General features: G+C 35.0%; 242 protein-coding genes, 1 tRNA gene, 2 other RNA genes, 4 pseudogenes and 2 riboswitches (2 of these 251 only partly in view). Of the genes and pseudogenes, 126 read left to right on the forward strand and 123 right to left on the reverse strand.

What is annotated here, in order from left to right; all coding sequences use genetic code 11:
- The 3 genes and pseudogenes from VIX88_RS02545 to VIX88_RS02555 all read left to right on the forward strand — a co-directional run.
- Positions 1–314, forward strand: partial view of a UDP-N-acetylmuramate--L-alanine ligase gene (locus VIX88_RS02545; protein ID WP_064969879.1) — the 3' end only. It extends 1,024 nt beyond the left edge of the window; only the last 314 of its 1,338 coding nucleotides appear in the window; its start codon lies off the left edge, out of view; it ends in the stop codon at positions 312–314.
- A 15-nt stretch (positions 315–329) separates the two neighbouring features.
- Positions 330–815: pseudogene (locus VIX88_RS02550) on the forward strand (TrmH family RNA methyltransferase).
- A 10-nt stretch (positions 816–825) separates the two neighbouring features.
- Positions 826–1,467, forward strand: coding sequence for a uracil-DNA glycosylase (locus tag VIX88_RS02555; RefSeq protein WP_004919430.1), 642 nt, complete (start codon positions 826–828; stop codon positions 1,465–1,467).
- A gap of 15 nt (positions 1,468–1,482) precedes the next feature.
- On the opposite strand, the gene ffs is transcribed toward VIX88_RS02555, so the two are convergent.
- Positions 1,483–1,580, reverse strand: an RNA gene (gene ffs, locus VIX88_RS02560) — signal recognition particle sRNA small type.
- A gap of 62 nt (positions 1,581–1,642) precedes the next feature.
- Positions 1,643–2,317, reverse strand: a complete 675-nt coding sequence (gene mnmD / locus VIX88_RS02565; RefSeq protein ID WP_004919433.1) for a tRNA (5-methylaminomethyl-2-thiouridine)(34)-methyltransferase MnmD — start codon at positions 2,315–2,317, stop codon at positions 1,643–1,645.
- An 84-nt stretch (positions 2,318–2,401) separates the two neighbouring features.
- Here mnmD and VIX88_RS02570 point away from each other — a divergent pair, with 84 nt between their 5' ends.
- Both VIX88_RS02570 and VIX88_RS02575 read left to right on the forward strand, forming a co-directional pair.
- A complete protein-coding gene (locus tag VIX88_RS02570; protein ID WP_214194003.1) occupies positions 2,402–3,475 on the forward strand; it encodes a branched-chain amino acid aminotransferase in 1,074 nt (357 codons plus the stop codon).
- Positions 3,476–3,749: 274 nt separating this feature from the next.
- The gene (locus VIX88_RS02575) at positions 3,750–4,169 is read left to right on the forward strand and encodes a nucleoside-diphosphate kinase (RefSeq protein ID WP_013447171.1); all 420 of its coding nucleotides are present in this window, start codon (positions 3,750–3,752) and stop codon (positions 4,167–4,169) included.
- Positions 4,170–4,257: 88 nt separating this feature from the next.
- On the opposite strand, the gene VIX88_RS02580 is transcribed toward VIX88_RS02575, so the two are convergent.
- The gene (locus VIX88_RS02580; RefSeq protein WP_004919446.1) at positions 4,258–4,539 is read right to left on the reverse strand and encodes a FoF1 ATP synthase subunit delta/epsilon; all 282 of its coding nucleotides are present in this window, start codon (positions 4,537–4,539) and stop codon (positions 4,258–4,260) included.
- Positions 4,540–4,612: 73 nt separating this feature from the next.
- Complete coding sequence (gene atpD, locus VIX88_RS02585) at positions 4,613–6,121, reverse strand: F0F1 ATP synthase subunit beta (protein ID WP_004919449.1); 1,509 nt, start codon at positions 6,119–6,121, stop codon at positions 4,613–4,615.
- Positions 6,122–6,261: 140 nt separating this feature from the next.
- On the opposite strand from atpD, the gene VIX88_RS02590 reads away from it, so the two are divergent.
- On the forward strand, positions 6,262–7,182 hold the full coding sequence (locus tag VIX88_RS02590) for a bifunctional riboflavin kinase/FAD synthetase (RefSeq protein ID WP_064969875.1): 921 nt from the start codon (positions 6,262–6,264) through the stop codon (positions 7,180–7,182).
- Between the two features lie 3 nt (positions 7,183–7,185).
- Here VIX88_RS02590 and VIX88_RS02595 read toward each other — a convergent pair whose 3' ends face one another.
- The 16 genes from VIX88_RS02595 to VIX88_RS02670 all read right to left on the reverse strand — a co-directional run bounded on the left by VIX88_RS02595 (position 7,186) and on the right by VIX88_RS02670 (position 20,674).
- A complete protein-coding gene (locus tag VIX88_RS02595) occupies positions 7,186–7,539 on the reverse strand; it encodes an MmcQ/YjbR family DNA-binding protein (protein WP_161398661.1) in 354 nt (117 codons plus the stop codon).
- A 5-nt stretch (positions 7,540–7,544) separates the two neighbouring features.
- Positions 7,545–7,913, reverse strand: coding sequence for a DUF1304 domain-containing protein (locus tag VIX88_RS02600; RefSeq protein ID WP_017686203.1), 369 nt, complete (start codon positions 7,911–7,913; stop codon positions 7,545–7,547).
- Between the two features lie 119 nt (positions 7,914–8,032).
- Positions 8,033–8,956, reverse strand: a complete 924-nt coding sequence (locus VIX88_RS02605; RefSeq protein WP_064970564.1) for a hypothetical protein — start codon at positions 8,954–8,956, stop codon at positions 8,033–8,035.
- A gap of 131 nt (positions 8,957–9,087) precedes the next feature.
- Entirely contained in the window at positions 9,088–9,945 is an 858-nt protein-coding gene (gene speB, locus VIX88_RS02610; protein WP_013447170.1) for an agmatinase, read from the reverse strand.
- 26 nt (positions 9,946–9,971) lie between these two features.
- Complete coding sequence (locus VIX88_RS02615; RefSeq protein ID WP_004919458.1) at positions 9,972–11,363, reverse strand: decarboxylase; 1,392 nt, start codon at positions 11,361–11,363, stop codon at positions 9,972–9,974.
- 113 nt (positions 11,364–11,476) lie between these two features.
- On the reverse strand, positions 11,477–12,106 hold the full coding sequence (locus tag VIX88_RS02620; protein WP_214194004.1) for a thiamine diphosphokinase: 630 nt from the start codon (positions 12,104–12,106) through the stop codon (positions 11,477–11,479).
- Positions 12,107–12,113: 7 nt separating this feature from the next.
- Positions 12,114–12,686: a cob(I)yrinic acid a,c-diamide adenosyltransferase gene (locus VIX88_RS02625; protein WP_214194005.1), complete on the reverse strand. Its 573-nt coding sequence runs from the start codon at positions 12,684–12,686 to the stop codon at positions 12,114–12,116.
- 16 nt (positions 12,687–12,702) lie between these two features.
- Positions 12,703–13,431, reverse strand: coding sequence for an LPS export ABC transporter ATP-binding protein (lptB, locus tag VIX88_RS02630; protein WP_004919463.1), 729 nt, complete (start codon positions 13,429–13,431; stop codon positions 12,703–12,705).
- A gap of 82 nt (positions 13,432–13,513) precedes the next feature.
- Positions 13,514–14,143: a Crp/Fnr family transcriptional regulator gene (locus VIX88_RS02635; protein WP_014937246.1), complete on the reverse strand. Its 630-nt coding sequence runs from the start codon at positions 14,141–14,143 to the stop codon at positions 13,514–13,516.
- A gap of 12 nt (positions 14,144–14,155) precedes the next feature.
- A complete protein-coding gene (locus tag VIX88_RS02640) occupies positions 14,156–15,148 on the reverse strand; it encodes a chorismate-binding protein (protein WP_014937247.1) in 993 nt (330 codons plus the stop codon).
- Positions 15,149–15,571 (reverse strand): PaaI family thioesterase, encoded by a 423-nt coding sequence (locus VIX88_RS02645; protein ID WP_064969859.1) that lies wholly within the window; start codon positions 15,569–15,571, stop codon positions 15,149–15,151.
- A 14-nt stretch (positions 15,572–15,585) separates the two neighbouring features.
- Complete coding sequence (locus VIX88_RS02650) at positions 15,586–16,158, reverse strand: 1-acyl-sn-glycerol-3-phosphate acyltransferase (RefSeq protein WP_014937249.1); 573 nt, start codon at positions 16,156–16,158, stop codon at positions 15,586–15,588.
- Positions 16,159–16,369: 211 nt separating this feature from the next.
- Complete coding sequence (locus VIX88_RS02655; protein WP_214194006.1) at positions 16,370–18,049, reverse strand: PspC domain-containing protein; 1,680 nt, start codon at positions 18,047–18,049, stop codon at positions 16,370–16,372.
- An 18-nt stretch (positions 18,050–18,067) separates the two neighbouring features.
- Positions 18,068–18,397 (reverse strand): PadR family transcriptional regulator, encoded by a 330-nt coding sequence (locus VIX88_RS02660; protein WP_014937251.1) that lies wholly within the window; start codon positions 18,395–18,397, stop codon positions 18,068–18,070.
- A 166-nt stretch (positions 18,398–18,563) separates the two neighbouring features.
- The gene (locus VIX88_RS02665; RefSeq protein ID WP_214194007.1) at positions 18,564–19,985 is read right to left on the reverse strand and encodes an L-serine ammonia-lyase; all 1,422 of its coding nucleotides are present in this window, start codon (positions 19,983–19,985) and stop codon (positions 18,564–18,566) included.
- A 47-nt stretch (positions 19,986–20,032) separates the two neighbouring features.
- The gene (locus VIX88_RS02670) at positions 20,033–20,674 is read right to left on the reverse strand and encodes an alpha/beta hydrolase (protein WP_109475544.1); all 642 of its coding nucleotides are present in this window, start codon (positions 20,672–20,674) and stop codon (positions 20,033–20,035) included.
- Positions 20,675–20,878: 204 nt separating this feature from the next.
- On the opposite strand from VIX88_RS02670, the gene VIX88_RS02675 reads away from it, so the two are divergent.
- On the forward strand, positions 20,879–21,814 hold the full coding sequence (locus VIX88_RS02675; protein WP_237190394.1) for a TonB-dependent receptor: 936 nt from the start codon (positions 20,879–20,881) through the stop codon (positions 21,812–21,814).
- Here the strand turns inward: VIX88_RS02675 and VIX88_RS02680 are convergent.
- Positions 21,794–22,672, reverse strand: coding sequence for an IS982-like element ISRa1 family transposase (locus tag VIX88_RS02680; RefSeq protein ID WP_010891297.1), 879 nt, complete (start codon positions 22,670–22,672; stop codon positions 21,794–21,796). The two genes, VIX88_RS02675 and VIX88_RS02680, sit on opposite strands and share 21 nt — an antisense overlap.
- A 55-nt stretch (positions 22,673–22,727) precedes the next feature.
- Here VIX88_RS02680 and VIX88_RS02685 point away from each other — a divergent pair, with 55 nt between their 5' ends.
- The 6 genes from VIX88_RS02685 to VIX88_RS02710 all read left to right on the forward strand — a co-directional run bounded on the left by VIX88_RS02685 (position 22,728) and on the right by VIX88_RS02710 (position 30,665).
- Positions 22,728–24,086 (forward strand): TonB-dependent receptor, encoded by a 1,359-nt coding sequence (locus VIX88_RS02685; RefSeq protein ID WP_237190395.1) that lies wholly within the window; start codon positions 22,728–22,730, stop codon positions 24,084–24,086.
- Positions 24,087–24,095: 9 nt separating this feature from the next.
- Positions 24,096–25,439, forward strand: coding sequence for a hypothetical protein (locus VIX88_RS02690; protein WP_237190396.1), 1,344 nt, complete (start codon positions 24,096–24,098; stop codon positions 25,437–25,439).
- A 91-nt stretch (positions 25,440–25,530) separates the two neighbouring features.
- A complete protein-coding gene (locus VIX88_RS02695) occupies positions 25,531–27,021 on the forward strand; it encodes an ankyrin repeat domain-containing protein (protein WP_064970938.1) in 1,491 nt (496 codons plus the stop codon).
- Between the two features lie 8 nt (positions 27,022–27,029).
- Positions 27,030–27,509, forward strand: coding sequence for a DUF2271 domain-containing protein (locus tag VIX88_RS02700; protein WP_064970937.1), 480 nt, complete (start codon positions 27,030–27,032; stop codon positions 27,507–27,509).
- A gap of 5 nt (positions 27,510–27,514) precedes the next feature.
- On the forward strand, positions 27,515–29,698 hold the full coding sequence (locus VIX88_RS02705) for a PepSY domain-containing protein (RefSeq protein WP_064970936.1): 2,184 nt from the start codon (positions 27,515–27,517) through the stop codon (positions 29,696–29,698).
- The gene (locus VIX88_RS02710; protein WP_064970935.1) at positions 29,688–30,665 is read left to right on the forward strand and encodes an FAD:protein FMN transferase; all 978 of its coding nucleotides are present in this window, start codon (positions 29,688–29,690) and stop codon (positions 30,663–30,665) included. The genes VIX88_RS02705 and VIX88_RS02710 overlap by 11 nt, the downstream gene beginning before the upstream one ends.
- Here the strand turns inward: VIX88_RS02710 and VIX88_RS02715 are convergent.
- Positions 30,628–31,335, reverse strand: a complete 708-nt coding sequence (locus tag VIX88_RS02715) for an IMPACT family protein (RefSeq protein WP_064970934.1) — start codon at positions 31,333–31,335, stop codon at positions 30,628–30,630. The genes VIX88_RS02710 and VIX88_RS02715 overlap by 38 nt on opposite strands.
- A gap of 167 nt (positions 31,336–31,502) precedes the next feature.
- Between VIX88_RS02715 and VIX88_RS02720 the strand changes: the two genes are divergently transcribed.
- From VIX88_RS02720 to VIX88_RS02735, 5 genes are all read left to right on the forward strand, one after another.
- Entirely contained in the window at positions 31,503–31,940 is a 438-nt protein-coding gene (locus tag VIX88_RS02720; protein ID WP_064970933.1) for an RrF2 family transcriptional regulator, read from the forward strand.
- 94 nt (positions 31,941–32,034) lie between these two features.
- Positions 32,035–32,754 (forward strand): iron-sulfur cluster repair di-iron protein, encoded by a 720-nt coding sequence (gene ric / locus VIX88_RS02725; RefSeq protein ID WP_064970931.1) that lies wholly within the window; start codon positions 32,035–32,037, stop codon positions 32,752–32,754.
- Between the two features lie 139 nt (positions 32,755–32,893).
- Positions 32,894–33,433, forward strand: a complete 540-nt coding sequence (locus VIX88_RS02730; protein WP_004919497.1) for a Crp/Fnr family transcriptional regulator — start codon at positions 32,894–32,896, stop codon at positions 33,431–33,433.
- Entirely contained in the window at positions 33,393–33,488 is a 96-nt protein-coding gene (locus VIX88_RS12820) for a helix-turn-helix domain-containing protein (protein ID WP_197695417.1), read from the forward strand. The genes VIX88_RS02730 and VIX88_RS12820 overlap by 41 nt, the downstream gene beginning before the upstream one ends.
- 11 nt (positions 33,489–33,499) lie before the next feature.
- Positions 33,500–34,720: a hypothetical protein gene (locus tag VIX88_RS02735; protein ID WP_064970929.1), complete on the forward strand. Its 1,221-nt coding sequence runs from the start codon at positions 33,500–33,502 to the stop codon at positions 34,718–34,720.
- Positions 34,721–35,089: 369 nt separating this feature from the next.
- Here the strand turns inward: VIX88_RS02735 and VIX88_RS02740 are convergent, their stop codons facing one another.
- Positions 35,090–35,488: a c-type cytochrome gene (locus tag VIX88_RS02740; protein WP_004919507.1), complete on the reverse strand. Its 399-nt coding sequence runs from the start codon at positions 35,486–35,488 to the stop codon at positions 35,090–35,092.
- 133 nt (positions 35,489–35,621) lie between these two features.
- Here VIX88_RS02740 and VIX88_RS02745 point away from each other — a divergent pair, with 133 nt between their 5' ends.
- The 10 genes from VIX88_RS02745 to VIX88_RS02790 all read left to right on the forward strand — a co-directional run bounded on the left by VIX88_RS02745 (position 35,622) and on the right by VIX88_RS02790 (position 44,066).
- Positions 35,622–36,116, forward strand: coding sequence for a c-type cytochrome (locus VIX88_RS02745; RefSeq protein ID WP_064970927.1), 495 nt, complete (start codon positions 35,622–35,624; stop codon positions 36,114–36,116).
- Positions 36,117–36,128: 12 nt separating this feature from the next.
- Positions 36,129–38,135 carry a Sec-dependent nitrous-oxide reductase gene (nosZ, locus tag VIX88_RS02750; protein ID WP_064970925.1) on the forward strand — a complete coding sequence of 669 codons (2,007 nt, stop codon included), beginning with the start codon at positions 36,129–36,131 and terminating at the stop codon, positions 38,133–38,135.
- Between the two features lie 67 nt (positions 38,136–38,202).
- On the forward strand, positions 38,203–38,790 hold the full coding sequence (locus VIX88_RS02755) for a hypothetical protein (RefSeq protein ID WP_064970923.1): 588 nt from the start codon (positions 38,203–38,205) through the stop codon (positions 38,788–38,790).
- A gap of 9 nt (positions 38,791–38,799) precedes the next feature.
- Positions 38,800–39,482, forward strand: a protein-coding gene (locus VIX88_RS02760) for an IS1 family transposase (RefSeq protein ID WP_222535059.1) whose coding sequence is annotated in 2 segments (ribosomal slippage) — positions 38,800–39,127 and positions 39,127–39,482 — 684 coding nt in all. Because the reading frame shifts where the segments join, the coding sequence is not laid out codon by codon here.
- 44 nt (positions 39,483–39,526) lie between these two features.
- Entirely contained in the window at positions 39,527–39,940 is a 414-nt protein-coding gene (locus VIX88_RS02765; RefSeq protein ID WP_004919514.1) for a nitrous oxide reductase accessory protein NosL, read from the forward strand.
- Positions 39,941–39,978: 38 nt separating this feature from the next.
- A complete protein-coding gene (gene nosD / locus VIX88_RS02770) occupies positions 39,979–41,223 on the forward strand; it encodes a nitrous oxide reductase family maturation protein NosD (RefSeq protein ID WP_013447165.1) in 1,245 nt (414 codons plus the stop codon).
- 15 nt (positions 41,224–41,238) lie between these two features.
- Positions 41,239–41,952, forward strand: a complete 714-nt coding sequence (locus VIX88_RS02775; RefSeq protein WP_222535140.1) for an ABC transporter ATP-binding protein — start codon at positions 41,239–41,241, stop codon at positions 41,950–41,952.
- Positions 41,945–42,712, forward strand: coding sequence for an ABC transporter permease subunit (locus tag VIX88_RS02780; protein WP_064969464.1), 768 nt, complete (start codon positions 41,945–41,947; stop codon positions 42,710–42,712). The genes VIX88_RS02775 and VIX88_RS02780 overlap by 8 nt, the downstream gene beginning before the upstream one ends.
- 233 nt (positions 42,713–42,945) lie before the next feature.
- Positions 42,946–43,317, forward strand: coding sequence for an ecotin family protein (locus tag VIX88_RS02785; protein WP_237190398.1), 372 nt, complete (start codon positions 42,946–42,948; stop codon positions 43,315–43,317).
- Positions 43,318–43,379: 62 nt separating this feature from the next.
- The gene (locus VIX88_RS02790) at positions 43,380–44,066 is read left to right on the forward strand and encodes a 5'-methylthioadenosine/adenosylhomocysteine nucleosidase (RefSeq protein ID WP_064969462.1); all 687 of its coding nucleotides are present in this window, start codon (positions 43,380–43,382) and stop codon (positions 44,064–44,066) included.
- Here VIX88_RS02790 and VIX88_RS02795 read toward each other — a convergent pair.
- A complete protein-coding gene (locus VIX88_RS02795) occupies positions 44,061–44,846 on the reverse strand; it encodes a hypothetical protein (RefSeq protein ID WP_064969461.1) in 786 nt (261 codons plus the stop codon). The genes VIX88_RS02790 and VIX88_RS02795 overlap by 6 nt on opposite strands.
- A gap of 13 nt (positions 44,847–44,859) precedes the next feature.
- Positions 44,860–45,360: an RNA polymerase sigma factor gene (locus tag VIX88_RS02800; protein ID WP_064969460.1), complete on the reverse strand. Its 501-nt coding sequence runs from the start codon at positions 45,358–45,360 to the stop codon at positions 44,860–44,862.
- A 149-nt stretch (positions 45,361–45,509) separates the two neighbouring features.
- Here VIX88_RS02800 and VIX88_RS02805 point away from each other — a divergent pair, with 149 nt between their 5' ends.
- Entirely contained in the window at positions 45,510–46,385 is an 876-nt protein-coding gene (locus VIX88_RS02805) for a pirin family protein (RefSeq protein ID WP_153926413.1), read from the forward strand.
- A 150-nt stretch (positions 46,386–46,535) separates the two neighbouring features.
- Positions 46,536–48,080 (forward strand): PglZ domain-containing protein, encoded by a 1,545-nt coding sequence (locus tag VIX88_RS02810; RefSeq protein WP_064969458.1) that lies wholly within the window; start codon positions 46,536–46,538, stop codon positions 48,078–48,080.
- 25 nt (positions 48,081–48,105) lie between these two features.
- Here VIX88_RS02810 and VIX88_RS02815 read toward each other — a convergent pair whose 3' ends face one another.
- The 8 genes from VIX88_RS02815 to ruvX all read right to left on the reverse strand — a co-directional run bounded on the left by VIX88_RS02815 (position 48,106) and on the right by ruvX (position 55,961).
- Positions 48,106–49,743 carry an LIC_10190 family membrane protein gene (locus VIX88_RS02815; protein ID WP_064969457.1) on the reverse strand — a complete coding sequence of 546 codons (1,638 nt, stop codon included), beginning with the start codon at positions 49,741–49,743 and terminating at the stop codon, positions 48,106–48,108.
- A 5-nt stretch (positions 49,744–49,748) separates the two neighbouring features.
- Entirely contained in the window at positions 49,749–50,768 is a 1,020-nt protein-coding gene (gene ribD, locus VIX88_RS02820; protein WP_064969456.1) for a bifunctional diaminohydroxyphosphoribosylaminopyrimidine deaminase/5-amino-6-(5-phosphoribosylamino)uracil reductase RibD, read from the reverse strand.
- A gap of 96 nt (positions 50,769–50,864) precedes the next feature.
- Entirely contained in the window at positions 50,865–52,679 is a 1,815-nt protein-coding gene (locus tag VIX88_RS02825; protein ID WP_064969455.1) for a DUF349 domain-containing protein, read from the reverse strand.
- 79 nt (positions 52,680–52,758) lie between these two features.
- Positions 52,759–53,505 (reverse strand): shikimate dehydrogenase family protein, encoded by a 747-nt coding sequence (locus tag VIX88_RS02830; RefSeq protein WP_081276896.1) that lies wholly within the window; start codon positions 53,503–53,505, stop codon positions 52,759–52,761.
- 30 nt (positions 53,506–53,535) lie between these two features.
- A complete protein-coding gene (gene mazG / locus VIX88_RS02835) occupies positions 53,536–54,309 on the reverse strand; it encodes a nucleoside triphosphate pyrophosphohydrolase (protein ID WP_064969453.1) in 774 nt (257 codons plus the stop codon).
- Positions 54,310–54,528: 219 nt separating this feature from the next.
- Positions 54,529–54,951 (reverse strand): DUF5606 domain-containing protein, encoded by a 423-nt coding sequence (locus VIX88_RS02840; protein WP_064969452.1) that lies wholly within the window; start codon positions 54,949–54,951, stop codon positions 54,529–54,531.
- Positions 54,952–54,978: 27 nt separating this feature from the next.
- Positions 54,979–55,551, reverse strand: a complete 573-nt coding sequence (gene def / locus VIX88_RS02845; protein ID WP_064969451.1) for a peptide deformylase — start codon at positions 55,549–55,551, stop codon at positions 54,979–54,981.
- Positions 55,548–55,961 carry a Holliday junction resolvase RuvX gene (gene ruvX / locus VIX88_RS02850; RefSeq protein WP_064969450.1) on the reverse strand — a complete coding sequence of 138 codons (414 nt, stop codon included), beginning with the start codon at positions 55,959–55,961 and terminating at the stop codon, positions 55,548–55,550. The genes def and ruvX overlap by 4 nt, the downstream gene beginning before the upstream one ends.
- Before the next feature lie 181 nt (positions 55,962–56,142).
- Between ruvX and mfd the strand changes: the two genes are divergently transcribed.
- A complete protein-coding gene (gene mfd / locus VIX88_RS02855) occupies positions 56,143–59,502 on the forward strand; it encodes a transcription-repair coupling factor (protein WP_064969449.1) in 3,360 nt (1,119 codons plus the stop codon).
- A 57-nt stretch (positions 59,503–59,559) separates the two neighbouring features.
- Here the strand turns inward: mfd and VIX88_RS02860 are convergent, their stop codons facing one another.
- The 3 genes from VIX88_RS02860 to VIX88_RS02870 form a co-directional block, all read right to left on the reverse strand.
- The gene (locus VIX88_RS02860) at positions 59,560–60,219 is read right to left on the reverse strand and encodes a YceI family protein (protein ID WP_064969448.1); all 660 of its coding nucleotides are present in this window, start codon (positions 60,217–60,219) and stop codon (positions 59,560–59,562) included.
- 82 nt (positions 60,220–60,301) lie between these two features.
- Entirely contained in the window at positions 60,302–61,324 is a 1,023-nt protein-coding gene (locus tag VIX88_RS02865) for a sensor histidine kinase (protein ID WP_052910270.1), read from the reverse strand.
- Positions 61,325–61,331: 7 nt separating this feature from the next.
- Positions 61,332–62,009: a response regulator transcription factor gene (locus VIX88_RS02870; protein ID WP_064969447.1), complete on the reverse strand. Its 678-nt coding sequence runs from the start codon at positions 62,007–62,009 to the stop codon at positions 61,332–61,334.
- 203 nt (positions 62,010–62,212) lie between these two features.
- On the opposite strand from VIX88_RS02870, the gene VIX88_RS02875 reads away from it, so the two are divergent.
- Entirely contained in the window at positions 62,213–64,822 is a 2,610-nt protein-coding gene (locus VIX88_RS02875) for a TonB-dependent receptor plug domain-containing protein (protein WP_064969446.1), read from the forward strand.
- A 37-nt stretch (positions 64,823–64,859) separates the two neighbouring features.
- The gene (locus tag VIX88_RS02880) at positions 64,860–66,077 is read left to right on the forward strand and encodes a hypothetical protein (protein ID WP_064969445.1); all 1,218 of its coding nucleotides are present in this window, start codon (positions 64,860–64,862) and stop codon (positions 66,075–66,077) included.
- A 79-nt stretch (positions 66,078–66,156) separates the two neighbouring features.
- Here VIX88_RS02880 and VIX88_RS02885 read toward each other — a convergent pair whose 3' ends face one another.
- The 8 genes from VIX88_RS02885 to VIX88_RS02920 all read right to left on the reverse strand — a co-directional run bounded on the left by VIX88_RS02885 (position 66,157) and on the right by VIX88_RS02920 (position 76,341).
- Positions 66,157–67,200 (reverse strand): FAD-dependent oxidoreductase, encoded by a 1,044-nt coding sequence (locus tag VIX88_RS02885; protein WP_310503700.1) that lies wholly within the window; start codon positions 67,198–67,200, stop codon positions 66,157–66,159.
- An 86-nt stretch (positions 67,201–67,286) separates the two neighbouring features.
- Positions 67,287–68,201: a gliding motility protein GldN gene (gene gldN, locus VIX88_RS02890; protein ID WP_014937299.1), complete on the reverse strand. Its 915-nt coding sequence runs from the start codon at positions 68,199–68,201 to the stop codon at positions 67,287–67,289.
- Positions 68,202–68,256: 55 nt separating this feature from the next.
- Positions 68,257–69,816 carry a gliding motility protein GldM gene (gldM, locus tag VIX88_RS02895; RefSeq protein WP_208810190.1) on the reverse strand — a complete coding sequence of 520 codons (1,560 nt, stop codon included), beginning with the start codon at positions 69,814–69,816 and terminating at the stop codon, positions 68,257–68,259.
- Between the two features lie 50 nt (positions 69,817–69,866).
- Entirely contained in the window at positions 69,867–70,553 is a 687-nt protein-coding gene (gene gldL, locus VIX88_RS02900) for a gliding motility protein GldL (RefSeq protein WP_004919571.1), read from the reverse strand.
- Positions 70,554–70,585: 32 nt separating this feature from the next.
- On the reverse strand, positions 70,586–71,998 hold the full coding sequence (gene gldK / locus VIX88_RS02905) for a gliding motility lipoprotein GldK (RefSeq protein ID WP_154469442.1): 1,413 nt from the start codon (positions 71,996–71,998) through the stop codon (positions 70,586–70,588).
- Between the two features lie 178 nt (positions 71,999–72,176).
- Positions 72,177–74,030: a glutamine--fructose-6-phosphate transaminase (isomerizing) gene (gene glmS / locus VIX88_RS02910; RefSeq protein WP_013447152.1), complete on the reverse strand. Its 1,854-nt coding sequence runs from the start codon at positions 74,028–74,030 to the stop codon at positions 72,177–72,179.
- A 5-nt stretch (positions 74,031–74,035) separates the two neighbouring features.
- Positions 74,036–75,541, reverse strand: a complete 1,506-nt coding sequence (locus VIX88_RS02915) for a DUF4270 domain-containing protein (protein ID WP_064969440.1) — start codon at positions 75,539–75,541, stop codon at positions 74,036–74,038.
- Positions 75,542–75,567: 26 nt separating this feature from the next.
- Positions 75,568–76,341, reverse strand: coding sequence for a glycogen/starch synthase (locus VIX88_RS02920; protein WP_310503701.1), 774 nt, complete (start codon positions 76,339–76,341; stop codon positions 75,568–75,570).
- 114 nt (positions 76,342–76,455) lie between these two features.
- Here VIX88_RS02920 and panC point away from each other — a divergent pair, with 114 nt between their 5' ends.
- The 4 genes from panC to VIX88_RS02940 are packed head-to-tail and all read left to right on the forward strand — an operon-like array spanning position 76,456 to position 79,957.
- The gene (gene panC, locus VIX88_RS02925; RefSeq protein ID WP_064968389.1) at positions 76,456–77,304 is read left to right on the forward strand and encodes a pantoate--beta-alanine ligase; all 849 of its coding nucleotides are present in this window, start codon (positions 76,456–76,458) and stop codon (positions 77,302–77,304) included.
- Between the two features lie 18 nt (positions 77,305–77,322).
- Positions 77,323–78,270 (forward strand): PorP/SprF family type IX secretion system membrane protein, encoded by a 948-nt coding sequence (locus VIX88_RS02930; RefSeq protein WP_064968388.1) that lies wholly within the window; start codon positions 77,323–77,325, stop codon positions 78,268–78,270.
- Positions 78,271–78,305: 35 nt separating this feature from the next.
- A complete protein-coding gene (hemW, locus tag VIX88_RS02935) occupies positions 78,306–79,412 on the forward strand; it encodes a radical SAM family heme chaperone HemW (RefSeq protein WP_237190444.1) in 1,107 nt (368 codons plus the stop codon).
- Between the two features lie 38 nt (positions 79,413–79,450).
- Positions 79,451–79,957 carry a DUF4251 domain-containing protein gene (locus VIX88_RS02940; RefSeq protein ID WP_064969438.1) on the forward strand — a complete coding sequence of 169 codons (507 nt, stop codon included), beginning with the start codon at positions 79,451–79,453 and terminating at the stop codon, positions 79,955–79,957.
- Positions 79,958–80,078: 121 nt separating this feature from the next.
- On the opposite strand, the gene VIX88_RS02945 is transcribed toward VIX88_RS02940, so the two are convergent.
- The 5 genes from VIX88_RS02945 to VIX88_RS02965 all read right to left on the reverse strand — a co-directional run bounded on the left by VIX88_RS02945 (position 80,079) and on the right by VIX88_RS02965 (position 83,283).
- Entirely contained in the window at positions 80,079–80,453 is a 375-nt protein-coding gene (locus tag VIX88_RS02945) for a hypothetical protein (protein ID WP_064969437.1), read from the reverse strand.
- A 374-nt stretch (positions 80,454–80,827) separates the two neighbouring features.
- Complete coding sequence (locus VIX88_RS02950; protein WP_153938414.1) at positions 80,828–81,091, reverse strand: hypothetical protein; 264 nt, start codon at positions 81,089–81,091, stop codon at positions 80,828–80,830.
- Positions 81,092–81,104: 13 nt separating this feature from the next.
- Positions 81,105–82,085 (reverse strand): DNA translocase FtsK, encoded by a 981-nt coding sequence (locus VIX88_RS02955; protein ID WP_214194010.1) that lies wholly within the window; start codon positions 82,083–82,085, stop codon positions 81,105–81,107.
- Between the two features lie 12 nt (positions 82,086–82,097).
- Entirely contained in the window at positions 82,098–82,841 is a 744-nt protein-coding gene (locus VIX88_RS02960; RefSeq protein WP_214194011.1) for a helix-turn-helix domain-containing protein, read from the reverse strand.
- Between the two features lie 193 nt (positions 82,842–83,034).
- A complete protein-coding gene (locus tag VIX88_RS02965; RefSeq protein ID WP_214194012.1) occupies positions 83,035–83,283 on the reverse strand; it encodes a hypothetical protein in 249 nt (82 codons plus the stop codon).
- Positions 83,284–83,421: 138 nt separating this feature from the next.
- On the opposite strand from VIX88_RS02965, the gene VIX88_RS02970 reads away from it, so the two are divergent.
- The 5 genes from VIX88_RS02970 (at position 83,422) to VIX88_RS02990 (ending at position 84,793) form a co-directional block, all read left to right on the forward strand.
- Positions 83,422–83,655, forward strand: a complete 234-nt coding sequence (locus VIX88_RS02970) for a hypothetical protein (RefSeq protein ID WP_214194013.1) — start codon at positions 83,422–83,424, stop codon at positions 83,653–83,655.
- The gene (locus VIX88_RS02975) at positions 83,652–83,870 is read left to right on the forward strand and encodes a hypothetical protein (protein ID WP_214194014.1); all 219 of its coding nucleotides are present in this window, start codon (positions 83,652–83,654) and stop codon (positions 83,868–83,870) included. The genes VIX88_RS02970 and VIX88_RS02975 overlap by 4 nt, the downstream gene beginning before the upstream one ends.
- A 56-nt stretch (positions 83,871–83,926) precedes the next feature.
- Positions 83,927–84,295 (forward strand): hypothetical protein, encoded by a 369-nt coding sequence (locus VIX88_RS02980; protein WP_214194015.1) that lies wholly within the window; start codon positions 83,927–83,929, stop codon positions 84,293–84,295.
- A gap of 2 nt (positions 84,296–84,297) precedes the next feature.
- Complete coding sequence (locus VIX88_RS02985) at positions 84,298–84,483, forward strand: hypothetical protein (protein WP_214194016.1); 186 nt, start codon at positions 84,298–84,300, stop codon at positions 84,481–84,483.
- Positions 84,484–84,580: 97 nt separating this feature from the next.
- Positions 84,581–84,793 carry a hypothetical protein gene (locus VIX88_RS02990; protein WP_214193833.1) on the forward strand — a complete coding sequence of 71 codons (213 nt, stop codon included), beginning with the start codon at positions 84,581–84,583 and terminating at the stop codon, positions 84,791–84,793.
- On the opposite strand, the gene VIX88_RS12825 is transcribed toward VIX88_RS02990, so the two are convergent.
- On the reverse strand, positions 84,762–84,953 hold the full coding sequence (locus VIX88_RS12825) for a KTSC domain-containing protein (protein ID WP_214193832.1): 192 nt from the start codon (positions 84,951–84,953) through the stop codon (positions 84,762–84,764). The genes VIX88_RS02990 and VIX88_RS12825 overlap by 32 nt on opposite strands.
- 258 nt (positions 84,954–85,211) lie before the next feature.
- Between VIX88_RS12825 and VIX88_RS02995 the strand changes: the two genes are divergently transcribed.
- From VIX88_RS02995 to VIX88_RS03145, 31 genes and pseudogenes are all read left to right on the forward strand, one after another.
- Positions 85,212–85,403: a hypothetical protein gene (locus VIX88_RS02995; RefSeq protein ID WP_214193831.1), complete on the forward strand. Its 192-nt coding sequence runs from the start codon at positions 85,212–85,214 to the stop codon at positions 85,401–85,403.
- 13 nt (positions 85,404–85,416) lie between these two features.
- Positions 85,417–86,304, forward strand: coding sequence for a recombinase RecT (locus VIX88_RS03000; RefSeq protein ID WP_214193830.1), 888 nt, complete (start codon positions 85,417–85,419; stop codon positions 86,302–86,304).
- The gene (locus VIX88_RS03005; RefSeq protein WP_214193829.1) at positions 86,304–87,227 is read left to right on the forward strand and encodes a hypothetical protein; all 924 of its coding nucleotides are present in this window, start codon (positions 86,304–86,306) and stop codon (positions 87,225–87,227) included. Before VIX88_RS03000 ends, VIX88_RS03005 begins: the two co-directional genes overlap by 1 nt.
- A 19-nt stretch (positions 87,228–87,246) precedes the next feature.
- Positions 87,247–87,603: a DUF3127 domain-containing protein gene (locus tag VIX88_RS03010; RefSeq protein WP_214193828.1), complete on the forward strand. Its 357-nt coding sequence runs from the start codon at positions 87,247–87,249 to the stop codon at positions 87,601–87,603.
- Positions 87,604–87,624: 21 nt separating this feature from the next.
- Entirely contained in the window at positions 87,625–87,927 is a 303-nt protein-coding gene (locus VIX88_RS03015; protein ID WP_214193827.1) for a hypothetical protein, read from the forward strand.
- A gap of 2 nt (positions 87,928–87,929) precedes the next feature.
- Complete coding sequence (locus tag VIX88_RS03020; protein ID WP_214193826.1) at positions 87,930–88,079, forward strand: hypothetical protein; 150 nt, start codon at positions 87,930–87,932, stop codon at positions 88,077–88,079.
- Entirely contained in the window at positions 88,064–88,738 is a 675-nt protein-coding gene (locus VIX88_RS03025; RefSeq protein ID WP_214193825.1) for a hypothetical protein, read from the forward strand. The genes VIX88_RS03020 and VIX88_RS03025 overlap by 16 nt, the downstream gene beginning before the upstream one ends.
- Entirely contained in the window at positions 88,728–90,113 is a 1,386-nt protein-coding gene (dnaB, locus tag VIX88_RS03030) for a replicative DNA helicase (protein ID WP_214193824.1), read from the forward strand. The genes VIX88_RS03025 and dnaB overlap by 11 nt, the downstream gene beginning before the upstream one ends.
- Complete coding sequence (locus tag VIX88_RS03035; RefSeq protein WP_214194219.1) at positions 90,113–90,325, forward strand: hypothetical protein; 213 nt, start codon at positions 90,113–90,115, stop codon at positions 90,323–90,325. Before dnaB ends, VIX88_RS03035 begins: the two co-directional genes overlap by 1 nt.
- A gap of 109 nt (positions 90,326–90,434) precedes the next feature.
- Positions 90,435–90,716: pseudogene (locus tag VIX88_RS03040) on the forward strand (class I SAM-dependent methyltransferase); the annotation flags it as partial.
- A gap of 420 nt (positions 90,717–91,136) precedes the next feature.
- Positions 91,137–91,829: a DUF4942 domain-containing protein gene (locus VIX88_RS03045; RefSeq protein WP_237190454.1), complete on the forward strand. Its 693-nt coding sequence runs from the start codon at positions 91,137–91,139 to the stop codon at positions 91,827–91,829.
- Positions 91,826–92,638 (forward strand): phosphoadenosine phosphosulfate reductase family protein, encoded by an 813-nt coding sequence (locus VIX88_RS03050; protein ID WP_214193822.1) that lies wholly within the window; start codon positions 91,826–91,828, stop codon positions 92,636–92,638. The genes VIX88_RS03045 and VIX88_RS03050 overlap by 4 nt, the downstream gene beginning before the upstream one ends.
- Before the next feature lie 12 nt (positions 92,639–92,650).
- Entirely contained in the window at positions 92,651–93,097 is a 447-nt protein-coding gene (locus VIX88_RS03055) for a hypothetical protein (RefSeq protein ID WP_214193821.1), read from the forward strand.
- Positions 93,098–93,101: 4 nt separating this feature from the next.
- Entirely contained in the window at positions 93,102–93,371 is a 270-nt protein-coding gene (locus tag VIX88_RS03060) for a hypothetical protein (RefSeq protein ID WP_214193820.1), read from the forward strand.
- A gap of 4 nt (positions 93,372–93,375) precedes the next feature.
- Complete coding sequence (locus VIX88_RS03065) at positions 93,376–93,690, forward strand: hypothetical protein (RefSeq protein WP_214193819.1); 315 nt, start codon at positions 93,376–93,378, stop codon at positions 93,688–93,690.
- A 106-nt stretch (positions 93,691–93,796) separates the two neighbouring features.
- Positions 93,797–94,093, forward strand: coding sequence for a MazG-like family protein (locus tag VIX88_RS03070; protein WP_214193818.1), 297 nt, complete (start codon positions 93,797–93,799; stop codon positions 94,091–94,093).
- Positions 94,090–94,335, forward strand: a complete 246-nt coding sequence (locus VIX88_RS03075) for a hypothetical protein (RefSeq protein WP_214193817.1) — start codon at positions 94,090–94,092, stop codon at positions 94,333–94,335. Before VIX88_RS03070 ends, VIX88_RS03075 begins: the two co-directional genes overlap by 4 nt.
- A gap of 19 nt (positions 94,336–94,354) precedes the next feature.
- Positions 94,355–95,284: a radical SAM protein gene (locus VIX88_RS03080; RefSeq protein ID WP_214194017.1), complete on the forward strand. Its 930-nt coding sequence runs from the start codon at positions 94,355–94,357 to the stop codon at positions 95,282–95,284.
- Positions 95,285–95,302: 18 nt separating this feature from the next.
- Positions 95,303–95,749 carry a hypothetical protein gene (locus VIX88_RS03085; protein WP_214194018.1) on the forward strand — a complete coding sequence of 149 codons (447 nt, stop codon included), beginning with the start codon at positions 95,303–95,305 and terminating at the stop codon, positions 95,747–95,749.
- Positions 95,733–95,888: a hypothetical protein gene (locus tag VIX88_RS03090; protein ID WP_214194019.1), complete on the forward strand. Its 156-nt coding sequence runs from the start codon at positions 95,733–95,735 to the stop codon at positions 95,886–95,888. The genes VIX88_RS03085 and VIX88_RS03090 overlap by 17 nt, the downstream gene beginning before the upstream one ends.
- Before the next feature lie 298 nt (positions 95,889–96,186).
- Positions 96,187–96,465 carry a hypothetical protein gene (locus VIX88_RS03095; protein WP_214194020.1) on the forward strand — a complete coding sequence of 93 codons (279 nt, stop codon included), beginning with the start codon at positions 96,187–96,189 and terminating at the stop codon, positions 96,463–96,465.
- Between the two features lie 53 nt (positions 96,466–96,518).
- Positions 96,519–97,310: a phage antirepressor KilAC domain-containing protein gene (locus VIX88_RS03100; protein ID WP_214194021.1), complete on the forward strand. Its 792-nt coding sequence runs from the start codon at positions 96,519–96,521 to the stop codon at positions 97,308–97,310.
- A gap of 62 nt (positions 97,311–97,372) precedes the next feature.
- Positions 97,373–97,687: an SH3 beta-barrel fold-containing protein gene (locus VIX88_RS03105; protein WP_064969657.1), complete on the forward strand. Its 315-nt coding sequence runs from the start codon at positions 97,373–97,375 to the stop codon at positions 97,685–97,687.
- Positions 97,688–97,789: 102 nt separating this feature from the next.
- Complete coding sequence (locus VIX88_RS03110; protein ID WP_214194022.1) at positions 97,790–98,209, forward strand: recombination protein NinG; 420 nt, start codon at positions 97,790–97,792, stop codon at positions 98,207–98,209.
- A 5-nt stretch (positions 98,210–98,214) separates the two neighbouring features.
- Positions 98,215–98,544, forward strand: coding sequence for a hypothetical protein (locus tag VIX88_RS03115; RefSeq protein WP_153938386.1), 330 nt, complete (start codon positions 98,215–98,217; stop codon positions 98,542–98,544).
- A gap of 152 nt (positions 98,545–98,696) precedes the next feature.
- The gene (locus VIX88_RS03120) at positions 98,697–99,401 is read left to right on the forward strand and encodes a phosphoadenosine phosphosulfate reductase family protein (protein WP_214194023.1); all 705 of its coding nucleotides are present in this window, start codon (positions 98,697–98,699) and stop codon (positions 99,399–99,401) included.
- Positions 99,376–100,101 (forward strand): DNA methylase, encoded by a 726-nt coding sequence (locus VIX88_RS03125; RefSeq protein WP_214194024.1) that lies wholly within the window; start codon positions 99,376–99,378, stop codon positions 100,099–100,101. Before VIX88_RS03120 ends, VIX88_RS03125 begins: the two co-directional genes overlap by 26 nt.
- Positions 100,091–100,573, forward strand: a complete 483-nt coding sequence (locus VIX88_RS03130) for a terminase (protein WP_064968274.1) — start codon at positions 100,091–100,093, stop codon at positions 100,571–100,573. Before VIX88_RS03125 ends, VIX88_RS03130 begins: the two co-directional genes overlap by 11 nt.
- Before the next feature lie 94 nt (positions 100,574–100,667).
- Entirely contained in the window at positions 100,668–101,966 is a 1,299-nt protein-coding gene (locus VIX88_RS03135; protein WP_214192818.1) for a PBSX family phage terminase large subunit, read from the forward strand.
- Positions 101,967–102,079: 113 nt separating this feature from the next.
- Positions 102,080–103,438: a phage portal protein gene (locus VIX88_RS03140; RefSeq protein WP_038693940.1), complete on the forward strand. Its 1,359-nt coding sequence runs from the start codon at positions 102,080–102,082 to the stop codon at positions 103,436–103,438.
- Positions 103,438–104,481, forward strand: a pseudogene (locus VIX88_RS03145) (hypothetical protein). The gene VIX88_RS03140 and the pseudogene VIX88_RS03145 overlap by 1 nt, the downstream one beginning before the upstream one ends.
- On the opposite strand, the gene VIX88_RS03150 reads toward VIX88_RS03145, so the two are convergent.
- From VIX88_RS03150 to VIX88_RS03165, 4 genes are all read right to left on the reverse strand, one after another.
- Positions 104,476–104,679 (reverse strand): hypothetical protein, encoded by a 204-nt coding sequence (locus VIX88_RS03150; protein WP_013447244.1) that lies wholly within the window; start codon positions 104,677–104,679, stop codon positions 104,476–104,478. The pseudogene VIX88_RS03145 and the gene VIX88_RS03150 overlap by 6 nt on opposite strands.
- Positions 104,661–104,810 (reverse strand): hypothetical protein, encoded by a 150-nt coding sequence (locus VIX88_RS03155; protein ID WP_214194025.1) that lies wholly within the window; start codon positions 104,808–104,810, stop codon positions 104,661–104,663. The genes VIX88_RS03150 and VIX88_RS03155 overlap by 19 nt, the downstream gene beginning before the upstream one ends.
- Positions 104,811–105,094: 284 nt before the next feature.
- Positions 105,095–105,325, reverse strand: coding sequence for a hypothetical protein (locus tag VIX88_RS03160; protein ID WP_250206832.1), 231 nt, complete (start codon positions 105,323–105,325; stop codon positions 105,095–105,097).
- A gap of 13 nt (positions 105,326–105,338) precedes the next feature.
- Positions 105,339–105,605, reverse strand: a complete 267-nt coding sequence (locus tag VIX88_RS03165) for a hypothetical protein (protein WP_004917868.1) — start codon at positions 105,603–105,605, stop codon at positions 105,339–105,341.
- A 133-nt stretch (positions 105,606–105,738) separates the two neighbouring features.
- Here VIX88_RS03165 and VIX88_RS03170 point away from each other — a divergent pair, with 133 nt between their 5' ends.
- Together VIX88_RS03170 and VIX88_RS03175 are read left to right on the forward strand one after the other, a co-directional pair.
- Positions 105,739–106,383: a hypothetical protein gene (locus tag VIX88_RS03170; RefSeq protein ID WP_214194026.1), complete on the forward strand. Its 645-nt coding sequence runs from the start codon at positions 105,739–105,741 to the stop codon at positions 106,381–106,383.
- Positions 106,384–106,398: 15 nt separating this feature from the next.
- Positions 106,399–106,638: a hypothetical protein gene (locus VIX88_RS03175; protein ID WP_250206833.1), complete on the forward strand. Its 240-nt coding sequence runs from the start codon at positions 106,399–106,401 to the stop codon at positions 106,636–106,638.
- Here the strand turns inward: VIX88_RS03175 and VIX88_RS03180 are convergent.
- Positions 106,618–107,496 carry an IS982-like element ISRa1 family transposase gene (locus VIX88_RS03180; RefSeq protein ID WP_127919812.1) on the reverse strand — a complete coding sequence of 293 codons (879 nt, stop codon included), beginning with the start codon at positions 107,494–107,496 and terminating at the stop codon, positions 106,618–106,620. The two genes, VIX88_RS03175 and VIX88_RS03180, sit on opposite strands and share 21 nt — an antisense overlap.
- Before the next feature lie 55 nt (positions 107,497–107,551).
- Between VIX88_RS03180 and VIX88_RS03185 the strand changes: the two genes are divergently transcribed.
- From VIX88_RS03185 to VIX88_RS03225, 9 genes are all read left to right on the forward strand, one after another.
- Positions 107,552–107,758: a hypothetical protein gene (locus tag VIX88_RS03185; RefSeq protein WP_214194225.1), complete on the forward strand. Its 207-nt coding sequence runs from the start codon at positions 107,552–107,554 to the stop codon at positions 107,756–107,758.
- 21 nt (positions 107,759–107,779) lie between these two features.
- A complete protein-coding gene (locus VIX88_RS03190; protein ID WP_016058386.1) occupies positions 107,780–108,862 on the forward strand; it encodes a major capsid protein in 1,083 nt (360 codons plus the stop codon).
- The gene (locus tag VIX88_RS03195) at positions 108,862–109,185 is read left to right on the forward strand and encodes a DUF6706 family protein (protein WP_214194027.1); all 324 of its coding nucleotides are present in this window, start codon (positions 108,862–108,864) and stop codon (positions 109,183–109,185) included. Before VIX88_RS03190 ends, VIX88_RS03195 begins: the two co-directional genes overlap by 1 nt.
- The gene (locus tag VIX88_RS03200) at positions 109,179–109,502 is read left to right on the forward strand and encodes a hypothetical protein (RefSeq protein ID WP_214192810.1); all 324 of its coding nucleotides are present in this window, start codon (positions 109,179–109,181) and stop codon (positions 109,500–109,502) included. Before VIX88_RS03195 ends, VIX88_RS03200 begins: the two co-directional genes overlap by 7 nt.
- Before the next feature lie 14 nt (positions 109,503–109,516).
- Positions 109,517–109,936, forward strand: coding sequence for a hypothetical protein (locus VIX88_RS03205; protein ID WP_250206834.1), 420 nt, complete (start codon positions 109,517–109,519; stop codon positions 109,934–109,936).
- Positions 109,933–110,343, forward strand: a complete 411-nt coding sequence (locus VIX88_RS03210; RefSeq protein WP_214194028.1) for a hypothetical protein — start codon at positions 109,933–109,935, stop codon at positions 110,341–110,343. Before VIX88_RS03205 ends, VIX88_RS03210 begins: the two co-directional genes overlap by 4 nt.
- Before the next feature lie 27 nt (positions 110,344–110,370).
- Entirely contained in the window at positions 110,371–110,877 is a 507-nt protein-coding gene (locus tag VIX88_RS03215) for a hypothetical protein (protein WP_004917852.1), read from the forward strand.
- Between the two features lie 79 nt (positions 110,878–110,956).
- A complete protein-coding gene (locus VIX88_RS03220; RefSeq protein WP_004917850.1) occupies positions 110,957–111,418 on the forward strand; it encodes a hypothetical protein in 462 nt (153 codons plus the stop codon).
- Positions 111,419–111,435: 17 nt separating this feature from the next.
- Positions 111,436–111,621: a hypothetical protein gene (locus VIX88_RS03225; RefSeq protein ID WP_004917849.1), complete on the forward strand. Its 186-nt coding sequence runs from the start codon at positions 111,436–111,438 to the stop codon at positions 111,619–111,621.
- A 168-nt stretch (positions 111,622–111,789) separates the two neighbouring features.
- On the opposite strand, the gene VIX88_RS03230 is transcribed toward VIX88_RS03225, so the two are convergent.
- The 4 genes from VIX88_RS03230 to VIX88_RS03245 all read right to left on the reverse strand — a co-directional run bounded on the left by VIX88_RS03230 (position 111,790) and on the right by VIX88_RS03245 (position 114,516).
- The gene (locus VIX88_RS03230) at positions 111,790–112,500 is read right to left on the reverse strand and encodes a phage antirepressor KilAC domain-containing protein (RefSeq protein WP_153938377.1); all 711 of its coding nucleotides are present in this window, start codon (positions 112,498–112,500) and stop codon (positions 111,790–111,792) included.
- A 2-nt stretch (positions 112,501–112,502) separates the two neighbouring features.
- On the reverse strand, positions 112,503–112,823 hold the full coding sequence (locus VIX88_RS03235; protein WP_214194029.1) for a hypothetical protein: 321 nt from the start codon (positions 112,821–112,823) through the stop codon (positions 112,503–112,505).
- 330 nt (positions 112,824–113,153) lie between these two features.
- Positions 113,154–113,987, reverse strand: a complete 834-nt coding sequence (locus VIX88_RS03240) for a DUF3800 domain-containing protein (RefSeq protein WP_014938297.1) — start codon at positions 113,985–113,987, stop codon at positions 113,154–113,156.
- 127 nt (positions 113,988–114,114) lie between these two features.
- On the reverse strand, positions 114,115–114,516 hold the full coding sequence (locus tag VIX88_RS03245; RefSeq protein WP_064970778.1) for a hypothetical protein: 402 nt from the start codon (positions 114,514–114,516) through the stop codon (positions 114,115–114,117).
- A gap of 186 nt (positions 114,517–114,702) precedes the next feature.
- On the opposite strand from VIX88_RS03245, the gene VIX88_RS03250 reads away from it, so the two are divergent.
- On the forward strand, positions 114,703–119,187 hold the full coding sequence (locus tag VIX88_RS03250; RefSeq protein ID WP_214194030.1) for a tape measure protein: 4,485 nt from the start codon (positions 114,703–114,705) through the stop codon (positions 119,185–119,187).
- Between the two features lie 2 nt (positions 119,188–119,189).
- On the opposite strand, the gene VIX88_RS03255 is transcribed toward VIX88_RS03250, so the two are convergent.
- On the reverse strand, positions 119,190–119,552 hold the full coding sequence (locus VIX88_RS03255; protein ID WP_004917838.1) for a helix-turn-helix domain-containing protein: 363 nt from the start codon (positions 119,550–119,552) through the stop codon (positions 119,190–119,192).
- Positions 119,549–119,842: a type II toxin-antitoxin system HigB family toxin gene (locus VIX88_RS03260; protein ID WP_004917835.1), complete on the reverse strand. Its 294-nt coding sequence runs from the start codon at positions 119,840–119,842 to the stop codon at positions 119,549–119,551. Before VIX88_RS03260 ends, VIX88_RS03255 begins: the two co-directional genes overlap by 4 nt.
- Before the next feature lie 56 nt (positions 119,843–119,898).
- Between VIX88_RS03260 and VIX88_RS03265 the strand changes: the two genes are divergently transcribed.
- From VIX88_RS03265 to VIX88_RS03310, 10 genes are all read left to right on the forward strand, one after another.
- On the forward strand, positions 119,899–120,330 hold the full coding sequence (locus VIX88_RS03265) for a hypothetical protein (RefSeq protein WP_214194031.1): 432 nt from the start codon (positions 119,899–119,901) through the stop codon (positions 120,328–120,330).
- A complete protein-coding gene (locus tag VIX88_RS03270; protein WP_214194032.1) occupies positions 120,327–121,361 on the forward strand; it encodes a galactose-binding protein in 1,035 nt (344 codons plus the stop codon). Before VIX88_RS03265 ends, VIX88_RS03270 begins: the two co-directional genes overlap by 4 nt.
- Positions 121,349–124,633, forward strand: coding sequence for a phage tail spike protein (locus VIX88_RS03275; protein ID WP_324711491.1), 3,285 nt, complete (start codon positions 121,349–121,351; stop codon positions 124,631–124,633). The genes VIX88_RS03270 and VIX88_RS03275 overlap by 13 nt, the downstream gene beginning before the upstream one ends.
- Before the next feature lie 26 nt (positions 124,634–124,659).
- Positions 124,660–124,983, forward strand: coding sequence for a hypothetical protein (locus VIX88_RS03280; protein WP_153937897.1), 324 nt, complete (start codon positions 124,660–124,662; stop codon positions 124,981–124,983).
- A complete protein-coding gene (locus VIX88_RS03285) occupies positions 124,967–125,299 on the forward strand; it encodes a hypothetical protein (protein ID WP_220332346.1) in 333 nt (110 codons plus the stop codon). Before VIX88_RS03280 ends, VIX88_RS03285 begins: the two co-directional genes overlap by 17 nt.
- A complete protein-coding gene (locus VIX88_RS03290; RefSeq protein ID WP_153937865.1) occupies positions 125,296–125,817 on the forward strand; it encodes a hypothetical protein in 522 nt (173 codons plus the stop codon). The genes VIX88_RS03285 and VIX88_RS03290 overlap by 4 nt, the downstream gene beginning before the upstream one ends.
- Entirely contained in the window at positions 125,807–126,385 is a 579-nt protein-coding gene (locus tag VIX88_RS03295) for a hypothetical protein (RefSeq protein WP_262988328.1), read from the forward strand. The genes VIX88_RS03290 and VIX88_RS03295 overlap by 11 nt, the downstream gene beginning before the upstream one ends.
- Before the next feature lie 23 nt (positions 126,386–126,408).
- Positions 126,409–126,963, forward strand: coding sequence for an N-acetylmuramoyl-L-alanine amidase (locus VIX88_RS03300; RefSeq protein ID WP_310503744.1), 555 nt, complete (start codon positions 126,409–126,411; stop codon positions 126,961–126,963).
- 152 nt (positions 126,964–127,115) lie between these two features.
- Positions 127,116–127,628, forward strand: coding sequence for a Panacea domain-containing protein (locus VIX88_RS03305; protein ID WP_310503743.1), 513 nt, complete (start codon positions 127,116–127,118; stop codon positions 127,626–127,628).
- Positions 127,606–128,208: a hypothetical protein gene (locus tag VIX88_RS03310; RefSeq protein ID WP_154212761.1), complete on the forward strand. Its 603-nt coding sequence runs from the start codon at positions 127,606–127,608 to the stop codon at positions 128,206–128,208. The genes VIX88_RS03305 and VIX88_RS03310 overlap by 23 nt, the downstream gene beginning before the upstream one ends.
- Positions 128,209–128,344: 136 nt before the next feature.
- Here VIX88_RS03310 and VIX88_RS03315 read toward each other — a convergent pair whose 3' ends face one another.
- The 4 genes from VIX88_RS03315 to trxB form a co-directional block, all read right to left on the reverse strand.
- Positions 128,345–129,499, reverse strand: a complete 1,155-nt coding sequence (locus VIX88_RS03315) for a tyrosine-type recombinase/integrase (protein ID WP_214194035.1) — start codon at positions 129,497–129,499, stop codon at positions 128,345–128,347.
- A 122-nt stretch (positions 129,500–129,621) separates the two neighbouring features.
- A tRNA-Ser gene (locus VIX88_RS03320) sits at positions 129,622–129,706 on the reverse strand.
- Between the two features lie 121 nt (positions 129,707–129,827).
- Positions 129,828–130,196, reverse strand: a complete 369-nt coding sequence (crcB, locus tag VIX88_RS03325; RefSeq protein WP_064969436.1) for a fluoride efflux transporter CrcB — start codon at positions 130,194–130,196, stop codon at positions 129,828–129,830.
- Positions 130,197–130,353: 157 nt separating this feature from the next.
- Positions 130,354–131,301, reverse strand: a complete 948-nt coding sequence (trxB, locus tag VIX88_RS03330; RefSeq protein WP_004917801.1) for a thioredoxin-disulfide reductase — start codon at positions 131,299–131,301, stop codon at positions 130,354–130,356.
- 156 nt (positions 131,302–131,457) lie between these two features.
- On the opposite strand from trxB, the gene VIX88_RS03335 reads away from it, so the two are divergent.
- The 3 genes from VIX88_RS03335 (at position 131,458) to VIX88_RS03345 (ending at position 136,688) form a co-directional block, all read left to right on the forward strand.
- Positions 131,458–132,960 (forward strand): GH3 auxin-responsive promoter family protein, encoded by a 1,503-nt coding sequence (locus tag VIX88_RS03335; RefSeq protein ID WP_064969435.1) that lies wholly within the window; start codon positions 131,458–131,460, stop codon positions 132,958–132,960.
- A gap of 22 nt (positions 132,961–132,982) precedes the next feature.
- The gene (locus VIX88_RS03340; protein ID WP_064969434.1) at positions 132,983–134,215 is read left to right on the forward strand and encodes an MFS transporter; all 1,233 of its coding nucleotides are present in this window, start codon (positions 132,983–132,985) and stop codon (positions 134,213–134,215) included.
- 592 nt (positions 134,216–134,807) lie between these two features.
- Positions 134,808–136,688 carry an FISUMP domain-containing protein gene (locus tag VIX88_RS03345; protein ID WP_153937551.1) on the forward strand — a complete coding sequence of 627 codons (1,881 nt, stop codon included), beginning with the start codon at positions 134,808–134,810 and terminating at the stop codon, positions 136,686–136,688.
- Between the two features lie 184 nt (positions 136,689–136,872).
- Here VIX88_RS03345 and VIX88_RS03350 read toward each other — a convergent pair whose 3' ends face one another.
- Positions 136,873–137,751 (reverse strand): IS982-like element ISRa1 family transposase, encoded by an 879-nt coding sequence (locus tag VIX88_RS03350; RefSeq protein ID WP_127919822.1) that lies wholly within the window; start codon positions 137,749–137,751, stop codon positions 136,873–136,875.
- 368 nt (positions 137,752–138,119) lie between these two features.
- Between VIX88_RS03350 and VIX88_RS03355 the strand changes: the two genes are divergently transcribed.
- On the forward strand, positions 138,120–138,359 hold the full coding sequence (locus VIX88_RS03355; protein WP_237190445.1) for a DUF4469 domain-containing protein: 240 nt from the start codon (positions 138,120–138,122) through the stop codon (positions 138,357–138,359).
- A gap of 151 nt (positions 138,360–138,510) precedes the next feature.
- Here the strand turns inward: VIX88_RS03355 and rlmH are convergent, their stop codons facing one another.
- Positions 138,511–138,984, reverse strand: a complete 474-nt coding sequence (rlmH, locus tag VIX88_RS03360) for a 23S rRNA (pseudouridine(1915)-N(3))-methyltransferase RlmH (RefSeq protein ID WP_064970262.1) — start codon at positions 138,982–138,984, stop codon at positions 138,511–138,513.
- A 48-nt stretch (positions 138,985–139,032) separates the two neighbouring features.
- Between rlmH and VIX88_RS03365 the strand changes: the two genes are divergently transcribed.
- Positions 139,033–139,938: a YihY/virulence factor BrkB family protein gene (locus tag VIX88_RS03365; RefSeq protein WP_064970263.1), complete on the forward strand. Its 906-nt coding sequence runs from the start codon at positions 139,033–139,035 to the stop codon at positions 139,936–139,938.
- Here the strand turns inward: VIX88_RS03365 and VIX88_RS03370 are convergent, their stop codons facing one another.
- The 11 genes from VIX88_RS03370 to VIX88_RS03420 form a co-directional block, all read right to left on the reverse strand.
- Positions 139,939–140,985 carry a YncE family protein gene (locus VIX88_RS03370; protein WP_064968241.1) on the reverse strand — a complete coding sequence of 349 codons (1,047 nt, stop codon included), beginning with the start codon at positions 140,983–140,985 and terminating at the stop codon, positions 139,939–139,941.
- A gap of 12 nt (positions 140,986–140,997) precedes the next feature.
- Positions 140,998–142,824: a TonB-dependent receptor domain-containing protein gene (locus VIX88_RS03375; RefSeq protein ID WP_064970264.1), complete on the reverse strand. Its 1,827-nt coding sequence runs from the start codon at positions 142,822–142,824 to the stop codon at positions 140,998–141,000.
- 30 nt (positions 142,825–142,854) lie between these two features.
- Positions 142,855–143,045: riboswitch (cobalamin riboswitch) on the reverse strand.
- A gap of 49 nt (positions 143,046–143,094) precedes the next feature.
- Complete coding sequence (locus tag VIX88_RS03380; protein WP_064970265.1) at positions 143,095–144,951, reverse strand: monovalent cation:proton antiporter-2 (CPA2) family protein; 1,857 nt, start codon at positions 144,949–144,951, stop codon at positions 143,095–143,097.
- Positions 144,951–145,481: an NAD(P)H-dependent oxidoreductase gene (locus VIX88_RS03385; RefSeq protein ID WP_064970266.1), complete on the reverse strand. Its 531-nt coding sequence runs from the start codon at positions 145,479–145,481 to the stop codon at positions 144,951–144,953. Before VIX88_RS03385 ends, VIX88_RS03380 begins: the two co-directional genes overlap by 1 nt.
- Positions 145,482–145,576: 95 nt before the next feature.
- Complete coding sequence (locus VIX88_RS03390) at positions 145,577–146,236, reverse strand: hypothetical protein (RefSeq protein WP_064964570.1); 660 nt, start codon at positions 146,234–146,236, stop codon at positions 145,577–145,579.
- Complete coding sequence (locus VIX88_RS03395) at positions 146,229–146,723, reverse strand: RNA polymerase sigma factor (RefSeq protein ID WP_004917778.1); 495 nt, start codon at positions 146,721–146,723, stop codon at positions 146,229–146,231. Before VIX88_RS03395 ends, VIX88_RS03390 begins: the two co-directional genes overlap by 8 nt.
- A 118-nt stretch (positions 146,724–146,841) precedes the next feature.
- Positions 146,842–148,101: a nucleoside permease gene (locus VIX88_RS03400; protein ID WP_064970267.1), complete on the reverse strand. Its 1,260-nt coding sequence runs from the start codon at positions 148,099–148,101 to the stop codon at positions 146,842–146,844.
- 11 nt (positions 148,102–148,112) lie between these two features.
- Positions 148,113–148,709 (reverse strand): bifunctional nuclease family protein, encoded by a 597-nt coding sequence (locus VIX88_RS03405; RefSeq protein WP_013447224.1) that lies wholly within the window; start codon positions 148,707–148,709, stop codon positions 148,113–148,115.
- Positions 148,710–148,781: 72 nt separating this feature from the next.
- Positions 148,782–149,726: an electron transfer flavoprotein subunit alpha/FixB family protein gene (locus VIX88_RS03410; protein ID WP_013447223.1), complete on the reverse strand. Its 945-nt coding sequence runs from the start codon at positions 149,724–149,726 to the stop codon at positions 148,782–148,784.
- Positions 149,727–149,770: 44 nt separating this feature from the next.
- On the reverse strand, positions 149,771–150,517 hold the full coding sequence (locus tag VIX88_RS03415) for an electron transfer flavoprotein subunit beta/FixA family protein (RefSeq protein WP_154212613.1): 747 nt from the start codon (positions 150,515–150,517) through the stop codon (positions 149,771–149,773).
- A gap of 97 nt (positions 150,518–150,614) precedes the next feature.
- Positions 150,615–151,334: an SDR family oxidoreductase gene (locus tag VIX88_RS03420; protein WP_064970269.1), complete on the reverse strand. Its 720-nt coding sequence runs from the start codon at positions 151,332–151,334 to the stop codon at positions 150,615–150,617.
- A gap of 134 nt (positions 151,335–151,468) precedes the next feature.
- Between VIX88_RS03420 and VIX88_RS03425 the strand changes: the two genes are divergently transcribed.
- The 4 genes from VIX88_RS03425 (at position 151,469) to VIX88_RS03440 (ending at position 155,932) form a co-directional block, all read left to right on the forward strand.
- Positions 151,469–152,185 (forward strand): DUF3822 family protein, encoded by a 717-nt coding sequence (locus VIX88_RS03425; protein ID WP_064970270.1) that lies wholly within the window; start codon positions 151,469–151,471, stop codon positions 152,183–152,185.
- Between the two features lie 25 nt (positions 152,186–152,210).
- Positions 152,211–152,771, forward strand: a complete 561-nt coding sequence (locus tag VIX88_RS03430) for an RsmD family RNA methyltransferase (protein ID WP_064970271.1) — start codon at positions 152,211–152,213, stop codon at positions 152,769–152,771.
- A gap of 147 nt (positions 152,772–152,918) precedes the next feature.
- A complete protein-coding gene (gene kdsA, locus VIX88_RS03435) occupies positions 152,919–153,728 on the forward strand; it encodes a 3-deoxy-8-phosphooctulonate synthase (protein WP_109474891.1) in 810 nt (269 codons plus the stop codon).
- A gap of 26 nt (positions 153,729–153,754) precedes the next feature.
- Positions 153,755–155,932, forward strand: coding sequence for a TonB-dependent receptor plug domain-containing protein (locus VIX88_RS03440; RefSeq protein WP_214194037.1), 2,178 nt, complete (start codon positions 153,755–153,757; stop codon positions 155,930–155,932).
- A 62-nt stretch (positions 155,933–155,994) separates the two neighbouring features.
- Here the strand turns inward: VIX88_RS03440 and uvrA are convergent, their stop codons facing one another.
- From uvrA to VIX88_RS03470, 6 genes are read right to left on the reverse strand one after another with little or no spacing between them, the layout of a single operon-like run.
- Positions 155,995–158,760, reverse strand: coding sequence for an excinuclease ABC subunit UvrA (gene uvrA / locus VIX88_RS03445; protein WP_064970274.1), 2,766 nt, complete (start codon positions 158,758–158,760; stop codon positions 155,995–155,997).
- Positions 158,761–158,807: 47 nt separating this feature from the next.
- Positions 158,808–160,331, reverse strand: a complete 1,524-nt coding sequence (gene eptA / locus VIX88_RS03450) for a phosphoethanolamine--lipid A transferase EptA (protein ID WP_214194038.1) — start codon at positions 160,329–160,331, stop codon at positions 158,808–158,810.
- Positions 160,318–161,145, reverse strand: coding sequence for a phosphatase PAP2 family protein (locus VIX88_RS03455; RefSeq protein WP_064970276.1), 828 nt, complete (start codon positions 161,143–161,145; stop codon positions 160,318–160,320). Before VIX88_RS03455 ends, eptA begins: the two co-directional genes overlap by 14 nt.
- Positions 161,146–161,193: 48 nt before the next feature.
- Positions 161,194–161,814 carry a trimeric intracellular cation channel family protein gene (locus tag VIX88_RS03460; protein WP_064970277.1) on the reverse strand — a complete coding sequence of 207 codons (621 nt, stop codon included), beginning with the start codon at positions 161,812–161,814 and terminating at the stop codon, positions 161,194–161,196.
- A gap of 31 nt (positions 161,815–161,845) precedes the next feature.
- Positions 161,846–162,304 (reverse strand): pantetheine-phosphate adenylyltransferase, encoded by a 459-nt coding sequence (gene coaD, locus VIX88_RS03465; protein ID WP_004919697.1) that lies wholly within the window; start codon positions 162,302–162,304, stop codon positions 161,846–161,848.
- A gap of 6 nt (positions 162,305–162,310) precedes the next feature.
- Positions 162,311–163,294: a D-alanine--D-alanine ligase gene (locus VIX88_RS03470; RefSeq protein ID WP_064970278.1), complete on the reverse strand. Its 984-nt coding sequence runs from the start codon at positions 163,292–163,294 to the stop codon at positions 162,311–162,313.
- A 134-nt stretch (positions 163,295–163,428) separates the two neighbouring features.
- A riboswitch (SAM riboswitch) is annotated at positions 163,429–163,533 on the forward strand.
- A 60-nt stretch (positions 163,534–163,593) separates the two neighbouring features.
- Here VIX88_RS03470 and VIX88_RS03475 point away from each other — a divergent pair.
- The 4 genes from VIX88_RS03475 to VIX88_RS03490 all read left to right on the forward strand — a co-directional run bounded on the left by VIX88_RS03475 (position 163,594) and on the right by VIX88_RS03490 (position 168,761).
- Positions 163,594–164,532, forward strand: a complete 939-nt coding sequence (locus VIX88_RS03475; protein WP_214192566.1) for an alpha/beta fold hydrolase — start codon at positions 163,594–163,596, stop codon at positions 164,530–164,532.
- Positions 164,533–164,553: 21 nt separating this feature from the next.
- On the forward strand, positions 164,554–166,092 hold the full coding sequence (locus tag VIX88_RS03480; RefSeq protein ID WP_064970280.1) for an ACT domain-containing protein: 1,539 nt from the start codon (positions 164,554–164,556) through the stop codon (positions 166,090–166,092).
- A 12-nt stretch (positions 166,093–166,104) separates the two neighbouring features.
- Positions 166,105–167,262 (forward strand): trans-sulfuration enzyme family protein, encoded by a 1,158-nt coding sequence (locus VIX88_RS03485; protein WP_064970281.1) that lies wholly within the window; start codon positions 166,105–166,107, stop codon positions 167,260–167,262.
- Between the two features lie 587 nt (positions 167,263–167,849).
- A complete protein-coding gene (locus VIX88_RS03490) occupies positions 167,850–168,761 on the forward strand; it encodes a hypothetical protein (protein ID WP_237190400.1) in 912 nt (303 codons plus the stop codon).
- Here the strand turns inward: VIX88_RS03490 and VIX88_RS03495 are convergent.
- On the reverse strand, positions 168,754–169,632 hold the full coding sequence (locus tag VIX88_RS03495) for an IS982-like element ISRa1 family transposase (RefSeq protein ID WP_127919818.1): 879 nt from the start codon (positions 169,630–169,632) through the stop codon (positions 168,754–168,756). The two genes, VIX88_RS03490 and VIX88_RS03495, sit on opposite strands and share 8 nt — an antisense overlap.
- A gap of 246 nt (positions 169,633–169,878) precedes the next feature.
- Between VIX88_RS03495 and VIX88_RS03500 the strand changes: the two genes are divergently transcribed.
- From VIX88_RS03500 to VIX88_RS03510, 3 genes are all read left to right on the forward strand, one after another.
- A complete protein-coding gene (locus tag VIX88_RS03500) occupies positions 169,879–170,757 on the forward strand; it encodes an IS982-like element ISRa1 family transposase (RefSeq protein ID WP_214193991.1) in 879 nt (292 codons plus the stop codon).
- A gap of 305 nt (positions 170,758–171,062) precedes the next feature.
- The gene (locus VIX88_RS03505) at positions 171,063–171,602 is read left to right on the forward strand and encodes a hypothetical protein (RefSeq protein WP_127919824.1); all 540 of its coding nucleotides are present in this window, start codon (positions 171,063–171,065) and stop codon (positions 171,600–171,602) included.
- A gap of 5 nt (positions 171,603–171,607) precedes the next feature.
- Positions 171,608–172,429, forward strand: a complete 822-nt coding sequence (locus VIX88_RS03510) for a hypothetical protein (protein ID WP_127919825.1) — start codon at positions 171,608–171,610, stop codon at positions 172,427–172,429.
- A gap of 74 nt (positions 172,430–172,503) precedes the next feature.
- Here the strand turns inward: VIX88_RS03510 and VIX88_RS03515 are convergent, their stop codons facing one another.
- The 10 genes from VIX88_RS03515 to VIX88_RS03560 form a co-directional block, all read right to left on the reverse strand.
- Positions 172,504–173,223 carry a carbonic anhydrase family protein gene (locus VIX88_RS03515; RefSeq protein ID WP_064970488.1) on the reverse strand — a complete coding sequence of 240 codons (720 nt, stop codon included), beginning with the start codon at positions 173,221–173,223 and terminating at the stop codon, positions 172,504–172,506.
- Positions 173,224–173,355: 132 nt separating this feature from the next.
- The gene (locus VIX88_RS03520) at positions 173,356–173,544 is read right to left on the reverse strand and encodes a hypothetical protein (RefSeq protein ID WP_064970487.1); all 189 of its coding nucleotides are present in this window, start codon (positions 173,542–173,544) and stop codon (positions 173,356–173,358) included.
- Positions 173,545–173,720: 176 nt separating this feature from the next.
- Positions 173,721–174,374: a DUF2490 domain-containing protein gene (locus tag VIX88_RS03525; protein WP_064970486.1), complete on the reverse strand. Its 654-nt coding sequence runs from the start codon at positions 174,372–174,374 to the stop codon at positions 173,721–173,723.
- Between the two features lie 92 nt (positions 174,375–174,466).
- Positions 174,467–175,852, reverse strand: a complete 1,386-nt coding sequence (gene lpdA, locus VIX88_RS03530) for a dihydrolipoyl dehydrogenase (RefSeq protein WP_064970485.1) — start codon at positions 175,850–175,852, stop codon at positions 174,467–174,469.
- Positions 175,853–176,009: 157 nt separating this feature from the next.
- Complete coding sequence (locus VIX88_RS03535; RefSeq protein WP_064970484.1) at positions 176,010–177,308, reverse strand: ABC transporter permease; 1,299 nt, start codon at positions 177,306–177,308, stop codon at positions 176,010–176,012.
- Positions 177,309–177,314: 6 nt separating this feature from the next.
- Positions 177,315–178,220 (reverse strand): ABC transporter ATP-binding protein, encoded by a 906-nt coding sequence (locus VIX88_RS03540; protein WP_064970483.1) that lies wholly within the window; start codon positions 178,218–178,220, stop codon positions 177,315–177,317.
- A 111-nt stretch (positions 178,221–178,331) separates the two neighbouring features.
- Positions 178,332–179,447, reverse strand: coding sequence for a molecular chaperone DnaJ (dnaJ, locus tag VIX88_RS03545; RefSeq protein WP_064970482.1), 1,116 nt, complete (start codon positions 179,445–179,447; stop codon positions 178,332–178,334).
- Between the two features lie 50 nt (positions 179,448–179,497).
- Positions 179,498–180,049: a nucleotide exchange factor GrpE gene (locus VIX88_RS03550; RefSeq protein WP_064970481.1), complete on the reverse strand. Its 552-nt coding sequence runs from the start codon at positions 180,047–180,049 to the stop codon at positions 179,498–179,500.
- A gap of 86 nt (positions 180,050–180,135) precedes the next feature.
- Positions 180,136–181,470 carry an Nramp family divalent metal transporter gene (locus tag VIX88_RS03555; protein ID WP_064970480.1) on the reverse strand — a complete coding sequence of 445 codons (1,335 nt, stop codon included), beginning with the start codon at positions 181,468–181,470 and terminating at the stop codon, positions 180,136–180,138.
- Between the two features lie 117 nt (positions 181,471–181,587).
- Positions 181,588–183,024 (reverse strand): OmpP1/FadL family transporter, encoded by a 1,437-nt coding sequence (locus tag VIX88_RS03560; protein WP_064970479.1) that lies wholly within the window; start codon positions 183,022–183,024, stop codon positions 181,588–181,590.
- Positions 183,025–183,153: 129 nt separating this feature from the next.
- Here VIX88_RS03560 and VIX88_RS03565 point away from each other — a divergent pair, with 129 nt between their 5' ends.
- Positions 183,154–184,032 carry an IS982-like element ISRa1 family transposase gene (locus VIX88_RS03565; protein ID WP_127919813.1) on the forward strand — a complete coding sequence of 293 codons (879 nt, stop codon included), beginning with the start codon at positions 183,154–183,156 and terminating at the stop codon, positions 184,030–184,032.
- 13 nt (positions 184,033–184,045) lie between these two features.
- On the opposite strand, the gene VIX88_RS03570 is transcribed toward VIX88_RS03565, so the two are convergent.
- On the reverse strand, positions 184,046–185,089 hold the full coding sequence (locus tag VIX88_RS03570) for a Vitellogenin II precursor (RefSeq protein WP_064970478.1): 1,044 nt from the start codon (positions 185,087–185,089) through the stop codon (positions 184,046–184,048).
- 163 nt (positions 185,090–185,252) lie between these two features.
- Between VIX88_RS03570 and proS the strand changes: the two genes are divergently transcribed.
- Positions 185,253–186,728, forward strand: a complete 1,476-nt coding sequence (gene proS, locus VIX88_RS03575) for a proline--tRNA ligase (protein ID WP_064970477.1) — start codon at positions 185,253–185,255, stop codon at positions 186,726–186,728.
- 27 nt (positions 186,729–186,755) lie between these two features.
- On the forward strand, positions 186,756–187,949 hold the full coding sequence (locus VIX88_RS03580; protein ID WP_064970476.1) for a DUF937 domain-containing protein: 1,194 nt from the start codon (positions 186,756–186,758) through the stop codon (positions 187,947–187,949).
- 63 nt (positions 187,950–188,012) lie between these two features.
- On the opposite strand, the gene rpe is transcribed toward VIX88_RS03580, so the two are convergent.
- From rpe to VIX88_RS03635, 11 genes are all read right to left on the reverse strand, one after another.
- Entirely contained in the window at positions 188,013–188,663 is a 651-nt protein-coding gene (rpe, locus tag VIX88_RS03585) for a ribulose-phosphate 3-epimerase (protein ID WP_064968369.1), read from the reverse strand.
- Positions 188,664–188,736: 73 nt separating this feature from the next.
- Positions 188,737–189,603 carry a sigma-70 family RNA polymerase sigma factor gene (locus VIX88_RS03590; RefSeq protein ID WP_004918429.1) on the reverse strand — a complete coding sequence of 289 codons (867 nt, stop codon included), beginning with the start codon at positions 189,601–189,603 and terminating at the stop codon, positions 188,737–188,739.
- Positions 189,604–189,703: 100 nt separating this feature from the next.
- On the reverse strand, positions 189,704–190,270 hold the full coding sequence (locus tag VIX88_RS03595; RefSeq protein WP_064970475.1) for a glutathione peroxidase: 567 nt from the start codon (positions 190,268–190,270) through the stop codon (positions 189,704–189,706).
- A gap of 8 nt (positions 190,271–190,278) precedes the next feature.
- Positions 190,279–190,947 carry a histidine kinase gene (locus VIX88_RS03600; protein ID WP_064968371.1) on the reverse strand — a complete coding sequence of 223 codons (669 nt, stop codon included), beginning with the start codon at positions 190,945–190,947 and terminating at the stop codon, positions 190,279–190,281.
- A 17-nt stretch (positions 190,948–190,964) separates the two neighbouring features.
- Positions 190,965–191,699 (reverse strand): 3-deoxy-manno-octulosonate cytidylyltransferase, encoded by a 735-nt coding sequence (gene kdsB / locus VIX88_RS03605; protein WP_064970474.1) that lies wholly within the window; start codon positions 191,697–191,699, stop codon positions 190,965–190,967.
- Between the two features lie 10 nt (positions 191,700–191,709).
- Positions 191,710–192,513: an SH3 domain-containing protein gene (locus VIX88_RS03610; protein ID WP_214194044.1), complete on the reverse strand. Its 804-nt coding sequence runs from the start codon at positions 192,511–192,513 to the stop codon at positions 191,710–191,712.
- Between the two features lie 14 nt (positions 192,514–192,527).
- Positions 192,528–193,781, reverse strand: a complete 1,254-nt coding sequence (locus VIX88_RS03615; protein ID WP_064970472.1) for a pyridoxal phosphate-dependent aminotransferase — start codon at positions 193,779–193,781, stop codon at positions 192,528–192,530.
- 25 nt (positions 193,782–193,806) lie between these two features.
- Positions 193,807–195,528 (reverse strand): phospho-sugar mutase, encoded by a 1,722-nt coding sequence (locus tag VIX88_RS03620; RefSeq protein ID WP_109475163.1) that lies wholly within the window; start codon positions 195,526–195,528, stop codon positions 193,807–193,809.
- A 23-nt stretch (positions 195,529–195,551) separates the two neighbouring features.
- On the reverse strand, positions 195,552–196,256 hold the full coding sequence (locus VIX88_RS03625; RefSeq protein WP_064970470.1) for a GIN domain-containing protein: 705 nt from the start codon (positions 196,254–196,256) through the stop codon (positions 195,552–195,554).
- An 11-nt stretch (positions 196,257–196,267) separates the two neighbouring features.
- Positions 196,268–197,218, reverse strand: coding sequence for a glycosyltransferase family 2 protein (locus VIX88_RS03630; protein WP_064970469.1), 951 nt, complete (start codon positions 197,216–197,218; stop codon positions 196,268–196,270).
- Between the two features lie 18 nt (positions 197,219–197,236).
- Entirely contained in the window at positions 197,237–197,818 is a 582-nt protein-coding gene (locus VIX88_RS03635; protein ID WP_064970468.1) for a DUF4199 domain-containing protein, read from the reverse strand.
- Positions 197,819–197,954: 136 nt separating this feature from the next.
- Here VIX88_RS03635 and rnpB point away from each other — a divergent pair.
- Positions 197,955–198,271: RNase P RNA component class A (rnpB, locus tag VIX88_RS03640), an RNA gene on the forward strand.
- Between the two features lie 65 nt (positions 198,272–198,336).
- Here rnpB and VIX88_RS03645 read toward each other — a convergent pair.
- Positions 198,337–198,708: a DUF1573 domain-containing protein gene (locus tag VIX88_RS03645; protein WP_004918413.1), complete on the reverse strand. Its 372-nt coding sequence runs from the start codon at positions 198,706–198,708 to the stop codon at positions 198,337–198,339.
- A gap of 215 nt (positions 198,709–198,923) precedes the next feature.
- Between VIX88_RS03645 and VIX88_RS03650 the strand changes: the two genes are divergently transcribed.
- From VIX88_RS03650 to VIX88_RS03670, 5 genes are read left to right on the forward strand one after another with little or no spacing between them, the layout of a single operon-like run.
- Positions 198,924–201,542, forward strand: a complete 2,619-nt coding sequence (locus VIX88_RS03650; protein WP_064971002.1) for a valine--tRNA ligase — start codon at positions 198,924–198,926, stop codon at positions 201,540–201,542.
- Positions 201,543–201,548: 6 nt separating this feature from the next.
- Positions 201,549–202,190: a DUF4241 domain-containing protein gene (locus VIX88_RS03655; RefSeq protein WP_064971001.1), complete on the forward strand. Its 642-nt coding sequence runs from the start codon at positions 201,549–201,551 to the stop codon at positions 202,188–202,190.
- Positions 202,191–202,205: 15 nt separating this feature from the next.
- On the forward strand, positions 202,206–203,099 hold the full coding sequence (locus tag VIX88_RS03660) for a ribokinase (RefSeq protein WP_214194045.1): 894 nt from the start codon (positions 202,206–202,208) through the stop codon (positions 203,097–203,099).
- Positions 203,100–203,111: 12 nt separating this feature from the next.
- On the forward strand, positions 203,112–204,110 hold the full coding sequence (locus tag VIX88_RS03665; protein ID WP_214194046.1) for an acyl transferase: 999 nt from the start codon (positions 203,112–203,114) through the stop codon (positions 204,108–204,110).
- A 57-nt stretch (positions 204,111–204,167) separates the two neighbouring features.
- On the forward strand, positions 204,168–204,758 hold the full coding sequence (locus tag VIX88_RS03670) for a hypothetical protein (RefSeq protein WP_004918401.1): 591 nt from the start codon (positions 204,168–204,170) through the stop codon (positions 204,756–204,758).
- Between the two features lie 75 nt (positions 204,759–204,833).
- On the opposite strand, the pseudogene VIX88_RS03675 reads toward VIX88_RS03670, so the two are convergent.
- A pseudogene (locus tag VIX88_RS03675) lies at positions 204,834–206,317 on the reverse strand (MFS transporter).
- A 112-nt stretch (positions 206,318–206,429) separates the two neighbouring features.
- Positions 206,430–207,608: an acetyl-CoA C-acyltransferase gene (locus tag VIX88_RS03680; RefSeq protein ID WP_214194048.1), complete on the reverse strand. Its 1,179-nt coding sequence runs from the start codon at positions 207,606–207,608 to the stop codon at positions 206,430–206,432.
- A 207-nt stretch (positions 207,609–207,815) separates the two neighbouring features.
- On the opposite strand from VIX88_RS03680, the gene VIX88_RS03685 reads away from it, so the two are divergent.
- Positions 207,816–208,694 (forward strand): IS982-like element ISRa1 family transposase, encoded by an 879-nt coding sequence (locus VIX88_RS03685; RefSeq protein WP_127919811.1) that lies wholly within the window; start codon positions 207,816–207,818, stop codon positions 208,692–208,694.
- Between the two features lie 273 nt (positions 208,695–208,967).
- On the opposite strand, the gene VIX88_RS03690 is transcribed toward VIX88_RS03685, so the two are convergent.
- Complete coding sequence (locus VIX88_RS03690; protein ID WP_079206840.1) at positions 208,968–210,734, reverse strand: aminopeptidase P family protein; 1,767 nt, start codon at positions 210,732–210,734, stop codon at positions 208,968–208,970.
- Between the two features lie 712 nt (positions 210,735–211,446).
- Between VIX88_RS03690 and VIX88_RS03695 the strand changes: the two genes are divergently transcribed.
- The 4 genes from VIX88_RS03695 (at position 211,447) to pruA (ending at position 215,647) form a co-directional block, all read left to right on the forward strand.
- Positions 211,447–212,244, forward strand: coding sequence for a DNA methyltransferase (locus VIX88_RS03695; protein WP_079206842.1), 798 nt, complete (start codon positions 211,447–211,449; stop codon positions 212,242–212,244).
- A gap of 2 nt (positions 212,245–212,246) precedes the next feature.
- Positions 212,247–212,921 carry a type II restriction endonuclease NlaIII gene (locus tag VIX88_RS03700; RefSeq protein WP_014938123.1) on the forward strand — a complete coding sequence of 225 codons (675 nt, stop codon included), beginning with the start codon at positions 212,247–212,249 and terminating at the stop codon, positions 212,919–212,921.
- A complete protein-coding gene (locus VIX88_RS03705; RefSeq protein WP_014938122.1) occupies positions 212,918–213,916 on the forward strand; it encodes a DNA adenine methylase in 999 nt (332 codons plus the stop codon). Before VIX88_RS03700 ends, VIX88_RS03705 begins: the two co-directional genes overlap by 4 nt.
- Before the next feature lie 105 nt (positions 213,917–214,021).
- A complete protein-coding gene (gene pruA / locus VIX88_RS03710; RefSeq protein WP_154468880.1) occupies positions 214,022–215,647 on the forward strand; it encodes an L-glutamate gamma-semialdehyde dehydrogenase in 1,626 nt (541 codons plus the stop codon).
- Between the two features lie 58 nt (positions 215,648–215,705).
- Here pruA and trmB read toward each other — a convergent pair whose 3' ends face one another.
- The 8 genes from trmB to VIX88_RS03750 form a co-directional block, all read right to left on the reverse strand.
- Positions 215,706–216,386 carry a tRNA (guanosine(46)-N7)-methyltransferase TrmB gene (trmB, locus tag VIX88_RS03715; protein ID WP_161398897.1) on the reverse strand — a complete coding sequence of 227 codons (681 nt, stop codon included), beginning with the start codon at positions 216,384–216,386 and terminating at the stop codon, positions 215,706–215,708.
- A 40-nt stretch (positions 216,387–216,426) separates the two neighbouring features.
- The gene (locus VIX88_RS03720; protein WP_014615133.1) at positions 216,427–217,233 is read right to left on the reverse strand and encodes a hypothetical protein; all 807 of its coding nucleotides are present in this window, start codon (positions 217,231–217,233) and stop codon (positions 216,427–216,429) included.
- A 73-nt stretch (positions 217,234–217,306) separates the two neighbouring features.
- Positions 217,307–217,963 (reverse strand): alpha/beta hydrolase, encoded by a 657-nt coding sequence (locus tag VIX88_RS03725; protein WP_214194049.1) that lies wholly within the window; start codon positions 217,961–217,963, stop codon positions 217,307–217,309.
- 48 nt (positions 217,964–218,011) lie between these two features.
- Positions 218,012–219,022, reverse strand: coding sequence for an AMP-binding protein (locus tag VIX88_RS03730; protein WP_222535142.1), 1,011 nt, complete (start codon positions 219,020–219,022; stop codon positions 218,012–218,014).
- Positions 219,023–219,091: 69 nt separating this feature from the next.
- Complete coding sequence (locus tag VIX88_RS03735) at positions 219,092–220,036, reverse strand: transporter (RefSeq protein ID WP_064970631.1); 945 nt, start codon at positions 220,034–220,036, stop codon at positions 219,092–219,094.
- Positions 220,037–221,083 carry a cytochrome-c peroxidase gene (locus VIX88_RS03740; RefSeq protein WP_064970629.1) on the reverse strand — a complete coding sequence of 349 codons (1,047 nt, stop codon included), beginning with the start codon at positions 221,081–221,083 and terminating at the stop codon, positions 220,037–220,039.
- Positions 221,084–221,169: 86 nt separating this feature from the next.
- Positions 221,170–221,985 carry an MbnP family protein gene (locus VIX88_RS03745; protein ID WP_064970627.1) on the reverse strand — a complete coding sequence of 272 codons (816 nt, stop codon included), beginning with the start codon at positions 221,983–221,985 and terminating at the stop codon, positions 221,170–221,172.
- A gap of 170 nt (positions 221,986–222,155) precedes the next feature.
- Positions 222,156–222,509, reverse strand: a complete 354-nt coding sequence (locus VIX88_RS03750; protein WP_041321078.1) for a hypothetical protein — start codon at positions 222,507–222,509, stop codon at positions 222,156–222,158.
- Between the two features lie 142 nt (positions 222,510–222,651).
- On the opposite strand from VIX88_RS03750, the gene VIX88_RS03755 reads away from it, so the two are divergent.
- A complete protein-coding gene (locus VIX88_RS03755) occupies positions 222,652–224,574 on the forward strand; it encodes an ABC-F family ATP-binding cassette domain-containing protein (protein WP_052911747.1) in 1,923 nt (640 codons plus the stop codon).
- A 1,005-nt stretch (positions 224,575–225,579) separates the two neighbouring features.
- Here VIX88_RS03755 and VIX88_RS03760 read toward each other — a convergent pair.
- The 4 genes from VIX88_RS03760 to gcvP all read right to left on the reverse strand — a co-directional run.
- Positions 225,580–225,963, reverse strand: a complete 384-nt coding sequence (locus tag VIX88_RS03760) for an HU family DNA-binding protein (protein ID WP_064970625.1) — start codon at positions 225,961–225,963, stop codon at positions 225,580–225,582.
- Between the two features lie 88 nt (positions 225,964–226,051).
- Positions 226,052–227,881: a hypothetical protein gene (locus VIX88_RS03765; RefSeq protein WP_064970623.1), complete on the reverse strand. Its 1,830-nt coding sequence runs from the start codon at positions 227,879–227,881 to the stop codon at positions 226,052–226,054.
- Between the two features lie 35 nt (positions 227,882–227,916).
- Positions 227,917–228,570, reverse strand: coding sequence for a hypothetical protein (locus VIX88_RS03770; RefSeq protein ID WP_064970621.1), 654 nt, complete (start codon positions 228,568–228,570; stop codon positions 227,917–227,919).
- 686 nt (positions 228,571–229,256) lie between these two features.
- Positions 229,257–230,686, reverse strand: the 3' portion of a protein-coding gene (gcvP, locus tag VIX88_RS03775) for an aminomethyl-transferring glycine dehydrogenase (RefSeq protein ID WP_222535143.1). The gene runs 1,429 nt beyond the window's last position; 1,430 of the gene's 2,859 nt are visible here — the last part of the coding sequence; its start codon lies off the right edge, out of view; the stop codon is at positions 229,257–229,259.

The raw sequence follows: 230,686 nt of genomic DNA on the forward strand, positions 1-230,686 counted from the left end.
CTAATACCACTAAATACGGTTTCTTAGAACTTCATACCTATTCCTCTCTAAATCCAGAATTTTTAGAACAATATGCTCATAGCTTAGATTTACTAGACCAAGCGGTAGTTTTCTACTCGGAGGAAGCTTTAAAAATAAAAAGAATGGACATTATTTCTCCAGAACTTATCAAGGAGAAATTTAAAAATCCTAACCTAAAGGTGTTTACCAATGCGGAAGAATTACACCAATATTGGCAAAGTTTGGATAAAACCCAAGGAGCTTTTCTTATGATGAGTAGTGGTAATTTTGGCGGATTAGATTTAACTCAGTAATATTTTGTGCGTTTTATGCAGTTAGAACACCACGAAATCATCAACTCAAAACACAACAAAGAGATAAGCCTTATCTTGGAACACCTACAATCTCCAGAAAATATAGGGCTTATCCTTAGAACAGCCGAAGCTATGGGAGTACAAAAAGTTGTGATACTTTCTGATAATTTCCGCCAACTTTCCCCTAGAATAAAACGAACCACAAGAAGTGCCGAAAATAATCTCAATATCATTTTTGTAAATAGTTGGGAAGAGGCCATCAATCATTTTGAAAAAAACACTCACTTTTAAGCATTAGAAAAAACCAATAAAAGTGTAGATTATACGACTTTTGAATATCATTTCCCTTGTGTCATCGTATGCGGTAACGAAAAAGATGGGGTTTCTAACAAAGCTCTTGAAAAATGCACCAATCATCTACACATCAATATGTACGGAAAAAACACTTCACTAAATGTAGCTATTGCTACTGGCATTTTACTTTCAAAAATAGTTTCCTAAAAAATAGAATATGACTTGGACTGAAGTATTAGCACCTATAAAAAATTCCTCTTACTTTAAAAATTTATGGCAAAAAGTAAAACAGGAGTATCACCAGTATAAATGCTTTCCTCCCAAAGAACAAATATTTAGAGCTATTGAGCTTACTCCTTTTGAAGAAGTGAAAGTCGTAATTTTAGGGCAAGACCCTTATCATAATGATTTTCAAGCTAACGGATTATGTTTTTCTGTATCAGACCAAGTACCTGCACCACCATCACTAAGAAATATTTTCAAAGAGTTGCAAGACGATTTAGGTATAATTAAAACCAGCAACAAGCTAGACTCTTGGGCAAAGCAAGGCGTACTTCTACTAAATGCTACTCTTACCGTAAAAGCTCACGAAGCAAACTCTCATAAAGATTTAGGTTGGGAAACATTTACAGATTTCATCATTAAAGAAATATCAGATAAAAAAGAAAATATTGTTTTTGTGCTTTGGGGTTCTTTTGCACAAAAAAAAGCTCAGTTTATAGACGCACATAAGCATTACATTATAAAAACGGCTCACCCTTCTCCCCTATCAGCTCACAGAGGCTTTCTAGGTAGCAAACCTTTCTCCAAGATAAACAATTATCTTCTATCAAAAAATAAGGAGGAAATTAAATGGTAACTTGACTGAATAAAAAAATGGCAAGCTACCTAAATCACACCGCTACAACCGATTACCTTTGCTGCGTTCCCACCCTGGAGGATTTTCAGGAGCTGGTTGTTTAGGACTTGCCGTTGCAAATATACAACTTTTTCAGAAAATACAAAACATCAGAAAATTTATAGCTTAAGAAGAGCTACATTTTCCATGCGTTTATCATTTCTCTCTTTCCTTTAGGACCTTCTAATTTCTCCACTTTAAAATTAAGCGATTTTAACACCCTCTGAAAACTCCCTTTAGAAGAGTACGTAGTTAACAAACCTCCTACTTTCATTTTCTCTGCCACCATTTCCATAAGAGGTAGCTCCCACAAATCTGGCTGAACTCTAGCTCCGAAACAATCGAAGTATACCAAATCTATCTTTGGTAACTCAATGTTTTTTAATTCGTAAAAATCTGTATTAATTTTTGTGATATTAAAATTAGGCAATATCTCACAAGGTTGCTCCCATTCACATTCGTGTAAAGTTGTATTGATAACATCTATATTAGGAAGATTAAATAAATTATGAAAAGATAGTTCCTTGACTTCTTCTAAACTCACCGGATACTTCTCTAGGGTAAAATAATTTATTTTCTTTATATCATTAGAAGCCCTTATTTTTTCCATACTTACTAAAGCATTAAGTCCCGTCCCAAAACCAAGCTCTAATATATTTATTTCCAAATCATTAACTCTATCTAACCCATTTTTAATAAATACATGCCTTGCTTCTTGAAGAGCTCCATGATGAGAATGATATCCCTCATTTAAGTCATTTATAAACAAGGTTTTAGAACCATCTGCTGTTAATTTAACCTCTCTTTTCATTCTATTTTTTTTCAAAAATAAACCAAAAATTGAATATTCCAAAAATTATATTATCTTTGTAAACAACGAGTAAATTTTTCAAAAATGATAATTCAAAAATCAGAAAATCCTAGAATCAGTAGTTTTAATCCTGAGAATTTTTCTTTCGGGAATACCTTTATAGACCACATGGTAATATGTGAATACGAAAACGGAAAGTGGGGAGAACCTAAACTTATGCCTTACGGACCGTTACCATTTACTCCTGCCATGATGGGTGTTAATTACGGACAAGCGTGTTTTGAAGGTATGAAAGCCTATAAGGATAAAGATGGTGAAGTTTACTTATTCCGTCCAGAAAAAAACTTTGCAAGAATTAACAAATCTGCAAAAAGACTAGCAATACCTGAACTTCCTGAAGAAGTTTTCATGAATGGATTAAAAGCTCTAATGGACATTGACAGAGATTGGATTCCTTACGGTGAAAACTCTTCTTTATATATTCGTCCTTTATTATTTGCTACAGAAGAAGCTCTTAAAGCAAGAATCGCCGACAAATACATGTTTGCTATAGTGGCAGCACCAGCAAAATCTTACTATACAGAACCTGTTTCTGTAAAAATAGCAGACTATTACTCTCGTGCTGCTAGTGGTGGAGTTGGTTCAGCTAAGGCAGCTGGAAACTATGCTGCTTCTTTCTACCCAACTAAATTAGCTAACGAGGAAGGTTATGAACAGATTATTTGGACAGATGACGCTTCTCACGAGTATTTTGAAGAAAGTGGCACTATGAATGTATTTGTAAGAATAGAAGATACTATTTACACACCTCCTACATCTGATAAAATATTAGACGGTGTAACTAGAGATAGTTTTATACAACTAGCTAAACATAATAATATAGAGGTAAAAGTAGAACCCGTTAGCGTAAAGAAAGTAATTGAAGCACACAAAGAAGGTACCTTAAAAGAAGTTTGGGGGGTTGGGACAGCAGTAGTTTTAAGTGTATTCCAAGCGTTAGGGTACAAAGATGACAAAATGGTTCTACCTCAACTAAGCGAGGAAGAAAGTTTTGCAATAAAACTTAAAAACCAGTTAGTAAGCATTCAAACTAATACAAGCGAAGACCCATTTGGATGGAGATATAAAGTAGAGAAAGGATTTGTAGATACTTTATAATAACATCTAAATATAAGTTATAAGAAAGAGAAGACTAACAGAATAGTCTTCTCTTTTTTTACGATAACTAAAAAAGTACACAAATTCTCAAGTTCATCTCTTTAAATTGAAATAAAAAACCCTGACACTTTAGAAAGCATCAGGGTAAAAACTAATAACCATGAAAACTCAAATTAAACATGAGAATCGTTATTATTATATCAAAAGCTGTGCCAAAAAAAGTTTTAAAACTAGAAATAAGTTCGTATTTTTGTACGGTTAAAATTAAAATAAAATGTCAGGAAACATTACTTTTACAATGATTAAACCAGATGCAGTAGCAGATGGACACATAGGAGCTATACTAGGGAAAATAGCTGAAGCAGGATTTAAAATTAAAGCAATGAAACTTACTCAACTTACAGTAGCTGATGCTAAGAAGTTTTATGAAGTTCATGCTGAAAGACCTTTCTACGGAGAGTTAGTAGAGTTTATGTCTTCAGGACCTATTGTAGCAGCTGTTTTAGAAAAAGAAAATGCAGTTGAAGATTTCAGAAAACTAATTGGTGCTACAAACCCTGCTGAAGCAGCTGAAGGAACTATAAGAAAGATGTTCGCTAGAAGTGTAGGAGAAAATGCAGTACACGGTTCTGACTCTGACGAAAACGCACAGATAGAATCAGCATTCCACTTCTCTGGAAGAGAAATTTTCTAAGAAGAATAAAAACAATATCATAAAAAAGGCTATCTCATCTCTGAAATAGCCTTTTTTGTATCATTAAATCAATAACAAACTAACTTTCTTATTCGCAAAGGATAATTCCTTTATCTTTACTAAATTCTATAACGCCACTCTTTATCGGAAGCGAATAAATAGAGTCTTTACCATCTTCTTTAGAAAAATACTTCGCATAATCTGCTGATACTTTATCAAGGTAAAGTTTTACTTTTCCCCCAACTAAAGACGATACAATAGCTGCGTGATTTTTCATAATATGAAACTCTCCATTCTTCCCTGGAAGTAGCACAGACTCTACCTCTCCCTCAAAAGCTACATATTCTGGTGTTAATATTTTTATATTCATCTTAAATGACAGTTTAAAATTTTAAATGTTGAGTTTTAGAATAACCTCTAAAACTCAACACTTAAAATCTGAATTATTTATTTTCTGCTAACATTTTCTCTCCAGCCTCTATAGCTTCCTCTATAGTACCTTTAAGGTTAAATGCTGCTTCTGGTAAATGGTCTAGTTCACCATCAATAATCATATTAAATCCTTTGATAGTATCTTTAATATCTACCAATGCTCCAGGAATACCTGTAAATTGTTCCGCTACGTGGAATGGCTGAGATAAGAATCTCTGTACCTTTCTTGCACGATAAACTACCAATTTATCCTCTTCAGAAAGTTCCTCCATACCAAGGATAGCAATGATATCTTGTAATGCTTTATATCTTTGTAAAATTTCTTTTACTCTCTGAGCACAATTATAATGTTCCTCTCCAATAATTTCTGGAGCTAATATTCTAGAAGTTGAATCTAGTGGATCTACCGCTGGATAAATACCTAAAGAAGCAATTTTTCTAGAAAGTACCGTAGTCGCATCTAAGTGAGCAAAGGTAGTTGCTGGAGCTGGGTCGGTTAAGTCGTCCGCAGGAACATATACCGCCTGTACTGAAGTAATGGAACCATTTTTAGTAGAAGTAATTCTCTCCTGCATCGCACCCATCTCAGATGCTAATGTTGGCTGATAACCTACCGCAGAAGGCATACGACCTAGAAGTGCAGACACCTCTGAACCTGCCTGTGTAAAACGGAAAATGTTATCCACGAAGAAAAGTACATCTCTACCTTGTCCTGTCTCTCCACCATCACGGTAGTACTCTGCTAAAGTAAGACCAGAAAGTGCTACTCTTGCTCTCGCACCTGGTGGCTCATTCATCTGCCCAAAAACGAAAGCAGCTTTAGACTCCTTCATTAACTCGGTATCTACTTTAGAAAGATCCCAACCTCCTTCTTCCATAGAGTGCATAAAGTCGTCTCCGTATTTAATAATACCAGACTCTAACATCTCTCTAAGAAGGTCGTTACCCTCACGGGTTCTTTCACCTACTCCTGCAAACACAGATAGACCACCGTGCCCTTTTGCAATGTTATTGATAAGCTCTTGAATAAGTACTGTTTTACCTACTCCCGCACCTCCAAATAAACCGATTTTACCTCCTTTTGCATAAGGCTCAATAAGGTCAATTACTTTAATACCTGTATAAAGTACCTCTGCTGAAGTAGAAAGTTGATCAAACTTAGGTGCTTCTCTGTGGATTGGCAAACCGCCTTCTTTAGATAAATCCTGTAATCCATCGATAGCATCACCCACTACATTAAATAGTCTTCCGTTAACTTCATCACCTATAGGCATTGTAATTTGGCGACCTTGTCCTACTACTTCCTGCCCTCTTTGAAGACCATCTGTAGCGTCCATAGCGATACATCTTACTGTATCCTCACCAATATGTTGCTCTACTTCAAGCACAAGCTTTTCACCATTTTTTTTAGTAATTTCCAGTGCATCATAGATCTTTGGAAGCTCTTCTACTTCGCTAAAAACGACATCTATTACTGGACCAATAATCTGAGAAATTTTTCCTTTAATTTGGTTTGCCATTGCTAATTTTTTTCTTGTGTGCAAATATAATGATTATTAACAAATTTCCAATTGCTTAAAAAAAAGATTTTTATCATATTTGCAAAACAAGTATTTGGAAAGATTTTATTGTTCTAAAATAATTCCAGTAAACCTATTTTATGAAAGTTATAAGCTCCATATCTGAATATAAAAACACCTCTCCCACTGCTCTATCAATAGGAATGTTTGATGGTGTTCATCTTGGACATCAAAGCATTATCAAAAATTTAAAGGAAATATCAGACGAGAAAAATCTCAGTTCTGGACTACTAACTTTTTGGCCACATCCTAGAACTATATTTAACCCTAATGAAAATTTAAAACTTCTAAATACTTTAACTGAAAAGACCTCTTTAATCGAGAATTTGGGTGTGGATTTTCTTTTTTTACAAAACTTTGACGAAGACTTTAGAAACCTCTCCGCAGATGATTTTGTAAAGAAAATTTTAGTAGACAAACTTAATGTAAAGTATCTTATTATAGGTTATGACCACCGTTTTGGAAAGGATAAAAAAGGAGATTTTAATCTGCTCCAAAAAATGGCAACCGAATTTGATTTTGAAGTTCAGCAATTAGATGCCATACAGCTAGAAAATCAAAACATCAGTTCTACTAAAATCAGGAATGCAATTACCAGTGGTGATTTTAAAAGTGCTAATGATATGCTGGGCTACCACTACCCACTAAGTGGCAAGGTGATACACGGTAAAAAAATAGGACGGACCATTGGCTATCCTACCGCTAATATCAGTATTGACGATATTAAATTATTACCAAAAAAAGGAGCTTATATTGTAGAAGTTTGGATAAATAATCTATTCTATAAAGGAATGCTAAGCGTAGGCACTAATCCTACAGTATCAGGCACAGAATTATCTGTAGAAGTGTATATTCTAGACTTTAATAAAGATATTTACGACCAAGACATTACCATAAAATTTAGAGATTTCCTACACGAAGAAATTAAATTTGATGGACTAGAAGCTCTTATCAAAAAACTTGACGAAGATAAAGCCCTAACCGAAAGTTTTGAGTTCTAAAATCTATAAACTCAATACTTCTTCTTTTTGTTTTTTGGTGAGTTTGCTAAAAACCAAGTCGTAAGAGTGGTCTAACAACTCCAATAATAATGATTTTGGTAAACCTTCCACCACCACCGTATTCCAATGTTTTTTGTTCATATGGTAGGCTCCGTATATTTGAGGATATTGTTCTCTCAATACTTCACTCCATTCGGGATTAGTCTTTACATTAAATGCTAATGGAATTCTATCTAAAAAAATTAACATAAAGATTTTTTCTGAAACCTTAAACACCAAAGTTTCGTCATGAAAAGGAAAACTTTCGGTAACGCCTTTCTTCTCTAAACAATAGGCTCTTATAGTTTCTATATCCATAGCTTTTATCTAGCCAATAGACAAAACAACAACGCCAGCATTGCAGGTACTGCTTGCAATAGAATGATTTTTTTACTAGCTGTAAGCCCTCCGTAAATCCCCGCTACAATAACACAACCAAGAAAGAAAGCCCTTACATTAAAGCTCCATTCTGGGTTTTCTATCAAAAAAGACCACACCAAACCTGCGACTAAAAACCCGTTATACAACCCTTGATTAGCAGCCAACCCCTTAGTAGGTCTAAATAATTCTTTCGGTAGACTTTTGCCAAAAACTCTTTTACCTGCTGTTTCCCATGCAAACATCTCCATCCACAAAATGTAAAGATGCTCTACCGCTACTAAAACCGTTAAAATTTCTCCTATTATTTTCATATTTTGAAAAGACATCTATAAAGTGATTGTTTTAGAAACCAAAATTTCAAATTGGCAAGCACTCCACTTTTAGCACTTTAGTCTCCATTTCACAGATAACTTGTTATATAGTCACCCTTTTATTCAATTATCTCTAGTTTCAATTTTATCAAACCTATCTTATCTCTATTTCTAACTTTGTTATTGCTGCTAATATTCCCTCGCAAGTTTGATTCATCTGTAAAATTACTAGCATCCCAAGTATCGTTAACAATTTTTCCATCTGAATAAAACCAAGTCCTATTTGCTTTTTTTATCCGAATTAATTTCTGTTTAAATAATTTTTCGTCTTTCGGAATAAACTCTATAGTAAAATCAGTTGAAACAAAATTATTGTTATCAAATTTTAAACCCTGTTGTCCAAATTCTAACATATTTTGTTTTTTAATAGAATACATATCAAATAAACTTAATAACTTTATAGTTCTTAAAAACAGTTCATTCGTATCTGAATTCCCACTTGCATATTTAATTGTAGGAATTATTATCTCGTCTCTAAATGACTCGTTTGAAATGTATTTGAATTTTACATTTTCACTTGAAAAGTTTTTTTCTAATTCAGAAAAATAAGAACGAATATTTTTTTCTGTATCACTATTAACTTTAGGACTGACAAAAACTAGTTCGTAGTTTTTATCAGGAAAATACGATAGTAATGATAAATAGGAACGTAAAAGTTTCTTTAAAACTCTATCTTTTGTTTCTTCTTTACTTCCATAATTTAAGCCTGCTTCGTGAAAAGCAATATCTATTGCATAAACAGTGTTACTTGAATCCATACCAATCACATCAACTTCTGCTTGTTTGAGTAACTGCCTTAATTGTGATTTTTTAAAAACATTAAAATTTGAATCTTCTTTAACTCTGTCATAAATATTTTGAACTTTTTCGTCATTAAACACTTCCCATTTATTTGAACTTTTCCAATTTGTCTGATAAAAAACACATTTTTTAACATGCTTCAGGTAGCTTAAAATTAATGATTCTCCTATTTCTAATTTCATTATATTCTGTTTTTAATATCAGTAGTTCTTAGATCTGCCTTACAAAGTATTTATTAAAATTAAGTTTAACAAAACAAATCGGCTATCTTAAATTCAAAAGATAACCTCTTTGTTATTAGCTAAAATAGGTTTTATTTCTTGTTAGCTAAATGATAATAAGCCAACATCTTATAATATAGCTTTGCCGCTAAAAATGCCGTAGGTTTCGCCATTGGAGAGTCCATAAGTTCTACAATATCAAAAGCCACTACATTGCATTTTTCAAACACCTTTTTTAGGAGCTCTAAAGTAGGATACCAAGCTAAACCTCCCGGTTCTGGCGTCCCTGTAGATGGAGCAATAGAAGGGTCAAACGCATCTAAATCTATCGTAATGTAAACATTTCCTGACACTTTTTCTAATACCTCATCTATCCAATTAGGATTTTGAGCAATCTCGTGAGCCCAAAAACACTGTCCTTTTGGTACATATTGCATCTCTTCTGCGTCCATAGAACGGATACCTACTTGCACTAGATTATGCTTCTGACTAGCTTCAAACACTGCACAAGCGTGATTAGATGTAGACCCGTGAAACTCTGGGCGAAGGTCTGTATGAGCGTCTAGTTGTAATACAGTAAGATTTTCATACTTCTCTCCTACCGCACGGATAGAGCCAATAGATACCGAATGCTCCCCACCAAAAAGAGTAAATAATTTATCTTCGTGTTTTAGGAGTTCTTTTGTTTTTTGGTACACCGCTTCCGTCATAGCTTCTGGAGAGCTGTCTTCCGTTACCTCACCTGCTAAATACACGCCTTCTAAATAAGGTTCTGTACCTGTCTCAATATCGTAAAGCTCCATATTTTCGGAAGCATCTAAAAATAGTTCTGGACCTTTATCAGCTCCTTTACCCCAAGTAGATGTCCCGTCATAAGGAACGGTAACTAACATTACTTTTGAGTTTTCTAAACTTGCATTTTCCTCTGGAATACCTGCGTATGTTTTCATTTAATATAATTTTGTGTTATTATTTTTTAATAGCCTACCAGTTTAAGTACATCTTCTGGACTTTGTTTTTCTCTAAATAGCTCGTAAACAAAGTTTCCTTCTTCATCTTTAGTAATTAAAATGTGTCTTGGTTGAGGAATTAAACAGTGGTGTGCCCCTCCATAACCACTAATACTCTCCTGATAAGCCCCTGTATTAAAGAACCCTATATAAAGAGGCTTGGTATCGCTAAATACAGGGAGATAGATGGCATTAGTATGCTGTTCGGAGTTGTAGTAGTCATCAGAATCACAAGTAAGACCTCCTAAAAACACCCTCTCATAACTGTCTTCCCAACGGTTGAGTGGCAACATAATAAAATGTCTAGAAATAGCCCAAGTATCTGGCAGAGTCGTCATAAAACTACTGTCTATCATATCCCATTTCTCACGGTCGTTTTGTCTTTTCTGACTGATAATTTGGTACAGATTAGCACCACTTTCGCCTACGGTAAAAGACCCAAATTCGGTATAGATATTAGGCTCTTCTACCCCTTCCTCTTCGCAGAATTTTTTAATTTGAGAAACAATCTCATTCACCATATACTCATAGTCGTAATCGAAGTTGAGCGAGGTTTTAATTGGAAACCCTCCACCTATGTTAAGCGAATCTACCTCTGGTGCAATTTTCTTAAGCCTTGCATACACTCGTAAGCATTTAAAGAGTTCGTTCCAATAATAAGCGGTGTCTTTAATCCCCGTATTGATGAAAAAGTGCAACATTTTCAGCCTTGCATTAGGGTGTTCCGCTATTTTCTGACTGTAATATGGGATAATATCCTTATAACCTATCCCCAATCTAGAGGTATAAAATTCAAACTTCGGTTCTTCTTCGGAAGCAATTCTAATCCCGATATTAAAGGTAGTATCTATACTTTCTGTAAGTTTATCCAGCTCTCTGTAATTATCTAGGATAGGTGTAATATTCTCAAAACCTTCATTGATTAAATCTGATATTTTCTCCAAATAATCATCGGTTTTAAAACCATTACAAATCACTTCTATATCTTTGGTTACCTTACCTTTATCGTAGAGTTTTCGTACAATATCCATATCAAATGCAGACGAAGTCTCCATACTAATATCATTTTTAAGAGCTTCCTCTAGCACAAAAGAAAAATGGCTAGATTTAGTGCAATAACAATAGCGATATGTATTGCGATACTCGTTTTTAGCAATGGCTTCCGAAAACCATTTTTTTGCCCTTTGGATATTTTGAGAAATCTTTGGTAGGTAACTTATCTTTAGAGGTGTCCCAAACTTCTCCACCACTTCCATTAGGTTAATCCCATGAAAATGAAGACTTTCATTCTCATAACTAAACTCTTCTTGTGGAAAATAAAGCGTTTGGTCTATTAGTTCCGAATATTTAATTTTCATTATACTTGATCGAATTTTTTATCTATGCAAAAATGCTAAAAAAATTTGAGTAATACCTCAGCTATCACCTAATTTTTGGTTAAATATTTAAAAGAAATTTCAATCTATATAAACTAATCTTTACTCAAAAATACGAGCAAACTCCCACTAGCGTAGCTGATAAAAACGGTATCTTCATCGGCTATATTTCTGGTGCCTATCCTTCTGGTGATAGATAAATCCTCTTTATTAAGGCTCCACCTAAGCCCTCTAGTAACAATAGATTTAGCTTCTGGAAAAGGATACAAAGAAACGGTTTTACCTTTTACCTCCTTTAGTTCCACCTGTTGAGGAATAAAAAAATAAGTTGCCATATCATCGTAGAAAGTAATGTCTATCTCTTCCTTAAACTGATAGGCTACGGTTAAATTACCTAAAAAATGATCTTGCTCTTTGCCACTAGCTCCGTAAACATCTACTTTAGTAATCCCTTTCTGTTTAAGAAGGTCTAAGGCTTTATAAAAATCTGTAAAATCCTGATTGAGTGTAGAAATTACCTTCTCACTTGGAAGATCTTCTAAAGAAACAACAGAGTCAAAATCACCTGAAATAAAAGCCAACTGCTCCGCCGTAACGCCCTTTTGTTTGAGATAACTCCAAGCTCCATCGGTACACGCCCAAATATCCTCCTCCGAATAAGGTGGCAACTGTTTGGGAGGTTCGCCATTGATGTATAAAATTGCTTTTTTGGGTTCTTTAGCCATTGTTATTCTATGGTCTATCGTTAGGATTCCAATACTCTTCTGGTTCGTGGTGTAAATGAGAAATGTATCTCGCTAATACAAACAGATAATCAGACAAACGATTGAGGTATTTTATAAGTTCTGCTCTTACTTCTTCTTGTTCACTTAAAGCGACTAAATAGCGTTCTGCTCTTCTACAAACCGTTCTAGCCACATGCAAATGTGCCGAAGCCTTGCCTCCTCCTGGTAAAATAAAGAATTGTAACGGCTCTAGCTGTTCATCAAAGGCGTCTATCCAACGCTCCAAAGTCTCTATTTCGTTTTGACCTATAACTAACGGAAGTCTAGATTTACCATTCGCTAAGAAAAGTTTATCTACAGGCGTTGCAGACTCTGAGCCAAGTGTAAACAAATCAAACTGAATGGCCTTAAATTGCTCTAAAACTTCTGCCTCTTGAATATAAGATTTTGCTACACCTAGACACGCATTAAGCTCGTCTATAGTACCATAGGCCTCCACTCTAAGATGAGCTTTAGAAACCCTTGTACCTCCATAGAGAGAGGTTGCTCCACTATCGCCTGTTTTTGTATAAATTTTCATTCAGCGAATATCAATGTTAAATCTTTTCAAACCTAAAGTTTTCTCCGAGATAGGCTTGTCTTACCTCTGGGTCATTGGCTAAATCTTCTGGTAAGCCTTCCTTTAGAATTTTACCTTCAAACATAATATAAGTTTTGTTGGTAATGGCTAGAGTTTGTTGCACATTATGGTCGGTAATAAGGATACCGATATTTTTCTCCACCAAAGACCTCACGATTTTTTGTATATCTTCCACTGCAATAGGGTCAACTCCTGCAAAAGGCTCATCTAGTAAAATAAAATTAGGACTGGTGGCTAAGCATCTTGCAATTTCAGTACGCCTTCTTTCTCCACCCGATAACAGGTCCCCCCTGTTCTTCCTCACATGCTCCAATGAAAACTCCTCTATAAGTGCATCGCACTTTAGGCGTTGCTCTTTTTTAGAAAGTTTGGTAAGTTGTAGTACTCCCATAATATTGTCTTCTACGGAGAGCTTTCTAAACACAGAGGCTTCTTGTGCCAAATAACCTATCCCTTTTTGGGCTCTACGGTACATAGCATCTTTTGTAATGTTTTGCTGGTCTAGAAATATGTTGCCTTGCGTTGGCTTTACCAAACCTACAATCATATAAAAGGTAGTGGTTTTACCTGCTCCATTAGGTCCTAAAAGCCCTACTATTTCGCCTTGCTTTACCTCTATAGATACGCCTTTTACGACCTTCTTAGGTCCGTATTCTTTAATTAAATTATCTCCCCGTAAAATCATAAGTACAAATATAGAGATATTTCTTTAACATATAATAGTCTAGATTTCCTTTATCAAAAAGAGCTAAACTGATAATGGTAAATTACCACTCACCAAGTAATTTTAATTGATTTCTGTACAGCAATACCTTACCTTCATTTTCTAATTTCTTGAGCATTCTGCTTATTACCACTCTAGAACTTGCTAAATCGTTAGCTATCTGCTCATGAGAAACATTCAGCACCGTTTTACCTATAGTTTTAGATTTTTCTTTAAGATAATTAAGTAGCCTTGTATCTAAACTATTAAAAACCACCATATCCAATGCCTTAATGATCTTCATAAATCGGTCTTGCATTGTCATCATAACAAAGGATTTCCAAGTAGGATATTTCATCATCCACTTATCCATATATTCCATAGGTATCATCCAAAGTTCCGAAGGCTCTTCTGCAACCGCAATAATCTCGCTTTTCTTCTCCTGCATACAGCAGGTAAAAGTCATAGCACAACCGTCTTCAGCGTTAAGATAATACATCAGCAGCTCTTTACCATTATCATCTATCATAGAGACCTTTAGCGTTCCGCTCATCACAATAGGCATATAGACAATAGGCTGCTCCACATTGATGATTACCTCGCCTTCTTCGGCTAATTTTAGTTTTCCTACAGAAGAAATTTCCTCTATGAGTTCTGGTTCGAAAAGATTATTAACACGCTGACTAAATTGCATCTCGTAAGATTTTTATTTTAACACCAAATGATTTTCTATCACCAAAGCCTTTAGCTCTGTTTCTCGCCATTCTTTTGATGGTAGGCTTTTAGCGTTTATGCCACCACCTACATACACCAAAGCCTTGTTTTGATATACCTCTGCACACCTAAGATTTACAAAATAAAACACACCATTGTGATGGGTTATTTTGATATATCCCGAATAAAGCTCTCGAGAGTGGCTTTCAAACGCCTTGATGCTTTCCTTACAAAATGCTTTTGGGATACCACAAACGGCTGGTGTAGGGTGCAGCTCTTCTATAATATACGGCACTTGGTCTGCGGCAACTTCTAGCACAAAATCGTTTCTAAGGTGCTTTATAGAACCGCTTGGCACGGTATAAGTTTCGGATACTTCTACCCTATCCGAGTATTTGGTAAGCGTGGTTTTAATGTAATCCGTTACGGGTTTTTGTTCCTCTAGCTCTTTGTCGGTCCATTCTTCGTTTAGAGGCAGCGTTCCCGCCAAACTCATCGTATTGAACTGATGACTATTAAAGTCATACTCGCCTAAAGTTTCGGGCGTAGCTCCTACCCAACACTTGCCATCACGAATAAATAAATAAACCAAAGCCGAAGGATAGGCTTTGCATAAGGCTAAAAAAGTAGCAGTAAGCGATGCTTCTCTACCGTTAAAATCTAGTATTTTTCGTCTAGAAATTACCAATTTGGGTAAACGGTGCGTCTTGATAAACGCTACCACTTGGGCTATCTTTCCTAAGTAGGTATTTTCGTCCTCATCAGCTTCGGCTAAATCTGATAAAGCCTTTAATTCGGTAGAAGAATAGTCTAAAGATTGTAACTCCTCGGCAGAAATTTCTTTAGTGGTTCCTTTAAACGAATATCTTTGATAACCATCAAAATCAAAAAAAGAAACCTCATCTTCCGCTCCAGTAGAGGCTTCGGATAAGGTATAAATGGTTGTTGTATTAGGTAGTCTATAAAAAACAGAATCTCTCTGCATCTATTTCGCTATAATATTATTAGTCATTGTAGTATGGTTGATAAGCACTCCTTTCTCATCTCTGATTTCTATTTCAGAAACGTGTACCGTTCTGCCTTTTCTAATAAATCGGGCAACACCAGTGAGTATTCCGTCTTTTTTACTTCTGAGGTGGTTAGAGTTGATGTTAGTCCCCACCGCATAAAACTTTGATGCGTCCACATTGATGCCAGACAGACAAGAACCTAGCGTCTCCGCTAATACACAACTTGCCCCACCGTGCAAAATCCCAAATGGCTGATGCACCCTTTCGGTTACAGGCATCGTGGCAGTAAGGGTGTCTTCAGTAACATCGGTAAACACGATGTCTAGCAGCTTACCCATATGCATCTCGCCCCAATGATTAAGGAACTCTAATATTTCTTTTTTCTTTGCTTCTTCCATCGTTCTAGAAATGATTATTGAATGTTAGGATTCCAATTTTCTGGTACTTTAGGCACGATGTTTCGCTCCACGAAATAATCGCCGATTATTTTAAGTATTTCTTCGTAAGGTTTTGTCTGTACTTCTTCTAGACTTATCTTCCTACCCAAATAGATGGTTTTGGTTCTAAAATCTCCCGAAGCCATTACAATAGGTACTTTAGCCGCCAAAGCCATATGATAAAACCCTTTTCTCCATTTTTCTACATAGCTTCTAGTTCCCTCTGGAGTAATCACCAGCGAAAAATCTTCTTTTTCAAACTGTTTTGCGACAAAGTTTACCAAATTGTTCCTTTGGCTACGGTCTATCCCAATACCGCCTATTGCCTTTATCAAGCCCCCGTACCACGCTTTAGTATGGGCATCTTTAATAATTACCTTAAGAGGCTTCCCTAAAGACCAATACGCCAAGTTGCCCAGCATATACTCCGAGTTGTGTGTATGTGGAGCCACCACAAGAATACAGCGGTCTAGATTATTAACATCTCCGTCTAAAACCACCTTCCAACCTATAATTTTAAGAATGATTTTCGCTAGTATTTTTTTCATAGTATTTTAATTTTAAACAAAACAGATAGCCCAAAAACTTTAGGCTATCTGCAAAGGTAATTATTTTATACTAAATCTATTTTAAAAGAATATCCCAAAAACGAAATCTATAAACTTAGTGATGAGTTCTAAGACCAATTGTATCATAATATCTTGTTTTTAATGGTGATTATTTTTAGCAAATATAAGTTTTTATTGTCAACTTCAAAACTTATTTTCTGTTTTTTATACTGATGATAATGTCGCTAATATCATCACCATCTAGGTTAAGTCCTTCAATCACTTTTTCGGCTTCTTTCTCATCGTATTTCTTACCATTAACGGTGATAGAATCACTATCCGCAGTATTAAAGCTAATGTGGTTACCACCAGAACTGAAAGAGAATGAGGCTTGATTAAACACTTTGCTATTTGAACTGTGAGAATTATTGGATTGATTATCTCTATTCTCGTCATCTTCGCTAAGGTTAACTTTTGAGTTTTCCATTTCCAAAACTTTCATCGTTCTAGGAACTACCAATTCGTAATCTATGCTGTAATTTCTCATTCTATCTTGGTACGGATAACTAAAGTAGTTAGGTATGAATATTTTATTACCTTCCACTTTTACTGGAATATTCGCTCTCAACGGTAAATTATACCCCGAAGCTCTTTTCTTAACCACAAGATAAGGTGTTTTTACAGTATCTTTTCTCACAATTTCAATGTACGGATATCCGTCTTCTTCAAAAACAGTTTTGTTATCCGAGTACACGCTATTCCAGTAAGATTTGAACTGTGGTGGTATGTTCACTTTGTTAGTCCCTACCCACAAGCTATCAGAAGTGGTATTGATGGCTATATTATCTGTTTCCTCATTAGAACCTCTAAAATTGCTTTGATAATTCATTGCGGAAAACCCTGTAATTCCTAGTAATACTAACCAAACAAAACACAACGCTCCTATAATGTATCCCACATATTTCAGCTTAGTTTTAGGAGAAAATAACTTGATAGATAAAAAGATGAATATCAGTGCAGGTATAAGCATCGTAACAAAAGCTAAGGCAAGTCCCGCAAATTTTATATTAGTATCATCTATATAAAACCCTACAAACCCTGGCAAAGTAAGTCCCGTGCCTGTAACACTAACTCCAAACACCATAAATGCTCCTGCTAAAAATACCAAGCCTAGCAGTCCTAGAAAACCGCCAATTACATACCTTAACGCATTTAGAATACTATTCCCCGCTTCGTTGATGACTGGTCTAGTATCCTGATACACCTCATTGATGCGTTGGGTAGAATCGTTAGCAAATTTTACTATTTTGCTAGATTCATTTTTCAAATTATCAAAGTTAAGTGGCTCCCCTCTCATCTTCAGAAAATCTGCTGCCGTAGTTGCTTTGGGAAGAATAATCCAAAAAACCACATAGACTAATACCATAAGCATTGGAGACCCTGGCAATGGAATCAAAATTAGAAATAATGCCAACCAAATAAGCCTCATAGCAGTCATATCCATTCCGAAATAAGCCGCCATACCTGCACATACTCCTGCTATTTTTTTTCTTTCTGGGTCTCTGAACAATTGTCTTTCTGACACCTTAGTTCTTTGTTGGGTAGTCTTTTGGGTGTTATGATAATCTTCTTCTTGTTCTTCTATTTGTTCTGGTCTTCCTATTTGAGCAATTACTTTCTCTACATCAGCATCATTTACCACTTCTCTCCTACCTAGACTCTCTTTAAATATTTCTACAATTCTGATTTCTATGTCATACATAATCTCATCAGCCTCCTCTGCATCTAGAGAATTTCTAAGAGCCTTTAAGTAATCACTTAGTTTGATATAAGCGTGTTCTTCTATCATAAAAGAAAAACCAGCCAGTCCTATTGATAATGTTTTGTTCATTTGTTTAGTGTTTAGAGGTTATTGTTTTTGAGTGATTTTGTTTACCGCTTGTGTGAGTTCTTGCCAAGTAGTTCTTAACTCTTCTAAGAAAACTTTGCCTTTATCCGTAATTTGATAATACTTTCTAGGAGGTCCTCCTGTAGATTCTTCCCATCGGTAAGAGAGAAACTCTCCGTTTTTAAGTCGGGTAAGTAGTGGGTAGAGCGTACCTTCCACCACATCAAAGTCTCCGTCTTTTAGCACTCCCATTAAATCGGAAACATACATTTCCTTTTTACTAAGAAGGTCTAAAATACAGAACTCTAGAATACCCTTTTTCATTTGAGCTTTAGCATTTTCTATATTCATAGGTTTAGTTTTTTATTCTATTAAACTATTTCAACAGTACAAAGATATAAAATAAATTTACTATTATGCAATACAAAGTAGTGTTTTTTATTAATTTTTTTCTAACCCACAAAAAAACTCCAGCTAAAAGCCAGAGTTTCAATCTAATTTCAAAAGGTATTTTTTATTAGCATTCCGCTACATTTACCGCGATAGCAAGACCTCCTTCCGATGTTTCTTTATATTTAGCATTCATATCTTGAGCTGTTTCCCACATAGATTTTATAACATCGTCTAGGCTTACCTTTGCCGCTTTAGGGTCGCTCTCTAAAGCAAGATTTGCTGCTGTAATCGCCTTCATCGCTCCCATAGAGTTTCTTTCAATACACGGAATTTGAACCAAACCTTTAATAGGGTCGCAAGTTAAGCCTAAGTGATGCTCCATAGCAATCTCCGCAGCCATCAATACTTGCTCTGGCGTCCCACCTGATATTTCCGCAAGACCTGCTGCTGCCATCGCAGACGATACGCCTATCTCTGCCTGACAACCACCTGCCGCTGCCGAAATGGTTGCGTTTTTCTTAAACAAAGTACCTACCTCGCCTGCCACCAACAAGAAACGAATCACATCTTCCTCCGAATTGAACTCCGTAAAAGTTTGTGCATACATAAGCACCGCAGGAATAACGCCACTCGCTCCATTAGTAGGTGCCGTGATAATTCTTCCAAAGCTGGCATTTTCTTCATTTACCGCCAAAGCAAAGCAAGACACCCATTTATTGATGGTATTAAAACTCCTCTCAGAATTTACCACGAGATTAAACCATTCATCTATATTATGATATTGAGCGTTTTCGCCTAAAAGTTTCTGGTTGAGCTTAGCTGCTCTTCGGGAAACATTAAGTCCACCTGGAAGAACACCCTCCTTATTAACGCCTTTATAAACACATTCTTTAATCTGTTGCCATATATACAAGGCTTCTGCTACTGTTTCTTCTTGAGTACGCCACGCCTCTTCATTGATTTTAACTAAATCCGAAATTCTTTTTAGGTTCAGTTTTTCACAATAATGGATAATGTCTTTCGCTTTATGACAAGGATACAAAGTTCTGATACAGCTTTGCTCCAAAGTATTTTCCTCTTTGGTCGCCACGAAACCACCACCTACAGAGTAATAATCTTGGATTATTTCTTCCCCATCATTAAAAACAGCCTTAAAAATCATTCCGTTAGGATGAAAGTCCAAATTTTCTTTCATATTAAGAACGAGATGTTTACCATATACAAAAGGTAATTCTTTCTCTCCCCCTAAGTTTAATTTTTGAGAAGTCTTAATAGCATCTATTTTCTCGTCTATTTTGGTAGTATCTATAGTTTTAAAATTCTCTCCGCAAAGTCCTAGCATTCCAGCGATATCAGTTCCGTGTCCTACCCCTGTTTTAGCTAAAGAACCGAAAAATTCCACAAAAACCTCATCTACCTCTTGTATGGAACGATGTCTTCTTATCAAATCTAAGAATAATTCTGCAGCGTTCCATGGTCCCATCGTGTGGGAGCTAGAAGGTCCTATCCCTACTTTAATGATTTCAAAAACACTTATTGATTGCATCGGCATTATAAATTTTAGTGCAACAAATATAAAGTATTAAGGTAGGCTTAAAAAATTTTTCTTAAAATTTCCGATACTTCCTTCGCTTTGGTAGCAGGAAAAAGGTGCGTTGCATTCTTTATAATATAGTCTGGTTGAGAATTTTGTATTGGGAACGCGATATCTTTATCTCCCATAATTTGGACAATATTTTCTGTTTTTTCAAACTCCCAGTTTACAATCTTGTCCAAACTCCATTTGAGATAATATGGGTCTCTCACTCTAAAATATTTATCTACCCTTGGGCTATCGGCTTCTATAAATTTTCTTATAAAACTATACACAAAAACTGATTTTTCTGAGAAAAAAGAAATAGGCAAAAGTTTTATAAGCCTCATTTTTTTGAAAAAATAACCCAATTTTGGCATCTCGGAGTCCGATTTTATAGAGGCTAACAACACCACCTTTTCTGCAGGTTTTATTTTTTTGTTGATTTCTTGCACTACAAAACCTCCAAACGAATATCCTAGGAGTGCAAATGGTTCAGAAAAATCAATCTTTTCTGCCATTCTGCAGACATAATGCTCAAAACTCTCATTATTTTCAGGAATAAGCCACGGAATGAAGATAGGCTCCACAGTATCTGGAAATTTGATATTTTCTAAAATCTTAAAATCGGCTCCCAACCCACTGATAATATATAATTTCATTTTGTTCTTTTAAGTAGTATATCTCCCAGCTTCAGCAAAATTTATGCTAAACCATCTTAGCTTCAAAAAATGCCTTCATACAACATTACTAATCTTAAAAACCAACACTTTAGCTCTACTAATATAAAATTTATGACATAAATCATAGATTTTATTTGTACTAATTCTAAATTAAATTTACTTTTGCGAAGAATTTATTCAGCTATGAAGAAATTAGCATTATATCTAGTACTCATTCCCTTTTTAGGAATCTCTCAAAACCACAAAATACATTTGAGAGATAGTACCCGACATAGAGATATTAAAGAAGTTAGATTTACCAAACTAAAATCTGTAAAATCCGAAATAGAAAAGAAAGGGTTTGCTGTAAACGTGATAGAAACCAAAGAAATAGCGCTAAGAAATGTACAAACTGTAGAACTACTGGATAAAAGTGTAGGAGTAAGGGTAAGGCAAAACGGTGGATTGGGCTCTGATATCAACCTAAATATTAACGGAATGTCTGGTAACGCCATTAAAATAATGATTAACGGAGTACCTGCATCTACCTACGGAGCATCTTTTGACCTCAATAGTATCCCTACTGCAATGATAGAAAGAGTGGAGGTTTATAAGGGTGTTGTGCCAGGAAGTATCGCTGATGATGCCTTGGGTGGTGTCATCAATATCATATTGAAAAACGACATTAAAAATCAGTTCAATGCTTCTGTATCTTATGGGTCATTCAATACCATACAAACTCAGATGAATGGTACTTATAGAGCCTCTAAATCTGGCTTCACTACAAAATTCAATGGATTCTACAACTATTCTGACAACGATTATAAAGTATGGGGAGATTTTATAAAAATTACACTCCCTAACGGAAGAATGGAGCCTGTTGTAGCTAGAAGATTTAATGATGCTTTTTCTGCTGGAGGAATATTGACTTCTATAGGATTTTCTAATGTAAAATGGGCTGATGAACTTATGCTTAGTTATAATAAAACTAACTCTTACAAAGAGATACAACACGGTGTTTATATGACGGTGCCTTATAAAGGTAGGTCTGTGACTTCAGATGCTGATGTATTTACTTTGGATTATCGTAAAAAGAATTTCTTATACTCGTTGTGCATTTTAAATAATACTGATTTTTAGATGATTTAATTTTCTTTGGAAGATAAATTTATTGATATATTGAATAACCGTTGCGGCGGTTATTTTACTGATTATCCTTGTTTTAAAGCCTTCAAAAGTTTTAGCATTGTTTCTTTTAATCATAAATTGGTCGCAAAGTTGAGAGAAAAATGTCTCAATTCGTTTTCGCTTTTTCTTGTACAATGAAAATTGAGGAATATAATCTTTCTGATTACTTCTCATTGGTGTATCTAATTTAATATTAGCATAGTTAAATAAATCTATTTGAACTTTTGCTGATAAATAGCCTCTATCTCCAATTAAAGTACAGTTTCGCATTTGCTCACCAATATCTTTTAAATAGTGGATGTCGTGAACGGATGCAGGGCTTATATCAAAATTCTTAATCACACCATTTAAAGAACATACTGCGTGTAGTTTATAGCCATAGAAATATAATTTCTGTGAAGCACAATAACCATATGTTGGTGAAGAATAGGATTGCTCTTTACAAATTTTTGAACGAGTAGAACGAGCGTTTTCACAAACTTTCATTGGCATGCTATCAACGATAAAAATATCTTCAAACTCATTGAACTCCATCGAAATACGCTGTCTAATTTGCTCTGTTTGTAGGGATAGTCTTCGTTTTCGCTTATTGTAAACACTTCTTTCAATTTTGTTTATCAGAGAGTTTGGCAATTTTCTAAATAACTGTAATTCGCTATCAATACTCAAGTATTCAGCAGTAATATTAAGACTTATGACTTCTAAATCGCTCATTTTAGGTGTTCTTCTCTGATAACTAATCAGTTGATTTTCTGAAAAAAGTCCTAAAACTTCCAAAATTCTTTCATATATTTGCTCTAAGTTGTTCATTTATACCGTTTTATAGCAAAAACAATATACTGATTTTCAGTCTAATAAACAACTCTTGTTTTTTTCATTTCATAATGCACAACGGGTTTTCTTATTAAAAGAGCTTGATGTTAATATACAAGGTATATACAGCCACAGAGAGCGGCTAACTAACGACACCGTAAGACATAGATACAATTGGCTAGGAGAAGTTCTGTTAGATAGAAACCAAGGTCAACCTATACTTTCTACCACAGGAGCACAGCAAGGCAAAAGGACGATGCTCAACATCACTAGTGCCATCTATTCTTCCAGAGCTAATGTTAGTTATAGTATCAATCGCCATCACCGTTTTGTATTTAGCCATCTATTCCAGTCTATAAAAAGAGAGGAAGATGATGAAATACTAACTCCCCTAGAGCGAGAGTTTACTCCTAAAAGAAACTTAGTAAAAAATATCAGCTCGTTATCGTATGAAACCAACGCTTTCAGAAATAAATTAAAAACTAATATTTACGGAAAACTTTTCCAACAAGATATAGAACGAATAGACAACAGAGCTAATATAGCTAACAACCAAATCATTAGATATACCGAAATCAATAATAGTACCGTTAGAGAACATAGCTTTGGAGGTACCCTCTCTTATCTTATAAAGCCTGCCATCGTTGTTTTAGCCTCCGCAGAAAAGGCGGTAAGACTGCCTAACGAAAACGAAGTATTTGGTGAAGCTGGAGAAAATATTATCCCTAATTTTAACATTAGACCCGAAAAGAGCCATAACTATAACATTGGTTTCAAAATAGGTCCTTATCAACTCAATCATCATAGTCTATCGTTATCTTCTAACTTTTTCATAAGAGATACCAGAGACAAAATCGTAAGACGAATGGCCACCAATATTACAGATGCTATACAGGTAGAGCCTTTTGAAAACTTAGGCAAAACAATTTCTAAAGGTGTAGATATAGAGCTTAACTATTTTTATAAAAAACACCTCAATATCGGTGGTAATTTCTCCAGATTTGATGCAAGATACAATAATAAATATGATAACAATGGTAATATACTAGCCCTCTATGGAAAACAACTTCCTAGAGAACCATATATGACGGCTAATGCCTTTATTAACTATAGTCTAAATGATTTTCTCCAAAAAAAATCACAACTTAAAATGCACTATAATTTCCAATTCGTGGATAGCTTTTATAATATTTGGGTTATTAGTAAAAATATCGTAGGCTACGAAAATTTTAAAACCCCAAGACAATACTTACACGACATTGGTATGAGCTATTTCTTTCCAAATAAACAATGGGTAGTTAGCCTAGATGTAAGAAATTTATTCAACAGACAAGCGTTTGACAATTTTGCAGTACAAAAGCCTGGAAGAGCATTTTTTATGAAAATCAATTATCAATTTAATAATCTATAATTTAAAAAAATGAAAAGACAAATTTTAAATTTAGCTAAGCCTGCATTAGTTCTAGGATTAGCATTAGGACTTACTAGTTGTAATAGAGACGAGACTGCCACAACAACCTCTGAGACTCCTACCTCCGAAAGAATGATTACCGTAGCAGGAGCCATTATGGGACAAAATGTAGGAGACGGCAACGGTGGTACCATCCTCTACTCTATTTCTAAACAAGACGCTAAAGACCCCAATAAGAGTTTCAACATTTTTGAAAATGGTTTCTTAGTAAGGTCTGAAAGAACTGCAAGATTACAATCTTCAGAAGACGGCACAGTTATGTTTAATATCGCCTATGCTGGAGCTAACGGTGGCGAATACTCTAGATACAGAGTAAAAGGAGGTAATGTATTTGAGGAATTTGGTGCTAAAGTTAATATCTCTCAATATGCAACTACCTCTCCTAGATGGGTAAAATTATTTGATGGAGACAAAACAGGGGTAGCCGTAAATGTACAAACCCCAGTTGTGAAAACAGGAGAAAACAATGTGTACCAATACACTAGAGGTATCGCTAGTATTGTATCGCTAGACCTACAAGAATCTCTCATCACTAATAATACTTCTTTTGAGATACCACTCAGTGCAGAAGAAGAAAAGCTAGGGCATCATATCTTTAGACTAGATGCTCCTACTCTAAACAAAGCTAAAAACAAACTTATTATAGGTACTTGGTTAAGAAAAACTAACCCCGCTACAGGAACCAACCAAAGTACTTTTGAAAGATTAGGCTCTAAATCGGTTATTGTAGATTACCCTTCGCTTAAAAATCCTAAAGTGATTACCTCTACAGTAGGCTTTGGGGATACTAGTGGCTACAGAAGTTTCAATAGCTTCCTAGGAGAAGATGGCAACATCTACCAAGCGACACAAAGAGATTCTAAAGGCTCTCATATCCTAAAAATTAATTCGGACAACGAATACGATAATTCTTATGTATTCAGTCTAGACGCTGCTTTGGGAGTTAAAGGCTCTTATATAGAATGTTGGAGATATGCTGGTAATGGCATTGCTTATGTTATGTACACTCATATAGATGCACCTACCTCTGCCACTACCAATTTAAAACAAAGCTTCTTAGCTAGAGTAGATTTAAAGGCTAGAACCGCCTCTAAAGTAGATTTACCTTACGATGCAGATTTATACTTCTTCCAATACCAAGGTATGGTAGTAGATGGCGACGAAGTATTTATTACCTTTGCACCTGTAGGTAAAGATGGTAACATCTACATACTCAACAGCAAAACTGGAAGCGTAACCAAAGGAGCTAAACTGATTAACAAAACTGGAAATCACTTCATAGGAGCTTTCTAACTTACTTGCTTTGAATATAAAATCGGGAGTTAGAGCTATTTATTCTCTACTCCTGATTTTTTCGCTTATCAATCATTAAATCATTAAAAAAATGAAAATAAAAAAATTTTTAGCATTAGGACTAGGACTTATCTTCTCTAATGCTATCGCACAAAACACTCTTCTAGAAAGAAACTTCTGGGAAAACAAACCCCAACTAGAAACCGTAAAAACCGAAATAAAAAAAGGAAATAACCCTGCCGAAGCCAATCCTGCCAACTTTGATGCTACCACTCTTGCCATTCTTCAAAACGCTCCTATAGAAGTTATAAAATACCTTATAGACCTTGAAGGAAATGGCATCACGAAAAGCACTCACGACAGTAGAACTTACCTTCATTGGGCAGCGTTTAAAGGCAATGCAGAACTTACCGAATGGCTTTTGAAAAAAGGAGCTTCTGTACAGCATACCGATAGTAGAGGTAATACACCTTTAGCCTATGCTACATTGGGCGGACTTAAAGACACCAAAATTTACGACCTCTTTTTAAACCACGGAGTTAACATCAGACAAAAGTATAAAGACGGAGCCGAAATTTTCCATTATGCTATTTCTAACGATGATGAAAACTTAACCATTACAAACTATTTTCTAAGCAAAGGTGTTCCTCTAGAGGTTAAAGATAATCTCGGCAGAAACATTGCCGATTATGCTTCCAAAGGACAAAATCTTAACTTACTAAAAAAACTTATCGAAAAAGGTATTAAACCTAGCTCCGAAGCCTTATTATTCGCAGCAAGAGGAAGTAAAAAATGGCAAGAAGTTGCTCCTTTCTTCAATTTCCTCATCAATGACCTTAAAATATCTATCAACACAACAGATGCCGAAGGTAATAATGCTCTACATTATGCACTTTCGGGTAGAGGAATCAATGATGATATGGTACAATTTTTTATAGAACAAGGTACTTCTTATGAACAAGCCAACCAAGAAGGAGACACTCCTCTAATGAAGGCTTTCCAAAGGAATAAAACTGATTTAGTTCAACTTATGCTTTCCAAAGGAGTGGGTAAAATAAATGCTACCAACAAGAAAGGTATTTCTGCTCTAGGTTTTGGTGTACAGTATGCCAGTCCAGAACTTGTAGAAACCCTTATCAAGAAGGGAGCAGACATCAATACAACAGACCAAAAAGGAAACCATCTAGGACTTTATCTTGTAGAATCTTACAATAAACGAGATAAAAATGCGTTAGAAAGCATCATTTCAAAAATAAAAATACTTACAGACAAAGGGGTTGATTTAACTAAGCCTCAAGAAGACGGAAATACATTAGCTCATTTGGTAGTCCAAAAACAAGAGCCTAAATTATTAGCTGTAATGAAACCTTACATTAAAGACATCAACGCTAAAAACAACGAAGGCTTAACCGCATTACACCTCTCTGCAATGATAAGCAAAGATTTAGAAATGATAAAACTATTGCTAGAAAACGGAAGCGATAAATCCTTAAAAACATCATTAGACGAAACCGCTTATGACCTAGCCATAGAGAACGAAATCTTAGGGAAAAATAAATCAGAATTAGAATTTTTAAAATAAATTAAAGAATGAAATTATCATTAAAAAATAGTTTAATCTTAGCTTTTACACTGGTAAGCACATTAGCTTTAGCTCAAAAAACAAATTATAAATGTATGCTCCAGCTCAAAAATTACAAAGGAGAAGGTGCCTACATTGTAGCATCTCTAGTCAATGCTAAAGGTGTTTATGTAAAAACACTAGCCGTAATGGGCGATGATGCCGAATGGTACAATACACTTAAAGAGTGGCATAAGTTCCAAAAAGTTAAAAAAGAAAAACTAGATGCCATCACAGGAGCTTCTGTATCTCCTGGAAACAGAGCTGCCAAAGTTTTTGAAATAGACTCCCAATGGATGAACAAAGGCTTTAAAATAAGATTTGAATCTGCCGTGGAAGACCAAGACTACCATATAAAAGATGTAGAAATTCCACTTACAGATGCAGAAATCAGTCAAAAATATGAAGGTAAGGGCTACATAAGATTTATTAAACTTAATAAAATTTAATTTAGATGAAGACGGCTATTTGGCGTTATTTACACTTGGGGTTAGCTTGTTCTATTTCTACTTTACTCATTATAGCCTCCGTTACAGGAGGCATTTTGGCATTAGACGAAATGGTAAAAAAATCTGAATATAAAGCACACCAATTCCCTGCTCACATTTCCATTTCTGATGCCATTAAAAACATTAAACCTTCTTTTTCTGAAATACAAGAACTAAAAGTAGAACAACAAGTACTTATTGTAGAGGGATTTAACCAAGACCTCAACACCGTTGTAAGCATTACCAACCCATCTAATGGCAAACTTATAGCACCACCTAGAAAAAGTCATCAATGGGTCAGCTGGGCGAACACCCTACACCGTTCTTTATTCTTACACGAACTAGGCAGAGGCATCATAGGAGCTACCTCCTGCCTATTTTTACTGTCTATTTTGTCTGGTGGGATATTGCTTTACAGAAGACAAGGCAACCGCTTACTATACAATGCTAAAACAAATACCAAAGTAGATTTCATACACTTTATAGGTGGAAAATGGCTAGGTATTCCCCTATTCATCATCGCATTTACGGGGAGTATCCTGTTCCTCTTTAGATTTGAGGTACTACGCTCTACGCCTGCTCCAATAGAAACTTTCAAAACCAAATCAAAAAACACCTCTTCTCCATCAGAATTTGAAATCTTTAAAAACACCCCTCTCATAGAGGTTAAAAAATTGAGTTTTCCACTTTTTGAAGATGAGGAAGAATATTACGAACTTACCACCAAAGAAGCTACTTTCACTATCAATCAATTTACAGGAGAAATTATATCAAAACAAAACCAAACCGCACTACAAAATTTTGAAGGACTTAATAAGGCTATCCACACAGGCAAAATCCATTTTATATGGGCAATAGTTTTATTTTTCAGCAGCCTTAGCATTCCACTCTTTATATTTTCTGGCATCTTACTTTGGTGGAAAAGGAAAAAGAAGAAAATTAAAAATCCGTTCCAAGCCAATCAAGCACAATACATCATTCTAGTAGGCACCGATGGTGGCACTACTCTAGAGTTTGCCAATAAAATTCATCAGCAATTTTTAGACCTAGGTCTCCGCTCCTACCTTACCGAAATGAACCACTACACCACCTATCCTAAAGGGCGTTTTTTACTATGTTTCGCCTCCACCTATGGTGATGGAGAAGCTCCTTCTAGTGCGATACATTTTGAAAAAAAGCTAAATACCATTATACAACCTCACAAAATGAAATACAGTATCGTGGGATTTGGCTCTATAAACTATCCTAAATACAATGCTTATGCTACTCACATCGCCTCTATTTTGGAAGAAAAAGAAACCTTTGAAAACGCTTTGCCGTTAGTAAAAGTAAATCAAAAATCACCAACAGCATTTCTAGAATGGGTACAGTATTGGAATGAATATTTCCCAGAATATCAACTCAATACTTCGGAATCTTTTTACAGATTAAAACTCAAAAAAAAGATAAAACTTAAAGTGTTAGACAAAACCGAAGTGTGTACACATAACCAATTATTTAAAATAACCCTTAAACCTCTTGTTAAAACGCCACTCCAATCTGGAGATTTGCTAGAAATAACACCTACGGAAAACCAACCCAGGCTCTACTCTGTCGCTAAACAAAATAATTCTATAACTCTATGGGTAAAACTTATCCCTAACGGATTGGGGTCTAATTTCCTCTATAATTTAACCATAGGTGATAAACTTAAAGCAACACCTATCCAAAACAAACATTTCCATTTTCCTAAAAAAACAAAATCGGTTCATCTAATATCCAACGGTACTGGTATAGCTCCATTTTTGGGTATGATAGCCGAAAATACTTCTTTAACGAAAATCTATCTCTACGGTGGATTTAGACATCGTACCTCCATTATTTCTGAAATGGAAAAAGACTTAAACCTTTACATCAAAAACAATCAACTGACTAGCTATCAGTTAGCATTTTCTAGAGATACTAATGGCAATAGAATTACTAAATATATAATAGATGATTTGGCACAGATTATAGCCTCACTAGAAGATGGTGGCATTATGATGGTATGTGGTTCTGTAGAACTTCTATCAGATATAGAAACCGCTATCAACAACTATTCTGAAAAATACTATACGCCTAATTACACCTATTTTAAAAATAACCATCAAATCTTATCCGATGTTTACTAAATCTATCCTTAATAAAAGTTTCCTCATACTATTCAGTTTATTATTTTCAACTTTTTTCTCGCAACATCTAGCTGTTAAAGACACCGTGCTAATGGGGTGTAGTTTCCAAATAAAAATAGTAGGGAAAGACAGTATTACCGCACACACTCTAGCCCAAGAAGCCGCTGAAGAAATCAGCAGAATAGAACATCTCCTCTCCGATTGGTTACCTAACACTCCCATATCCCAAATCAACCAAAACGCGGGGAAACAACCTATCATCGTTCCCAAGGAGGTTTTTGACATTACACAAAGAGCTAAAAATTACGCCGAAATAACGGGTGGTATTTTTGATATTACCTATGCTTCTATGGATAAAATTTGGCGATTTGATGGTAGTATGACCTCGCTCCCTTCGTTTGAAGATATCCAAAAAGCTACTAGAAATATAGGTTATCAGCATCTCATCCTCAACGCTAAAGACCAGAGTGTTTTTCTAGAAAAAGAAGGTATGAAGATAAGCTTTGGCTCTATAGGAAAAGCTTATGCAGCAGATAAAGCTAAAGAAAAAATGATAGAAAAAGGAGCTTTATCAGTGCTCATCAATGCTTCTGGAGACATTACCACATGGGGAAACAAAAACTCCAAATCTTGGCGTATCGGCATACATAACCCTTACCAAAAACACCTGCCCATAAAAGTTTTAAAACTCTATAACGAAGCCATAACCACATCTGGAGATTATGAAAAATATGTTTTATTTAATGATAAAAGATACAGCCATATCATAAATCCACTTACCGGCTATCCTTCTACAGGAACTATTAGTGTTACAGTAGTGGGCGAAAATGCAGAAATCTGTAATCTGCTAAGTACTTCTCTAATGATTCTAGGAGCTGAGAATGGTAAAAAACTCATTAAAAAATACCCAAAATATACCGCTTACCTCATCACAGACCAAGGGAAAATACGCCATCTAAAGCCTTAGCTTGATCTAACACCTTTATTTTGGCTTGATGAATTTCGGAAAATTGCTCTACTAGAGAATCTTCCTTCGCCTTTTTTATTGAAGCAACAATACTGCAATTTTCATCAGCATTAAATTCTTTTATTTGAGCCTCATTTTTATTTAACAAAGTAAAAATCACATTTTGAAGACTGAAGGGAAACTCTATTCTTATTTGTGTTTCAAGTTCTTTGGTAACAATCTCTGCTTCGTCTAGCGTCATCTTAGCCGATTCTTTGTAAGTCTTTACCAAGCCACCTACACCCAATTTAGTACCTCCATAATACCTTACCACAATTAGTAAGATTTGAGTAAGCTCATTAGCTAAAAGTTGATTATAAATAGGTAAACCCGCACTACCAGAAGGCTCTCCGTCATCATTTGCTCTATAATTTTCTCCATTAAGCCCTAGCCTAAAGGCATAGCAATGGTGTGTTGCTTTAGGGTGCTCTTCTTTTATTTTATCCAAACACGCTTTTAGTTCTTCCTCATTATTTACAGGATAAGCATAGCCTAAGAATTTACTTCCTTTTTCTTTCAAAAGGATATTTTCTATAGGCTTACTAATGGTTTTATATTCAAAAATAACTGACGACAATAGCTCTAGTTTAGGTAAAAAATGAACACAAAAATAAGAATAAATACTAGTCATACAAAACGCCACAATGTTTAAAAATACTACACTCTTAACCCTTTAAGAGCTTTACTAGCTTTATGTGAGGCGGTTTTATAATAATTGCTAATCTTCAAATAAATTCATTTAAGATAAATTTGTCTTAAATAGAATTTTTATTACATTTGCATAAAATTTAAAATATAATGTTCTCCAAAGCCTGTGAATACGGAATAAGAGCTTGTGCTTATATCACTATAGAGTCTATGCAAAATCGTAAGGTAAAGGTAGCAGACGTAGCCAAAAAGGTAGGCACACCTGAAGCGTTTACAGCAAAAATACTTAGTGCTCTTACCAAACATAACATCGTGAATTCTATAAAAGGACCATACGGTGGCTTTGAAATTGAAGAACAAAGAGCTAAGAATATTAAAATAAAAGATATTGTAATCGCAATAGATGGCCACTCTATACTTTCTTCATGTAGCCTAGGATTTTCTTCATGTGATGAGAGTAACCCATGCCCACTCCATTTTAAATATGTGAGTGTAAGAAATGAACTTTGCAAAATGCTAGATACAACCACACTTTTCGAAATGGCTATAGATGTAAAAAACAAAAAATCAAAATTATTAGAGGTTTAAAAAAATTTAATCTAAAAAACGATAAAATTATCCGAAATAAAAACTCAATAAAAATATTAAATAATCAATAACTTTTTAATAAAAAATGAATCTTATGAATTTACAAACCAAACTAATCGGTGAAATAGTAGCAGACGACTTCAGAACGGCTACTGTATTTAAAAAATATAAAATAGACTTCTGCTGTAAAGGAGACCGCACCATTGCTGAAGCATGTGAGAAAAAAAATATAAACCCACAAAAGGTTTACGATGATTTGGCACAGATACCTTCTACAGAGATTGCTGAGATAGATTTCAAATCTTTCCCACTAGATCTTCTAGTAGATTATGTAGAAAAAACTCATCACCGCTATGTGGAAGAAAAAATCCCTATCCTACAAGCCTTTTTAGAAAAGCTTTGTAAAGTTCACGGACAAAGACACCCTGAACTTCTTGAGATAAAAACATTGTTTAATAAGTCAGCTCAAGATTTATCAGCTCATTTAAAAAAAGAAGAACTCATTCTCTTCCCTTTCATAAGAGTCATGGTAAATACCAAAATATCAGGAAAACCTTTTGTGGCAGCCCCTTTTGGAGCAGTAGAAAATCCAGTTAATATGATGAAGCACGAACACGATACAGAAGGCGAGCGTTTTAGAAAAATTGCTACACTAACATCTGATTATACACCACCTGCAGACGCTTGTAGCACATACAAAGTTACCTATGCTATGCTTGAAGAGTTTGAGAATGATTTGCATCGTCATATTCATATAGAAAACAATATTCTTTTCCCTAACGCAATAAAATTAGAAAGTGAACTTTCAAACTAATCATATTTCTAAATAACACACTCTATATCAACAGGAAGTGTATTTTCAAGTACACTTCCTTTGAAAAAAATCACAATTTCTTTTAATCACACAAATAAAGGATATCGTGAAACAATTTAATCCGTAAAAACACAAAAACATGAGTCTAGAAGTAGACAACTATTTCATAGAAAAAACAAATGCTGTTAAAAAACGGTATCATAAAGATGACATCATAGTAGAAGAAGGAATGATATCTCGTTTTTTTTATTATCTAGAGCAAGGGGATTTGTGTGTGTATCATTTTACTGAAGATGGAAAAGAGTTTTTACAACATAAGGTAAGAGAACATACTTTTTTTGGTGAGCCTGCTACATTACTAGAAAAACCTTTCCCAGGAACAGTAAAGGTGACTTCAGAAGAGGCTCTAGTTATCAAAATTGAAAGAGCTAAATTCATGGAATTTCTCTCTTCACATCTTGATTGGAATATAGATTTTATGAAAACTATAGCCGCGAAAGCATTGGGTAGAAGTGATGCTCTAAAAAATATTATTTTTCAAAATCCTGAAGAAAAAATCCTGAATCTTTTAAATAATTATAAAAAAGGCAAAAAAGGAAGAAATGCTTATAAAATTAACAAGAAACGAAATGGCACAGATGCTAGGACTAACAGTAGAAACAGTAATAAGAACCATTAAAAAAATGGAAAAAAAAGGACTATTAAAAATATTGAAGGGAAAGGTTCACTATTAAAAAGACTGTACATGAATAAAATATCAGATAATTTTTTGGTAAAATTAGGACTATTCAACTTTCTTTTAGTAGCGATTTTAGGTGCTATAATGAGGTATAAGATTGTTTGGTCTATGCCCTTTTTCAATCAAAAGCATCTTCAGGAAGCTCACTCACATTTTGCTTTCTATGGCTGGGTAAGTTCAGTAATATACTTGCTCATGATATACTCTACAAGAGAAACATTATCAACCAAGCAGTTGCATACATACAAAACCTTTATTATTCTAAATTTTGTAGCATCATACGGCATGCTATTTTCCTTTTTGTACGGAGGTTATTATTGGGGTTCTATATTTTGGTCTGCAATGGCTTTATTTCTAAGTTTTGGAATGTTATTTTTATGGATAAAGGACTATAAACATATACAACATCCTTTTAAAGTTTGGTTTCTAGGAGGTTTATTTTTTGCTGGATTTTCTTCCTTTGGCGTTTTTAGTTTAGCTTATATGAAAGCCTTTGGAATTATTCATCAATCCTTATATTGGGCTTCCACATTATTTTACCTACATTTTCAGTACAATGGTTTTTTTGTACTATCATGCATAGGCATTATTCTCAGCTCTTTACCTTTACAACAAAAAGATTTATATAAACACAATCTTATTTTTGGAGCATTTGCCTTATCTACATTATGCTCTTATACCTTATCTATCAGCTGGATTGACAACTCTAAGTGGCTTTTAGGAATATCACTACTCGGAAATATCATTCAACTTTTAGCAATATATGGGTTAGCTCACCTAATAAAAAAGCACTTTAGAGTTTTTATAAAGAAATATACTTTATTAGAAAAGATAATTTTTAGTGTTGTTATTATATCTTATCTTATTAAAGTACTATTACAACAGATTTCAATTATTCCAGAAATAAGCCAATGGGTTTTTGGATTCAGAATGATAGTCATCGCTTATCTTCATTTGGTACTATTGGTTTGCATTAGTAGTTTCTTGTTACTTCAAATCATTGTAAAATATGGCTTTTATCAATCTAAAATAGTCAAAACAGGGTTAATTTTATATTTAGTATCTATCATATTGAACGAGTTAGTACTTGCTCAAATTGGGTTATTATCCTTGGTCAATATGTATTGGCGTTGGTCTCCTGTAATGTTATGGTGGATTTCTGTTGCTCTTATATTAGCTATTACACTCATTTTTATCGGATTGAAAATAAAAAATAAAGAGGAATGAAATTCCTCTTTATAAACAATAAAATTTTCTCCCTCATGTGTTAGCTTCCCCGAGTGTCCATCTTGAAGAATCTCCCATGAGATAAGATTTCCCTCAAAAATCGGATTACCCTCGTGATTAGTTCCTTTGGCATTAAGTTCATATTTTACACCATCTTTTTCTAAGTTTACCGCTACCTCATCACCTTTTGCAAAGTAAACTATGGTAATAGAGGTACCATCTGTACCCTTATAGGTCTTTTGGGGCTGTACAAGACTTTGTTCTGCCGTAAGATTTGGAGATGGTGTTGTTGTAGTTCCTTTGTCATTACACTCTATGAATACTCCTGCTACTACACAGGCAAAAAACAGGTATACTATTTTCATAAAACTATGGTTTTAGACTCAGGATATATTTTACCATTTTTTTTGCATTTTCTTCACTCATACCAGAGTGTGGAGTCATTGGAACCTCTCCCCAATTCCCCTTCCCTCCTTCAACTATTTTTTTTGCAAGCATATCAATATCTGCATCAGTGTATTTATTTGCTATATCCTGATAGGAAGGCCCTACCAATTTGGTGTCCACTTTATGACATCCTAAACAATCCGCTCCTTCTATAAGTACCAATCCTTCGTCTTTGTTAGGTAAATTTGTATTTTCTTTAGGAGCTGGTTCTTCAAGCATAATATTACTTTCTTTAGCTAGACTATTTTCTTTCTGTTCATCTTTTTGATTACACCCAATGATAGCTATAATACCTAGTGTATAAACCAATATTTTTTTCATAATAAAAAGATTTTTATAAAATTATCATACAAATGTCAATAAATTAAACCCAATATTTTATGATTCGAATCATAAGCTACAGCCCTACTATAAAGGTACCTTTGTCAGAGAAACATTAATACCTATTTGTAAAATGAAAAAGCTTAAATTATTTTTAATGAGTGGGGCAGTTTTGTCCGCTTTATCATGCGGCGGAAACAATAAGCCTGAAGATAGTGTATCTGTAACCTCTACAGAAACAGCTCAAAGTAACGAAACACCTTCTACAGAAGGAAGCTATGACCCTCAAGTAGGGCTAGGCAAATTTAATACTAGTAATGTAGATGTAACCAAATTTGATGCAACCATGGCTTCCGAAGGTGAAAAACTTGCAGAAGTCAAGTGTATTTCTTGTCATAAACCAAGTGATGAGAAATTAGTAGGACCAGGCTGGAAAGGTGTAACCCAACGCCGCACCGCTCCTTGGATTATGAATTTTATTACTAATCCAGACCCAATGATTGACAAAGACCCTGAACTACAAAAACAACTAGAACAGTGTATGGTAAGAATGCCTAACCAAAGTTTAAGCGATCAAGATGCGAGAAATATATTGGAATATATGAGACAAATTGATGGTGCAAAATAAAACATTACAATTATGAAGATAAATAAAATATTAGGCTATTCGGCACTATTTCTAGGGAGCATCTACGCCCTAGAAAGTTGTAAACCCAAAGGGACGGAAAATGCTGTAGCTGGTGATGCAGCAGAAAAAGTATATGTGGCACCGGGTAAACATGACGAATTTTATAATTTTGTCAGCGGTGGTTTTAACGGACAAATGGGAGTCTATGGTTTACCTAGCGGGAGATTACTAAAAGTAGTTCCTATATTCTCCGTAAATCCCGAAAATGGCTATGGTTACAGTGAAGAAACTAAGCCCATGTTAGAAACTTCACATGGTTTTATTCCTTGGGATGACCAGCATCACCTTGAACTTTCACAAACCAATGGAGAAGTTGATGGGCGTTGGATTTTTGCTAACGCTAATAACACACCTCGCATCGCAAGAGTAGACCTTTCTAGCTTTAAAACAGTAGAAGTTTTAGAGCTACCAAACTCCGCAGGAAATCATTCATCTCCTTTTATTACAGAAAATACAGAGTATGTAGTAGCTGGAACTCGTTTTTCTGTACCTACTGATGATGCTAATGGTGATGTACCCATTAATAGTTTTAAAGAAAATTTTAAAGGCGTAATTTCCTTTGTAAAAGTAGATAAAACAACAGGAGAAATGAAACTGGCTTTTCAAATAGAAGCCCCTGGAGTTAATTTCGACTTATCTCATGCAGGCAAAGGTAAATCTCATGGCTGGTTTTTCTTCTCTTGTTATAATTCAGAGCAGGCTAATAGCCTATTAGAAGTTAACGCTTCTCAATTTGACAAAGATTTCATCATGGCTTTAGACTGGAAAAAAGCAGAAAAATATGTGAAAGCAGGTAAAGGGAGAAAGGTAAAAACCCAATACGCACACAACAAATGGAATGAGGAAACCCATACAGGTAGTTCTAAAATGGAACAAGAAGTAACGGTGCTGTCAGCTAAAGAACTTAAAGATTTATGCTACTTTATGCCAACACCTAAATCACCACATGGGTGTGATATAGACCCTACAGGTGAGTATATTGTAGGTTCGGGTAAATTAGCAGCTCTGATTCCTGTACATAGCTTCAGTAAAATGCTGAATGCTATCAAAAACAAAGAGTTTGCTGGAGAATATGACGGCATTCCTATTCTAAAATACGAATCTACCCTACACGGAGAAGTTCAAAAACCTGGTTTAGGTCCTCTTCATACAGAATTTGATGATAAAGGTTATGCTTATACTTCATTCTTTGTTTCTTCGGAGGTTGTAAAATGGGATATCAAAACTCTCAAAGTTTTAGATCGTCAACCTACATTCTATTCCATAGGACATTTAATGATTCCAGGGGGAGACTCTAAGAAGCCTTTCGGTAAATATTTGGTAGCTTATAACAAAATTACCAAAGATAGATTTTTACCTACAGGTCCAGAACTAGCTCAGTCTGCACAGTTATATGACATTAGTGGTGATAAGATGAAACTTTTACTAGACTTCCCTACATTTGGAGAGCCTCATTACGCACAAGCTCTTCCTGCAAAACTCATCGCAGATAAACAAGTAAAATTCTATGATATTTCTAAAAACAAACACCCTTATGTAACCAAAGGTGAAGGTGAATCTAGAGTAGTTAGAGATGGTAATAAAGTTCATGTTTACATGACCTCCATCCGTTCTCATTTTGCTCCTGATAATATTGAGGGTATTAAAGTTGGTGATGAAGTTTATTTCCATGTAACCAATCTGGAACAAGACTGGGATGTCCCTCATGGATTTGCGATTAAAGGTGCAGAAAATGCAGAACTCCTTATTATGCCTGGAGAAACTTGCACGCTTAAGTGGATTCCCAAAAAAGCAGGAATGTTCCCTATGTACTGTACTGACTTCTGCTCTGCTCTACACCAAGAAATGCAAGGCTATGTAAGAGTTTCACCAGCAGGAAGTTCAACACCTCTGTTGTTTAGCCTTAACAATAAAGCAGACAACGCCCAAGGTCCAGTAAAAAAAGCTGAAACTAAATAAAAAAAGAAAGGGCGGACCTCTACCGCCCTTTACAAATACAAATAATAATAAAAGACAATAAGCTGCAATGAAAAACAATAAACTATCAATACTTTCTGTTCGGCTGCTTATTTTATGTGCTGTAGCGCTCATAGTAAGTATTTTTGTCCCTATTTGGGTAATTTACTTAGAAGCCCCACAGTACCCTGAAGGTCTAGAAATGTACCTCCATGCCAACAAAATTTCTGGCGATTACCAAATCATTAATGGGTTAAATCATTATATCGGAATGAAAGAAATTCATCAAGAGGATTTTTGGGAATTTAAAGTACTACCCTATATTTTAGTATTTTTTGCAGTTTTTGCTTTTGCAGTGGCTTGGTTTAGAAAGATTATAGGACTATACTCGTTCTGCATATTATTCACACTATTTGGTATCGCCTTTATGGTAGATTTTTATTTATGGGAATATGATTATGGGCATAACCTTAAACCAGATGCAGCCATTGTAGTTCCTGGTATGACCTACCAACCTCCTCTCTTAGGCTATAAGCAACTCCTAAATTTTGGTGCATACTCCTACCCTTATACAGGAGGCTGGATAATGATAACAGTAGCATTAGTTGCACTTATACTTTCTTTTTTTGGCATTGTTAATCTGATATATTTTTTATAATTTAGCCTAATGAAATGTACCAAATGTCAATCATCCAATAAGATTAAAGCAGGCTTTGCCAGAGAGCGACAGCGATATAAATGTAAAGATTGTGGCTATTTTTTCAGTGTTGAGAAAAAATCAGATGTAAAAACACTAGAACAAAAGCGTCTTGCTTTAGAAATGTATCTAGAAGGGTTAGGCTTTCGAGCCATTGGGAGGCTATTAAATATTAGCTATGGAACAGTTTATCAATGGGTTAAGAAATGGGGAGAATCTGTAGAGCTTCCAAAAAATGAAGTTCCTATTGAAATAGTGGAATTAGATGAGATTCACAGCTATGTACAGCATAAAAAAACTACTGTTGGAGCTGGATTGCTGTTGATAGACTTAGAAAAAGGTTCATCAGTTTTATTAGTGACAAACGGGACACAAAAACCTTCTTAAAACTTTGGGAGCAATTGAAAAACAGAAATATAAATGTTTTTTGTAGTGATTATTGGAAAAGTTATTCAGAGCTGATACCCAGTGAAAGACACGTAACCTCCAAAGCAGAAACCTTTACAGTGGAGGGATATAACAGTAGAATAAGGCATTATTTGGCGAGATTTAAAAGAAAAACAAAGTGTTACTCTAAGTCAAAAACAATGTTGGAAAATTCTTTAAAACTTTTGTTCTTGAAACTAAATAATGAATTGAATATAATAATTTAACAATACCCTTTTTTTGAATTTAAAAACACTAAAAATTAAATCTTATGAAACATTATATTTTAACATTATTATTAGCTTTTATCACATTCACTTCTTTTTCATGTAACAACAAAAATGTAGAAGCCATAGAACTAGGTAAAGACCAATGTTCACACTGTAAAATGACAATTCAAGATTCCCGATATGCCACCGAACTTATTACTGAAAAAGGCAGGATATACAAGTTTGATGATTTGGTATGTATGGAAGCCTACACAAGAGAAAATTCACAAAAAATAGGTAACGCCAAACTATTTGTTTCCGATTTTTTAACCTCAGAATTATTCCCTTTAGAAAAGGCATTCAAAATTACAGGGGGACAAGTAAAAAGCCCTATGAATGGTAATATAGCCACATTTAAAAATAAGAATGAAGCTATTAAAGAAGCCCATAGATTACAAGCTTCTGTAATTAATTAAAAAAACATCTTCCAAAAAAAGCCTTGATTAAATTCAGAATGATGCTTTTAAAACGATTACTAATTCTTTTTTGTCTTACAACTACCCTACTATCCTTTGCTAAAACCTATTTTGTAGGAGAAGGAAAGAGGTTTAGCACCATAAAATCAGCTCTCCAAAAAGCTAATAATGGAGACACGCTCATGGTTTATTTTGGACATTACAAAGAAGGTAATCTAAATTTAGATAAGTCAATCACCTTAATTGGCATCAATTACCCTGTATTGGACGGTGAGTTTAGACATGAAATAGTATCTTTTCGGTCAGATTACATCACTCTTCAAGGCTTTAAAATCATAAATTCTGGAGCTGATGAAGTCAGAAATATTGGAGCGGTAAGGTTATATGACAGTCGTTTTTCTGTTATCAGAAATAATATTTTTCAAAATAATTATTTTGGAATTACGGTTCAAAGAGGCGAAAGATGTTTGATTGAAAACAATAAAATTACTACTAATAGAGGGATTTCTCAGGAATCAATCGGAGATGGAATTCATGTATGGTCTAGTAATGAAATTTGGATTAAACGAAATTTCATCTCTGGACATAAAGATGGTATTTACCTAGAAAAAACAAACAACAGCTTCATTTTTAAAAACTTATCCTTAAAAAACAAACGCTACGGACTGCATTTTATGTTCTCACACAACAATGTTTATACTGCTAATGTTTTTAGACAAAATGAAGCTGGGGTTGCTGTAATGTATAGTAGGAATGTAGAAATGAGCTACAATAAATTTTTGAATAATAAGGGTGAAAATGTCTACGGACTTTTACTGAAAGATTTATCATTTAGTAAAATAAAACACAATACTTTTCAGAATAATTCCGTAGGTGTTTTTATGGATGGCTCCTCCAAAATTGATTTTTACTACAACGAATTTAAAGACAACGGTTGGGGACTAAGAATAAACGCTAATTGTATTGAAAATAAACTATTTAATAATAATTTTATAGCAAATATTTTTGATGTAAGTACCAGTGGCAGCATTTTTCTTAACACCTTTAAAAACAACTATTGGGATAAGTATGAGGGCTATGATATAGATAAAGATGGTGTAGGCGATATACCTTTTTACCCTCTAAGTCTTTACGCAGTAATATCAGAACAAAACCCTATGATAATGATTCTTTTCGGAACTTTTTTTGTGGAACTGATGAATCGTTCCGAAAAACTCATGCCAAGTCTTACACCTGATAGTTTTGTAGACGAAACTCCTTTGATAAAACGAAACAATACTTAATGAGTAAATAACTAAATGATAGAAATAAAAAACCTTACCAAGACTTTCGGCAAATTTAAAGCTCTCAACAATATTAATCTTTCATGTAAAACTGGGAGAGCTATTGCTCTTATTGGTCCAAACGGCTGTGGAAAAACCACTCTAATTAAGAGCATTTTAGGATTAAATACTGTTGAGTCTGGACAAATATTGGTTAATGGGAATGATGTTTCAGAAAGCTATCATTACCGTGAAATTATTGGCTACATGCCTCAGATAGGGAAATACCCTGAGAATATGACTATAAGGGAAACTCTAGATATAATTTTAAATAATCGTTCACAAACTAAAAAACTAGATATAGAGCTTATAGATGCCTATGATATAACAAAAATAGAGAATAAAAGAATGGGCAATCTTTCTGGAGGTACAATCCAGAAAGTCAGTGCCATAATAGCTTTTATGTTTAACCCTTCAATAATCATTTTAGATGAACCTACTGCGGGACTTGACCCTATTGCTGCTGAAATCCTTAAACATAAAATCATAAAAGAACAAAGAAAAGGAAAGCTAATTATCATTACGTCACACCTACTCAGTGATTTAGAGCAAATTGTAGATGAAGTCATATTTTTATCAGAAGGGAAAGTGATATTTCATAAAAATGTAGAGGACATAAAGCAAAGTACACAAGAGGATAGCCTATCAAAAGCCATAACAACGATACTAAGACAAGTACAAGATGTATAAAATCGCAAAGTTCATACTAACTGATATTTTAAAGAGCAAAGTTATTGCTGTGTATACGCTCATGTTATTTATTATATCATGGGCCATTCTAGGATTAGAAAGCAATCAGATAAAGGCTAATCTCAATCTACTAAATATTGTACTTTTTGTAGTTCCACTATTTAGTATTGTGTTTTCAGTAATCTACATCTACAACAGTACACAATTCATAGAACTTCTTTCTACTCAGCCTATTAAACGAGATGTAATATGGACGGGAACTTTTTTAGGATTATCGCTATCTCAACTATTAGTATTTTTAGCTGGATGTGGCATTCCCATTATTCTGTATTCTACACTTACTTACGGATTATGTGTCTTACTAGGTGGTATGTTACTCTGCGTAAGCTTTACCTCATTAGCCATGTATAGTTCTATTTCTACTAATGACAAAACAAAAGGAATAGGAATAGCTCTATTCATTTGGGTATTTTTTAATATCATCTATGACAGTTTGTTACTTATCTTGATGTTTCAATTTTCAGATTATCCTATAGAAAAACTAATAGTTGTATTAGCCTCACTTAGTCCTATAGGGCTTACCCGTATTTTTGTACAACTACAGCTTGATATCTCTGGAATGCTAGGCTATTCAGGAGCAATTTTTAAATCAATTTTTGGTTCAGGTGGTGGAGTTTATATTTCTGTTCTTATTCTTCTGATTTGGATTATATTTCCTTTCTTATCAAGTTTACTTAAATTCAGAAAAAAAGATTTATAAATATTATGTTTCATATTCAATTGCTTTGGTCTCAATTAAATAAAAATAAACTTCGGTTTTAGTTTCATGTTCGTTTTTTTGTAACTTCGTAGCATAAGAAGTAAAAATTAAAGTCATGATTTTTAAAGCGATGCTAACAGGAGTAATTTCCATTGGATTACTAGTAGGTTGCAACTCACAAAAGCAATATAATATGAACGAACCTAAAAACATAAGCACACTCACAAAAAAAAATGGAGGGCTATGAACATCTCAGCATAACCCTTCCGAAAAAATCTAACGAAAAAGAGTTATTTCTAGAAATGACCCCTGGCAAGTGGCACAAATTAGATTGTAACTCGTATGGATTACTAGGAAAAATTGAACAGAAAAAAGACCAAGAGACAAATATTTCTTACTATCTCTACGATACTGATGGTAACATGCGTTCAACTATGATGGCTTGCCCTGATATGAAGCTTACTAACAAATTTGTGGTTGGAGAAAGCAAAACTATCAACTATACAAGTGATACTCCCATTATAATTTTCTATCCAAAAGGCTACGAAATTAAACTTAAAGTTAAAAATCAACAAAACGAAGAAGTTCCTATAAAACTACCATAAATCCAATGATATTTACGGTAAGTTTTCGTAATTTTGCGGTTTGATTATTTAAAATAGAACCTATGAAAATAGTCGTTATTGGAGCCATGGAAGTTGAAATAAAGCATTTATGTGATGCTTTAGAAAACCCTATAAAAAAGGAAATTCACTCATTTCAATTTCATATTGGGACCATTGCCAACCACGAAGTTATTGTTTTACTTTCTGGTGTTGGCAAGGTAAGTTCGGCTATAGGGACTTGTTTACTTATCAATCATTTTGCTCCTGATTTAATTATCAATACAGGAACTGCAGGTGGACTGAAAGAAGTTCAAGTTAAAGATATTATCCTCGCTACAGAAGTACGCCATCACGATGTGGATTTAACAGCCTTTGGTTACGAACTTGGACAACAATCTAAAATGCCTCCAGCCTTCATACCTGATTCTTTTTATGTAGAAAAAGCCGAGACTGTCATCAAAAAACACGGCATCAATGCTAACAAAGGGTTAGTCATTAGTGGTGATGCATTTATCAACTGTCCTGATAAATTCCAATGGCTTAAAGACAACTTCCGTACTGCCAAAGCCGTTGAGATGGAAGCCGCGTCTATCGCACAAGTATGCCACCAAATGAAAACACCTTTTATTGTTCTAAGAGCCATTTCGGATATTGCGGGAGAAGGCACTACGGTTTCTTTTGATACATTTGTTACCGAAGCTGGAAAAATCTCAGCAGAAATCAATATTGATTTAATTAAAAGTTTATAGTTGATTTTTACCCAATAATATACTGAAATATGCTATTACATATCCTGTGATAGCACTTATGACAATCAATATAAAAAACCAAAAAATCCAGTTGGCAAGAGTAGCATATTTTCCAAAGATTTTTCTAAAGAAGTGTTTTGTTTTTTGAAATATTTGATATTTCCCTTGATGGCTTAAGGAGTTTCTATTGAACTTAAAATCATCAGATTCATCGCTCAACTCACTCACCAAATCTGTAATTTCAACAACATAATTACCATAAACTTCTCTCAACCAAACCTTTCCCATGACATACATAATAATGGAAGTCATAAACAAGCTAACAACAACAAACATCACTCCATTCCAACTATTCAAATCCAAAAATAAAAGAAATACAGAAAATAATATAGGAACAAACGAAATATAATAAGATTTATAAAGCTCCGTATTAAGCACCAACTCGTACCTAAGATTAAGCAAATTGTGATAGGTCTGGAAATTTTGAGTACTAATAGTTTTATACAACGAATAAAACTTAACAAAATAATAAACAATTATAAGTATTGAAATAATATATAACAACAAAAACAAACTCCCTTGTTGTGCATTTTTTATTTGAGAATAATAAAGCGGAACTATAAGAACCATAGCAAGAAGTGTAGTCCAAAACTCCATTTTCATATTCGCTCGTATTTTTTCCAAAGGTGTTTTCACTGCCTTTTGCTGTTCCAAAGAAATATTAGGAAGGTCTGATATCTTCTCTCTATGCCACAAATCTTTTATATTATCAAGTTCCATAGTATTTGATTTTTTATTGTTGAGTTCTAAGTTCGTTAATCACAGTTTTCAATTTTTGTTTAGCTCTATTTAGTTTCACTCTTACATTTACCTCTGTTATTCCCATTTGAGCCGCTATCTCTTTGCCCGAGTAATTTTCTAAATAATAGAATATAAGTGCTTTATCTATTGCACCTAGCTGTTGTATTGCTTTATACATAAGTTCTAATTGCTGTTGTTCAACATCATTATTTTCTACCTTCTTATTTATCGCACTTAGCTCTATATCAGTAGTATTGATTTTTTTCTTATCACTTCTTAAAAAAACAATAGAGGTATTAAGTGCCACCCGATAAAGCCAAGTAGAAAATAAACTCTTACCTTGAAAAGACAGATACGATTTCCACGCTTGATAAATAATCTCTTGAAACAAATCTTCTTGGTCGTTTTTATTATCCATATACATTTTGGATATTTTAAAAATAACCCCTTTATGCTTCTCTATTTGTTGTAAAAATTCTGTTTCCAGAGACATCATTAGCTTTTATGTAGAGTAAGTATCCAAATCACAAAAATGTTACAAAAATATTTTAATTTATTTTTTTTGTGCTTTTTTTATTATCCTAGGTCAATGCTTAAGGGTAAGGGATTAGGATATCTTTGCTTAAGTAAAAAACATTCAAAATGAACACTAAAAAAATAGAGCTTATCGTCGCTCCTAGACCTGCACATTTTGTAGGAGATGGTTTTAGAGTACACAATTTTATTCCTAGCGGATTTAGATTAGATATGAAAAGAATGGATCCTTTCATTATGATGGATTACAATTCTAAGTTTTATTTTGAACCTTCCCAAACCCCTAGAGGCGTAGGCGTACACCCTCATCGTGGTTTTGAAACCGTAACCATAGCTTATCAAGGTAAAGTAGAGCATCACGATAGTGCAGGTGGCGGTGGCATTATACAAGAAGGCGATGTACAGTGGATGACGGCTGGTAGCGGTGTACTCCATAAAGAATATCACGAAACTGAATGGAGTAAAAAAGGTGGCATTTTCCAAATGGTGCAACTGTGGGTAAATCTCCCTTCTCGCTATAAAATGAGTCCTCCAAAATACCAATCTATACAACACGCAGAGTTTCCTAAAGTCTCTGTTGGCGAAAATAGTTGGGTAGAAGTAATTGCAGGTGAATACAATGGTAACAAAGGTATCGCAAGTACCTTCAGTCCAATACATATGATGAATGCAAGACTAAAAAAAGGTGCTAGAGCTTCATTTAGTTTCCCTGCTCATTTTAACACCGTTGCTTTGGTTATAGAGGGCAACATTATTGTAAACGAAGAGGAAGAAGCTCCTACAGACCATTTAGTTTTGTTTGAAAATAGTGGCGAAGATTTCAACATAGAAGCCCTAGATGATGCTGTTGTGCTTATCCTTAGTGGAGAACCACTCAATGAACCTATAGCCGCTCATGGTCCGTTTGTAATGAACACTAGAGCAGAGATTATTCAGGCTTTTGATGACTTTAAAAACAACAAATTCGGAGTCTTAGAAGATTAACTAAAAGCAGGCTAAAAACCTGCTTTTTTATTTAACTCAAATTTAACTTTTTTTATAAATGCTTTGGCTAGATATTAGTGAGTTTAGCTATATCTTTGGAAAACTAAAGAAGAGTGTTACAAGCACACTTAAATTAAATAAAGAATAGTTATGGCTAAAAAAATATTATGGATAGATGACGAGGTAGATTTATTAAAACCTCATATCGTATTCTTAGAAAACAAAGGTTATCAGGTAACGCCCATCAATAATGTTAATGAAGCCTTAGAAATATTAGACGAAGAAAGTTTTTCATTAGTTCTTTTGGACGAAAATATGCCTGGTATTTCTGGGCTAGATGCCATACCGTTACTAAAGGAAAAAAATTCAGCAATGAAAATTGTAATGGTAACTAAAAGCGAAGAAGAACACATTATGGAACAAGCCATAGGTTCGCAAATTGCCGATTATATCTTAAAACCTGTAAATCCTAACCAAGTTCTGCTCTCTTTGAAAAAAAATCTACAAAGCGACGACCTTGTAGAACAACAAACCAAACAAGAATATCAGCAAGAGTTCAGAAACATAAGTATGGAGTTAAGTTATCTTAACACTTATGAAGACTGGAGTAATTATTATAAAAAAATACTAGGCTGGGAAATTAAGTTTGATAAAGTATTTGATAACGAATTTGCCGACTTGCTACAATCTCAAAAAGAGGAAGCCAATATACAGTTTGCCAAGTTTATAGAAAGAAACTACGAAAATTGGCTCAACTCAAATGAGAAGCCTCTTATGAGCCATACGCTTTTTAAAGAAAAGGTAAAACCAGAAATGCAGAACGACAAAGTTCTGCTACTTATGATAGATAATCTAAGGTACGACCAGTGGAAAGTCATTGAACCATTATTTCTTAAATTCTATAACAAAACTTTAGAAACTTCATATTACAGCATCTTACCTACGGCTACTCAATATGCAAGAAATGCTTTTTTTGCTGGATTGATGCCTTCCGAAATAGAAAAAAGATTCCCTGACCAATGGCTGAACGATAACGAAGAAGGCAATAAAAATGAAGCCGAACAAGATTTCTTAAAAGACCAAATGAAGCGTCTAGGATTATCTTCTAAGACAATGAAATACATTAAAGTCTTAAACTCTGATTTTGAACAAAAGGTTTTAGAAGATTTTCATCAACATCAAAATAAAGATTTGGTGGTAGTCGTCTATAATTTTATAGATATTTTATCCCATGCCAAAACGGACAATTCTATCATCAATCAGTTGATTAGAGATGATAAAACCTTCCGTTCCCTTACCTTAAATTGGTTTGAAAATGCTCCTATTATAAGACTGATTAAACAAGCTGCCGAGTCTGGGTTTAAACTCATCATCACTACAGACCACGGCACAATCTATGTTAAAAAGCCAAGTAAAGTTGTAGGCGACAGAGAAACCTCCACCAATATCCGCTACAAAACAGGAAAAAGCCTTTCTTATGAAGATTCTGATGTGTGGGCTATTAGCCAACCCGAAAAGCTATTTCTTCCCAAAGGTAATCTAAGTAGTAAGTATGTATTTGCTAAGAATAATACCTTTTTAGCATATCCAAAAAATTACAATCACTTTGTTAATTATTATAAAGAAACCTACCAGCACGGTGGCATTTCTTTGGAAGAATGCATTATTCCATTTTGTGTTTTAGAACCTAAATAAAAACCAAAAGATAGAGATAATTCCTCTATCTTTTTTCATTTATATAAAATCCATTAACAATCTGTTGTAATTGCTCTTTATCTTCGTTAGATAATTTTTTCCAAACAAAACCTTCTTTTAAATTCGAACCTATTTTTTGAGGAAAAATCCCTGCTTCTAAATAAAGCTCCAAGAAACTAGGAGAAATAGCTGGAAGTGGCGTATCAAAACTAAAAGGATAGTTGTCCACTACATTAAAGGTCAAATTACCTATTGTAAAAGTTTTATACCGTTGATATTTGTAAGTCGCTGGTTTTACAACTTGAGAAAGTTCTATATTTTTAATAAATCCACCCAACCTAAAACTAGGAACATATTTCACAATTAAAGACGGAGTAAATAAAAATACAGACATACCCAAAGTACCTATAACACTCACAAAAGCCACTTTCTTAGCGGAAAACCAATTCCTGAAAACCAAAAGAGGGACTACAAAAAATACTTCCAAGAAAAACCGATATTGTGCAGAAAATAGCAACACCAAAACGCTTTTAATAAAAATTGATATTACAATCAGCCAAATCAAACGGCTTTTACTTTTAATAGCAAATAATAGTAATGCCAACAAACTCAAAACAAAAGCTATATTGACAACTCCTTTTATTCCTTTTAGGAATATCCAATTTTTAACACTTTCCCAAACCGAAAATTGTTTTATTGCTTCGTAAGAATACTGAAAATCATAAGTTTTAAGAATAGCTATTTCGGCAGAGTTTTTAAGCAAAAAATCGTTAGGTTTCCAACTCAAGTCTAAATCCAAAACTTGTACAGGAAAAATAGGAAATCCAAAGCAATACCAATTTTTAATCATAAAAATAGACACCACACCTACGCATACTATTATCAACTTATAAGTGAATTTCCGTATTAAAAAAGCATATAAAAAGACCATCAACGGGAGCCATATTATGGTAGGTTTTATGCTGAAAATCCAAACCGAAAACCCAAATAGTGCTGACACATTATGGTTTTTATTCAAAACTTCATTCAAAATTATTAAAGAGCCTACAATAACTGGTAAATCTGTACTTGGCGATTGTAAAAACAATAACAAAATAGGCAAAAAGATAAAATGAACCCACACCTTTTTCTCTATAATGTAAATGATATATCCTAAAAGTAATACTACATTCAATCGCAGAAAAACATCGGAAGTATTAGAAAATCCAGCCTGTAGAATATGCCAAAGGGACATTTGCCCTAATATTAAATCTAAGTTTCCAATTCCCTTTACTAGACCTACCTCTGCAATCCATTTAATACTAGGCACATAATAACCAAAGTGGTCTAAAATAAATGGATACCCACTTCCAAAAAGCAACACGACAAAAAGCAACGGAGCAAAAATCAAATAGTTTCTAGTGATAAAAGTTCCTAATACGCGATATATTTTAAAATAAATGAAAGCACTTAGTCCTAAGACCAAGCTAGAAACTTCTACTACTCTATTGATAGGCACAGCAAATGCTAAAACCACCCATACCAAACTCAACCCCATACACCCTGCGAAAAAAGTAGAGGATAGTTTTTCTTCCCACAACTTTCCTAATAGTTTCTCAAACAGCACTCCTATCCCTAACAAACTAGGGAAAATAACGCCTACGGAAAGTAACAGATAAAGCATAAAAACTACTTTTTATAAAAATTTAAAACATTATCTCTCATCTGTTTTTGTCGGTAAGGTTTTTCATTGAATATAGGAGCTTTAGTCCCATTATTCAAAGTTAAATTAGAAGCTTTGATTACCACCGCCTCATCCCAAAGTTGAGCTTCAATAAAGGTATTTAACATCTTACTTCCTCCTTCTATAATGATAGATTGTATCTGCTGTTCATACAAATGATATATCAGTTCTTCTAGAAAATTTTCTCTATCAATTTTTATCCATTTCAGATGGTCTTGCTCATCATTTTTATGAAGATTAAAAATAATCGTAGGAGCATTAGTATTGAAAATATTAAAACTTTGAGGAACTTTAAGCTCCAAATCTATTAAAACTCTAGTAGGATTTCTACCGTCAAGATGCCTTACATCTAAAGTAGGGTTATCATTAAGTGCCGTTTGTGTACCTATCAAAATAGCGTGTTCTTCGGCTCTCATCTTATGCACATATTGAGATACCAAAGCGTTGGAGATAGGCGTTGAAGCGAAATTTTGGTCTATAAAACCATCGTTAGACTCTGCCCATTTCAGGATAATGTATGGCCTTTTTTTCTCATGGAAAGTAAAAAATCTTCTATTAAGCCATCGGCATCGTTCCTCCAACACTTTATCAACCACCTCTATCCCTGCCTCTTCTATCATTGCTTTACCTTTACCACCTACTTTTTCATTAGAGTCAGCGGAGCCTATAACCACTTTTTTGAACCCAATTTCTGTGATTTTAGCAGCACAAGGTGGCGTTCTCCCAAAATGGGAACAAGGCTCTAATGAAACATAAATCGTAGATTCTTTTAAAAGCTCTTTATTCTCCACCGAATTGATAGCGTTAATTTCTGCATGAGGCTCTCCTGCTTTGTGGTGATAGCCTTCCCCTATAATGATGCCGTTGTGTACAATTACCGCTCCCACCAAAGGGTTAGGGTAAGTGTTACCTCTAGCCTTCTCTGCCAAAGCAATACACCGACTTATATATTTTTCGTGAGACATACGGAGCGCTTATTTTTGATATTAACTAAAAAACTTTGTTGAAATCAGTTTAAAATCCCAACAAAGTTTTTGTTTCTATTTTCGTTTAACCTTTTATTATTCTCCAGAAATCATTTGATGTAATGTAATTCTAAGGCTCTCTAATTGAGCTCTCTTATCGTCAATTTTCTCAAAAGTATCTTTTAACAACGGATTCTCTCTCGTTGGATTGTTAAAGAAAGAAAGATTGTTTTCCAGCTTAACCACTTCAGCCTCAAGGTCTGTAATTTGGTTTTTAAGTTTACGAGCTCTATCGGTAATTTGAGATTCAGATAAGCCTTCTTCCTTAATATCAAACTCATTAAGGTTATTAAGTTTTAGCTTTTGTTTTAGAGTTTTATTAAACTCTGAATTGATGCTCAACTTATCCTTAGGCACCTTGCCTATGGCATTCCATTTATTTTTAATATCCTCTATTATTTCTAGAGAGTTTTCTCCTTTCTCTATTTTTTTAAGTTCTTCTAGGAGAGCTTTCTTCTGCTTAAAGTTTTCATTCCAATCGTCTCCAGCCGCTTCGCTTTTGGTTCTGTATTGGTCAAAGAAAAAGTTACACGCCTCACGGAAAGCATCCCATACTTTATTTGCTTGACTTCTAGGCACGTGCCCTATCGCCTGCCAGTCTTTCTGAAGTTTCTTGAATAGAGGCACCATAGTCTCCCAATCTTCGGAGTTTTTGTTGTCTTGAGCCACTTTTATCAACTTATATTTTTCTTCTAAGTTGTTGATTTGAGTTTGTTTAAGACCTTTATAAAACTCGTTTTTAGCAGAGTTAAAGGCTCTTACACTTTGCTTAAAATCAGTCCAATTTTGGGTGGAAAGTTTTCTAGGAACACTACCTAACTTTATAAATTCTTCTCTTAGCTCTTCCATTTTTTTGATGGACTTCTGCCAATAATTATGGTTAGGTTTTTCTGGCGACCCTAAAGCCTTAATTTGAGTAATAATAGCGTTTTTCTTCTCTAGATTTTCTTTTTGCTCTACTTCTCTCGCTGCGAAAAGTTCGGTTTTTCTATCATGTATTTGGTTAGAAATTTCCTTAAATTCCTCCCAAGTGCTATCCCTAAACTCTTCTGCCACAGGTTCTGCCTCCTCTCTCCAAAGTTTGTGGAGATATTGTAACTCATTAAGTGCTTTTTGTACCAATGGCTCTACCAACAACTCCTTAGCACGAGCGATGATGTGCTGTCTCTTTTCCAAATTATGGGCATACTCTTGCTCACGGTATTCTTTGTTGAGGTCTAGCATTTGGTAAAAACCGTTGAGGTGATGATAGTAGTTATTGTTCAGATTTTTGAACTCCGACTTTGCTACTTTACCTGCATTAGCCCAAGCCTCTTTTATTTCTCTTATAGCTTTGAAGAGGTCTGTCCCTGGCTCTGTATTGGTGTAAAGATTTTTAAGTTTCTCCACAATCCCTAGCCTTACCTCTAGATTTTTTTGATGTTCTTCCTCTTGCTTTTGAATAAAGAGGTCTCTCTTCTCTTTAAAAATATTGACGAGTGCAGAAAACTTTGCTTGTAAAGGGTGTTCGTAGCTGAAAACCTCCGAAGGGTCATTATCTGCTGCTTCAAACTCCTGTTTTTTGTTTTCTGTTATTTCATCTATTTGCTCAGAAATAGATTTTCTAAGTGCATTGAATTTCTGAATCTCCTCTCCTGCATTCTCTAGATTGATGAGCTTCTCTAACTTATCTACCAATTCTTTCAAAGATAACTTTTCGTTCTCTTCGTGGTCATCATCATCGTGGTCTTCTTCTTCAACTTCCAACTCTTGATAAGACGAAGTTTCTAAAACAGTATTTTCCTTTACTTCTTGGTTGGGTTGAGGGGTATTCAATTCTTCTTGTCCAGAGTTCAGAGTTTCTTTGTTCATAACAATATATTTTTAGCGTATTAAATTCTAATTAGGTACAATGCCCTAATTTTTCCATCGGCACTAAATTAAAGGTTTTTTATACTAAATTCCAAATTTCCCAGGCTTTTTCTGCCTGTTGTTCCAGCATAAATAGCCCATTAGCTGTTTTAACTCCTCTTTTTTGAGCTTCTTTAATGAGTTTAGTTCGTTCGGGATTATAGATAAGGTCTAATACCAAATGTTCGTCTGAAAGCCCATCAAACGGAAATGGAACACAATCTTCCACATTAGGATAGGTACCTACGGGAGTACATTGTATGATGATTTGATATTCAGACAAATGTTCTTTGGTAAGCTGTTCAAAATTAATTGTCCCTCGTCTAGAGACCACAAGATACGGAATACCCTTACGCTCTAACACAAATTTAACAGCTTTAGCCACTCCACCATCTCCTAGTACAAGTGTCTTCTGATGAGTGGGTTTAAGATGGAGGTCTAAGGTTCGTTCAAAACCATAAGCATCTGTATTATAGCCTATCTTCTTTCCTTCTTTAATACTTACTGTATTTACCGCCCCTATGGCTTGGGCTTCCTCGCTAAGCTCATCTAGGTAGTTTATAATTTCTACTTTGTACGGAATGGTAACATTAAAGCCCACCAATCTAGGATTAGACCATAATTCTGTAACGCCCTCTATACTAGGCAAATCTAAAATATGGTAGGAAATATCTTTAATAAATAACTTCTTAAACTTAGCCTCAAAATATTTTTGAGAGAATGAATATGAAATGTTTCTCCCTATAAGCCCCAAATGTTTTCCCATAAACTCGTTCCTAATAACCATCAAAGGTAAAGATTATTAAACAATTTCCACTTATAACTGCTCTTGTTTTTTAGCTTCTTCCCAAAGGCAGTCCATCTCTTCTAAAGAGAGCGTGTCTAGGTTGAGATTTTTCTCTGAAGCTAAAGCCTCCATTGCTTGAAAGCGGCTGATGAATTTGTGATTGGTACGCTCTAAAACAGTATCAGGATTGATGCCCGAAAGCCGAGCGTAATTAACTAAAGAGAATAGCACATCGCCAAATTCTTGTTCTTTCTGCTGTGGATCTTGGGTATAATGAAACTCTTTAAGTTCTTCTTCTACCTTGCTCCACGCTGCTTCGGCATTTGGAAACTCAAAGCCGATGCCCCGCACTTTGTCTTGGATACGATATGCTTTTACCAAAGACGGCAACCCTCTAGGTACGCCTGATAGAATGGAACGATTGCCTTCTTTGAGCTTAAGTTTCTCCCAATTTTGTTTCACTTCTTCCTCGTCTTTTACCTCTATATTGCCGTAGATATGAGGGTGCCTGAAAATGAGTTTTTCGTTGAGTGATTTTAGAACATCTCCTATATCAAAATACTGCTGCTCCGAGCCTATTTTGGCATAAAATACCAAATGTAAAAGGACATCTCCTAGTTCTTTCTTAATCTCGTCTAAGCCTTCGTTAAGAAGGGCATCGGATAGCTCATAGACCTCCTCTAGGGTGAGGTGTCTTAGACTTTGCAAGGTTTGTTTTCTATCCCAAGGGCATTGCTCTCTTAGGGTGTCCATAATCTCCAGCAATTCTCCAAAGGCTTTTAATTGTTGTTCTCTCGTAGTCATTATTATTTCATTACAAAGTTGTTTTTGCATAGCCAACGCGTTAGGGATAGAGCAGATACCCCGAAGGGAAGAGGTCGCGGAGCGGAGCGGCAATGACCGAAGGCGTATGAGCGATAGCCCGCCCCTAGCATTGGACTTTAGCATTGGAGAGGGGAACGCCCTCTTCTAAATCAAACAAAAAACTTTGCTAAGAGATTCAGCAAAGTTTTTGTGATTGTTTTATTTTTCTTCTTCGTTAACTTCCTCTTTCACGAAGCTATCAGGCGTAATGTAACCTGCTTTTTGCAAAAGGTTGTACCATTGTGCTAATTTTCTAATGTCAGACACATACACTCGCTCTGTATCATAGGTTGGTAGAGATTTTAGCATAAATGCTCTAAGCTCTTCGTCCGAAGATTTATGATTGATAGTTTGCTCATAATTTTCGTTTTTAGCGATGTTTTCAAACACTTCAAACAATGGCACTTCTCTATCAAAACTGAACATTGCAATGTTATCCAAAAGACTTACCTGACTTGAGTTAGAAATGCTTAGCTTCTTCTTAGTTGTAATATCTTCTACAATGAACCCATTTCTAAGTTGAGAAACTAATTTATAAAGCCCTGGTTTTCCTGAAATTGAAATAATTTTTTCTAAAAGCATATCTTCGTTTTTTATCTTTATTTTAATCTATTTAGGGAATCTCATTTTGTAGCTTACGCTTACCTCTCCTGCCGATATTTTGTTGAGTTTCCCTTTCACTAATTTCTTCTTGAGTGCACTTAGTTTATCGGTGAACAGAATGCCCTCTATGTGGTCGTACTCATGTTGTATGACTCTGGCTCTAATATCGGAGTAAGTTTCTGTGTGTTTTTTGAAGTCCTCATCGTAATACTCTATCGTGATGGTGTCTTTCCTTTTAACATCTTCTCTTACTTCTGGTATAGAGAGGCAACCTTCGTTAAACTTCCACTCCTCGCCTGTTTCCTCTAATATCTTAGCATTGATGAATACTTTTCTGAAATCTTTAAGCTCATTAGCTATATCTAGGTAGTCTTCGTCTTCTGCCAAAGGTCTTACATCTACAATAAAAAGTCTAATATCTAACCCTATTTGCGGTGCTGCAAGCCCTATGCCATGAGCTCCTTCCATAGTCTCAAACATATTTTGGATAAGCTCTTTTAGATTAGGATAATCTGGAGTAATATTTTGTCCTTTCTTCCTAAGTACAGGGTCGCCGTAGGCTCTTATTGGTAGTATCATCTCTTTTGTTCTAAAAAGTTTTGTAAAATTATGGTGGCACTTATTTTATCTATAAGCCCCTTTTCTTGTCTTTGTTTTTTATTTTTCCCGCTTTGACTGATGAAAAAAGAAGCCATCTTAGAGGTAAATCTTTCATCTAAACGGTGAACCTCTATCTCTGGAAATTTAACTTTAAACTTTTCTATAAATTCTAAGATAGAAGTTTCTACTTCGGAGACATTACCCTTTAAATCCACAGGGTAACCTACAACCACAGCTTCCACAACATTACTGCGAATATATTCGGATAAGAATGACAAAAGGTCTCCCGTTGGCACTGTGGCAAGCCCACTAGCAATGAGCTTCATATCATCTGTTGCCGCTATACCCGTGCGTGCTTTACCGTAATCTATGGCTAATATCTGTCCCATGAAGAGGTGCAAATTTAATGATTTTTTAGACATAGACGGTATTTTAAACACATAAATCAAACTCTACTTCCCATTTATAGGTAAACAAAATTTACTAACTTTGCGTTCGGCAACGCTTTAGAAAAACTCTAGAGCGTTATCTTTATTTTTAGCACATCTTTATTATTATAGATTGAGTAATATGATTTTATCCCCAATCCACGAAAGCCTTTTACCTTTCCTCCTAAAACATCAATTCGGAAACTCCGTTTTGGAAGCTCTACCTCATCATCAGCATATTTCTGTAAAGGGAATGGCAGGTTCTAGCCCAAGTTTAATCTGTGCCGAACTATTCCTTACCCAAAACCAACCTATCCTCCTTATAGTAGACGATAAGGAAGATGCCCACTACACCACTACAGAACTAGAAGAACTACTCGGTGAAGACAAGGTACTTTATTTCCCTGCCACCCACCTAGAGCCTTACCAAACCGAAAAAACACAAAATGCCAATTTGGTATTAAGAACCGAAGTGCTTAATCAGCTCAATGCCAATCCAGAGCCAAAAGTCATTGTAGCCCATTATGCTGCCCTTTGTGAAAAGGTGCTTAAAAAGGAAGATTTTAAAGCCATTTCTCACCATATTAAGGTAGGCGACCAGCTAGATTTTGATTTTACAGGCGAACTACTAGAACAGTTTAATTTTCACTTAACTGATTTTGTTTCTGAACCGGGAGAGTTTGCTGTAAGAGGCGGTATTGTAGATGTCTTCTCTTATGCCAATGATAAGCCTTACCGTATCACTTTTTTTGGGAATGAGGTAGAAAGCATTAAAACTTTTGATATTGAAACTCAACTATCCATAAGTAAGGTAAAAAGTCTGCAATTGGTTTCTAATATGAATTTTGCAGTGCAAGGCACTAAAGTTCCGTTCCTAGATTTACTACCAAAAGATAGCTTTATTGTTACTAAAAATGCCTATCTAGGACTTAACTACATCAGAGATTTTTACACAAAAGCTGAAGAAAGATATTCCCAACTCAACTCGGACATCAAACACCAAAAACCCAGCGAACTTTTTATATCAGATGAGGTATTTTTTAAAACCTATCAAAAGTTTAGAACGGTAGATTTTACCTCGCAATCGTTACAACTTCCTCAAACTCCTTTTATTGAACTCAAGCAAAACCCACAACCGAGCTTTAATAAAAATTTTGAACTCTTGATTGAAGACCTAGAAGAGAAACAAAAGCAAGGCTTTAATTTATGGATTTCGTTTGCCTCCGAAAAACAAAAAGAACGACTGAAAAGTATTTTTGAAGATTTGGGAAGTGTTATTTCTTTCCAGTATTTCAAATCAGAGTTGCATCAAGGGTTTATAGACCACCAGCACAAAATCCTCGTATATACCGACCACCAAATCTTTGACAGATACCAACGCTACCGAGCTAAAAACACTTTTGCCAAGTCGGAACAACTCACACTTAAAGATTTAATGTCTTTAAAAGTAGGCGACTACATTGCCCATATTGACCACGGCATCGGAAAGTTTATGGGGCTGGTAAAGGTAAATAATGGTGGTAAAACTCAAGAATGTTTTAAATTGACTTACAAGAACGGAGATTTGCTCTATGTAAGCATACACGCCCTGCATAAAATTTCTAAATATAATGGTGCCGAAGGTAAAGAAATTACACTTTCCAAAATAGGCTCTCCTTCGTGGAAGAACCTCAAAAATAAAACGAAAGCCAAGGTTAAACAAATTGCATTTGACCTTATAAAACTTTACGCTAAAAGGAAAACCGCCAAAGGCTTCGCCTATACACCAGACACTTACCTCCAAAATGAATTAGAGGCTAGCTTCCTCTACGAAGATACTCCAGACCAAGAAAAGGCAACGCTAGATGTTAAACGAGATATGGAAGCCGATACCATTATGGATAGACTCGTCTGTGGTGATGTGGGATTTGGTAAAACCGAAGTAGCTATAAGAGCCGCCTTTAAAGCCGCCACAGATGGTAAACAGGTTGCTGTTCTTGTACCTACAACCATTTTGGCGTTTCAGCACTACCGAAGTTTTGCAGAAAGGCTTAAAGATTTCCCTGTTAATATTTCGTACCTCAATCGTTTTCGTACAGCAAAACAAAAACGAGAAACCCTAGAGAAACTCGCCGAAGGTAAAATTGACATCATCATCGGTACCCATCAACTTGCCTCCGACAAAGTCAAGTTTAAAGATTTAGGGCTTCTCATTATAGACGAAGAACATAAGTTTGGAGTTTCTGTAAAAGACAAACTTAAAACTTTAAAAGCAAATATAGATACTCTCACGCTTACCGCTACACCTATCCCTAGAACACTACAATTTTCGCTAATGGCAGCGAGAGATTTATCCGTAATTAAAACGCCTCCACCCAACAGGCAACCTGTAGAAACTCAACTCATAGGCTTTGATGAGGAAATTATCAGAGATGCCATTTCCTACGAATTACAAAGAGATGGGCAGGTCTATTTCATCAATAATAGAATTGAAAATTTAAAAGATATTGCGGGAATGATACAACGCCTCGTCCCCGATGCTAGAGTGATTACAGGACACGGACAAATGGACGGTAAGCAGCTAGAAGAAAACATATTAGACTTTATGGAAGGAAGGTATGATGTACTGGTTTCCACCACGATTGTGGAAAGTGGTGTAGATGTACCCAACGCCAATACTATCTTTATTAACGATGCTCAAAGGTTTGGTATGGCAGATGTCCACCAAATGCGTGGGCGAGTAGGAAGAAGCAACCGAAAAGCCTTTTGTTACCTCATTACACCACCTTTTGATATGGTAACTTCTGATGCCAGAAAACGACTTGAAGCCATAGAACAGTTTTCCGATTTAGGCAGTGGTTTCCAAATCGCAATGAAAGACCTTGAAATTCGTGGCGCTGGTGATTTGCTTGGTGCAGAACAAAGTGGATTTATCAACGAAATGGGCTTTGAAACTTATCAAAAGATAATGCAAGAAGCCTTAGAAGAACTACAAAATGATGCCGAGTTTGAAAGCCTTTTTGAAAACGAAGCAGACCGCAAAAAACTATTCAAATCTTCCAAAGATGTTAATATTGACACCGATTTGGAGCTGATGTTGCCCGACTCTTATGTAAGTAGCACGGAGGAACGACTAAGCCTATACCAAAAACTTGCAGAAATAAATAACAAAGAGGAACTAAAACTCTTTGAGGCAGAACTAGAAGACCGTTTTGGGTCATTGCCAGAAGAAGCCATCAACCTACTAAAATCAGTGGAATTAAAATGGTTGGCTGCAGCTATTGGTTTTGAAAAAATTGTGATGAAAAATGGCATTTTCTTAGGCTATTTCCCTAGCAATCCACAAGATAAATTTTACCAAACCGAAAAGTTTAAAAAGATTATTCAGTATCTAAGTCAAAATCCTCAAAAAGCCAGTCTTAAAGAGAAACATTCGACAGAGGGCAACCAGCTTATGATGAGAAAAGACCATATTAACGATGTAGATGAAGTGAATGAACTTCTGCAAGCTATACTCAACTAAATAGAAAATGCCTCAGAATATTCTGAGGCATTTTTTTAACCTTTAAAAAAGTAATATTTATTTCAATTGAGAAGCGTCTATACTCACATGTACCGTTACTTCATTTTTAATAACTCCATTAGCCACGGGCATTTGGAATTTAACTCCAAAATCTTCTCTCTTAATATCGGTAGGTTCAGTTTTAATGCTTACTTTACCTTCCTCTACCTTTACATTAGCTTTAAATTGTACTGGTTTTGTAATTCCTTTAATCGTAAGATTACCGTCTAAAAGAGTGTTATAATCTCCTTCAGTAACTTCTGTAACCTTAGTGATTTCAAAAGATGATGTTGGGAATTTTTCCACCTCAAAGAAATCCTCATTTTTAAGATGTCCATCTAATTTAGCCGATTTCTCCGCATCATCTGTAATATCTCTGTTTGCTAAAGTGTTCATATTCGCTACGAATTTCCCGCTCTCTAGCTTACCGTCTTTTACGGTAATTTCCCCACTTTCAAATTTAATATCTCCAAAGTGGCTAGTATTATCAGACTTTACTACTTTATAGCCTTTCCACTCTATCTTACTGGTTGCTGTATCTATGGCATATACTTGCCCCTCTTTAGTAGTGGTAACTTCATTAGATTCACTAGTAAGAGGTTTATCTTTTCCGCAAGAACTTAGAGCTAACAGACCAATGCTCGTTGCAAAGAATAAGCTTAAAATGTTTTTCTTCATTGTAGTTTGTATTTATTATGATTAAAGATATAGGGCTAATATAAGGATTTTTATATAAATATGCAAATAAATAATTTCTAAACTAAGCTTTATCTAAAGTAAAAATAAAACTCGCTCCGTTTAAATACACACTTTTGGCTTCAATATTTTGCCCGTGAGCTTCTAAGATGTGTTTTACAATAGCTAAACCTAAACCAGACCCACCTTCCCTTCTGTTTCGGCTGCTTTCTACACGATAAAAGCGTTCAAAAATACGGGGAAGTATCTCTGGTTTTATCCCCATACCATTATCTTTAACCTCTACCACAACCTTATCTCCTTGAACGGAAGTAATGACCTCCACTACGGCTTTTTCTCTATTAGCATAATGTATTGCATTGGAAACTAGATTAAGTAAAACTTGAGAAATCTTCTGTTTATCTGCTAAAACCCATACATTATTACTACTTTTAAGGCTCAGCTGTGTACCTTTCTTTTGAGCCTCTATATCCAAAAAATCAAAGATTTCTTTTACTAAAACATTGAAGTCAAATTTCACAAAATTGAGGGTAATTTCACCACTTTCAAAGCGGTTAATCATATCTAAATCTTTAACGATATTCATCAATCTATCTAAAGATTTATCTATACGGTGCAGGTATTTGTCTCTAATTTCTAAGTCTTCTACACCGCCATCTATCAGAGTTCCCACATAGCTCTGTATGGAAAATAGTGGGGTTTTGAGCTCGTGCGATATGTTACCTATGTACTCTTTACGGTAGCGTTCCATTTCCTTCATCATATCAATCTCTGAACTTGCCTTTTCGCTAAGTCCAGAAATTCGCTCGCCTAGTTCTTTAAAATTGATATTCTCGTCTTCGGTAGCAATTTCATCTGGTAGAATAGTAGAGATTTGCCTTATCTTTTCTTTACCATAAAATCTAAATAAAAAACTAACAATAGTATAGTTAATAAAGAAAATAACCGACAGAACGAATAAAATAACAATGAAGCCCACATTATTAAACCAATCTTTAGTTTTTACATATTCAAATGCAAAAACCACCAACCCCATAGCACCTGTAAGACACAGAGACGCTACAATACTAAGCGAACTTGGTTTCATTTTTAACCTAAATAATCAATTTATAACCAATTCCTTTAAGTGTTTGGATACTTTTGGAGCCTAGTTTCTCTCTTAATCTTCGGATATGAACATCTATTGTGCGTTCTCCTACCACCACATCATTACCCCATACTTTTTCTAAAATTTCCTCTCTTTTAAATACTTTTTCAGTATTAGATGCCAAAAGATTCAACAAATCAAACTCTTTTTTAGGTAAAATAAAGCTTTCATCACCTTTGGTTACCTTAAAGTTATCTCTATCAATAATTAAATGCCCTATTTTTAGAATTTTATTTTTTTCTTCCACTTGTTGCGTGAGGTTCATTAGAGCATTCACCTTGGAAATTAGCACTTTAGGTTTAATGAGCTTTACAATATAATCATTAGCACCTGCTTGATAACCTGCTAATTGCGAAAATTCTTCACCTCTTGCAGACAAAAAGACAATAAGACACCCTTCTAATGCAGCTATTTTTCTAATCTCTTGACAAGTCTCTATACCGTCTTTATCAGGCATCATAACATCAAGAAGAATAAGATGTGGAAGTATTTCTTTAGCCTTCTCTATACCTTCGTTTCCGTTATTGGCAGTGTGTACCTCATACCCTTCTTTCTTTAGGTTGTAGGAAATAATTTCCAAAATATCAGGCTCATCATCTATTAAGAGTATTCTTTTGCCTTTCATTTTTAGTTTTTATTAGTTAGGGGCTCAAATTTAATCATTTTTTAACTTAAAATTAACACGCTTCTGGTTCTTAATATAAAGTTAATATTTCCTATCATCCGTTAAACATTATTTAATACAAAGTTAAAATCTCCGAAACCTTAGTTTAAGCCATAAAATAATTTCTTTGCACCAGTAAAAATGAATATCTAATAAGTTTAAAAATGAAGTATCATAGGCTTAGTCTTGCAGTTTTGTTCTTATGTTCCTCTACAGGAATTATCTTAGGACAAGCATCAAAAAAAGACAGCATCAAAAACGAAAAGAAAATAGATGGCGTTCAGTTAAAAGCTACCGTTAACAAAAAAACTGAAACCGCAGTATTACAATCTATTAAAAAATCTAGCGTTCAGGTACAAGCCATGGGGGCTGAGGAAATCTCTAGGAAAGGTATTTCTAATGTGGAACAGAGTTTAACCAAAATCACAGGAGTAAACACAGTAGAGGGTAAAGGGCTTTTTGTAAGAGGACTTGAGGAGAGATACAGCACCTTACTTATAAATGGATTAGGTTCACCTTCTAACAACCCCTTCCAAAAAATTATTGCTTTAAAGCAGTTCCCAACCGATGTTGTAGGAAAATTGAATATTTATAAAACATTTAATAGCGACCTTTACGCCGACTTTGCTGGTGCTACTTTTGATATAGAAACGCTATCCTACGATAAACCTTTTACAAAAGTAGAATTTAGTGTAGGTTTTAATAGTCAAACCACTTTCAGAGAAAGATTTAAAATCAATGAAAATGCTAATTCTATCAATGGTTATCTAGGTCTAAACTCTAGAAATAGACAGCTACCTAGCGAGGTTAAAGGTTTCCGACCGTCTAATTATATTTTCAATGGTCAAGAATCTGTTTCTTCTTTTAAAGACTCTTGGAATGTGGACAATATAAAGGCATTGCCTAATACAGGACTTTCCTTTACGACTGCTCAGCGTTTTAAAGCTGGTTCTGGTAGAATTGGGTTGCTTTTATCCTTAAATCAAGCTAATAAATATCAATATCAAGAAGGACATAATAATCTATTCTTATTCTCAGGCTCTAACATTACCTATAACAATAAACTCTACCAAAAAGAGTATGAATATGAAACCGAATCTTCTGCACTATTGGGCTTAGGCTATAAAAACAAAGGTACAGATGTAATGTTGAATGCCATATTCCTCCAAAACTCTACCAACATCATACAGGATAACATAGGATATGTAGACCAAGGGAACTCTGGAGAAGGGCTGTTCCGTGTGAACCAACAAGACATTTCTAGATTTACAGATATACAACTTATCGCATCTCAAAAGCTGGGTAAAAGACACCTTATAAAAGTTGGTGGTAGCTGGGTGAATAACATTTACCAACAGCCTGATAGAAAGATATTTTCTGGAACTCCTGAAACCCCTCACAACTATGACAGAATAAGGCTAAGTTACGGAGGAAATAACCTTATACGCCAATACCTAGATGTAAATGGTAAAAACTACCTTTCTGCCTTTGCAGAGTATAAATTAAGCCTAGGCGAAAAGAATGATAGAAAATCCCCTATAGAGCTGAGTTTAGGATATAATGGTTTTATGGATAGAAGAAGTACTTCATACAGATTTATTTACTCTGTGTTCAACAATAGTGCTTCACCAAATGGAAGAACCGTTATTATAAATCCAGATACACCACAAGATACCTTTAATCAATCAACTCTTAACGGTTTTTTTAATTATAGAGAAGGGTCTAATGTAGTATACAGAAACAACATCTATCAATTCGTAAATGCAGGATATACTAGCCTCAATTATAAGCCAAACGATACTTGGGACATCATTTTGGGCGGTAGAATAGAAAATAATATGAACATCACGAGGTACAAAGAACTTTCTAATTCTATCAATGGAAAATTTTTAAACCTCACTAGAAATCAGTATTATATACTACCTTCCCTATCGGTAAAAAAAGAACTTAACTCTAAAACTAACTTAAGATTTGCTTTCAGTAAAACCATTACTAGACCTATCTTAATAGAGTATATGCCAATTACCTACATCAATCCTAATAATGAGAATATCCTAGGTAACCCAAGACTTACCAATAGTGAAAATTATAACTTTGACCTTAAATACGAACTATTCCCTACGAAAGACGAAATGTTTGCATTTGGTATCTTTGGAAAGAAAATCATCAATGCCATAGAGAAATCTTATACCGCCTCTGCAAACTCTAATGGGCAAACTATTACCTTTTTCAATGCCACCGAAGCCAATCTGGCGGGGGTAGAGTTAGAAGGAATTATCAATCTAAAAAGAATTTCAGAAAGTCTTTCATCTTTCTCACTAGGAACAAATGCTACCTTAATGTACTCTGATGTTAAGCGTAGTAGTCTACAAAAAGAACAAGAATCCAATAGACAAAGAGGTCTGAAGAGAGGCTTACAAGGTGCTGCACCGTGGACTCTAAATGCAGATTTGAAATATGAGACAAAGAATGCAAAGAATTTAACTCAAACAGCATCTTTGGTGTATAATGTTTCTGGTTCTAAAATCCATACACTAGGATCAATCGGAGTAGATCATATTTATGAAAGACCTTTCCATAAGTTAGATTTTGTTTACCAAAAAGAACTTTCTAAACAATGGAAGACTAAATTCAGTATCATCAATATACTCAATACTCAATACAGATTGGAGTATGGTAATAACAGCGATGTAGAAGTAAGAGCAGATAGCTTCGTACATACAGACTATAGAAGAGGAACTAACTTTAATCTTTCAGTAGAATATACTTTTTAATTTGAATCAAAAAAATCAATAATTTAATCTAATAAAAATGAAAAAACATCTTTTATCATTATGCTCTTTAGCACTTGTACTATCCGTAACTTCTTGTACTATAGACATTCGTGAGGACAACGATGCTTCCACAAGTATCAAAATAGAAAATACTACTGGAAGTGTAATGGAAGGTTCTGGAAGCCTTAACGGTACTATTACTAAAGACCTCCTAATCAAAAAAGGTAACTATACTCTAGACGGTGTGGTAAAAGTAGCTAGCGGAGTTACACTTACCATAGAACCAGGAGCTGTATTTACTGCCAATTCTTCTAACGATACTAGCTTAGTAATTCTGCAGGGTGCTAAAATCAATGCACAAGGTACTGCTGATAACCCTATCGTATTTACTTCTAACACCAAAATCCCTGGAGACTGGGGTGGAATTTCAATCTATGGCAAAGCCCCTATCATTGCTGCAAATGGTAACAAAACGGCTATTTCTGAAGATGGCAATAATTTGCAGTATGGAGGTGATGATGCCAACGACAATTCTGGTGTAATGAAATTTGTAAGAGTAGAATATGGAGGTAAAAAAATCGGAGACGGAAAATCTGAAAACAACTCTATGACTTTCTATTCTGTTGGAGCGGGTACTATACTAGAAAATCTAGTAGCTTATAAAGGTACAGACGATGGATTTGAGTTCTTCGGAGGTACAGTAAGTGCCACTAACCTTGTTTCTTACGGAAACTTTGATGACTCTTTCGACTGGCAAGATGGTTGGTCTGGACAGAACAACTCCAACTGGTTTGCGTACCAAACACAAATAGGTAACTTCGGTATGGAGATAGAAGCCTCTTCTAACAAGAACAATACAGCTCCTAAAGTTAATAACATTACCCTAATAAGAGAAACTGGCACTAAACCTGAAAAAGAAGGCTCTACAGAAATCTCTGCTATCCAGTTTAAAAAGCAAGGCTCTGGAATATTCAAAAATGTTTACATAGAGGGCTACCAAGATACTGATGGACAAAAAGCTTATGCGGTACTTATCCAAGATAAAGATACCCAAAACGACCAAGTTGCTACCAATAATATCAAAGTAGCACCTATCAACTATCTAAACTCATCTAACCTTACTGTATGGGGCTATGGTTACGCTAACGATACCCCTGCAAGTTTCACATCTGATTCTTCTGTTAAAAAAGTAAGTTTAGTTTCAGGAGCTTGGGCAAATGTAAACGGTGTAGACCTACTTAAGGCTTTAAAGTAACCTCTTTATAAGCACTAAAATTAAGTTTTTCATTAAAGAAGCTATCTGAGTACTTTGAGATAGCTTCTTTTTATCTTATTTAATTTGAAAATCGTAAATGGTTAACTTCTTCAGGTAATTCTATTTTAGTGTGGGCAAAATCATATAATACCTTAGAAAAATAACTTCCATTAAGAACTCCCCTTGCTCCTAATCCATTAAAAACATACAAATTAGAATACTGTTCATGAGCCCCTAAAATAGGTCTCCTATCCTTAACCGTAGGTCTAAAACCATAACAAACTTCTTTTACTTCAAAATCAAACGGATAAAACTCTTTAAGCCCATTTTCCAGTTGTTCTACAGCTTTAGTGTCTATTTCTTCATCAGTATTATCTCTATCATAGGTTCCTCCATAGTAGAAAGAGTTAGTCTCTTCTAAAGGAAATAAAAAATGTTTTTTCTTAATAGTAACATCAGTGTATAGCTCTTTAGAAAGCTTTACTTTAAGATGATGCCCTTTATTTGGATTGACCATAATATCTCCAAAAAAAGGATTATTCTTAACACCTACTCCCTCTGCAAAAACAATCTTTTTATAATTCCAATCTTTGTATTTATTATTTTCTACATCAAGTTGATTGTAATCAAACTTTTCTTTAATCAATTTATTTTGCTTCTCCAAATAGTGTAAATAATCACTAAAAAACAAAGGTACATTTAGCCTTGATGACCTCAATACTTTACCTGCTTCAAAAGGATTTTCTACATTTTCTAATGCATAGAATTCATCACTCAAAAAAGGCTTCAATTCTTCCTTCTCTAGCCTTTTTTTCTTCCACAATTCTCTCTCAGATTCGTCATGAAATATCCTATGTATAGGGGCTTCTATTAAATAATTTGTACCTGTATAAGCTTCTATTTCCTTCATTGTATCTGTAAGAAAGTCTATTTGCTCTTGAGCTTTCCAAAAAGTGGTAAATTTCTTAAGCACCACAGGATTTACAATACCAGCAGACACCTGAGATGCCCCTTTTTCACCATTTGAAAATAGGACAAAAGAGTGATTATTTTTCAATAATTGATGAGCAAAAAATAACCCTGCATAACCATCTCCTACGATAATATATTCTACATTTTTCATAAAATCTTTTTATTTTAAACACAAAACCTGAGCTTATGGACTCAGGTTTTATTATTATACAAAAACATACACAGAACACTGTAAATCTAGTAGTTCCACATATCGTTTTCCATTTCTAATATTTGGTTTTTAATCCTTTCGCTTTCTTCCAACTGAGCCTCTGCATCGTTAGGTATATAATCTTTAATTACACCATTTCCTAAGCCATTTTCAGATTTATAAATAATAGAAGAGAACCTTCTTGCATTAAGAATATCATCAAAACTTATATCGGAAGACAAGTTCTTACTATTGAATACTCTAGCATTAGCTGTAATCTCTCTAGCATCTGGATAGAACACCCAGAAAAGGTCAATCAGTTCTTCTTTATCAGCAAATTGTTGCCCCATAGTTTGTGGATCTGGTCCCATAGCAGCTATTCCAAGAAGACGATATTTCATTTGTCCATCTCTTCTATCAATATACCACATACCTTTTATTTTCAACAACTTAACCTGTTCAGACTTCGTTTCATAAACATCTGTACCAGCTTTTTTATCTTCATCAGAAACCTTCTCACCACTGTTAATCTTATCAATGAGCCAGTCCGAAGTTACCACTCTACTCATTCTCTGCTGTATTTCTTCAGGTTTTAGCCTAGTAGTAAACATCTCATCATCATAAACTTCTTTTATTTTACCACTATTGATACCGTCTAATAGTAACTGATACAAAGACTTATTCTGAGATACCAAACCATCAGAATTATGATAGAAAGGCTGATTTATTTTCTCATTCATATCAATAATTTCCCACACCACCATACTTCTAAGAATATCTTTATCCTCTATATAGCCATAGTCTAATGGTTTTACTTCTGTAGATATTATTTCGTCTCCCTTTTGAGCTTGATTATCCTCTCTTAACTTTCGAAACTCCTCAGGAGATTTCGCATTAAGAATATTCTGTGCCCAAGCAAAACCAGAAGCTAATATGAAAGCACTAAAAATGATTTTTTTCATTGGTACTATTATTTTATTTTTCCTCTATTATTAAGGAATCTCAACTTTATAAAAATTACTGAACATTTATCACTACTGGAGAAATATTCTTAAGCATTTGTCCACCCAAACCACTAGCCGTAGCTTGTATATCGTAAACATAAACTACATCGCCAGAACGCAAGTTAGCTGTCTGTGCTGCTACTGAACTCAAACTATTACCACTGATAAAACTGGCTGCCTTACCTGGTATTTTCACTCTAAATCCAGTTACTGTAAAACTTACAGGAAATTCAAAATCTGGAATTGCGGCAGATATAGTTTGATTTTTAATAGAACTTGCAGGCATAGAAACCACATTCTGTCCTCTAATTTCCCCTTGCGGAGCAGGAACACTTTTCACTCTGAACGGGAATGAAGCTGTAGTAGCTTTACCATTAGGCAAAGTACCCGTAACTGTAATATTTACCGAATTACCAGCTCCTGGACGGATAATCCATTTGCCTTTACCTCCAGATACAGAAGCCCCAGCAGCAGATAATTTTACTGACGCATTATCAACACCTAGCATAGAAGCTGAAACAGGATTATCTACCCCTCTATAAAGTACATTCATCTTATCAGCAGAAACCACAGCTCCACTCTGCAATGCTACTTCCTTAGCCCCTGCTATTACACGATAAGCATGAGAAAAAGGTAATCTTATTTGCTTCTGATTAGCATCTAAAAATGTAATTTCTCCATTGAATTTAAAGTCACCTACACTCCCTGTATTAAGACTTTTGAACCCTTGACCATTAGCTGTTCTATCCACACCAGATATAGACATACCAGGAACAGAACTCGCATAAGTCCCAACAATTACCTTAGCTTCAGCTTTATCACCTTGTAAAACAACTGTTGGTGCAGCTACAATAGCTTCAAACGCATTAAACTTAATATCCGCATCTACTTTTTCTTTAAGCATATTAGCCAAAGCATCTGACTGTAAATTTCTAGCTTCAGACTGTAAAACCTCTAGATTAGCTAATGCAGCCACTAACGGCTGATTATAAAATTTAGAAACTAACCAATCTTTTTTAACACTACTTGTACTAACTGCCGTGCTAAAAGAACTGTTAGCTCTTTCTATAATAGCTTCATTCTGTGGCGTTTTAGGAAAAATTTGCAATGTTAAACTTTTAATTTCTCCCATTAGAGTTTTCAATTTCTCAGCATTTTTACTTGGACTAGCCTCATTTGCTTTATCAAAAAAATAAAGTGTAGAAGCATCCGTATTATTTAAAGCATTAAAATTAAACTCCTTAGAAGTCATATCCTGACCTGCAAACTTCTGCATCTCTGTCTTGGAAACCTCTATAAATTTTACTAAAGCATCTATTTTATCCTTTAATAATTTATATTGCTCATAAGGCTGCGAGAAAGACTCTGGAGAGTTTTCTGCCTTTTGGCGAAGAGTCTCCTCAAATATTTTATTCTTAGACTGAGTAAGTAATGTCGTCTGACTTAGTGTATCTCTTGTATCATTGTAAGAGCGTATAATCTCCTGATCTATCTGCATCGCAAGCATTGCAATGAAAACAAGATACATCAAGTTAATCATCTTCTGACGCGGTGATAATTTTTCCTTTGCCATTTTAGTTTTTTAAGGTTAAAAAATAGATTAAAACTTTGAAAAAGAAAATTTTATCCTTTCATCGCGTTCAACATACCTCCATAAACTCTATTAAGATTATTAAGGTTAGCTGTAAGCCCATCTAACTCTTGATTAAACTTCTCTGATTGTGCTACTGATTTTTGTAAATCAGAAACATATTTTTGATGATATTCTGACTGAGCTTTACCATGTTCTAACTGTAATGCATAAAGTGCATTCATACTCTCTAGATGATTAGCAGCCAATGTAAGCTGATCATTATACTTCTGAGTAGACGAAGACACATCTACAGTTTGATTTATCTGATCTACAGATGCAGAAAACTTATCTATTCCTGTTCTAAGTCTCTCAAATAGTTGTACATCTAGATTAGCCTCTTTTAACATTTTATCTAACTTTTCAGAAAGAGAAACTTCTAGTTGTTTTATATCTTGAGTTTGTTCTACTATATTATTTTTTCTAGGCTTAGGCTGTGCATTAGCATCTAATAATTCTGGATACACATTTTCCCAAGCATATTTAGTCTCCTCTAATGGAGGGTTAAACGCATATAGCAAGAATATGAGAGCCTCGGTAATTAGACCTGCTCCTAAAATCCAATTAGGATTGATTAAACCTCCGAAGGTAGTATGAGTCATTTTAAAAAATGCACCTAAAATTACTACAGAAGCACCTACAGAGTAGATGAAATTTAATGTTTTATCATTTAGTCTCATGATGTGAAAATATACTTATTACTTTTAATTTATTATTTTGTTTTTCTCTTAAACTTAGCGGAACCTTCTGGTATATCCTGTACAGTTCTAAATCCTATATAGCTCCTAGCGGAATCTTTTCTTTCCCAGTCTCTATACCCCGTCATCAATAGATAACCCACGTCTTTCCAAGAACCTCCTCTTACTGATTTTTTAACATCTCTATATGCTTGGTTAGACAAGTGCGGATTTAGTGTTGAAGAAAACTGATAAGTTGCATTACTATACGGAGACTCTGTCCATTCAGATACATTTCCCGCCATATCATAAAGACCAAAATCATTCTTAGGGAAAGATTTTACAGGAGCTGTATAAGTGTAGTTTCCTTTCTTTTCGTCCTCTATATAATTACCTCTTTTAGGCTTAAAGTTTGCCATATAACAACCTCTATCATCCATTAAATAAGGTCCTCCCCAAGGATAAGTCGCATTTTCTCTACCTCCTCTAGCAGCATATTCCCACTCTGCTTCTGTAGGTAAACGGAATGCCATTGGAGATTCTTTTCTTTTCTTTGACTTTTTATTCTCATCTCTCTTAGCCTTAGTCTTGTAATCACAATAAGCTCTAGCTTGATCCCAAGTAACGCCTACTACAGGATAGTTTTTATAGGCTTTGTGCCAAAAGTAACCATCATATAGTGGAGTGTTATAAGCATAATTAAAATCTTTAATCCAAACTGTTGTATCAGGATAAACTGCAATACTTTCTTTTTTAAGATAATCTGAGCTTCTCTTACCATCTTTAACGGCAGACTCTATATCTTCCCACTTGTAGGCGTATTTCAATTTTCTAGTATCAATAATTCTCTCACCATTTATTCTTTCCGCTGGAGGAAGATACATAGATTCTATAACTTCTGCATACTGAACATCCGGATAATCAGATGTATTCCATTTTAAAGGAACTCCCCAATCTAATCTTTTAGACTCATCATAACCATCTCTACCTCCTTTAGAATCTAAATACTCTTGATATGGTGTAGCATTTCCTGCTTTTTTAGCGAGGTAAGCGTAATCTGATATTCCTGTACCATTACCTCCACCTGAAGTTACATCACCTGCTGCTTCTGCAAGTAAAGTTCTAGCAATAGAATCTCTTACATAGTCTATAAACAGTCTGTACTGAGCGTTGGTAACCTCTGTTTCATCCATAAAGAAAGAGGATACTGTAACCGTTTTTAATGGAGCTTTTTCTGGCATATTAGTATAATCTACATCTGCCATACCCATGACAAAGGAGCCTCCAGGAATAGCTACCATACCGTATGGTCTCTCTGCTACAAATGACTGTGATTTGTTTTTGGGTATAAGCTCTCCCTTAGTGGTAGGTTTACCAGAAGACTTACTTCCTCTAGAGCACGAAACAACCAAAGATGCTGATAAGAGTACAAAAAATATTTTTTTCATCTGATGATGTTTAATTTAATTTTCTAATTTTTAGTTTCAAACCAATTAACACAAAACTTATATATATTGATTTTAATGCGTAAATATAACCTTTTTTGAATTATTCATTCAAAAACATATAAGAGCTAACGAGTTTTTATTACAATTATTTTATATAAAAGCGAAATATTTTACTTTTTTACTCTACAGTAACTGACTTCGCCAAGTTTCTAGGCTGATCTACATTAGCTCCTCTATAAACAGCAATATAGTAAGCTAATAACTGTAATGGCACTGATGCTATAATAGGAGAAAAACATTCTGAAGTTTCAGGGATTTCAATCACATAGTCAGACATAGAAGCTACCTGTTCATCCCCTTTAGTCACTACAGCTAGCACCTTACCTTTTCTAGCTTTAATTTCTTGCACATTACTCACCACCTTATCGTAATGTTTATTTTTAGGTGCTATTATCACGATAGGCATATTCTCATCAATAAGAGCAATAGGACCATGCTTCATTTCTGCTGCAGGATATCCTTCTGCGTGGATATAAGAAATTTCCTTTAACTTTAACGCTCCCTCTAGAGCTGCAGGGAAATTATATCCCCTACCAAGATACAAGAAGTTGGTTGATTCTACAAAATCATGTGCTACTTTCTTCACATAATCATGAGTAGAAGCCAATACCTCCTCTACTTTTTTAGGAATGGTATCTAGTTCTGTAATCAGCTTCATAAACTCCTGATTGCTTAAGTTTCCGTTATGCTTACCTAATTTAAGCGCAATCAAAGTTAAAATGGTTAATTGTGCGGTAAACGCCTTAGTAGAAGCTACCCCTATCTCTGGTCCAGCATGAGTATAAGACCCTGCGTCTGAAAAACGAGCAATAGAAGAATCTACTACATTACAAATACCATAAATAAATGCCCCTTTTTCTCTTGCCATTTTAATAGCTGCCATTGTATCAGCTGTTTCTCCCGACTGAGAAATCGCAATAACTACATCCTTATCCGTTATAATTGGGTTTCTATATCTAAACTCAGAAGCATATTCTACCTCTACAGGTACTCTTGCAAATTCTTCAATAAGGTATTCTCCTATCAATCCTGCATGCCAAGAAGTACCACAAGCAATGATAATGATACGATTAGCATTATTCAATTTCTCCAAATGATCCCAAATACCAGCCATCTTAATAATACCTTCATCTACCAAAAGACGACCTCTCATAGTATCGTGAATAGATTTAGGTTGCTCAAAAATTTCTTTAAGCATAAAATGCTCATAGCCCCCCTTCTCTATCTGCTCTAGATTAAGCTTAAGCTCTTGAATGACTGGAGTAATTTTAGAATTATCTTCTATTTTTCTAATATCTACACCATTCTCTAAAGATATAGTTGCTATATGACCTTCCTCTAGATAGATAGCCTCTTTAGCAAATTCTACAAATGGAGAGGCATCTGATGCAATAAAATATTCTTTATCACCTATCCCTATCGCAAGAGGAGAACCCAACCTTGCTACTACTAAAAGGCTAGGATAATCTTTATGCATTACCGTAATTGCATAAGCCCCATAAACCTCGTTAAGAGCATAACGGACTGCTTCTGGAAAATCTAATTCTTTATTTTCATCCATAAAATACTGAATAAGATTAACCAAAACTTCAGTATCTGTCTCTGAATGAAAAATATAACCTTTAGACACTAACATAGTTTTAATGGTATCATAGTTTTCTATAATCCCATTATGTACTATAGCCACCTTACCATTATTAGAAACATGAGGGTGTGAGTTTTTATCACTAGGTACACCGTGAGTAGCCCACCTAGTATGCCCCATACCTATGTGTGATGTATTTTTAAGATTCTCTGATATACTTACTAAATCGGAAACTTTACCCTTTGTCTTTTTTATATCATAAGAACTAGATGAGTCTTCCAATACTATCCCAGCACTATCATACCCTCTATATTCTAATCTTTTAAGACCGTTAATAACTACTTCGTAAGCATCTCTATGCCCTGTATATCCTACTATTCCACACATATACCTTATTTTTTAGCGTAAATAATATTTAATTTCACTTTATTCTGATTGGTTGTTTTAGAACCAACTAATACTATTCTTTGAGGAGCATAAGCTCTAGTATTATAGTTTTGTCCTAGCAAAGTTCCCTGTGTACTTTTTAAATAATCTCCCACATTAATTTCTAAATCTTTATTCTCTACCTCCTTTTCTATAATATTTTTAAGAGTTTGAGTAATGGTAATATCATAGTAAGCAGGATTACTTGTTAAATCAGAAGTTTTAACGAGAGAGTAAGACGATGATAAAGACATTGCGGAAACATCAGCTAAAAAGTCATTAAGATTAGCATACTTCACTAAGAAATTTGATGGTTTAGCATAAGATTTATTCCATACACTATCATCTGTATATAATCTTATTTTAGCAGAAAGAATGCCTATATTTTCGTTTTTATAAAGATTTTTAATTTTTTGTATTTCTGTTGCAGGTATTCTTAAAACAGCTCCAGCTCCTCCCATACCTTGTAGGTAGAGCCTTTCGTCTCCATTAGTTGTATCAATATTAGCAAGTGCTGTACTATAAGCCGAAGTTCTGTTATAATCTATTTGATTAAAATGAGTATTACTAGAACCTAAATCAAACTGATACACCGCAGAAGTTTTGGTAGTAGCTCCATTAGATGTTGTATCATAGGTATAATACATCTTAATGCTAGTGTCATTAGGAGTAAATCTAAAAATATAACCATCATTCTCTACTACAGAAAGTCTTATTCCTTTTATATAACGGATAAAACTAGCCGCATCTTTCAGTTCTGTAGCTCCTTGCTTACTTACTATTTTATCTTGAAAATACTGTGCATCAAGAGGAATTCTAACGCCTACGGTTCTAGATAACAATTCTTTACTATCAGCATCGCTTGTAATACTAACCGACGACACCTTACCATTAAGTGGTACCGTTGCCAAATTAACTCCTAGTGCCACTTTTTGGTTAGAGTAATATTTCTTCTCTGTAGAATACAAGAAATCATCTACTTCATCTACTTTAAGCGTTAGTGATTTATTATTACCATACTTCTGTATAGGATACGTTGTTACTACCTTTTTAGCCGCTACATTACCTGTAAAAATATAGTCTTCATCTGTTGATGTAGTTGCAGAGTCTGAAGCGTAAATAGGTTTCAATTCTAAAACAACTGAATCTACCTTCGCATTAGTCCCAAAATCAGGATTATAGCTAGATAATCGTAACTGTGTTATATAAGAAGACTTTTGCATTCCAAAATTATCTTCTGCAAAAGCCCCTAGAGTCGCCTGAGAAATACGAGATGCATCAGACTGTATGGTATCATTATTACTGAGGTTGTAAGCTATCACATCGTAGCTCTGCGTTTCACCTGTTGCTGCCCCACTTGCAAAAAACTGCTCTCCAAGATTATTTGCATCTGACTCGCAACTTTGTATCACTAAACTCCCTAATCCTGCTACAACAAACAGTTTAAGGATTTTTTTTGTTTCTATTATCATTGAATGTATTAAATAAAATCTATTTCTTAATATATCTCACCTACAGACTCAGGAGTAACATACTCTTTCTTATCTGAACTTGCTTGAGAAAAACTTTCATCTAAATTTTGTTCCAAAAATTCATCTCCTTTCACTACCACATCTACAAGATTCATACCTTCTTCTAAAAAACTATAGAAGCTAGGATTATCAAACGCTTTAATTCCTTCTATATTGTCGAATTTAAACTTATTTACCACCGCTTTTTTGTCAAAAACTAAATTTTCTTCATTATATACAGACAAAACAAACTTGGTATCATCAAAATAAGAATCTTTTTTGTAGTAATGTTTTAGATATACAGGTATAAATGCTGACATCCAACCATTAAGATGAACCACATCTGGCACCCAATTAAGTTTCTTAATAGTTTCTATAACACCTCGTGCAAAAAACATTGCTCTTTCGTCATTATCATCGAAAGGAAGCCCTTCTTCATCTTTGTAAGTAAATTTTCTTTTGAAATAATCTTCATTATCTATAAAGTAAACCTGTAACCTTTCTCCTGGTAAAGAAGCCACTTTAATAATTAAAGGTTGGTCTAAATCATTAATAATAATATTCATTCCTGAAAGCCTAATTACCTCGTGTAACTGAAACTTTCTTTCACTAATATATCCAAAACGAGGCATGAAGACACGCACATCATTTCCATCACCATACATTTTAAGAGCCATTCTGTTTACCGCATCAGACATTGCACTTTCTTCTTGGTAAGGAAACATCTCTGTAGTAACATATAAAATCTTTTTGTCTGGCATAATTCTTATTTTTTTATCTTCAACTTAAAAGACAATTCTCTATGCAAAAATACAACTTTTTAAACTAATAACAGTGTATTAACAATTTTTTATAATTTTGGAGAAATTTTTCAAATGAAAATATTAGACAGTAGGAAAGAATTAGAAACTTATATTAAACATAATAAACTGAACGGCAATACCATAGGTTTTGCTCCTACTATGGGAGCTTTGCATAAGGGACACATTTCTCTCTACGAGGCAGCTAGACCTCACAACGATATTGTAGTTTCATCTATATTTGTTAATCCTACGCAGTTTAACAACCCTGACGACCTAGAGAAGTACCCAAGAACTCTAGAAGCGGATTTAGAAAAACTTAAAAAATCAAAATTAGTAGATGCTGTATATGCCCCAAGTATAGAAGATATTTACCCCGAAAAATCCGTAGCGAAAAATTACGATTTTGATGGACTAGAAAACGAAATGGAAGGTAAAATGAGACCTGGTCATTTTGATGGTGTAGGCACAGTGGTAGAAGAGCTTTTCCGACAAGTACAACCAGACAACGCTTACTTCGGAGAGAAAGATTTCCAGCAACTTGCCATTATCAGAAAGTTAGTGGAAAAGAAAAACTTTCCAATCAATATACACGGAGTGCCTATTTACAGAGAAGAAAATGGCCTAGCTATGAGCTCTAGAAATATGCGATTATCCGAAGCTGAAAGAGAAGATGCCAAAATTATTTACGAAACCCTTTTAAAAGTAAATGATTGGTTTAGGGTTGTCAGTATTCCAGAAATAAAAGAGAGAGTACATTCCATTTTTGAAAAAGAAAAAAACTTTGATTTAGAATATTTTGTAATTGCTGATGAAAACACTTTAAAAGAACCCGATTTCTTCTATAAGGACTGTTCTTACAGAGCTTTTATTGTTGTTCATGTAAATCAAGTAAGGCTTATAGATAATATGCATCTAGCCTAATTTCCAAACAACCAAGCTATGTATAAAAAGATTTTATTTACCATTTCTATTTTTATCACTATTATTTCCTATGCACAGGAGACACTTCCGTATTACCAACAATACTTATTAGATGGTAAATATCTCTTTAATCCTGCTCATTTTGGAGAAACAGACGACATTATAATCAATAGCCATTATCAAAAACAATTCTCCAAGCTAGAACATTACCCAAACACACAATCTATAGGTGCACACGCCAATGTTACTGATAGACTTGGTGTAGGAGCTTACTTTTTCAGAGACCAAAACGGACCCATCTCTGCCAACGGTATCAATGTAGGAGCCGCTTACTTTATCCCAATAGATGATAATGAAAGAAAAAATCAATTTTCCTTTGGTACAAGTATCAACCTTTATAACTCCAATATAGATTTAGCTCTTCTTAATCCAAAAGATTCTGGCGACCCTCTAATACAAAGCGGTACTAATAGTGTATTTTTAACCTACGCTAACTTAGGCTTACAAGCTACTTACAATGGCTTTTTCGGTAGTTTTTCAGTAGTGGATATTCCTCTAAGTAAAACCACCTACATTGTTAATGGAATAGAACCTTCTCCCACCAAATTTTTCATCAATACTGGCTACGATTGGGATTTTTCTGAGAATCTTTCGTTAGAACCCTCAGTTTTAATCAATTTGAATACCAACTCTTCTAGAATTATTGATGCTAATTTGTTGGCAAAAATTAAAGACGAAGACAATTATTTCGCAGGAGGCATCAGCTACAGAACAGCCAAATCAGCATTTGGAAGCCAACAACTTAGTTTTTCTCCTCTTATCAAACTTAAATTTAACCAATTTAGTTTCGGAGCTGCTTATAACATCAACCTCTCTCCTATTGCAGATTATGGTGGCAACAGCTTTATGATTAACTTAGGCTACGCTTTTGAAAACTTCATCAATACTAGAGGCTTCCGATATTAAACATTAAAAATCATCTATCTTTGATATACTTACACATTCCGTTTTGCAAGCAAAAATGTAGTTATTGTAACTTTCACTTTTCCACTTCGTTGAAGTTGAAAGACGATATGCTTTTAGCCCTCAAAAAAGAGTTATCCCTAAGACAACACGAGTTAGAAAACAAAAATCTACCATCATTATATTTTGGTGGCGGCACACCTTCTATCCTTAGCGTAGATGAAATACAAAGACTTATAGACGAGGTATTGAGATATTTTACATTTAATTCTGATATAGAAATTACCTTAGAAGCAAACCCCGATGATTTAAACCAGTCCTTCTTAAAGGCTCTTTCTAACACGCCTATCAACAGGTTAAGCATTGGTACTCAAAGTTTTTTTGAAGAAGATTTAAAACTTATGAACAGAGCCCACAGTGCTTCCGAAGCGGAAAGCTCTATAAAAAGAGCCCAAGACACAGGTTTTGAAAACATTAGTATAGATTTAATTTATGGCTCGCCAACTTCCAACCATTCTCTTTGGAAAGAAAGTTTACAAAAAAGTATAAAACTTCAAGTGCCACACATCTCATCTTATGCCCTTACCGTAGAGCCCAAAACTGCTCTACAAAAGTGGATTGAACAGGAAAAAATCAATGCTCCAAAGGAAGAAGAACAACTTATTGCTTTTCAATACCTTGCAGAAACACTTAAAGCAAATGGATTTGAACATTACGAAATCTCTAATTTCTCCAAACCAAACTATCATTCTAGGCATAATACCGCTTATTGGAAAGGATTACCTTATTTAGGTATAGGACCTTCGGCTCATTCCTACGACGGACAAAAACAACGCAGTTGGAATATCGCTAATAATAGTTTATATATCAAAAGTTTAGTAGAAAACTCACTTCCAAAAGAAACAGAAATTTTATCAGAAAAAGAACAATTTAACGAGCTCATTATGATAGGACTTCGTACCAAATGGGGCGTTGAATACAATATTATTAACCAATTTTCGGAAGAGATACTAAAGCCATTCCAAAAAAGCCTAGAAATAAAACTAGGTTCAGGAGTATTGAAACTAGAAGACAATCAACTTTTTATACCAAAAGAACATTGGTTTATGGCAGATGGCATTATTTCTGATTTGTTTGTTGTCTAATTTGTCTATTTTTGTTCATATTTAAAAAACCAAACACAATGAAAAGAGTTATTATATTACTACTAACAGGGCTTTCGCTTATCTCTTGCCAAACTCAATACGGCATAAACGAAAACAAAGTACAAAGTTACATAGATAAAAATGAGTTTACCGTAATGGCAAAAAGGGCACTTCCTAATAATTACGATGTCATCAATATTGCACAATCGTTCCCTACCGTTGGAAGCAGAATGTTTGAACTAGATTACGGCTATGCCGTTACTCTAAAAAAAGATAGTCTATCCGTTAATCTCCCTTACTTTGGCAGAATGTTTAATGCTAGTCTAGACCCCTCTAAAAACAGTTTCAATACAGAGACAAAAGATTTCAAACTCTCCAAAAACAAAACTAAAAAAGGATACACCTATCATTTTAGTCTTTCTCATCCTGAGAATATGAGTGATATATACATTGATATTCTTAAAAACGGAAAAGCCTACATTTCTATCAACAGTAGAGATAGACAACCTATTTCCTATGACGGCTACCTTGTAGAGCAACCTTAGATTATAAGTTTTCAATATTCAATTTACCTATAAAAACCTGTGTATCATTAAGATGTTATAAAAAGATAGACATTAGAATCTTCTAATGTCTATCTTTTTTATTTTCATATTTAGTCAATTTTTATCTATGCTGCCAACATCTACCTCCTCCTGAAACTTTTCTAGAACATGAACCTCCTTTTTTAGTCAGAGCACCACAGTAGGAAGAGTACGAATATGACGAATAAGTTTTGGAGTGATGATTTTTTTTATGCTTTTTACTTTTTGTTTTTGGTAAGGCATGTTTAGCATGATGTCTATTTATACCACTTGACCGCTTAGAAGTAGAGGATGAAAAACCATATACCCGATCATTTGAATCACTATATCTCCAAGTATTATCATTATACAACACAACAGTTCTACCACTGGACAATTTTACTGTTTCAACTTTTTTCTGTGAAAGTCCTAACAATGGGATAACGAACATTGCTAATAAAAATAATTTTGTTTTCATAAATTATAAATTAAAGTTTTATATTTTACTTCTAAATTTATTTTTTTTGATCAGCTATGAGATTATATTTTTAACTAAAAAAGATTAAAAAATCTCTTTTAGTTACTATGCAAACCTCTATTTTACTAAATATTTTAGCAAAGAGAAGCATTTTTTCTACAGTAGTAAAAAAATCTACTGATAATAACCAATGATTAGTCTAACAAAGATAAATAAAATTTATTCTAAAAATTAGGAATAAAAAAAGCTATTGTATATCAACAGCTTAACTCATTTTTTGCGGAGAGAGAGGGAAACTTTTTCCTCGTTTTCTCCTCAAAGTCCTCATTGATTTTCAACGCCTTACAATATCCGAATTGTTCTATTTTTAGCAATTATTGTTTACTTTTTGTTTTAATTTCAGCATCTGCTCTTCCAAAAATCCAATTAAAATCAATGTCATAAGCCTTTCCTATTTTATGTATCTGCTCAACGGTGAAGTGTGCGTTAATATCACTTATATCTTGTTTTTTAATTTTATTAAACCGTTGCTTTGAAATTCCTACTTCATCGTAAAATTCTTGGATTCTTTTTATTTTACCATTTTTCTTTAGGTATCTAGGCAGGCTTAATATTCTTTCGTCTATCGCTGTTTTCATCTTATAAGATTTGCTATCCTATTTTATTTGATTTTTTACGGTTACACGGCTCACAAAGTAGCTGTATATTTCTATATGTGTTAGAGCCTCCTTTTGAAAAAGGCACAATGTGGTCAAATTCTAACTTTTCTGAACTGCCACACTCCACACACTTTCCACCGTCTCTATTCCAAACCATATCCTTTACTTTTTGAGAAATATGTTCACGCTTATTTATTTTAGTTTTTGGTATAGCACCTTCATCTATCATTTTTTCCTTAACCTTCCTGTATAAATCTTTCTCCTTTTTCTGTTTTAATATTTTATTTCTAATTTCCTGTTCTTTACACCACTCTTCATAACTTTGTTCTGATGGATTAAATCCTTTCTTTATCGCTGAATTATACTTTATTTTAGCAATACGCGAATAATAGTTATTGCTTATTCCATAGTGGGCTATGTCGCTTGTATCATCTATTTTTTTTAGAATAATTTTTAAATTATCAATGTTTGATATTAGAGTCTCTCTTGCTTTATAGCCTTCAAACTTTCCTACAATTTTTGCTTTTTCAAGTTGTAATATTATTTTTTCAGCCCTATTGTAACTTATCTTAAGTTTTCTTTGTAGCATAGATGCCGATGCCTGCTGGGTTTCAACAACAACTATTGCTGCCTCATCAAATAAAGAGTCTTTGTTATATATTTTTATGCTGTCTAATTCCTCCCTATCTTTTATTTCCCCTTTAGCATCTCTAAACTCATACTCATTAAAAAATTTAATTTCTCCATCTGTTAACTCCGTAACCTTTATCTCTCTTTCATGACTTCCGCTTTCTTCATTTTCTCCCTGAGACGAATTAACATCACTTTTAACCTCATTTCTATTTAGACTATTATATTGTTCTATTAACAATCTCTTTTCTTTAGCTTGCTTCCGATTTTGAACTATTAAAACAATGACTATTACAGGAGAAACAAGAACGAAAAAAAACAATAAAACCCAAAGTATATCCATAATCTATTTTAATTACATTGCTACTCTTTCAAACATCGCCCAAGCAACCACTTGAAACATCTTTGAAACAAAATCAATAGGCAACTCCTCAGGCTCATATCCTGAATGAACCTCTAATGGGTCAGGAATCAACACAAGTGTATTTGGGTCTCCTTTCTTTCTTTTTACCCTTTTTACGGTTCTCATTTCGTTTTTAGTAATGATACCATACAGCTCATTTGTTGGGAAATAAGTTTTCCAATCCTCTATTTGTCTAAGCCCTATAATGGCTCCACTAGGAATTACCTTTGATACAGAATTTCCCACTAGATTAGTAGCAAACTCTGCCCTTCTAAAATCTGGACTTTGGATATAAAATGATGGATTCCCAAGTGAAAAAATCTCATCAGAGTTCCAACCTCCAGCAAAATCAACATCATAATAAGGAGTGCCTTCCGATGGGGTTCTTTTTATCTCTGCGTCTAAAATTACTTTTACCCCCTCCCCTTTTATTGGAGTTTCTTCTGAAGGCTTTAGCATTTCGCCTTTGCCTGTTAGAAGCCAAACCTCATTTAGCTCTGGAATTTTCCCTATTATTAAATTTTCATCAAATGTGTTCCTACTATACCAATTTGATAAAGTATTAGGGTTTATACCTAAAAATTCTGCAAACTTTTTTTTAGATTTAAACCCCTTATAATTCAAAATATCATTTAATATTTTAGATTTGTCAATCTCTATATTCACAATATCGTGAATTAAATTATCTTTTTTCATATCTTTGCTATTACTAATAATTTTACATCAAATGGAAAACCGAAGATATTGGGCGGTAATCAAAACAAATAATCTTATTGACGCAAAAGAACTGTTCAAAAACATAAAAGACCTAAGCGACAAGGAATTTGAGTATTATGCCATTTTATACAATGGAGACCACTCTTGCACACTTCATAAAGTCCATTTTATATTAAAGAGCTAGTTCTATCATTTTCAATACTTCATCGTAAGGTTTGTTCACTTGAACAGGCGTATTCTTACTATCAATAACCTGCGTTATTGGCTCCACTCCTTTATTTACATAAAACACTCCTGCTAGTGTATTAACTACAATTTCAGTAACATCTGGAAAATGCTTAGTTGCTGATACACACACGATATGACTAATGTTAATTAACATCTTCTTATCTTTTGTTTCTACTTCTATAAACCCTTTCATAATCACTATTTTTTTACACTGATTTTCAGGTAATTAACAACAAAAATACACTTTTATGTGAATTTATTTTGTAAATATTCACATCATTGTGTATATTTGCATTATCAAATTATCAAAAACAAAAATAATAAAAAATAAATGGTTTCGAGTAAGAAAATAACAGAAATGTTCAAGGCACTTTCTCCAAAAAGAAAAGAAAAGGTAACTCACGCTATATATGAAAAATTTGGCGTTGGCACTCAAAGCTCAAGAAATGCTTGGTTTTATTCTGGCAAGATACCTGACGACAAAATAGAAGGTTGCCACAAAATAGTGAGCGAAGAACTTAAAGAACAATTAAAAGAAATACAAAGTCTTATAGATGTAATATGACAACTCAAGACAAACTAAAATTAGCAAAAAGTCTGCTGGATTCTATACCCTCTCAAGAGAGATTAGAATTTTTAAAACAAGAGATACCGGGGGCGGTAGAAACAAAAATGCAAATGCTAGAGAGGTTGGCAGAGATGAAGGCAGACACTAAGCTAATGAAGAAGTTTCAAATAGTACAAAAACCAAAGAGAAAAAGAACAAAAAAAGCCCTCTAACGGCAATTAGAGAGCAAGTTTAAAATCACGCATTAAAAAATAATACGCAAAACACTATGGCAAAGATAGAAAAAACAATCCAAACAGTAAAATCGCTTAACATTTTAGAAGCGTTAATATCTACCAAAGGCGACTGGTATATTATAGAAACCAACGAGCAAAACGGCGTACATATTAAAGACAGAGAAATAACCCTAAAAAATGGCTTCTCCTTATTTTTTGATGCTATGTTATTCTACGGCACAACTCTAAACTACGACTACACAAAAGAGCAAGTTTTCAATGAAGTAAAGAACTACGAAAATGTAGCGGTAAACCTAACTTATGTAGAAGACAACGACTTTAATTCTGTTGAAATAGACCCAATAGAAAAAAAAGCGATAGAGAACTACATAGAAAAACACCTAGAAATAAATCTAATATAGCGATGAAAACCCTATCAAAAATAACAACAATAACAGCAATTATATACGCCTTTCTAGTTTCAGAAAGCCACGATATAGGGGCTTTAACAACTGCAACAGGGCTTTTGTTGATGAGTCTTTTTATGAATATCAAAGAGCAAGAAATCACAAACTTTTTCAGAGATGAAAGCGAAGATAAAGCAATATAAAACACAAAAGGCAAAGCGAATAGGTTACTACCTATGGTTGTTGCCAGTTAAGAAAGGTTACGGGTTGTTTTCAAACTAATATACAAAAGGTATAACTATGAAAAAAATAGTTCAAAAACTTATAACACCAATGGTGCAAAAAATATTAAAAGAAGAAATCAAAGAGATAGAAAGATTAAAGTATCACGAGTCTATAACCATAGGGCTTTGGGCAATAGACAGAAACCCGCAAGAGGTATCTTACGAATGGATAAAAGAAAACGCCTATCAAATAAAGCCTACGAGTAACTGTCCCGAATGTAGGCATTAAAATAGCGACCCTTGGACGAGGCTCTTAATAATCCTGTAAAAATTCGTTCAGGCACTCGATGATAAACATAAGTAGAACCCGAGTGAAACAATATAAAAAGTCTCATAGAGCGTGCATCATAATCCACTGCTCTTATTACAGAAGACCTAACAGGTATCATATCACAAAAATTTGAAATCTAACAAAACAAATTTAGTGATTTTTCCCGAAAAGCATACTCCGTGAGGCAGGTACACGGCGGGAGCAAATAAGACAACTAAGAAAATAAAACATTATGAAAACAAAGCTGAAAAACAGAAGAAAGTTATTAAAACAAAAGTTCTTCAAAAAGTGTCCAAATGGTGGTTATTGTATCAATCCTATTTGTGCATTTGGATGTGTAGATTAATAAAATTTCAAATAAAAAAACAATTAGAAAATGGAAACAGCAACAAACAAAAGCGTAGGATTTATAAGCCTACTAACCTTATTGTTCATCACATTAAAATTAACGAAACATATAGACTGGTCTTGGTGGTTGGTTCTGTCGCCAATGTTAATACTATTCGGATTAGGGATAATTATAGTATTGGCGGTAATATTCATAAGCAAATCTAAAAACAGAAGATAAAAAATACAGAGAAATGGAAAATCAAGCATTACAAAAAAAAGAAGAAGAGGCGTTAAGCACAAAGTCTTTATTTCAAAAAGCCCATATACAAAAAAGATTTAATCAACTATTAGGCAAAAAATCACAGGGGTTTATTTCCTCTGTATTACAAATAGTAAACAATAGCGAACAATTAGCTAATGCAGATCCAAACACAGTACTTACCGCAGCAGTTACAGCAGCAATATTGGACCTTCCTATAAACCCCAATTTAGGCTTTTCTTGGATAGTACCATATAAAGGGGAGGCACAATTTCAAATGGGTTGGAAAGGCTATGTGCAACTGGCTTTAAGAACAGGGCAATACTCTCGAATAAATGTAACAGAAGTTTATGAGAATCAATTTAAGTCTTTTAACAGGCTTACAGAAGAGTTGGTCGCTGATTTTAACATAGAAGGCAAAGGCGATATAGTTGGTTATGCTGCTTATTTCAAATTGATAAACGGACTAGAAAAATTATCCTACTGGAGCAAAGAAGAGGTTATAAATCACGCTAAAAAATATTCTCAAGCCTACGGTAAAGGGTCTTTTTCTCCTTGGAATGAGAAAGATAAATTCCACGCTATGGCTAAAAAAACGGTACTCAAAAACACCATCAGCAAATGGGGCATTATGAGTATTGAATTGCAGACGGCACAATTAGCCGACCAAGCCGTTCAGCCTAAAGAAGGAGAGTATAACTATGTAGATAATATCATTGATATTGAAGCAGAAAATATACAAGAGGAACAACAACGAATTGTTGAGTTTATAAATAACGCTCAAAATATAGAGCAACTGCAAGAAGCAGAGCCTTTCATAGAAGAAAACAGCGAAGTGAAAGAGCTTTATGATAAAAAATTAAAAGACTTAACCAAATAATGAACGCACTGTCTTTAAGCTTCAACAATCATCTTTTTAGATGTTCTCAATTAGGAAAGTTAATGGTTGGGGTAAATCCTGCCTTAACGCCTAATCAGGAAAGAACCCTAATTGCTTTGCGAGAAAAAATGAAGGCGGGTAAAATTACCGATAAGCAAATCCAAACCTGCGGAGATTTATTGGCTAAAAAGAACCAAAAACCCGAATTATCAGCGAGTGTAAAAACACACTTGTCAGATATTCATAAAGGGGTCGCTTTTGGAAGAGATAACCATATCACGAACAAATACCTTGACAAGGGTATTCAAGTTGAAGAAAAGTCTATAAGTCTTTATACAAGGGTTACTGGCAAATTGTTTATGAAGAATGAAAAACATTTTTCTAACGATTTTATCAAAGGGACACCTGACAATATACAAGGTAAAGTTAGAGATATTAAAAGTAGCTGGAGCTTTAAAACTTTCCCTCTATATGCAGAAGAAACTCCAACTAAAGACTATGAGTGGCAGGTTCAAGGCTATATGGAACTCACGGGGCTAAAAGAAGCAGAATTAGTGTATTGCTTAATAGACACTCCATTTAAGATAGTAGAAGACGAATTAAGAAGATTAGACTGGAAAGAAAACATATTTAATCATCTTGGGGAAGTTAGGGAGGAATGTATAGACCTAGTAACCGAAACAGTATCAAATCTAATTTATACAGAAGAAGGTCTTGAGGATTTTTGCAGCCAATCCACAAGTGTTCATAAAGAGTGGTTTTCAAATTTTCACGAAGTCCCAGAACTATTAAGAGTTAAAGTCTTTCATTTTCAATATGACAAAACGATGATTGAATCTCTCTATGAACAAATAAAAAAGTGCAGAGAACACTTAAATAAACTAACCCTATCAATGGCTGACAGACTTGAGTTGATGGCTTAAAATAAAAACAATTAGAAAAATGGAAATCACAGGAAAACTACTAAAGAAATCAGACATCAGACAGCCGTCTGAAACATTCACAATTCAAGAGTTTTATTTGGATTGTTCCAGATACAACCAAATAACAGGACAAAAGAGAGAGAATATTCTAAAATTCCAAGTAACAGGAAGCAAAATAGACACCGTCCTTTCAAAGGTAAATAACGGCGATTTGGTGAATGTATTTTTCAATGTAAAAGGAAGGTTTTGGGAGAAAGAAACAGAAGGCGAAACTAAAAAAGGACACTCGCAATCATTAGATGTATGGAGAATAGACATCAAACAGCCAAGTAACGGCGAAACTACAGAATACGAGGACGACGATTTGCCTTTTTAAAAATTTTAAAAAATAGACAAAATGGAAAACTTAACTATAAACGAAAATCTTAAGAGATTTTTAAACAACAAACACGAAGCAGGCTACAATCTAAACAAGTACAAATCAAGCAAAGTAGAGAGTTTCAAATACAAAGACGGAACACAACTTATATGTATTCCTCCAAATTCAACTTTAGAAGTTGGGGACGATTTCAGAGATACCAAAGGTTTTTTATATGTGGTAACAGATGTTATTTCTAGCAGACCTCATAGAGGTGTTTTTGACGAAGAGAGTAAGAGGTGGACTTGCTACATAGTTAAATCAGAAAAAATAACAATTTAGATATGGTACTCATTTCAAAAAAGAAAAAGAAAAACACCCTCACCGCTAAGATAAGAGCGGTAAATAGACTGCCTAGCGGTAAGTATGAGGTAATAGATACAGAAGTTAAGTATAAAGAAAAAAATGGTAATGTAAAATGCCTAACAGGATAATAAGAGATTGGACAGACAGCGAACGAATAAATGAATTATCATTTCAAGCAGAGGTTCTTTTTACTCGCCTTTTAATGAAAGCCGATGACTTAGGTGGTTACCACGCAAACCCAAGACTAATAAAAGCGTTTTGTTTTCCGCTAAAAAACATTAGAGAGTCCGATATTACCCGTTGGCTAGATGAGTTAGTTTCAGCCGGAATAATCGCACTTTACAACGCCGATAACAACCCTTACTTACATATTATAAACTTTGGGCAAAGGTTGCGTCAAGTAAAACCTAAGTTCCCGAAAATACCTGAAAAAGAGCTAAATGAGTTTATGTCAGCAACCTGTCAGCAACCTGTCAGCGGTTCGCCGCCTGAAACAGAAACAGAAACAGAAGAGAGTGGGAATAATACCACACCCCAAAAATCTTTTAAAAATTTAACTGAAAAAGAGTTTCGTGATTCACTTATGCCCTTTTTGGTAGAGTATAGTAAAGATTTAGTTAGGGACTTCTATGAGTATTGGACGGAACCAAGTGCCAACGGAACACCGAGATTTAAGTTAGAAAAAACTTGGAATACTGAACGGAGATTGAAAACTTGGGCAAGAAATGAGTCTAAGTTTGGAAAAACCCAAACAACACCAGTAAAACGAAAACGAAATGAGTTATAAAAATGGAGTAACACCACCAAATTCCGTAGATGTTGAAAAATTGATACTAGGAGCTTGTCTAATAAGTGAAACAGGGAAAGAGAGGGTATTAAGCATTTTTAAAGACAAATGGGAAATGTTTTATGACCCTAGACACACGGAGATTTACAAGTCTATGTGCGAACTTAACTCCAATAACGAGCCAATAGACTTAGCGACAGTAATAGAAAACTTAAAAAAACGAGGTAAATTAAACAATGCGGGAGGAGATGGGTACATCATAGATTTGACAATAGGTATAAGTTCTGCTGCACATATAGAGCATTATTGCTTGTTGGTTTCTGAAAAATTTTTCCTTAGAAAAATGATTGAGGTTTCAACCAAAATAACAGAGAAAGCCTACAAAGACGACGGAAGTACATTTGATTTGTTAAATGATTTCTCTTTTGAAATAGGAAAAATATACGATTATATTGCTGGGCAAAAAGCGATTAAGTCGTCAAAAGACTTGCATTTAGAACTTATAGAAAATCAAAAAAAGGGAATGGCGAGAGGGGTTCCTATTCCTTTCCGAAAAATGGATAATCATTTTTACGGTTGGCAACCTACCGATTTAATAATCATAGGAGCAAGACCTGGAATGGGAAAGTCCGCTTACGCTATGGAGTTAGCAAGATGTGCATCTAAAAATAAGGTGCCTACGCTGATATTTTCGCTAGAAATGGCTAACATACAGCTACATACAAGACTAGTAGCTAATGAGCTAGAAATAGATTCAAATAGTCTAAGAAAACACAATTTAAGTGATAGTGAATGGAGTAAAATTTACGACAGTAGCGAAATTGAACAGATGCCTCTCTACTATGAAGATAGTGTTTTTGACTTAAACGGAATTATAAGCAAAGCTAGGGTGGCTAAAAAGGAGCTTGGTGTAAAGTTTATAATCATTGACTATTTGCAACTCATAGAAGCTAAAGGAAAATCCGAAGGTAACGAGAAAGTTAGCTTTATATCAAGAAAGTTGAAAATGTTAGCAAAGGAATTAAATGTCCCAGTAGTTGTTTTATCACAACTCTCTAGGTCAGTAGAAACTCGCCCGAACAAACGCCCTCAACTTTCTGACTTGAGAGATTCAGGAGCAATAGAGCAAGATGCTGATGTTATTCAGTTTATTTATCGTCCTGAATATTACGGAATAGAAATTTGGGATGTAGAATGGAGTGGAATAAGTGATTTACCAACCGAAGGCGAAGCTGAAATAATAACAGCAAAACACAGACATGTAGGAACTAGCGAAACTAGACTCAAATGGATACCTAAATATCAAAAATTCAAAGATATTGACGATAACACATTTGAACCATTACCAACCATAGATTTAAAAGATGCTTTTTAATGAGAAAAATAGAAAATACACCCACCTCCCTCCCACTCAAAATGATTGCCGAGTTAGCTAAAAAGAAAACAGTTTTTAGCGAAGGGCTTAAAAATTTTATAGAGCTTGAAAAACAAAAGAAATTCCCAAAACACACCCCAACATTAAAAGACACCGAAGAATGGAAGATATTAAATGGCAACGAAGCAAGGAGCAACACAGAAAAGCCTTAGAGGTATTAGAAGAAGCCAAGAAACTCAATAGACCTGTGGTCTTTCTGAAAAGAGGGCAAAGCCTAGAGCAAAAGCCCAAGAGAAGAAATAAACCTAAGAAAAAATTAAAATGAAATACCAAAACCTATTCAACCAAGACTTTTACCCTACTCCTAGAGAGGTTTTAGACCTTATGGAGTTAGATGTAAACAACAAAATTATTTTAGAGCCAAGTGCAGGGAAAGGTAATATTATAGATTATCTGAAAGAGTACGGAGCTAAGGAGGTTCTTTTCTGCGAAATCAACAAGGATTTAGCAGAAATATGTAAAAACAAAGCCAACCAAATAGGCACAGACTTTTTGGAACTAAAACCAGAAGCTGTTGCAGGAGTAGAAGCTATCATAATGAATCCGCCGTTTAGCGAGTTCAGAAAGCATTTTTTACACGCCTGGAATATTGCTCCTGACGGTTGTGAAATAGTCAGCCTTTGCAATTACGACAGCGTAAGTGATAGAGGGAGTTTCCTAAGAGAAAAAGAAGAAATCCTAAACATCATTGAGGCTTACGGTTATAAGTCTGATTTAGGCAATGTGTTCAGCAATGCTGAGAGGCAAACCGATGTAAGTATCGGCTTAATCAAAGTCTATAAGCCCATTACAAGCGAGAGCCTAAATTTTGACGATTATTTCGACAATACAGGAGGCTTTGATATTGATAGTTCAGAGGAGGGTATTATAAGGTACAGCGAGATTGACAGCCTTGTAAACTCGTACAAAGGAATAGCTAAGTATTCTGAAAAGCTATTTGAAGATGCCGAACTATTTATGCAAATGGCTAAATCTTGTGGAGTTGGCGTTTCAATAAAGATAGGCGTTGAACTAAAGGAAAATAAGATAAACAGACAACTGTTTTTAAGGGAGGTTCAAGTGCAACTTTGGCATAAAGTATTTAAGCTGTTTAATATTGAAAAATATGTTACTAGTTCTGTTGCGAAAGATTTGGAAGCGTGGGTAAGATACAAGAGCCAAACTCCTTTTACCAAAAGAAACATCTTTAAAATGATAGAAATTATTTATGGAACGAAAGACCATAATTTCAAACGCTCGTTAGTTGAAGCTATTGACAACTACACACGCCACACGAAAGAGAATAGGTATTCGGTGGAGGGTTGGGCTACTAACTCAGGACACCTACTAAATAGAAAATTCATTGTGCCTAATATGTGTAAGGTACGATGGTGTAAAAACAACCATTTAAGGGTTGATAGCTCAGGATATATGGAAAATTTCAATGACTTATTGAAAGTGTTATGTTCGTTAGAGGGGAAAAACTATGATAAGATAGAACGACTAAATGCTTGGGAAGAATTTGAAAGGGGTATTTGGCACGATATGGAGTTTTTCCGATACAAAGGGTTTAAAAAAGGAACGATGCACTTTGAGTTCAAAGATAAAAATGTTTGGGAGAGGCTCAATAGAGCCTATGCTCAAGCTAAAGGAAATGTGTTACCAGAAAAACTATGAAAAATTTAATAATAACAGTGTCTGGAGGGAGAAGTTCCGCTATGATGGCACGACACATACAAACTTCTGAAAAATATAAAAATTACGAGAAATTATTTTTGTTCTGCAATACAGGAATGGAGCGACCAGAGACGATATATTTTCTCAAAAATATAGAGAAGTATTGGAATATTCCTTTAGTTAAAATAGAGGGTGTTTACTCAAATGAAATGGGCGTTGGGGTTGGCTACAAGGCGGTAGATTGGGAAGAGTTGAATATGATGGCTAAACCCTTTGCTGAAGCAATAGCACACAAAAATAAAGGGATTTTTAATGGTATGCCAAGCAAAGACGCTCCTTTCTGCTCGGAAATGCTTAAAACATTACCTGCCAAAAAATTTGCAGACGATGTTTTCGGTATGAACAACTATATAAAAGCTATAGGTTTTAGAAAAGAAGATATGCCTAAGCGTATATCTTGGGCTGAAATCAAGGAAGACAAGAAGAGAATATTTCCGCTTTTGACCGATTTCAAGTTTCCTATTGGGCAAATGGAATTAAATAAATTTTGGGATAGTCAGCCATTCAAGTTGGAAATACACAACAAATTTGGAAACTGCGAACTATGTTGGAAAAAATCTGACACCAATCTAATAGATGTTATCCGAAATGGAACTCGTTTTATAGATTGGTATAGAAAAATGGAGGAGAAATATGGCAATACCTCTTTTAGAGGTCATAAAAGCATTGACGATTTAGTAGAGCTTTCTAAGCTCCCTTTTACAGGAGAGCTAAACTTTGAAGAAAACAAATGTGTTTGCAACTTTTAAAACTATAATTAAATGATACAGAACTATCTAAACATAAAAACTCCCACCCTAAGAGAATTGAAAGCTAGGGAAAAAGAGGAGAAAAGAAAGCGAAAAGAACTAGAAAACAAGAGAGGTTTCTGCATATCCAAAATGGACGATGAAACCTTTAAAAAAGTAGCCCATAGGCTTACGATGATAGCCTACTCTACCGAGTTTCTATCCGAGCAAATAGATGAACTTCTTGATATGGGAGTTATTCACTCTAAAAGCCTCGTGGTAGATTTCCAAAACGAGTTATTGAAACTTATAGAGGTATTTATCGGTATGGCTATGGAGAAAGGCGAAGCGGCAGAACTGCAAAGAATAGCCCAACAAAAGGGATATGATGAACTAATAAGAACGATAGGAAGCCTGAACGCTAAACAGTACGAGGCTTTACTAAACTTCGCAAAAACAATCAAAAATATTAAAAAGTAAAGTTATGTCAACAATAACAGTAGAAATAAGCATAGATGAGTTTAGTACAGATGTTTTATTAAATGAGATAGAATCTAGACTAAAAATTCAATTTTATAAAGATGAAATAACAAAACGATTAAGAGAGATGCTAAAAAGCAAATACATATTAGATAATCAACTATTAAAACCTAAAAACATAATAGAAGAAAGCAAAATAAAATTTTTCATTGAAAATTTTGACCATATTTCAGAAGAAGATTTAGAAACTATTGTAAGAAGCAAAAATAAATAAACAAATGACAAAACAAACATTTATAAAAGCCATTGAGGCTATAAAGAAACAATACGAATACGATAAGGAAGTAGCTAAAAATTTAAGCAAGGTTTTTCCTAATGCTTTTGAAGCTAATTTATTACCACAAAAACACTTTTTATCCAACATATTGATGAAAATACTACAAGAAGAAATGAACGATATAAGTTTAATAGAGTTGTTCTGTTGGAACGCAGACTTTGGTAATAAACGACTGCGTATTTTTTGCGAAGACAAAGATGTATATATAAAAACGCCCGAAGAACTTTACGATTTTTTAAAAAACAATAAACAATGATAGAAATAGGAAAAAATTTACAAGAAGTAATAATGACTATAATTGGATGTGTAGCTATTGTTACAATACTTTATTTAACAATTAGAGATAACAAAAATTAAAAATTATGGAAAAACTAATCAAACAAATCAAACAATGGGCTGAAGACAAAGGAATACTAGCTAAAGCAACACCAACGAAACAAGCCCTAAAAACATTAGAAGAATGTACAGAACTACTCACTGCTATTGCAGATGATGATGGAACGGAAATAAAAGATGCAATAGGAGATATAGTAGTTACGCTAATTATTCAGTGCGAAATGCAGAATTTAAATTTTATAGACTGCGTACAAAGTGCTTACGATGTAATAAGCAAAAGAACAGGAAAAATGATTAACGGGCAATTTGTAAAAGATATATGACAACGAATAATTGGAAAAAAACAGAAGAAGAATTACCAAATGAAAACGAAACTGTTTGGATAACGAACGGAAAAGATTGGGTAGCATTGGGTTGTTTAGCGTATGTTGAAGACGGCTATCTATGGGGAATTTCCAATAATGAAATATACTCAAAAGACAACAAGATAATGACAGAGGTAGATTTAGAAGAGGGTTTAGATGTTAAGTTTTGGCATTCGGTGCCAGATATACCTAAAATTTAAAATATTAAAAAACAATATTATGGAAGTAAAAATAATTAAAAGTTCAGACGAAAATGTAATGAAATTTGTCTTTGAAAAAGAAAATGCGGTTGCGGAAGCGGTATTATATAAGTATCCAACATACGAGGATAGAACAGTTATTTGCTGCTCCACACAAAGTGGCTGTCCCGTAGGGTGTAGATTCTGTGGTGCGGGTGATTATTTTGTTAGGAGTTTAAAATCCGAAGAAATAGTTTATCAAGTAGATTACTGTTTAAATAGTCAAAGTATAGATGCAAGTAAAATAAAGAATTTTCAAATAATGGTTATGTCAATGGGGGAACCATTATTAAACTTCAAAGAACTTGAAAAAGCATTTGAAATATTACATTCAAAATATCCTAATGCTAAACTTTTGATTAGCACAATAGCACCTCAAATAAACTATAATAGTGTTATGGATATGGCTGAAAGGATACCTACAGTTGGGTTACAGTTTTCAATTCACGAAAGTACAGATGAGAAAAGAAATAAACTGATACCGTTTAAAAAGAAATTGACACTTTCTGAAATAGCAGAAGTTGGCGAAGTATTTTTAGCCAGAACAGGAAGAAAGCCTTTTTTCAACTACTGTGCAAAAGAAGATAACTCAAGTCAGGAAGATGCGGATAGACTTGCTGAATTATTAAACCCAGATGTTTTTGAAGCAACTATTTCAGTTGTTTGTGAAAGAGATGAGAGTATTGCAGCAGCTAATGAAAGACAAAGAGAATTGGCTAATTCGTTTATGTGCAAATTAAATGAAAAAGGATTTTCTACACGAATGTTTGACCCAGCAGGGCAAGATGATATAGGTGGTGGTTGCGGTCAATTATGGTTTGTCCAAGAATGGATGAGAAATAATCCTGAATTAGCAAAAAAATCGGTTGGTTTTGGAATGGATATTATTCACGCACCATCATCAAATTAAGAACAAGTAGAAAAACATATGACAACGAAGGATAAACTAAAAATAATAACAGACAACATAAGACAAAAACTTCCACGACTAATGGAGTTGGAGGAGGGGTGTCTGATTAAAGATAAAGGCACAGATATTATAGGTAAAATTGTCCATAAAGACGATGATGAATTTATATTTATTCAATGGATGGATGATATGTATGTTAAACACTCAAAATGCTCACTTGAATACCTTAAAAACAGATTTAAAAGTCTAGGCAAAGAACCAATGCTGACTGATATGTTAGAATGGTTAAGTCTTCTTAAAGAAGTAAGTTTATGTTATTTAGACAACAACAGTCTTTTAGTTATAGAAAAATCAGGCAAATTTTATTACCAAGTAATAGACATCACGAAACCTTACCTAAAAGACCAATCAAAAGAAGTAATTGACTTTTTATATAATTTTATAGAAAATGAGAAAACTCCCTAACGATATTAGCCGATGTGCTAACAAAGAGTGTCCATTAAAAGAACAATGCCTAAGATGGCTAGACAATGGGAACGGAATGGTCCCACTATCGTTATTTAAGCCTAAAGACGGAAAATGTAAACATTTAATTGGAAAATAACAAAACACAATGACTAAAGTAATTTACAAATACCCTCTCCAAGTAGAGGACTAAGCATTACAGAGGGGCTACCGCCTCTCTTTTTCTTGCAAAGCTAAAATTTTTTAGCAAAAAATTTGCACAGTAAAAAAATAGTCGTATATTTGCAGTGTTAAACCATCGTGAGTAGTTGTATAATCAATAAAAATAAAATATAAACTTACAGGCGTAAGGGTGTCGTATAATAGTAATATTATACACTTTCGTGAACACGATGGTTTAACAGCACCTACTTACGCCTATTTTATTTTTAATTATTATGTTAAACCATCAAACAACCGCACCAACCGCAAACAATAGTAGCGAGGTGCAAAGAAGCTTAAAAGAAGTATTAACAGTAGCAGACTTAACAGACTACAAACTTCGCTACCTGAAAGAAGTGCTAACCGACGAGTTAGACAATTTTCACGACACTATTAACGAAGAAATCAAAGACGAGCGAAAAAGAGCTATTTTATTTGATAAAAGCAACCGAGTAATTGCCCTTTTTGCAATGTTAAAAGATTTATTACCACAAGTGCCTGACTACTTTGAGTAGGTAAATATGCTTTTGATTTATGATGATTTACGAACTTCTAAATCTGCCCAGCTATGAAAGCGTTAATCAAAATCACAGAACAGAACGGCAAACAAGCCGTGTCAGCTAGAGAGTTACACTCTTTTTTAGAAAGTAAACAAGACTTTTCTAATTGGATAAAAAACAGGATTGAAAAATATGGACTTATTGAGGGGCAGGATTATCAAAAATTATATTTTGATTATAATGGTAACTTATTGAATATCAATCTCAATAAAAATATTGACATTGACAATCAAAGAGTTATGAAAATAGAGTATATTTTAAGTATTGATACAGCGAAAGAGTTGGCAATGGTGGAGGGTAACGACAAAGGCAAACAAGCGAGGCGTTACTTCATAGAGTGCGAGAAGAAACTTAAAACCACCCTACCCACCACCTACAAAGAAGCCTTACTTGAACTCATCAAGAAAGAAGAAGAAAAAGAGGTATTACTCTTGCAAAATCAAGAGCAACAAGCCCAACTTGAAGCACAAGCCCCAAAGGTATTATTTACAGAGGCGGTAATGGGTAGTAAGACCTCGTGCCTTATTGGCGAGTTAGCCAAAGTAATTACTCAAAACGGTTACGAGATAGGCGAACGGCGATTGTTCAAATACCTAAGAGAAAACGGCTATTTGGGGCGTAAAGGCGAACGCTACAATATACCTAATCAAAAATATGTAGAACAGGGTATTTTTGAACTCAAAAAAGGCACTCGTTCAGGTAGCGGTGGCGTTATGCATACCACCATAACCACAAAGGTAACAGGCAAAGGGCAGGTTTATTTTGTAAACAAGTTTCTCAAACACCTACAGAGTGCCTAACAACAAATGGGGCTGAAATATGCCCCTATTTACACAATTCTAACCCATAAAATTATAAACTTATGAACCCAACATATTTAAAACAAATAATGCAATTAGCGTGGCAGTTTTTCAAACAAACAGGTTTAAACTTTAGTGAGTGCCTAAAAAAGGCGTGGGCAAATTACAAACTAAAAAAGAGAATGCAACAGGGTATTGTTCGTTTCTACTTTCAAAAGGTAGACGGTACTATTAGAGAGGCGTGGGGTACCTTGAAAGCCGATTTACTGCCTGAAACCAAAGGTTCAGAACGAAAAGAAAACCCAACCACACAAGTCTACTTTGATACAGAGGTCAATGAGTTTAGGTGTTTTAAAAAGTTTAATTTAATGTATTGATAATTTAAAAGCGTGTTTTAAAATCAAAAACTTAATTTTTTTCGAGTTTATACACGCTTTACTGTTTGAAATATAATAGATTAAGGTTACTTTTGTAAAGTAATGATTGAGGCAAAAACCATACAGAAGTACAAATCAAAGACAAGGGGTAAGTTAGTAGAACAAGCCCAAAAGTTAGTAAACTCTTATGTGCGTCAAAGAGACGCAATAAACGAAAGAGGCGACTTTATTTGTATTTCGTGTGGTAAGTATAAACCAAAGCATCAATGCAATGCGGGGCATTATTTCAGTAGGGGCGGTTATCCGAGTGTGAGGTTTGATTTGGATAATATTCATGGTCAATGCGTGCAATGCAATCTGCATCAACACGGCAACCTCATACCCTACCGTGAAAATCTTATCAAAAAGATAGGCGAAAAGAGGTTTGAACAATTAGAACAATTAGCAAAGATGAGTATTAAGCACGATAAAATTATGCTCATTGAGTTAATAGAAAGAATGAAACAACAATTAAAAAAATAAAAACAATGAACGAAGAAAAACAGCTTTATCTAGTATTAACACGAGAGTGGTTTAACGAAATACTTTCTGGTAGAAAAAAAGAAGAGTACAGAGCCTTTACTGACTTTTACATAAGACGATTGGCGGTCATTGACAAAGATGGCGATTTAATAGACACAAAGAAGTATGAAACTGTTAAATTTCAAATGGGGTATTCAAAGACAGCACCTCAAATGATTGTAGAGGTTAAAGAGATATTGATAGAACACGACGAAGACGCTGGCGATGAGCTAACTACTGATAATTGCAACTTTGTAATTGTTTTAGGTGATATTTTAAGTAAGACAAACTGTTAAATTAAATATAAACTAATTATTAACCATTAAAACCAAATTATTATGCCAGAACCAGCAAAAAAAGGCACAGGTAAACCTATTACAAGAGCCAAGAGAACAATTCAAAACTCGGGTATTAAAGCGAGAATAAGAAAAGTTATAGGTAAGAAGTAATGAACCTACTAGCCGACACAATGAAGAGTATTAAAGCCTTGTCTGAAAAAACGGACAGGGTTTTACTCTTTCATTCTGCCAATGGCAAAGATAGCATCGCTTTACTTGAAATGTTAAGCCCTTATTTCAAAGAGGTAAAGTGTGTGTATATGTATATGGCCAAAGACCTTTCGCATATAAACAAATATATTCTTTGGGCTGAAAAAAGATATAAGAATGCCTCGTTTATTCAAACCCCACATTACGCCTACTACAACTATAAAAAATTAGGTATCTGCGGGACTAATGAGGTAAATTATGCACAATACAACCTATCAACAATTACAGAAAAAATTAAGGAAGAAACAGGTATCCAATGGGCAGTGTATGGGTTTAAGCAAAACGATAGTCTTAACAGAAGATTGATGTTGCGAACCTATGAGAACGAAATAACAAACGAAGAGACACAAAAGATATATCCATTGTCCAAGTGGACTAATAAAGAAGTTTTGCAGTTTATAAGTAAAAAAAGACTTATAGAACCATTACAATATGGAAATGTAGGAAACACAAGGTCGCAAGGAACAGATGTAACAAACCTTTCTTTTCTTTTATGGTGTAGGGCAAACGCTCCAGGGGATTTAAAAAGAGTTATAGAAGAGTTTCCCGACACGGAAAGAATTTTATTTGAATACGACTATGAAAAACAAAATAAAGCAATCTGAAACTAGAACTATACTAAGAAGCCAAATAACACCAGCTCCATACAATCCAAGAAAGATAACTGATGAAGCAAGAAAAGCCTTAAAAAAGAACATCAAGGCAAACGGCATTATAGGGGGAATGGTATGGAACGAACTAACCACAAATTTAGTATCGGGACATCAAAAGTTATCTATTGCTGACGAAGTAAATAAATATAATCCCTCCACAAAAGAGAACGATTACGAGATAAAAGTAGAAGTTATCAATGTAGATTTAAAGACGGAGAAAGAGCTAAACATATTCTTTAACTCCAAGTCCGTACAAGGAGAAATGGACTACCAAAAATTGGCTTTAATCGTTCCTGATATTGATGTAGATTTAGCGGGTTTAGATGATATAGACCTTTCTTTTATAGAGGTAGAACTACCTAAAGACTTAAATATTGAAGTGCCTACTTTTGAACCTCAAGAAGAAAAGAAAGAAAAGGCGAAAATACAAGATAGTGAAGAAGAACCCTCACAAGAGGAAAAAAAACAAGCCGTAAAAGAAGCTAAAGCGAAAGTTAAGGAGGGGACCTTTTACGAGGGAGACCCTTATATCACAATATCTTTTGACAGTTATGAGAATAAAGTGTTTTTCTTAGAGCGATTTCACTTAAGCGGAGATACTAAGTTCATAAAAGGAGAAGAATTTGCAGAAATAATAGAGAATGGAGAATAAAGTAGGAAGACCCACGAAATACGACGCTAATTATCACCCTGCACAAGCATTAAAATATTGTTTGGCTGGACTTACTGATGCTCAAATGGCTAATTTATTTGAGATTACAGAAGGAACTTTAAATAATTGGAAGAACGAACACCCTGAATTTTTAGAGTCCATAAAAAAGGGAAAAGAAGAAGCTGATGCTAATGTAGCTTCTACTTTGTATAAAAGAGCTTTGGGGCATAAGGAAAAAAGACAAGTGCCAATCAAAGTAAAGCAATATGACGAACACGATAGACAGATAGAGAAAGTAGAAGTTGTAGAGGTAGAAGACTATTATCCTCCTGAAACATCAGCCCAAATATTTTGGTTGAAAAATAGACAGCCTAAAGCGTGGAGAGACAGACAAGATATAGAGCTGAACCAAAAAGGTAGTATCAACATTTCGGACTGGCTCAAAATAAACAATCAGCAAGAAAAAGAGTGATTTTTTAAAAACAATATAATTTGGTCTAGTAAAATCCCCAGCGTGAGACCAAAACGAGGCAAAAAATACACCTTTATATTGACAAATTCACAAAATGCCAATAAAAACACAAGAAGTATATAACCCTCTTTACACCAACAAAGACAAGTTTATTATACTCCTTACTGGAGGTAGAGGGTCTGCAAAATCCTACAATGCGACCACCTTTGTAGAGCGATTATCTTTTGAAGCTGGGCATAAGATACTCTTTAGCCGTTACACGATGACCTCCGCTCGTATTTCTATCATTCCAGAGTTTGAGGAAAAAATAGAAAAAGAGGGCGTGCAGGAGTATTTTACAGTAACAAACAATGAAATACTAAATAAATTTTCAGGAAGTAGTATTTTATTTAGAGGGATAAAAACTTCGTCAGGAAACCAAACGGCAAACCTTAAATCCATACAGGGGATAACCACCTTCGTGGGCGATGAAATGGAAGAATGGGAAAGCGAGGAAGATTACGAAAAGTTAATCCTATCCATTCGTCAGAAAAATAAACAATTAAGAGTTATACTGATACTCAACCCTACCGACTCCGACCATTTTATTTATAAAAAATACATTGAAAACACCCATAAGATAGTACAGATTGACGGTGTAGATGTGCAGATAAGCACCCACCCCGATGTTCTACATATCCACACGACCTATTTAGACAACATAGAGAACTTGTCAGAACAATTCTTGTCTAATATAGAACGTATAAAACAGGAAAGTATAGAGCAGTGTACTATAAACGGTAAATTAGACCAAGCCCTATTCAATAAGAGCAAGTACGCTCAAAAAATCATAGGCAGGTGGGCTGATATGGCAGAGGGCGTTATCTTTACTAATTGGAAGGAAGGCGACTTTGATACATCTATTCCTTACTGCTATGGTCAAGATTACGGATTTAGCATAGACCCAGATACCCTAGTTAAGGGAGCTATTGACCACAAAAGAAAAATTATCTATGCTGATGAGAAATATTACGGAAATAATCAACTCTCAACAGATGATTTATATCTGCTAAATAAAAGCCTTATAGACCGAGAAAATGATTTAATAGTAGGCGATAGTGCTGAGCCACGACTAATTGAGGACTTGCGTAAAAAAGGATTAAACATAAAACCAACAAAGAAAAAACCTGGCATCGTGTCCGCCTCTATTTTAAAAATGTTGGAATATCAAATTATTGTAACCGAGAATAGCTATAACCTCAAAAAGGAACTCCGCAATTACACTTGGAACGATAAAAAAGCGGGTATCCCTATTGATAAACATAACCACTTGATAGACGCTCTTCGTTACGGCTTTATAGAACTTGACGAACCTATCCAAAACGATTTACAGCAGATTGCGAGTATTTTGTAAATAAAACACGCTTTTAAAATCGAAAATTTAGTTTTTCTGTCAAATCCCCCTCTATTGCTATTGTTAGCGGTTTTTGGTATAGTTAATTTTGTGATTATCACTAATATATCATTATGAATACCATTGCTCAAGAAATAGAAAAACATAAAGGGGAGCGTACTTTGCCTGATATTACGCTGTTCAACTCCCAATATGAAGTAAAAAAGCATAAAATTTTTACCGATTTGGTAAAATACCCGGATAGAACGGTGGTGTCAGACTATACAGACGAAAAAGGAAATAAGCAAAAACAAAAAGTAACCATACCCCTTAATCGCATCGGTCTTCCCTATCAAAAAAAGATAGTCAATATAGCAACTACCTTTTTATGTGGCGAACCTATCAAATACACGAATAACCTCGAGGACGATGAGCTATTTAAAGCCTTTTTAAAGGTTATTGAAAAAAACAAGATGAAATTTGTGGATAGAGAAATTGCAACTTCTGTGGGGCGATTTACAGAATGTGCCGAGCTTTGGTATTTTACCGATGAACCTAACGAACATTATGGGTTTAGAGCAAAATTTAGGCTAAAGGTTAAAGTTTTGACACCTGACATTTATAGCTTATATCCGAAATTTGACGAAAACGACAACCTTATTTCTTTTGCTCGGGAGTTCAAGAATGGAAATAAAACCATTTTTGAGGTTTATACAGACGAAAGAATTATCCGATACGAACAAGAAAAAGAATGGAAAAAAATAAGCGATATTCCTAACGCAATAGGAAAAATTCCGATAGTGTACTACAAGCAGGAAAATGTAGAGTGGGCAGATGTACAAACTGCCATTGAAAGATTGGAGCATATTTATTCTAACACCGCAGAAAGCAACGACCGCTTTTCTTTTCCTATTTTAAAACTAAAAGGTAAAGTAACAGGACAATTATCACAAGACAAGTCTGGGCGTGTACTTCAGTTGGAAGAAGGAGCGGACGCTGAATTTGCCAATCAACCCCAAGCCAACCAAAGCCTTACGGAAGAAACCGACCGTTTAGAGCGAGATGTTCACGACTTTACCGCTACACCAAACATTAGCTTTGACAATATGAAAGGTTTGGGTAATATGTTAGCAGGAAGCAATGCTGAATTTTTGTTTTTATCGGCACACCTCAAGGTAATGGACAAGCTGGCTATTTATATTCCTGCCCTTCAAAGAAGAGCAAGCATCATCAAGTCGCACCTACAAATGTTCAATGTAAAACTAAAGAATAATGACTTAGATGTAGAGCCAATTATTACACCTTTCATCATCAATAACGATGCGGATTTCGTTCGTTTCTTAATGGAAGCTAATGGCAATAAGCCTCTCTACTCGCAAGAATATGCTATGCAAAAACTCGGCATTAAGAATCCAAAAGAAATGATACAGCAGATACAAGAGGAAGACGATAGAATTAACGAATTGGCTAATAGTAAATCATTCGCTATCTGATGGACTTTGATACGCTACATAGGAGACGAGTAAAACAATACGGAAGAACCCTTGAACAAATCTACAATGGTTTAATTGTAAGGGTTTCATCTTTGGTGGTTAAGTCTGATATTACAGACAAGATTTACCGCTTCCGCAATAATAAAAAAATACTGCTGGAGATTGAAAAGGCTTTAGATTCTTATTACAAAAACACGCTTAATACTATCAATATTGGTACGGAGAAACAATGGCTATTTGCAAATGAAAAATACAATGCTTTGCGAATAGCTACTTTGGAAAGGTTAGCTCATAAACTAAGCAAGGAAACCTATATCCGAGAGATTGAAAAGGTAGCAAAAACGCCTCATAACCTCAAAGCCTTACATTCTTTTCAGCAACGAAAGATAAACGATTTTACACTATCCGAAAGAGTTTGGAGTATCACCCAACAAGTAAAGTCCGAGTTAGAGATGGCTATTGATGTTAGCCTTTCGGAGGGAATAAGTGCCAATGAACTCGCTCGTAAAATCAAAAAGAACCTAAACGAACCTGACAGACTATATCGCAGGATAAGAGATAAACACGGTAATTTAGTATTAAGTCAAAATGCCAAATATTATAATCCAGGTCAGGGCGTTTACCGTTCGGCACACAAAAACGCTTTACGATTAGCTAAGGAGGAAATTAACACCGCCTACCGCACCAGCGAACAAATAAGAATAATGCAGAATAATGATGTTGTTGGTGTGGAAATTCACTTATCCCCAAGTCATAAGGTTTACGACATTTGCGATGAGTTAGCAGGAAGATACCCTAAAAACTTCATCTGGAACAAGTGGCATATTGGCTGTATGTGCCACAGAAGAACCATTTTAAAAAGCGATGAGGAACTCATAAAGGAACTCAACAATAACCAAGAACTGCCGCCTGAAACCTCTAAATACTATATAGGAGCAACACCGAAGCAGTTTAATCAGTAGGTTAAAGACAATAAAGACCGCTTTAAGAATTGGAAGTATAAACCCGAGTGGATAGAAAATAACGCCAAATTAATTTCATAACTTCTCCGCCTCCCTTTTAATAAAAGCAACCAAATCATCAAGGTTTTTTTGATTAAACCAATGGCGGGGATTATTATCATTTTTTTTACAATTAAAGGTAGAGGCTTTCACTCCCATAATTTCTGCCGCCTTTGTTCCTGTCATTCCAAATAGGTCTAAGATTTCTAAAATCCGTTCCTTTATTTTATCATTATCCATATAAGCCCAATTACAGCAATGCCAATTAAAATAACCTGTTCCAAAGACAACTCAAGAACAAAAGTCTTTTCGTAACCCTCCGTGTTTATTTCTTTCCATTTAGAACGGAGACTTTTTAAAAAATATTTCATAACTTTGTTTTGTGAAAAATCAATGAGGTGGGATTTTAACCCCACCGAGTTAGAAATTAGAAAATTAGTTTTAATAAATCTTTGATTGCTACCAACAACCTGATTTTAAAACCTCTTTTCAGCTTTCTAAAACTCAATTCAAATCTGAATTTCATTGATTTTTAGTTAAAGTTAAACAAGCGAGGTGCCAACTCGCATAACTGACTTTCAGTTACCCTACAAATTTACGATAATTTATTTAATCGTACAAATAAAAAGCCCTCTATTTAAGGGCTTTTTTAATATTATCCAAGAAATTTTTTAAACCACCTTTCGGCTTCCATTTTATTTTTACGAATGGGAATATCCACTTTTAAATCCTTTGTTTTGCTTTCATTGGTGGTCATTACTTCTCCTTGTAAATTCACACAGTAATTGTGTTCGTTTCTGGAAAGCTCGTATAAGTTATGGCTTCCGTAATTAGTAAAAGTAAATCCTTTTTGCATCAGAAATTCTGAAAAATTAAATGTACTCATAGTTATTTGGTTATTAGTTTTTAATCCATTTTAACACCTCTTCCGTTATAAATATGGGTCTTTTGCGTTGTCTTAAAGAATCATAGCCTCCCCTTATTATTTCTTCAGGAAGTATCTTGCCCTTTAAAAGTTTATAAACTTTCCGATTGTCCACCCCCATAGTCTTGGCAAAATCATCAATAGACATTGTGATACTCCTTGCCTTTTCTATAAGATAAGCACTCTCCATCATTTCAAAGGTGGTCATATCGGCTATTCTCTTGTGTAAAATCTCGTTCATATTTTAAAACACGCTTTTAAAATCAGAAATTTAATTTTTAACGCTATTTGTTTGGTTTTCCTATTGTAAGGAGTTATTACTTAAAGTAGTTTTGTAACACAAAGATACTAAAAAAACTAATAACCATTTATCTATGAACAAAAAAATTCTTGAATTACTTAAAACTAAATACAAAGATTTAGGGTTAAGTGAAAGCATTTTGAAAGTTACAGCCGACAGATTGGCAAGAACGGTCAAAGAAGAAGCAGAAGAAGCGGAAATCACCCAAGCGATTGAAAGCGTGGAAAGTGAATTGCGTATGTATCAATCCTTTGAGGACAGGAATCGAACTCTTTTAAAAGAGGTTAAGGATTTGAAAGAGAAGTTAGAGAAGAACGAACCAACTCCAAACCCCGAACCAAATCCTAATCCAAGACCAAATGAGGGCAATCCTGAACCAAATCCAATGTTGGAATTACTGAAAGAATTAAAAGGGGAAATCACCGCTTTAAAATCCGAAAAAATCCAACAGACCAATAAGGAAAAGCTAACTGCAAAACTTCAAGAGTTAGGTGTAAATGAGAACTTCTACAAGTTGCATATTGACGGAAAAACCTTTGAGAATGACGAGCAAATCAACGAGTTTGCGAACCAACTAAAAGAAAGCCAAGATGCGTTTACACAGTCTATTAACAACGATTTGCTGAAAAACCAAAGCAACCCATTGTTTGGAGATAGAGCAGTAGAGGGACAAGTTTCTGCCGATGTTCAGGATTATATCAAAACCAAGTTTAATTAAAATCAGAACTAAGAAATGAAAAAAGTTAAAAAAACGGACGGCATTGCTCGCCAGATTGTCGTTTTTGACCAAGTGGACTCAACTTATGCTGGCGGAGTCCATATTAACGCAGAAAAAGCAAAAGAAAGATTTTCGGACGGTGTTGTTCCCGCAGGAACGCTTTTAATTCCTGATACAGAGGGTATGTTCAAACCGTTGAACGATGATTTATCTACTGTCAACTCGTTGTGCATTTTAAATAATACTGATTTTTAGATGATTTAATTTTCTTTGGAAGATAAATTTATTGATATATTGAATAACCGTTGCGGCGGTTATTTTACTGATTATCCTTGTTTTAAAGCCTTCAAAAGTTTTAGCATTGTTTCTTTTAATCATAAATTGGTCGCAAAGTTGAGAGAAAAATGTCTCAATTCGTTTTCGCTTTTTCTTGTACAATGAAAATTGAGGAATATAATCTTTCTGATTACTTCTCATTGGTGTATCTAATTTAATATTAGCATAGTTAAATAAATCTATTTGAACTTTTGCTGATAAATAGCCTCTATCTCCAATTAAAGTACAGTTTCGCATTTGCTCACCAATATCTTTTAAATAGTGGATGTCGTGAACGGATGCAGGGCTTATATCAAAATTCTTAATCACACCATTTAAAGAACATACTGCGTGTAGTTTATAGCCATAGAAATATAATTTCTGTGAAGCACAATAACCATATGTTGGTGAAGAATAGGATTGCTCTTTACAAATTTTTGAACGAGTAGAACGAGCATTTTCACAAACTTTCATTGGCATGCTATCAACGATAAAAATATCTTCAAACTCATTGAACTCCATCGAAATACGCTGTCTAATTTGCTCTGTTTGTAGGGATAGTCTTCGTTTTCGCTTATTGTAAACACTTCTTTCAATTTTGTTTATCAGAGAGTTTGGCAATTTTCTAAATAACTGTAATTCGCTATCAATACTCAAGTATTCAGCAGTAATATTAAGACTTATGACTTCTAAATCGCTCATTTTAGGTGTTCTTCTCTGATAACTAATCAGTTGATTTTCTGAAAAAAGTCCTAAAACTTCCAAAATTCTTTCATATATTTGCTCTATGTTGTTCATTTATATCGTTTTATAGCAAAAACAATATACTGATTTTCAGTCTAATAAACAACTCTTGTTTTTTTCATTTCATAATGCACAACGGGTTACTGTCAATGTTGTAGGAGCAATCGGGCTAACCGCTCACGATGTGGCTATTGATGATATGCCTTTAGTAGCTGTTGTTATGGCTGGAACTGCAAGGAAAGATGCTTTACCTGACAAAGAGAAAGCAGGTGTAGGATTTATCAAAACGGTTCTTCCAAGAATTTCATTCGTTTAACCTTAAAATAAAAACTAAACTATGATAAACGCAAATAATATTATTCCTGAATTTAGTCAGGCAAATTTGGAAGCTGTTTTGAACGCTTACCCTTTGGGCGAGTTTCAATACAGAAACTTGTTCCCGTTGGAGTTTAACCCAACCTTGAACTTTGCAAGTATAGAGGGGTCAATGGGAGCAAAAATAATGGCTGACATTGTGGCTATTGGCTCAAAAGCATCAAGAAAAGGGCGTGATTTTGTAGAATCAATCAAAGGAGAAATTCCAAAGATTGAAATTGCAAGGGATAAAGACGAGAAGGACTTGCTTAGAATCCAACAACTAAGAAACTCTGTTGCTCTTTATCCTCAAAATCAAGCAATAAAAAACCAGCTCATTGATAAAATTTACGAAGATGTAACCTTTGCGGTGGACGGGGTAAACGCTCGTTTGGAATGGGTAGCTAAACAGTTAATTTCTAACGGAAAGTTCAAGACCACTGTTAAAAATAATGCTGGGGGCGTGGCAAATGTGGAGATTGATTTTAAAATCAAAACTCAAAATGCTAAGAAAAATTGGTTTAGTGCAGCAGATGCTGACCCTATTAAAGAAATTACAGATTTGCAAAGCGAGGCACGAGGCAAAGGGTATAGATATACTACTATCACACTTGAAAGAGATGTGTTAGATGTATTACTTGCTAATCCTTTGGTTCGTCAGTTTGTACACGGTATTCCTGTAAATTCTTCTACGGTATTGCCAAATATCACGGTAGAACAGTTAAATGCCCAACTGCAAGGAAAAGGGTTGCCTACATTCAGATTGGTAGAATCGTTTGTCGCTCACGAAAACAAAGCAGGGCAAGTAGAAGCCACTAATGGTTGGGAAGCTGGAAATATTTTGTTTTCTGTGTCTCCAATCTTAGGAACTACACAATATACAACTACTACGGAGTTTAATATGAACTTCCCTGACGTAATGAGTAAGGCGGTCAAAGATGATTTTATCCTTGTGAAAACTTTCGGACACCAAGACCCGATTAGTATTTCAACCAAAGGAACTGCGTTTGCCGTGCCTGTGTTGAACAACACAAGACAAAATTTAATCTTAAAGACGAAATTCTAATGACTATCGGGGAGTATATCAAAGAGAAACTAAATTTATGGTCGGTGTCTTACTCTGACGCCTTAATTAGTGCAGAATTATCAAAGTTAGACTTGCAAATGGAAAGCGAGTATAACAATGAAACAGCCTCTAAATTAGATTTGTTTTTCTACAATTTACTCCCCGAAATGTTATTGCTCCCAAACAGCGTTAGTGAGGGCGGATACTCTATATCTTTTGATAAAAAAGCAGTAGAGGGCTATTATCAAATGCTATGTGAGAAACTGGGGAAGCCTAATCTTTTGCCTAAACCAACAATTAAGGACATTTCTAACCAATGGTAAAGCAGTATCCTTACATATTAAAACTTTTTCAAGAAGCAGAAGCGACTTTTAACCAAGCTACGGCAGAATGGGAAGGTGGGGAAGCGAAGTGGGTTACTGTCGGCTATTGTAGAGATGAAATTAACGGTGGTGGTAGTAAGATTACCAAAACAGACGGAGAGGCTTATGTTTATTCAGCGGTGGTTTACGCTCCAAAACATTGTCCAAGCATCAACACGGGGGCTAAAATCCAGGTGTGGAACGGCAATGTTTTAAGGTTGGAGGCTACGGTACAGCGGTTTGGTAAAGAACAATTACACACAAGAATATGGGTTTAGTTCCAAAGTTTTCTATGAATGATATAAATGCTATTCTAAAACAAGCAGAGGAAGACTATACCCAAAAGTTAATAAGGGCTTTAAAATTTGTGGGCGAAAAGTGTGTTAATGAAGCTAAGGCTAACGGGACATACCAAGACCAAACAGCCAACCTTAGAAATTCTATCGGGTATATAATTGTAGTAGACGGAAGGGTAATTGAGGAAAATTTTAGCATTTCAGCTAACGGAAGCGTGCCAAGCAAAGAAAACCCATTGAAATACGGCAGAGAGTTAGCCTACCAAGTAGCACCAAAATTTAGAGGTATCGCTCTAATTGTGGTTGCAGGAATGAAATATGCCAGCTATGTAGAAAGCAAAGGGCGTGTAGTGCTTACAAGTGCGGAACAATTAGCGAAAATACAAGTGCCAATATTACTAAAACAGTTGCAATGAAAAGAACGGTATTAGACGGAAAACAATGGATTTTAGACTTGCTACTTCGGGCAAAAGTAAATGAGTTCATCAATGGGCAAATTTACAAAGACAATCGCCCAGTAAACAGCAACAAGGAGGATATTGTGATTAACTCGCTAACGATGACGAACCAAATACTACAAAATGGCGTTTTCAATATCAACTGCTATGTGCCTAAAAAGTCTGTAACGGTAGGTGGTATCACGCAACTGCATAAGGACAACAAGCGTCTAAAGGAAATAGCGGATAAGGTCTATGCCATTTTAAACGATGTTTGGGAAAACGATTATAACCTTGATGTAGAAACACATCAGGACTTTGAAGAACAAAACGAAAATTATTACAATTTCAGGGTACAGCTTAATGCCTACCCTACTTTTAACTAAAAAAATAACCATTAAAACTAAATTATTATGTCAAATAAAGTAAACATTGGACTTGCCAGTATTAAAATTGGCGAAATTGCATCAGATGGAGGAATGGGAACTTCTCTTGAACAGATAGGTGTAACCAATCAAGGCTCCTGCAAAATCAACTTTGAAGATGCCGAGAAGAAAGAGTTTTTCGTAGAGGAATACGACGACCCTTTTCACGTAGAATACACGCAAGGTAAAATAAATATCCAATATCAAATTGCCAATCCCGATATTGATACCATTGTGAAAGTATTTGGAGGCTCTAAGTCTGGGTCGGGTCCATCAGAAGTGTACAAAGCACCTAATCAATCTGTAACCATTGAACGTTCTATGGAAATCACTCCCAAAAAAGGATTAGGGTTTAAGTTTCCAAGAGTGTCTATTACGGCAAAATTTACCCCAGATATTGGAAAAGAAAACTTGTTAATGTTAGATATTACGGCTTCCGTTCTAAGACCAACGAAAGACGGAGAACCAAGATTCTCTATGTTTAAAGTCGCATAACTTCTATTTTTCTATTTTTTAATTGTTGAAATACCTATCTGCATTTGTGGGTAGGTATTTTTTCTAAAAGCAAAACACAATGACAACAACAGAACAAATACAAGCAGAAAAAAAGGAACTCGACCTACTCACGGGAAAAGGGTTTGAAATAGAGGTAACTTCCTTTTTTGGAAAAAAAAGAAAATTCCAAGCCAAAAAAATGGCTTTGGGACGTATGCTTAGGCTATCTAAGATATTTATCACTATGGAGCTTAACGATGAGGCGTTAAACTCAAAAGATTTTCAAGAACAACTGTCCGCTCAATACCAAGCAGTATTACAAAACGCTCGTAAAGTAGCCAAAGTGATAGCAGTTTGCGTTACGGATAACAAACTTCTCTCCTGGTGGATACAACGACAAGTATTAAAATCTTATACTTCAAAAGAAATACTGAATTTCGCCCAAACATTACTAAAAGAGGCTGACTATGCAAATTTTATACTCTCTATCGCATTGTTAAACGGAAATCGTCCAACCAAAGCGAATCCGATAGAGAAATAAAATCTATATACGGCGTTATGGGGCAAATATGCCACCATTTCGGCTGGACTTTAGATTATTTGCTTTGGGAAGTAGATTGGCGTATCGTACAGCGAATGCTTATAGATGCTCCTAACTACGACGATGATAAGAAAGAGAAAGAAATTGACCTTACCGAACAAACGCCAGAAGATTTAGAAAAAATGTTAGAGAAGTATCGGTAAACAAAAAAGGCTTTAAGTTTGTTGCGAAACTTAAAGCCAAATCTGTTATTCTGAAACAAGGGAACTTAGTCCCCCTTACTCACAAAAGCAAATTTAGTAATATTTTTTAATATTCTGCTTTGTGAATTGTTAAAAAATAAAAGTACCCTTAATGGGTGCTTTTCTATATCAGGCACTTTGTAAGCGTTTAGATAAAGCCTCGTGTATAAATAAACGCCCTTTTTCAGTCCATACCGTCTGCATACTGGTTTGGGTTGCTCCTTTAGTATCGGTATAGGTATGCGTTTTAGTTTTCGTATAGCCTTTATTTTGATATTTGTGGTAGAGTAGCCAAGTGCCACCTTGCCGATACTGAACTTTTAAATCTTGTAACTTTTTGTTAAGCGTAATGGCACTCATACCTAACTCTTTTGCTATTTGATTGGTATTATAAGTGCTTTCGCTTTGCAATACTTCTTCATAATAAGCCACTTTCGGGGCTTGTTTTTTGAGTTCTGCCTGTTGCAATTCTATACGCTCTGCTTGTTGGGCGGCTAATTTCAATGCTTCTGCAAAGGTCTGTGGTAAAGCGTAAGCCCCTGTGCGGAGTTTCTTCTCGCACTCTATAAAGTAACGCCTCGCTTGTTTGCCTTTTTCGTTACCCTCCACCATTGCCAACTCTTTCGCTGTATCAATACTTAAAACATATTCGTGCTTCCAAGTTCCACGCTCCACAAATTTATGGAGCGTAAAATCTTGCTCTTCTATAAATCCGTATTTCTCAATCCTGTTTTTTATCCAAGTTGAAAAGTCTTGTTTACTTTCTAAAAAAGAATGCAACTCTCTTGCCGAAACTGCTTGCTGTCCGTTCTGTTCTGTAATTTTGATTAACGCTTTCATAGTTAGGCAGATTTAGTGTTAAGCAAAATATCATCTGTCAACAATTCTACATCTTCAAAAAAATCTTTAGGTAATCGGTTGTGCATCGCCCAAAGCAAAGAGGCTAAGTTGGCTACTCTTTGTTCAGCATTTTGGTAATACCCTTTGTGAATTTCGCCTGTAAGCATATCTATTTGCTCTGTAACTATGTAAAATAGATTGTCTTGGTCTACACCAAAACAAGAGTTAAACTCGGATAGGCGTTTCGCTCTATCAATGGTTTCTTGGTTTTGCACCTCGCTACTGTTGTTTGCGGTTGGTGCGGTTGTTTCTTGGATTAACATAATTTTGTATAAATTAAAAAATCGTCAGAGTGGGTGCTGTTAATCCAAGTGCTTACGCAATTAGTGTATAGTATTACTACTACACGACACCTTCTGACGATTTAGGTTATAATATCGTTAAATATCTTACCACTTTATACAAGTGTGGCACTTGGATTAACACTGCAAATATACGACTATTTTTTTACTGTGCAAATTTTTTAGTTATTTTTGTGTAAATATTTGTAGTTTTATTTTTTTTGTATATTTGCAGTAGAAAAGTCTTTAGTATCTCGAAGTTCTGCGTACTACGCAGAGGGTTTTTTAGAGGTGTTTTGGGCTTTTCTTTTTTTATTCGTCTTCATCATTTGTTCCGTATGATGCATTTTTAGGTATAAATAACCAGTGTCTATAGGGGTGTAAGAATCTGTTTAAAAGGTCTCCATCTGTACCAGTAGTAATACCAATATTGAAATTAGGGCGTATTTCTCTTATTTTTTTATTGATATGTTTGTATAGTTTTTCTTTTGCGATAGTTCTTTTGCCTCTTCTGCGAGAGCCTACTGGTTTCTCCTTGTGCATATCATTTAATCTAAAGGCTATTGCTCCCAAAACAACATCTAAACATTGCATTAAAAGGTGTTTTTTAGAATCTACTTCGTATATAGCCTCCTTTTTTATGTTAATTTTTGAACTAATGAAATTAGGTAAAAACTGTATACCATACACGAATTTTTTAAAGTCTTCGTTCTTCTGTTTTTTATCAGGGAGTTCATCAAAAAAAATCTCTAAATCTATTGGAATATCTGAATTTATATATGATAACCCAAAAGCGTGTTTTAGAAACTGATAATAGAGTAAATGATATTCTTTTTTATGGTATTCACGAGGTAAATCCTGTGTTAAGAAGCGATTGTCCGTAAACATAATTCTTACCTTTATTGTGTTGTTTTTTATCAGTTCAAAAAAGACATTCATCATTTGAACATAACTTTGCAAACCGTATGTGTTTACAGAACTCCATTTTAGCTCAGAGTTTTCTATATTTAAATCTCGCAGACTACTTAATAACAGATTATTTGCTTTTTCAAAATCATTTTTATCAATCAGCAATCCACCATAGAAGTTAGAATAATATTTTCCTTTTTTAATAGATTCATCACAAAATATGTAAAATCCAGCCATTCAAAATAAGTTTTAGAAATCACAAATATAAAAAATAAACTGCTTGACATAGTTTAAAAAACAATTTTCCTCACCCTACAAAAACACAAAACCCATTGTTTTTCAATGGGTTTGTTTTTAAGGTTTACTACTTTACCAATTTGAACTCAATTTTATCCGATGGATTTTTAGGATTAAATAGTTCTACTTGAGCATTGTTTCCTTCTATGCTTAGAATTCTAATATAAGTTGGGTCGTAGGCGTTGGACTTTGTTACAACTAAATCTTTACCATCATAAGTATACGTCCCTGAATCTTTAACTCCTAAATAATTAGTGGTATATGTTCCGTCAGCGTTGAGATTAATGTAGTATTTTAGAATACTCATACTTTTCCACACTCCATCAGATTTGTATTCGGAAAAACTCCAATTCCCAGTAACATTATAACGGTTAGAAGCTACCGTTGTACTATCATCATCTCTTGAGCAAGATGTAAAAGTTCCTAATGTTGCCAAGGACAAGGCAAAAAATAATAACGCTTTTTTCATAGTTTTAAATTTTAAATTAGTTATGTCGCAAAGATATAAAAAGCAGATTATACTAAAACACCTCCGCTTTGATTTTAAAAGCGTGTTTTAAAATCAAAAACTTAATTTTTCCGCATAACATACTGATTTTGCTATTTTAACACTCGTCTACTTAAAGTATTTTTGTAAGTAAACTAATAACTTACAATGAATACCAATAACGGAGGATTATTTTTTGGAGCAGCAATAGATATGACCCAATGGCGTAAAGACCTAAGGGAGATACAAGCAGATATTTTAGGTCTTAATCAAAAAACGCAGGAACAAACTCGCCAAATGGATACTTCATTTAAAAATTTATCTATTAGTATTGCGAGTTATTTTTCTGGACAAGCGTTAATGGGCTTTACTCGTGAACTTATCAATGTTAGAGGCGAGTTCCAAAAGACAGAAATTGCCTTTTCCACAATGCTCAAAAGCAAGGAAAAGGCGAGTCAGCTAATGGGGCAAATGGTGGATTTAGCCGCCAAAACGCCTTTCGGTCTTAACGATGTTACAGAGGGGGCAAAAAGGTTACTAGCATTTCAAGTTCCTGCCGAACAGGTAACAGAAACCCTTACAAGAATGGGGAACATTGCTGCTGGTCTAGGAGTTCCTATGGGGCAACTTATTCACGTGTATGGGCAAGTAAAGGCACAAGGCAAAATGATGACCAATGACCTGTATCAGTTTATGAATGCAGGTATCCCTATTCTTTCTGAATTAGGTAAAGTGTTAGGTAAAAGCGAAGCAGAGATTAAAGATATGGTTTCTGCTGGGAAAATAGGTTTTCCAGAGGTTCAAGCGGTAATAAAGAATATGACCGATGAGGGGGGATTATTCTTTAATCTAATGGAGGAGCAATCCAAAACCTTATCTGGAAAAGTAGCTAATTTGGAAGATGCTTTTGACCAAATGCTGAATAAGATTGGCGAAGGTAGTGAGGGGCTTTTGAATAGCGGTATTGAAGGAGCAACCTATTTGGTGGAGCATTACGAGGAAGTCGGTTCGGTTATACTAGGGCTAATCGCTACCTATGGCTCATACAAGGCGGGACTTATTCTCATTGCACAAATGGAGCGTATCTATGCGATGGCGAAGGTTCAGCAGTCTTTAGCTATTATGGCTGGAGAAACAGGAATAACAACAGCTAGAGCTTTGCAGATAGTGGTTACTATGCAGCTACAGAGAGCTCAAGCAATGCTTAATGCTACAATGTTGGCTAATCCTTATGTTTTGGTGGGGGCCGCTATTATAGGTCTAATAGCGACGCTTTGGTCTTTATCCGATTCAACAGATGCCGCTACAAGAGCGCAAGAGAAGCTGAACGAAGAGCAAAAAAAGGAAAAAGAAATTTCCGATGAAAAGAAAAGGAGAACTCACGACCTTATAGATGTTATCCGAGATAAAACACAAGCTATATTAGAGCAAGTAAAGGCGTTACAGCAACTTAAAGCTGAATACCCAGAGCTATTTGCTAATATGACACTGGAGGAAATTCAGAACGCAAATATAGAAGACTTGCAAAAAAGAATTAATAATGCGGAAAGCCAAAGGCAACAGAAGGCTAATAAAGAGAAAATACAATCTCTTGACGAGGAGATAAAGAAGTATGAAAGGCTTTATGATTCCATAGTCAGCTCAGGAAGGGCAAGCTATTCAGCATTAAAAACTTATTTAGATAAGATTGATGAACTAAAGGCACAAAAAGACCAACTAATACAACAAACGCAAGAGGAAGAGGAAGCGTTGTGGAGGCAAAATACACCTTTAGAGGAACAAAAAAAATATTGGGAGGGGGTTCTTGAAGAAGCCAAAAAGCAAAAGGAGGAGCTTGAAAAACATGAAACACCAATAGTTAACAACACCAAGAACATAGGAGGAATGCAAACCCCTTTGAGTACGGTAAGTTCTATGCTTCAAAAAATGTCTTTTCAATGGATTTCTATAAATGGGCTTTTATCTAAGGCTACTGATGAACTAAAAAAAATAGAAAATCTACAATCAAAAGATAAGCCTAAAGATAAATCTCTTTTTACCTATGAGGATTGGGAAACGCAGAAGAATAACGCAGAGAAAAACAGAAAAGAATACGCTCCAAATTCAAAAGAATGGCTACAAGCTAAGAAGGACTATGACGAAGCTACAAAAGCACTAAAAAAGTGGTCTTTTGAACAAGACAAAGGGAAAACAACCTATTCAAAAGGTCAGGTAGGCTGGTTAGACCAAGAAATAAATAGACTTAACGAACTCATCAAAAAGTCAAGGGAAGGTTCTATCCAATATAGGAAGTTGGTTGCGGAAAGAAAAAAACTAGAAGAAAGAAGGGATAGGCTGAATGGGAAATATGACAATGCTCCAATTAAGGGCTCTTTAGGGTATTTAGAAAAGGAATTATCAGACATTAGGGAAAAAATAAAAAACAAAACTAATGTAAACGACGAAAAACACCTAAAGGAGCTTTACGACAAAGAAAAAGAGCTAGTAGATAAGATAGAAAAGTATAAAGAAAAGTATAAGACAAAAAATGTAGAAGAAGAACTATCAGAACTCAAAAGACGAATCAATCTTAGGGATAAGTATTTACAATTAGGAATTAACAGACCCGAACTCATCAATGAGGATACGGTAAATAATCTATTTCCTGACCTAAAGGACAAATCTTATGTCCAAGTCTTAGAAGAAAAAAGAAAGGCTTATCTAGGGCTAATAGAAGCTCAAAAAGCGACAGAACAAACCACTAAAGATTTAATCTTCATTGAAAATGAATTGAAAAACGCTAATGGTACAGAAACCTTTATGCAAGGTGTTAATGATAGAATTTCAGAACTTAAAGAAAGGTACAAAGGTGCGGAGCTTATAGATAAACTTAAAAAAGATAAAAGTTTACAACTAGGTGGCACAGAGGAAGATAATTTAGAGAGAAACAGAGCCTATGCTTCGGCTTTAAAGGAAGCCCAAAAGGACTACGACAAGTTTTACAGAGACCTTTTAGAGCAACAAAAAAGCTATGAAGAAAAAAGCCTTGAGTTGCAAAAAGAATACACAGCCCTCAAAGCCACAGAAAGATACAAAAATGCAAGTGAAGAAGAGCAGAAAAAGATAGACAAGCATTATAAGAAAGAGCAATCCAAGCTAGATATGGACGCTTTTAAAGAATCTGGCGATTGGGCGTTGGCTTTTTCAGATTTAGAGTACATGAGCCAAACCACCATTGAAAGGGTTATCAAGAATTTTGAAGATTTTAAGAGGGCAAAAGAGCAGAACCTAGAGCCTACGGAGTTAAGAGAGCTTAATGACACTCTGAATAAACTAAGAGCAAGAGCGGGTAATAATCCATTTACAGGCATTATATCTGGAGTTAAAGGCTATGTACAAGCCAATAAAAATGCAAAAAACGCCCAAGATGAATATAATGCCACCGTTGAAAAGTTTGGTAAAAATAGTCCCCAAGCCCAAGAGGCTTACAGGAAGATGACCGATGCCGAACAAGAGGCAATAAAAGCTAAGCAGTTGCTTAATGCACAGTTGCAAAAAGGACAGGATATATTCAATGCTACTATGCAAGGGGTAACAGATTTAGCAGATGCATTTGGTGGAATGGACGATGCTACAAAAGATGCTGTTGAGGACATTATGGCGGTAGGTAATGCGGCTTTTGATTTGGCAAAAAGTATTTCGTCTGGAAATATCGCTGGAATGATAAGTGCGGGATTGAAGTTGATAGGTTCCATTTTTAAAGCTCTAAACGGCGATAAGAGAAGAGAAAGGGAGGTAAGGCGCCAAGAACAAGCCATAAGAAAGCTAAAAGACGCGTATGATGAGTTATCACACGCTCTTGATAAGGCTTTCGGATCTCAAAAGCAAAAGGGGCAGCGGGAGCTAATCCAAAACTTGAGGCAACAGCAGCAGGCGATACAAAACGCTAAGAATGCGGAAAGTCAGAAAAAGAAAAAAGACCAGGGAAAGATTGACGAGTACAACGCCCAGTATAAGGCGACAGAACGAGCGATTAAAGACCTTGAAGAAAGCATTATAAAGGATGTTCTTCAAACCGATATTCCCGAAATGGCTGCCAAAATTGGAGATGTGTTGGAGGATTCTTTTTTGCGGGGGAAGGATGGTTTGAAAGATTTGGATAAGGCGTTCAACAATATGTTGAGGGGGATAGCGAGGCATCAGTTGGATTTGTTTCTTCAAGATGAGATGAAGGGATTTTATGAAAAGGCAAGGAGTTACGCCGGGTTTGATGAAAAAGGCAATGGAAGTTTTGATGGGTTTCAGGATTGGGAGATAGAAAGCCTTAAAAGTATGTGGCAATCCATATCTGAGAATGGGCGGAAATTTTTGGAAGGGATGTCGAATGTTTATGAGGGATTCCAAGAACTTGAAGACCCGGACTCCTTGGCGGGAGCAATGAGGGGAATGAGTGAGGAAACCGCAGGGATACTCGCAGGGCAATTTAATGCAATCCGTATTCACGTTGCAGAAATACAGAAAAATCAAGGCTTTGGGTTAGACATTGCGAAATCTTCGCTAATGAACTTAACGAAAATAGAGGAAAACACCCGAAACCTTTATCAAATGAGAAAAGACCTCGCAGAAATGAACTCTAAAATAAAATCTAACGACACTAGAGGACTAGGATTATGATATTAAGAATGAGACAGTACAAAATCAGCAGGAATATCCAATACTTGGTAAACCGCTTTAGCAAAAGGAATATCTACCTTACGATTTCCCTTTATAATTTGGTTCACTTTGGAAAGGCTTATTCCAGAAACTTTTGCAAAATCGGTTTGAGACATCTTTTTCTCAAACAATCTAAGCTCTACCATTTCGGGAAGAGTTTTAGGTTGTGCAATGGGATAAAAAGCATCTTCGTACTCCTCCAAAGCAGAAGACAAAACACTAATACGGTTAAGTTCTGTAGAAGTCAGAAGTTCCTCTCCTTTTTTCATCAATTCGTCTACCTCTTGCAAGTAGCGTTGATAGTCTTTTTTAGTGTTTATTTTCATAACTTTTTAAAGTTTAGTTTGTCATATTCAGCGTGTGTACCCACAAATTTTACAAATACGGTTCTTGCTCCAAAAATAACCCTAGCAACAATACGACAATGGTTGCCCTTTATATTAAAGACAAATAGACCATTGCCTACACTGTCTACACTATTAAAAGACTGCTTCATTTCTGCGAAATTAGACCAATCAGCATCTTTTACAACGAGATACCAACGCCAAACCTCTATGCTATGGTCAGGTCGGTCATTTAGATACCTCTTTAGTGGGGCTTTTGAAATAATAACCATAAGACAAATGTACGAAATTATTTCATAAAATGAAATTTTATTTAAAAAAACGAAATATGAAACTACAAGACATCATACAACAAGCTAAAAAGCAAGGGCTATGCGAAGAGTGGTATAATGAAATGAAACGCTATCCTACTTTGGAAACATTATGTAGAATGTTTTTCAAGGGTGATGATTGGGCGTTAAAAAACAATTTTCCAAGCGAGAAAATGCTCTATTATTTCAGAGGAGAAACAGAGCAATACGGATTATTCTTAGATGCTTCGGGAAAAGTTGAAACAATGCCCAAAATGGCGTTTTTCGGCTATTCTAATGTTGAGCTGAATTACGGCGATTTTAGTGTTTCTTCTCTCATTTTAAGGGGGAACTCTAAGGCGAAAATAACAGCAAAAGATTACTCTGTTGTATTTGTAACAGCGTTGGATAATGCAGAGGTTGTTGTAGAAGAACAAGACCACGCTAAAGTGAAAATATTTAGAAGATGACAAACGAGGTGTTGTATAATTTGAACGGTAAATATTTTAAAGATTTTGGAGTGTTTATTTCAGAATCCAAAGGGCTTTTGGACAAACCCAAGCTAAAATCCAAAAGGTCTTATGATTGGGCGGAGTATCACGGCAAAGCGGTGGATTTAGACAAACCTAAATACGATGAGCGAGAAATTGAGTTGAAAGGTTGGGTTGAGGGCGAAACTTGGCCGCAAATGAAAACCAATTTTGATACCCTTTTGTCAGAACTTGACAAAGAGGGGTTACAGAGGTTGGTTATAGAATACTTAGGAAACGCTTTAGTATTTGATGTTTACCTTTCTGGCGGAGTAGAACTTGAAAAGTCGTTTAAAGAGGGTAAAATGATAGGGTTCTTCACTTTGAAAATGAAAGACCCCAACCCCATTAAAAGAGTATTTAAACTTGTAGGAAATGATTTGCAATTATCCTTTAATGCTCAATCTTGGGTGGATATAAACATAGACGGAATCAACGAAACAAGAAAGGGGAATATAACAATCAATAAGGCGGTTCCAAGTAGAGAGTTAAGTGATTATGTTTATTATGGTAGAAATTTGGTATTGAAATCAAATATTGAAAAAACGTGGCGACATAATGTTTATGATACCATCTATAATGATAATCCAGAGCTAATAGGAAAAGAGGTGGTGTTTTCTGCAGAAATAGAAACTGACAAAGATAACGATTTGGCGATATATAATAGTAACGGAACAAGTTTAGTTGCTTCTGCATTTTCCTCTCGTCGTATTGTAAGTGCAGGAAAAATAAGGATAAGTCATATTTTCAAACTTGCAGGAATAAACAATGGAGAGCCTCATCGTCTCAGATTTGAAGTTTATTCTTATAGTAATTTGCCTTACAAAGTAAGTAATGTTAAGATAGAACTAGGAAACATAGCCACCGATTGGACGCCCGCCCCCGAAGACACTCATTATATCACAATATCAGGGAATACAGACGAAATTACTAACCTACAAACCAATGCAGAAGAATTATGGAGTTTATAGTAGTACAAGGAGATAAAACTCTTAACCTCAATAATAGAAAGCCTTTGCGTTCGGTTACCAAAGCTGAGCATAGACAGTCTTTGCTATCAGAAGACATAATAAATATTACCGTAGAAAGCAAAACACCTCTTGCTTTGCAAGTAGGCAACTATATAGAATATGAAAACCGAAGATACACACTTAACTCTGCTCCAAAGGTAAAAAAGGAGCAGGGTTATTATACCTATGATTTAGTTTTTGAGGGAGTACAATATTTATTGAGAGATAAGGTGTATTTCAACTTGGACGCTCAAGGCTTCCAAAACACGGCGGATTTTCCTTTAACAGGAGAAATAAATATTTTCCTTACAACACTAATCACAAATATAAATTCCATTTCAGATTTTATTTGGGTTTTGGGTGAATATCCGCAAAATACAGAAACCAAGACACTAACTTTTAATAATGAAAACTGCCTCGCTGTTTTACAAAAAATCTGTCAGGAATACGATACCGAGTTTGAAATCAAGCAGGATTTAGAGAGAAAATCTTACACGCTCAACATTAAGAAAATAGGAGAAACTTTAAACCAAACCTTTGAATATGGAAAGGGAAACGGACTCTATTCACTAAGCCGTGAAAATGTGAATGATAATGTGGTTACTCGTCTTTATGTTTTCGGCTCAACGAATAATATTAAAAGCGGATACCGAGATTATTCACAGCGTTTGCGGTTGCCTATTTCTCACGGAAAGGATTATATTCAGGACGATGCTAAGGTAAAATTGTTCGGCTTAAAAGAGGGCGTTAAAATTTTTGACGACATCAAACCTACTTTTAAGGGGATAGTATCAGGCGTTACCAATTTGGAAAACGGCTCGCAAGAGATAGAAGTTTCTAATATGGACTTTGACCTGAACGAAACCGACAGCAACGGAACAAAGTATTTATTAAATGATACTCCTGCGAAGCTCCATATAAACAAAGGAAATTTGGCAGGATATGAATTTGAGTTGCTTAAAAACGGAGGCTACAACCACGCCACTAAGACTTTTAGAGTAAAGCAATTTACAGACGAAAGAGGACAAAAGTTTCCAGAAGCAGGTTCCGTGTTTTCATTTTCGGTTGGAGATGAGTTCACATTGTTAGATATTGCAATGCCCGAACAGTACATTACAAATGCCGAAAACAAACTCCTTGAAGAGGGACAAAAGGAATACGAAAAACAATCGGTAAACAACCTTAAATATAATTTAGAGTTAGACCCTCTGTATCTGCAACAGATAGGGGCTAATACGTCTATTTTCTTTAAAATTGGGGATTATATCCGTGTGATAGATGAACCGCTTAAAATAGATAAAACGACACGCATAGTAGATATTACGAGGGACTTATTAGATGAATATAATTACAAAATAGGCATTGCGGACACTTACGAAATCAGCTTTGTAGCAAGTCTGCTTACCGATATTAAAGATACTAAAACGGTTATAAAAACGCAGGAACAAATTAACCGACGAAATTACTTGAACGGTTATCGTAACCTGCAAGAGCTTCGAGAAAGTGTCTTTGATGTAGAGGGTTACTTTGACTCTACACATATCAAGCCAGAGAGTATAGAAGCCAATATGCTTTCGGTTGGAGCAAAGAGCCAACAATTTGCATTAGAAAATATAAGTCTGAATCCTAATATAGAGGGTAATCCTGCAAGAACATTTATTAGCGGTGGGAAGTTGGTTCATTTTTCCTTAGAAGACGGTATTAGAGAGTGGAACATATTGCCATACAGCCGTAATGATTTATTGAATCAGGTTTATTACGTTTATGCGAAATGTTCAAGAGGAAGTAGTAATGCGATGTGGTATATCACCACCGAGCAGATAAGGTTTGATAGTCGGTCAGATTATTATTACTTCTTGTGTTACTTACTCTACACACCAAAAGACAGTAAACGAGAAGCAGAAGCAATGTACGGTAATGTATTTATGCACGGAGGGCAAATAACAGCAGGGAGAATTAAATCGCTCAACGGACAAACCTATTTTGATTTGGATAGTGGGGAAATAGCAGGAACGATTAAGTTCAAAAGCGGTAATGGTTATGTGGAAGTTGGGAGTGCTATACAACAAGCGGTAGATGCGGTGAGTGTAGGAGGCGTAAACCTAGCTCGCAATACTGAATTTAAAAACGGTGGAGAACATTGGAGCAAAGGGTATCCACAAGCAGAGTTTCTACCTAATGAAAGAGCAGTTAAGATAACCTCAATAGATGGACAAGATTACAATCAAATAGACCAAAATATAAAATGTGAGAAAAACACAGAATATACAATATCAGCCTTTGTTAAGGGGATAGGTTCTGCCTTTTTCTACGCATTAGAAATGAAAGAAAATGGTACTTATACGGCTGTTTATTCTGATAATTACAGAGTATTTCCTATAAATTCAGAATACAAATATGTAAAATTTACAATAAGGACACAGTCTGACACTGCTTATTTCATCTTTATACTAAGAGCATTTAGCAACAATACAGTTTGGTTTAAAGATGTAAAAGTGGAAAAAGGTAATAAAGCGACCGATTGGTCGCCCAATCCACAGGATATAGAAACTCTATTTGCTAACCTTCAACAAGGGATAAGCAATATGCAAACCTCTTTGTCTGATGTAAAGACTAAAACAGACAACTTCGCTTCTATTCAAGGCGGGTTGATGATGGCTAATTTAATGAGTGTAGGAAGCAACCAAGCTAATCAAAACGCTTTTATTTCGGGAATAACCGACGAGGGAGCAATGAGCGTCAGGTTTGGAGCAGGAGCTAACTATGCCAATAAACATAACGCCCCGTTTAGGGTGCTGGATAATGGGAAAGTTTATGGCTCTGATATGGAAATTACGGGTGGTAAAATAGCAAGGTTCAATATTAGCGGAAATACACTTTCGGGGCAAGGAATAGCAGACCCAAACGACTATTTAGAAATAAAGTCATCTGGAAGCATACTTTCATATAAAAAAAGTCTTTCATCTGGGAGAGAAAGCTATGCTCTCATCAATAATGATGATAGTATTTTAAACGGAAATAAAAACAATATACTTCGGCTCTGGGGGCGTGATGTGAACAATTACACGCCCTACAACGCTCTATCTATAAGGGCAGACGGACAGTATGCTACTGCCTTAAATATAGAATCGGGAGATATTCGTGTGGGTGGAGAGGTAGGATATACAGGAGAATTATTTTTGGGGGGAGTATGGCTTACCATTAGAAAAGGTATAATAACAAATTATTCATAATAATAACTTTTAAAAACAATAAAACTATGAAAACAAAAAACTTACAAAAAGTAAACGAGAGAGTAGCAACAACGCTAATGGAAAACATTGGGGAAAAACAAATTTATTATCAGTACGAAACTGATTACAATAATAAAACTCCCCAAATGGTCAATTTCAGCACTCAATTACAAGACGGGAATACCTTATCAGGTTCTTACTCTAAAGGTGGAGGGCTATCATTAAATGGAACAGGCGTAAATAGTGTGGAAGATTTACAGGTAGTCAATAGTTCCTTAGATACAATCTTAGAAATCATCAAGGGCTTTGAAGTTGAAAAAAAAGAGGCAGATGATGATAATAATCAGTAAATATTTAGTACCGAGAGGTTACACCGCAATGGCGGTGTTTCCTTTCATATTTCTAAAGAAGAAAGAGTATCAAAGTAACAGGTATTTGTTGAACCACGAGAAAATACATCTAAGACAGCAATTAGAATTACTGATTTTGCCTTTTTTCGTGTGGTATGGCTTAAACTATCTCTATAATTTGTTTAAGTATAAAAACCACAAAGAGGCGTATCACAATATCATTTTCGAACGGGAAGCGTACGGAAATCAAAGCGATTTAGAGTATTTGAAAAACCGAAAACTTTGGCAAATTTTTAATAAAAGACGCGCATTATGATTAAAGAGTTTATCATCACTAATCTGATGAATATACATACAGGAACTGCAAGCCAAAAAATACTAGGAACGATAAAATTAGCCGCCGCACCAGCCATAGGACTATCTCTTACGGAGCGGTTTATCGGTTGGTATATAGAAAATCAAATCTTTATGACCTTTGTTTTTGTGGCTCTGTTTTTAGACCACATTTTAGGTAGTTGGGTGCATTGGAGGAAAAGGGATTTTTCATTTAAAGAAAATGTCTATGGGTTATTTGGGAAAACCACAAGCGTAATTGTGGGATATGTCCTGTTTGAAATGGTGCATCAAATTGTCAAAGATGTTGATTTTATAGCCATCTATTTCAAAGTATTGCTCCAACTAATGGTTTTACTCTATCCTGCGGGAAGTGCAATGGGGAATTTATCAATTCTAACCAATGGAAAGTTTCCACCAGTCGGGTGGATGAAAAAATTACGCAAGTTTAATGAAAATGCAGATTTAGAAACTTTTAAAACTAAAAAATATGAAGAGTAAATTTTTATTGATAATCGCTGTACTTCTTTTGTTTTCTTGTCGGACGAGGAAGAAGACGGACACTCATATCCAAAGTAAAACTGTGGAAGTAAAACTAAAAGACAGCATTTCTGTTAGAGAAATCAAGCAGGAACAAACAACTAAAGTGCAAGATAAACTTCAGATTGATAAACATTCTAAACATCAAGAAAAGAAGATTGAAATTTTTGGAAATACCGAACCTGAAACGCCCTTTGTCTTTCACGAAGTAGAGGGTAAGGATACTTTACAAAGCATCATCATAAATGGTAATGCTCAATTCTCGGTTAAATCTTTCAAGAAGAGTAGTCAGCATACAACAGAGAAAAAAGAAGTAAAGGAGCATCTTAATGAAGTGCAGGAATTGGCAAGAAACGCTGTATCCCAAAGGACAATAAATGAGGTGGCTAATGAAATAAGGGCGGTATCTAACGAGGTAAAATCATCTGGATTTACATTCGGTACTTGGGTGTGGGTAATTATAGGTAGTATCCTAATTATCGCAGGGGCTGTACTTTATTTTTATCTGAAAAGAATAAAACTATTTTAATTAACTAAAAAAAACTAATAACTATGTATTTGAAAACATTTCCCATAGCAGGGCATCACAATGCGGATAGCGGTGCTGTGTATAATGGACGAAAAGAAGCCGATTTGACAAAGGAAGCTAGGAATTTGTTTGTCAAGTATTTCCCCAATGGGAAGAATGAGCTAATATTAGACAATGACAACGAAACTAATATCCAACTCCAAAGGAGAATTAAACCTGGAGCGGGTTCTGTCTTGCTAGATACACATTTCAATGCTGGACCTACAACAGCAACAGGTACTGAATGCCTAGTAAATAGGAAGGATTTTGTAAACAAAAATTCTATGAGTTACCGAATGGCTGACGAAATCAGTAAAGCCACATCGGAAATTTTAGGTATTCCAAATAGAGGCGTGAAGTGTGAAAGTACAACACGACACGGAAGATTGGGTATATTGAACTTAGGTGCAGGTTGCTCTGTGCTTTGGGAGGTTTGTTTTATTTCAAACCCAAATGATATGAAACAATGGGATTTAAAGAAAGAAATTCTTATGAAGAAAATAGCAGAAATAGCTGCTAAATACGACGATATGAAATAACAAAACCACCCTCGCGGTGGTTTTTATCATTTAGACATTTAGATTTAAACTGCTTTTGCACATTTGACTACATAATTTAATAATAGAAAAATAAAAATAATTTTAAAATATTATATTTGCACTATCAAATTTAATATATAAAATATTGTATCGTGTATTCCGCAGTAGATATATCGTTTTTCTTTATTAGAAAAGGAGTAACACCACTGAAGTTACAGAAACTTCTATTTTACTCTCAAGTTTGGTATTTTGTTAAGTATAGAAATTTGCTATTTAAAGACGAAATACAGGCTTGGGTATTAGGTCCTGTTGTTCGCAATGTTTGGGATAAATATAGGTTTATAAGAAGAGGGGATTTAATAAATGAGAGATATATTGAAAAAGATATATGTGATAAAGAAATCGTTTCTCATCTGAATGAAATTTGGAAGATTTATGGAGGATATACAGGATTAGAGTTAGTAGATTTGACTCATAGTGAATCTCTTTGGAGAAATGCTAGAGGAGAAATTTCTCCTGAGCAAATATCTACCAATACAATAAAAATAGATGGACAAAGTATTTCTGATTTTTCATTGGACGGTAACGGAAGGATACCTGTTGCCAATAACAATGTATGTGGGATAGCAACTTTTAACAGTAATGTTGGGGAAGAATTATTTTAAAGTCTCTAAAAGAAAGATTGATAGTTACAATAAAGACAAGCACGGAGTATTTTACATTGAAGAGGAATATAGCCTCATTATTTGTGATGAAGATAAAAAGCATAGATGGATAATTATTTTAGAGCGTTTTGAAAAATACAAAATAATTGTTTTGTCTTTTTATTTTACTAAATTTTCCAAATCTAAAGGAATAAAAAAATTTAAAAGAAATAAAGGTAAGGATTGTATAAATCCTCTGGTAACTTTACGACTGTTCAGAGAATGCTTTAACCTTTGTACAGAAGAACATAAGGGTTATTCTTTTTGTTTTTATGCATTAGATGACAGCTATGTCGAACACTCTCAAAGAGAGGATTTAAACAGAAGAATGAGCGTTTTTTATACTTTTTTGAAAAGAAATTGTATAAAAGAAGCATATAATATGATGCAAAAAGGAAATATCAGACACAATATTTATGTAGGTTATAATAAAAATTCATGTGACGAAAGTGTTATAGATGAGTTTATAAAGTTTTATGAACCTATTATTACAGAAGAGATAAAAGAGTTATACTCTAAACAAGATTCACGGAAATTATAAACCAAAACCGCGAGAATTTACAAAGTTCTCGCGGTTTTTATACTTATCTTATAACTAGATTTATTTCTAATTATGGCGAACTCGCCATAATTAAAATTTAAGGTTATTTAGATTGAAAAGTAATTGTGGTTTTTATCTAAAAAGAAGGCAACTTTATTTTTTTAGCCTCTTCAAATCTTTGTAGTTTCATTATCCTAGCATATCGCTCTGTCATTTTTTGAGTAGAGTGTCCAAATATAGCCTGTATAGTTTCAATAGGCATTCCTGCTAATATTTTATCGTCTGCTCCTTTGTGTTTTAAAGAGTACATATTTTTGTCAATGCCTAAACCGTCTTTTATCAGCCTATGCCATAGCTTATTAGCTGTGTCTTCCTTTACTTTGAACTCATTGGGTTCAAAATATCTATTTTTAATACCGTGCCTTCCTCCGTTTGGCACACAAGTACCAAACAAATAATTATGAGGGTTAGAAAGGTCAAATTTTGAAAATAGACTTTTCAAGTTTTCGCTTATGGGTACTACCCTATCGGCATCTGTTTTTGTTATTTCAGCAGGCAAATTGATTAGCTCGTTATCCAAATCTAGCATTGACACTTTCATTTGCACCAACTCCGCAGGACGGATACCGCAATAGTAGATGGTGGAGCAAAAGACATAGAACCCAAAACAGTAATCCTGCAAAGCATTATATATGGCTTTCATCTCCTCATTTGTAGGAGGTACATTTGCCTCTTTTTTTAGAACCTTTAGATTTCTAATATCTCTAAACGGATTAGTTTTGATATAGTCAGCGTCGAGTATTTCATGAAAAACAGACCTTAAAAACCCAAGATGCTTATTGTAAGTCTTGTTAGACCAGCCTTTCTCATTTTTTAGATGTTCCAGAACTTCTTTAGCCTGTATCCTCTCAAAATTGGACACTTGCATTCTATGATATTGCAACTCCTTGACCGATTCAATAAAGAAATTAACAGAACTTCTGAAGTTATCAATGCTGTTTTTTGATAGTGTTTTCTTTTTTTCCTCAAAGCCAAATATAACGGCATCTATGAGGTTGATGTTTAGCACTCGCTTCGTTGGGTTCCCAGGTATCCAACCAGCCTCAAGGCGTTCTTTAATTAACATAGCTAAAGCTCCTGCTTCTAGCATTCTTCTTTCAAAGGACAACTCCTTATTTATTCCTTGCTTTACGAAATAGGGCTTTTTGTTGAAACGAAACCAAACATACCAATCTTTGCCACTTTCAATAGGGAAAGATTTAACTTTAGGTTCAGTAAAAATGTTTTCCATAATCTGAAATATATTTTTTTCAGATACTTTGGGGCGGTAGAAAACAATTTGTTTACTTTTGTTTGTTTTTACAAAAAACCGATGAACAAAGTCTTTATTCATCGGCGTTTTGAGCAATTTTGCGGAGAGAGAGGGATTCGAACCCCCGGACCTGTTACAGTCAACGGTTTTCAAGACCGCCGCATTCGACCACTCTGCCATCTCTCCTTAACAACTCTATCGTTGTTTCTAGTGGTGCAAATATATAACTATTTTTAATTACACACAAATTTTACATTCACTTTCAACTCCAAAATAGTATAAATTACTATTTATCAATAATAAAAATTTAGACTACCCCTAATTTAAATCCTAAATAAACTGCCCAAAATCCTAATACTAAACTTGCCACCACATAGCTAAAAAGAGTTACATAATCCTGATTTTGCCATAACACAAAGTTCTCGTAGGAAAAAGTAGAAAATGTAGTAAAACCTCCGCACAGCCCAACTATAAAAAAATATCTGACAACATCTGACTCTTGTTTCATAAGAGAGTTACTTAACAGCCCAATCAGAAAACACCCCAATACATTAACCACTAAAGTCCCCATAGGAAAAGTCCCCAATTTGAAAAACTGAGCGGTATAACGAGAAGCAAGGAAACGAAATACACTTCCTAATCCTCCCCCTATAAATATGTATAGTATTGTTTTCATTATATATAACGAGTGCTGAAGCTAGCCCCGATGGAAGCGGATACCCCACAGTGAAGCCGCGGAACGAAGTGGAGCGGCAAAACGAGGAGTATGAGCGGACAGCGGGAAATAGCTCCTAAAAAAAATAGAACCTATTTCCGCTCCGCTTTTTTAATGATTATCCTTTTAACTCTCCTAAATATCTTTCGGCATCTATGGCTGCCATACAACCACTTCCCGCAGCAGTAATCGCTTGACGGTAAATATGATCTTGCACATCTCCTGCCGCAAATACCCCAGGAAGATTAGTTTTAGACGACTTGCCTTCGGTAATAATATAACCATTTTCGTCTAGGTTGATTTGACCTTTAAATACATCGGTATTAGGTTTGTGTCCTATCGCAATGAATATCCCGTGAACTTCAATTTCAGAGGTTTCTTGCGTTTGGTTATTGATGACCACTGCACGCTCTACTAGATTATTTTCTCCTTTGATACCGATGAGTTCGTGGTTATATTTCACTTCAATATTTGGTGTTTTTTCCACTCTTTGTGCCATTACTTTAGAGGCTCTAAAGTGGTCTTTTCTTACCAACATCGTTACCTTATTACAAATATTGGCTAAATAAGTAGCTTCTTCTGCCGCTGTATCTCCCGCCCCTACTACAATAACATCTTTCCCTTTATAAAAGAATCCATCGCAGGTAGCACACGCAGAAACACCTCCACCAGAGTATTTCTTTTCATCGTCTAGCCCTAAGTATTTAGCGGTAGCCCCTGTAGATATAATTACTGTTCTCGCCAAAATCTCTCTACTTCCTGTGGATAGCTTATGAATGCCTCCTACCTCTTTAGAAAACTCCACGCTGGTAATCATTTCGTAATGGACTTTGGTTTCAAACCTTTCCGCTTGTTTTTGTAAGTCCATCATCATTTCTGGTCCTGTGATACCGTTAGGATAACCTGGGAAATTTTCCACCTCCGTAGTCGTGGTTAATTGTCCACCTGGCTCTAACCCTGTGAATAATTCGGGCTTTAAATCCGCTCTAGCTGCATAAATTGCAGCAGTATATCCTGCAGGTCCTGAACCTATAATTACACAATCTAAGATATTTTGTTCTTCCATTCTGATAAATTTATATTGATTTTAAAGTGGCTAATTTCGGAATTTTTTTAGGGTTCTAAAAGTTTTAGACATCTTTATTTTCGATTAGCCTTATTGACTGGTTAAATCTATACAACGAGTTATTCTTAGTTAGTAACAAAATCTTATCTTTGCTCTATGTTAAAATGGATTAAAAAGAAAGCCGCTCTCGTTTGGGCGAAAAGACATACTCAGCAAGCTGCACTAGACCAATCTAAAGCGATTGAACACCAAGAGGCTTTATGGAGAGATTTAGTAAAAACAGCAGAAAAGACTCTGTTTGGTAGAAGCCATAATTTTGACGAAATCAAAACTTTAGAGGACTTTCAAAATCAAGTTCCTATTGCGGATTACGAAGACCTTAAACCCTACATAGAAAAGGTAAAAAGAGGACAAGCCAACATACTTTGGACGGATACTCCCGAATATTTTGCTAAGACTTCTGGCACTACCTCTGGAGCTAAGTATATCCCTATTTCTAAAGAAGGAATGCCTTATCAAATCAAAGCGGCACAGTCGGCTCTGTTTCATTATATCTCAAAGAAGAATAATGCCGATTTTGTAAACGGTAAAATGATTTTCCTACAAGGCTCTCCTGAACTGGAAGAAGTTAATGGGATTAAAACAGGGCGACTCTCGGGCATTGTGGCTCATCATATCCCTAAATATTTGCAAAAAAACAGACTCCCGAGCTACGAAACCAACTGTATAGAAGACTGGGAAACTAAAGTCAATAAAATTGCTGATGAAACCGAAACCCAAAATATGACGCTTATTTCTGGGATTCCGCCTTGGCTCATTATGTATTTTGAAATTTTAGTAGAAAGACACCGTAAGAAAATAAAACAACTATTCCCTAACTTACAACTTATCGTAACTGGTGGCGTAAACTATGAGCCTTACCGAGAAAAAATGGAGGAACTCCTTGGAGGCTCTGTGGATATTGTGCAAACCTTCCCTGCTAGTGAGGGCTTTTTTGCGTTTCAGGACGATTACACTAAAGAAGGTTTAAGACTACTCACCAACAATGGGATTTTCTACGAGTTTGTACCATTGGAGCAATATGGCAAACCCAACGCTCCTCGTTTGACTTTAAAAGACATTGAACTCAACCAAGATTATGCTATGATTCTTACCACCAACTCTGGGCTTTGGGCGTATTCTATTGGAGATGTGGTGAGGTTTATTTCTAAAAACCCTTATCGTATTTTAGTAAGTGGCAGAACCAAGCACTATACCTCTGCATTTGGCGAACATGTCATCGCTTATGAAGTGGAGGAAGCTATGAAATCTACCGTGGCTCAGCACTATGCTCAAATTACGGAGTTTCATCTCGCACCACAAGTAACTCCTCCTAACAACGAACTACCTTATCACGAATGGCTCATTGAGTTTGAAAAAGAACCTGAGAATTTAGAAGCCTTTAGATGGACCCTAGACCAAGAATTAAGGGCAAGGAATACCTATTATGGTGATTTAATAGAGGGTAAGGTATTACAACCGCTTAAAATATCTAAATTAAAAAGAAACGCATTCCAAGAGTATGCTAAATCCGAAGGAAAACTCGGTGGGCAAAACAAAATCCCTAGACTAGCCAACGACAGAAAAATAGCCGACTTTTTAGTGAATCATATAATCTAAAGAAAATATTTCCATTCCCACTATGAACCTAGAACCTCTAAAAACATTAAAAAACATTGAGTTTAGATACCTGCTATTCGGTAGGTTTTTCCTCATTTTGGCATTTAGAATGCTAGCCACACTTCTAGGTTGGTGGGTTTATCAGCTTACCAAAGACCCTCTTTCTATTGGGTTCATTGGGCTTTCAGAAGTTATCCCTGCGGTATCTACTGCCCTATACGCAGGCTATGTAATAGATATGAACGAAAAAAAACGAATGCTACTTATCTGCAATTATGTTTATATGGTTCTCATTAGTACATTAGTCGCTTTGGCGTTCTTAGAAAACTCTTATCATCTTACAGGACACCAAATTTCTTATTTCATCTATGCAGTGATATTTCTAACAGGGATTTGCCGTGCCTTTATAGGACCATTAGTCCCTTCTATGATACCTAAAATGGTAAAAAAGGAAAACTTAGCCAATGCCGTTACACTTAATCAGGCTACTTTTCTTACCTCTTCAGTATTTGGACACGCATTGGGAGGCTTTTTAATTGCACTTATTACCATTAAATGGACACTCGTGGTTATTGTAAGTCTGATGACTTTAGCCTCTATATTCTTTTGGCAATTAAAACCGCAACATTCCGAGTACGATAAAAAAGAAGTAAGGGTGCTAGAAAGTATGCGTGAAGGACTTGCCTACATCTATAAAACTAAAGAAATATTGGGAGCTTTATGCTTGGATATGTTTGCGGTTTTGTTTGGTGGAGCGGTGGCGATGATACCCGTCTATGCTAGTGATATTCTCAAAGTAGGAGCCGAAGGCTTTGGACTACTCAATGCGGCATCTGATATTGGGTCTATGTGTATTATTATTTTGCTTTCATTTATTCCGTTGAGGAGAAATCAAGGTAAAATACTACTGGTGGCGGTGGCTGGTTTTGGTATGTGCATCATTGGTTTTGGATTGTCTAAACTCTACTGGCTTTCGTTCTTTTTCTTGATGCTTAGTGGTATGTTAGACGGTATTTCTGTAGTGATAAGAGGTACCATAGTACAACTGAAAACCCCTGACAAAATAAGAGGCAGAGTTCTAAGTGTTAATTCTATCTTCATTATGTCTAGTAACGAGATGGGGCAGTTTGAAAGTGGTCTAACCGCTAAACTTCTAGGCGTGGTGCGTTCTGTAATATTTGGGGGAAGTATGACCTTAGCCATTGCCCTTATGGTGGGACTTACCAACAAAAAACTAAGAAAAATGGAGTACTAACTCCCATTACCTCTTCCCTATCTAAAATAACTCCCTATATTAAATTTTGCATAAAATATTTCCCAAACACTTGCATACTTCCTTAAAAGGTTATAAGTTTGCTTCAGTTTTATGACACACGATTATGACACACGATACCAATTACATACAAACAAGTGTAAAAAAGTACCCGAATTATTTAGCTGTTTCAAATAATTTCGCAAACAAGCAGATAGTTTCGTGGGTATACATCCGACTATTCAGAAAATTCTTTGGACTTTTAGCGTTAAAACAAAATATTATCCTGCCAATCTTTGTTGGGAGCATTTGGTGTTTATCACACGCTACGTTTATTTTCATAAATACCCGTTAGAAGCCCTCCTTTTTCATCAGCTGAATAGGTTGTTTTGGATTAGGGGATTGTAGCGTAAAGAAGGGGTATTTTACACTTTTTGTTTTAGCCTGCCTTCTCGTTTTGTGTGTTATTAGAAGGTGGAGGCGTCTTTTACAAGTTCAAGGTTTAAATTTCAATAGGCTTACGTATTCATAGACCCTTAATTCGAACCACCAAACTCTAAAACCCAATGTCTATAAATTTTAAACTATATATTTTATGAAAAAGATTTTATTCTATGCTATCTTTCTGCCTATGGCATTACAAGCACAAGTCGGCATCAATACCAACACACCCCGAGCCACCTTAGAGGTGAAGAGAAATATCCAAGTTCCTAATACCCAGCCACAAGGGGTGCTATTTCCTAAGTTCACCACAGATGAGCGAACTAAATTTTCTGATACTGCCGAAGAAGGGACTGTAATTTACAATACAGAAAGAAAATGTCTAGAGATATATTTAGGCTTATATTCAGGTATTCACAAATGGTCTTGCTTGCTCAATAAAGGGGTACAAAACACAAACCTGATAGTAGCTCCTGAAGGTTTTGAGGGATCTTATATGAACGGAATTGCCTTCAACAATAGCCAAAAGGTCAAATTCAAATTAGAGAACAATTCATTTTCTGATATTAGTTCGTCTTTTGCTGACGTTGTTACCATTCAAAATGGTATGGCTACAATTACAACTTCAGTCTGTCAATGGCAAAAACTTAATGGCAATGAACTTGTAGGCAGTATGGAATCGTGCTCTTCTGGAAATCTCATTAACCTAAATTCTGGAGAGTCAGCAATGTTATGGTATACGATGGATGGAATACCTGAAGCAGGAACTTTACAGGCTAATTTTTCTAAATTTGGAGTTGAAGCCAATCAAGAAATACAAGTAAACTTGGGTTCCGCTAGTATTTCTAGTTCTAGAACAGAGTATATACCGTCTTTACAATATACTGGTTCTGATTATCAAGGGAAAATTAATAACACAACGCGTAAGTTAGTGGTTAGAATTCCTTATACCGATGGTAATGGTTCCTACAATACAGTAACCTCCCAGGCAGTAACTACAGCCGAAGGACAAAATGGTGATATTAATACCCTTACTCTTAATATTCCAGGAGGAAATTTCAGCACAGCTGGTGTTTTAGAAGCCACAATAAATGTAGATGGAGATGGAGAGTATCTAGTAAAAATGTTAGAACCAGGAAAAGAGTATGATATTACTACTATCCCATTCATACTCAACGGACAGCAGTATAATGTAGTACTCAAAGGGATTGGTGGTATCCCTGATCGTTGTTTCGGTAAGACCACTTTTGACTGCGTAGGCTATGGAGCTAAAGAAAGAGAGCACGAATTTATTTATACCCCAATTACAGGACCAGATGGTAAAATTTGGCTTAGTAACAATCTCGGTGCAGAATATACTAAGGTTGGTTCACAATGGTTTAACCCTACTCGACAAGCGGGGTCTTTTGATGATATAGGCGCCCCTTTAACTGACCCTACCGCTAACCAAATCAAGAAGGATTGGCGTGCTTATGGTTCATTGTTCCAATGGCAGCGTAATCCTGATGGACACGAGCTCATCAACTGGATCTCTTCCGTAAGCGGTACACCGAAGTATGATAGCCCGACGGCATCTTTATCTTCTTCTTGGACGAACCCTGGTCATAGTAATTTTATCACGAATTATACTTCAAACAATGCGAGTTGGGTAAATGATTCCTTAAATAATGCAACTACTGAAAAAAATTTATGGCAGATCAATGGCTCTAATAACCCTTGCCCTGAGGGTTATCATGTGCCTACAAATGTTGAGCAAGAGGCTTTACATAATTCTATCTTAGGTTATACAGCGGGCACTAATTCTTTTACTAGATCCACCAAAATGTGGAATGAAATAAATCTTCGTCTGCCTGCAAGTGGCTACCGCGGCATCCTCAATGGAAATGTATATATTCAAAGTGTTGGTAATTTGTGGAGTAGCAATCAAAACTCTAACATGTACTCATGGAATCTATTTTTCAATAGTAATAATAGTAATGTGGGTGGCAATTTCTATCGTGCAAACGGCTATGGAATCCGTTGTCTCCACGATTAACCCATTTCCTAGTATAGAAATTAGGATCTCTTTGTTTATTATATCATGATTTCTCGGCTAAGAATAATACTAAGTGTTAGTTTTTTTAATAGTTAGATTATATTACTGAAATTCTAGAAACTTATAAAAAGATATGTAGACAAAAGCGGAAATAATAATAGATTCTAGCCACTCGTTGTGCATTTTAAATAATACTGATTTTTAGATGATTTAATTTTCTTTGGAAGATAAATTTATTGATATATTGAATAACCGTTGCGGCGGTTATTTTACTGATTATCCTTGTTTTAAAGCCTTCAAAAGTTTTAGCATAGTTTCTTTTAATCATAAATTGGTCGCAAAGTTGAGAGAAAAATGTCTCAATTCGTTTTCGCTTTTTCTTGTACAATGAAAATTGAGGAATATAATCTTTCTGATTACTTCTCATTGGTGTATCTAATTTAATATTAGCATAGTTAAATAAATCTATTTGAACTTTTGCTGATAAATAGCCTCTATCTCCAATTAAAGTACAGTTTCGCATTTGCTCACCAATATCTTTTAAATAGTGGATGTCGTGAACGGATGCAGGGCTTATATCAAAATTCTTAATCACACCATTTAAAGAACATACTGCGTGTAGTTTATAGCCATAGAAATATAATTTCTGTGAAGCACAATAACCATATGTTGGTGAAGAATAGGATTGCTCTTTACAAATTTTTGAACGAGTAGAACGAGCGTTTTCACAAACTTTCATTGGCATGCTATCAACGATAAAAATATCTTCAAACTCATTGAACTCCATCGAAATACGCTGTCTAATTTGCTCTGTTTGTAGGGATAGTCTTCGTTTTCGCTTATTGTAAACACTTCTTTCAATTTTGTTTATCAGAGAGTTTGGCAATTTTCTAAATAACTGTAATTCGCTATCAATACTCAAGTATTCAGCAGTAATATTAAGACTTATGACTTCTAAATCGCTCATTTTAGGTGTTCTTCTCTGATAACTAATCAGTTGATTTTCTGAAAAAAGTCCTAAAACTTCCAAAATTCTTTCATATATTTGCTCTATGTTGTTCATTTATACCGTTTTATAGCAAAAACAATATACTGATTTTCAGTCTAATAAACAACTCTTGTTTTTTTCATTTCATAATGCACAACGGGTTATAGCCATAAAGTATTAGTGTTGGTATTGTACAGCTGAACTGATATGAATATTGTCATTAAGCGTTTCTTTTAAGACAAGAGTCAGGATAATAAAGAAACATTCGGCATAGGTAAATGTGAAATAGGGTTTAGACTAGACCTTAAAAAAACCTTATATATAGATATTAGGGTAGAAATACTGGGCAAACAATCTAGCCTAATAAGTATTTCGGTATTACTTATAAAGCTTTAGAAAAAGCAAATGGTATACTTACCGAAGGCAAAGCTACATTCATTAAAATAGACGGTGATAACCCTAAAAACGGTATCGTCTTTAAAAACTTAGACAAGCAAAATGAGGTAAAGCTAACCAAAGACAGTATTGTACTCAATGAGCCATCGAGGTTACTCATTCTTGTGCCTTCGGATTTGGAGGCGGGTAATTATGAGCTAAGTATTACCACGCAATATGCTAAAGGTGGGGTTACGACTAAAGAGCCTAGAGTGGGTGTACTTTCGGCACCAGTGGTTATTGGCTAAATAGGGAGCCATTCCCTAGCGTAATGAGAAACGCCTCCCCACGGTCGTGGGGAGGCTCTCCCTATAGTAATGGGGAAGTGTTCCCTAAACTTCATTTAAGTTTTATTTTGATATGGTATCAGACCACCTCATCTTAGAAATTGGTGATACCTCAATCGTTATGATAAGGTTTGCCTTGCAAGATTTGGTCCGCACGGTAGATTTGTTCTACAAAGAATAGTCTTATCATTTGGTGGGTAAAGGTCATTTTAGAAAGAGAAAGTTTATCATTAGCCCGTTGGTAAATCTCTTCCGAAAAGCCATACGCCCCACCTATCAAGAAACACACCCGCTTAATAGACGCATTCATATAATGGTTGATTTGCTCCGAAAAAGCCCTACTGGTAAACTGTTTGCCCTTTTCGTCTAACAAAATAATGGTATCCGTACTTTCTATATGGTTGAAAAATAGTTTAGCTTCCTCTTTTTTAATTACTTCTGGAGTGAGGTTCTTAGCGTTTTTAATATCTGGAAGCTCTACGATGTCAAAATTATAGTATTTAGGTAGCCTTTTATGATAGTAACTAATGAGGTTTTGTATTTCCTTTTGGTCTGTTTTTCCGATACATATCAATTTGAACTGCATAAGCAAAAAATTTATTTTTAATATATTTGCGGTACAAATATAGATTTAATGGCATTAAAGACCCCTAAATTCCTTTTAAAAATTCACCGTTTTTCAGATTCTATCCACCTTCCTGTTTTAGAAATTTCTTTGTGGAAGATGTTTGAAATCTACGGGCAAGGGGTATTTAAAAATAATGTGGTAAAACAAGCCGCTAGTATTTCGTGGAGCTTCTTTTTGAGTATTTTCCCATTCCTGCTGTTTTTACTATCTATTTTGCCTTATATGCCTCATTATGATAAGCTCCAGTTCTATATTTTTGAGGTGTTTATGGCTAATATACTCCCCACACATATGTTGCACGATGTTACGGAGTACATACAGAACAGCATTATCCCCAATATGAAAAGCATTAGCAAACTTACCATACTTTTTGCTTTGGTGTTTGCTACTAATGGCACATTTTCCCTCATCAATGGGTTTAATGAAAATACCGACTCCAAAAGGACTTTCATCAGAGAATACACCATTTCTATCTTAGTTACTCTAGCCTTTGTGACCTTGATATTTCTCTCTCTTTTTGGGATTTACTACTCCGAAGTGGTGCTTAAACTATTCACGCCTAAATACAATCTCAACTGGCTTATTGTTAATCTATCTAAAATTATTGGGTTTATCTCATTCCCGTTGTTTTATTTTATTTTGTTAAGTCTTTTCTATTGGGTAGGGTGTGTAAAAGTGAAAAGGTGGCTGTCTGCCGTTCCTGGAGCAGTACTCACCACCTTGTTATTTGTACTCATTACCTATGGATTTATCTTCTACGCTGCAAATTTCGCCAGATACAATGTACTCTACGGCTCAATAGGAACTATTATTTTAGCGATGATTTGGGTTAATCTCAACATTATCCTCATACTCCTAGGCAACGAGCTCAACCTCGCTATAGACCGAGTGAAAAGAAATAAACTCCCTTAACTACTCCACTACGCTGTTAGGATAAATCCCTGTAGAAATGGTTTTCTGTAAACCTGCTTCGTTAAAGAATAAAGCCTTAGCATTTCTGCCATCTAGCCCTACTGCAAAAACCTCGTCTAGTTTAGATAATCTATAGAAAGAAGTTTCGGAAACTTGGGTACTCTTAGTAAGGTCAGAGCCTACTGCTGCTTTATGTAGTTTGCCATCTACTAAAAAGAAATAAGACTGATTAACCTTTACAATTTCCTGAATACTTTCCTTTTTGTCAGAAGTTTGAGCCCAATCGTAAGTTTTTTCTACTCCAGAGGCAGTAAGCGTCCAAATGCTACCGTCCACCGTGCTAGTGTAAGCCCAGTTAGCACTAGCATCGTAAAAGCCATCTCCCTTACAAGTAATAAGCACTTTGTTATCCTCTACTAAATAACCATTAGGATTGTAACCAATAGTGTAATATTTCTCTACCACATTGCTAGACGGATTGATAACGGCTAGTTTGTTATTTTTACTCCACCCTCCTTGTAGCAATGCATAAATCTTATTTTGGAACGAGAATATCTTCTCTACCCCATAATCTACCGGTATTTTAGCGATTTCTTTTAAAGTGGCTGCATCTAGCACCAGTATATAGTCGTCTGTATTATCAAGACCTTCGCCCCAGTTGGTAATGTAAAGTTTACCATTAACTACCGTCATATATCTAGGGTTTTTAAGCCCTGTGGTTACTTCGGCTTGTTTTTTCATGGTGTATCTGTTCACTTTTACCAATTTATTGCTGTTATTAACAACAATGTAAAGGTCATCTCCATTTCGGTAAGAAGACTGTGGCGTATCTCCTAGTGCTTCGCTGTTTACCTTTTGATACACCTTTTCTTCTGTATTAGAAAAACCATAAGAAACATAATCTAAACTCCCATTGTTCTGACCGAAATAGCCTTCATTCAAAATAAAAAAGCCATTTTCATAATCTCCTTTTGGAGTGTAGTCTTCGTTTCTGTTACACGCTGTAAGTAACACTACAGCCGATAAAAAAGCTAGTGATTTCTTCATAAAATATGGATATTAAAAATTAGTTTTTAAAGTAGTTAAAAAATACCTGCCTAGCATAGGATAGCCCTGCATTGTATTATAAGACTGGTCTAGAATATTCTGAACTCTAATGTTAAGAGAATTACTAATGTTCTTTAATTTGAAATCAAACCCTAAACCTACATTCCACAAGTGATAAGGTGCTAAAAAATCTCTATTTATCTGGTCTGTGGCTCTCTCCGAAGTGAATAAATGTTCTAGCTCTAAGTGGTATTTTTTCCAATCTAAACTAAAAGTATTAGAATAGTTCCACCTAGGAATATAGATAAGTGATTTTTGAGTTCGCTGATTATAGGTTTCAGTGTAAGTCAATAAATTATTAAAATTAAGCCCTACGCCATTCCAAACAAAACGATGAGAAGACCTTGCTTGTCCACCTTTAGTAATAACAAAATCTAAGTTAGTAGGTGTCCAAAAACCAACATCATTAGGATACCACAATATCCAATCTTTCACTTCACCATAATGCACAGACACTCCTATAGATTGCGTATTTTTATACTTGTAGCCTACACTTAACTCTCCCATCTTCCCTGCTTCGGGCTTTAGTAGAGGATTTCCACCTTGTTTCCAATACAAATCGTTAAAAGTAGGTAGCCTGTAAGAAGTGGCATAAGAAGCCTTGATACTTAAATGTTTCAGAGGCTCTAATTCCACCCCCATATCATAAGTAATGGGAATGCTAAACAAAGATGAAAATGACTTTCGTAAATTAGCAGAGACCACACTCCAATCGTTAAAATTATAACGGTAATTCACAAACGAATGCCACTCTTTAAACGGACTAATCCTTAGATTATCTCCACCTCCTGTGGTATATTTGGACTGAAGCCCCAGCGTTACCAATGATTTACTAAATGCTAACTTTGCAATATAGTTGGCAAAATAGTTTTCGGCAAAACTAACCGTCCCACCATCTTTGGCATTCATTCTAAACCTAAAAAACTCTTTGGTATAGGCAGATTGCAACTGCTGTTCAAAACCTCTATTATGATAAAACCAAGACACTTGCATACGAGTGCTTTCGTCATCTTGAATTTGTTGTGCTATGGGCTGTGCTTCGGTAGCTCCTACATTTCTAGACGCCCATTGATTCCAAATATTAAAGGAAATTTTATGCTTCCCACCAAGTTTATAGACGCTGTTAAGATAAATATCCGCGACATCAAATCCTGAATTTCCTGTTTTACCTTTCTTACCAAATTTATCTCGGAACGGAAATTCGTTATCCGAACGAAGGTAATTAGTCCCCACATTCCAGCTCCATCTAGAAGTATTGTTCTGTACCGAAAGGCTATTTCTACTAAGTCCAAAACTGCCTAAGGTATTCTCTAACCTGTATTGCGTTGGCTCGTCAAAAATGGGATTAAATTCTAAAGCGAACACTCCGCCCAACGCTCCACTCCCGAAACCACTGCTCCCCGAGCCACTACGATAGGTTAAACTACTGCTTACATTAGAGCTGATAATATTAGCATCTACTTGCCCATTTAAAGAGGAGTTGATAGGAATGCCTTCCCAAGTAAATAAATGTTGAGATGGCGAAAGTCCCTTTATAGAAACTGATGCTAAATTACCATAACCGTAGTTCCTAATAACCGCTCCCGTCTGCTTTTGGAGTAGTCCTTCTATAAAAATCTCTGGATTGTTCTTTAAATCAACTTTAACCACCTCGTGTCCCACAGAAAGCAAAGTAGGCGACACCAGATTGATGGCTACAGTATCTATAACCGTTTCCTTCTGTTGAGCTTGCACAAAAAAGACCGACGATAGACTCGTCAGCAAAACTAATCTTACCATATAAAATACTCTTCCTCCGAAAGTTTTTATTAAAAATATTACTCGTTTGGCAGGTCTCCTGACTTTTGCATTCCTACGCCCTCCCGCATAACAATAATACAGTGGCAATAAAATGTAGAAACTTTATTAAAGCAATTTACAGTTGCGTGGACAGTTCAAGACTTTCACTTGATTCCCTTTTAATTAACCCAATAGGCTAAACCAAAAATTCGGCAAAGATAGTTTTATTTTTGATGTCTAGGCTCTAAATCACTGCAAAATATTCACTATTTAGCTTTTTCCTTCTTCCACCTCTTCATCTTCGTCTAGCCAGTGTTCATCTTCAAACGAGATGTTATCATCGGCTAATAGACGAGCTTCCCTTTCCAGAGATTCTTTAATGGTAAATGTGGTATCGCTGTCTATATCTTGTTTCGCTAAACGAATGGTAGAATCGTTATCTATAGCGATAAATCTATTAGCTAATCTTCTTGCAGCGTATTTTCTAAAGCCCGACGCGTTTAAAATATCCACACCCATATTAACCGCCGTTTCCAAGGTTTCTCTATAAATATTGTGGATACCATCGTTAATAAAATCGTAAGCATCTAAACGGTTTCTAGCTCTAACAAATATTTGCAAATGAGGGAAATGAGATTTCGCCATCTGAATCATATACTTGTTACTTTCAGGGTCGTCTAAACACAACACCAATATTTCGGCATTTTCAGCACCTGCTGCCCTCATAATTTCAACCCTTTTAGCATCACCATAATATACTTTAAAACCTTTCTGTCTAAGAAGGTTCACACGGTTAGAATCGTTATCCAAGACCGTGGCTTTTATACCACTCACCTTTAGTAAACGACCTACGGTACTCCCGAAATGCCCAAAACCTACAATAATTATTTTTTTCTGTTTGATAGGTTCTGAAATTAAATCTGATACAGGTTCTTCAAATTTAACATTGAAATTAGGAGCGATAACCCTTTCATTTAGCAATAGTAAAAATGGCGTAATCATCATTGAAATCGCCACAACGGAAATCATTTGAGAACTTATTTCTAAATCTAACAAGTTGAGTTTAACCGCAAAAGTGATAATTACAAAGGCAAACTCTCCCACTTGGGACATTCCGAAGGAATAGAGGAAGTTTTGGTCGTTACTCATTTTAAACATCTTCCCTACTAAGAATAATACCCCAAATTTGACCAATGTTGCCATAACAACCATTGAGAATATGAATAATGGGTCTTGCTGTATCACATTAAAGTTAATTGTAGAACCTACACTCACAAAGAAAACCGCCAAAAGCAAACCTTTAAATGGGTCTATTTGGCTTTCTAACTCGTGTCTAAATTCGGTATTGGCGAGCATCACACCTGCTAAAAAGGCTCCCAAAGCGGGGCTTAATCCTGCGAGTAGCATCAACTCGGAAACTCCTACCACCAAGAATAATGACGATGCGGTAAGCAACTCATTCATTCCTGAGCGAGATACATATCTTAAAAACGGTACGAAGAGATATCTACCTAAAAGAATAAGCACTCCCACACCTAATATTACCGAAAAGGGTTGCAGCCATTCTGGTAAATAAGTAATCAGCACTGATTTTTCTCCGCCACCTTCGGATTGTCCTGCCAACATCGGTAATAACGCTAAAATAGGAATTACCGCTATATCTTGAAACAATAAAGTGGAAAACGAAGCCTCTCCAGATACGGTATTAAATAGGTTTTTTTCCTTTAATGTTTGTAAAACAATTGCCGTGGAAGACATAGCAAATGCGATAGAAACCACAATATTAGTGGTAACCTCCCACCCTGCTAAATGCAATATTGGGAATATCAATCCAAAGGTAAATGCCATCTGAGAAAAGCCAAGCCCTAGAATGCTTTTCCTCATAGCCCAGAATTTACGAGGCTCTAATTCCAAACCAATAATGAAAAGTAACATCACCACTCCAAATTCGGTACTGTGCATCACATCTTCTGCATTACCTGTAAGTTTCAATGCAAAAGGTCCTACCAAAATACCTCCTAAAATATAGCCTATAACCGAACTAAAACCAAACTTCCTTACAATAGGTACTAAAAAAATAGCAGCCCCTAGATAGACCAATGTAATCTTAAATAAACTCTCTGACATTAATTCAAAAATTTAGAAATTTCCTGTTGGATTTCATTAACTTCTTCTATTGTTTTTTGCTTTGCGGCATACACACAAAGTGTTTTCTCTACCGATACTCCTAGAGTTTCTAAACTCTTAGTAAGAGGCAATATAAAGTCTTCTATGGATTTCTCATACATTCCGCCTCTGGTATAGGAATGCTCTGAACCTCCTGCACTTACAATTATCATCGCTTTTTTCCCTGCGAGTAGATTTTCATTTTGTTTACTCAGCCACTTCATATCCAAAACTTCGCTCAGCCATAAGTTAAGTAATGGTGGAATACCCAACCATATCAACGGAAACTGAAAGATGAGTTTGTCGTAGTTTTTAATCCTTTTTCGTTCCCTAAATGCAGCAATATGAAAATTAGGATACTCTTCGTACAAATCTCTAAAAGTAATATTTTCTTTATCTTGGTAAAATGAAATAAGATGAGTATTAAATACCGAATATTCTAAAAACGGATGTGCAAATAACACTAAGGTTTTTTCTACTTTACTTTCCAATTTTATAGCGTTTGGCGTAAAGGTAATATTTTAAAACTTAAAAAGCAAATTTGGAAAACCAACACAATCGTTTATTATAAGAGCATTTTCTTTCTTTATGATAGGTTTTGAAGTTGTTTTAATTTTTCATTTAGTCTTTTAATAATAATACCGTAAATCAGTCTATAATAAAGCCATATAAACCCAACTCCCAAAAAGATAGATACAATATAGCTTACCAAAAACACCAAGAATTTCGGCTCTGAAAATGAAACATTTTGTACATAAGCCAAGTAAATAATTTCTACCAAATACCCCAACATAATCACAAGAAACATCGCTAAATTAGCTAGGATAAAAGCATTTACTATTCTTCTAAATTTAATAATCTGAGTGATAAATTTCTTAAGGTTAGATTCTATACTTATCTTTTGATAACTGTAATAAAAAAGCAACACAAACAAAAGCGTAAGAATAAGGCTTGCCCCTTTAATAAATAACTCTATATTATGATAGTTTTCTATTAAATGTGTACCTATTTTAATGTTCATTTTATTAAAAACATTCAGCAAGGCTGGCTCTCTCTTAACAGAGCAAAAACCATAAATATTAAAAGCCAATATTATAAGAAACTCTGCGACACTTATCCAAAAAATAGTTTTTACATAATTGCGAGATTTCCTATTCAGCATCTGTTCTATCTGCTGATTATCGTAAGTGGGTTTAGGCTGTTCTTTCCAAACCTCTTTCATTTTATCTATATCAAAATTAGGCATATTGTTCCATTAGTGTTTTTAAAGTTTTTTTAAGACGATTCATCTTCACCCTTGCATTAACCTCTGTTATCCCCAAAGTTTCTGCGATTTCTTTGTAGGACAATTCATCCAAGTACATCATTACAATAGCTCGCTCTACCTCGGGTAGCTTTTTTATCACTTTGTAAAGAAGTTCTACTTGTTGCCTTTGCTCATGCTGATTATCCTCGGGAGTATTATAAAAACCTTCATTAAGTTCGTTTGTTTTAGGTGATTTTGAGGATTTTCTAAAAAGTGTAATGGCTGTATTTAAAGACACCCGATACATCCAAGTAGATATTTTGGACTGACCATTAAAAGAATCAAAAGAACGCCATAATTGTAGCACAATTTCTTGAAACAAATCTTGCTCGTCTTCTAGCGTATTGGTGTACATTCTAGAAACTTTGATGATAAGCCCTTGATTAATTTTAATAAGTTCCGAAAAGTCTTTTTCTTTTTGAGACATTACTACTTTTATCGGCACGAATATAACAAATTACCCTCATATATCTCATATCCAAATCAATAAAAAAACAGACCAATTTCTCAACTGGTCTGCCTTCTGTATTGATAAATATAAAATTCTAATGTTTTACTGTTGCCACTTCTTCTGGCTTATGTTTATGCTTAAACATTACCGCAAAAAGAACCGTAATTATTAAGGCATATATCGCAAACACTAGCCATATCTCGTGCCACATTTTATTACCCGAAGCATCTAAAAAGAATGCATCTATCATTCTACCACTCACTACACTACCCATAATAGCCCCAAAACCATTCGTCATCATCATAAATAACCCTTGTGCTGAGGAACGAATTTTCTCGTCTGTTGTCGCCTCCACAAATAACGAACCCGATACATTAAAGAAGTCAAACGCCATACCGTACACAATACACGATAGAATAATAAGCACCAATCCAAAGCCTTCTGGAGAACCATAAGCAAAGAATCCAAAGCGAAGCACCCAAGCTCCCATACTCATCAACATCACTTTTTTGATGCCAAATTTCTTTAAGAAAAATGGTATCGCCAGAATGAACAGCGTTTCGGATATTTGAGAAATAGACATAATAATCGTAGAACGCTCCACCACTAAACTATTTTTGTATAATGGATTTTTACCAAAGTCTGATAAAAAAGTATCTCCATAAGCATTTGTAAGTTGTAACGCAGCACCTAAAAACATAGAGAACAAGAAGAACAATGCCATCTTATAACTCTTAAATAGTTTAAACGCATTGAAGCCCATTTTTTCTTGCCAAGAAGCCTCTTTAGGAATCAAGTTCTGTGGTGGACACTTCGGAAGTGTAAAGGCATAAATACCCAACAACACCGCTACTATCGCCGCAATATAAAACTGATTTTCAGACGCTTTATTTCCTGTAAGATTGGTAGCCCACATCGCTGCAATAAACCCAACCGTTCCCCAAACTCTAAGACTAGGGAATACCTTAACCACATCATAATGATGTTCTTTAAGAATATGATAATTGATTGAATTAGACAACGCAATTGTAGGCATATAAAACACCATCGCTACCAACATCACCCAAAAGAAAGCCGTAGGGTTCGAAGCATGAGGCAAATAAAAAAGCGTCCCTGCATACGCAATGTGTAATATCCCGTAAAGTTTTTCAGCATTTATCCACCTGTCTGCTACTATCCCTGCCAAAGTAGGCATAAAGATAGAGGCAATCCCCATTGTGGAGAATATAACCCCAAACTCTGCACCTCCCCATTGCTTAGTATCAAACCAAAAAGTAGCCATCGTAATAAGCCAAGCTCCCCACACGAAATACTGTAAAAAATTAAGTACAGTAAGTTTTAGTTTTATATTCATTTTAGTATGTTTTAGTCTATTGGTCTTTGTCGTTTCTTAATTTCTTCTTGCAACTGAAAAGCCAAGTCAAAATCTTCATTTTTTACCGCTTCGTCTAGCTGCATTCTTAGCTCTTCTAAAGACACTCTATTATCTTGTTTTTCATTATGAAATTCTGTAACTATATCGTCCTCCTCGTTTAGTTGTTGTATCTCTAAAAGAATACCCGCCTCTTCCAAAACTTCTTTGGTAGTGTAAATAGACACCCCAAATCTCACCGCCATTGCTACAGCATCAGAAGTTCTTGCATCTAAAAACAAGGTTTCTCTTGTAGAATTATTTTTGAAATGGATATGAGAAAAGAAAACACCATCTATAATTTGATAAATGACAATATATTCTAAACTATAATTGGTATCTCTAATAAAACTAGCAAACAAGTCGTGTGTAAGAGGACGAACAGGCTTCAAATCTTTCTCTAAAGCTAAAGATATAGATTGAGCCTCAAAACTACCTATAACTACTGGTAATTTTATAGAACTTTCCACCTCTTCTAAAAGCAAAGCATAAGCCCCCGATTGTGTTTGGCTGTAAGAAATACCTCTAATAACTAGCTTTTTATAATCCATAGAGCAAAGATATATAAAAACACCATACCCTTGAATAAGTATGGTGGCTTTTCTTTAATTTTATGATAAAATTTAGGCTCCTTTTATCGCTTTTATTTTTTCGGTAAGAGCAGGTATCACTTGGAAAGCATCGCCTACCACACCGTAATCCGCAGATTTAAAGAATGGTGCTTCAGGGTCATTATTGATAACCACAATGGTTTTAGACGAATTAACCCCAGCCAAATGCTGAATAGCTCCAGAAATACCTATTGCAACATACAAATTAGGTGCTATCGCTTTACCTGTTTGTCCCACGTGCTCAGAGTGAGGTCTCCAACCAATATCAGAAACTGGTTTAGAACAAGCAGTAGCCGCTCCTAAAACTTGAGCCAACTCTTCTACCATTCCCCAATTTTCAGGACCTTTCATTCCTCTACCTGCTGAAACTACTACTTCTGCCTCTTTAAGGTCTAATTTTCCAGAAGATTGTTCATGGTTTACCACTTTTATATCTGTATTAGCCACACCTAAAGTTTTCTCTTCCTCCGAACCTGAAACTGGATTTTTTTTTACTCCAAATGCGTTTTGAGAAACTGTTAATACTACATTACCATCAGCTTTAGCTACCATAAAAGCCTTTCCTGAAAAAGCTTTTCTTTTAACCTCTAAAGGTGTTACCGAAGTAGGTGCTTCTACCACATTAGTAATAAGAGAACTATTTTTGAGAACTGCCAACATTGGTGCCACAGAAGCCGCATCAGTAGTATGTGGAAAAACCACTACTCCATCTACCACTTCCGCTATAGCTTTAGCATAAGCCTTAGCACTGAAAGATTTTAACCCTTCATCTTTAATATGGATAACTTTCTCTGCCCCATATTTATATAATAATTCTGAACTATCTGTAGCATTGATGCTTACTGCCGTTACGCTAGTTCCTGCTTTATCTGCTACAGCTTTAGCGTAAGATACCGCTTCAAAAGCTGCTTTTTTATAAACACCGTTTATATTTTCTGTATATACGAATATTGCCATTATTTTTGTTTTTATATGTTAAATTATATTATAATAAAACTCCCTTAGATTACCTTAGCTTCTTCGTGAAGAGCTTTTACAAGAGCGTCTAAATCGTCTGGTGAGAATAGCTTAACAGAAGCTCTTGGCGGAACGCTATCAAAAGACACGGCACTTACCTTTACTTCGTTTTGAGACGGCTCTTGCACATTAAAAGGCTTAGTTCTTGCAGACATAATACCTCTCATATTTGGAATAATAAGTTCTTTTTCGTCCACTAAACCTTTCTGACCAGCAACTACCAATGGGAGTGATACAGAGACAGTTTCTTTACCACCATCAATTTCTCTTACTGCGGTAACTTCAGAACCGTTTACCTCTAACCCAACACATGCATTAACGAAAGGTTGGTCTAAAAACTGAGCCAACATTGCTGGCACTGCTCCACCGTTATAATCAATAGATTCTTTACCACAAAGAACTAAATCATAACCACCTTCTTTAGCTACATTTGCGATTTCTTTAGCTACCGAAAAACTATCCTGCGGCTCTGCATTAATACGGATAGCATCATCTGCACCTATAGCCAACGCTTTTCTAATAACCGCTTCTGTACCTGCATCTCCTACATTAACTACGGTTACTTTTGCTCCGTTTGATTGCTGTAATTTAATCGCTTTAGTAAGTGCAAACTCATCTAATGGATTGATAACCCACTGAATTCCGTTTTTATCAAAAGCTGATTTGTCCGCTGTAAAGTTGATTTTAGATGTAGTATCTGGAACACTACTGATACAAACTAATATTTTCATATTTCTTAATTTTTTATGTTTTATAAATCGTTGCTAATATAACAAGAATATACTATGCATGCATAACGTTTGGTATTAAAATTTATTTATTGCATAATTATTTATTTGGATTAGATGGTCTTACCTCTATTTTGCTAGGTAAAGTGCGAGGATTCATTCTAAGTAAATCTACCACTATTTCCCCTAGGTCTTCTGGTTGAATCTTCCAAGAATCTTTATCCGAAGGTTCGTTACCATTAAAGTGAGAGGCTACAGAACCTGGCATAATGGTAGAAACTTTAATGTTATACTTTCTTAAATCTAACATTGCTGCTTGGGTAAAACCTACAAGACCAAATTTAGACGCATTATATCCTGACGCTTTTTCAAAAAAGTATGCCCCCTCCAAACTAGCAATACTAATGTAATACCCCTGTGTTTTCTTGAGAGATTCCACGGTTGCTTTCATCGTATGGAAAGCTCCCGTAAGATTAGTATCTATCATAGCATTCCATTCTTCCAAAGACATTTCGTCTACTGGTTTAAAGTAACCCAAACCTGCATTAGCTACTACTACATCTATATTGCCTAGCTTAGTTTCTATATACTTAACCGCTTCTTGTTCTGCTTCAAAGTTTTTAACATCAGATACTACGCCTATGATTTTGTTTTCATACTCTGACAATTCAGAAACTGCTTTTTCTACAGCTTCCGTACTTCTCCCACTAATAGCGACTTTCAATCCATTTTTTAAGAGTTCTTTTGCAATTCCAAAACCGATACCTTTAATACCTCCTGTGATATATGCTACTTTGTTTTTTAAATCCATTTTAGACATTTTTTATTGTGCTTAAAGATAATTATTTTTTATGAGTATGAAAACAATCAAAAAGAATACCCTTTTATTAAGCCCCTACCGCTTTATTCTAAGTAAAAAAATATTAGTAACTTTGCACGAGTTCATTATGGGTTATGCAAAAATTAGTTTTACTTTTTACTAAAGGAGGACTCCAGTACCAAATTATTAGTGGTAAGGAAGTACAAGAAGAAAAAGTTTTTTTTATCACAGAAGATTCCCCTAGTGATTATTTAATCAATAAGTTAGAGGAAATTCTAAACCATCCTTCTATAGTAAGTATAGATGTAATTTCTACCCTCAATCATTTCACATTGATGCCTTCTACTTTTTCTCAGCACGATGTCGCTCACGAGCTTATCTCTTACAATGCTCTAGTAGATAAAGACAAAGAGGAAGTAATGCTTTCTGTAAATAAGAAATATGGCGTTCAGTTTTATTATACGATGCCAGATTTATTTTATAAAAAAATCAAAAGCAAAGGTATTTCTACGCATTTTAACTTCTCTGGAGAAAAATTCTTAAATACACTTGATGCTGGGAATAAAAAGGAAATCCACATCAATCTATATCATCATCAGTGCGAGTTTTTTGCTTTAGACAATAAAAAGGTTATCCTTTATAACAATCTAGATGTAAATTCGGAGGTAGATTTTCTTTATTTCGTTATGTTTACCCTTAGCAAAATAGGATTTAATATTACAGACACTCAGTTCTATGTGTATGGAGAGACTACCGAAAACGAGACTTTTATATCAGAGCTTGGGAAGTTTGTCAAGAATTTAAAAGTGGTTTTTGACAACTTACCTCAAAAGAACTTCATTATGAGCTAAATACTTCTCAATAACAACTAAAACTATGTATAGAATTATCTCTGGAAAGTGGAAAGCTAAGCGAATATTAGCTCCCAAAAATTTTGAAGTTCGCCCTACAACAGATTTTGCTAAAGAGGCTTTATTCAGCATATTAGAACATAGGTTAGAGCTACCTTACATCTCTGCACTAGACCTTTTTGCAGGGATTGGCTCTATATCTTTAGAGTTGGCTTCTAGAGATTGCCAAGACATTACTTCGGTAGAGTTTAACCCTAAGCACGCTGCATTTATACAATCTACAGCCCAAGAGTTGGGTTTTGGCTTACAAATAAATGTCCAAAAAAGTGATGTTTTTGAATGGTTAAAAAAGGGTAGAAATCATTCTAAATCATTCAATTTAATATTTGCTGACCCACCGTTTGATTTACCTGAAAAAAAATATTACGATTTAATCAATTCAGTTTTAGACAGTCCTATTCTTGCGGAAAACGGACTTTTCGTGCTGGAGCATCAAAGCCGAATGATATTGGAACACCAACATCTCAAAGAAACTAGAAAATACGGAAATGTGAGTTTTTCTTTTTTTGAAAAAGAAACCGTCTAAAACAAAATAGATTTACCTCAACTTAACTATCAAACTTCAAAATTGATTATTACAGTTGAGGTTTTTATTTTTGTATCGTTAGAAAAATCTGTATTTCGTCATTCAAAAAAATACTTTAACTTTATACCTTATTAAAATTCAAAAAAAATGAAACAACATTTAGATAATATCAGTCATAAAAATTCTTCTAATTTCTTCCTAATAGCAGGACCTTGTGCTATAGAAAGCGAAGATATGGCAATGAAAATAGCAGAACATATTGTAAAACTTTCGGACAAATATAAAATCCCTTATATCTTTAAAGGAAGTTTTAAAAAAGCCAATAGGTCTAGGATAGATTCCTTTACAGGAATAGGAGATGAAGAAGCTCTCGAAATTCTTAAAAAAGTAGGTGATACTTTTGGAATTCCTACGACAACGGATATTCACGAAAACGAACACGCTACTCTTGCCGCACAATATGTAGATGTGCTACAAATACCTGCTTTCCTAGTAAGACAAACTGATTTACTCGTATCTGCTGCTAAAACAGGAAAATGCATCACTTTAAAAAAAGGACAATTCCTCTCTCCCGAGGCAATGAAATTTGCAGTGCAAAAAATAAAAGACTGCCAAAACGATAAAGTTGCCATTATAGAGCGAGGCAATTCTTTTGGTTATACTGATTTGGTAGTAGATTTTAGAGGTATCCCAACGATGCAAAATTACGCTCCTGTAATATTAGATGTAACCCACTCTTTACAACAACCTAACCAAGAGTCTGGTGTAACTGGTGGAAAACCTCAACTCATAGAAACCATTGCTAAAGCAGGGATTGCTGTAGGTGCAGACGGACTATTTATAGAAACACACCCAGACCCTAAAAACGCAAAATCTGATGGGGCTAATATGCTTCCTCTAGAACAACTAGACGCGTTGTTAGCTAAACTTACCAAAATAAGAGAAGCTATTATTTAGTATCAAAATCATTAAAAATATCGCTTTTGAAAAAGATATATCTTATCTTAGCAATATTGCCCTACCTAGCAGTAGCTCAGAAGACTAAAGAGATAAAAGAAGTGGTTTTCCAAAAGAGAACCAAGAAAAAAGTAACCGACCTTACCAACACCAGTATTTCGGCTAAAGAAGCACAACAAATTGCTTCTATTTCAGGTGGTATTGAAGGACTTATTAAAACTTTGCCTTCGGTAAACTCCAATACCGAACTTTCTTCCCAATATATGGTAAGAGGTGGAAATTATGACGAAAATTTAATCTACATCAATGATGTGGAACTTTACCGTCCTTTCCTCATTAGAAATGCCCAACAGGAAGGTATGAGCATCATCAATCCTGATATGGTTTCTACTGTTAATTTTTCTTCAGGTGGATTTGAAGCTAGATACGGCGATAAGATGTCGTCTGCTCTTAATGTTTATTATAGAGAACCCGAAAAAACAGAACTATCAGGAGAAGCCAGCCTTATTGGAGGTAGACTAACGCTAGGCGGTGCATCTAAAGATAAAAAATTAACCGCTTTGGTTTCAGGGCGTTATCGTAATACCAATCTAGTTCTTAACACACTCAATGAAGATACGGATTTTAACCCTCAAAACTTTGATATTCAAACCTTCATCAATTATCATATCAACCCTAAATGGCAATTATCTTTCATTGGATATTATGCTAAAAATGACTACACGATGCTTCCCAAACAACGAAAAGTTAATTTTGGGACTTTGCAAACCCCAATGACACTTACCGTATTTTACAACGGAAGAGAAAACGATACTTATAAAAATATGATGGGGACGGCTTCGGTTCATTTTAAACCTAATAAAAAATGGAAGTTCTCGTTAGATAATTTTGCTTATCAGAACAGAGAGAAAGAATATTATACTATCTCTTCTGCCTACGAATTACAGGCTTACAACCCTGCTACTGGAGAGCCAACCGTTTCTTATGATATAGGTGGACAGATAGACCACGCTAGAAATGATTTATTAGTAAGAACTTTAGGGTCTCAATTTAGAGCTAGATTTTCGCCTGATGTAAACACAGACTATGAGGTGGGAATTAAATACGAAAAAGAATTTCTGCAAGACTATACCAATGAATGGCAACTTGCCGACTCTTTAGGCTACAGTACGCCTAGAGCCTCCGCGGTTATTGGACAGCTAGACCCATCGGACTTAAAATTGAAATTCAATATTAAAGGACAAAACGATATACAGCCTAGCCGACTTTCAGCTTATGTTCAGGCTTCTAAAAAATTCTTTTGGCAAACGCACAAAGTTTTCATCAATGGAGGTGTCAGGACGCAACATTGGAGCTTTAATAATCAAACCATTATTTCTCCTAGATTACAAATAGCCATTAAGCCTGATTGGGATACAGATATGCTATTTAGACTAGCAGGAGGCATTTACTACCAAGCTCCTTTTTATAGAGAAATAAAGGATTTGGAAGGCAATTTTAATTCTAATATAAAAGCCCAGCAGTCTTTGCAACTCATTTTAGGCAACGACTACGAATTTCAATGGAAAGATCGCCTATTTAAGCTCACTACGGAAGCCTATTATAAAAAGATGAACCACCTTATCCCTTACTATGTGGATAATGTTCGTATAAGATATTCTGGGCAAAACAATTCCGAAGGTTATGCCTATGGTATAGATACGAGATTATTTGGAGAGTTTGTTCCTGGAGTAGATTCTTGGCTATCTTTAAGCTATGCTAGAGTGTTTGAAAACATTGATAACAAAGGCTATATCCCAAGACCAACAGACCAAAGATTTAGGGTTGCTATGTTCTATCAAGACTATATGCCTAAGTTCCCTAGTATGAGAGTCAATCTTACTTTAATCTACGCTAGTGGACTACCTAACGGAGCGTCTGTTTTTGCCGACCCTTATCAATATCAAAAAACACTCCCTGCTTACAAAAGAGTAGATATAGGGTTATCCAAAGTTTTTATAGACCAAAAAGATTTTAAAGCTCATTCTCCTTTTTGGCGAAATTTTAAAGAATTGATTTTAGGCGTTCAGGTGTTTAATGCATTCAACATCAATAATACCATTTCTAACCAATGGATTAACGATGCCAACACAGGTTACATTTACCCTGTCCCTGTAAGACTTACAGGACGCTTCTTTAATGTTAAACTAGAGTTTAAATTGTAATTACAATGTAATACAAATAAAAAAAGGTATCTCACTATAAACAAGATACCTTTTTTATTACTTTAAAGTTTTTCGGCTACGAATTTAGCAGTTTTGGATTTTTTATCTTTTGCTAAATCCTCAGGTGTTCCAGCAAAAACCACTTCTCCGCCATATTTACCTGCATTAGGACCTATATCTATGATCCAATCTGCTGACTTAATAATATCTGGCTGATGCTCTATAACTACTACAGAATGCCCCAGCTCTATAAGTGCCTGTAATGAGGTTAATAATTTTTGTATATCGTGAAAATGAAGCCCTGTGGAAGGTTCATCAAAGATGAAAAGCGTTTTCTCCGTAGTTACGCCCTTCACTAAAAATGAAGCCAACTTTACCCTTTGAGCTTCCCCACCTGAAAGCGTAGAAGAACTTTGTCCTAGTTTAAGATAGCCTAGACCTACCTCTTGCAATGGTTTTAGTTTAGTAACTATTTTATCTTGTTTATTATCACTAAAGAAATCAATCGCTTCATCTACCGTCATTTGTAGAATATCTGCAATGTTTTTCTCATCAAATTTAACTTCCAATATCTCGGACTTAAATCTTGCTCCTTTACAATGCTCACATTCTAGTTCCACATCTGCCATAAACTGCATAGATATGGTAATAATACCCTCACCTTTACACTCATCACATCTCCCACCATCTACATTAAACGAAAAGTGCTTAGGCTTCAAATTCATAGTTTTAGAATGACGCTGCTTAGCGAACAAATCCCTAATATCATCATAAGCCTTAAGATAAGTTACAGGGTTAGACCTAGAGGATTTTCCGATAGGATTTTGGTCTATCAATTCTATATGCTTCACAAGTTGAGGTGGAAATTCCACATAATCATAGTCGGCTTTTTTGCCTCCCATTCCTAACTGGATTTGAATATCGTTAGTCAAAACCTCTTTCATCAATGTAGATTTACCAGAGCCCGACACCCCCGTAACCACCACCAAATTCTCCAAAGGAATATCAACATCTATATTTTTAAGGTTATTTTGCCTAGCTCCTTTGATATTGATGAACGATTTAGCTTTCCTTCTCCTTTTTGGTACTGCTATTTCTAGCCTTCCTGTAAGGTATTTAGAAGTTAAAGTATCGGCTTCTTTGAGGTCTTTAAAATCGCCTGCGAAGACCAACTCTCCCCCAAGGAAACCTGCTTCTGGACCTATGTCTATAATATAATCTGCGGCACGCATAATATCCTCATCATGCTCCACAACAATAACCGTATTGCCTAAATCTCTTAAATTCTTTAGAACTTCTATTAAATTCTCGGTATCCTGCGAATGTAGTCCAATGGAAGGTTCGTCCAAAATATAAATAGACCCAACCAAAGAACTCCCTAAGCTCGTCGCTAAGTTAATCCTTTGACTTTCCCCACCTGACAAAGTATTAGAGGTACGGTTTAGCGTTAAATATCCCAAGCCTACTTTTAACAAAAACTCTAGTCTAGTAGTAATTTCATAGAGTAATCTTTTAGCAATTTCTTGCTCGTGTTTGGTGAGTTTAAGGTTCTTAATTAAAGGCAGAAGTTCGTCTAATGGCAACTCCATTAACGATTGTATGTTATGCCCTCCTACTTTTACCCATTCGGTTTCTTTTCTTAATCTTAGACCTTCGCAGTCGGGACATTTAGTCTTGCCTCTGTAACGAGAGAGCATCACTCGGTATTGTATCTTATACAAATTCTCCTCCAACATACGGAAAAACTGGTCTATACACGGAAAGTTTTTAGCTCCTGTTCCTCTCCATAAAAGTTGTTTTTGCTCTTTAGGAAGTTCAAAATACGGTTTATGGATTGGAAAATCTGGAGCATTTTTGATAAAGTGCATTTTCCACTCGCTCATCGTTTCTCCTTTCCAACAAGCGACAGCATCTTCGTAAACCGAAAGCCTTTTGTTAGGAATTACCAAATCTTCGTCTATCCCAACCACTTTACCATAGCCCTCACAAGTAGGACACGCTCCGTAAGGATTATTAAAACTGAAAAAATGAAGATTTGGTTCTAAAAACGAAATCCCATCAGCTTCAAAAAGGTTAGAAAAATGTTTTATATTTTGAGTTTCAATATTTTTTAAAGCACAGGAGCCGTGCCCCTCGTAGAAGGCCGTTTGGATAGAATCTGCTAGGCGTTGCAGAAAATACTCATCATCCTCGTAAACAAAGCGGTCAATAACCAAATTAAGCAACATCTCTTTTTCAGGAACGAAGCCAAAACTCTCTAAATCTTCTATTTCAGCGATATTTCCGTTAATTTCTAACCTAGTAAATCCTGAAACTTTTAGTGTATTTAATAGTGATTTAAAATCACCATCAGCAAACGAAAGCGATGCTGTGAGTAGAAACTCTTGATTAGGATTTTCTTCTATGTAAGTAATAACATCAGAAATGCTGTCCTTTTTCACCTCATCACCAGATACAGGCGAATAGGTACGCCCCACACGAGCGAATAACAATTTAAGATAATCGTAAATTTCGGTGGAAGTTCCTACTGTAGACCTTGGATTAGAAGAAATTACTTTCTGTTGTATGGCGATAGATGGTGCTAAGCCTTTAATATCGTCTATCTTTGGTTTCTCTAAACGCCCCAAAAACTGTCTAGCATAGGAGCTTAAACTCTCCACATAACGCCTCTGCCCTTCGGCATAAATAGTATCAAAGGCTAAAGACGATTTCCCACTACCAGACACACCAGTTACTACCACTAGTTTGTTTTTAGGTATGAGAACATCTATGTTTTTAAGGTTGTTAAGATGTGCGTTTTTAACAAAAATATTATTTTTAATATTCATAAAATCCTTTGACTACATTAAAAAATTTAGTGAAAAAGAAAAACTGCCTATTTAAAAATATTCATTTCTTCTTTATAAATAGGGCTTTCTACCCCTAAAAAGTTAAGTACACTGTGAAATACATGGTTTTGAGAAAGCACCTCGTTTGGCTTTAGTTTTTTATTGCTATTATCCGACAACCAAACAATAAATGGTATTTCATACTGCTCTTTAGGTGCAATGCTTAAAGGCACTCCGTGCATATATAAGTTTTTCTCTCCCAAGGACTCGCCGTGGTCAGAAACGAACAGCATTGTGCTTTTATAATATTTTAGCTCTTTTAAATTTTCGATAACATTATGTAGGATATAGTCTGTATAAACAATGGTATTATCGTAAGCGTTTACCAATTCCGTTTGGGAACACTTGCCCAACTCTACACTATTACAAACAGGCTTAAACACCTCAAATTTTGATGGATATTTTTTACTATAAGTAGGTCCGTGGCTGGTACTTGTATGTAAAACTACCAATACTTTATTCTTTTTACTTGCCAATATTTGCTCCTTTAATCCATTTACAAGCACCTCATCATAATCACATTCGGGCTTGTTGCAGTCTTTCATTAGAGCTTCTTTGTTTTGATAATTTGCGATATGTAATGGCGGTTCGCCCCAGTTGGTAGTTCTCCAAATCACTTCTACATCATTACGATATAAATAGTTAGGTAGTATTTCATACAAATCATCAGTATTGGTATGTTCTAAAATACATTTAACTCCTGCCGTGGTATAAGTGGCACAGGAATTAGCTTTAAAATGAAAAACATTGCTTGTTTTTGATAGTAATGGATTGGTATTTTTATTATAGCCATAAAGCGAAAAATTCTGACTTCTCGCCGATTCTCCTATCACCAATACCACCACCGACTTTTCGTTATCCTTTATCTTAGCATTTGGTAATAAAATCTCCTTTTCATTCTTTTTGTACTTGTGAATGTGGTACAACACCGTGTTTACGCTATAAGACCAAGGCATTGCCAAACCACCCAACTGTTTAGAGTTTTTATCTACCCAAAGCCAGTTACTTGCGTTTACAAAAGCCATCACTACCATAAACAATAATGCCAGTGCCATCGTCTTAACAAACTGCTTGAAAGTGCTTGGGATAATTTTAGTTCTGATAATATAAATACTCGGTAAAATACCTAATAGCACTAAATATAACACCAACTTAACCGAAAAGAAACTACTAGACTCTTCATAATTGGTATTAAATACATTGCTTATCATACTCTCGTCTATAATCACGCCATAAGTAGTGATAAAATAGACCGAAACTGCATTGATAAGGAAGAATAACACTAATAAAAATTTACCCACAAAGCGTGATAAATACAAAAATAAATAGAATGCAAAAAAATTAGCCACCACCATTACCACCACTAAACTCGCAATAAGCAGCACTCCATTAAAACTTGTATAATCTATGTTATTAACCACATAAGTATAAAACGGAATATGAAATAATAACAAATGTAGCACACTCATTAAAATTGCAAAATGAGTTACTTTTAAACTATTTTTTAACATAGAGAAATCCTATTTTAAATAATGATATTGCTAAACACACCAGTGGAAGGTAAAATACCACTAAACTTTCGGTAAAGATATTTTTTGAAATAATGATGATACAGACAGTAAACAGTACTATAAAAACGGGAGAATACTTCTTATCAGCTATCCAATTCCAGGTTTTATATTTTTGGCTAAAGAGTATCCCTAAAACTCCCGAAATATAACCTATAATACCACCAACAATAGTGTCAAGAGGATAATGAGCTCCCACGCCTACCCTTGTAGATACTAACATTAAACCTATAACGATAATAAAGAAAGACCACAGTATCTTATAAATTAAACTCCTCGGCATAAAACTGAACATCAGCACTGTGAGTATCGTAAAAACAGTAATAGAATGTCCCGACGGCAAACTACTATGCCCCGTAAGTTTTTCACCAACAATAATAAAAGTACCAACATCAAACATAGCAGCTGGTCTTGGCACCGAAAATAAGTTTTTAAGTGTACTTGAAAATAAAAGCGAAATAAGCGATGCCGAAATTAAAGCCTCCCAAAGTTTCGGAGCATAAATAATGAAAATACTCAAACACGATAAAAACACCAGCGCATTTCCGAATTGTGTAAAATTTATCATCAAGCTAGGATATTGCCCCAACTGATGATTGATATAAAGAAATACTTCCTTCTGAATTCCCGTATAACCATTGATGGATAGTGCCTCTTTATTCCAAAGAAACAAGACTATCATCAACAACAAGGCTGCCGGCAAATAAAGAAATGAAAACACTACTTTGGATTGGTTCTTTACAACATTTGTATTCATTATCCCACTGTTAAACATACTTCTACAAAAATACAGATATATTTAATCTTACTTATCTTGAATATAAAATTTAGGCATCTGCCAATGGTATTTAACCGCTAAAGTTCTTATGGTTACAATAAGCAGAATAGTAAAAATCTGAACCACAGGATAAGACAAACGAGTGTAGGTTGCCAAAAGTATAAAGGTAGCACCGCCTAATATACAAGCTGTTGCATAGATTTCTTTTCTAAATATCAACGGAATTCTATTCAATAGAATATCTCTAATAATCCCTCCAAAACACCCTGTAATCGTACCTAGAGTAATGCATATAATAGGGTGAAGCTCGGAACTCATACCTTTCTGTATGCCTATAATTGTGAACAGTCCCAACCCAAAACTATCAAATATAAAAAGTGTTACCCTAAAATTTTGCTCAATAGATTTAAAAATCATTGAAATAACACAGGTAACAAAGATAACACCACATATCCACAAATCATGCATCCAAAATACAGGTTTAGCTAAAAGTAAATCCCTCACCGTACCACCTCCTACAGAAGTTACAAAAGCGATAATAAGAATCCCAAAAGGGTCTAATCTTCTTTGCATTGCAGCAAAACTGCCAGACATAGCAAAAGATATCGTCCCTAGAAATTCTATTAAAAAATTGATATTTGCATGCATTGTTTGTGCTAAAAATAATTTTAAATCCGTTTTATATTCTTACAGCGTCAGGTACTAGCAATTCGTATTCACCACCGTGGCTTATAATTTCTCTCACAATACTACTACTAATGAACGACTTACCTGAGGAAGTCAAAAGAAAAACAGTCTCTAACTTTTTGTGTGCCAAAGTTCTATTTGTATGTGCGATGGCTTTTTCAAACTCAAAGTCGGCAGGGTTTCTCAATCCTCTTAGGATAAACTGGGCGTCTTTCTCCATACAGTAATCCACCGTAAGCCCTTCAAATGAGTCCACCTCTACATTTCCAAAATGAGACACCGATTTTTCTATAAACTCTATCCTTTTCTCAAGTGGAAACATATAATGCTTTTGAGAGTTTTGCCCAATAGCAATAATAAGACGGTCAAAAAGTTTAGACGCTCGTTCTATAATATCATAATGACCTAGAGTAATAGGGTCAAAAGACCCTGGAAATACAGCTACCTTCATATTTTATTATTTTGCTAGAGCTTTTTCTACCTCGTTTCCACACAAATCTGTAATGGAGATACCGTAAATTCTCGCTTGTTGAGGAAGGATACTCGCAGGTGAAAAACCAGGGTTAGTATTCATTTCTAGCATATAAGGCACACCATCCATAATAATATATTCACTTCTAGAAAACCCTTTCATTCCTAAAGAGTTATAAGCTCTTTTTGCAACTTCCTCTACTCTTAATCTAGTAGCCTCATCTAGCCTTGCAGGGGTAATCTCTTGAGACGCTCCTTGATACTTTGCTTCATAATCAAAAAATTCTGTTTCTGGGATAATTTCTGTAATGCCTAAAACAATAGTCTCACCTTTGTAATCTAGCACACCCACAGATACCTCCATACCGTCTAAGAAACTTTCTACTAAAACCTCATCGTCTTCCAAAAATGCTTTTTCTAAAGCCACTTCAAACTCCGAAACCTCTTTTACCTTAGAAATTCCTAAAGAAGAACCACTTTGGTTAGGCTTTACAAACAGCGGTAGCTTTAACTCGCTGATAATTTCATCTTTATCATAAGCCTCTCCTTTTTTTATGTAGAAACTTTTAGCAGACGGAATACCATACTTTGCTAATACAGCCAAAGTATCTTTTTTATTAAAGGTAAGTGCACTTTGGTAAAAATCGCACCCTGTATATTTTTGACCTATGGCGTCCCAATATGCTTGTAACACGCCGTTTTCACCTGGTGTCCCATGAATGGTATTAAAGCAAACATCAAAACGCAGTACTTCTCCACTAGGTAGATTTACAGAGAAATCTCCCTTTTGTATTGGTAGCTTGGCTTCATTTTCATCTAAATAAAACCAACCTTCTTTAAGAACTACCACTTTATAAACATTGTATAAATCACGGTCTAAAGAGTCGTAAATTAGTTGTCCACTTTTTAGGGAAACTTTGTACTCATCAGAGTATCCGCCCATGACTACGGCTATATTTTTTTTGTCCATCAGAATCTAAAATAAAAGTTGAATGCAAAGTTAGTTAATTTTAAACGCAAGGTTTTATTTTTTCAATGAAAATATTGTTTAAAACAAAAAATAGTCTATCTTTGCTCTGTATTAGTTCGTTGAAAAACTAGGAAATGTTATCAAGAAAGGTGGAGGGAATAGACCCTGCGAAACCTTGGCAACCCTTCCTCATGGAAGAAGGTGCTAAATTCTACCAAAGTTTTTTGGATAGATAACATCAAGAAAATACCTCTTATTTCTTGGCAACATTTCAGTTATTTAAAATTTATAATAAAAGAATGTTGCATCACCTCAAAATTAAAGACTATTTAACAACTACTGGATATAGTACCGATATCTCACTTAGCTATGAGTTATTTGGGCAGCCTTTACATACAGCTCCTGTTGTACTCATCAATCATGCTCTAACGGGAAACTCTAATGTCGCAGGAACAAAAGGCTGGTGGCAAGATTTGGTAGGAGCAGAAAAAACTATTGACACCAACAAACTCTCGGTAATCTGTTTTAATATCCCTGGTAATGGTTATAATGATTTCTTTATTGATAATCCACAAGCCTTTACTACTCAAGATGTGGCTCAGCTATTCCTTTTAGGGTTAGAACAACTTAAAATTAAACAGTTAGACTATCTTATAGGTGGCTCCATTGGTGGTGCTATAGGTTGGGAAATGCTCAATCTTAATAAAAACTTATCCAAAGTATTTGTACCTGTAGCCTCGGATTTTAAAACAACCGATTGGCTGAATGCCCAATGTTTAGTCCAGAAATACCTCCTAGAAAATAGTGAAAAACCGCTACAAAAAGCGAGAACTCATGCAATGCTTTGCTATAGAACTCCCTTTTCACTCAATAAAAGATTTAAAAGGCAAAAAGGAGACGATACTGACCTACTGCAATCTCACGAATGGCTCAATTTCCACGGTGAAAGCCTTAATGAAAGGTTTACTCTAAAGGCTTATTTACTAATGAACCATCTGCTAACCACCATTGCGGTTGATGAGTCTTCGTTAGCTGAAATAAAAACAGAATTCCATTTGGTATCAGTAGATAGTGATTTATTTTTCCCTGCTTTTGAGATTGAAGAAACCTATCAACTTTTAAAAACCAATAATGCTAATGCCCACTACCACGAAATAAAATCGGTACACGGACACGATGCCTTCCTTATGGAATATGAACAAATGAAACATATATTCAAATCAATTATTAAATATTAAATCAACTTTAAAAATTATATTATGCCTAATCAAGAAAACCTCAATATATATCCAAACAAAGCCATCATCAATTTTGAAGGCAAGGACTTTCTAGGTCAAATAGGGATAGACTCTCGTATATTTAACGCTCTTAATAGAGCCAACATTAGCGTTGGCGTTATCTCTCAACAGGCGATAGAAAATGGCATCTCTGTACTCGTAGACGAAAGCAACGCCGAAGATGCAGTACAATGCCTAAAAGAAGAGTTTAAAAATGAAATTAACCAAGGGATTGTAAGCCAGATTTACAGTGTAGATGGCATTACTGTGATTGGTCTGGTAACGCCTGATTTCAACAAAATACTTACCGAACTCCAGCGTAACAAAATTTTCCCGTTACTTCTTAACCAAGTGGCTTCGGCGGGGCGTGTAAACATTGTAGTAGCGACCAACCAAGCCGAAAAAACCAAAAACATTATAGAAACCGAACTTTATGGCAAACCTAAAGCCGTACATTTAGTATTGTTTGGGCATGGTAATGTGGGTGGTACTTTGATAGAACAAATCTTAGATTCTGCTTATGATATTTTGCAACGAAAGAGAATAGACCTTAAAATCGTAGCAATAGCAAACTCTAAAAATATTGTGTTTAACAAAGGAGGCTTCGGAAGCGATTGGCGACAGAAAGTGAGATTTGCTAATACCCAAAATACTTTGGAAGATTTATTTCAATTCGTAAAAGAACATCAGTTTGAAAATCTAATTGCTGTGGACAATACCGCTAGTAAAGACTTTGTAAAAAACTATCTAGAACTAGCGGAACAAGGCTTCGATTTGGTTTCTTCCAACAAAATTTACAACACTCTTCCGATTGGGGAATATAAAAAATTAAGACGTACCCTAGAGAAAAACAAAAAGAAATACCTCTACGAAACCAATGTAGGAGCAGGGTTACCATTGATAGATACTATTAAGCTCCTTCATCTTTCTGGCGAAGATATTACACGTATTAAAGGGGTATTTTCAGGGTCGCTTAGTTATATATTTAATAATTTTTCGGTAAGAGGAGATGTCTTTTCTACCATCATTAAAGAAGCTATGGAAAAAGGCTTTACCGAGCCTGACCCAAGGGAAGACCTTTCAGGAAATGATGTAGCGAGAAAACTACTAATCTTAGCACGAGAACTAGACTTAGTAAATGAATTTGAGGACATCAATATCCAAAACCTCATTCCTGAAAACCTTTCTGATATTAGTAAAGAAGATTTTATTTCTAGACTCAATGAGCTAGATGACACCTACCAAAAGATTAAGGACAACCAAGAAACAGGCTATGTTCTGCGTTATGTAGGTGATTTGCACGGCAACCTAAGAGAAGACAAAGGTGTACTTGATGTAAAACTTGTTTCAGTACCTGCCCATTCAGCGTTAGGACAACTCAAAGGCTCTGACTCTATCTTTGAAGTCTATACCGAAAGCTACGGCGAAAACCCTATCGTTATTATGGGTGCTGGTGCTGGTGCTAAAGTAACTGCTAGAGGCGTCTTTGGTGATATTTTAAGACTAAGTGAAACTAAATAACAACTTTATAATATGAAAAACTTTGAAACCCAAGCCATCAGAAACCAAATTGCTAGGACTGATTTTCAGGAGCATTCAGTGCCGTTGTATCTTACCTCTAGCTTTGTTTTTGAAGATGCCGAACAGATGCGTGCTGCCTTTGCAGAAGAGGTAGAACATAACATCTACAGCCGTTACAGTAACCCTAACACCAATGAGTTTACTGAAAAGATAGTACAAATGGAAGGTGCCGAAGCAGGATATGCCTTTGCTTCGGGTATGGCGGCTGTTTTTGCCTCGTTTAATGCTTTGCTTAAACCTAACGACCATATTTTGAGTTGCCAGTCGGTGTTTGGTTCTACACACTATTTATTTAAGACTCATTTCCCGAAATGGAATGTAGAAACCACTTACTTTAAAGCTGACGAAGTAGAGCTAGAAAAATATCTAAAACCTAATACTCGTTTTCTCTATTTAGAAACACCTACTAACCCTGCTATTGAAATTTTGGATTTAGAGTTTTTTGGCAACTTTGCTAAAAAGCACAATCTTATTTTTGTAGTAGATAACTGTTTTGCTACTCCTTATTTACAGCAACCTATCACTTACGGAGCCGACCTAGTCATACATTCTGCTACCAAAATGATAGACGGACAAGGGCGTGTGTTAGGTGGTATTGTGGTTGGAAAAAAAGAACTGATTAGAGAAATCTATCTCTTCTCTAGGAATACAGGACCGTCTTTGTCTCCGTTTAATGCGTGGGTGCTTAGTAAAAGTTTAGAAACTTTAGCTGTTCGTTTAGAGAAACATTGCGAAAACGCTCTAGCAGTTGCAGAGTTCCTAGAACAACACCCTAAAGTCTCTTTAGTTAAGTATCCTTTTCTACCCTCACACCCAAGCTACGAAATCGCCAAAAAACAAATGAAACACGGCGGCAATATTGTGGCATTTGAAGTTAAAGGTGGTATTGAAGGAGGTAGAAACTTCCTTAACAAGATAAAGTTATGCTCACTTTCGCCTAACTTGGGAGATACTAGAACTATTGTAACCCACCCTGCCTCTACCACCCATTCTAAACTCACCGAAGAAGACCGCCTAGAAGTAGGCATTACCCCAGGATTGGTGCGTTGTAGTATAGGGTTAGAAAATGTAGAAGACATCATTTCTGATTTAAAACAAGCCTTAGATTAAACCCATATTTAACCTAAAAGCCTAAGAAAAACTCTTAGGCTTTTTTGCACTAAATAGTGCTTATCTAAAAAATATAAGACTAAAAACTTGCATACTTCTACAAAAGGTTATAAGTTTGCTTCAGTTTTATGACACACGATACCAACCACATACAAACAAATGTAAAAAAGTACCTGAATTATTTGGCTGTTCCAAATAATTTTGTAAACACACACAGATAGTTACCTGCGTATGCGTTTTATTATCTAGAAAATTACTTCAACTTTTATCGTTAATTGTAAATATAGTTCTACCAACTTTCGTTGGCGGATTTTTGCGTTTATACCATTCTAATTTTAGCTTTCATAAATATAGGCTAAAAGCACCATTGTTTTGTCTTAAAACATGGTCGTTTTTGTTAGGTGCTTTTAGCATTCAGAGAGGGAGTTTTTACTTTCTTTCTGCCTTAGCCTTTCCTCTCGTTTTTTGTGTGTTTAGAGGGGGAAGGCGTTTTTTATATCAGAGCTTAGAGGTGAGATATTAGAACCTAGTATTACCTCAACCCTTAAGTCTAAAATCTAAATATTAACAATTTTAAATTAAATATTATGAAAACAAAGACTACAAAATTAAGTGTGTTAGCCTTTTTAGGTTTAGGGCTAGTGGTTTACGGACAAGATTATAGTGGTAAGGTCGGAATTAACATTGATAAACCCAATGCGACCTTAGAGATTAAAGGAAAGTCAGACAATACGGATAAGACTTTGGAAGGATTGATAATCCCAAATGTGAGTAAAAATAAAGCTCACCTAATGACAACCAATACAGAGATGCCACTTAAAGAATCTACTCTGGTGTATGTTAATGATTTAACGATGACAAATGCTGCAACTCCTGCTGTTGTAGATATTACAGAAAAAGGTTACTACTTTTGGAATGGAACGAAGTGGGTAAAGAGTGCAGGGAGTACGAATGGCGAGATTTGGCAAAAACAAGCTAATGGTAATGTAAAGTTGACAGATGCTGATATTCCTAATAATGTTTATTATAAGCCAAATGGAGGTTATGTATTAACTCCTATTAACACAGTTGAAACAAAATCTTTTGATAAGAGTACAGAGCAATATTATCTTAGTTCAGACCCTAATTCCCCCTCTAATGCGACAATTCCAGGTCAATATACTCAGAGATATTCTCAAGAAAGTAATCAAGCACAAAATATTGTTACAGATTCAACAACTTTCTTTTATAATAAAGTAACAGACTTTACATTAGATCAAAACACACCTCCTTCATTAACAGCTGTATATGTTAATGGAATACATGCATCTATAGATAATTTAAACACAAAAGATTATTCAAATATAACATTAAATAGGAATATCTTTAATCATAATGGTAAAGGGAATGTTCAGTTTTTAGCATCAAATGCATCGAGTTTATTAATTTCACCTGAATCAAAATTTAATAGAGCATATACTAACCGAAATATATTAGAACTCGTTGTGCATTTTAAATAATACTGATTTTTAGATGATTTAATTTTCTTTGGAAGATAAATTTATTGATATATTGAATAACCGTTGCGGCGGTTATTTTACTGATTATCCTTGTTTTAAAGCCTTCAAAAGTTTTAGCATTGTTTCTTTTAATCATAAATTGGTCGCAAAGTTGAGAGAAAAATGTCTCAATTCGTTTTCGCTTTTTCTTGTACAATGAAAATTGAGGAATATAATCTTTCTGATTACTTCTCATTGGTGTATCTAATTTAATATTAGCATAGTTAAATAAATCTATTTGAACTTTTGCTGATAAATAGCCTCTATCTCCAATTAAAGTACAGTTTCGCATTTGCTCACCAATATCTTTTAAATAGTGGATGTCGTGAACGGATGCAGGGCTTATATCAAAATTCTTAATCACACCATTTAAAGAACATACTGCGTGTAGTTTATAGCCATAGAAATATAATTTCTGTGAAGCACAATAACCATATGTTGGTGAAGAATAGGATTGCTCTTTACAAATTTTTGAACGAGTAGAACGAGCGTTTTCACAAACTTTCATTGGCATGCTATCAACGATAAAAATATCTTCAAACTCATTGAACTCCATCGAAATACGCTGTCTAATTTGCTCTGTTTGTAGGGATAGTCTTCGTTTTCGCTTATTGTAAACACTTCTTTCAATTTTGTTTATCAGAGAGTTTGGCAATTTTCTAAAGAACTGTAATTCGCTATCAATACTCAAGTATTCAGCAGTAATATTAAGACTTATGACTTCTAAATCGCTCATTTTAGGTGTTCTTCTCTGATAACTAATCAGTTGATTTTCTGAAAAAAGTCCTAAAACTTCCAAAATTCTTTCATATATTTGCTCTATGTTGTTCATTTATATCGTTTTATAGCAAAAACAATATACTTATTTTCAGTCTAATAAACAACTCTTGTTTTTTTCATTTCATAATGCACAACGGGGTTGTTTTACTTATCCTACACTTTCTCTACTTTCTTACTTTTTTCTCTCTTCGGCTTATTTTATACCGATATAACCCGTTGTGCATTATGAAATGAAAAAAACAAGAGTTGTTTATTAGACTGAAAATAAGTATATTGTTTTTGCTATAAAACGGTATAAATGAACAACATAGAGCAAATATATGAAAGAATTTTGGAAGTTTTAGGACTTTTTTCAGAAAATCAACTGATTAGTTATCAGAGAAGAACACCTAAAATGAGCGATTTAGAAGTCATAAGTCTTAATATTACTGCTGAATACTTGAGTATTGATAGCGAATTACAGTTCTTTAGAAAATTGCCAAACTCTCTGATAAACAAAATTGAAAGAAGTGTTTACAATAAGCGAAAACGAAGACTATCCCTACAAACAGAGCAAATTAGACAGCGTATTTCGATGGAGTTCAATGAGTTTGAAGATATTTTTATCGTTGATAGCATGCCAATGAAAGTTTGTGAAAACGCTCGTTCTACTCGTTCAAAAATTTGTAAAGAGCAATCCTATTCTTCACCAACATATGGTTATTGTGCTTCACAGAAATTATATTTCTATGGCTATAAACTACACGCAGTATGTTCTTTAAATGGTGTGATTAAGAATTTTGATATAAGCCCTGCATCCGTTCACGACATCCACTATTTAAAAGATAGTGGTGAGCAAATGCGAAACTGTACTTTAATTGGAGATAGAGGCTATTTATCAGCAAAAGTTCAAATAGATTTATTTAACTATGCTAATATTAAATTAGATACACCAATGAGAAGTAATCAGAAAGATTATATTCCTCAATTTTCATTGTACAAGAAAAAGCGAAAACGAATTGAGACATTTTTCTCTCAACTTTGCGACCAATTTATGATTAAAAGAAACTATGCTAAAACTTTTGAAGGCTTTAAAACAAGGATAATCAGTAAAATAACCGCCGCAACGGTTATTCAATATATCAATAAATTTATCTTCCAAAGAAAATTAAATCATCTAAAAATCAGTATTATTTAAAATGCACAACGAGTATATCAAATATTGTTATAGGAGCTTTAACCATAACAGCAATTCAAGCACAAAATGTAGGAATTAACACACCTACACCAGACCCATCTGCTATACTAGAGGTTTATAGTACATCAAAAGGAGTTAATTTTCCTCATGTTTATCTTAATAGTAGAACAGATAAAACAACTATCACTAACCCAGAAGAGTCTCTTATTGTTTTTAATACAAATCCTAATCTTATTGGAAAGGAAGGATATTATTACTGGAGTGGCGAAATGTGGGAATTTCTATTTAGTGGAAAAAATAAAGATGTGTTAGATCATTTAACCAAGTACTATAGCCATATTAACGATGCCTCGACTACTTTTTCAGCATCAACAGCATTTAAAGGTATTAAAGATCACGTTATAGGCGAAACTCTTTCTAGTGAGTGGACTGTTATTTCTGCTCCTTCCAGTACGATTACAATTGATAGGAATACAAATCAAAATTTATTCACCTACTCAGGAGTTATGCATGTTAGTAACTCTAGCGCTCTTATAGGAACAACATTTGATACCTCCTTTGGCTTTTTTATAAATGATAAGTTAGTAGCAATTAAGCCGTATGTATTTAACCTATCACAAACTTGTGCTTATGATGTTTTTAACTTCTATTTTGCATCAGAAAATTTACCTGTGGGAGTCCATAGTGTAAAAGTAGCTGTAAGACACAGAACGAACAGTACTGGCTCCACTAGTTTTAATATAGTTTACGGAGGAAAGAATCCTTCATGTACCAATCTGTTTAATGATGAATCAGTAAAGCTATCTACAACTATATTTATTTCGCAACCTATCGACAAATTATAACAGAAATGACAAAATTATTTAAAATCATAAGTATTAACACTAGTCTAATATCAAGTCTAATGTTTTCTCAAAACAATGGGGTACTAATTACAGAGATGAACTCAGGAATTACAGAGCCTAATGCAAGTGCCCAGCTACACCTTCATAGCGATAACAAAGGGTTTTTATACCCTAGAGTACCCCTAAATAGCGATACCGACGCTACTACAGTAAACACTCCTCAAAATGGAGTAACTGTTTTTAATTCAAGAGAAAATAGAATTAATTTTTGGTATGATGGGAGGTGGTATATTAATTATTTACTGGAAGATGCTAAGAACATTATTCCTAGCACACTAAATAAAACAGCTCTTTCTACAAACACCACTATAGTAGGCACATTTCCTTCTGCTCCAGAAGAATTCCATTTTGGAGATTCTACTAGTGGATGGACACCTACAAATGTTAATACCAATTTCAATATTACAAATACTACAAACTCTACTTATTTTATTGTGGAAGGAATGACATCTATAAACAACACTTTTGCTGCCACTAATTTTGGGTTTGCGGTTGCTGTATTTATAGATGGAAAACTAGTTACTGTGAGAGAGTTTTTTGAACCTGCATCAGGTAGATGCAGTTGGAAAAAATTTAATCTTTCGGGAATATTAAAAGATCAAAGTGTCGGAGCTCATACTATGGAAGTTTATGTCAGAAACCTACAAAGAAGTTCTTCAAACTATACTCAAATCGCTTATGGAGGAGCTTCTACAGGATGTACTAATGTTAACCAAGTATCGGGTAAAATTTATTTAACCACTCAGATATCAGAAATTAGACAATAAAGGAATTGTGTATCATATTAAAGCCGTTTCAAAAAATTTTGAAACGGCTTTTTAACTTAATGCTAGTGCCTTTACTATAAGAAATCTATTTTACCTGTATCCATATCGTATATCCCCCCTACTATTTTTATTTCACCCTTATCTTCCATTTCTTTAAGTATTGGGCTATTTTTTCTAATCTGCTCTATGGTATGTTCTACATTACTTTGACAAACCTTGTGCACATATTCTTCATTTTTAGAAGATTTTTCGCCTTGATAAGTTGTTTTTTTTACAGCAGGTTTTATCTTACTCAACATTGCAGTGATATTACCCAACTCTAAATTATCAATAGCCGATTTAACAGCTCCACAATGCTCATGCCCTAGTACCATAATTACTTTAGCTCCTGCTACTTTACAGCCAAATTCCATGTTTCCTAGCAAATCTTCGTTTACAAAATTCCCGGCTACTCTCCCTACAAAAATATCACCTATCCCTCTATCAAAAACATCTTCTACTGGAACACGACTATCCAAACAAGACAATACCACTGCTTGTGGGTACTGCCCTTTTACACTTTTTCTTACCTGTGCTGAGTGGTCTCTTTTGGTTAAATCGTTATTCATAAACCTTGCATTACCCTCTTTAAAACTTTGGATAATCTGATCTGGAGTAAGAGCATCTCTCTGCTCTTTGGTAAGTACATCTTGTACTAAAACATCTTCTGGTTTAAGCTGCTGCTTAGAGTTTTTATCACACGACACAAAAGCAAATGCCATTGCTAATACATAAATTAGACTAATATTTTTCATTATTTTGATATTAAAATTGTTATTTTTTTAGATTTATTATCCCTATTAGGAATAACTGTTTTTTAGATTTATTTCTAGATAATATCAACAAAAAGATATATCTGCGAAATAATTTTTCAGGTACAATATCTATTAAACTTCGGGATAAGGAAAATGTTTATCCATAAAGAATAAAGACCTATGCTCTTTGTAAGAAAATAGCTTCTTTTTAAAGGTGTTTGCTAAAATCTTTTGATACTTCAAAGTACCATGACCTTTAAGAAACATTTTAATATCATCTTCATCCTCAGAAATAAACCTCTTCTTCTTTATCTTCTTCAAGAATAACCGTATTAGTATATGTTTCGCTCAATTCCAAAAAACCAGCCACACTTAGAAATGCTAGAAAATTAAGAAAAATTAAAAAACTTATGACACTAAAATACCTCATACGATGTAACACATGAGGCAAATATAATAATTTTTATTTAGAATACTTCAAATATTTAAACAGGCGCTTAAAAGTTAAAAAATGTAATCAAATTTAATTGATTTCTAGACACAGCACTCGTGGACTGATTCATCACCCCAATTTCGGTTCGCACATTTTTAGAAAATCTATATCCTAAACCACCATAAAGCCTGTTTCTATCAAATATATTATTTTCAGTATTTATAAATATCTCATTATAGGCAGATAAATAGACTGCTTTGTCCATCATTTGCTTTTTGTTCAGAGCCACATTAAGACCTATAAAATAACGCAGCCTCAACCTAAAATCTTTCTCAAAAAACCGTTGCTCAAACCTATATCTGTGCTGCAAAGATACCGCTCCAAAAGTCTGCCTTGTGATAAACTGCTGGTAAATACGATGCTCGTTAAAACTAGTCTTAGTATCGCTATTTGCCAAATAAGGTTCACTGTAAATAAATGCCGCACCTAGCAAAATATTATTATTGTTTTCGGTAAGATTATAGCCAAGCCCTGTTCTAATGAGTAACTGCTCTGTATCTCCTATGAAGTTAAAATTTCTATATTGTACCTCGTGATGCCAATTCCATCTATTGTCAATCTTTTTATCTCCAAAATAGATAAACCAATTTCCTAAATCATTGGTTTGAGAAAACACAACCGCAGGTAACAAAAGAATAAAAATAAATATCGCTCTCATCTATAAATTTATATTATAATACAAAAACAAAACACCTCACTAGACTTATTGCATCTAGGAGGTGTTATCTTATAACTAAAGTTTTACTATAATTAGATATGTATCACCTCACCATAAGCTGCTGCTACGGCTTCCATAACCGCTTCTGACAATGTAGGATGCGGGTGAACGGATTTTAAAATCTCGTGTCCTGTAGTTTCTAATTTTCTAGCCACTACAGCCTCTGCTATCATTTCGGTAACACCATTACCTATCATATGACAACCCAACCACTCACCATATTTAGCATCAAAAATCACTTTTACAAAACCATCTGTATCTCCGTTTGCAGTCGCTTTTCCACTCGCTGAGAATGGGAATTTCCCAACCTTAATATCATAGCCTTTTTCTTTGGCTTGTTTTTCGGTAAGACCTACTGATGCTATTTCAGGAAGGCAATAAGTACACCCTGGAATATTACCATAATCTATAATTTCTGTATGTAATCCTTTGATTTTTTCCACACAAGTAATTCCTTCCGCAGAAGCCACATGAGCCAAGGCTTGAGTAGGAATAATATCTCCTATCGCATAATAACCTGGTACTGAAGTTTGGTACCATTCATTTACTAAAACTCTGCCTTTATCTGTTTTAATTCCAACTTCTTCTAGTCCTATATTTTCAATATTAGCCGTAATACCAACTGCTGAAAGTACCACATCAGCCTCTAATATTACATTACCTTTAGCTGTTTTTACATTAGCTTTAACGCCGTTACCAGAAGTATCCACAGATTCTACGGAAGCGTTAGTCATTACCTCTATACCTGCTTTCTTGAGAGATTTTTCTAAATGTTTAGAAACCTCCTCGTCCTCCACAGGTACGATGTTTGGCATAAACTCTACAATAGTTACTTTAGTCCCCATAGTAGCGTAGAAATATGCAAACTCTACTCCGATAGCTCCAGAACCTACTACTATCATAGATTTAGGCTGCTCTGGTAAAGAAAGTGCTTGTCTATACCCAATTACTTTTTTGCCGTCTTGAGGAAGGTTTGGAAGCTCTCTAGAACGAGCTCCTGTTGCCAAGATGATGTGCTCTGCAGAATATTCTTTTGTAGCACCATCTTTTTCCACTAAAACTTTTTTACCTTTTTGAACTTTAGCAGTACCGAATATAACATCTATCTTATTCTTTTTCATAAGGAACTCTATTCCTTTGCTCATCTTACTCGCCACCCCACGGCTTCTCTGAATTACATTAGGAAATTCAAAACTAGCTTCTACTTTATTAAGACCGAAATCTTCTGCATGGTTGATGTACTTAAACACTTGTGCAGATTTCAATAATGCCTTTGTAGGAATACACCCCCAGTTAAGGCAGATACCTCCTAAGTTTTCTTTTTCTACAATAGCTGTTTTGAAACCTAATTGTGCTGCTCTAATGGCTGTTACATAACCACCAGGACCACTCCCTATAACTATAATATCGTAATTCATTGATTAAAAATTTAGTGCGAATTTACAAAAAATTATTGATATTAAAATTTCTAAAAAAATACACTCCCACACCTCATTCATTTCAAATATTAACTTTAAACAAAAAGCCGAAAGAAAAAATATTCTCTCGGCTTTTTATAATAATTACTCCCAATACTTACGAATGTCTAATCCACTTCCAAAGTTCTTTTAGAGTTGCTTTATTACCGTGCATTAGTATGCCTACACGGTATATTTTTGCAGCAATAAAGACCATCAGTAATGTAGTAATAAATAATAACGCAACCGACAATACCAACTCCCAAATAGGCACTCCAAAGGGTATCCTTGCAATCATAGCTACAGGAGAAGTTAACGGAATCATAGAAAGCCAAAAGCCCATAGGTCCATCTGGATTATTCATAATAGAAATGCTACCATAAAGCCCCAACATCAACGGAATGGTTACAAATAAAGTAAACTGTTGAGTTTCGGTATCGTTATCTACCGCAGAACCGATAGCAGCATAGATAGAACTATAAAAAATATAACCTAAAAGGAAAAACACAAGGAACACCCCAATAATAAGCCCATAATTGAGTTCCAACAAAGTATGAGATATATGAGCCACTACCTCCTGTATATTTTCCATTTGTTCCAAAGTGTTTCCAGTAGACATTGGGCTAAAACTTTGATTAAAAAACACTGCCGCTGTTACCGCCATACCTATCCATATAACAAATTGGGTAAGTGCCACTAAAGTAACCCCTAAGATTTTACCCATCATTAAATCAAACGGTTTAACCGAAGAAATAATAATCTCTACCACACGATTATTTTTTTCCTCTAAAACACTACGCATCACCCTTACACCATAAATCAAAATAAACATAAAAGTAGCGTACATCAATAACATACTCAAACCAGACTTTACACCAAACGCAAGGCTATCGTCTTGCTGATGATTATCTAAAACATTGGTGGTTTTAAGTTCAAAAGATTTATCTAAGTCGTTCACTTGAGTTTCGGTGATTCCAAGTGCTTTTATTTTTTCTTTCTTAATGACTTCCGACATAGAAGATGCCAAGGCTTTCCTTACATCAAATCCTATTTTTTTATTTACCAATAACTGAGTTTGATTCTGTAAAGTTTCATAATCTTGCCCTTGCATAGGAGGAATAATCAACACTCCATCAATAGCTTCAGAAGTCTTTAATCCTTCCTTCAAAGATGCTTCGGTGTTAGGAGATGCATACACAAGGGAAACATCTTGTGGAGCTTTCATTCGGTTTTCAAACACGCCACTTTTGTCTATGACAGAAAACTGATATTCCGTTTCGTTAGCTTTAAACATCAATCCTATAACAGCCCCGAAAGCTATCATTAAAATTGGGGCTAGCAAAGTGAGTACAATAAAAGATTTCTTTTTAACCTGAGTAAGAAATTCTCTTTTGGTTATGATAATAATATTTTTCATACGATATTAGTTTTGTACAGCAGTAATGAACACTTCGTTCATACTAGGTATTTTCTCATTAAAACTTCTAATGCTTCCTAGCGGCATTAGTTTTGACAACAACTGATTTTGTTCGCCTTGATATTTTAAATTAAAACTAATAAGTCCGTCTTTTTCTTGCCAATCAGAAGGCGAAAATTCCAATTTAAAGCTTTCCAACAATTCAGAATTAGGGTGAGCGAGTACAACTTCGTAAACATTTTGTTTGAAACGCTCTCTTACTTCAAACACTTTTCCGTCTAAGATTTTTTTTGAATGATTAACCAACGCTACATAATCACACATTTCTTCCACACTTTCCATTCTATGTGTAGAAAGTATGATGGTTGTCCCATTATTTTTAAGATTGATGATTTGGTCTTTAATGAGATTAGCATTTACAGGGTCAAATCCAGAGAAAGGCTCGTCTAAAATAAGTAATTTAGGGCGGTGCAATACCGTTACCACAAACTGTATTTTCTGTGCCATACCTTTGGAAAGTTCTGAGAGTTTCTTTTTCCACCATTGGTCTATGTTTAGGCGTTCAAACCAATACTTAGCTTGAGTAAGTGCCTCATTTTTAGACATACCTTTAAGCTCCCCAAAATAGAGAATTTGGTCGCCCACCGTCATATTTTTATAAAGACCTCTTTCCTCTGGCATATAACCAATAATCTTGATATGATGCGGACTTAAAATTTCGTTATCTATAAAAACTTTACCACTATCCGCTTGAGTAATCTGATTGATGATTCTGATAAAAGAAGTCTTGCCTGCTCCGTTAGGTCCTAGCAGACCGTAGATGCTTCCCGTAGGAACTTCTATACTAAAGTCCGACAAAGCTACTTTTCTGCCTGCATCATAGGTTTTTGTAATATGTTCTGCTCTAAGCATTTTTATATTTTTATTTTAGTTAGTACAAAGAAAAGCGTTTTTGTTACAATTATCCTAATCGCTCATAAAAAAAGAGACTTTTAAAAGTCTCTTTTTATCATTATTATAATTCTAGTTAAACAAATCTCTCACCTTATCAAAGAATGTTTTTTCTTTCCCTGAAGGTTCGGCTTTCATTTCGCCGCTGTTCAGTTGTTTTTCAAAAAACTCTTTTTGTTCTTTTGTAAGGTTTTGTGGTGTCCATACATTGATGTGCACAAACATATCTCCCCTACCATAACTGTCTATGCTAGGGAGCCCTTTACCCGCAAGTCGTAAAATCTTACCTGATTGTGTACCTGCATCTACCTTTATTTTAACTTTACCACCTACTACTGAGATTTCTTTAGAAGTACCCAACGCTGCTTCTGCGAAAGAAATATATAACTCTTGGTGAAGGTTATCTCCTTCCCTCTTGATGTTTGCATCTTCCTCTTCCTCTACCACCACAAGCAAATCCCCTGGTGTTCCACCGAAAGGAGCATCATTACCTTTACCTCTTACACTTAGTTGTATGCCATCTCTAGCTCCAGCTGGAATGTTAATACTCACTTCCTCGTCAGCCTTAATAAGCCCTTGAGCATTAGCTCCCGCTGGTATTTTATCTGCTACCTTACCGATACCATTACACGCCCCACAAGTGGTTTGCGTTTGCATTTGTCCAAACATTGTGTTCATCACTTTCATTTGGACACCATTACCGTTACAAGTAGGACAAGTCTTAGAAGTTACCCCAGGGGCCAATTTCATTTTTTTGATTTTGATGGTTTTCTGAGTTCCATTCATCATCTCTTCTAGGCTTAGCTTGATACGAACCCTAAGGTTAGTACCTCTAACTTCCTGCCTTCTAGCTCCACCACCGAAGCCACCAAAATGACCTCCAAAGATATCTCCAAACTGACTGAAAATATCTTCCATATTCATACCGCCACCGAAACCTCCTCCACCAAAGCCTCCGCTACCACCTACTCCCGCATGACCGTATTGGTCGTATCTAGCTCTTTTATTCTCATCGCTGAGAACTTCGTAGGCTTCCGCTGCTTCTTTAAATTTTTCTTCAGCTTCTTTATCTCCTGGGTTTTTATCTGGGTGATATTTAAGTGCTTGTCTTCGGTAGGCTTTTTTAATAGCGTCTGCCGTAGCGTTTTTTTCTACCCCTAATATCTCGTAGTAATCTCTTTTTGACATTCTTTATTTTAATTTTATAATAAATGAAAGTTTCATTTATAATGTAAGATTTATTGTCCTGTAACTACTTTAGCGAATCTAATTACTCTATCGTGTAGCATATATCCAGACTCTATTACATCTACAATTTTACCTTTTAAATCTTCGGTAGGAGCTGGTATTTGGGTAATAGCTTCGTGGAAATCTACATTAAATTCGTCTCCCGCATTTACTTCTATAGGCTTTAATCCTTTTTCTATCAGTTTATTTTTAAACTTCTGATAGATAAGCTCTACTCCTTTTAAATCTTCTTCCTTCCCTGTTTTCGCTATTTCTTTTAAAGCTCTTTCAAAATCATCTAGAATGGCAAGCATACTCACCATCATATCCTGATTAGCATATTGGAAAAACTCCATTCGCTCTTTAGAAGTTCTTTTTTTATAGTTTTCAAACTCAGCATATAGACGAATGTAACGGTCTTTCTCCTCTGCCAAAAGTTCTTCCGTTGTAGGTTCTTTTGTCAGATTTTCTTCGTTGTCTATATTTATATTTTGAGTTTCTTCACTTGTATTTTCTTCGGAAACATTAAGTTTTTCTTCGTGCAAATCTTTATTCTCTTCCATTTTTTATTGGTTTTATTGCAGGGATATTGTCAAAGATATTGCCAAATTAAGATTTAGGACAAATTGACAGACCAAAAAAGCCGTCTCTAACCTATTTCGGTATAAACCAAATAAACATTAAGTATAATAATAATAAAACTAATGATGATAGCAGCGTACTTCAAAAAACCTTGATTAGCAAATGCTCCCATCTTGAGCTTGTTATTAGTCAGCATTACCAACGGCACCACTGCAAAACTCAACTGTAAAGAAAGTATAACTTGACTTAATATTAAAAGGTCAGTAGTTCCTTTTTTACCATAGATAATAGCAACTACCAACGCTGGTATTACAGCTATCAATCTTGTAATCAATCGTCTTAACCAAGGTTTTAATTTAATATTGAGAAAACCCTCCATTACAATCTGCCCAGCCAAAGTGCCTGTAAGGGTTGAGTTTTGTCCAGAAGCCAACAAAGCTATCGCAAACACAATACTGGCGAGGCTCGTTCCTAAAATTGGAGACAAAAGTTGATGAGCGTCTGTAATGTCAGCAACATCTTGATAGCCTGTGTGATGAAATGCCGCCGATGAAACAATAAGTATAGCCGCATTGATAAAAAATGCTAACAACAAAGAAATATTACTATCCAAAGTAGCAAATTTAATAGCTTCCCTCTTCCCCTTATCATCTCTAGAATAGTTTCTGGTCTGTACAATACTACTATGCAAATACAAGTTATGAGGCATTACAGTAGCTCCTAAAATACCTATTGCTATGTAGAGCATACTTGGATTAAATACAATTTCTTTCTGTGGAACTAAACCTTTCAAAATAGGAAACCACTCAGGATTACTTACCACTATTTCGTATAAAAAACAAAAGAAAATAATTGCTATCAAACCACCCACGACACTTTCTAGCCATCTAAAACCTTTAGCTTGAAGTATCAAAATTATAAAAACATCTATCACAGTAATAGCTATCCCAACAGTAAGTGGTAACCCAAACAAAAGATTAAGTGCTATGGCTGCACCTATCACTTCCGCAAGGTCTGTAGCCGCAATGGCTATTTCAGCAAAAATCCAAAGTAGAAAATTAACAGGTCGAGAGTAACTATCTCTACAAGCTTGAGCCAAATCTCTTTCGGCAACAATACCTAACTTTAAAGACAAGTGTTGTAATAACATAGCAAAAAGATTAGATATAAGAATTACTGATAGTAAAGTATATCCAAACTTAGCACCGCCTGCAATACCTGTTGCCCAGTTGCCTGGGTCCATATAGCCTACCGCTACCATAAGCCCTGGACCTACAAACGCTAAAAATTTCTTCCAAAAACCTGCATCTTTAGGTATCTCAATACTAGAAAACGATTCTGACAAAGAATTACCAGAACGCTCTTTTTTCCACATTCTATCTTTGAAGTATTTTTTCATCATTCAAACAAAAGTTAGATAAACCTAACAAAATTATAAAAAATATCTAATCCAGCAAAAAAATAAGAGACTACTCAATTATAAGTAGCCTCTCAATTTCTATTTAAATGTAACTTTTTTTTAAAATCTCCAACCAACAGTAAACACAAAGTTATTTCTCACTGTTTTAGCATCAGAAACAATACTTCCTTTATAAGCTACACCATCTCCTTCGTTAAATACACTATCGTTCACAGGAGAAGCATACTCTCCTGCAAAAAATGGATTAGCAAACTTAGAACTTGCATTCTGATAGGCTGCATCTACATAGAAAGATTTAAAATTATATCCTAGTCCCACACCTAAAGTCTGTCTATTTGAAAGATATAAATTACTAAATGTTCTATCAGAATATAAATTATTTGTTGGATCAATAACACTCAAAGACGAAGTAGAGAAAGGATTAGATTGATATGCATAACCTCCTCTAAATCTCCAGTTATCTAACCTGTATTCTGCACCCAATCTTAACTCAGAAGTATTAGAATACACTTTGTTAAAAAACTCATTTAATTGCTTCTCTGCATCTCCCTGTACATTATACTGAGGTTTTGTAACACCTAAAGTATAATCCACATTTACTGCAAAATTCTTGTTAGCTATATAAGCACCACTCAGAGTAGCTTTCATTGGAGTACTCAACCTTCTATTCTCATTGCCCAAAGCCGTTCCCATAACTCCATTATTATCAAATCCATAATAGTTATAAGCCCTCTCTATATTCCACCAAGTAGGAGACTCTAATGCTAAACCTACACGAAAGTTTTTATCTATTTTACCTATAACCCCTGCTGAAATTGCTACCCCTCCAGAAGATTCTTGAAAAGGAGTATCTTGTTTTTGGTATAGCCCCTTAGTACCTGCTGTTTGAGACTGCATTCTAAAAAAATCTCCTTGCTCTATATTTGCCGAATGGAAGTGCACTCCACCACCTACATACCACTTATGGTCGTAATTACCACCAAATGCGAAGGATAATTTTGAAGTATGCCCTACTCTATTATAAGCATGCCCATCGTAAAGTAGTAAGTCCGTTTGCGAATTACCATTATTATCTGTATAATCTATAGCCTCATTTATAGCGTGATTTTCAGGAGTTCTGATATAGCTATCAATATCCTTAGCACTATAATTAAACCCTAGGTTAATAAACTTCCACTTAGAATTATTACTAGTTTGCATTACAACAACCCCTCCTAAATTACCTAGATTAGTCTTTTTATAAACCTCATCATAAGATTTATTTGCTAGAGTTGAGGTATTTTTATTTCCCAAAGCATTAAGCGTTCCAGAAAATTCACCCACAATATTAACAGCTATACCTGCAGGGTTAACATTTATAGAAGAAGCATCTCCTCCCATTGCTCCCATTGCTCCTGCCATACCCATATATTTTGCAGAACCATTGGGTTGTGTATCAGAATAAACATCTACCGTATTCCTGATTACAGACACATCTTGAGAGTAAAATAAAGCCCCAACAGACAGCCCTAATATTGAAAATATTTTCTTATTCATTATCTTATTTTTATTTTTTAGTATTCAATTAAATTATCTAAAACCCGTTGTGCATTATGAAATGAAAAAAACAAGAGTTGTTTATTAGACTGAAAATCAGTATATTGTTTTTGCTATAAAACGATATAAATGAACAACTTAGAGCAAATATATGAAAGAATTTTGGAAGTTTTAGGACTTTTTTCAGAAAATCAACTGATTAGTTATCAGAGAAGAACACCTAAAATGAGCGATTTAGAAGTCATAAGTCTTAATATTACTGCTGAATACTTGAGTATTGATAGCGAATTACAGTTATTTAGAAAATTGCCAAACTCTCTGATAAACAAAATTGAAAGAAGTGTTTACAATAAGCGAAAACGAAGACTATCCCTACAAACAGAGCAAATTAGACAGCGTATTTCGATGGAGTTCAATGAGTTTGAAGATATTTTTATCGTTGATAGCATGCCAATGAAAGTTTGTGAAAACGCTCGTTCTACTCGTTCAAAAATTTGTAAAGAGCAATCCTATTCTTCACCAACATATGGTTATTGTGCTTCACAGAAATTATATTTCTATGGCTATAAACTACACGCAGTATGTTCTTTAAATGGTGTGATTAAGAATTTTGATATAAGCCCTGCATCCGTTCACGACATCCACTATTTAAAAGATAGTGGTGAGCAAATGCGAAACTGTACTTTAATTGGAGATAGAGGCTATTTATCAGCAAAAGTTCAAATAGATTTATTTAACTATGCTAATATTAAATTAGATACACCAATGAGAAGTAATCAGAAAGATTATATTCCTCAATTTTCATTGTACAAGAAAAAGCGAAAACGAATTGAGACATTTTTCTCTCAACTTTGCGACCAATTTATGATTAAAAGAAACTATGCTAAAACTTTTGAAGGCTTTAAAACAAGGATAATCAGTAAAATAACCGCCGCAACGGTTATTCAATATATCAATAAATTTATCTTCCAAAGAAAATTAAATCATCTAAAAATCAGTATTATTTAAAATGCACAACGAGTTATCTAAAACCACCTGTTCTAAAACCTCCCCCTGATCTCATACCGCCTCCTGAACTACCAGAACCAAAACTGCCACTTCTATTGGAACCTCCGCCCCAGCCAGAATTGTTTCTAAATCCATCGTTTCTTGGTATAGATTGTGTACGAGGCGTCATTCCTCTATCCTGATAATTATAGTTTGGTTCAGATCTTCTCAATGTTCTTGTTTGAGGCATTGAGTAGCCATTATTACTGTCATTACGGTTTATTCTATTATCTCCTCTTCCAAAGCCTGAGTCTCTAAATCCACCAAAGTTTCTTCCTGAATTACTATTACTATTTGGATTTCTATAAACTGGGTTATTAAACCCTCCGTTATTATATCTAGTAATACTGTCTACACCACTTCTTCTATAATTGTACTGACGAGGCGCTACTCCCCAATAAGGATTTCCCCATGCACCATAGCCACCCCAATATGGGCTGCCCCAACCTGTTCCCCAGTAAGGATTCCAACCAAATCTTCCACCCCAATAAGGATTTCCCCAACCCCATCTGTTCCAACCTGATCCCCAGCCCATGCCGAAGCCCATATTCCAACCCCAGCCTGAACTCCAGCCAAAGCCCATATTCCAGCTGTTCCAACCACCAAAACCTCCCCAATAAGGATCCCAGCCAAAGCCTGTTCCCCAGAAAGGCGTATTCCATCCCCAGCCAGTATAGCGTCTTTCAACTCCTGCAAAAGCACCCCAATCTGAATCGGATTGTACAGGAGTATCCGTCCATTCTTGATATTTGTTATTTTGATTTTGCTGTAATTGTCTAGAGTTTTCTACTACTCTATAATCATTACTATAGTCGTAGTAATCTCCTACATTATTACGGTCATTCACAACTACCCCTTCCGGAATTACATCTTTACTTGGATCATAGTAAACACCATCAGTCTCTGTATAGCCTCCCATTTGTGCTCCACAAGAGGTCAACAAAAAACTAACAGAAGTGGCTAATGCTAGTCTAACAACCCATTTTCTTTTTAAGAAATTATAATCTATTTTTTTCATAATCTTATGTAGGTTTTATTTATCTTTGTGCTTGAATTGAGGTGGATATAGCTAAAACTATACCAAAAAAATCTCTCAAATTACAAATCATAACTTAGGTGTTATTTAACCATTTAACTAGATACACCTACAAAATTATAAAATAAAAGTTAAAAGTAAATTTATGGCAAAATTAACATCAAGAAGCGAGGACTATAGCAAATGGTATAATGAGTTGGTAGTAAAGGCTGATTTAGCCGAAAACTCAGGTGTAAGAGGCTGTATGGTAATTAAACCCTATGGCTATGCTATTTGGGAAAAAATGCGTGACGAACTAGATAAAAAGTTTAAAGAAACTGGTCACGAAAATGCTTACTTCCCTATTTTTGTTCCTAAAAGTCTTTTTGAAGCGGAGGAAAAAAATGCAGAAGGTTTTGCCAAAGAATGTGCTGTAGTAACCCACTACCGCCTAAAAACAGACCCTGAAAATCCACAAAAACTCATGGTGGATCCTGAGGCCAAATTAGAAGAAGAGCTTATTGTAAGACCTACTTCTGAGGCTATTATTTGGAATACTTATAAAAACTGGGTGCAATCTTACAGAGATTTACCTATCCTAATTAACCAATGGGCTAATGTGGTAAGATGGGAGATGAGAACAAGACTTTTCCTAAGAACTGCCGAATTTTTATGGCAAGAAGGTCATACTGCTCACGCTACAAAAGAAGAAGCTATTGCAGAAACAGAACAAATGCTAAATGTTTATGCTGATTTTGCTGAAAAATTTATGGCTGTACCTGTGGTAAGAGGAATAAAATCACCTAGTGAAAGATTTGCAGGTGCAGAAGAAACTTATTGCATCGAAGCTCTTATGCAAGACGGAAAAGCTTTACAAGCAGGAACTTCTCACTTTTTAGGTCAAAACTTTGCTGAAGCATTTGACGTTAAATTCACTAATAAGGAAGGCAAAATAGAGTATGCTTGGGCAACTTCTTGGGGCGTTTCTACAAGGCTTATGGGTGCTTTAATCATGTCTCACTCTGATGATAACGGTCTGGTCCTTCCTCCATCTTTAGCACCTGTACAAGTAGTTATTGTACCTATATTTAAAGGTGAAGAACAGCTTAAACAAATAGATGAAGTAGCCTACGAACTACAATCTAAACTAAAAGCTTTAGGCATTTCTGTGAAATACGATAACAAAGATACCCAAAAGCCAGGCTGGAAATTCGCAGAATACGAAATGAAAGGTGTCCCTGTAAGAATAGCAATGGGAGCAAGAGATTTAGAAAACAAAACCGTAGAAATAGCTAGAAGAGATACCCTTTCTAAAGAAGTTAAACCTTTAGATAATATAGAAATTTATATCCAAGAACTTTTAGAAGAAATCCAAAAAGCTATTTATAGCAAAGCTCTTAAGTTTAGAGACGAAAACATCACTAAGGTTGATTCTTATGAAGAGTTTAAAGAAGTTTTAGAAACCAAAGGAGGCTTTATTTTAGCACACTGGGACGGAACGGAAGAAGAAGAAGAAAGAATAAAAGAAGAAACTAAAGCTACTATCCGTTGCATTCCTCTAGAGGGAGAAAAAGAAGAGGGCGTTTCTATGATTTCAGGAAAACCATCTAAACAAAGAGTGCTTTTTGCTAAAGCCTACTAATTATTAACCCATTAAAAATTTAAAATTATGTCAATCAACATCATAGAGCTCATTAAAGGGCAATTCGGACACGGTGTCACTAGCCAACTGGCTTCTCAATTAGGCGAAAAAGAAGAAGCTGTTTCTAAAGCCACCAATGCACTTATCCCAGCTGTATTAGGTGGGATTGTATCTCAGTCCGACAAATCATCTCTTTTACAAGAAATTACACAATTAGCAGATACCAACACTTTATCTAAACTAAGCCAAGAAAGTTCTTTTGCCAACGAACTACTTAGCAAATTACTAACCATGGTTTTTGGGGATAAAATAAAAAGTATCACTTCTGGGATTTCCTCTTTTGCAGGAATTAAAGAATCTTCTACCGATGCCCTTTTAGGCTTTACCTCACTAACATCTTTAGCAACCATAGGAAGATATGCTAAAGACCAAAATTTAGACAGTAACGGACTTGAAACTCTTTTAAATAAAGAGAAAACTAATATTTCTAACCTTATTCCTGCAGGTTTCTCATTGGGAGCTATAGGACTTGGAAATCTAGACAGCAAAACAGAAGAGACTAAAGCTACCTTAACTGAAAATATTCAAGATAAAGTTTCGGACATCAAAGATGGATTTTCTGAAAAGTTAGACGAGTCTAAAGAGAAACTTTCTCAGCTTAAAGATAATGCTTCCGAAAAATTATCTGAAACTTCGGATATTATTAAAGATAAGGCTTCAGACTTGAAAGACGATTTATCTGAAAGACTAGATGAATCTAAAGAGAAACTTTCTCAGCTTAAAGATAATGCTTCCGAAAAATTATCTGAAACTTCGGATATTATTAAAGATAAGATTTCAGACTTAAAAGACGATTTATCTGAAAAACTAGATGAATCTAAAGAAAAACTCTCTCAGCCTAAAGATAGTGCTTCCGAAAAATTATCTGAGACTTCAGATTCAATTAAAAAAGGATTTTCTGATTTCAAAGAAAGTGCTTCTAACAAGTTAGATGACTTGAAAGAAAAGGTAGAAGAAAAGACAGGGGAAGATGTTAAAGAAGTTTCTGTATGGAAGTGGCTTCTACCGCTAATTCTTCTACTGCTTATGGGGTGGTTCATTTGGAAACAAATTAACAAAAGTAACCAAGAGGCGATTCCTAGAGAAGTCCCTGTTGAAAAAATAGATTCTACAAATAACGCTAACACTCAGCAAAATATAGATTCTGTAAACTCAAAATAAAGCTAAAAGAGTCGTTTCAAAATTGATTGAAACGGCTCTTTTATTTTAAACCAAAACGACTCCTTAACTTTTAAGAAGTTCTATTACACTTTCTGGATTTTCCGCAGAGAAGACTGCATTTCCTGCAACAAGAACATCAGCGCCTGCCTCAAACAACTTAGAAGCATTATCTGTATTTACTCCACCATCTATTTGAATTAAAGCTGTAGCATTTTGATCTAAAATTAAATCTTTAGTTTGCTTTATTTTTTTGTAAGTATTTTCTATAAATTTCTGTCCGCCGAACCCAGGGTTAACACTCATTAGTAATACCAAATCTACCTCTCCTATAATATCCTCTAATACACTTACAGGCGTAGATGGATTAAGCACCACTCCTGCTTTAGCTCCCTTACTTTGTATTAGTTTAATTGTTCTATGTAAATGAGTACACGCCTCATAATGCACCGAAACCAAATCGGCTCCGTTATCAATAAATTCTTCCACATATTTCTCTGGCTCTACAATCATAAGATGCACATCTACAAACTTTTTAGCGTGCTCTTTTATCGTTTTCATGACAGGAAAACCAAAAGATATATTAGGCACAAACCTACCATCCATCACATCTACATGAAACCAATCGGCTTGGCTACGGTTAAGCATTTCTATATCTCTTTGGAGGTTACCAAAGTCAGCAGAAAGTAAAGATGGGGCAATTAGTCTTGTTTTCATTTCTAAATTTAAAATTTAATTATTTATAATAAAAAAAGGATAACGCTAACAATGCATTATCCTCTTACGGTTTTTATTTTCCTAAATAAGACTTCAAAATTTTACTTCTTGAGTTGTGTTTTAACCTTTTGATAGCCTTTTCTTTAATCTGACGAACACGCTCTCTCGTAAGGTCAAAAGTTTCGCCTATTTCCTCTAAAGTCATAGGATGTTTGCCATTAAGCCCGAAGTAAAGTCTTACTAAATCTGCTTCTCTAGGCGTAAGTGTTTGTAACGCTCTTTCAATCTCTATTTGTAAAGATTCTAGCATCAACTCTTTGTCTGGGCTAGGAGATTCCCCTGAACGAAGAACATCATAAAGGTTAGAGTCTTCTCCTTCTACTAACGGAGCGTCCATAGAAAGGTGTCTTCCGCTGTTTTTCATAGACTCTTTAATATCCTCCTCACTCATATCTAGAACCTCTGCCAACTCCTCTGGAGAAGGTGGTCTTTCATTCTCTTGCTCTAAGTGAGCGTATGCTTTGTTAATTTTATTGATTGACCCAATCTTATTCAATGGCAAACGAACAATTCTAGACTGCTCCGCTAAAGCCTGTAAGATAGACTGTCTAATCCACCACACTGCATAGGATATAAATTTGAAACCTCTCGTTTCGTCATATCTTTTAGCCGCTTTCATCAATCCTAAATTACCTTCGTTGATTAAATCTGGTAATGATAAGCCTTGATTTTGATATTGTTTAGACACAGAAACTACGAAACGAAGGTTAGCTTTGATAAGCTTTTCTAGAGCCACCTTATCTCCAGCACGAATCTTTTGTGCCAGCTCCACCTCCTCATCTGCAGTAATTAGGTCTACTTTACCTATCTCCTGTAGATATTTATCTAATGATGCCGTTTCCCTATTGGTAACCTGCTTGGTAATTTTAAGTTGTCTCATAATATTTTTTGCTCAAAAAAAAGAGTTACGGTATAGTGTACGACTATACTACTAAAAAGGTTACACTAAAAATGTAAAAGTTTTCAGTTTCTCTTTTTATTTATTTTAAATGTTTCGTAATCGCTTCGTTATCAGGCTTGGTAGTACTTAGATAGCTTTCTATTATTTTTCCGTTTTCATCTAGAAGAAATTTGGTAAAATTCCAAAGTATGGTGGTATCTTTAACTCCGTTTAATTCCTTTTTAGTAAGAAACTGAAAAATAGGTGCTATATCTTCTCCTTTCACAGAAACCTTAGCTGCCATAGGAAAAGTTACTCCATAGTTCACTTGACAAAAAGTTTTAATCTCGGTATTAGTCCCTGGCTCTTGCCCTCCAAAGTTATTAGCAGGGAAGCCTACTACCACTAGCCTATCTTTATATTTTTGATAGAGCTTTTCCAAGGCTTCATACTGAGGTGTAAAACCACACTCAGACGCTGTGTTTACAATAAGTATTTTTTTGCCTTTGAAATCCGCAAAATTAATTTCTCCACCGTCTAAACTTTCCACTTTATAATCGTAGATACTTTTAGAAAGCTTAGATGTATCCTGTTGTACCTCACTTTTTTTGCTAGAGCATTGCACTAAAGCAATTACAGATAGCATAAGTATAAAGAGCTTTTTCATTATATCTTTTATTTTATTTTAAAGGTATTGTCAGGGAATGCTTTATTAACTTCTATTTTATTAAGTAACATCACATAATCTCCTTCTTTTTTAGGAGTAGAAGCCTCTATTCTAAAAGGCATTGTAAGCCCATTTACCTTTTTAAAATCAGAATATAAAAGCGTTTCTCCTTTCTTCACTTCTTTAAGAAGCATATAGTTTTCAGTATCAAAATAATACAGAGTTTTATTTACATTTTTAGTAAGCTCTACCTTATAGCACAATCTTTCCCCTACTTTATCCTTACCCAAAATCACAGCAGTGAATCCTTTAGCCTCAAAATCAATAAAATCTGTATCAAAACTTTCAGGTTGGTAGCTCTCAAATTCCTGTAACTTATTGTTAGCATAGTTCATTGCATAACCTTTTTTACCATCATAAGCCTCTATGACACTCTCTTTATTATTGATAATGATAGATGTTTTGGTAAGATTAGGACGCTGCTGATAGATTTTAATAGGATACTCTTCCTGTATTCCTAAAACCACTTTACCTTGTAACATTATGGAATTTAATAACTTCCATTTAGTAAGTCCACCTGTTAGTTCTATATTTTTGTCTATAATTTCTTTGGCTGTTTGTGTATAAAAAAACTGTGCCAAAGCTAATAATACAACTAATGCTATCTTCTTTATCATTATCTTCTTTTTTAAAATTAAAGTCTAAGCAATTGCTTTGCTTTTTCTAAATCTTCTGGAACATCTATACCAACACCAACGAAATCGGTTTCTATCATTTTAATTTTCATACCGTATTCCAAATACCTAATGCACTCTATTTTTTCTGCTATTTCGAGAGGTTTCATAGGTAAACTAGAAAACTCTAACAACGCTTCCCTTCTGAATGCATAAACGCCAATATGTTTAAAATATTGCAAATCATCTGTTTTCTCTCTAGGGAAAGGAATAACGGAACGACTAAAATAAAGTGCAAAATCATTATTATCCGTAATTACCTTTACATTATTAGGATTTTCTATATCGTCCCACTGTTCTAGTTTTATTTTAAGCGAAGCCAAAGAAATACTCTTGTTCTTATCTTCATCAAAAACTGAAATCAACTGTTTTAGAGGTTCTTTTTTAAGAAATGGCTCATCACCTTGCACATTTACAACAATATCACACTCGATATCTTTTATCGCTTCTGCTATTCTATCGCTTCCTGTTTCATGCTCTCCAGTCATTACTACCCTTCCACCGTTTTCCTTAATTTCATTAAAAATAACCTCGGAGTCTGTTGCTACAAAAACTTCGTCAAAAAGCCCTGTTTCCACCACATTTTGATAAGTTGTAGAAATAACAGTCTTCTTCCCTAGTATCTCCATTAGTTTACCAGGGAATCTACTTGCCTGATAACGAGCAGGAATTATAGCAATTATTCTTTGTTTCATTATTTTTTATTTATAATTGAGAAACAGTTCCATCTTTGAAAAGATAGACTTTTTTTGATTTTTTAATATGCTCTTTATCCTTTTCATCTTTTTCCATCTCTTCGGTTTTCATAATAATCTTACCTTTAACTCCTCCCTTATCTTTTGGAAAAACATACTCTTCTGAATGATAAAAAACATCAGCATCAGCAACAGATATCAGCATTGATAACGCCACCATTTTACTTCCATTTAATAGTATATACTGCTCATAGTTAGGAATACCACACGCCTCTCCAGAAACACTCGCCAACAGAACATCTGACACTCCATCTAACCCTTTGTTTCCTTGCCATTTAAATGCTACCGAAGTCAAACTTTCTGTCCCTACATTAAATGAAACTTTTTGTATGTTTTGTTTATCCTTTAGCATCACAACATCTAGTTTAACCTCATCTTGCTCCGTAGCAGAAGCTCCAAAAAGAAAATCATAACCATCTCTAGACCTATATCCTAAACTTAAATTAGCTCCCCAAATATACCCAGACTTGGTTTCGCCTTCTTTGATGTAATTTATTCTATACCAACTTGCAGAGCGTTTACCCAAAGACAATACTTGCTCTGTCTTTTGGACAATTTTTACCACTTGTCCTATATCTAAACTATCTACCTTAGGCGATTGTAAATTAGGTTCAGCCCTTACATTGGCCTTATCTATCAAAACTTTTTGGCTGCTATTTTCTTCAAACATAAATATCCATTGCTCTTCTTGAGCAAGAAGAAAAGAACTTATACTGAAGAAAACCAGTAAGAATAATCTAGAAAAGCTTTTCATTATTCAAGTTTATATTATTTAAGCTTCGACAAAGCGCCTTCTAATATAGGTAACATATTTTTAATATCCTCCAAAGAACAACCTCCCACAGAAGCTCTAAACCAAGGCATCTCTCTAGAATTACCAAATGCTGAAAATGGCACTAACGCCATACCTGCCTCTCGGATAAGGTAAAATACGACATCTGTGGTATCCTTCAATACCTCTCCATCTGGAGTAGTCTTCCCTACATAATCCATCCTAATAGTAAGATACAATGCTCCCATAGGCTCTATACTATCTACCGCAAAACCCTTATTTTTAAGCTCCTGAATACCTTGATGCAAAGTATTTAGACTTAACTGTATTTTACCTTTAAAATCGTTTACATAAGCATCTACTTCATCCATTTTAGATAAAAACTTAGATGTAGCTTCCTGCTCTGGTTTAGGTGCCCATGCTCCGATGTGAGTTAAGAAAGTCTTCATCTTATCAACTATTGTTGAAGGTCCAAACCCCCAACCTACCCTTACTCCTGTAGCTGCAAAACATTTAGATGAACCATCTATAAATATGGTATAATCTTTCATCTCTGGCACTAGACTTACAGGATTAAAGTGCTTTTGCCCAAAAAATAACATTGCATAAATCTGATCGTATAGTAGATACAATGGTTTTTCGTTTTCTCCTCTTTTTTTATTTTCAGCAACTACTACCTCACAGATTTCTCTAAGCTGTTGCTCGGTAAACATAGTCCCTGTAGGGTTTGAAGGAGAACAAAGCGCTAATAATACAGCTCCTTCTAAGTGAGGTTTGAGCTCTTCTGCGGTAGGCAAAAAGTTATTTTCTTTTCTAGTTTCTACTTCCACCTTTTCTGCAGAAGTTAGATAGGAATAATGGTTGTTATTCCAAGAGGGAGTAGGGTAAACCACTTTATCTCCAGGGTCTACAACACTCATATAAGCTGTATAAATAAGTGGACGCGAACCACCTGCTATCAATATTTCTTCTGGTGAGTAATCCAACTGATAACGCTTCTTTAAATCCAAAGAAATAGTTTCCCTAAGATTTAATAAACCACTGGCTGGAGGATAGTTAGTTAAATTGTTTTCGTAAGCCTTTTGTATTTCTTCTTTTAGAAGAGAAGGGATAGGATAAATATCAGCGTTCAAATCTCCTATAGTAAGATTGGCGATTTGAGCACCCTTAGCTTTGAGTTCATTAACCTCATTTCCTATTTTTACTATTTCTGATGCCACTAAATTAGTTGCCAAACGAGATATTTTCATAAGAATTTATATATATTTTAACAGTTTATACTAGACCTAAATCTTTTTTGATAACTTCTATTTTTTCATTTAGAATTTCTATCTTAGACTTAAAATCTTTCTCTGACTCTATTTTATCTAATGCACTAAAATAGAATTTAATTTTAGGTTCTGTTCCCGAAGGTCTTATCGCTACTTTTGTGCCATCTTCTGTATAGTAAATAAGCACATTAGACTTAGGAATATCCGTCATTGGTTGTTTTTCGTTTTTGTTCAAATCCCAAGCGGTTTGCTCTTGATAATCTTTAACCAAAACCACTTTAGAACCTGCCAACAAGGTTGCAGGATTATTTCTAAAATCCGTCATCATTTTTTTGATTTGCTCCGCACCTTCTTTACCCTTTTTCACCACATTTACAAGAGCCTCTTGATAAAGACCTAATCTTTGGTAGATTTCTATCATATACTGATACATCGTTTTACCTTGAGCCTTACACCACGCTGCTACTTCACAAGCCAATAATATAGAACCACAAGAGTCTTTATCTCTCACAAAATCTCCTGTCATAAAGCCAAAACTTTCCTCTCCTCCACAGATAAATTTCTGCTTACCTTCTACTTCTCTTATCATTTTACCTATCCATTTAAAGCCTGTAAGCCCCATCTTACATTCAACTCCATAGGATTTTGCCAAATCAAAAAACACATCAGAAGTTACAATGGTAGAACCTATAAACTCTGTGCCCGTGATACGACCTTGCTTTTGCCATTGAGACAAAATATAGTCTGTAAGAATCATATTGGTCTGATTTCCATTGAGGAGTTGCATTTCTCCATCTAAATTTCTTACCGCTATCCCTAATCTATCTCCGTCTGGGTCTGTACCTATTACAATATCTGCATTGGTAACCTTTGCTAAATCCATTGCCATAGTTAATGCTGCTGGCTCTTCGGGATTTGGACTTTCTACCGTAGGGAAGTTTCCGCTAGGAATCATCTGTTCTTTTACTAAATCTACCTTGGTAAAACCTGCCTTTGCTAAAGCCTGTGGAATGGTGGTATAAGTAGTCCCGTGAATAGAAGTAAATACAATATTAAGATTATCATACCCCAACTTATCTTTCTGATAAAGAGAGTTCTCCATACACATTCTTATATAAACCTCATCTTGCTCCTCTCCTACCCATTCTATAAGGCTATCATTACCATTAAAGTTGATGTCTTCATATTTAGTATTGAGTACTTCATTGATGATTTCTGCATCATTAGGTGGCACTATCTGAGCTCCATCGTTCCAATATACTTTATACCCATTGTACTCTGGTGGATTGTGTGAAGCGGTAAGCACAATACCTGCGTTACATTTTTTATCTCTCACCGTAAACGAAAGCTCTGGTGTAGGACGGTGTTCCTTAAACAACAATACTTTAATCCCATTAGCCGTAAGTACATCTGCTACTATTTTACCAAATTCTTTAGAGTTATTTCTTACATCATACGCTATGGCTACCTTTATCTCTTGGTTAGGGAACTGCTGATGCAAATAGTTGGCAAGACCCTGTGTTGCTTGTCCTAAAGTATATTTATTAAGTCTGTTGGTTCCAACGCCCATAATCCCACGCATTCCACCTGTACCAAACTCCAAGTTTTTATAAAATGCATCTTCTAACTCTGGTGAGTTAGTATCTATCAATTGTTTTACAGTCTGTCTAGTTTCTTCATCAAACGCCTCTGTAAGCCAAAGTTTAGCTTTATCCACTGTATTCATATCTTTATATTTTTATGTTAAAATTAAGGTTTTTCTTTATTTTCTACTCTTGTATCTTTATCTATTTTGAGCTTTCTTATTGGATTTCCGTAATAGACCAGCTTAGCTGTATTTTCTACCTTTCCAGAAATTTCTTCTTTAGTATTGATTTCTGCATAGTTCCCATTTTTAGACTGAATATCAAAATAATCTACCGTCCAATAAGGCGCTATAATACTCGCTGTATCCGAAATTTTAAGCACAGCCTCTTTAGTAACGCCTGAAAAATTAGCTCTTGATTTCTCCGTCATTTGCACTTCTGCTTTAGAGGTCTTTATTGCACCTATAAATTTGCCTTGATTTTTTAGATTGATTTTCAAAGTAGGCGTTTTAATATCTCCTGAAACATTCATTTCCACAGAGTCAGAAATACTTATTTGTTTCAATGGCGTTTTGGAGTAAACCGTTACTGTGTAGAAATCTACATTTCCAGTAGGTCTTTTCTCTATGATTTTGAGTGTACTATCTTCAACTTTAATTTTTAAATTGCTAATAAGATTAGGATAAGTTTCTACATTAACAAAGTTCTCCTCTCCTTGAGTGAAAAACAGCCTGTATTTACCTTCTAGTTCAAGTTTATTAAAGACCTCCAAAGGCGTATCTTCAGATTTTATCTCACCTTCTGGAGTTACCTTTCCACAAGAACTCCATAAGAATACCGATACCAAAAGATAAATATAATGTTTCATCTTACTCACAATTAAATAATTTCTTCTATGTGATAATTTTTATGCTCTCTATTAGTTCTGATAATCAGTTCTCCTAAAAAACCTGCTATAAACAATAAAGTCCCCATTATCATCATCGTTAAAGCTATATAAAACCAAGGGTTATCAGCTATTAAATGCCCATAAACACCTTTAGACATATCTATCAATTTAGACACACCCAACCAAAGAGATGATAAAAAACCAATAATAAACATCAGTGTACCTACCGCTCCAAAGAAATGCATTGGCCTACCTCCAAATCTACTTACAAACCAAAGTGTTACCAAATCCAAGAAACCTCTTATAAATCGTTCTGTGCCAAATTTTGAACTTCCGTAAGGTCTTGCCTGGTGTTGTACTTCTTTCTCTGTAATTTTCCTAAAACCTGCATTAGCCGCTAGTACAGGGATATATCTATGCATATCTCCATATACATCTATGGACTTTACCACTTGCTTTCGGTACGCTTTAAGTCCACAATTAAAATCGTGTAGAAACACTCCTGAAACCTTTCTCGCTGCCGCATTGAATAGCTTAGACGGAATATTTTTGGTCATTACATTATCGTAGCGTTTCTTTTTCCAACCGCTCACAATATCATAACCTTCATTAACCACTTTATGATACAAAGCTGGTATCTCTTCCGGAAAATCTTGTAAATCCGCATCCATAGTAATTACCACTTCTCCTTTCACCCTCGCAAAAGCTGCATGGAGTGCTTGAGATTTCCCATAGTTTCTAGAAAATTTAATCCCTTGTATATTAGGATTTCTATTTTTAAGAAACATTATTGTCCCCCAAGAACTATCGGTACTCCCATCGTCCACAAACCAAATTTCGTAAGATAAACCAGCCTCATTGCAGACATTTTCTATCCTATTATAAAGTTCTTCTAAAGATTGTTCCTCATTAAGAAGAGGTATGACAATAGATAAATCCATTTTTTCTAAAAAAATAAGTTAATAAACCGTTTTGCTTCTAAAGAAACTTCCAAAGAAAACAGACAATATCAAAAAGAAAGCACAATATCCTGCAAACACCAAAGAGAAATGGTATAAAGAAAACATATCTTCTTTTTTCTTTACTTTCTCTTCAATTCGTTTTTTACCTTCTTCATATTTTTGTTCTAGTTCCTTTGCTTCTTCTGTATTAGGTTTGGTAATTTGTTTCGCTTTGGTATATTCTTCTTCCAAAGAAGCTCTAAAACTCTCTATATACTGATGATTTAAAAGCGATTTAACATCTTTATCAACGTAACTAATAAACACAAAAATACTGGAAATAGATAAGAACCCCGCCAAAAACATCGGTGCAAATGCTTTTCCAAAAGCTTCCTTAAAGGTAAGCCTAACTTTTTCTTTCTTGTATGAATAAACAGAAATAAACGCCCCAACACCAAAAATAAGAGGTAGAACGAAAGAATTAGCTATCATCGTAGTGTGAAAATAATTAACATCCATAAAGAAAAAATACACCACGAAAAACACCAATAGGATTGCCCCACTCATCGCTAATCCGTTATTGATTGTACTTTTACCCATCTATTACTTAGTTTAAATTACAATTTTGAACTGGTAAAATTACGGATTATTTTTGAGAAACTTTCGCTTATTCTCTTGCATTTCTAATTTAACTAGGTAAGTCTTCTTCTAAATATTTCTCTATCTTTGCAGACAATAACAAAGGCGGCTTGTTGCTTTGTTTTTTCAACTAAACAAAGAGGAAAGTCTGGACACCATAGAGCAGCATAGCGGCTAACCGCCGTCCACAGTGATGTGAGGACTAGTGCAACAGAAAGCAAGTACAGTACGGCTGTAGTGAAATCAGGTAAACTCTATGCGGTGCAATGCTAAGTATATCGGCAACTAAGGGTAGCTCGTCCAATGCCGAGGGGTAAGCAGCTAAAGCTTAATAGCAATATTAAGCGTAGATAAATAACAAGCGTTCTAAATTTGTTTAGAATACAGAATCCAGCTTATAGCCTTTGTTATTTTTTTCAAAACAAAAATCCGCTCTTTTAAAAAGCGGATTTTTTTATTCATTTTGATACTAAATATTTCTATTTACTCGTTTCCACTACCTCTCCCTGAATCCAAATAACACTTCTGTTAGCTTTAGGGTCGTTAGAGAAAACTTCTATAAGCTTCTTGAATGGATTTACTAAATTAGTGTTATAACCTACTTTAATTTTAGAAGTTTTACCTGGTAAAATAGGCGTTTTGTCCCATTCTGGAGTTGTACACCCACAAGATGCTTTTACATTACTAATTACTAAAGGTTTATCACCTGTATTAGTTACTGTAAAATAGCGGTGTCCTTCTGAACCTTTTTCTACTTTACCATAATCTACTGTTGTTTTATCGAAGCTAATAGTTTGGGCAGAAGCCATAAAACCTACCGCTAAAACTAGCCCTGTTAAAATCTTTTTCATAATTCTTATACTTTTAAAGTTATGCAAAGTTAAAATTATTTTTCAACTTTAGCTATTTTCTATTCTTTAACTACAAATTACACGCCAAACTACAATTTATTTTCCACTTAAAATTTGTCCCTACAAATTTGTATCGAAAAGTTAGCTTCCTTACTATCTTTATCTTATTTTTGCAGAACAAAGCAAAAATAACGATTATAAATAGACATAAAAATATGCAGATTTCAGAGAAATATACCCCTTCCTCTACCGAACAAAAATGGTACAACTACTGGTTAGAAAACAAATATTTTCATTCTGAACCTAATCATAAACCACCCTACACCATTGTAATTCCACCGCCTAATGTAACGGGAATTTTACATATGGGACATATGCTAAATAATACCATTCAAGATGTGTTGATTAGACGAGCAAGAATGAGAGGTTACAATGCTTGTTGGGTACCTGGAACCGACCATGCCTCTATTGCTACGGAAGCTAAAGTGGTGGCTAAACTTAAAGCAGAAGGCATTAACAAATCGGATATTTCTCGTGAAGAATTCCTAAAACACGCTTGGGAATGGACGCATAAATATGGCGGAACAATTTTGGAGCAATTAAAAAAATTAGGTTGTTCTTGTGATTGGGATAGAACCCGCTTTACGATGGAGGATAAACTCTCCGAGCAAGTGATAAAATCTTTTGTAGATTTATATAACAAAGGGCTTATCTATAGAGGTTACCGTATGGTCAACTGGGACCCAGAAGCCAAAACCAACATTTCCGATGAGGAAGTTATCTTTAAAGAACAAAACGGAAAACTGTATCATTTAAAATATCAAATTGAAGGGACACAAGATTTTCTTACCGTGGCCACCACACGTCCTGAAACCATTTTCGGTGATGTAGCCGTATGCGTAAACCCTAACGACGAACGCTACCAAAAACTTATCGGCAAGACCGTTATCGTGCCTATCGTCAATCGTGCAGTGCCAATTATTGCTGATGAATATGTAGATATTGAATTCGGAACAGGAACTTTAAAAATAACCCCTGCCCACGATGTTAATGACTACGAAATTGGTCAAAAGCATCAGCTTCAAATCATTGATGCTATTGATGATGATGGCAAACTAAATCATCACGGAATGCACTACGAAGGGAAAGACCGTTTCGTGGTTCGTAAAGAAATTGCAAAAGAGTTAGAAGAGAAAGGTCTCCTCGCCAAGGCGGAAGACTATGTAAACAAGGTGGGAACTTCCGAAAGAACAGGAGCGGTGATAGAGCCTAAAATCTCTCAACAATGGTTCTTAAAAATGTCCGAAATTGCAAAACCTGCTTTAGAGGTGGTAATGAATGACGAAATTAAATTCTATCCTGATAAATTTAAAAACACCTATAAATATTGGATGGAAAACATCCGAGATTGGAACATCTCTCGTCAGCTTTGGTGGGGACAACAAATCCCTGCCTACTACTACGGAGAAAGCGAAAACGATTTTGTAGTGGCGGAAAACGCTGAAAAAGCATTGGAATTAGCAAGAGAAAAATCTCAAAATCCAAACCTAGGCCTTGCCGACTTAAAACAAGACGAAGACGCTTTGGATACTTGGTTCTCTTCTTGGCTGTGGCCAATGTCCGTATTTGACGGATTATTAGACCCTAACAGTGAAGAAATCAACTATTATTATCCTACTACCGACCTCGTTACAGGTCCAGACATTATTTTCTTTTGGGTAGCCAGAATGATTATGGCGGGATTAGAATGGAGAGGTAAAGTTCCTTTCAAAAATGTATATTTCACAGGGATTGTAAGAGATAAGCAAAGACGCAAAATGTCCAAATCTTTAGGCAATTCGCCTGACCCAATAGAATTGATTGACAAATACGGCGCAGACAGCGTAAGAGTAGGAATTCTATTGAGTTCTGCAGCTGGAAACAACCTTCTGTTCGACGAAGACTTAATGTTACAAGGGCGAAATTTCGCTACTAAAATATGGAATGCTTTCCGTTTGGTACAAGGTTGGAAACAAGAAGACAAACCTGCTGGTGCGGTTGAAAACCAAACGATAGAATGGTTTGGGCATCTATTGGATAAAACCGTAAAAGATATTAACGAGCAGTTTGAAAAATTCAGAATTTCAGATGCCTTACATCTTATTTATAAATTAATTTGGGACGATTTCTGTTCTTGGTATTTGGAGGCCATTAAACCGAATTACGGCGAAAGCATTTCTAAAGAAGTTTACAATAAAACCATTGCTTATTTTGAAGAGTTGATGAAATTGCTACATCCTTTTATGCCTTTCTTAACCGAGGAACTTTGGCAAAACATTACTTCAAGAAATACAGACGAAGCCCTCATCATCGCTCAGCAGAAAGAAGCATCAGAATTTGATGTAAATATTATCAACCAATTTGATATTGCTAAAGAGTGGATTTCTGGTGTGAGAAATTACAGACAAAGCAAAGGTATTTCTCCTAAACAAACCGTGGAACTATACACCAATGCTACCGAAAATAGCAACAAAGCACTTATAAAGAAGCTTGCTAATGTTTCTGATATTTATTTCAATGAAAAAACAGACAAACCGAGTTTCTCTTTCTTAGTTGGTTCTACAGAGCTTTCTATACCACTTAGCGAAACGCTTGATTTGGAAGAAGAGAAAAAGAAAACAGAGGAAGAACTTTCTTATCTTAAAGGCTTTTTAGCTTCAGTTGAGAAAAAGTTAAGCAATGAAAAATTCGTTAGTGGAGCTCCTGAAAAGGTGGTAGAAATGGAAAGAAAAAAACAAAAAGATGCTCAAGATAAAATAGCTCTTTTGGAAGAAAAATTAAAAACACTGGGATAAAAAATAATGAATCACATTAAAAACATCGCAAAACTTTTTTCTAAGCCATTTGTAGAAAGTCCTCTGCTAGAAACTTTCAATGGCGGAATGATACACCTTTCCTCTGGAGAGCTAGTTGCTTGCGACCCACTTATCACCCCTGATAAAGAGCCGTTTAGTTTTACTTTTCCGAAAGGTGAGTTCGCTGTTTTAATACATAAAGAACAGGCAAGTAACTGCATCGCCTATGCGGAGATTGTGTTTTCTGAAGAACCCGTTTCTAAATGGGAACTTGCCGTATGCAATGGGCAAAATATTAAAGACTTAAAAGAAGATGAAATCTTTGGATTCCCTGTAGAAACAGGAATGGGTTGCCTTATGGATAAAGACACTCAGAAATATCTTAATCAGTTAGAACTAGAATTATTCCAAAAGAAAGGCGATGATTTTATGGGTATTTATGAAGAATTTTTCCACGCTCACTTTTTTGATGAAAACGGAGCTATAGACCAATTTGCATCTTTGATACCTAACGAGCAGCATAAGAATAATATTATTGCTTTTGAAACAGGTTACGGAGAAGGTTTTTATGCCTCGTATATAGGTTTTAATGAAAGTCATCAACCCGTAAAAATTATTTCAGAATTTATAGAAGTACAAGTTGATTAAAAAATTACAACAAATATGAAACTTAGTAAAGAACAACCTAGAATCCTTGTAGTAGGAAGCTCATCTGTGGATTTGGTTTTAAAAACAGAGCACTATCCTGAGTTGGGAGAAACAGTGATGGCTAACTCCTCCGAAAATTTCTTCGGTGGAAAAGGGGCTAATCAAGCCGTGGGAACTGCAAGACTAGGAGCTAGTGTTTACTTTGTAGGATGTGTAGGTATGGACCCTTATGGGCAACAAATATTAAGAAATCTTGTAGAAGAAAATGTAAATGTAGGATTTGTTGTAGAAAACCCTGATATAGAAACTGGTACGGCATATGTTACCACTTCTAAAGGTAAAAATGCCATTGTTGTAGTCCCATCAGCTAACTATGCCTTGAGTCCTAAACATCTAGAAAATCCCAAACACCTATTTGAAACCGCTGATTTAGTTTTGGTTCAACTAGAAATCACGGATACGGTTATAGAAAAAGTGTTAGAACTTTGCAAAAAAAACGGCACTAAACTTGGCATATATGCTGCTCCCGCAAGACCACTTTCTAAGGAATTAGTAGAGTACGCTAGTTTCATAGTTGCTAAAAGCAACGACTTATCTACACTTTTTGGAGATGACCACAGAGATGCCGTTTTACAAAAACTACCCAACAAACTTTTTGTAAGAGATGATACCAATTCTACCATATATTACAATGGTTCTGAAATGAAATATTTCCGTAACGACCCAGAAGAAGCGGCTTACAGAATGGGAATGGGTGATGCCTTTACTTCAGGTTTTGCAATAGCTCTATGCCATGGAAATCCCATCAACGAATGTGTAAAATTTGGCAACGATGTTTCACTAAAAGTATCTCAACATAGAGGTTCGCAAAAAGGATTGCCTTATTTAAAAGATTTTAATTTGGCTTAAAAACATTTATTGATGCTTTCTATTTTTGATATTAACACAGAAAAAGCTTTTAGGGAAGCCTGTATAGAAACCTTTTTGTACCAATATGAAAAGGTAGAAATTTATCAGAAATTCGTGGATTTTCTCAACGTCAATCCTAAAAAAATAGAGCATATAGAAGATATTCCTTTTCTTCCAATAGAAATGTTTAAAAATCATACAGTGTTAGAAAAAGGATTAACACCTTCTTTATATTTCCAAAGTTCAGGTACTACCCAGATGAATTTATCTAAACATTGGATTGCGAATGAAGAGTTATATCAACATAGCATTTATAAAAGTTTTAAACAATTTATAGGCACTCCCGAAGATTTTGTTTTTTTAGGATTGCTACCCAATTATCTAGAACGCCAAAACTCATCTTTAGTTTATATGGTTGATTTTCTGATGAAAACCTCATCTAAAGAAGAAAACGGCTATTTTTTATACAACCATCAGGAGCTGTACAAACTTCTTAATGACTTACAACGACAAAACAAGAAGGTAATTCTCTTTGGAGTTTCGTTTGCCTTGCTTGATTTTTTGGACACTCTAGCGGATAACAAATGGGAACTCCCTTATCATCAACACCTTACCATAATAGAAACTGGTGGAATGAAAGGAAGAAAAGAGGAAATAACTAAAGACGAACTTCTTAACACCTTGAAGGAAGGCTTTAAAACTCAGAAAATTTATTCGGAATACTCTATGACAGAACTTCTGTCTCAGGCCTACTCATTAGGAGATAATCTTTACCAAACACCTCATTGGATGAGGATTTTAATTCGTAATACAGAAGACCCTCTTTCATATGTTGAAAATGGGAGAACAGGAGCTATTAACATTATAGATTTAGCCAACCGCCATAGTTGTAGTTTTATTGCTACACAAGATTTAGGCAAAATAACTCACTTACAAGGTGTTGATTACTTTCAAGTTCTAGGAAGAATAGACCATTCCGACATTAGAGGTTGTAGCCTTTTGGTTTCTTAGGTTCAAACTTTGGCATTATTTTTGAAACTTTCCCAACCAATAAAATTAAACTCAATTATGAAAATCAAAAATGTTTTATTGCCTGTTGCGGCATTAGTATTATTCTCTTGTAACACAGATAAAAACAAAGTAACAGAAACTCCTGCTAATGATAGTATTTCTACGGTAGAAACTCCTGTAGCAGATTCTCTAACAACAGAAACAAATGAAGCTTTAGCGCTTCGAGTGAAAGACTATCTTAACAATAGTTTTTTAACAAAAGAAGATGCTAAAACCATTGCACCAGAAGACAAAAAGTTTAAGTTAGCTCAAGTAGATTTAAACAATGATGGCAAGAATGAAATTTTTGTACATCTAACCTCTTCTTCTTTTTGTGGTAGTGGTGGTTGTACCGTGTTGCTTTTACAAAATGATTTAAAGCCTATTACCACGTTTACTGTTACTACACCTCCATTCTGGGTACAGTCTAAAGAAGAAAATGGCTGGAAGGTATTATCTGTTCAAGATAGGGAAGGCTGGAAAACACTAACATTCAATAACGGAACTTATCCTAGCAATCCTTCGTTACTAGATGCTTCCAAAGAGCCTAATAAAGCTGAAGCAACCGAAGTACTAAGTGAAACCAATACAGAAGTTTACACTTTCTAATATCAAGAATTTATTATAACAAAAATCGCTCCGTAAATTACGGAGCGATTTTTTTATTATGTATCTTATTAAATACTAACCAACCTTTTTTTCGTTCAAGAATCTTATAAACACAATCCCCAAGAAAAAGAAAACAACCATAGACAAAGCTGCATATCTCATATTATTAAAATGCTCTATAAGAGTCGCAAAAATAAATGTTCCTAAAATAATAGCTACCTTCTCTTCTCTAAAACATCATAAAAACTGAAATAGGTTGTATTTTCCATACCATTTTCTGGCAATAGCTTAGAATATGTGGAACGAGACATTGCTTGTAAACCACCCATTACCAAACCAATAATACCTGCAACTCCGTAGAATTTATATTCTGCATCAGAGCTATGCTTGTCTATCATATACGCTGCTACACACGCTACAATCCACAGGAAAACGGCTATCGAAATCACATTTTTATTGCCTATCTTTTTAGATAATCTAGAAAACAATACAGCTCCCATAATCGCTTCAATCTGAATAACTAAAAGAACTAAAATAAGTTTTTCTTGAGGCAAGTTAATTTCGCTTTTTCCGAACAAAGTCGCCATTAGGAAAATGGTTTGCATCCCTACACTATAAAAGAAAAAACTAGTAAGAAAAAACTTAAGGTTAGGCGTTTTAAATAGTTGTGTCCCAACCTTGTGTAACTCTCTAAAACTCTCTTTTACAATCTCTATGTAGAAGATAATATTACTTTTAAAAACCGCCCAAAAACCACCTTGTTCTTTATGGCTTTTAAAAACATTCTTTAAATTCAGAAGCACTAAATCTTTAGGTAGCTGCTCTTTAACATTCCCAAACTTCGGCAAATGCTTAAATGTATAATATGAAAAACCAAACCACCACGCTCCTGTAAGCAAGAAACTTACACGCGTCATTATAAGAGCTTGTTTAGGAGTTTCCGCAAGAACTTGAATCAATAATAAACATATAATCACCAATATTACAGAACCAATATAACCATAAACATAACCTTTTGCAGAAAGTGCGTCTTGCTTATCTGGTGTGGCAATATCTGGCAAAAATGAGTTATAAAAAACCAAACTCCCCCAAAATCCCACACTAGCCGTGATACTAAAAAGAAGTCCTAAGAATACCGTATGCATATTAACGAACATCGCTAAGCCCATACACGAAGTTGCTCCTAGATAACAGAAAAATTGTAAAAAGGATTTTTTATTACCGATAGTATCCGCTAAAGAGGACAATATAGGCGATAAGAAAACCACGATAAGAAAAGAAATGGTAAGCGAATATCCATAAATAGCATCTGGATGATAGTTTTCTCCAAATATTTTAATGCTATTCCTTACAGGTACTTTTACCCATTGTCCTGTTTCGTTGATATATTCATTTTTTTCGTAGGCTGTGGTAATAATACTGTAATAAATCGGAAAAATAGTAGAAGTAATGACTAAAGAATATACAGAATTAGCCCAGTCGTACACTGCCCAAGCCCTCATTACTTTAGGATTGTTTTTAATATTTTTACTAGGGTGATTTTCCTTTATGTTTGACATACTATAACTGAATTTAATCTCGCAAAAATAACAAAACCATTAAGAACTTAGATATAAATCGTATTATTTATTCTTAATGGTTTTTTATAATCAATTTGAACAATAGCAAATACTAGCAATTCTCTATCACTAGAGCAGAAGCACCGCCGCCTCCGTTACAGATAGCCGCAGCTCCTATTTTACCATTATTCTGCTTAAGTACATTGATAAGTGTAACCAAAATTCTAGAACCCGAACTTCCTAGAGAGTGTCCTAATGCCACTGCTCCCCCATTTACATTAACCTTAGATTCGTCTAAACCAAGAATTTTATTATTTGCCAAACCTACCACAGAAAACGCTTCGTTGAATTCAAAAAAATCTACCTCAGACAGACTAACCCCTGCTTTGTCTAAGGCTTTTGGTAAGGCTTTAGCTGGTGCTGTTGTAAACCATTCTGGCTCTTGTGCAGCATCTGCATAACCTATAATTTTAGCCAAAGGCTTTAATCCTAGTTCTTCCATTTTTTCTTTGGACATTAAAATAAGAGCAGAAGCACCATCATTAAGTGTAGAAGCATTAGCTGCTGTTACGGTGCCATTTTCTCTTTGGAATACCGTTGGCAAGGTAGGTATCCTATCAAAGTTCACATTTTTATACTCTTCGTCTTCGGTAAAGAGAATTGGTTCTCCCTTTCTTTGTGGAATTTCCACTGGTACTATTTCATCTGAAAACTTACCTTCTTTCCAAGCATTGGCTGCTCTTTGGTAAGATTGTACCGCAAATTTATCTTGAGCCTCCCTAGAAAATCCATACTCCGAAGCACATTTCTCGGCACATACGCCCATATGCACTTTGTTATATACATCGGTAAGTCCGTCCAGAACCATTCCGTCCTGCATTTTTACATCACCTAACTTTACGGCTTGTCTAGCATTATAATAGTGAGGCACCAAACTCATATTCTCCATACCTCCTGCTACGACCACATCAGCATCTCCCGCTTTTATCGCTTGTGTTGCCATCATCACGGCTTTCATACCAGAAGCACAAACTTTATTGATAGTAGTACACGGTGTTTCTTTAGAAAGCCCTGCCCCCAAAGCCGCTTGCCTAGCAGGTGCTTGTCCCTCTCCCGCTTGCAATACATTCCCCATATAAACTTCCTGAACTTCTTTAGGGTCTAGATTTATTTTAGCTAAAGCTCCCTTAATAGCTGTTGCTCCCAATTGTGGTGCTGGTACATTAGATAACGAACCTAAAAAACTTCCCATCGGTGTTCTTACTGCCGATACTATAAATACTTCTTTCATTTTATTTCATATTAAAATTTACTTCGCCAAAGTACAAAAAAAAATATAGCCCAAAAAGTAAATACCATTAAAATTAGTATTTTGAATGTTTGAATAGAGGTATATAAGATTCTATAACAAACCCGTTGTGCATTATGAAATGAAAAAAACAAGAGTTGTTTATTAGACTGAAAATCAGTATATTGTTTTTGCTATAAAACGATATAAATGAACAACATAGAGCAAATATATGAAAGAATTTTGGAAGTTTTAGGACTTTTTTCAGAAAATCAACTGATTAGTTATCAGAGAAGAACACCTAAAATGAGCGATTTAGAAGTCATAAGTCTTAATATTACTGCTGAATACTTGAGTATTGATAGCGAATTACAGTTATTTAGAAAATTGCCAAACTCTCTGATAAACAAAATTGAAAGAAGTGTTTACAATAAGCGAAAACGAAGACTATCCCTACAAACAGAGCAAATTAGACAGCGTATTTCGATGGAGTTCAATGAGTTTGAAGATATTTTTATCGTTGATAGCATGCCAATGAAAGTTTGTGAAAACGCTCGTTCTACTCGTTCAAAAATTTGTAAAGAGCAATCCTATTCTTCACCAACATATGGTTATTGTGCTTCACAGAAATTATATTTCTATGGCTATAAACTACACGCAGTATGTTCTTTAAATGGTGTGATTAAGAATTTTGATATAAGCCCTGCATCCGTTCACGACATCCACTATTTAAAAGATAGTGGTGAGCAAATGCGAAACTGTACTTTAATTGGAGATAGAGGCTATTTATCAGCAAAAGTTCAAATAGATTTATTTAACTATGCTAATATTAAATTAGATACACCAATGAGAAGTAATCAGAAAGATTATATTCCTCAATTTTCATTGTACAAGAAAAAGCGAAAACGAATTGAGACATTTTTCTCTCAACTTTGCGACCAATTTATGATTAAAAGAAACTATGCTAAAACTTTTGAAGGCTTTAAAACAAGGATAATCAGTAAAATAACCGCCGCAACGGTTATTCAATATATCAATAAATTTATCTTCCAAAGAAAATTAAATCATCTAAAAATCAGTATTATTTAAAATGCACAACGAGTTATAACAAATATTATTGTATTAATTTTTTGGTTACAAACTATACATCTGCATATATTGAACGCTGCTACATCTCATTATTATCCATGATATATTGTCCTAGTTGACCTAAAAATTACACAATGAAAAAAATTCAGTTACCTACAAAAACCTTTGAATACACACCACACTCTAGAAATTCTTATTTTTTTTAGATAAAAAAAACCTCCTAACGATAGTTTAGGAGGCTATTGGGTTAAAATAATTTCAAAATAATTCCTTTTATAAAGGCTTCACCAAATCCAAAAACCAATTTTTAACATCACCTTCTAAATAAGAACTTAGCTTTTCTTCGCAAGTTTTATGATAGGTATTCAACCAATTTTTCTCTTCCTCGGTAAGTAGTTTTACATTGATAACTTCCCTAAAAAACGGACAAAGTGTGAGAGTTTCAAAGCCATAGAATACGCCATAAGGCGTTGTCTCTAACTCTTTTACCGCTACTAAATTTTCGTGTCTAATACCATACTCGTTTTCTACATAAAAACCTGGCTCGTTAGAACAAACCATACCAAGAAGTAGCTCTTGTGGGTTCATATCCTTTCTAATATTTTGAGGTCCCTCGTGTACGTTCATAAAGCTCCCCACACCATGCCCCGTCCCGTGAGCATAATCTTTACCTTTTTGCCAAAGCGGCAACCTCGCAATAGTATCTAAATGGAAACCTCTAGTTCCTTTCGGAAACTTGGCTATACTCAAATCTATCATTCCCTTGAGTGCCAAAGTACAATCATCTATAAAAGATTGAGACACCGCTCCTAACGCTAATGTTCTCGTAATATCAGTAGTCCCTTCTAAATATTGCCCTCCAGAATCAATTAAAATACTTCCTTCATTGGTAACTTCTTTACTTCCTTCTGCTTTTGCAGAGTAATGCACTATCGCTCCATTACCCTTGTACCCTATAATACTTCCAAAACTTTCGCCCACAAAATTTTCTCCTTCGGCACGGAACTCTCTCAACTTTTCTCCTATGGAATATTCCGTCATAGGCTCTTTACCTACATTATGTTTCAGCCAGTATAAAAATTTAACCATAGCCACTCCATCTCTCACCATTACCGTTCTAAAGCCTTCTAATTCTGTACTGTTTTTAACCGCTTTCATTAGATTAGCAGGTACAGGAGCTACAACAAAACTATTTCCGTCTAAGGCATTATATATAGCTTGATTAGCATTAGGAGATACTAATACTTTCTCATTTTTAAATTGAGCTAAATATCCAAAGAAAGATTCGTAAGGCATTAGCTTAACTCCTGAAACTTCCATTTGTTCTTTAGCTTCATCATTGAGTTTTTCTAAATCAACAAAAAGAACCGCTTCCGCTTCGCCAATCACTAAATAACTTAAAAAAACAGGATTACAATCCACATCACTACCTCGTAGGTTAAGCGTCCAAGCCACATCGTCTAAACTAGACATAATATGCACAGAAGCCTCCTTTCCCTTCATTTTCTGCCTAATGGAAGCAAGCTTATCCTGCACAGATTGCCCTGCCCATTTTAAAGGGTGAACAAAGACCTCGTTTTTTGAAGGCACCCCTCTATCTGTCCATATTTCCTCTAACAAAGGCTGATTGACTAAAGAAATATGCTGCTGTTCTAGTTTATTTTCTAAATCTACCCAATTCGCATGAGCCGTCGCCAAAGCATTTACTGCCACCTTTCCATTCTGTGGAATTTGCGACGCTATCCAATCTATATAGTTTGGTGTACCTTCCACCCCTTCTTTCATTAGTTCTATCCCAGAGCCGGCTAACTCTTGCGGAGCTTGTACGAAGTAACGCCCATCAGTCCAAAGCGCTGCTTTATCTCCAGTAACTACCACAAATCCTGCCGACCCAGTAAACCCTGTGAGCCAAACCCTCTCTTGCCATTCTTCAGGCAAATACTCACTCATATGCGGGTCTGCAGAATACACTACAAATGCATCTATATTATATTCTTTCATTTTAGAGCGTAACACTCCTAATTTTTCTGTAACTGTCATAATTCTTCTAAAATTTTGAGGTAAAGTTAAGAAAATCTTTTGTTAAATAATGTCTAAGACTTCTTTCATTTCAAATATAAATAACCACCTAGAAAACATCAAACACTACCAACAAAACAAAGAAAACTACCAATAAAATAATGACACCTACCTAGAAGACACCCACCACTACCAACAAAACAAAGAAAACTACCAATAAAATAACGACACCTACCTAGAAGACACCCATCACTACCAATAAAACAAAGAAAACTACCAATAAAATAATGACACCTACCTAGAAGACACCCACCACTACCAATAAAACAAAGAAAACTACCAATAAAATAACGACACCTACCTAGAAGACACCCACCACTACCAACAAAACAAAGAAAACTACCAATAAAATAACGACACCTACCTAGAAGACACCCACCACTACCAATAAAACAAAGAAAACTACCAATAAAATAACGACACCTACCTAGAAGACACCCACCACTACCAACAAAACAAAGAAAACTACCAATAAAATAACAACACCTACCTAGAAGACATCAAACACTAAACAATAAGACCTATCTGAAATAAGGATTATCGTTAATGAAACATCAATGATAGGCACAAAATCCACTAATTAACTATCAATTCATTCTCTATACCTTTTCTTAACAGTTTAAAAATAAATATTATTAACTATCTTTGGCACAAATAAAGATTCATCTCAAAAATGAGGTTTAATGATTTAAATGTTGAAGAGTGGAAAGATACAGACATAGACGTTAACTCTCTATGGTTGATTGACCAACGTGGAAGAGAAGGAAAACATAAAAACATTTATCACGGTAACTTTATTCCTCAAATACCAAATCAACTGATTAGGCGTTTCACCAAAGAAAATGAGTTAGTATTAGACCCCTTTTTAGGAAGCGGAACCACCTTATATGAATGTGAAAATCTAAATAGAAATTTTATAGGACTAGACATCAATCAGCAGATGATAGACTACGTGAAAAATCAAATGAAAGATTCTAGTTTTATACATAATTTTTCAATATTTAATTGCGATGTTACTAACAAGGAACAGACTACACATTTTTTAGAACTAGGACTAAAAAAAAACAACTCAAAACAAGTTGATTTTATAATAATGCATCCGCCTTATATGGATATTATAAAATTCACAAACCACCCCAATGACCTATCACAAATAGACAATCTAAATAGTTTTGTAAAAAAATTTCTAGAAGTTTGTAAAAATATATTACCATACTTAGCAAAAAATAGATATTTTGCCATAGTAATTGGAGATGTTTATAAAAATAGTGAGGTAATCCCTCTTTCATTTTATCTAATGGACACTGTTAAACGAAATTTCAAAACCAAACTAAAAGGTATTATCATAAAAAATATAGAAGGCAACAGAGGAAAATTAGGAAAAAATGGAATTTGGACCTATCGTGCTATGAAGAGTGATTATTATATATTCAAACACGAATACATTTTTGTTTTTAAAAAAGAACTTTAGTGATGACAAAAACAGAATTATTTTTAGAATTAGCAAAACCTGATAGTAACGGAGTAAGCCGTTGGGTTTCGGTAAACGAGTTTATAGGTAAATACAAAGCACTCCAACTTGGTAATGGAGGAAGTTGGTGTAGAGCAAGTTCAAGTTTAGCAAAAACATACACCATTGAGTTTGATAAAACAAAAACAAGAGGAAACTCCATTGATGCCATAAGATTAACTGGATTTAACAATTCTAATACATTCAATCAAAGTATCCGAAAGGAGATTAAAGATTTTTACAAAAATAAAAACTGTGTTATGCTCGGCATAAATGGCAACTCTATAAATACCAAAATAGAAATAGACCATAAAGATGGTAGAAAGGATAATGATAGAGTTTCAAATATAAAAACTCAAAGGTTAGAGGATTTCCAACCATTAAGTAAAGCTGCAAACGATGCAAAACGCCAAATTTGTAAACGATGTAAAGAAACTAATTTAAGATGGAACGCCAAAAACCTAAAAGGTAACCCTTATTCTTTTTACGAAGGAGATGAGCACTATACTCAAGAACTAGGTTGTGTTGGTTGCTATCAGTTTGACCCCGTTGAATACAGAAAATCAAGTGTCATAAAAATTAGCAAAGAAGTTACTGACAATATTTTAAAGAAACTTTATCCAGAAGAAGAAATATGAATTACATAGGGTCAAAAAGTAAGCTATCAAACTTTATAAAACAATCAATCTACTCCGTAGTTGGTAATGATTTAAGTCAAAAAATATTTTGTGATTTATTTGCAGGAACTGGCATTATTGGAAGAAACTTCAAATCAGAAGTAAAGCAAATAATAAGTAACGATATTGAATATTACAGTTTTGTACTAAATAGAAATTATATTGAAAATCACCAATTTTTTGAATACAATCATCTAATTAAAGAACTCAATAACATTAAGGGAATTCAGGGGTTTATTTTTGAAGAATACTCTGAAAACGGAAAAGCACAAAGGTTATATTTCTCTGAAACAAACGGAAAAAAAATAGATGCTATTCGCCAAAAAATAGAAAATTGGAAAATAAAAAAATACATAACAGACAATCAATATTATTTCTTACTAGCCTCTTTATTAGAAAGTGCTGATAAAGTAGCCAACACAGCTTCAGTTTACGGTGCTTTCTTGAAACATATTAAAAAATCTGCACAAAAAGAGATAATAATAGAACCCGCTATATTTACTATAAATGATAACAATCATCAAGTTTTTAACGATGACAGTAACGAACTTATTAAAAAAATAAGCGGTGATATTTTGTACCTTGACCCACCTTACAACGCTCGTCAATATGGAGCAAATTATCATTTATTAAATACAATTGCAAAGTATGACACCTTCACTCCAAAAGGAAAAACAGGTTTAAGAAACTATAACAAATCTAGCTATTGTAGTAAAAATTCTGTAAAGGAGTCTTTTGAAAATTTAATCAAAAATTCACAATTCAAATATATTTTTTTAAGCTATAATAACGAAGGGCTTATGAATAGTTCAGAAATAAAATCTATAATGTCAAAATATGGAACATATGATTTGTTCTCTATAGATTATCAACGTTTTAAAGCCGATAAAGAAAATAATAGAAATCACAAGGCTAGTTCAACTATAGAATATTTACATTTCTTAGAAATAAAATAGTTAGATTTTTCTTTCGCAAAAATGGTCAAAAACTAAAAATTGGTAGTTTACTTTAATTATAGTAACTTTGTGGAAAATCGTTTTCAACATAAAAATATAAATACAATGTCAAAAGCTATTTCGCAAGTACCATTTGCAACCAACGAGCCCGTAAGAGCCTACGCTCCAGGGTCTGACGAAGTAAAATCTCTAATTGCCACTTATAAGAAAATGTGGGCAGAGAAAGTGGAAGTCCCAATGATTATCAACGGAAAAGAGGTGAAAACAGACCATAAGGTAGAAATGTTTTCTCCACAAGACCACCAGCACAGTTTAGGTTTCTACTACAAAGGAGATATGAAAACCGTAGATGAAGCCATAGAAACCGCTCTTGCTGCTAAAGAAAAATGGAACGCACTAGGTTGGGAGCAAAGAGCTTCTATTTTCTTAAAGGCTGCAGACCTCATCGCTGGTCCTTACAGAGATAAACTGAATGCGGCTACAATGATTGCCCAGTCTAAAAATGTGCATCAAGCAGAAATAGACTCTGCTTGTGAATTTATAGACTTTTTAAGATTTAATGTAGAGTTTATGACAGAACTCTACTCCGAACAGCCTGTTTCCGATAATGGCATTTGGAACCGTTCAGAGTACCGTCCGTTAGAAGGGTTCTGCTTTGCCGTAACGCCATTCAACTTTACTGCTATTTCTGGTAACCTACCTACTTGTATGGCAATGCTAGGAAATGTAGTAGTATGGAAACCTTCGGACAAACAAATCTACTCTGCAAAAGTAATTATGGAGGTACTAAAAGAGGCTGGCTTACCAGACGGTGTTATCAATATGATTTTCACTGACGGAAAAGAAACAGCAGAAAAAGTATTAGCACACCCTGATTTTGCAGGTCTCCACTTCACAGGTTCTACTAAAGTATTCCAAGGTATGTGGAAACTGATTGGAGACAATATCCACAACTATAAATCTTACCCAAGAATCGTTGGAGAAACAGGAGGTAAAGATTTCGTAGTTGCTCACCCATCTGCTAATGTAGAAGCCGTAGCCACTGCCCTAGTAAGAGGTGCTTTTGAATATCAAGGACAAAAATGTTCGGCAGCCTCTCGTGCTTACATTCCTAAATCTATCTGGAATGATGTAAAAGCGGTAATGGAAGCTCAACTTAGCACTGTAAAAGTAGGTTCTCCAGAAGACCCGTCTAACTTTGTGAACGCCGTGATAGACAAAAACTCTTTTGAAAAATGCAAAGGATATATCGAAAGAGCCAACCAAGCTAATGATGCTGAAGTTGTTTTAGGTGGTAAAACTGATGACAGCAAAGGTTGGTTTGTTCACCCAACTGTGATTCTTACTACCAACCCTAAATATGAAAGTATGGTAGAAGAAATCTTCGGACCTATCCTTACCGTTTATGTTTACGAAGATGCAGATTGGGCTGAAACTCTTAAATTAGTAGATAGCACTTCTCCTTATTCATTAACGGGAGCTATCTTCTCACAATGTCGTTATGCGATAGACGAGGCTTATAAAGCATTAGAAAACGCTGCTGGTAACTTCTATATCAACGACAAGCCTACAGGAGCCGTAGTGGGACAACAGCCATTCGGTGGTGGTAGAGCTTCAGGAACTAACGATAAAGCTGGTTCTAAAATGAATCTACTTCGTTGGGTTTCTGCAAGAAGTGTTAAAGAAACTTTTGTTTCTCCTAAAGATTACAAATATCCTTATTTGGGATAATATACCTTAACACATAAGTCTAAAACAAAAGCTGCTCAATTGAGCAGCTTTTGTTATTTTATTTCTTCAATCTAAATTTAATGTAAGTAATTGTTTTACCTTTTGATGAAAACAATTCTTCATAATAAGTTCTTATGTCTCTCAATAGTGGCGTTTCAGGGTCGTATTCTGGAGCTCCATAAATATCGTGATGAGCAGAAATTATCTCGTGTCCTAGACCTTGCAACAAACCTAAAGTATAGCCGTGTAGAAATTCAGAATCTGTTTTTAAATGAATCACACCATCTTTTCTGAGTATTTTATGGTATCTGTCCAAAAACTCAGGGTGAGTAAGCCTATGTTTGGTTCTGCGATATTTTATTTGAGGGTCTGGAAAGGTAATCCAAATTTCGTCTATTTCATCTGTTGTGAAAAAGCGGTCAATAAGTTCAATTTGGGTTCTTAAAAAAACAACATTGTCTAACCCTTTAGCCAAAGCCGCTTTAGCACCAAACCAAAACCTGGCACCTTTAATATCTACTCCTATAAAATTTTTATTCGGAAATGCTTCTGCCAAGCCTACACTATATTCGCCCTTCCCACAGCCTAACTCCAACACTATAGGATTATCATTTTTAAAAACCTTTTCTCTCCACTGCCCTGCCAAAGGATACCCTTCTAAAGCCTCCTCTCTAGTTGGCTGAAATACATTTTTAAGTATTTTATTCTCGGCAAAGCGTCCTAATTTATTTTTTCCCACAACTTATTTTTTAACGAGTGCAAAAATACAATTTTAAAGTCTATTTAACGACTTCCATTATGGTGGTATTTTTCATTCTCTTTTGGAATATTGGCAAGTATTTTTCAAAATAGACTTTAACTCCTTCGTACTTATTGTTTTGTACTAAAGCAAAAACACTCTCCTCCGAAGAATATACAAATTGTAGAAAATCATCTATCATATGTTTAGGAATTTTCATAGAAACAAAATAATCGTCCCCATAATAATTTCTGATAGCCGCCGTAGTTTTCATCATTTTTTCGTAGGCATATAAGCGGCGTTTTCTTTTTCTATCTCCCGAAATCACATCATAAATAGCATCTACACTAATAACCACCCCACCCCCTAAACCACCTCCTACAAATGCAATAGGTGGAGCCTCTGGTGGTGTTCCGTCTCCTTTAGATTCTGGAAGTCCTATGATTTGCTTGAGAGCCAACGGTGACTTTTTATCATCTAGTGCTATAACATCGTTTTTCAGAATACCACTAGGCTTAAATTTAGACAATTTAACTTCAGGAATTACATTATACGCCATTTTCAGCTCCACAATATTATTGTAGGTTACTAGATGTTTTTCGGTAATAGTGATATCTGTTCTATCCGTAGTAATAGAGGTAAACCTAATGACATCGCCTTTGGAAGCCGCTATTTTAAAAGCTCCTTTGTAATCACACAGTACTGTCTTTCTAGTTTCCAAGTTGGTAACATAGATTGGAGTTAAATAAACCTCCGAGTGGTCTTCCACAAGAACTTCTCCTACAAAAAATTGAGACTTGACACACACGCTCACCAACAAGAGTAAAAATAATAAACTTCGATACATCAACTAAAATAATATCGGCAAAATTAAGCGTTACCCTCTAAAGCACGAGTTAATTTTTTACTAAAAATGAAAGCTAAACTTCTAAATTCTTGTTAATTTCCACCTTTAAAATTTGTGTTAATAGTTTGGATTTGTTAATAATCATAAAATGACCTCCATTATTCACTTTTATTGGGCTATCAATATTTCTATAAGGTAGGATTCGGTCTTTTGTTCCGTGAATATGTATCGTATTATTCCCTACATAAATATTCCTCCAATGTAAAATTTCTCTAATTGCCCATTTTAAAAATTTAGGATTTGTATCTTTTATAATTTCAGAAAGCAAAATCTTATCAGAATTATTCTCTACACCAAAAGCCCAATATAGCAATACATTTGGATACCTCAAGAGCTTTTCAGGAATTAACCTATCAATTTTAAGTTTCCCAAACCATCTATATAATTTCGGAATTTCAAACTTTGTTTTTGCCGATGCAATCAAAATAACTTTTTCTGTTGCAATATGTTTAGCCACTTCTGTTGCTACAATTCCGCCGAATGAAAGTCCAATCAAAATCGGCTTTTTTGTAATAATTTTCTTTGAAATCCTAAATGCATAATCTTCAAGACTCTCTCTATCCTTTGGTTCAATCCAATCTATAAACTCATAATCGTAATTTGAAAAATCAATTTTTCCAAAAGCCCTTTTATCCGCTCCAAGCCCACTAAAAATATAAATTTTACTCATAATTTATGTTTTGTAAATTTAAGAGCACCCTCTCCTTTAGCCTTTACATTACAATCGCTTCCTCAACTCCACACGATTGACTTTGCCATTTGGAGTTCTAGGAATTTCATCTAAAAAAACAATCTCTTTTGGTGCGTGGTAGGGCTTATCATACGCTATCTCGCCAAGTAATTTTTGAGTTTCTTGTGATGCTTTTCCTTCTATTACCAATACTAATTTTTCGCCTAAAATAGCATCAGAAACACTAGTAAATACCAACTCATTCGGGATTATTTTCTTTAATTTATCCTCTAATTGCTCTGGGATTATCTTCACTCCACCAGAGTTGATAACATTATCTACTCTACCCAAAAAGCTAAAAACGCCTCTTTCTTTTAGTTCTACCAAATCATTAGTAATGAGCTTTTCCGAAGTAAGAAGAGGTGCCTCTATACAGAGACACCCTCGTTCATCTTGAGTTAAAAATATATTTTGCAATGGTTTAAAATGGAGCTCCTCATTTGGCGTTATCTGTTTTAACGCAATGTGAGAAAGCGTTTCGCTCATTCCGTAAGTTTCATAGATGTGAGATGCAACACCTTTTAGCTTTGCTTTAAGAGACTCCGAGACAGCCGCACCACCAATGATTAGTTTTTTAATTAAATCTACCTTTCCCAAAGAATACTCCACTTGGAGTGGCGTCATCGCACAGAAATCAATTTCTTCGTCTAAATCTTCTAAAGGACTAACGGAAGGCGTTTTTATCAATAACTTCAAACCTCGCTCCATAGCCCTTACCAACATCATTTTGCCCGATATATATTCCACTGGCAAACAGAGTAATGCCTTATTTGACCTGTTTAGACCTAAAAAATCACAGGTCATATTCGCAGATGCCTTCATTCTTTCCTTTTCTACCTCAAATATTTTAGGCACACCCGTAGAACCTGATGTTTTTACCGAAACGCAAGGCTTTTCCGAATACCAATCTTCTAAAAAATTCAGAACTTGATATTCAAAATCGGTATTAGGTTGAAGTTGTTTTAAATCTACCTCTTTAGAAAAGTCTATCAGCATCATAGGAGAACTTATAATTTACCTCAAAAATAAACTATAAATATCAAATGCTAAAATCTACTCCTTTATAAATTAAAGATTAAAATTGAGGTAAACAGAATGTCTTGAATTTATCCTAACCGAATTGACAGCTATTTCAGAACGCAAAGGCAATTGACTTTCCAAACCTATATTAAACTTACGAAAAGAAAACTCCGCCCCCAATTTGCTCAACACCAAATAACCGCCTGTATGAGGCACTTTTTCTCCCACCTGCACATTTTGGAAATACTTTTCCGTAGAAATTCCCAACCTCGGAGATAGTCTAAAACTATCAAAATCTTTGATATAATACCCTGTAACAGAGGTATTCCATTGGTCTCCAAAGCGATAATAATACTTATTTTGATTTTTGAAAATATAATCGGTAGAAAGTGCTACAGCCCATTGTCCTTTCATATAAGTATAATTAACAATGGTAGAATAGTCCCAACTTCCCGTACCTCTTTGAAAACTCGGATTATAGGAGTTAGCCGTTTTCTCATCAAATTTAGCTAGTGGTACTTTAACCCCAACTCCAAAATTAAGCCTATGCGAATCTTCTTTATCTAAATTAAGTTTATAAATAACCGATGCCGACGCATCTCCCACACCACTTAATTCTTGTTTGGTATCTGTATATCTGCTATGAAAATGAAATGGCAAATTGGCATAAACATCTACATTTTTATGAAGTGGAATACGCCCCCAGATTTGTACCGTGTTGTAATGTTCTGGAACGGAAAAATGAGCATCTAAAATATTACTTTTAGATTCATACGATTGGTAAAGATATTTAATCCCAATAAACTGAGGATTGAGTATGCTTTCAAAGCCAGAAGCCGCATTACCTACCGCACACCCACACGCATCGCAATCTTCCTCTAACCACCTTAGAGCTTGGATAGGAAAACTAGCTGGTTTAACACTAATACTGTCTTTAGCCTGTAAAGTCAATAGACTAAATAAATTAAAAATTAAAATTATCTGTTTCATCATCTATTCTGAAAATGCTGGGTTAGTAATAAATTGAGTGTCACTTAATGTTTTTAAAAACAAAATAAGATCATATTTTTCTTGCTCCGTTAAAGGAATTCCTACTCTACCTTTAACCTTTCTAAACTCAGGATCTAAGTTAGGATTGTCAATAACCCCCGAATCATAAAAATCAAGTAATGCCTTTAATGTATAAAATCTACCATCGTGAGTATAAGGAGCGGTATATTCCACATTTCTAAGACTAGGCACTCTAAACTTCAAAAAATCAGAATCTTTGCCTGTTACCCTTTTTCTACCTTCATCTTTTAATATAGGATTATAAGGCAGTCCTGTATTTCTGTAGCTTTGGTCTGTAAACAAATCTGTGGAATGACATGCTACGCATTTTTGCTTAAAAATAGCATAACCTCTCGCCTCCTCCCCTGTAAATTTTTCTCCTTCATTTCTTACCACTTTATCATACTTACTGTTAGCCGAAATCATTATAGACATAAACTGTGTGATGGACTTCAAAATTCTTTCAGCCGTAACTTTGTCATCGCCATACACAATGGTAAAAAGTCTTTTATAATCTTTATCGTCTTTAATCTTCTGCGTAATATTTTCTATGGTTTCGTCCATTTCCTCATGTGCAGAAATAGGAATAATGGGTTGCATCTCTAAATCGGTTACAGAGCCGTCCCACATATATTTATCCAAAAAAATCATATTCTGAATAGGCAAAGCGTTTCTAAAACCTTCTCTACCTTCTACTCCGTGGCTCACCGTGTGCCCGTGATGTGTAAAGGCATCTGCTTGAATATGACAAAAAGCACACGCTACAGCATTATCTTTGGCTAATCTCCCGTCATAAAATAGCTTTTTCCCTAGCTGAACGCCATATTCCGTAGGTTTATTAGCCTGTAAATTATACTTCACTTCTGGAAAATTAGATGGTATTCCAAATGTGTAAGGTTGGTCTATAGGATACTGAACTTCTGCCTCATCATTCCGACAAGAAAGCACAGAAACAAGAACCACCAGTCCTGTGATAATGTAGCTTTTCATTTTTTCCGTAATTTATTTAAACCCTACCCAAAGATTGGGCTTCAGGTAGAGTTTATAATTAAAAATAATTTATTGGAAATAGTAGCCTAGTTATTATGAACATGGTCTACACTGAACATAAGCGAAAGGTTTTCTGCTGTTTCTCTTACTATAGCTTTACTAGGGTGCATTGCCTGTGCATTATCATCTGATAAAACCACTTTATTCTTACCACTTAAGAATTGGTTAATATCCGCCATAATGTGTATTTGAGGAGCAATCGCCTTTCTTACCTTAGCCGCTTGCGGTAAGTCTAATGTAACAACTTTATAAACATCAGGAGTATTGCTCTGTTGTGGATTTCCTATGTTACCTATATGTATTTTGAAGTTTTTGTCTAAAGTGTCAGAATAAGTTCCTTCAAAATTCACAAATTTATAGCCACTTGCCCAGCTCCAGCTCATACCGTTAGTCTTAGCTTTATCCCAAAACAAAGCCTGTTTTTCTTGCCCTAAAATAAAGGCATCAGGAGAAATACCTAGCCCAAACTTAACTTGCTTATAATCTCCAGCAGGAATTTCCTCTAACACAAAATTATGCGTTATTGCTTCCTCTGACTGGTCTACGATATAAGCCCCTTTGTCTGAATTTTGGTAATGATATTTAACCTCCGTACCATCGGATTTTACTAGAATAACATCACTCACGATGTATTTTAAAGTGGTAAACTTGTGTTTCTGAGATGATGACGAAGTATAGACTCCAGAAAGCCCATACATTGCCTGTCCGTTAAAGAAGTTTTCAAATTTTAGTGTTACAGAGTTTTTATCGTTAGTATTTATAGTTGGCTCTTCATCTCTATTACAAGATACCACCAAACTTAAAATGATTGCGACATAAGCAAACACGATATATTTTTTCATAATTTTTTCTATTTAGTTAAACTGATTAAATTGATTAGATAGAACACCTGCATAAAAAGTGTTCATAACTAGTCCCGAATGAGTGACAATCACTGCCATATCCGAAACGATACACACCATCTTTCCTTTATCAAAATAAAGGAAACAATGACACTCTAAAAATAAAAGGATTAAACAGCTAACGAAATAGGAGGGCGAAACGATTGGTCAAAAACATCTCCTAGAACAAAGAAGTCTTTGGATATAATCTTGCGTTCAGAATTTTCATAGAAAACGCTATCAAAGGTAGGCAACCCATTATCCAAAAGCACAAAAACAACTGTTTCATATAAAGATAGACCCACCAAAACATCGTCTTGTTGATTGTCTTTAAGTTCTTTTTCTAAGTAACATTTACCATGACAATTCATCTGAGGCTTATCTTTGTTAATACAATAATTTGCCTCTATAAAGCTTTGGTTGAGCTTAAAATGAACCACAATCATACTCTGCTGGAAAGAAACCAGCATTATAATCGCTAACATTATATAAGCTAAAACCTTTTTCACGAGTACAAAACTAATATTTTTTACAACACCAATTGCCAATATGGATAAAAATCATAGTACGGTTATTTTCCTTATTTTTGCCGTTCGTTAAATTGTTAATCATTTAAAATTAGACATTGTGCTTTCAGTTCAGAGTTTAGGGTTGCATCATTCGGGGAATTATCTGTTCCGTGATGTTAATTTCACTATAAAAAAAGAAGATAAAATAGGTTTAGTTGGGAAAAATGGAGCTGGTAAATCTACACTCCTCAAAATGCTTTCGGGCGAAATAAGTTTCTACGAAGGCGAAGTGATCCCAGAAGGTAACATCAGCATAGGTTTCTTAAAGCAAGATTTAGATTTTGTAAAAGGTAGAACCGTTTGGGACGAAACGATGCAAGCCTTTGAACAAATCAACGCGATGAAAGCAGAGCTAGACGAAGTTAATCACCAACTAGCCACTAGAACCGACTACGAAAGCGATGCCTACCATCAGCTCATTCATCGTATGACGGAGCTTAACGACTTGCTTCATCATCACGATGCTTACAACCTAGAAGGCGATATGGAGAAAATACTTTTGGGACTAGGCTTTAAAGCAGACGACTTCCAAAAGATAACCGATGAGTTTTCTGGCGGTTGGCGTATGAGGATAGAACTCGCCAAACTACTCCTCCAAAAGAACGACCTTATGCTACTGGACGAGCCTACCAACCACTTGGATATGGAGTCCATCATTTGGTTAGAAAACTTCCTGAAAGATTATCCTGGGGCTATTGTACTGGTAAGCCACGACAAGCAATTTATGACTTCGGTATGCAACCGAACTTTTGACATCAATAATAAAAAAGTAGATGACTACAAAGCCAACTACACCAAATACCTAGAGCTCCGCAAGGAACGAAGAGAGAAACTAGAACAAGCTAAAAAGAACCAAGATGCCGAAATCAAGCAAATGGAAGACAACATCAACCGATTTCGTGCTAGCGCTACCAAGGCTTCTTTCGCTCAATCCTTGATTAAAAAACTAGAAAAAATAGAACGCATAGAAATAGATAACGAAGATGTTTCCAAGTTCAACATTAGGTTTGTGCAGAGTATCGTTCCTGGAAAAGTAATCTTTGAAGCTGAAAATTTAGGAAAAGCCTACGGCACAAAACAGGTTTTTGACGGTGTAGATTTTTTCGTCCAAAGAGGCGAAAAAATAGCCTTACTCGGACAAAACGGTCAAGGTAAAACTACCCTTGCCAAAATACTCGCAGGAGAGATTAAAGATTATTCAGGAAATTGGAATTTAGGACACAATGTAAACATCGGCTACTTTGCCCAAAATCAAGAGGAAGTACTCACTCCAAACAAAACCGTACTAGAAGAAGCCGAAGATGCTGCCACAGAAGAAACCAGACCTAGAGTAAGAGATCTTTTAGGGAGCTTTCTCTTCCAAGGCGATGCCGTAAACAAGAAAACCAAAGTGCTTTCTGGAGGCGAAAGAAATAGATTGGCATTATGTAAGTTGTTGTTGCGTCCGTTCAATACTTTGATTATGGACGAACCTACCAACCACCTAGACATACAGTCCAAGGAAATTATAAAACTCGCCTTACAGAATTTTGAAGGCACGCTTATCGTTATTTCTCACGACAGGGAATTCTTGCAAGGGCTTTGCGATAAGATTTTTGAGTTTAGAGATGGTAAGATGAAGGAGTTTTTAGGTAACATAGACGAATACCTAGAATACCGACAAAAAGAAAGCATCAGAGAAATATCCGTAGAAAAATCTAAGCTAGAAGAAAAAGCCAAAACACCTCCTCCTAAAGCAGAGCCTGTAGTGGTAGAGAAACCTCAGTTTATCTCTAAAGAGCAAAAAAACCTACAAAACAAAATAAAGAAGCTAGAGGAGAAAATAGCCGACTACGAAACTGAAATAGCAACTCTAGAGGATATATTTGCAAAGACCAATCCTACGGAGCAGGAACTAGAAAAATACCAAACCTTACAAAAGGAACTAGAAGCTATTATGTCTGAATGGGAAAGCCTATCGGAACAGTTAGACACATTTTAAGGTAAAAATAGTTTTCTGTCTTACTCCAAGAATCGATGCCTATAAAGCCTAAACAAGACTTATAGGCATCGTTTTTTAGAGATGCTTATTTCTAAAACCGCTTTTAATTACAATCACTTAGCCGTCATCAACGGTCTGCCGAGCAAAGACCGTTTAAAGCAATTCTAAATTATCACTGCTCCACCCTCCGACCTAAGGAAACGGAGGCGTTAAGAAAATGGGGCTTCCATTCGTTAAGAAAGCCCTATTGTTTGAACAAGCGTAGGGCTTTAGCATTGGCGTGAGTTCTAGGGCTTTTAGAATGGAAGACTCATTTTTAACCGTAGTTTTCTAGTCTTAACTTTTTGGTACTTTTGGCTACGCCGAACCACTGCGTTAGGTTTAGGTCAAACTAAAAGTACAGATATATATTTATTTACCTTCTTTTGTTTTGAAACAAAAGAAACAAAAATTCAAGGTTCTGGTGGCTATGCCTAAAAAATACTCACAAAGGCTAAAAGTTTTAAAACTCGCCCCAACTCGTTACCCAACGCCTGCTCAAACAGTAAAACTTTTTTAACGCCTTTAGTAATGAGGTTTTTAACGCCGTCGGGATTAGAGGTCGAGTATTCTCTACCATATATAGTAACCACCCCATTCTCCGACCTAAGGAAACGGAGGCGTTAAGAAAATGGGGAGTCCATTCGTTAAAAAAGACCTATTGTTTGAACAAACGTCGGGCTTAGCCTTGGCGTGAGTTCTAGGGCTTTTAGAATGGACGTCGCATTTTTAGCCGTAGTTTTCTAGTCTTGAACTTTTGGTCCTTTTGTTTCAAGACAAAAGGACACACATACGTATTTATCGCTTTGAAATAAACCTAACGCAAGTGTTTGGGTAAAGTCAAAAGTATAGCCTATAAATTCTATGCCTATAAAAATTATTTTTATGCTTATTAAAAAAAATCCGATGCCTATAAGTTTTTGATTTTATAAGCATCGGTTTTTTAAAGGGGACTTAGGAGTTATCCTAAGCCTTCTCGTAAGTGAGTGTCGCTAGGGTATCTTTTATTCCTTTAGCGGGAGTGAAAATCACTTTAGCTTGTTTAATGGCACTAGCGGTTACTTCTTTCTCCGTAGCTTTACCCTCACTACTGAAACTCACTCGCAGACTGCCCAACTCTCCCAGACGAACGATTTGTCCATTAGCTAAGGACGACTGCATTACATCTACCAAGGCATAAAGTACCGCTCTGATGTCCGCTCCGCTTACCGTAGAGATTTTCTCTATGTCTCTGGTAAGGTCGGTTAGGGTTTTCTCTCCGCTCATATTAGGAGAAGCATACCATTTTTTGTTGCCGCCACCGCTTACGCCGGGCTGACCTCTTTCGATTGCTTTAAATTTTACTGGCATAATTTCTACTTTTTAATGATTTACAGTAATTGATTTTGATGATAAAAATTCCTCACGATACCGATAGGCATCATAAGGAATCATTAAACTATTTTACTAATAAGGCTTCTAACTTCTGTAAACGAGCTTCTAATTCTGCTATTTTAGCATCTTTAGATTTTAACTCTTCTTTTTGAGATTTTAAAACCTTATCTTGCTCTATGCTATGTAGATAAAGCTCCTCTATCTTCTCCACATTGGTAAGTTGAGTTGCCATAAGGTCTATATAACCTTGCTTTTTGATTTCTGCTGCAGACTGATACCCTGGTAAATGCCCGTTAGCTTTTACAAAATCTTCTACTTGGCTAAGGGTTTTAAAGCTATAATCTGATTTAATGCTAGAAGTACCTGTATAATACTTTTGGAACACATAGTCTGGGAAGATAGCGGCATTAGTACCTATAAAACCCGTGGCTTTTACATTACCCGCAACCTCTAATTTTTCTGCTGGAGATTCAACGCCAATACCTACATTATCCCCAAATCTAACTTTTCCCTCATTAGTATAAATAGCATAATTAAAATTACCCCCTTTGTTTACATTTTCTATATACAAACCATACATATCTCCTACCGTAGCTGTAGCATCATTATAAAAAGCATATCTTGCTCCATAAAGTTGCCCCACATTAGCTCCTGCATAAGTTCTGCTATAATTGTAGATACCGTAATGTTCTGGAGTTGTACTGTTCTGACGAAAATAAGAAGCTGACCTAATACCATTGGTTCTTGTTTCTATCGTAGCATTTTCTGATACATTTACCACATTATCTACTCCATACATTACCTTTACGGTGTGTGCAGGCATAGATGTTTGACCAATGTTAAGCACTTGAGAAGATATATTGATGTAACTTCCGCGTATATTATCCGCAACACCTCTATTACTTACAAAAGTTCTTGTACCATACATATCCGTAGAAGTACCATAATTTCTAGAATGAAAAATACCTCCTGTATTACTACTTACAGTTGCTCTAGAATAGTTTCCATTTTGACTTCCTACAGAAGTAATACCTGATATACCTGAAATAGATGATGCCACAGCATTAGAGAACAAATCAACAGATGAATTAACTCCTGTTAATCCTCCTATTGGAGATGTTACATCTTTAATCACTAACCTAGACTCATCTAATTGATAAGTTTTTGACGGATTAGAGGCAACATGAGCCTCTTTTAGCAAAGCTTGATTAGAGGTAAAATAAAAGCCGTTTCCAGCGGCAATACTTGATGTTTGAGGTAACACATCTGAAGAAACTAAAGTTGCAAAAGGAATTTCATTAGAAACATATCCTGTTGCATTGTTAAGATACTGATGTATCAAATCACCCTCCGCTACATTTCCTAAATTGTATAGATATTTTCTAGCTTTTTGATATCCTACAAAATCACCTTGTCCCAAAGCAGGTTTTAGATAAGTCTCTGTAATACTATTATTATCTCTCTGAGCCCAAAGTTGGTCATTGGTTTGGGTATCGCTTAATCTTACCCATTCTCCATTAGCTACACTACCACTTGGAGAAGTTTGGTTAAGATTCTTAAAATAGTAGAAACCTGGGGTTACATCTACTTGTTTGCCTCCTTTACTAGTATCCGCTAAAGTTTTACCCGAACCAGTATTATAAACAATCATCCCATCAAAATAGGTAGAGAATTTCCCTGGATTTATTGTTGATGTTTTAAATTCCCATGTGGTTAAATCTGTCTTTGGAAAATACAAACCTTTACCAACATTATTATTTGAACGATTATATCCAGATGCATCTAAAAAAGGATTTTCTTGATTTATTACTGGATTAGGATTTGACTGTGTATTGATTTGACCGTAAGCTAATGTTCCCAATAAAACACTTGCTAGAAATATATTTTTTTTCATTGTTTTTCTTTTTGTTTTTAGTTCTCTTATTTATACTAGTAACTTCCTCCTATTACATACCACGCTGAACCATCTGACATTAAAATATGCCCTTTACCTCCATCTAATGTGGTAGCACTAATTGGCTGATAACTTCCACCATAATTTAACTGTGTTCCTGATTGATTATTTACAGATAGGATTTTCCCTGCATAGTTGGCAGGATTAGGCATATCAATAGTTGCTGTAGTAGTTTGGATTAAACAAAAAGTACCCTCTTTTTTCCATTCTGTATCATTAGCTTGAACTACTTTTCTAATCCCTCCTGTAAGTGACTGCAAAGTAACTGCTCCTGTTGCTCCTGCACCCATTTTAACCCAAACACCTCCTTTAAAGAAGTAAAAACCCGTAGCATCTACATTAACCGTTGTTCCCGAAGCAGTACCATCAGACACAGAGTCAATATAAAGTAGTGTAGACTCTGTAACACCTGTTCCCATATTAGCAGCTCTTAGACGGCTAACACGAGGTATTAAAATTCCTTCTACCGTAGAGGCTGTAGTCGACTTGTTAGCCGTATTAGGAGTTATTTCTAAAGTAGCTTTAGGTTGTGGTTCGTTAATACCCACTTTACCATCGTACTGTCCATAGGCTACAAAGCTTAAACCTAAAAAGGCGAATACACTCAATTTTGTCGTTTTTGTTGTCATAATATTTAATTTTAAAATTGTTGATATTTATAATTTATAGATGTTAGATATTGGATACTAGATTTTAGAGGTTGGATATTTGACTTAAGGATTGATGAGACTATACTAAGTTCTAAACTCTGAAAGCTAACCTCTAACCTAAAAAAACGCCTTCCCCCTCTAAACACACACAAAACGAGAGGAAAGGCTAAAACAGAAAGAACATAACGCTCCCCCTGAACACTAAAAGCACCTAACAAGAACGACCATGTTATTAGACAAAACAATGGTGCTTTTAGCCTATATTTATGAAAGCTAAAATTAGAATAAGATAAACGCCAAAAGCCCCCAACAAAAGTTGGCGGAATGATACTTTGTTTTAACGATAAAAGTCTAAAGAATTTTCTAGATAATACGACGCATACGCAGGTAATTATCTGTGTGTGTGTGTGTGTGTGTGTGTGTGTGTGTGTTTACACAATTATTTGGAAATACCAAATTTTTGTGTAAGTTTTTTTCACTTTTTTGTATGTTGCTGATAGTGTATCGCATAAATATGAAGCAAACTTATAACCTTTTAAGCAAGTATGCAAGTTTTAGCATAAGATTTTTCTTCTACCTACCTCTAAATAAAAGCACAAAAAAGACTACCCCCAATAAGGAGGTAGCTTTTTTATGATACTGTTTATTTGTAGAAAAAGTAATCCTTACATATAATTCTCTATAGGTGCACAAGTACACACTAAGTTTCTGTCCCCATAAGCCTCATCTACTCTAGATACAGATGCAAAGAATTTATGCTCTCGTACCCAATCTAAAGGATAAGCTGCTTTCTCTCTAGAGTAAGGTTTGTCCCAAGAGTCAGAAAGTACCACTTGCTCTGTGTGTGGTGCATTTTTAAGCACATTATTTTGAGCATCAGCTTGTCCGTTAGCTATTTCTTCAATCTCTTTCTTAATAGAAATAAGAGCTTCTGCAAAACGGTCTAGTTCAGCCTTACTTTCAGATTCGGTTGGCTCTATCATCAGCGTACCTGCCACAGGGAAACTTACCGTAGGTGCATGGAAACCGTAGTCCATCAATCGTTTAGCAACATCGGCTACCTCTATACCTAATGTCTTAAATTGTCGGAAGTCCACAATACACTCGTGTGCCACTCTGCCCTGAGCATTAGTATAAAGAATAGGGAAATGCTCCTTTAGAACATCTTTTAAATAGTTGGCATTAAGTATAGCGTGTTCCGTAGCCTTTTTAAGACCTTGAGCTCCTAACATCTTGATATAAGCATACGAGATATTAAGCACTAACGACGACCCATAAGGTGCAGAAGAAATTGCCTGAATTGACTGTGAACCACCTACCCCAATATTAGGATTAGACGGTAAAAACGGAACCAAATGTTCAGCCACACAGATAGGTCCTACTCCTGGACCACCTCCACCGTGAGGGATTGCAAATGTTTTATGAAGGTTAAGGTGACACACATCTGCCCCAATAAGCCCCGGACTTGTAAAGCCTACTTGAGCGTTCATATTTGCCCCATCCATATAAACTTGTCCTCCATATTGGTGTACTAAACTGGTAATTTGTCTGATGTTAGCGTCAAAAAAACCATAAGTAGAAGGATAAGTAATCATTACCGCAGAAAGATTTTCGCGGTGTTCTTCTGCCTTAGCTTTAAAGTCTTCAAAATCTATTTCTCCGTTTTCTAGGTTTTTCACTACAACCACTTTCATACCTGCCATTACTGCCGATGCAGGGTTGGTACCGTGAGCAGACTGAGGAATTAGCACGATATTTCTATGTCCTTCGCCTCTAGATTTATGATATTCACGAATGACCATAAGCCCTGCATACTCGCCTTGAGCTCCAGAGTTAGGCTGTAAAGAAGTTCCTGCAAAACCTGTAATTTCTGCTAAATCTTTTTCTAATTCTTTAATCAACAACTGATAACCACCTGCTTGTTCTGTAGGTACAAATGGGTGAACACTACCCCACTCTGCCCAAGATAATGGCAACATTTCTGTCGCAGCATTCAGTTTCATTGTACAAGACCCTAGCGAAATCATAGAGTGAGTTAGAGATAAATCCTTTCTCTCTAATCTCTTGATGTAACGCATCAGTTCTGTTTCCGTAT

Source organism: Riemerella anatipestifer (genome assembly GCF_035666175.1).
Classification (GTDB): Bacteria; Bacteroidota; Bacteroidia; order Flavobacteriales; family Weeksellaceae; genus Riemerella; species Riemerella anatipestifer_D.

Excerpts from the sequence above, each read along its gene's own strand:
- VIX88_RS02790 (WP_064969462.1), top strand. The coding sequence starts at position 43,380 with ATGAAAATAGTCGTTATTGGAGCCATGGAAGTTGAAATAAAGCATTTA.
- VIX88_RS03155 (WP_214194025.1), bottom strand. The coding sequence starts at position 104,810 with ATGAAATATTTTTTAAAAAGTCTCCGTTCTAAATGGAAAGAAATAAAC.
- VIX88_RS03115 (WP_153938386.1), top strand. The coding sequence starts at position 98,215 with ATGAACGAAGAAAAACAGCTTTATCTAGTATTAACACGAGAGTGGTTT.
- kdsA (WP_109474891.1), top strand. The coding sequence starts at position 152,919 with ATGAAACAACATTTAGATAATATCAGTCATAAAAATTCTTCTAATTTC.
- VIX88_RS03620 (WP_109475163.1), bottom strand. The coding sequence starts at position 195,528 with ATGAATACAGTGGATAAAGCTAAACTTTGGCTTACAGAGGCGTTTGAT.
- mfd (WP_064969449.1), top strand. The coding sequence starts at position 56,143 with ATGATTTTATCCCCAATCCACGAAAGCCTTTTACCTTTCCTCCTAAAA.
- VIX88_RS03060 (WP_214193820.1), top strand. The coding sequence starts at position 93,102 with ATGTCAACAATAACAGTAGAAATAAGCATAGATGAGTTTAGTACAGAT.
- VIX88_RS03010 (WP_214193828.1), top strand. The coding sequence starts at position 87,247 with ATGGAAATCACAGGAAAACTACTAAAGAAATCAGACATCAGACAGCCG.
- VIX88_RS03110 (WP_214194022.1), top strand. The coding sequence starts at position 97,790 with ATGATTGAGGCAAAAACCATACAGAAGTACAAATCAAAGACAAGGGGT.
- VIX88_RS03255 (WP_004917838.1), bottom strand. The coding sequence starts at position 119,552 with ATGAAAATAAACACTAAAAAAGACTATCAACGCTACTTGCAAGAGGTA.
- VIX88_RS02740 (WP_004919507.1), bottom strand. The coding sequence starts at position 35,488 with ATGAAAAAAATATTGGTTTATACACTAGGTATTATAGCTATCATTGGG.
- VIX88_RS02590 (WP_064969875.1), top strand. The coding sequence starts at position 6,262 with ATGAAAGTTATAAGCTCCATATCTGAATATAAAAACACCTCTCCCACT.
- VIX88_RS02800 (WP_064969460.1), bottom strand. The coding sequence starts at position 45,360 with ATGTCTCTGGAAACAGAATTTTTACAACAAATAGAGAAGCATAAAGGG.
- VIX88_RS03295 (WP_262988328.1), top strand. The coding sequence starts at position 125,807 with ATGAAGAGTAAATTTTTATTGATAATCGCTGTACTTCTTTTGTTTTCT.
- VIX88_RS03555 (WP_064970480.1), bottom strand. The coding sequence starts at position 181,470 with ATGATGAAAAAATACTTCAAAGATAGAATGTGGAAAAAAGAGCGTTCT.
- VIX88_RS03425 (WP_064970270.1), top strand. The coding sequence starts at position 151,469 with ATGCAAAAATTAGTTTTACTTTTTACTAAAGGAGGACTCCAGTACCAA.
- VIX88_RS03380 (WP_064970265.1), bottom strand. The coding sequence starts at position 144,951 with ATGTCAGAGAGTTTATTTAAGATTACATTGGTCTATCTAGGGGCTGCT.
- VIX88_RS03535 (WP_064970484.1), bottom strand. The coding sequence starts at position 177,308 with ATGAAAAATATTATTATCATAACCAAAAGAGAATTTCTTACTCAGGTT.
- VIX88_RS03660 (WP_214194045.1), top strand. The coding sequence starts at position 202,206 with ATGAAACTTAGTAAAGAACAACCTAGAATCCTTGTAGTAGGAAGCTCA.
- VIX88_RS03370 (WP_064968241.1), bottom strand. The coding sequence starts at position 140,985 with ATGAAGAAATCACTAGCTTTTTTATCGGCTGTAGTGTTACTTACAGCG.
- VIX88_RS02730 (WP_004919497.1), top strand. The coding sequence starts at position 32,894 with ATGAGTCTAGAAGTAGACAACTATTTCATAGAAAAAACAAATGCTGTT.
- VIX88_RS02840 (WP_064969452.1), bottom strand. The coding sequence starts at position 54,951 with ATGCTTTTAGAAAAAATTATTTCAATTTCAGGAAAACCAGGGCTTTAT.
- VIX88_RS03265 (WP_214194031.1), top strand. The coding sequence starts at position 119,899 with ATGAAACTACAAGACATCATACAACAAGCTAAAAAGCAAGGGCTATGC.
- VIX88_RS03180 (WP_127919812.1), bottom strand. The coding sequence starts at position 107,496 with ATGAACAACATAGAGCAAATATATGAAAGAATTTTGGAAGTTTTAGGA.
- VIX88_RS02945 (WP_064969437.1), bottom strand. The coding sequence starts at position 80,453 with ATGAAAACAAAATTATTTTTATTAGCAATGTTCGTTATCCCATTGTTA.
- VIX88_RS03055 (WP_214193821.1), top strand. The coding sequence starts at position 92,651 with ATGATACAGAACTATCTAAACATAAAAACTCCCACCCTAAGAGAATTG.
- mazG (WP_064969453.1), bottom strand. The coding sequence starts at position 54,309 with ATGACTACGAGAGAACAACAATTAAAAGCCTTTGGAGAATTGCTGGAG.
- VIX88_RS02580 (WP_004919446.1), bottom strand. The coding sequence starts at position 4,539 with ATGAATATAAAAATATTAACACCAGAATATGTAGCTTTTGAGGGAGAG.
- VIX88_RS03350 (WP_127919822.1), bottom strand. The coding sequence starts at position 137,751 with ATGAACAACATAGAGCAAATATATGAAAGAATTTTGGAAGTTTTAGGA.
- VIX88_RS03540 (WP_064970483.1), bottom strand. The coding sequence starts at position 178,220 with ATGCTTAGAGCAGAACATATTACAAAAACCTATGATGCAGGCAGAAAA.
- VIX88_RS02825 (WP_064969455.1), bottom strand. The coding sequence starts at position 52,679 with ATGAACAAAGAAACTCTGAACTCTGGACAAGAAGAATTGAATACCCCT.
- VIX88_RS03550 (WP_064970481.1), bottom strand. The coding sequence starts at position 180,049 with ATGGAAGAGAATAAAGATTTGCACGAAGAAAAACTTAATGTTTCCGAA.
- VIX88_RS03090 (WP_214194019.1), top strand. The coding sequence starts at position 95,733 with ATGAGAAAACTCCCTAACGATATTAGCCGATGTGCTAACAAAGAGTGT.
- VIX88_RS02975 (WP_214194014.1), top strand. The coding sequence starts at position 83,652 with ATGACAACTCAAGACAAACTAAAATTAGCAAAAAGTCTGCTGGATTCT.
- VIX88_RS02720 (WP_064970933.1), top strand. The coding sequence starts at position 31,503 with ATGTTCTCCAAAGCCTGTGAATACGGAATAAGAGCTTGTGCTTATATC.
- VIX88_RS03680 (WP_214194048.1), bottom strand. The coding sequence starts at position 207,608 with ATGAAAGAAGTATTTATAGTATCGGCAGTAAGAACACCGATGGGAAGT.
- VIX88_RS03105 (WP_064969657.1), top strand. The coding sequence starts at position 97,373 with ATGAACCCAACATATTTAAAACAAATAATGCAATTAGCGTGGCAGTTT.
- dnaJ (WP_064970482.1), bottom strand. The coding sequence starts at position 179,447 with ATGTCAAAAAGAGATTACTACGAGATATTAGGGGTAGAAAAAAACGCT.
- mnmD (WP_004919433.1), bottom strand. The coding sequence starts at position 2,317 with ATGAAAAGAGAGGTTAAATTAACAGCAGATGGTTCTAAAACCTTGTTT.
- VIX88_RS03065 (WP_214193819.1), top strand. The coding sequence starts at position 93,376 with ATGACAAAACAAACATTTATAAAAGCCATTGAGGCTATAAAGAAACAA.
- rlmH (WP_064970262.1), bottom strand. The coding sequence starts at position 138,984 with ATGCAGTTCAAATTGATATGTATCGGAAAAACAGACCAAAAGGAAATA.
- VIX88_RS03020 (WP_214193826.1), top strand. The coding sequence starts at position 87,930 with ATGGTACTCATTTCAAAAAAGAAAAAGAAAAACACCCTCACCGCTAAG.
- VIX88_RS03195 (WP_214194027.1), top strand. The coding sequence starts at position 108,862 with ATGACTATCGGGGAGTATATCAAAGAGAAACTAAATTTATGGTCGGTG.
- VIX88_RS03095 (WP_214194020.1), top strand. The coding sequence starts at position 96,187 with ATGTTAAACCATCAAACAACCGCACCAACCGCAAACAATAGTAGCGAG.
- VIX88_RS03340 (WP_064969434.1), top strand. The coding sequence starts at position 132,983 with ATGAACCTAGAACCTCTAAAAACATTAAAAAACATTGAGTTTAGATAC.
- VIX88_RS03430 (WP_064970271.1), top strand. The coding sequence starts at position 152,211 with ATGTATAGAATTATCTCTGGAAAGTGGAAAGCTAAGCGAATATTAGCT.
- VIX88_RS02815 (WP_064969457.1), bottom strand. The coding sequence starts at position 49,743 with ATGCTTTATCTGTTACTTTCCGTAGGCGTTATTTTCCCTAGTTTGTTA.
- VIX88_RS02780 (WP_064969464.1), top strand. The coding sequence starts at position 41,945 with ATGTATAAAATCGCAAAGTTCATACTAACTGATATTTTAAAGAGCAAA.
- VIX88_RS02920 (WP_310503701.1), bottom strand. The coding sequence starts at position 76,341 with ATGCCAGACAAAAAGATTTTATATGTTACTACAGAGATGTTTCCTTAC.
- VIX88_RS02695 (WP_064970938.1), top strand. The coding sequence starts at position 25,531 with ATGAAAATAAAAAAATTTTTAGCATTAGGACTAGGACTTATCTTCTCT.
- VIX88_RS03215 (WP_004917852.1), top strand. The coding sequence starts at position 110,371 with ATGTCAAATAAAGTAAACATTGGACTTGCCAGTATTAAAATTGGCGAA.
- VIX88_RS02735 (WP_064970929.1), top strand. The coding sequence starts at position 33,500 with ATGAATAAAATATCAGATAATTTTTTGGTAAAATTAGGACTATTCAAC.
- VIX88_RS02795 (WP_064969461.1), bottom strand. The coding sequence starts at position 44,846 with ATGGAACTTGATAATATAAAAGATTTGTGGCATAGAGAGAAGATATCA.
- VIX88_RS03485 (WP_064970281.1), top strand. The coding sequence starts at position 166,105 with ATGAAAAACTTTGAAACCCAAGCCATCAGAAACCAAATTGCTAGGACT.
- VIX88_RS03760 (WP_064970625.1), bottom strand. The coding sequence starts at position 225,963 with ATGCCAGTAAAATTTAAAGCAATCGAAAGAGGTCAGCCCGGCGTAAGC.
- lptB (WP_004919463.1), bottom strand. The coding sequence starts at position 13,431 with ATGATTTTACGGGGAGATAATTTAATTAAAGAATACGGACCTAAGAAG.
- eptA (WP_214194038.1), bottom strand. The coding sequence starts at position 160,331 with ATGTTAAAAAATAGTTTAAAAGTAACTCATTTTGCAATTTTAATGAGT.
- VIX88_RS03045 (WP_237190454.1), top strand. The coding sequence starts at position 91,137 with ATGGCTAAATCTTGTGGAGTTGGCGTTTCAATAAAGATAGGCGTTGAA.
- VIX88_RS02670 (WP_109475544.1), bottom strand. The coding sequence starts at position 20,674 with ATGAAATTATATATTATCAGTGGGTTGGGAGCCGATTTTAAGATTTTA.
- VIX88_RS03745 (WP_064970627.1), bottom strand. The coding sequence starts at position 221,985 with ATGAAAAAATATATCGTGTTTGCTTATGTCGCAATCATTTTAAGTTTG.
- VIX88_RS03200 (WP_214192810.1), top strand. The coding sequence starts at position 109,179 with ATGGTAAAGCAGTATCCTTACATATTAAAACTTTTTCAAGAAGCAGAA.
- VIX88_RS03165 (WP_004917868.1), bottom strand. The coding sequence starts at position 105,605 with ATGAACGAGATTTTACACAAGAGAATAGCCGATATGACCACCTTTGAA.
- VIX88_RS03280 (WP_153937897.1), top strand. The coding sequence starts at position 124,660 with ATGAAAACAAAAAACTTACAAAAAGTAAACGAGAGAGTAGCAACAACG.
- kdsB (WP_064970474.1), bottom strand. The coding sequence starts at position 191,699 with ATGAAACAAAGAATAATTGCTATAATTCCTGCTCGTTATCAGGCAAGT.
- VIX88_RS02950 (WP_153938414.1), bottom strand. The coding sequence starts at position 81,091 with ATGAAAACAGCGATAGACGAAAGAATATTAAGCCTGCCTAGATACCTA.
- atpD (WP_004919449.1), bottom strand. The coding sequence starts at position 6,121 with ATGGCAAACCAAATTAAAGGAAAAATTTCTCAGATTATTGGTCCAGTA.
- VIX88_RS03075 (WP_214193817.1), top strand. The coding sequence starts at position 94,090 with ATGACAACGAATAATTGGAAAAAAACAGAAGAAGAATTACCAAATGAA.
- VIX88_RS02755 (WP_064970923.1), top strand. The coding sequence starts at position 38,203 with ATGAAAAACAATAAACTATCAATACTTTCTGTTCGGCTGCTTATTTTA.
- VIX88_RS03460 (WP_064970277.1), bottom strand. The coding sequence starts at position 161,814 with ATGCATGCAAATATCAATTTTTTAATAGAATTTCTAGGGACGATATCT.
- VIX88_RS02805 (WP_153926413.1), top strand. The coding sequence starts at position 45,510 with ATGAACACTAAAAAAATAGAGCTTATCGTCGCTCCTAGACCTGCACAT.
- VIX88_RS03160 (WP_250206832.1), bottom strand. The coding sequence starts at position 105,325 with ATGAGTACATTTAATTTTTCAGAATTTCTGATGCAAAAAGGATTTACT.
- VIX88_RS03650 (WP_064971002.1), top strand. The coding sequence starts at position 198,924 with ATGCAGATTTCAGAGAAATATACCCCTTCCTCTACCGAACAAAAATGG.
- VIX88_RS02745 (WP_064970927.1), top strand. The coding sequence starts at position 35,622 with ATGAAAAAGCTTAAATTATTTTTAATGAGTGGGGCAGTTTTGTCCGCT.
- VIX88_RS03085 (WP_214194018.1), top strand. The coding sequence starts at position 95,303 with ATGACAACGAAGGATAAACTAAAAATAATAACAGACAACATAAGACAA.
- VIX88_RS03705 (WP_014938122.1), top strand. The coding sequence starts at position 212,918 with ATGAATTACATAGGGTCAAAAAGTAAGCTATCAAACTTTATAAAACAA.
- VIX88_RS02885 (WP_310503700.1), bottom strand. The coding sequence starts at position 67,200 with ATGAAAAATGTAGAATATATTATCGTAGGAGATGGTTATGCAGGGTTA.
- VIX88_RS03120 (WP_214194023.1), top strand. The coding sequence starts at position 98,697 with ATGAACCTACTAGCCGACACAATGAAGAGTATTAAAGCCTTGTCTGAA.
- VIX88_RS03275 (WP_324711491.1), top strand. The coding sequence starts at position 121,349 with ATGGAGTTTATAGTAGTACAAGGAGATAAAACTCTTAACCTCAATAAT.
- VIX88_RS02650 (WP_014937249.1), bottom strand. The coding sequence starts at position 16,158 with ATGAAAAAAATACTAGCGAAAATCATTCTTAAAATTATAGGTTGGAAG.
- VIX88_RS03405 (WP_013447224.1), bottom strand. The coding sequence starts at position 148,709 with ATGGATTATAAAAAGCTAGTTATTAGAGGTATTTCTTACAGCCAAACA.
- VIX88_RS02765 (WP_004919514.1), top strand. The coding sequence starts at position 39,527 with ATGAAACATTATATTTTAACATTATTATTAGCTTTTATCACATTCACT.
- VIX88_RS03595 (WP_064970475.1), bottom strand. The coding sequence starts at position 190,270 with ATGAAAAAGCTCTTTATACTTATGCTATCTGTAATTGCTTTAGTGCAA.
- VIX88_RS03525 (WP_064970486.1), bottom strand. The coding sequence starts at position 174,374 with ATGAGAGCGATATTTATTTTTATTCTTTTGTTACCTGCGGTTGTGTTT.
- VIX88_RS03670 (WP_004918401.1), top strand. The coding sequence starts at position 204,168 with ATGAAAATCAAAAATGTTTTATTGCCTGTTGCGGCATTAGTATTATTC.
- VIX88_RS03420 (WP_064970269.1), bottom strand. The coding sequence starts at position 151,334 with ATGTCTAAAATGGATTTAAAAAACAAAGTAGCATATATCACAGGAGGT.
- VIX88_RS03235 (WP_214194029.1), bottom strand. The coding sequence starts at position 112,823 with ATGTTAATCCAAGAAACAACCGCACCAACCGCAAACAACAGTAGCGAG.
- VIX88_RS03765 (WP_064970623.1), bottom strand. The coding sequence starts at position 227,881 with ATGAAAAAAAATATATTTCTAGCAAGTGTTTTATTGGGAACATTAGCT.
- pruA (WP_154468880.1), top strand. The coding sequence starts at position 214,022 with ATGTCAAAAGCTATTTCGCAAGTACCATTTGCAACCAACGAGCCCGTA.
- VIX88_RS02680 (WP_010891297.1), bottom strand. The coding sequence starts at position 22,672 with ATGAACAACTTAGAGCAAATATATGAAAGAATTTTGGAAGTTTTAGGA.
- VIX88_RS03050 (WP_214193822.1), top strand. The coding sequence starts at position 91,826 with ATGAAAAATTTAATAATAACAGTGTCTGGAGGGAGAAGTTCCGCTATG.
- panC (WP_064968389.1), top strand. The coding sequence starts at position 76,456 with ATGAAAATATTAGACAGTAGGAAAGAATTAGAAACTTATATTAAACAT.
- VIX88_RS03015 (WP_214193827.1), top strand. The coding sequence starts at position 87,625 with ATGGAAAACTTAACTATAAACGAAAATCTTAAGAGATTTTTAAACAAC.
- VIX88_RS02710 (WP_064970935.1), top strand. The coding sequence starts at position 29,688 with ATGTTTACTAAATCTATCCTTAATAAAAGTTTCCTCATACTATTCAGT.
- VIX88_RS02870 (WP_064969447.1), bottom strand. The coding sequence starts at position 62,009 with ATGAAAGGCAAAAGAATACTCTTAATAGATGATGAGCCTGATATTTTG.
- VIX88_RS02575 (WP_013447171.1), top strand. The coding sequence starts at position 3,750 with ATGTCAGGAAACATTACTTTTACAATGATTAAACCAGATGCAGTAGCA.
- VIX88_RS02775 (WP_222535140.1), top strand. The coding sequence starts at position 41,239 with ATGATAGAAATAAAAAACCTTACCAAGACTTTCGGCAAATTTAAAGCT.
- VIX88_RS03245 (WP_064970778.1), bottom strand. The coding sequence starts at position 114,516 with ATGAAAAAAGCGTTATTATTTTTTGCCTTGTCCTTGGCAACATTAGGA.
- VIX88_RS03395 (WP_004917778.1), bottom strand. The coding sequence starts at position 146,723 with ATGTCTCAAAAAGAAAAAGACTTTTCGGAACTTATTAAAATTAATCAA.
- VIX88_RS02690 (WP_237190396.1), top strand. The coding sequence starts at position 24,096 with ATGAAAAGACAAATTTTAAATTTAGCTAAGCCTGCATTAGTTCTAGGA.
- VIX88_RS02600 (WP_017686203.1), bottom strand. The coding sequence starts at position 7,913 with ATGAAAATAATAGGAGAAATTTTAACGGTTTTAGTAGCGGTAGAGCAT.
- crcB (WP_064969436.1), bottom strand. The coding sequence starts at position 130,196 with ATGAAAACAATACTATACATATTTATAGGGGGAGGATTAGGAAGTGTA.
- VIX88_RS03315 (WP_214194035.1), bottom strand. The coding sequence starts at position 129,499 with ATGGAAAACATTTTTACTGAACCTAAAGTTAAATCTTTCCCTATTGAA.
- VIX88_RS03000 (WP_214193830.1), top strand. The coding sequence starts at position 85,417 with ATGGAAAATCAAGCATTACAAAAAAAAGAAGAAGAGGCGTTAAGCACA.
- VIX88_RS02880 (WP_064969445.1), top strand. The coding sequence starts at position 64,860 with ATGAAAAAACATCTTTTATCATTATGCTCTTTAGCACTTGTACTATCC.
- VIX88_RS03190 (WP_016058386.1), top strand. The coding sequence starts at position 107,780 with ATGATAAACGCAAATAATATTATTCCTGAATTTAGTCAGGCAAATTTG.
- VIX88_RS02570 (WP_214194003.1), top strand. The coding sequence starts at position 2,402 with ATGATAATTCAAAAATCAGAAAATCCTAGAATCAGTAGTTTTAATCCT.
- VIX88_RS02640 (WP_014937247.1), bottom strand. The coding sequence starts at position 15,148 with ATGCAGAGAGATTCTGTTTTTTATAGACTACCTAATACAACAACCATT.
- VIX88_RS03510 (WP_127919825.1), top strand. The coding sequence starts at position 171,608 with ATGACAAAATTATTTAAAATCATAAGTATTAACACTAGTCTAATATCA.
- VIX88_RS02955 (WP_214194010.1), bottom strand. The coding sequence starts at position 82,085 with ATGGATATACTTTGGGTTTTATTGTTTTTTTTCGTTCTTGTTTCTCCT.
- VIX88_RS03685 (WP_127919811.1), top strand. The coding sequence starts at position 207,816 with ATGAACAACATAGAGCAAATATATGAAAGAATTTTGGAAGTTTTAGGA.
- VIX88_RS03400 (WP_064970267.1), bottom strand. The coding sequence starts at position 148,101 with ATGAATATAAAACTAAAACTTACTGTACTTAATTTTTTACAGTATTTC.
- VIX88_RS03560 (WP_064970479.1), bottom strand. The coding sequence starts at position 183,024 with ATGAATAAGAAAATATTTTCAATATTAGGGCTGTCTGTTGGGGCTTTA.
- VIX88_RS02915 (WP_064969440.1), bottom strand. The coding sequence starts at position 75,541 with ATGATAATAGAAACAAAAAAAATCCTTAAACTGTTTGTTGTAGCAGGA.
- VIX88_RS02965 (WP_214194012.1), bottom strand. The coding sequence starts at position 83,283 with ATGAAAGGGTTTATAGAAGTAGAAACAAAAGATAAGAAGATGTTAATT.
- VIX88_RS03170 (WP_214194026.1), top strand. The coding sequence starts at position 105,739 with ATGAACAAAAAAATTCTTGAATTACTTAAAACTAAATACAAAGATTTA.
- VIX88_RS02555 (WP_004919430.1), top strand. The coding sequence starts at position 826 with ATGACTTGGACTGAAGTATTAGCACCTATAAAAAATTCCTCTTACTTT.
- VIX88_RS03205 (WP_250206834.1), top strand. The coding sequence starts at position 109,517 with ATGAATGATATAAATGCTATTCTAAAACAAGCAGAGGAAGACTATACC.
- VIX88_RS03455 (WP_064970276.1), bottom strand. The coding sequence starts at position 161,145 with ATGAATACAAATGTTGTAAAGAACCAATCCAAAGTAGTGTTTTCATTT.
- gldN (WP_014937299.1), bottom strand. The coding sequence starts at position 68,201 with ATGAAAAAAATCATTTTTAGTGCTTTCATATTAGCTTCTGGTTTTGCT.
- VIX88_RS03375 (WP_064970264.1), bottom strand. The coding sequence starts at position 142,824 with ATGGTAAGATTAGTTTTGCTGACGAGTCTATCGTCGGTCTTTTTTGTG.
- VIX88_RS03600 (WP_064968371.1), bottom strand. The coding sequence starts at position 190,947 with ATGATAAAGAAGATAGCATTAGTTGTATTATTAGCTTTGGCACAGTTT.
- VIX88_RS02635 (WP_014937246.1), bottom strand. The coding sequence starts at position 14,143 with ATGCAATTTAGTCAGCGTGTTAATAATCTTTTCGAACCAGAACTCATA.
- VIX88_RS03260 (WP_004917835.1), bottom strand. The coding sequence starts at position 119,842 with ATGGTTATTATTTCAAAAGCCCCACTAAAGAGGTATCTAAATGACCGA.
- rpe (WP_064968369.1), bottom strand. The coding sequence starts at position 188,663 with ATGAAAACAAGACTAATTGCCCCATCTTTACTTTCTGCTGACTTTGGT.
- VIX88_RS03570 (WP_064970478.1), bottom strand. The coding sequence starts at position 185,089 with ATGAAAAAAATAGATTATAATTTCTTAAAAAGAAAATGGGTTGTTAGA.
- VIX88_RS03290 (WP_153937865.1), top strand. The coding sequence starts at position 125,296 with ATGATTAAAGAGTTTATCATCACTAATCTGATGAATATACATACAGGA.
- VIX88_RS02675 (WP_237190394.1), top strand. The coding sequence starts at position 20,879 with ATGAAGAAATTAGCATTATATCTAGTACTCATTCCCTTTTTAGGAATC.
- VIX88_RS03070 (WP_214193818.1), top strand. The coding sequence starts at position 93,797 with ATGGAAAAACTAATCAAACAAATCAAACAATGGGCTGAAGACAAAGGA.
- VIX88_RS03655 (WP_064971001.1), top strand. The coding sequence starts at position 201,549 with ATGAATCACATTAAAAACATCGCAAAACTTTTTTCTAAGCCATTTGTA.
- VIX88_RS03495 (WP_127919818.1), bottom strand. The coding sequence starts at position 169,632 with ATGAACAACATAGAGCAAATATATGAAAGAATTTTGGAAGTTTTAGGA.
- VIX88_RS03470 (WP_064970278.1), bottom strand. The coding sequence starts at position 163,294 with ATGGACAAAAAAAATATAGCCGTAGTCATGGGCGGATACTCTGATGAG.
- VIX88_RS02810 (WP_064969458.1), top strand. The coding sequence starts at position 46,536 with ATGGCTAAAAAAATATTATGGATAGATGACGAGGTAGATTTATTAAAA.
- VIX88_RS02655 (WP_214194006.1), bottom strand. The coding sequence starts at position 18,049 with ATGAACAAAACATTATCAATAGGACTGGCTGGTTTTTCTTTTATGATA.
- VIX88_RS02645 (WP_064969859.1), bottom strand. The coding sequence starts at position 15,571 with ATGGAAGAAGCAAAGAAAAAAGAAATATTAGAGTTCCTTAATCATTGG.
- VIX88_RS03610 (WP_214194044.1), bottom strand. The coding sequence starts at position 192,513 with ATGAAAAGCTTTTCTAGATTATTCTTACTGGTTTTCTTCAGTATAAGT.
- VIX88_RS03770 (WP_064970621.1), bottom strand. The coding sequence starts at position 228,570 with ATGACAACAAAAACGACAAAATTGAGTGTATTCGCCTTTTTAGGTTTA.
- VIX88_RS03390 (WP_064964570.1), bottom strand. The coding sequence starts at position 146,236 with ATGCCTAATTTTGATATAGATAAAATGAAAGAGGTTTGGAAAGAACAG.
- VIX88_RS02865 (WP_052910270.1), bottom strand. The coding sequence starts at position 61,324 with ATGAAACCAAGTTCGCTTAGTATTGTAGCGTCTCTGTGTCTTACAGGT.
- VIX88_RS03025 (WP_214193825.1), top strand. The coding sequence starts at position 88,064 with ATGCCTAACAGGATAATAAGAGATTGGACAGACAGCGAACGAATAAAT.
- VIX88_RS02875 (WP_064969446.1), top strand. The coding sequence starts at position 62,213 with ATGAAGTATCATAGGCTTAGTCTTGCAGTTTTGTTCTTATGTTCCTCT.
- glmS (WP_013447152.1), bottom strand. The coding sequence starts at position 74,030 with ATGTGTGGAATAGTAGGATATACAGGGCATAGAGATGCTTACGAAGTA.
- VIX88_RS02985 (WP_214194016.1), top strand. The coding sequence starts at position 84,298 with ATGAAAACCCTATCAAAAATAACAACAATAACAGCAATTATATACGCC.
- VIX88_RS02930 (WP_064968388.1), top strand. The coding sequence starts at position 77,323 with ATGTATAAAAAGATTTTATTTACCATTTCTATTTTTATCACTATTATT.
- VIX88_RS03175 (WP_250206833.1), top strand. The coding sequence starts at position 106,399 with ATGAAAAAAGTTAAAAAAACGGACGGCATTGCTCGCCAGATTGTCGTT.
- VIX88_RS03285 (WP_220332346.1), top strand. The coding sequence starts at position 124,967 with ATGATAATAATCAGTAAATATTTAGTACCGAGAGGTTACACCGCAATG.
- trxB (WP_004917801.1), bottom strand. The coding sequence starts at position 131,301 with ATGGAAGAACAAAATATCTTAGATTGTGTAATTATAGGTTCAGGACCT.
- VIX88_RS03730 (WP_222535142.1), bottom strand. The coding sequence starts at position 219,022 with ATGATGCTGATAGACTTTTCTAAAGAGGTAGATTTAAAACAACTTCAA.
- VIX88_RS02595 (WP_161398661.1), bottom strand. The coding sequence starts at position 7,539 with ATGGATATAGAAACTATAAGAGCCTATTGTTTAGAGAAGAAAGGCGTT.
- VIX88_RS03335 (WP_064969435.1), top strand. The coding sequence starts at position 131,458 with ATGTTAAAATGGATTAAAAAGAAAGCCGCTCTCGTTTGGGCGAAAAGA.
- VIX88_RS03690 (WP_079206840.1), bottom strand. The coding sequence starts at position 210,734 with ATGACAGTTACAGAAAAATTAGGAGTGTTACGCTCTAAAATGAAAGAA.
- VIX88_RS03580 (WP_064970476.1), top strand. The coding sequence starts at position 186,756 with ATGTCAATCAACATCATAGAGCTCATTAAAGGGCAATTCGGACACGGT.
- VIX88_RS03345 (WP_153937551.1), top strand. The coding sequence starts at position 134,808 with ATGAAAAAGATTTTATTCTATGCTATCTTTCTGCCTATGGCATTACAA.
- VIX88_RS03220 (WP_004917850.1), top strand. The coding sequence starts at position 110,957 with ATGACAACAACAGAACAAATACAAGCAGAAAAAAAGGAACTCGACCTA.
- gldK (WP_154469442.1), bottom strand. The coding sequence starts at position 71,998 with ATGAAAAAAATATTTTTTGTACTCTTATCAGCATCTTTGGTTGTTTCG.
- VIX88_RS02860 (WP_064969448.1), bottom strand. The coding sequence starts at position 60,219 with ATGAAGAAAAACATTTTAAGCTTATTCTTTGCAACGAGCATTGGTCTG.
- VIX88_RS03005 (WP_214193829.1), top strand. The coding sequence starts at position 86,304 with ATGAACGCACTGTCTTTAAGCTTCAACAATCATCTTTTTAGATGTTCT.
- VIX88_RS03415 (WP_154212613.1), bottom strand. The coding sequence starts at position 150,517 with ATGAAAATATTAGTTTGTATCAGTAGTGTTCCAGATACTACATCTAAA.
- VIX88_RS03700 (WP_014938123.1), top strand. The coding sequence starts at position 212,247 with ATGACAAAAACAGAATTATTTTTAGAATTAGCAAAACCTGATAGTAAC.
- VIX88_RS03630 (WP_064970469.1), bottom strand. The coding sequence starts at position 197,218 with ATGGATTTATCTATTGTCATACCTCTTCTTAATGAGGAACAATCTTTA.
- VIX88_RS03080 (WP_214194017.1), top strand. The coding sequence starts at position 94,355 with ATGGAAGTAAAAATAATTAAAAGTTCAGACGAAAATGTAATGAAATTT.
- VIX88_RS03565 (WP_127919813.1), top strand. The coding sequence starts at position 183,154 with ATGAACAACTTAGAGCAAATATATGAAAGAATTTTGGAAGTTTTAGGA.
- VIX88_RS03515 (WP_064970488.1), bottom strand. The coding sequence starts at position 173,223 with ATGAAAAATATTAGTCTAATTTATGTATTAGCAATGGCATTTGCTTTT.
- nosZ (WP_064970925.1), top strand. The coding sequence starts at position 36,129 with ATGAAGATAAATAAAATATTAGGCTATTCGGCACTATTTCTAGGGAGC.
- VIX88_RS12820 (WP_197695417.1), top strand. The coding sequence starts at position 33,393 with ATGCTAGGACTAACAGTAGAAACAGTAATAAGAACCATTAAAAAAATG.
- VIX88_RS03365 (WP_064970263.1), top strand. The coding sequence starts at position 139,033 with ATGGCATTAAAGACCCCTAAATTCCTTTTAAAAATTCACCGTTTTTCA.
- VIX88_RS03225 (WP_004917849.1), top strand. The coding sequence starts at position 111,436 with ATGGGGCAAATATGCCACCATTTCGGCTGGACTTTAGATTATTTGCTT.
- VIX88_RS02665 (WP_214194007.1), bottom strand. The coding sequence starts at position 19,985 with ATGCAATCAATAAGTGTTTTTGAAATCATTAAAGTAGGGATAGGACCT.
- VIX88_RS02980 (WP_214194015.1), top strand. The coding sequence starts at position 83,927 with ATGGCAAAGATAGAAAAAACAATCCAAACAGTAAAATCGCTTAACATT.
- dnaB (WP_214193824.1), top strand. The coding sequence starts at position 88,728 with ATGAGTTATAAAAATGGAGTAACACCACCAAATTCCGTAGATGTTGAA.
- VIX88_RS03130 (WP_064968274.1), top strand. The coding sequence starts at position 100,091 with ATGGAGAATAAAGTAGGAAGACCCACGAAATACGACGCTAATTATCAC.
- gldL (WP_004919571.1), bottom strand. The coding sequence starts at position 70,553 with ATGAGACTAAATGATAAAACATTAAATTTCATCTACTCTGTAGGTGCT.
- ruvX (WP_064969450.1), bottom strand. The coding sequence starts at position 55,961 with ATGGGACAGATATTAGCCATAGATTACGGTAAAGCACGCACGGGTATA.
- VIX88_RS03665 (WP_214194046.1), top strand. The coding sequence starts at position 203,112 with ATGCTTTCTATTTTTGATATTAACACAGAAAAAGCTTTTAGGGAAGCC.
- VIX88_RS03310 (WP_154212761.1), top strand. The coding sequence starts at position 127,606 with ATGTTGGGGAAGAATTATTTTAAAGTCTCTAAAAGAAAGATTGATAGT.
- VIX88_RS02995 (WP_214193831.1), top strand. The coding sequence starts at position 85,212 with ATGGAAACAGCAACAAACAAAAGCGTAGGATTTATAAGCCTACTAACC.
- VIX88_RS02615 (WP_004919458.1), bottom strand. The coding sequence starts at position 11,363 with ATGAAAATTAAATATTCGGAACTAATAGACCAAACGCTTTATTTTCCA.
- VIX88_RS02990 (WP_214193833.1), top strand. The coding sequence starts at position 84,581 with ATGAAAAAAATAGTTCAAAAACTTATAACACCAATGGTGCAAAAAATA.
- def (WP_064969451.1), bottom strand. The coding sequence starts at position 55,551 with ATGATACTACCAATAAGAGCCTACGGCGACCCTGTACTTAGGAAGAAA.
- VIX88_RS03590 (WP_004918429.1), bottom strand. The coding sequence starts at position 189,603 with ATGAGACAACTTAAAATTACCAAGCAGGTTACCAATAGGGAAACGGCA.
- VIX88_RS03625 (WP_064970470.1), bottom strand. The coding sequence starts at position 196,256 with ATGAAACATTATATTTATCTTTTGGTATCGGTATTCTTATGGAGTTCT.
- VIX88_RS02970 (WP_214194013.1), top strand. The coding sequence starts at position 83,422 with ATGGTTTCGAGTAAGAAAATAACAGAAATGTTCAAGGCACTTTCTCCA.
- VIX88_RS03150 (WP_013447244.1), bottom strand. The coding sequence starts at position 104,679 with ATGGATAATGATAAAATAAAGGAACGGATTTTAGAAATCTTAGACCTA.
- VIX88_RS03475 (WP_214192566.1), top strand. The coding sequence starts at position 163,594 with ATGTTGCATCACCTCAAAATTAAAGACTATTTAACAACTACTGGATAT.
- VIX88_RS03230 (WP_153938377.1), bottom strand. The coding sequence starts at position 112,500 with ATGAAAGCGTTAATCAAAATTACAGAACAGAACGGACAGCAAGCAGTT.
- ric (WP_064970931.1), top strand. The coding sequence starts at position 32,035 with ATGAATTTACAAACCAAACTAATCGGTGAAATAGTAGCAGACGACTTC.
- VIX88_RS03500 (WP_214193991.1), top strand. The coding sequence starts at position 169,879 with ATGAACAACATAGAGCAAATATATGAAAGAATTTTGGAAGTTTTAGGA.
- VIX88_RS03300 (WP_310503744.1), top strand. The coding sequence starts at position 126,409 with ATGTATTTGAAAACATTTCCCATAGCAGGGCATCACAATGCGGATAGC.
- VIX88_RS03250 (WP_214194030.1), top strand. The coding sequence starts at position 114,703 with ATGAATACCAATAACGGAGGATTATTTTTTGGAGCAGCAATAGATATG.
- proS (WP_064970477.1), top strand. The coding sequence starts at position 185,253 with ATGGCAAAATTAACATCAAGAAGCGAGGACTATAGCAAATGGTATAAT.
- uvrA (WP_064970274.1), bottom strand. The coding sequence starts at position 158,760 with ATGAATATTAAAAATAATATTTTTGTTAAAAACGCACATCTTAACAAC.
- VIX88_RS03735 (WP_064970631.1), bottom strand. The coding sequence starts at position 220,036 with ATGATGAAACAGATAATTTTAATTTTTAATTTATTTAGTCTATTGACT.
- VIX88_RS02620 (WP_214194004.1), bottom strand. The coding sequence starts at position 12,106 with ATGGCTAAAGAACCCAAAAAAGCAATTTTATACATCAATGGCGAACCT.
- VIX88_RS02660 (WP_014937251.1), bottom strand. The coding sequence starts at position 18,397 with ATGAATATAGAAAATGCTAAAGCTCAAATGAAAAAGGGTATTCTAGAG.
- VIX88_RS03615 (WP_064970472.1), bottom strand. The coding sequence starts at position 193,781 with ATGAAAATATCTCGTTTGGCAACTAATTTAGTGGCATCAGAAATAGTA.
- coaD (WP_004919697.1), bottom strand. The coding sequence starts at position 162,304 with ATGAAGGTAGCTGTATTTCCAGGGTCTTTTGACCCTATTACTCTAGGT.
- VIX88_RS02940 (WP_064969438.1), top strand. The coding sequence starts at position 79,451 with ATGAAAAGAGTTATTATATTACTACTAACAGGGCTTTCGCTTATCTCT.
- VIX88_RS03125 (WP_214194024.1), top strand. The coding sequence starts at position 99,376 with ATGAAAAACAAAATAAAGCAATCTGAAACTAGAACTATACTAAGAAGC.
- VIX88_RS02960 (WP_214194011.1), bottom strand. The coding sequence starts at position 82,841 with ATGAAAAAAGATAATTTAATTCACGATATTGTGAATATAGAGATTGAC.
- VIX88_RS03210 (WP_214194028.1), top strand. The coding sequence starts at position 109,933 with ATGAAAAGAACGGTATTAGACGGAAAACAATGGATTTTAGACTTGCTA.
- VIX88_RS02830 (WP_081276896.1), bottom strand. The coding sequence starts at position 53,505 with ATGGTTATTAGGAACGAGTTTATGGGAAAACATTTGGGGCTTATAGGG.
- VIX88_RS03135 (WP_214192818.1), top strand. The coding sequence starts at position 100,668 with ATGCCAATAAAAACACAAGAAGTATATAACCCTCTTTACACCAACAAA.
- VIX88_RS03725 (WP_214194049.1), bottom strand. The coding sequence starts at position 217,963 with ATGAGTAAAATTTATATTTTTAGTGGGCTTGGAGCGGATAAAAGGGCT.
- VIX88_RS03645 (WP_004918413.1), bottom strand. The coding sequence starts at position 198,708 with ATGAAAAAGATTTTAACAGGGCTAGTTTTAGCGGTAGGTTTTATGGCT.
- speB (WP_013447170.1), bottom strand. The coding sequence starts at position 9,945 with ATGAAAACATACGCAGGTATTCCAGAGGAAAATGCAAGTTTAGAAAAC.
- VIX88_RS03270 (WP_214194032.1), top strand. The coding sequence starts at position 120,327 with ATGACAAACGAGGTGTTGTATAATTTGAACGGTAAATATTTTAAAGAT.
- VIX88_RS02625 (WP_214194005.1), bottom strand. The coding sequence starts at position 12,686 with ATGAAAATTTATACAAAAACAGGCGATAGTGGAGCAACCTCTCTCTAT.
- VIX88_RS03635 (WP_064970468.1), bottom strand. The coding sequence starts at position 197,818 with ATGGGTAAAAGTACAATCAATAACGGATTAGCGATGAGTGGGGCAATC.
- VIX88_RS03750 (WP_041321078.1), bottom strand. The coding sequence starts at position 222,509 with ATGTTAGCGATTATAATGCTGGTTTCTTTCCAGCAGAGTATGATTGTG.
- VIX88_RS03410 (WP_013447223.1), bottom strand. The coding sequence starts at position 149,726 with ATGGCAATATTCGTATATACAGAAAATATAAACGGTGTTTATAAAAAA.
- VIX88_RS02715 (WP_064970934.1), bottom strand. The coding sequence starts at position 31,335 with ATGACTAGTATTTATTCTTATTTTTGTGTTCATTTTTTACCTAAACTA.
- VIX88_RS02705 (WP_064970936.1), top strand. The coding sequence starts at position 27,515 with ATGAAGACGGCTATTTGGCGTTATTTACACTTGGGGTTAGCTTGTTCT.
- VIX88_RS02700 (WP_064970937.1), top strand. The coding sequence starts at position 27,030 with ATGAAATTATCATTAAAAAATAGTTTAATCTTAGCTTTTACACTGGTA.
- VIX88_RS03035 (WP_214194219.1), top strand. The coding sequence starts at position 90,113 with ATGAGAAAAATAGAAAATACACCCACCTCCCTCCCACTCAAAATGATT.
- VIX88_RS03720 (WP_014615133.1), bottom strand. The coding sequence starts at position 217,233 with ATGTATCGAAGTTTATTATTTTTACTCTTGTTGGTGAGCGTGTGTGTC.
- nosD (WP_013447165.1), top strand. The coding sequence starts at position 39,979 with ATGATGCTTTTAAAACGATTACTAATTCTTTTTTGTCTTACAACTACC.
- ribD (WP_064969456.1), bottom strand. The coding sequence starts at position 50,768 with ATGTCTCACGAAAAATATATAAGTCGGTGTATTGCTTTGGCAGAGAAG.
- VIX88_RS03695 (WP_079206842.1), top strand. The coding sequence starts at position 211,447 with ATGAGGTTTAATGATTTAAATGTTGAAGAGTGGAAAGATACAGACATA.
- VIX88_RS03140 (WP_038693940.1), top strand. The coding sequence starts at position 102,080 with ATGAATACCATTGCTCAAGAAATAGAAAAACATAAAGGGGAGCGTACT.
- VIX88_RS03100 (WP_214194021.1), top strand. The coding sequence starts at position 96,519 with ATGAAAGCGTTAATCAAAATCACAGAACAGAACGGCAAACAAGCCGTG.
- VIX88_RS03740 (WP_064970629.1), bottom strand. The coding sequence starts at position 221,083 with ATGAAAAGCTACATTATCACAGGACTGGTGGTTCTTGTTTCTGTGCTT.
- gldM (WP_208810190.1), bottom strand. The coding sequence starts at position 69,816 with ATGGCAAAGGAAAAATTATCACCGCGTCAGAAGATGATTAACTTGATG.
- VIX88_RS02605 (WP_064970564.1), bottom strand. The coding sequence starts at position 8,956 with ATGAAATTAGAAATAGGAGAATCATTAATTTTAAGCTACCTGAAGCAT.
- lpdA (WP_064970485.1), bottom strand. The coding sequence starts at position 175,852 with ATGAATTACGATATTATAGTTATAGGGAGTGGTCCTGGTGGTTATGTA.
- VIX88_RS12825 (WP_214193832.1), bottom strand. The coding sequence starts at position 84,953 with ATGATACCTGTTAGGTCTTCTGTAATAAGAGCAGTGGATTATGATGCA.
- VIX88_RS03240 (WP_014938297.1), bottom strand. The coding sequence starts at position 113,987 with ATGGCTGGATTTTACATATTTTGTGATGAATCTATTAAAAAAGGAAAA.
- VIX88_RS02785 (WP_237190398.1), top strand. The coding sequence starts at position 42,946 with ATGGAGGGCTATGAACATCTCAGCATAACCCTTCCGAAAAAATCTAAC.
- VIX88_RS03480 (WP_064970280.1), top strand. The coding sequence starts at position 164,554 with ATGCCTAATCAAGAAAACCTCAATATATATCCAAACAAAGCCATCATC.
- VIX88_RS03490 (WP_237190400.1), top strand. The coding sequence starts at position 167,850 with ATGAAAACAAAGACTACAAAATTAAGTGTGTTAGCCTTTTTAGGTTTA.